At 62.4% G+C, this 230686-nt stretch carries 187 protein-coding genes, 1 tRNA gene and 3 pseudogenes (2 of these 191 only partly in view); 83 read left to right on the top strand and 108 right to left on the bottom strand.

Annotated features, from left to right (window positions below):
• Positions 1 to 253, top strand: partial view of an MBL fold metallo-hydrolase gene (locus tag PDMSB3_RS21775; RefSeq protein WP_007178927.1) — the 3' portion only. It extends 824 nt beyond the left edge of the window; 253 of the gene's 1077 nt are visible here — the last part of the coding sequence; the start codon falls outside the window, past its left edge; the stop codon is at positions 251 to 253.
• A 70-nt stretch (positions 254 to 323) separates the two neighbouring features.
• Here the strand turns inward: PDMSB3_RS21775 and PDMSB3_RS21770 are convergent, their stop codons facing one another.
• From PDMSB3_RS21770 to PDMSB3_RS21715, 12 genes are all read right to left on the bottom strand, one after another.
• Positions 324 to 1268 (bottom strand): electron transfer flavoprotein subunit alpha/FixB family protein, encoded by a 945-nt coding sequence (locus PDMSB3_RS21770; RefSeq protein ID WP_007178926.1) that lies wholly within the window; start codon positions 1266 to 1268, stop codon positions 324 to 326.
• 10 nt (positions 1269 to 1278) lie between these two features.
• Positions 1279 to 2028: an electron transfer flavoprotein subunit beta/FixA family protein gene (locus PDMSB3_RS21765; protein ID WP_007178925.1), complete on the bottom strand. Its 750-nt coding sequence runs from the start codon at positions 2026 to 2028 to the stop codon at positions 1279 to 1281.
• 42 nt (positions 2029 to 2070) lie between these two features.
• Positions 2071 to 3231 (bottom strand): CaiB/BaiF CoA transferase family protein, encoded by a 1161-nt coding sequence (locus tag PDMSB3_RS21760; RefSeq protein ID WP_165187660.1) that lies wholly within the window; start codon positions 3229 to 3231, stop codon positions 2071 to 2073.
• A gap of 145 nt (positions 3232 to 3376) precedes the next feature.
• Entirely contained in the window at positions 3377 to 4933 is a 1557-nt protein-coding gene (locus PDMSB3_RS21755; RefSeq protein ID WP_165187658.1) for an acyl-CoA synthetase, read from the bottom strand.
• A gap of 118 nt (positions 4934 to 5051) precedes the next feature.
• Positions 5052 to 5846: a crotonase/enoyl-CoA hydratase family protein gene (locus PDMSB3_RS21750; RefSeq protein ID WP_007178922.1), complete on the bottom strand. Its 795-nt coding sequence runs from the start codon at positions 5844 to 5846 to the stop codon at positions 5052 to 5054.
• A 93-nt stretch (positions 5847 to 5939) separates the two neighbouring features.
• Complete coding sequence (locus PDMSB3_RS21745) at positions 5940 to 6941, bottom strand: acyl-CoA dehydrogenase (protein WP_007178921.1); 1002 nt, start codon at positions 6939 to 6941, stop codon at positions 5940 to 5942.
• A gap of 26 nt (positions 6942 to 6967) precedes the next feature.
• Positions 6968 to 8125 (bottom strand): acyl-CoA dehydrogenase family protein, encoded by a 1158-nt coding sequence (locus tag PDMSB3_RS21740; protein WP_007178920.1) that lies wholly within the window; start codon positions 8123 to 8125, stop codon positions 6968 to 6970.
• 41 nt (positions 8126 to 8166) lie between these two features.
• On the bottom strand, positions 8167 to 9735 hold the full coding sequence (locus PDMSB3_RS21735) for an acyl-CoA synthetase (protein ID WP_007178919.1): 1569 nt from the start codon (positions 9733 to 9735) through the stop codon (positions 8167 to 8169).
• Positions 9736 to 9771: 36 nt separating this feature from the next.
• Positions 9772 to 10707: an SDR family oxidoreductase gene (locus tag PDMSB3_RS21730; protein ID WP_007178918.1), complete on the bottom strand. Its 936-nt coding sequence runs from the start codon at positions 10705 to 10707 to the stop codon at positions 9772 to 9774.
• A 73-nt stretch (positions 10708 to 10780) separates the two neighbouring features.
• Positions 10781 to 11968 carry a lipid-transfer protein gene (locus PDMSB3_RS21725; RefSeq protein WP_165187656.1) on the bottom strand — a complete coding sequence of 396 codons (1188 nt, stop codon included), beginning with the start codon at positions 11966 to 11968 and terminating at the stop codon, positions 10781 to 10783.
• Between the two features lie 26 nt (positions 11969 to 11994).
• Positions 11995 to 13134: an acyl-CoA dehydrogenase family protein gene (locus PDMSB3_RS21720; protein WP_007178916.1), complete on the bottom strand. Its 1140-nt coding sequence runs from the start codon at positions 13132 to 13134 to the stop codon at positions 11995 to 11997.
• Between the two features lie 153 nt (positions 13135 to 13287).
• Entirely contained in the window at positions 13288 to 16032 is a 2745-nt protein-coding gene (locus PDMSB3_RS21715) for a LuxR C-terminal-related transcriptional regulator (protein WP_165187654.1), read from the bottom strand.
• A 331-nt stretch (positions 16033 to 16363) separates the two neighbouring features.
• Here PDMSB3_RS21715 and PDMSB3_RS21710 point away from each other — a divergent pair, with 331 nt between their 5' ends.
• Positions 16364 to 17383, top strand: coding sequence for an SGNH/GDSL hydrolase family protein (locus PDMSB3_RS21710; RefSeq protein ID WP_007178914.1), 1020 nt, complete (start codon positions 16364 to 16366; stop codon positions 17381 to 17383).
• Between the two features lie 156 nt (positions 17384 to 17539).
• Positions 17540 to 18253: a hypothetical protein gene (locus PDMSB3_RS21705; RefSeq protein ID WP_007178913.1), complete on the top strand. Its 714-nt coding sequence runs from the start codon at positions 17540 to 17542 to the stop codon at positions 18251 to 18253.
• Positions 18254 to 18268: 15 nt separating this feature from the next.
• Here PDMSB3_RS21705 and PDMSB3_RS21700 read toward each other — a convergent pair whose 3' ends face one another.
• Positions 18269 to 18844: a cytochrome b gene (locus PDMSB3_RS21700; protein ID WP_007178912.1), complete on the bottom strand. Its 576-nt coding sequence runs from the start codon at positions 18842 to 18844 to the stop codon at positions 18269 to 18271.
• Positions 18845 to 19087: 243 nt separating this feature from the next.
• Here PDMSB3_RS21700 and PDMSB3_RS21695 point away from each other — a divergent pair, with 243 nt between their 5' ends.
• Positions 19088 to 20404 carry a PQQ-dependent sugar dehydrogenase gene (locus PDMSB3_RS21695; RefSeq protein WP_165187652.1) on the top strand — a complete coding sequence of 439 codons (1317 nt, stop codon included), beginning with the start codon at positions 19088 to 19090 and terminating at the stop codon, positions 20402 to 20404.
• Positions 20405 to 20511: 107 nt separating this feature from the next.
• Here PDMSB3_RS21695 and PDMSB3_RS21690 read toward each other — a convergent pair whose 3' ends face one another.
• The 6 genes from PDMSB3_RS21690 to PDMSB3_RS21665 form a co-directional block, all read right to left on the bottom strand.
• Positions 20512 to 21648, bottom strand: coding sequence for a porin (locus PDMSB3_RS21690; RefSeq protein ID WP_007178910.1), 1137 nt, complete (start codon positions 21646 to 21648; stop codon positions 20512 to 20514).
• 185 nt (positions 21649 to 21833) lie between these two features.
• Positions 21834 to 23186 (bottom strand): MFS transporter, encoded by a 1353-nt coding sequence (locus PDMSB3_RS21685; protein ID WP_007178909.1) that lies wholly within the window; start codon positions 23184 to 23186, stop codon positions 21834 to 21836.
• A 36-nt stretch (positions 23187 to 23222) separates the two neighbouring features.
• On the bottom strand, positions 23223 to 24227 hold the full coding sequence (locus PDMSB3_RS21680) for a 2Fe-2S iron-sulfur cluster-binding protein (protein WP_007178908.1): 1005 nt from the start codon (positions 24225 to 24227) through the stop codon (positions 23223 to 23225).
• A 29-nt stretch (positions 24228 to 24256) separates the two neighbouring features.
• On the bottom strand, positions 24257 to 25303 hold the full coding sequence (locus PDMSB3_RS21675; RefSeq protein ID WP_165187650.1) for a PdxA family dehydrogenase: 1047 nt from the start codon (positions 25301 to 25303) through the stop codon (positions 24257 to 24259).
• A complete protein-coding gene (locus PDMSB3_RS21670; protein WP_165187647.1) occupies positions 25300 to 25770 on the bottom strand; it encodes an aromatic-ring-hydroxylating dioxygenase subunit beta in 471 nt (156 codons plus the stop codon). Before PDMSB3_RS21670 ends, PDMSB3_RS21675 begins: the two co-directional genes overlap by 4 nt.
• Before the next feature lie 2 nt (positions 25771 to 25772).
• Positions 25773 to 27029, bottom strand: coding sequence for an aromatic ring-hydroxylating dioxygenase subunit alpha (locus PDMSB3_RS21665; protein WP_165189586.1), 1257 nt, complete (start codon positions 27027 to 27029; stop codon positions 25773 to 25775).
• Positions 27030 to 27187: 158 nt separating this feature from the next.
• On the opposite strand from PDMSB3_RS21665, the gene PDMSB3_RS21660 reads away from it, so the two are divergent.
• From PDMSB3_RS21660 to PDMSB3_RS21650, 3 genes are all read left to right on the top strand, one after another.
• The gene (locus PDMSB3_RS21660; protein ID WP_007178904.1) at positions 27188 to 28018 is read left to right on the top strand and encodes an IclR family transcriptional regulator domain-containing protein; all 831 of its coding nucleotides are present in this window, start codon (positions 27188 to 27190) and stop codon (positions 28016 to 28018) included.
• Between the two features lie 264 nt (positions 28019 to 28282).
• Positions 28283 to 28552, top strand: a complete 270-nt coding sequence (locus PDMSB3_RS21655) for a hypothetical protein (RefSeq protein ID WP_007178903.1) — start codon at positions 28283 to 28285, stop codon at positions 28550 to 28552.
• A 105-nt stretch (positions 28553 to 28657) separates the two neighbouring features.
• Positions 28658 to 29221 carry a hypothetical protein gene (locus PDMSB3_RS21650; protein WP_232064288.1) on the top strand — a complete coding sequence of 188 codons (564 nt, stop codon included), beginning with the start codon at positions 28658 to 28660 and terminating at the stop codon, positions 29219 to 29221.
• Between the two features lie 65 nt (positions 29222 to 29286).
• Here the strand turns inward: PDMSB3_RS21650 and PDMSB3_RS21645 are convergent, their stop codons facing one another.
• Positions 29287 to 29940: a response regulator gene (locus PDMSB3_RS21645; protein ID WP_007178901.1), complete on the bottom strand. Its 654-nt coding sequence runs from the start codon at positions 29938 to 29940 to the stop codon at positions 29287 to 29289.
• Between the two features lie 506 nt (positions 29941 to 30446).
• Between PDMSB3_RS21645 and PDMSB3_RS21640 the strand changes: the two genes are divergently transcribed.
• The gene (locus PDMSB3_RS21640; protein ID WP_007178900.1) at positions 30447 to 30797 is read left to right on the top strand and encodes a DUF4148 domain-containing protein; all 351 of its coding nucleotides are present in this window, start codon (positions 30447 to 30449) and stop codon (positions 30795 to 30797) included.
• Positions 30798 to 31055: 258 nt separating this feature from the next.
• Here the strand turns inward: PDMSB3_RS21640 and PDMSB3_RS21635 are convergent, their stop codons facing one another.
• On the bottom strand, positions 31056 to 31445 hold the full coding sequence (locus tag PDMSB3_RS21635) for a hypothetical protein (RefSeq protein ID WP_007178899.1): 390 nt from the start codon (positions 31443 to 31445) through the stop codon (positions 31056 to 31058).
• A 433-nt stretch (positions 31446 to 31878) separates the two neighbouring features.
• Between PDMSB3_RS21635 and oxlT the strand changes: the two genes are divergently transcribed.
• From oxlT to PDMSB3_RS21615, 4 genes are all read left to right on the top strand, one after another.
• Positions 31879 to 33210 (top strand): oxalate/formate MFS antiporter, encoded by a 1332-nt coding sequence (oxlT, locus tag PDMSB3_RS21630; RefSeq protein WP_007178898.1) that lies wholly within the window; start codon positions 31879 to 31881, stop codon positions 33208 to 33210.
• Positions 33211 to 33274: 64 nt separating this feature from the next.
• Entirely contained in the window at positions 33275 to 35017 is a 1743-nt protein-coding gene (gene oxc / locus PDMSB3_RS21625; RefSeq protein ID WP_007178897.1) for an oxalyl-CoA decarboxylase, read from the top strand.
• Between the two features lie 25 nt (positions 35018 to 35042).
• Complete coding sequence (frc, locus tag PDMSB3_RS21620; RefSeq protein WP_007178896.1) at positions 35043 to 36293, top strand: formyl-CoA transferase; 1251 nt, start codon at positions 35043 to 35045, stop codon at positions 36291 to 36293.
• Between the two features lie 105 nt (positions 36294 to 36398).
• Positions 36399 to 36830, top strand: a complete 432-nt coding sequence (locus tag PDMSB3_RS21615) for a PAS domain-containing protein (protein WP_007178895.1) — start codon at positions 36399 to 36401, stop codon at positions 36828 to 36830.
• A 100-nt stretch (positions 36831 to 36930) separates the two neighbouring features.
• Here PDMSB3_RS21615 and pstS (PDMSB3_RS21610) read toward each other — a convergent pair whose 3' ends face one another.
• Positions 36931 to 37965, bottom strand: coding sequence for a phosphate ABC transporter substrate-binding protein PstS (gene pstS, locus PDMSB3_RS21610; RefSeq protein WP_007178894.1), 1035 nt, complete (start codon positions 37963 to 37965; stop codon positions 36931 to 36933).
• Positions 37966 to 38369: 404 nt separating this feature from the next.
• Between pstS (PDMSB3_RS21610) and PDMSB3_RS21605 the strand changes: the two genes are divergently transcribed.
• On the top strand, positions 38370 to 39290 hold the full coding sequence (locus tag PDMSB3_RS21605; RefSeq protein ID WP_165187645.1) for a CHAD domain-containing protein: 921 nt from the start codon (positions 38370 to 38372) through the stop codon (positions 39288 to 39290).
• A 64-nt stretch (positions 39291 to 39354) separates the two neighbouring features.
• Here PDMSB3_RS21605 and PDMSB3_RS21600 read toward each other — a convergent pair whose 3' ends face one another.
• Together PDMSB3_RS21600 and PDMSB3_RS21595 are read right to left on the bottom strand one after the other, a co-directional pair.
• The gene (locus tag PDMSB3_RS21600) at positions 39355 to 40392 is read right to left on the bottom strand and encodes a transporter (RefSeq protein ID WP_007178892.1); all 1038 of its coding nucleotides are present in this window, start codon (positions 40390 to 40392) and stop codon (positions 39355 to 39357) included.
• 3 nt (positions 40393 to 40395) lie between these two features.
• On the bottom strand, positions 40396 to 40614 hold the full coding sequence (locus tag PDMSB3_RS21595) for a hypothetical protein (RefSeq protein WP_165187643.1): 219 nt from the start codon (positions 40612 to 40614) through the stop codon (positions 40396 to 40398).
• Between the two features lie 87 nt (positions 40615 to 40701).
• Here PDMSB3_RS21595 and pstS (PDMSB3_RS21590) point away from each other — a divergent pair, with 87 nt between their 5' ends.
• A complete protein-coding gene (pstS, locus tag PDMSB3_RS21590) occupies positions 40702 to 41727 on the top strand; it encodes a phosphate ABC transporter substrate-binding protein PstS (RefSeq protein ID WP_007178891.1) in 1026 nt (341 codons plus the stop codon).
• 75 nt (positions 41728 to 41802) lie between these two features.
• On the opposite strand, the gene PDMSB3_RS21585 is transcribed toward pstS (PDMSB3_RS21590), so the two are convergent.
• Entirely contained in the window at positions 41803 to 44400 is a 2598-nt protein-coding gene (locus PDMSB3_RS21585; protein ID WP_165187641.1) for a DNA-binding protein, read from the bottom strand.
• A 353-nt stretch (positions 44401 to 44753) separates the two neighbouring features.
• Here PDMSB3_RS21585 and PDMSB3_RS21580 point away from each other — a divergent pair, with 353 nt between their 5' ends.
• Positions 44754 to 45428 (top strand): arylsulfatase, encoded by a 675-nt coding sequence (locus PDMSB3_RS21580; RefSeq protein WP_165187639.1) that lies wholly within the window; start codon positions 44754 to 44756, stop codon positions 45426 to 45428.
• A 199-nt stretch (positions 45429 to 45627) separates the two neighbouring features.
• Positions 45628 to 46266 (top strand): helix-turn-helix domain-containing protein, encoded by a 639-nt coding sequence (locus PDMSB3_RS21575; protein ID WP_007178887.1) that lies wholly within the window; start codon positions 45628 to 45630, stop codon positions 46264 to 46266.
• A gap of 31 nt (positions 46267 to 46297) precedes the next feature.
• Here PDMSB3_RS21575 and PDMSB3_RS21570 read toward each other — a convergent pair whose 3' ends face one another.
• Together PDMSB3_RS21570 and PDMSB3_RS21565 are read right to left on the bottom strand one after the other, a co-directional pair.
• Positions 46298 to 49297, bottom strand: a complete 3000-nt coding sequence (locus PDMSB3_RS21570; RefSeq protein ID WP_165187637.1) for an FAD-binding and (Fe-S)-binding domain-containing protein — start codon at positions 49295 to 49297, stop codon at positions 46298 to 46300.
• A gap of 40 nt (positions 49298 to 49337) precedes the next feature.
• Positions 49338 to 50375, bottom strand: coding sequence for a DUF1338 domain-containing protein (locus tag PDMSB3_RS21565; RefSeq protein ID WP_165187635.1), 1038 nt, complete (start codon positions 50373 to 50375; stop codon positions 49338 to 49340).
• Between the two features lie 166 nt (positions 50376 to 50541).
• Between PDMSB3_RS21565 and PDMSB3_RS21560 the strand changes: the two genes are divergently transcribed.
• Positions 50542 to 51474, top strand: a complete 933-nt coding sequence (locus tag PDMSB3_RS21560) for a LysR substrate-binding domain-containing protein (RefSeq protein ID WP_007178884.1) — start codon at positions 50542 to 50544, stop codon at positions 51472 to 51474.
• A gap of 54 nt (positions 51475 to 51528) precedes the next feature.
• On the opposite strand, the gene PDMSB3_RS21555 is transcribed toward PDMSB3_RS21560, so the two are convergent.
• Together PDMSB3_RS21555 and pcaQ are read right to left on the bottom strand one after the other, a co-directional pair.
• Positions 51529 to 52662 (bottom strand): 4-hydroxyphenylpyruvate dioxygenase family protein, encoded by a 1134-nt coding sequence (locus tag PDMSB3_RS21555; RefSeq protein ID WP_165187633.1) that lies wholly within the window; start codon positions 52660 to 52662, stop codon positions 51529 to 51531.
• 283 nt (positions 52663 to 52945) lie between these two features.
• Positions 52946 to 53950 carry a pca operon transcription factor PcaQ gene (pcaQ, locus tag PDMSB3_RS21550; protein WP_007178882.1) on the bottom strand — a complete coding sequence of 335 codons (1005 nt, stop codon included), beginning with the start codon at positions 53948 to 53950 and terminating at the stop codon, positions 52946 to 52948.
• Between the two features lie 108 nt (positions 53951 to 54058).
• Here pcaQ and pcaH point away from each other — a divergent pair, with 108 nt between their 5' ends.
• Complete coding sequence (gene pcaH, locus PDMSB3_RS21545; protein ID WP_007178881.1) at positions 54059 to 54763, top strand: protocatechuate 3,4-dioxygenase subunit beta; 705 nt, start codon at positions 54059 to 54061, stop codon at positions 54761 to 54763.
• Positions 54764 to 54766: 3 nt separating this feature from the next.
• Complete coding sequence (gene pcaG, locus PDMSB3_RS21540) at positions 54767 to 55354, top strand: protocatechuate 3,4-dioxygenase subunit alpha (RefSeq protein WP_007178880.1); 588 nt, start codon at positions 54767 to 54769, stop codon at positions 55352 to 55354.
• 179 nt (positions 55355 to 55533) lie between these two features.
• On the opposite strand, the gene PDMSB3_RS21535 is transcribed toward pcaG, so the two are convergent.
• The gene (locus PDMSB3_RS21535) at positions 55534 to 55797 is read right to left on the bottom strand and encodes an H-NS family nucleoid-associated regulatory protein (protein WP_007178879.1); all 264 of its coding nucleotides are present in this window, start codon (positions 55795 to 55797) and stop codon (positions 55534 to 55536) included.
• A 480-nt stretch (positions 55798 to 56277) separates the two neighbouring features.
• On the opposite strand from PDMSB3_RS21535, the gene PDMSB3_RS21530 reads away from it, so the two are divergent.
• The 3 genes from PDMSB3_RS21530 (at position 56278) to PDMSB3_RS21520 (ending at position 57924) form a co-directional block, all read left to right on the top strand.
• The gene (locus PDMSB3_RS21530; RefSeq protein WP_007178878.1) at positions 56278 to 56913 is read left to right on the top strand and encodes a LysE family translocator; all 636 of its coding nucleotides are present in this window, start codon (positions 56278 to 56280) and stop codon (positions 56911 to 56913) included.
• 293 nt (positions 56914 to 57206) lie between these two features.
• The gene (locus tag PDMSB3_RS21525; RefSeq protein ID WP_007178877.1) at positions 57207 to 57410 is read left to right on the top strand and encodes a cold-shock protein; all 204 of its coding nucleotides are present in this window, start codon (positions 57207 to 57209) and stop codon (positions 57408 to 57410) included.
• A gap of 289 nt (positions 57411 to 57699) precedes the next feature.
• A complete protein-coding gene (locus PDMSB3_RS21520; protein WP_007178876.1) occupies positions 57700 to 57924 on the top strand; it encodes a hypothetical protein in 225 nt (74 codons plus the stop codon).
• Between the two features lie 123 nt (positions 57925 to 58047).
• Here PDMSB3_RS21520 and PDMSB3_RS21515 read toward each other — a convergent pair whose 3' ends face one another.
• Complete coding sequence (locus tag PDMSB3_RS21515) at positions 58048 to 59679, bottom strand: acyl-CoA synthetase (protein WP_007178875.1); 1632 nt, start codon at positions 59677 to 59679, stop codon at positions 58048 to 58050.
• A gap of 165 nt (positions 59680 to 59844) precedes the next feature.
• Here PDMSB3_RS21515 and PDMSB3_RS21510 point away from each other — a divergent pair, with 165 nt between their 5' ends.
• Complete coding sequence (locus PDMSB3_RS21510) at positions 59845 to 60591, top strand: Crp/Fnr family transcriptional regulator (protein WP_007178874.1); 747 nt, start codon at positions 59845 to 59847, stop codon at positions 60589 to 60591.
• 186 nt (positions 60592 to 60777) lie between these two features.
• Positions 60778 to 62337, top strand: coding sequence for a methyl-accepting chemotaxis protein (locus PDMSB3_RS21505; protein WP_007178873.1), 1560 nt, complete (start codon positions 60778 to 60780; stop codon positions 62335 to 62337).
• A 114-nt stretch (positions 62338 to 62451) separates the two neighbouring features.
• On the opposite strand, the gene PDMSB3_RS21500 is transcribed toward PDMSB3_RS21505, so the two are convergent.
• Positions 62452 to 62796, bottom strand: coding sequence for a transposase (locus PDMSB3_RS21500; RefSeq protein ID WP_007178872.1), 345 nt, complete (start codon positions 62794 to 62796; stop codon positions 62452 to 62454).
• Positions 62797 to 63090: 294 nt separating this feature from the next.
• A complete protein-coding gene (locus PDMSB3_RS21495) occupies positions 63091 to 64224 on the bottom strand; it encodes a porin (RefSeq protein ID WP_007178871.1) in 1134 nt (377 codons plus the stop codon).
• A 1705-nt stretch (positions 64225 to 65929) separates the two neighbouring features.
• Between PDMSB3_RS21495 and PDMSB3_RS21490 the strand changes: the two genes are divergently transcribed.
• Complete coding sequence (locus tag PDMSB3_RS21490) at positions 65930 to 66127, top strand: hypothetical protein (RefSeq protein WP_007178869.1); 198 nt, start codon at positions 65930 to 65932, stop codon at positions 66125 to 66127.
• A gap of 190 nt (positions 66128 to 66317) precedes the next feature.
• On the opposite strand, the gene PDMSB3_RS21485 is transcribed toward PDMSB3_RS21490, so the two are convergent.
• Positions 66318 to 66503 (bottom strand): hypothetical protein, encoded by a 186-nt coding sequence (locus tag PDMSB3_RS21485; RefSeq protein WP_007178868.1) that lies wholly within the window; start codon positions 66501 to 66503, stop codon positions 66318 to 66320.
• 210 nt (positions 66504 to 66713) lie between these two features.
• Positions 66714 to 66911, bottom strand: a complete 198-nt coding sequence (locus PDMSB3_RS21480; protein ID WP_157187740.1) for a hypothetical protein — start codon at positions 66909 to 66911, stop codon at positions 66714 to 66716.
• Between the two features lie 359 nt (positions 66912 to 67270).
• Here PDMSB3_RS21480 and PDMSB3_RS21475 point away from each other — a divergent pair, with 359 nt between their 5' ends.
• The gene (locus tag PDMSB3_RS21475; protein ID WP_007178867.1) at positions 67271 to 68254 is read left to right on the top strand and encodes a GlxA family transcriptional regulator; all 984 of its coding nucleotides are present in this window, start codon (positions 67271 to 67273) and stop codon (positions 68252 to 68254) included.
• 619 nt (positions 68255 to 68873) lie between these two features.
• Positions 68874 to 69182, top strand: a complete 309-nt coding sequence (locus tag PDMSB3_RS21470) for a hypothetical protein (protein ID WP_007178866.1) — start codon at positions 68874 to 68876, stop codon at positions 69180 to 69182.
• 113 nt (positions 69183 to 69295) lie between these two features.
• Here the strand turns inward: PDMSB3_RS21470 and PDMSB3_RS21465 are convergent, their stop codons facing one another.
• The 3 genes and pseudogenes from PDMSB3_RS21465 to PDMSB3_RS21455 all read right to left on the bottom strand — a co-directional run bounded on the left by PDMSB3_RS21465 (position 69296) and on the right by PDMSB3_RS21455 (position 73831).
• Positions 69296 to 70009: a carboxypeptidase regulatory-like domain-containing protein gene (locus PDMSB3_RS21465; RefSeq protein ID WP_165187631.1), complete on the bottom strand. Its 714-nt coding sequence runs from the start codon at positions 70007 to 70009 to the stop codon at positions 69296 to 69298.
• Positions 70010 to 70028: 19 nt separating this feature from the next.
• A pseudogene (locus PDMSB3_RS21460) lies at positions 70029 to 72408 on the bottom strand (YjbH domain-containing protein).
• A gap of 403 nt (positions 72409 to 72811) precedes the next feature.
• On the bottom strand, positions 72812 to 73831 hold the full coding sequence (locus tag PDMSB3_RS21455; RefSeq protein ID WP_035516910.1) for a helix-turn-helix transcriptional regulator: 1020 nt from the start codon (positions 73829 to 73831) through the stop codon (positions 72812 to 72814).
• A gap of 160 nt (positions 73832 to 73991) precedes the next feature.
• Here PDMSB3_RS21455 and PDMSB3_RS21450 point away from each other — a divergent pair, with 160 nt between their 5' ends.
• A complete protein-coding gene (locus PDMSB3_RS21450; protein WP_157187739.1) occupies positions 73992 to 74273 on the top strand; it encodes a hypothetical protein in 282 nt (93 codons plus the stop codon).
• On the opposite strand, the gene PDMSB3_RS21445 is transcribed toward PDMSB3_RS21450, so the two are convergent.
• Positions 74252 to 75016: an SIR2 family NAD-dependent protein deacylase gene (locus tag PDMSB3_RS21445; RefSeq protein ID WP_197740263.1), complete on the bottom strand. Its 765-nt coding sequence runs from the start codon at positions 75014 to 75016 to the stop codon at positions 74252 to 74254. The genes PDMSB3_RS21450 and PDMSB3_RS21445 overlap by 22 nt on opposite strands.
• Positions 75017 to 75333: 317 nt before the next feature.
• Between PDMSB3_RS21445 and PDMSB3_RS21440 the strand changes: the two genes are divergently transcribed.
• From PDMSB3_RS21440 to PDMSB3_RS21425, 4 genes are all read left to right on the top strand, one after another.
• Positions 75334 to 76335 (top strand): GlxA family transcriptional regulator, encoded by a 1002-nt coding sequence (locus tag PDMSB3_RS21440; protein WP_007178861.1) that lies wholly within the window; start codon positions 75334 to 75336, stop codon positions 76333 to 76335.
• A 649-nt stretch (positions 76336 to 76984) separates the two neighbouring features.
• On the top strand, positions 76985 to 80170 hold the full coding sequence (locus tag PDMSB3_RS21435) for an efflux RND transporter permease subunit (RefSeq protein WP_007178860.1): 3186 nt from the start codon (positions 76985 to 76987) through the stop codon (positions 80168 to 80170).
• Positions 80160 to 81347: an efflux RND transporter periplasmic adaptor subunit gene (locus tag PDMSB3_RS21430; RefSeq protein WP_165187629.1), complete on the top strand. Its 1188-nt coding sequence runs from the start codon at positions 80160 to 80162 to the stop codon at positions 81345 to 81347. The genes PDMSB3_RS21435 and PDMSB3_RS21430 overlap by 11 nt, the downstream gene beginning before the upstream one ends.
• Positions 81340 to 82809 carry an efflux transporter outer membrane subunit gene (locus PDMSB3_RS21425; protein ID WP_007178858.1) on the top strand — a complete coding sequence of 490 codons (1470 nt, stop codon included), beginning with the start codon at positions 81340 to 81342 and terminating at the stop codon, positions 82807 to 82809. Before PDMSB3_RS21430 ends, PDMSB3_RS21425 begins: the two co-directional genes overlap by 8 nt.
• 17 nt (positions 82810 to 82826) lie before the next feature.
• Here PDMSB3_RS21425 and PDMSB3_RS21420 read toward each other — a convergent pair whose 3' ends face one another.
• From PDMSB3_RS21420 to PDMSB3_RS21385, 8 genes are all read right to left on the bottom strand, one after another.
• Positions 82827 to 83357, bottom strand: a complete 531-nt coding sequence (locus PDMSB3_RS21420) for a c-type cytochrome (RefSeq protein ID WP_007178857.1) — start codon at positions 83355 to 83357, stop codon at positions 82827 to 82829.
• A gap of 182 nt (positions 83358 to 83539) precedes the next feature.
• Entirely contained in the window at positions 83540 to 84403 is an 864-nt protein-coding gene (locus tag PDMSB3_RS21415; protein WP_007178856.1) for an NmrA family NAD(P)-binding protein, read from the bottom strand.
• Between the two features lie 237 nt (positions 84404 to 84640).
• Positions 84641 to 85864 carry an MFS transporter gene (locus PDMSB3_RS21410; RefSeq protein ID WP_007178855.1) on the bottom strand — a complete coding sequence of 408 codons (1224 nt, stop codon included), beginning with the start codon at positions 85862 to 85864 and terminating at the stop codon, positions 84641 to 84643.
• Positions 85865 to 85942: 78 nt separating this feature from the next.
• Positions 85943 to 87244 (bottom strand): MFS transporter, encoded by a 1302-nt coding sequence (locus tag PDMSB3_RS21405; protein ID WP_165187626.1) that lies wholly within the window; start codon positions 87242 to 87244, stop codon positions 85943 to 85945.
• Positions 87245 to 87323: 79 nt separating this feature from the next.
• Positions 87324 to 88073, bottom strand: a complete 750-nt coding sequence (locus PDMSB3_RS21400; RefSeq protein ID WP_007178853.1) for an SDR family NAD(P)-dependent oxidoreductase — start codon at positions 88071 to 88073, stop codon at positions 87324 to 87326.
• A gap of 16 nt (positions 88074 to 88089) precedes the next feature.
• Positions 88090 to 88854: an acetoacetate decarboxylase family protein gene (locus PDMSB3_RS21395; protein WP_165187625.1), complete on the bottom strand. Its 765-nt coding sequence runs from the start codon at positions 88852 to 88854 to the stop codon at positions 88090 to 88092.
• Between the two features lie 31 nt (positions 88855 to 88885).
• Positions 88886 to 90106 carry an alpha-hydroxy acid oxidase gene (locus tag PDMSB3_RS21390; RefSeq protein ID WP_007178851.1) on the bottom strand — a complete coding sequence of 407 codons (1221 nt, stop codon included), beginning with the start codon at positions 90104 to 90106 and terminating at the stop codon, positions 88886 to 88888.
• A gap of 1 nt (position 90107) precedes the next feature.
• Complete coding sequence (locus PDMSB3_RS21385; protein WP_007178850.1) at positions 90108 to 90968, bottom strand: fumarylacetoacetate hydrolase family protein; 861 nt, start codon at positions 90966 to 90968, stop codon at positions 90108 to 90110.
• Between the two features lie 257 nt (positions 90969 to 91225).
• Between PDMSB3_RS21385 and PDMSB3_RS21380 the strand changes: the two genes are divergently transcribed.
• On the top strand, positions 91226 to 92197 hold the full coding sequence (locus PDMSB3_RS21380; protein ID WP_007178849.1) for a GntR family transcriptional regulator: 972 nt from the start codon (positions 91226 to 91228) through the stop codon (positions 92195 to 92197).
• A gap of 218 nt (positions 92198 to 92415) precedes the next feature.
• Here PDMSB3_RS21380 and PDMSB3_RS21375 read toward each other — a convergent pair.
• The 6 genes from PDMSB3_RS21375 to PDMSB3_RS21350 all read right to left on the bottom strand — a co-directional run bounded on the left by PDMSB3_RS21375 (position 92416) and on the right by PDMSB3_RS21350 (position 99306).
• Positions 92416 to 92503 (bottom strand) — tRNA-Ile (locus tag PDMSB3_RS21375).
• 152 nt (positions 92504 to 92655) lie between these two features.
• A complete protein-coding gene (gene rpoD, locus PDMSB3_RS21370; protein WP_165187623.1) occupies positions 92656 to 95058 on the bottom strand; it encodes an RNA polymerase sigma factor RpoD in 2403 nt (800 codons plus the stop codon).
• 92 nt (positions 95059 to 95150) lie between these two features.
• Positions 95151 to 97019 (bottom strand): DNA primase, encoded by a 1869-nt coding sequence (gene dnaG / locus PDMSB3_RS21365; RefSeq protein ID WP_007178847.1) that lies wholly within the window; start codon positions 97017 to 97019, stop codon positions 95151 to 95153.
• Between the two features lie 80 nt (positions 97020 to 97099).
• Positions 97100 to 97546: a GatB/YqeY domain-containing protein gene (locus tag PDMSB3_RS21360; RefSeq protein ID WP_007178846.1), complete on the bottom strand. Its 447-nt coding sequence runs from the start codon at positions 97544 to 97546 to the stop codon at positions 97100 to 97102.
• Positions 97547 to 97807: 261 nt separating this feature from the next.
• Complete coding sequence (gene rpsU, locus PDMSB3_RS21355) at positions 97808 to 98020, bottom strand: 30S ribosomal protein S21 (RefSeq protein ID WP_007178845.1); 213 nt, start codon at positions 98018 to 98020, stop codon at positions 97808 to 97810.
• Positions 98021 to 98088: 68 nt separating this feature from the next.
• Positions 98089 to 99306 (bottom strand): BaiN/RdsA family NAD(P)/FAD-dependent oxidoreductase, encoded by a 1218-nt coding sequence (locus tag PDMSB3_RS21350; RefSeq protein ID WP_007178844.1) that lies wholly within the window; start codon positions 99304 to 99306, stop codon positions 98089 to 98091.
• Between the two features lie 123 nt (positions 99307 to 99429).
• On the opposite strand from PDMSB3_RS21350, the gene tsaD reads away from it, so the two are divergent.
• Positions 99430 to 100458 (top strand): tRNA (adenosine(37)-N6)-threonylcarbamoyltransferase complex transferase subunit TsaD, encoded by a 1029-nt coding sequence (tsaD, locus tag PDMSB3_RS21345; protein WP_007178843.1) that lies wholly within the window; start codon positions 99430 to 99432, stop codon positions 100456 to 100458.
• Positions 100459 to 100540: 82 nt separating this feature from the next.
• On the opposite strand, the gene folE2 is transcribed toward tsaD, so the two are convergent.
• From folE2 to PDMSB3_RS21325, 4 genes are all read right to left on the bottom strand, one after another.
• The gene (gene folE2, locus PDMSB3_RS21340; protein ID WP_007178842.1) at positions 100541 to 101347 is read right to left on the bottom strand and encodes a GTP cyclohydrolase FolE2; all 807 of its coding nucleotides are present in this window, start codon (positions 101345 to 101347) and stop codon (positions 100541 to 100543) included.
• A 263-nt stretch (positions 101348 to 101610) separates the two neighbouring features.
• Positions 101611 to 103518 carry a 1-deoxy-D-xylulose-5-phosphate synthase gene (gene dxs / locus PDMSB3_RS21335; protein WP_035516905.1) on the bottom strand — a complete coding sequence of 636 codons (1908 nt, stop codon included), beginning with the start codon at positions 103516 to 103518 and terminating at the stop codon, positions 101611 to 101613.
• Positions 103519 to 103603: 85 nt separating this feature from the next.
• A complete protein-coding gene (locus PDMSB3_RS21330; RefSeq protein WP_007178840.1) occupies positions 103604 to 104485 on the bottom strand; it encodes a polyprenyl synthetase family protein in 882 nt (293 codons plus the stop codon).
• The gene (locus PDMSB3_RS21325) at positions 104482 to 104790 is read right to left on the bottom strand and encodes an exodeoxyribonuclease VII small subunit (RefSeq protein WP_007178839.1); all 309 of its coding nucleotides are present in this window, start codon (positions 104788 to 104790) and stop codon (positions 104482 to 104484) included. Before PDMSB3_RS21325 ends, PDMSB3_RS21330 begins: the two co-directional genes overlap by 4 nt.
• Positions 104791 to 105075: 285 nt before the next feature.
• On the opposite strand from PDMSB3_RS21325, the gene PDMSB3_RS21320 reads away from it, so the two are divergent.
• Positions 105076 to 106182, top strand: a complete 1107-nt coding sequence (locus tag PDMSB3_RS21320) for an aromatic ring-hydroxylating oxygenase subunit alpha (protein ID WP_007178838.1) — start codon at positions 105076 to 105078, stop codon at positions 106180 to 106182.
• Between the two features lie 257 nt (positions 106183 to 106439).
• Positions 106440 to 107309 carry a sulfurtransferase gene (locus PDMSB3_RS21315; RefSeq protein WP_007178837.1) on the top strand — a complete coding sequence of 290 codons (870 nt, stop codon included), beginning with the start codon at positions 106440 to 106442 and terminating at the stop codon, positions 107307 to 107309.
• Between the two features lie 115 nt (positions 107310 to 107424).
• Here PDMSB3_RS21315 and PDMSB3_RS21310 read toward each other — a convergent pair whose 3' ends face one another.
• From PDMSB3_RS21310 to polA, 3 genes are all read right to left on the bottom strand, one after another.
• Positions 107425 to 108297, bottom strand: a complete 873-nt coding sequence (locus PDMSB3_RS21310) for a dienelactone hydrolase family protein (protein ID WP_007178836.1) — start codon at positions 108295 to 108297, stop codon at positions 107425 to 107427.
• Positions 108298 to 108400: 103 nt separating this feature from the next.
• Positions 108401 to 109750: an NAD(P)/FAD-dependent oxidoreductase gene (locus PDMSB3_RS21305; protein ID WP_165187621.1), complete on the bottom strand. Its 1350-nt coding sequence runs from the start codon at positions 109748 to 109750 to the stop codon at positions 108401 to 108403.
• 168 nt (positions 109751 to 109918) lie between these two features.
• Complete coding sequence (polA, locus tag PDMSB3_RS21300) at positions 109919 to 112660, bottom strand: DNA polymerase I (protein ID WP_007178834.1); 2742 nt, start codon at positions 112658 to 112660, stop codon at positions 109919 to 109921.
• A 1-nt stretch (position 112661) separates the two neighbouring features.
• Between polA and PDMSB3_RS21295 the strand changes: the two genes are divergently transcribed.
• Positions 112662 to 113405, top strand: a complete 744-nt coding sequence (locus PDMSB3_RS21295) for an LOG family protein (protein ID WP_011490537.1) — start codon at positions 112662 to 112664, stop codon at positions 113403 to 113405.
• Positions 113406 to 113461: 56 nt separating this feature from the next.
• On the opposite strand, the gene PDMSB3_RS21290 is transcribed toward PDMSB3_RS21295, so the two are convergent.
• On the bottom strand, positions 113462 to 113923 hold the full coding sequence (locus PDMSB3_RS21290; protein ID WP_035516903.1) for a LysR family transcriptional regulator: 462 nt from the start codon (positions 113921 to 113923) through the stop codon (positions 113462 to 113464).
• A gap of 97 nt (positions 113924 to 114020) precedes the next feature.
• On the opposite strand from PDMSB3_RS21290, the gene PDMSB3_RS21285 reads away from it, so the two are divergent.
• Together PDMSB3_RS21285 and PDMSB3_RS21280 are read left to right on the top strand one after the other, a co-directional pair.
• On the top strand, positions 114021 to 114590 hold the full coding sequence (locus tag PDMSB3_RS21285; RefSeq protein WP_165187620.1) for a chromate transporter: 570 nt from the start codon (positions 114021 to 114023) through the stop codon (positions 114588 to 114590).
• Entirely contained in the window at positions 114587 to 115117 is a 531-nt protein-coding gene (locus PDMSB3_RS21280; protein WP_007178831.1) for a chromate transporter, read from the top strand. The genes PDMSB3_RS21285 and PDMSB3_RS21280 overlap by 4 nt, the downstream gene beginning before the upstream one ends.
• A 61-nt stretch (positions 115118 to 115178) precedes the next feature.
• Here the strand turns inward: PDMSB3_RS21280 and PDMSB3_RS21275 are convergent, their stop codons facing one another.
• The gene (locus PDMSB3_RS21275; protein ID WP_007178830.1) at positions 115179 to 116705 is read right to left on the bottom strand and encodes an AMP nucleosidase; all 1527 of its coding nucleotides are present in this window, start codon (positions 116703 to 116705) and stop codon (positions 115179 to 115181) included.
• A 199-nt stretch (positions 116706 to 116904) separates the two neighbouring features.
• On the opposite strand from PDMSB3_RS21275, the gene PDMSB3_RS21270 reads away from it, so the two are divergent.
• The 6 genes from PDMSB3_RS21270 to PDMSB3_RS21245 all read left to right on the top strand — a co-directional run bounded on the left by PDMSB3_RS21270 (position 116905) and on the right by PDMSB3_RS21245 (position 122255).
• Positions 116905 to 117300, top strand: a complete 396-nt coding sequence (locus tag PDMSB3_RS21270) for a hypothetical protein (protein WP_007178829.1) — start codon at positions 116905 to 116907, stop codon at positions 117298 to 117300.
• A 225-nt stretch (positions 117301 to 117525) separates the two neighbouring features.
• Entirely contained in the window at positions 117526 to 118521 is a 996-nt protein-coding gene (locus tag PDMSB3_RS21265) for a homoserine kinase (protein ID WP_007178828.1), read from the top strand.
• Positions 118512 to 119318: a BPSS1780 family membrane protein gene (locus tag PDMSB3_RS21260; RefSeq protein WP_007178827.1), complete on the top strand. Its 807-nt coding sequence runs from the start codon at positions 118512 to 118514 to the stop codon at positions 119316 to 119318. Before PDMSB3_RS21265 ends, PDMSB3_RS21260 begins: the two co-directional genes overlap by 10 nt.
• A 172-nt stretch (positions 119319 to 119490) precedes the next feature.
• Positions 119491 to 119943, top strand: a complete 453-nt coding sequence (locus PDMSB3_RS21255; protein WP_007178826.1) for a MarR family winged helix-turn-helix transcriptional regulator — start codon at positions 119491 to 119493, stop codon at positions 119941 to 119943.
• A gap of 174 nt (positions 119944 to 120117) precedes the next feature.
• Entirely contained in the window at positions 120118 to 120537 is a 420-nt protein-coding gene (locus PDMSB3_RS21250) for an organic hydroperoxide resistance protein (protein ID WP_165187618.1), read from the top strand.
• A gap of 218 nt (positions 120538 to 120755) precedes the next feature.
• Positions 120756 to 122255, top strand: a complete 1500-nt coding sequence (locus tag PDMSB3_RS21245) for a cryptochrome/photolyase family protein (protein ID WP_007178824.1) — start codon at positions 120756 to 120758, stop codon at positions 122253 to 122255.
• Between the two features lie 292 nt (positions 122256 to 122547).
• Here PDMSB3_RS21245 and PDMSB3_RS21240 read toward each other — a convergent pair whose 3' ends face one another.
• Together PDMSB3_RS21240 and PDMSB3_RS21235 are read right to left on the bottom strand one after the other, a co-directional pair.
• Complete coding sequence (locus PDMSB3_RS21240; protein WP_007178823.1) at positions 122548 to 122727, bottom strand: DUF3563 family protein; 180 nt, start codon at positions 122725 to 122727, stop codon at positions 122548 to 122550.
• 109 nt (positions 122728 to 122836) lie between these two features.
• The gene (locus tag PDMSB3_RS21235) at positions 122837 to 124033 is read right to left on the bottom strand and encodes an extracellular catalytic domain type 1 short-chain-length polyhydroxyalkanoate depolymerase (protein WP_165187617.1); all 1197 of its coding nucleotides are present in this window, start codon (positions 124031 to 124033) and stop codon (positions 122837 to 122839) included.
• A gap of 370 nt (positions 124034 to 124403) precedes the next feature.
• Here PDMSB3_RS21235 and PDMSB3_RS21230 point away from each other — a divergent pair, with 370 nt between their 5' ends.
• The 4 genes from PDMSB3_RS21230 (at position 124404) to PDMSB3_RS21215 (ending at position 127413) form a co-directional block, all read left to right on the top strand.
• Positions 124404 to 125105, top strand: a complete 702-nt coding sequence (locus PDMSB3_RS21230; protein WP_007178821.1) for a phosphatase PAP2 family protein — start codon at positions 124404 to 124406, stop codon at positions 125103 to 125105.
• Between the two features lie 134 nt (positions 125106 to 125239).
• Positions 125240 to 126013, top strand: a complete 774-nt coding sequence (gene modA / locus PDMSB3_RS21225) for a molybdate ABC transporter substrate-binding protein (RefSeq protein WP_007178820.1) — start codon at positions 125240 to 125242, stop codon at positions 126011 to 126013.
• A 22-nt stretch (positions 126014 to 126035) separates the two neighbouring features.
• Positions 126036 to 126710 (top strand): molybdate ABC transporter permease subunit, encoded by a 675-nt coding sequence (modB, locus tag PDMSB3_RS21220; protein ID WP_007178819.1) that lies wholly within the window; start codon positions 126036 to 126038, stop codon positions 126708 to 126710.
• Between the two features lies 1 nt (position 126711).
• Entirely contained in the window at positions 126712 to 127413 is a 702-nt protein-coding gene (locus PDMSB3_RS21215; protein ID WP_007178818.1) for a sulfate/molybdate ABC transporter ATP-binding protein, read from the top strand.
• Between the two features lie 101 nt (positions 127414 to 127514).
• Here PDMSB3_RS21215 and PDMSB3_RS21210 read toward each other — a convergent pair whose 3' ends face one another.
• Positions 127515 to 128351, bottom strand: a complete 837-nt coding sequence (locus PDMSB3_RS21210; RefSeq protein ID WP_165187615.1) for a TOBE domain-containing protein — start codon at positions 128349 to 128351, stop codon at positions 127515 to 127517.
• A gap of 202 nt (positions 128352 to 128553) precedes the next feature.
• On the opposite strand from PDMSB3_RS21210, the gene PDMSB3_RS21205 reads away from it, so the two are divergent.
• The gene (locus PDMSB3_RS21205; protein WP_165187614.1) at positions 128554 to 129348 is read left to right on the top strand and encodes an SDR family NAD(P)-dependent oxidoreductase; all 795 of its coding nucleotides are present in this window, start codon (positions 128554 to 128556) and stop codon (positions 129346 to 129348) included.
• Positions 129349 to 129441: 93 nt separating this feature from the next.
• Here the strand turns inward: PDMSB3_RS21205 and PDMSB3_RS21200 are convergent, their stop codons facing one another.
• Entirely contained in the window at positions 129442 to 129825 is a 384-nt protein-coding gene (locus PDMSB3_RS21200) for a tautomerase family protein (protein WP_165187612.1), read from the bottom strand.
• 101 nt (positions 129826 to 129926) lie between these two features.
• Between PDMSB3_RS21200 and PDMSB3_RS21195 the strand changes: the two genes are divergently transcribed.
• Complete coding sequence (locus PDMSB3_RS21195) at positions 129927 to 130778, top strand: LysR family transcriptional regulator (RefSeq protein ID WP_165187611.1); 852 nt, start codon at positions 129927 to 129929, stop codon at positions 130776 to 130778.
• A gap of 123 nt (positions 130779 to 130901) precedes the next feature.
• Here PDMSB3_RS21195 and PDMSB3_RS21190 read toward each other — a convergent pair whose 3' ends face one another.
• On the bottom strand, positions 130902 to 131483 hold the full coding sequence (locus PDMSB3_RS21190) for a hypothetical protein (RefSeq protein WP_327197032.1): 582 nt from the start codon (positions 131481 to 131483) through the stop codon (positions 130902 to 130904).
• A gap of 174 nt (positions 131484 to 131657) precedes the next feature.
• Here PDMSB3_RS21190 and PDMSB3_RS21185 point away from each other — a divergent pair, with 174 nt between their 5' ends.
• Both PDMSB3_RS21185 and PDMSB3_RS21180 read left to right on the top strand, forming a co-directional pair.
• Positions 131658 to 132095 (top strand): MbcA/ParS/Xre antitoxin family protein, encoded by a 438-nt coding sequence (locus PDMSB3_RS21185; RefSeq protein WP_007178812.1) that lies wholly within the window; start codon positions 131658 to 131660, stop codon positions 132093 to 132095.
• Positions 132092 to 132793 carry an RES family NAD+ phosphorylase gene (locus PDMSB3_RS21180; protein ID WP_007178811.1) on the top strand — a complete coding sequence of 234 codons (702 nt, stop codon included), beginning with the start codon at positions 132092 to 132094 and terminating at the stop codon, positions 132791 to 132793. Before PDMSB3_RS21185 ends, PDMSB3_RS21180 begins: the two co-directional genes overlap by 4 nt.
• Before the next feature lie 50 nt (positions 132794 to 132843).
• Here PDMSB3_RS21180 and PDMSB3_RS21175 read toward each other — a convergent pair whose 3' ends face one another.
• Positions 132844 to 133581, bottom strand: a complete 738-nt coding sequence (locus PDMSB3_RS21175; RefSeq protein ID WP_007178810.1) for a metallophosphoesterase — start codon at positions 133579 to 133581, stop codon at positions 132844 to 132846.
• A gap of 238 nt (positions 133582 to 133819) precedes the next feature.
• On the opposite strand from PDMSB3_RS21175, the gene PDMSB3_RS21170 reads away from it, so the two are divergent.
• From PDMSB3_RS21170 to treY, 8 genes are all read left to right on the top strand, one after another.
• Positions 133820 to 134482 carry a DUF1345 domain-containing protein gene (locus PDMSB3_RS21170; protein ID WP_007178809.1) on the top strand — a complete coding sequence of 221 codons (663 nt, stop codon included), beginning with the start codon at positions 133820 to 133822 and terminating at the stop codon, positions 134480 to 134482.
• A 467-nt stretch (positions 134483 to 134949) separates the two neighbouring features.
• A complete protein-coding gene (locus tag PDMSB3_RS21165) occupies positions 134950 to 138390 on the top strand; it encodes an alpha-1,4-glucan--maltose-1-phosphate maltosyltransferase (protein ID WP_165187607.1) in 3441 nt (1146 codons plus the stop codon).
• A complete protein-coding gene (gene treS / locus PDMSB3_RS21160; RefSeq protein WP_007178807.1) occupies positions 138387 to 141851 on the top strand; it encodes a maltose alpha-D-glucosyltransferase in 3465 nt (1154 codons plus the stop codon). Before PDMSB3_RS21165 ends, treS begins: the two co-directional genes overlap by 4 nt.
• Positions 141844 to 144054, top strand: a complete 2211-nt coding sequence (gene glgB / locus PDMSB3_RS21155; RefSeq protein WP_007178806.1) for a 1,4-alpha-glucan branching protein GlgB — start codon at positions 141844 to 141846, stop codon at positions 144052 to 144054. Before treS ends, glgB begins: the two co-directional genes overlap by 8 nt.
• A 106-nt stretch (positions 144055 to 144160) precedes the next feature.
• Positions 144161 to 146380, top strand: a complete 2220-nt coding sequence (gene glgX / locus PDMSB3_RS21150; RefSeq protein WP_007178805.1) for a glycogen debranching protein GlgX — start codon at positions 144161 to 144163, stop codon at positions 146378 to 146380.
• A 120-nt stretch (positions 146381 to 146500) separates the two neighbouring features.
• Complete coding sequence (gene treZ, locus PDMSB3_RS21145) at positions 146501 to 148423, top strand: malto-oligosyltrehalose trehalohydrolase (RefSeq protein WP_007178804.1); 1923 nt, start codon at positions 146501 to 146503, stop codon at positions 148421 to 148423.
• Positions 148420 to 150630: a 4-alpha-glucanotransferase gene (malQ, locus tag PDMSB3_RS21140; RefSeq protein ID WP_007178803.1), complete on the top strand. Its 2211-nt coding sequence runs from the start codon at positions 148420 to 148422 to the stop codon at positions 150628 to 150630. Before treZ ends, malQ begins: the two co-directional genes overlap by 4 nt.
• Positions 150627 to 153485, top strand: a complete 2859-nt coding sequence (gene treY / locus PDMSB3_RS21135) for a malto-oligosyltrehalose synthase (RefSeq protein WP_165187605.1) — start codon at positions 150627 to 150629, stop codon at positions 153483 to 153485. Before malQ ends, treY begins: the two co-directional genes overlap by 4 nt.
• Positions 153486 to 153567: 82 nt before the next feature.
• On the opposite strand, the gene PDMSB3_RS21130 is transcribed toward treY, so the two are convergent.
• The 3 genes from PDMSB3_RS21130 to PDMSB3_RS21120 all read right to left on the bottom strand — a co-directional run bounded on the left by PDMSB3_RS21130 (position 153568) and on the right by PDMSB3_RS21120 (position 156634).
• Positions 153568 to 154290, bottom strand: a complete 723-nt coding sequence (locus tag PDMSB3_RS21130) for a sulfite exporter TauE/SafE family protein (RefSeq protein ID WP_007178801.1) — start codon at positions 154288 to 154290, stop codon at positions 153568 to 153570.
• A 101-nt stretch (positions 154291 to 154391) separates the two neighbouring features.
• Positions 154392 to 155735 (bottom strand): hemolysin family protein, encoded by a 1344-nt coding sequence (locus tag PDMSB3_RS21125; RefSeq protein WP_007178800.1) that lies wholly within the window; start codon positions 155733 to 155735, stop codon positions 154392 to 154394.
• A gap of 92 nt (positions 155736 to 155827) precedes the next feature.
• Positions 155828 to 156634, bottom strand: a complete 807-nt coding sequence (locus PDMSB3_RS21120) for a sensor histidine kinase (protein WP_007178799.1) — start codon at positions 156632 to 156634, stop codon at positions 155828 to 155830.
• A gap of 188 nt (positions 156635 to 156822) precedes the next feature.
• On the opposite strand from PDMSB3_RS21120, the gene PDMSB3_RS21115 reads away from it, so the two are divergent.
• Together PDMSB3_RS21115 and PDMSB3_RS21110 are read left to right on the top strand one after the other, a co-directional pair.
• Positions 156823 to 157161 (top strand): FKBP-type peptidyl-prolyl cis-trans isomerase, encoded by a 339-nt coding sequence (locus PDMSB3_RS21115; RefSeq protein WP_007178798.1) that lies wholly within the window; start codon positions 156823 to 156825, stop codon positions 157159 to 157161.
• A gap of 33 nt (positions 157162 to 157194) precedes the next feature.
• The gene (locus tag PDMSB3_RS21110) at positions 157195 to 157974 is read left to right on the top strand and encodes an AraC family transcriptional regulator (RefSeq protein ID WP_007178797.1); all 780 of its coding nucleotides are present in this window, start codon (positions 157195 to 157197) and stop codon (positions 157972 to 157974) included.
• 150 nt (positions 157975 to 158124) lie between these two features.
• Here the strand turns inward: PDMSB3_RS21110 and PDMSB3_RS21105 are convergent, their stop codons facing one another.
• The 24 genes and pseudogenes from PDMSB3_RS21105 to PDMSB3_RS20990 form a co-directional block, all read right to left on the bottom strand.
• Positions 158125 to 159315: an O-succinylhomoserine sulfhydrylase gene (locus PDMSB3_RS21105; RefSeq protein ID WP_165187603.1), complete on the bottom strand. Its 1191-nt coding sequence runs from the start codon at positions 159313 to 159315 to the stop codon at positions 158125 to 158127.
• A 310-nt stretch (positions 159316 to 159625) separates the two neighbouring features.
• Entirely contained in the window at positions 159626 to 161176 is a 1551-nt protein-coding gene (gene purF / locus PDMSB3_RS21100) for an amidophosphoribosyltransferase (RefSeq protein WP_007178795.1), read from the bottom strand.
• A gap of 162 nt (positions 161177 to 161338) precedes the next feature.
• On the bottom strand, positions 161339 to 161833 hold the full coding sequence (locus tag PDMSB3_RS21095) for a CvpA family protein (protein ID WP_007178794.1): 495 nt from the start codon (positions 161831 to 161833) through the stop codon (positions 161339 to 161341).
• 7 nt (positions 161834 to 161840) lie between these two features.
• A complete protein-coding gene (locus tag PDMSB3_RS21090; protein ID WP_165187600.1) occupies positions 161841 to 162776 on the bottom strand; it encodes an SPOR domain-containing protein in 936 nt (311 codons plus the stop codon).
• A gap of 29 nt (positions 162777 to 162805) precedes the next feature.
• On the bottom strand, positions 162806 to 164116 hold the full coding sequence (gene folC, locus PDMSB3_RS21085) for a bifunctional tetrahydrofolate synthase/dihydrofolate synthase (protein WP_007178792.1): 1311 nt from the start codon (positions 164114 to 164116) through the stop codon (positions 162806 to 162808).
• A gap of 277 nt (positions 164117 to 164393) precedes the next feature.
• Positions 164394 to 165266: an acetyl-CoA carboxylase, carboxyltransferase subunit beta gene (accD, locus tag PDMSB3_RS21080; RefSeq protein WP_007178791.1), complete on the bottom strand. Its 873-nt coding sequence runs from the start codon at positions 165264 to 165266 to the stop codon at positions 164394 to 164396.
• A gap of 82 nt (positions 165267 to 165348) precedes the next feature.
• Entirely contained in the window at positions 165349 to 166161 is an 813-nt protein-coding gene (gene trpA / locus PDMSB3_RS21075) for a tryptophan synthase subunit alpha (RefSeq protein ID WP_165187598.1), read from the bottom strand.
• Between the two features lie 48 nt (positions 166162 to 166209).
• A complete protein-coding gene (locus PDMSB3_RS21070; protein WP_007178789.1) occupies positions 166210 to 167115 on the bottom strand; it encodes a DNA-methyltransferase in 906 nt (301 codons plus the stop codon).
• Between the two features lie 11 nt (positions 167116 to 167126).
• A complete protein-coding gene (trpB, locus tag PDMSB3_RS21065) occupies positions 167127 to 168320 on the bottom strand; it encodes a tryptophan synthase subunit beta (RefSeq protein WP_165187596.1) in 1194 nt (397 codons plus the stop codon).
• A gap of 60 nt (positions 168321 to 168380) precedes the next feature.
• Entirely contained in the window at positions 168381 to 169094 is a 714-nt protein-coding gene (locus PDMSB3_RS21060; RefSeq protein WP_007178787.1) for a phosphoribosylanthranilate isomerase, read from the bottom strand.
• Complete coding sequence (gene truA, locus PDMSB3_RS21055; protein ID WP_007178786.1) at positions 169091 to 169903, bottom strand: tRNA pseudouridine(38-40) synthase TruA; 813 nt, start codon at positions 169901 to 169903, stop codon at positions 169091 to 169093. Before truA ends, PDMSB3_RS21060 begins: the two co-directional genes overlap by 4 nt.
• Entirely contained in the window at positions 169900 to 172449 is a 2550-nt protein-coding gene (locus PDMSB3_RS21050; protein WP_165187594.1) for a FimV/HubP family polar landmark protein, read from the bottom strand. Before PDMSB3_RS21050 ends, truA begins: the two co-directional genes overlap by 4 nt.
• 139 nt (positions 172450 to 172588) lie before the next feature.
• Positions 172589 to 173710, bottom strand: a complete 1122-nt coding sequence (gene asd / locus PDMSB3_RS21045) for an aspartate-semialdehyde dehydrogenase (RefSeq protein WP_007178784.1) — start codon at positions 173708 to 173710, stop codon at positions 172589 to 172591.
• A gap of 359 nt (positions 173711 to 174069) precedes the next feature.
• On the bottom strand, positions 174070 to 175137 hold the full coding sequence (leuB, locus tag PDMSB3_RS21040; RefSeq protein WP_007178783.1) for a 3-isopropylmalate dehydrogenase: 1068 nt from the start codon (positions 175135 to 175137) through the stop codon (positions 174070 to 174072).
• Positions 175138 to 175287: 150 nt separating this feature from the next.
• Positions 175288 to 175941 carry a 3-isopropylmalate dehydratase small subunit gene (gene leuD / locus PDMSB3_RS21035; RefSeq protein WP_007178782.1) on the bottom strand — a complete coding sequence of 218 codons (654 nt, stop codon included), beginning with the start codon at positions 175939 to 175941 and terminating at the stop codon, positions 175288 to 175290.
• Positions 175942 to 176027: 86 nt separating this feature from the next.
• Positions 176028 to 176186, bottom strand: coding sequence for an entericidin A/B family lipoprotein (locus tag PDMSB3_RS21030; protein WP_007178781.1), 159 nt, complete (start codon positions 176184 to 176186; stop codon positions 176028 to 176030).
• A gap of 6 nt (positions 176187 to 176192) precedes the next feature.
• Positions 176193 to 177602 (bottom strand): 3-isopropylmalate dehydratase large subunit, encoded by a 1410-nt coding sequence (leuC, locus tag PDMSB3_RS21025; protein ID WP_007178780.1) that lies wholly within the window; start codon positions 177600 to 177602, stop codon positions 176193 to 176195.
• Positions 177603 to 177932: 330 nt separating this feature from the next.
• Positions 177933 to 179234 carry a citrate synthase gene (gene gltA / locus PDMSB3_RS21020; protein ID WP_007178779.1) on the bottom strand — a complete coding sequence of 434 codons (1302 nt, stop codon included), beginning with the start codon at positions 179232 to 179234 and terminating at the stop codon, positions 177933 to 177935.
• 82 nt (positions 179235 to 179316) lie between these two features.
• A pseudogene (locus tag PDMSB3_RS21015) lies at positions 179317 to 179590 on the bottom strand (FAD assembly factor SdhE).
• 84 nt (positions 179591 to 179674) lie between these two features.
• On the bottom strand, positions 179675 to 180379 hold the full coding sequence (locus PDMSB3_RS21010) for a succinate dehydrogenase iron-sulfur subunit (RefSeq protein ID WP_007178777.1): 705 nt from the start codon (positions 180377 to 180379) through the stop codon (positions 179675 to 179677).
• A gap of 24 nt (positions 180380 to 180403) precedes the next feature.
• Positions 180404 to 182179 (bottom strand): succinate dehydrogenase flavoprotein subunit, encoded by a 1776-nt coding sequence (sdhA, locus tag PDMSB3_RS21005; RefSeq protein WP_007178776.1) that lies wholly within the window; start codon positions 182177 to 182179, stop codon positions 180404 to 180406.
• A gap of 4 nt (positions 182180 to 182183) precedes the next feature.
• A complete protein-coding gene (sdhD, locus tag PDMSB3_RS21000) occupies positions 182184 to 182552 on the bottom strand; it encodes a succinate dehydrogenase, hydrophobic membrane anchor protein (RefSeq protein ID WP_007178775.1) in 369 nt (122 codons plus the stop codon).
• Between the two features lie 3 nt (positions 182553 to 182555).
• Positions 182556 to 182972: a succinate dehydrogenase, cytochrome b556 subunit gene (gene sdhC, locus PDMSB3_RS20995; protein WP_007178774.1), complete on the bottom strand. Its 417-nt coding sequence runs from the start codon at positions 182970 to 182972 to the stop codon at positions 182556 to 182558.
• Positions 182973 to 183129: 157 nt separating this feature from the next.
• Complete coding sequence (locus PDMSB3_RS20990) at positions 183130 to 183933, bottom strand: GntR family transcriptional regulator (protein ID WP_007178773.1); 804 nt, start codon at positions 183931 to 183933, stop codon at positions 183130 to 183132.
• Positions 183934 to 184444: 511 nt separating this feature from the next.
• Here PDMSB3_RS20990 and PDMSB3_RS20985 point away from each other — a divergent pair.
• The 6 genes from PDMSB3_RS20985 (at position 184445) to acnA (ending at position 192897) form a co-directional block, all read left to right on the top strand.
• A complete protein-coding gene (locus tag PDMSB3_RS20985; RefSeq protein WP_007178772.1) occupies positions 184445 to 185428 on the top strand; it encodes a malate dehydrogenase in 984 nt (327 codons plus the stop codon).
• A gap of 254 nt (positions 185429 to 185682) precedes the next feature.
• On the top strand, positions 185683 to 186699 hold the full coding sequence (locus PDMSB3_RS20980) for an HpcH/HpaI aldolase/citrate lyase family protein (protein ID WP_007178771.1): 1017 nt from the start codon (positions 185683 to 185685) through the stop codon (positions 186697 to 186699).
• A 160-nt stretch (positions 186700 to 186859) separates the two neighbouring features.
• The gene (prpC, locus tag PDMSB3_RS20975; RefSeq protein WP_007178770.1) at positions 186860 to 188047 is read left to right on the top strand and encodes a bifunctional 2-methylcitrate synthase/citrate synthase; all 1188 of its coding nucleotides are present in this window, start codon (positions 186860 to 186862) and stop codon (positions 188045 to 188047) included.
• A gap of 103 nt (positions 188048 to 188150) precedes the next feature.
• Complete coding sequence (locus PDMSB3_RS20970; protein ID WP_007178769.1) at positions 188151 to 188657, top strand: hypothetical protein; 507 nt, start codon at positions 188151 to 188153, stop codon at positions 188655 to 188657.
• Positions 188658 to 188682: 25 nt separating this feature from the next.
• Positions 188683 to 190134: a bifunctional 2-methylcitrate dehydratase/aconitate hydratase gene (locus tag PDMSB3_RS20965; protein WP_007178768.1), complete on the top strand. Its 1452-nt coding sequence runs from the start codon at positions 188683 to 188685 to the stop codon at positions 190132 to 190134.
• Between the two features lie 45 nt (positions 190135 to 190179).
• Entirely contained in the window at positions 190180 to 192897 is a 2718-nt protein-coding gene (gene acnA / locus PDMSB3_RS20960; protein WP_007178767.1) for an aconitate hydratase AcnA, read from the top strand.
• 106 nt (positions 192898 to 193003) lie between these two features.
• Here the strand turns inward: acnA and PDMSB3_RS20955 are convergent, their stop codons facing one another.
• From PDMSB3_RS20955 to PDMSB3_RS20935, 5 genes are all read right to left on the bottom strand, one after another.
• Positions 193004 to 194011, bottom strand: a complete 1008-nt coding sequence (locus PDMSB3_RS20955) for a hypothetical protein (RefSeq protein WP_165187591.1) — start codon at positions 194009 to 194011, stop codon at positions 193004 to 193006.
• Complete coding sequence (locus PDMSB3_RS20950; protein ID WP_165187589.1) at positions 194008 to 195024, bottom strand: sensor histidine kinase; 1017 nt, start codon at positions 195022 to 195024, stop codon at positions 194008 to 194010. Before PDMSB3_RS20950 ends, PDMSB3_RS20955 begins: the two co-directional genes overlap by 4 nt.
• Before the next feature lie 12 nt (positions 195025 to 195036).
• A complete protein-coding gene (locus PDMSB3_RS20945; RefSeq protein ID WP_007178764.1) occupies positions 195037 to 195648 on the bottom strand; it encodes a response regulator transcription factor in 612 nt (203 codons plus the stop codon).
• A gap of 355 nt (positions 195649 to 196003) precedes the next feature.
• The gene (locus tag PDMSB3_RS20940; RefSeq protein WP_007178763.1) at positions 196004 to 197122 is read right to left on the bottom strand and encodes an OmpA family protein; all 1119 of its coding nucleotides are present in this window, start codon (positions 197120 to 197122) and stop codon (positions 196004 to 196006) included.
• A 96-nt stretch (positions 197123 to 197218) separates the two neighbouring features.
• Entirely contained in the window at positions 197219 to 206404 is a 9186-nt protein-coding gene (locus PDMSB3_RS20935) for a YadA-like family protein (protein ID WP_165187587.1), read from the bottom strand.
• 515 nt (positions 206405 to 206919) lie between these two features.
• Between PDMSB3_RS20935 and PDMSB3_RS20930 the strand changes: the two genes are divergently transcribed.
• The 13 genes from PDMSB3_RS20930 to PDMSB3_RS20870 all read left to right on the top strand — a co-directional run bounded on the left by PDMSB3_RS20930 (position 206920) and on the right by PDMSB3_RS20870 (position 219163).
• The gene (locus tag PDMSB3_RS20930) at positions 206920 to 207201 is read left to right on the top strand and encodes a Flp family type IVb pilin (RefSeq protein ID WP_007178761.1); all 282 of its coding nucleotides are present in this window, start codon (positions 206920 to 206922) and stop codon (positions 207199 to 207201) included.
• Positions 207202 to 207226: 25 nt separating this feature from the next.
• Positions 207227 to 208759, top strand: coding sequence for a pilus assembly protein TadG-related protein (locus PDMSB3_RS20925; protein WP_035517478.1), 1533 nt, complete (start codon positions 207227 to 207229; stop codon positions 208757 to 208759).
• The gene (locus PDMSB3_RS20920) at positions 208756 to 209640 is read left to right on the top strand and encodes a hypothetical protein (RefSeq protein ID WP_007178759.1); all 885 of its coding nucleotides are present in this window, start codon (positions 208756 to 208758) and stop codon (positions 209638 to 209640) included. Before PDMSB3_RS20925 ends, PDMSB3_RS20920 begins: the two co-directional genes overlap by 4 nt.
• A complete protein-coding gene (locus tag PDMSB3_RS20915; protein ID WP_165187585.1) occupies positions 209637 to 210353 on the top strand; it encodes a hypothetical protein in 717 nt (238 codons plus the stop codon). The genes PDMSB3_RS20920 and PDMSB3_RS20915 overlap by 4 nt, the downstream gene beginning before the upstream one ends.
• Positions 210334 to 210561 (top strand): hypothetical protein, encoded by a 228-nt coding sequence (locus tag PDMSB3_RS20910; RefSeq protein ID WP_232064285.1) that lies wholly within the window; start codon positions 210334 to 210336, stop codon positions 210559 to 210561. The genes PDMSB3_RS20915 and PDMSB3_RS20910 overlap by 20 nt, the downstream gene beginning before the upstream one ends.
• Before the next feature lie 20 nt (positions 210562 to 210581).
• A complete protein-coding gene (cpaB, locus tag PDMSB3_RS20905; protein ID WP_007178756.1) occupies positions 210582 to 211679 on the top strand; it encodes a Flp pilus assembly protein CpaB in 1098 nt (365 codons plus the stop codon).
• A 24-nt stretch (positions 211680 to 211703) separates the two neighbouring features.
• Complete coding sequence (locus tag PDMSB3_RS20900; RefSeq protein WP_007178755.1) at positions 211704 to 213476, top strand: type II and III secretion system protein family protein; 1773 nt, start codon at positions 211704 to 211706, stop codon at positions 213474 to 213476.
• 20 nt (positions 213477 to 213496) lie between these two features.
• A complete protein-coding gene (locus PDMSB3_RS20895) occupies positions 213497 to 215413 on the top strand; it encodes an ATPase, T2SS/T4P/T4SS family (protein ID WP_007178754.1) in 1917 nt (638 codons plus the stop codon).
• Positions 215414 to 215425: 12 nt separating this feature from the next.
• Entirely contained in the window at positions 215426 to 216274 is an 849-nt protein-coding gene (locus PDMSB3_RS20890; protein WP_007178753.1) for a type II secretion system F family protein, read from the top strand.
• Positions 216275 to 216277: 3 nt separating this feature from the next.
• Positions 216278 to 217159, top strand: a complete 882-nt coding sequence (locus tag PDMSB3_RS20885) for a type II secretion system F family protein (RefSeq protein WP_007178752.1) — start codon at positions 216278 to 216280, stop codon at positions 217157 to 217159.
• A complete protein-coding gene (locus PDMSB3_RS20880) occupies positions 217156 to 217506 on the top strand; it encodes a DUF192 domain-containing protein (protein ID WP_007178751.1) in 351 nt (116 codons plus the stop codon). Before PDMSB3_RS20885 ends, PDMSB3_RS20880 begins: the two co-directional genes overlap by 4 nt.
• Positions 217503 to 218339, top strand: coding sequence for a TadE/TadG family type IV pilus assembly protein (locus PDMSB3_RS20875; protein ID WP_007178750.1), 837 nt, complete (start codon positions 217503 to 217505; stop codon positions 218337 to 218339). Before PDMSB3_RS20880 ends, PDMSB3_RS20875 begins: the two co-directional genes overlap by 4 nt.
• Positions 218340 to 218524: 185 nt before the next feature.
• Positions 218525 to 219163: a lytic transglycosylase domain-containing protein gene (locus PDMSB3_RS20870; protein ID WP_232064284.1), complete on the top strand. Its 639-nt coding sequence runs from the start codon at positions 218525 to 218527 to the stop codon at positions 219161 to 219163.
• Between the two features lie 35 nt (positions 219164 to 219198).
• Here the strand turns inward: PDMSB3_RS20870 and PDMSB3_RS20865 are convergent, their stop codons facing one another.
• The 7 genes from PDMSB3_RS20865 to PDMSB3_RS20835 all read right to left on the bottom strand — a co-directional run bounded on the left by PDMSB3_RS20865 (position 219199) and on the right by PDMSB3_RS20835 (position 226205).
• The gene (locus tag PDMSB3_RS20865; RefSeq protein ID WP_165187582.1) at positions 219199 to 219585 is read right to left on the bottom strand and encodes an Hpt domain-containing protein; all 387 of its coding nucleotides are present in this window, start codon (positions 219583 to 219585) and stop codon (positions 219199 to 219201) included.
• A complete protein-coding gene (locus PDMSB3_RS20860; RefSeq protein WP_007178747.1) occupies positions 219582 to 220223 on the bottom strand; it encodes a response regulator transcription factor in 642 nt (213 codons plus the stop codon). The genes PDMSB3_RS20865 and PDMSB3_RS20860 overlap by 4 nt, the downstream gene beginning before the upstream one ends.
• Positions 220224 to 220415: 192 nt before the next feature.
• Positions 220416 to 221495: an OmpA family protein gene (locus tag PDMSB3_RS20855; protein WP_165187580.1), complete on the bottom strand. Its 1080-nt coding sequence runs from the start codon at positions 221493 to 221495 to the stop codon at positions 220416 to 220418.
• Between the two features lie 152 nt (positions 221496 to 221647).
• Entirely contained in the window at positions 221648 to 222487 is an 840-nt protein-coding gene (locus PDMSB3_RS20850) for an ABC transporter permease (protein ID WP_007178745.1), read from the bottom strand.
• Positions 222488 to 222501: 14 nt separating this feature from the next.
• Positions 222502 to 223770, bottom strand: coding sequence for an ABC transporter permease (locus tag PDMSB3_RS20845; protein ID WP_197740296.1), 1269 nt, complete (start codon positions 223768 to 223770; stop codon positions 222502 to 222504).
• A gap of 177 nt (positions 223771 to 223947) precedes the next feature.
• Positions 223948 to 224997, bottom strand: a complete 1050-nt coding sequence (locus PDMSB3_RS20840; RefSeq protein ID WP_007178743.1) for an ABC transporter substrate-binding protein — start codon at positions 224995 to 224997, stop codon at positions 223948 to 223950.
• A 110-nt stretch (positions 224998 to 225107) separates the two neighbouring features.
• Positions 225108 to 226205: an ABC transporter ATP-binding protein gene (locus tag PDMSB3_RS20835; RefSeq protein WP_165187579.1), complete on the bottom strand. Its 1098-nt coding sequence runs from the start codon at positions 226203 to 226205 to the stop codon at positions 225108 to 225110.
• A 129-nt stretch (positions 226206 to 226334) separates the two neighbouring features.
• Between PDMSB3_RS20835 and pdxR the strand changes: the two genes are divergently transcribed.
• Complete coding sequence (pdxR, locus tag PDMSB3_RS20830) at positions 226335 to 227885, top strand: MocR-like pyridoxine biosynthesis transcription factor PdxR (RefSeq protein WP_007178741.1); 1551 nt, start codon at positions 226335 to 226337, stop codon at positions 227883 to 227885.
• Between the two features lie 56 nt (positions 227886 to 227941).
• On the opposite strand, the pseudogene PDMSB3_RS20825 reads toward pdxR, so the two are convergent.
• A pseudogene (locus PDMSB3_RS20825) lies at positions 227942 to 230686 on the bottom strand (DUF748 domain-containing protein); it runs 994 nt beyond the window's last position.

The raw sequence follows: 230686 nt of genomic DNA, 5'->3' as shown, positions 1-230686 counted from the left end.
CGCGCGGCTGGATCATCTGCGACGCAGCCAGGATCGCAGCCTCGACCGGTTGCGGCAAGCGCTCGGCGAACCTCGGCGCGCCGTCGACGTGTTCGGGGCGCTATTTGCGCGCAAGGTCGGCGAAGAGGATATGTCGCAAATGAGCCTCGCGACGGGTGAAAGCCTGGCATGCCTGAACTATCTGATCGGACGTGGCGAAGTTCAACGCGAACTTCGCGATGATGGGACGAACTGGTATTCGCTGGTGTCGTAACAATGCAAAGGGGCATCGCTGCGCGCCGCGGCGATGCCCCGTTTTCTCCAATGTGCTCTGTCAGTACAGCTCAGATCGCGTCGACCAGTTGCGGCACCGCATCGAACAGATCGGCTTCCAGCCCGTAGTCGGCAATGCTGAAAATCGGTGCCTCCGGATCCTTGTTGATCGCGACAATAACCTTCGAATCCTTCATTCCCGCCAGATGCTGGATAGCGCCCGAGATACCGCACGCCACATACAGTTGCGGCGCGACGATCTTGCCCGTCTGACCGACTTGCCAGTCGTTCGGCGCGAACCCCGCATCGACCGCCGCGCGGCTCGCGCCGAGCGCGGCACCGAGCTTGTCGGCAAGCGGCGTGAGGACTTCGGTGAATTTCTCGTTGCTGCCGAGCGCACGGCCACCGCTCACGACGATCTGCGCATCACCGAGTTCAGGCCGGTCGCTTTTCGCGACCACGCGTTCGACGAAGGTGGACAGACCACTGTCCGCTACCGCTACACGTGTTTCAATCTGAGCCGCACCGCCTACGGCCGCTACGGCATCGAACCCCGTCGCGCGCACGGTCAGCACCTTCACCGGATCGCGGCTTTGCACCGTCACCAGCGCATTGCCGGCGTAGACAGGACGCTGGAACGTGTCCGGGCTCATGACCCGAACGATATCCGAGACTTGCGCCACGTCGAGCAGCGCCGCGACACGCGGAGCGACGTTCTTGCCTGCGCTGGTGGCCGGAAACAGGATGTGGCTGTAACCGGCGGCCAACGCGACAACCTGAGCCGCGATGTTTTCGGCGAGACCGTTAGCGAGTTGCGGCGCGTCCGCATGCAGGACGCGCGCGACGCCCCCGATCGCGCCGGCGGCTTTCGCCGCGCCGACCGCGTCATGTCCAGCCACGAGCACATGAACCTCGGCGCCGCATTGAAGCGCGGCCGCAACCGTGTTCAGCGTGGCCGTTCTGATCGAAACCTGGTCGTGTTCGGCCACGACCAGCACTTGATTGGATGCAGTCATATCGATTCCCTCAGATGACTTTCGCTTCGTTCTTCAGCTTCGCGACCAGCGCCGCGACGTCGGGCACCTTCACGCCTGCGCTGCGCCCGGCCGGTTCCGTCGTGCTGAGCGCGGTCAGACGCGGCGCGACATCCACGCCCAGTTGTTCCGGTGTGACGACATCCAGCGGCTTTTTCTTCGCCTTCATGATGTTGGGCAGCGTCGCATAGCGCGGCTCGTTCAGGCGCAGATCGCTCGTGACCACCGCCGGCAGCTTGAGCCGCAAGGTCTCGAGTCCGCCATCGATTTCACGTGTGACGGTCACGCAGTCGTTCGACAGTTCCACCCGGCTCGCAAACGTGGCCTGTGCAAAACCCGCTAGCGCCGCCAGCATCTGGCCGGTCTGGTTGCAGTCGTTGTCGATGGCTTGCTTGCCGAGAATCACCAGTTGCGGCTGCTCCTTGTCGACCAGCACCTTCAGCAGCTTGGCCACTGCGAGCGGCTGCAGCTGCGCGTCTGTTTCGACCAGAATGCCGCGATCCGCGCCGATCGCCATTGCCGTGCGCAAGGTTTCCTGCGAGGCGTTCGTGCCGCACGACACTGCGATCACTTCGCTGACCACGCCCTTTTCCCTCAAGCGGACCGCTTCCTCGACGGCGATTTCATCGAACGGATTGATGCTCATCTTGACGTTCGACAACTCGACGCCCGAGCCGTCGGATTTGACCCGAACCTTGACGTTGAAGTCCACCACGCGTTTCACCGCGACCAATACTTTCATCTGTTGTCTCCTATGTCGCCCAACTTTCCTTTCTGACGACGCTTACGCTTCAGGCCGATAACCCAAGCCGTGTTCGCGCATGCGTTCGACAGCGGCCTCGTCGAATCCCCAATCGCGCAAGGCGGCAAGCCCATGTTCGCCGCGCTGCGGCGCGGGCTTCGCGATCGCCGAGGGTGTCGCGGAAAAACGCGGCGCGGGTGCCGGCTGAACCACGCCCGCCACTTCGACGAAGCTGCCGCGCGCACGGTGCTGCGGATGCGCGGGCGCTTCCGAGAAACTCAGCACCGGCGCGACGCACGCGTCGCTGCCTTCGAACACCGCACACCATTCGTCGCGCGTGCACGTGAGGAACGCCGCGGCAAATCGTTCACGCAATACCGGCCAGCCGCTGCGATCGTGCTGTGCCGGCAGGCCCGCCTCCGCGAGGCCGAGCTTCGACAGCAGTTCCGCGTAGAAGCGCGATTCGACCGCGCCGACCGCCATGTAGCCGCCGTCTTTCGTGCGGTAACTGTCGTACCAGGGGGTGCCGCCATCCAGCAGATTGCTGGCGCGCTCTTCCCGCCAGTTGCCCGAGGCGAGCAGCCCCCAGATCACCGAACCCAATTGCGCCGCACCTTCGATCATCGCAGCGTCGACCACCTGCCCCTCGCCGCCGCGCTGCACATTGAACAATGCCGCCACCACGCCCAACGCCAGCAGCATGCCGCCGCCGCCGTAGTCGCCCACGAGGTTCAACGGCGGCACGGGCGGCTCACCGGCGCGGCCGATGCCCGACAGCACACCGGACAACGCAATGTAGTTGAGATCGTGGCCGGCCCGCTCAGCGAGTGGACCCGTTTGGCCCCAACCCGTCATGCGCCCGTACACGAGCCGAGGATTGCGAGCCAGAGCGGCTTGCGGTCCAAGCCCGAGACGCTCCATCGTGCCGGGGCGAAAACCTTCGATCACGACATCGGCGCGCGAGATCAGATCCAATGCGGCCTCGACCGCCTGCGGCTGCTTCAGATCGAGCGTGACCGAGCGACGGCCGCGCCCCGTGACATCGGCACGCTTGCCGTTGGTCTTCGGCCCCAGGTCCTGGGGAGGAAGCGGCCGGTCGATGCGCAAAACGTCCGCCCCCATATCGGCCAGCAACATGGCGCCGAAAGGGCCCGGGCCGATAGCCTCGAATTCCAGCACGCGAATACCGCTCAAAACACCCATTGTCCCTCCACTCTCCGTTTTTGCATGACGGCGTATCCTGCACACCGCTAATGGCCGGCAACGATCTTTGGATCGGCACGGCCTGAGTACAAGTAAGCCAGAGTGCGCGGGAAACCGGACCACCCCGGCCGGGTAGCGCGGCGTCCTAGTTGACGGCTCGCGCCCTGCCGGCCCAATACGGCGCGCGGATTGCGCGCTTCAGCACCTTACCCGCGCCCGACAACGGCAGTTGCTCACGGAACTCGACCGACTTCGGGCACTTGTAGCCGGCAATGACCTGGCGGCAATGCTCGCGAATCTCTTCTTCCGCGAGTGTCGCGCCGGGCTTGCATACCACCACGGCGTGCACGGCTTCGCCCCACGTGTCGTGCGGAATGCCGATGACGGCGCACGCGGCAACCGCGGGATGCCGCGCGATCACACTCTCCACTTCGGCGGAGTAAACGTTCTCGCCGCCGCTGACGATCATGTCCTTGATGCGGTCCACGATGTAGAGATAACCCTGAGCGTCCATGTAAGCGCCGTCGCCGGTATGCAGCCAGCCTTCGCGAACGGCCTGCGCGGTTTCCTCGGGCTTCCTCCAGTAGCCGGCCATGACGTTCGGCCCGCGTACGACAATCTCGCCGACCGTGCCGCGCGGCACCTCCTCGCCGTCGCTGCCGACCACCTTCACCATCAGGCCCGGCAAGCCGCGACCGATCGAGCGGTACAGGCCGCTCTTGCGGCCCGCTTCGTCGTGATTGGAAGGCGAGTTCGCCGAAATGCTCGGACACGCCTCGGTCATTCCGTATGAATGCGCGAGCTGGATGCCGGGCAGCGCTTCGATCAGCCGGTCCAGCAGCGTTTCCGGGATCGGCGACGCGCCGTAGGTGAGGCGCTTCAGGCTGCTCAGGTCGGTGCGGGCAAAGTCGGGATGATTGAGCACCGCCTGGATCATGGTAGGCACGAGCAGCGTATCGCTCACGCGCTCTTCGCCGATCGCCCTGAGCACGTCGCCCGCATCGAAAGCCGGAATGACGACGTGCGCCTCGCCGGCAATGAACTGCACGAGCGCGCGCCCGAGTCCCGCCACATGGAAGAACGGCGCCGCATGCAGCACCGCGCTGCCGGGCAATGGCGCGGACTCGGCAATCCGCATGAGGCACGACGACCAGATGTTCAGATGCGTCTGCATCACGCCTTTCGGAAAGCCGGTCGTGCCGCCGGTGTACATGATGCACGCGAGATCCGCACCACCACGGCCGGCGTCCGGCATCGGCGCCGCAGTTGCGATCAAAGCGTCGAACGAGAGCATGCCGGGCGGCGCCGCGCCGTCGCCGGCGTGAATCAGGATCGGTGGGGTGCGGGCAAGCGCACACACCTCGCGTGCAATATCGGCGAAGCGGTCGTCGACGATCAGGATGCGCGTGTCGCAATCGTTCAGCGAATAAGCGATCTCCGCCGCGCTCCAGCGGATGTTGACCGGGTTCAGCACGCCACCGCCCCACCACACGCCCATTACGTATTCGAGGTAGCGGTCCGAATTGAGCGCGAGCATGCCGACCCGGTCATCCGCCGTCATGCCGATCCCACGCAGCGCGGCGGCCAGACGCGCGACCCGGTCCGCGAATTCGCGAAAAGTTCGCCGGCGCTCCTTGAACGAAATCGCCACCCGGTCCGGGTTCTGCTGCAGCGAGCGATGCAGGCCCTGTGTCAGATACATGCTGGTCTCCCCGGCTGTGTATGAGCGTTAAAAGCAGCCGCGCCGCGGACCTCGCGGGATCCTTGCGCACGCGGGCATGGCATGGGTTCAGGCCGTGGACCTGGACGATCCGGCCGCTCTATCCATTGAACGACGGCGACCGTTTCTCGATGAACGCGGACACAGCTTCGCGATGATCCGCCGTTTGATGCGAGAGCGCCTGATAAGCTGCCGACATTTCCAGCAGCGTATCCAGCCGGCAATGCATGCCTTCGCGCAACAACCGCTTGGCCAGCCGCACTGCGTGAGGCGGATTGGCGGCGATCGACCGCGCGAGACCTTGCGCGATCATGAGCAGATCGTCGTGCCGCACGACGCGGGAAACCAGATTCCATTCGAGCGCCTGTTGCGCATCGATCATCTGGCCCGTGAAGGTCATCTCCGCGGCGCGCGACAGACCAACGATGCGCGGCAGCAGCCACGCGCCGCCATCGCCGGGAATGATGCCCAGCTTGACGAAACTCTCGGCGAATCTGGCGAGTTCGGACGCGATGCGGATATCGCACATGCAGGCGAGATCGAGTCCCGCGCCGATCGCCGCGCCGTTCACGGCAGCGATGACCGGCACCTCCAGATTGAACAGCGCCAGCGGCAGTTGCTGAATGCCGCGCCGGTAGTCCTGGCGAATCTCCATGCCAGGCATGCTGCCCGACGCATGCCGCTCCATATCGTGGATATTGCCGCCCGACGAGAACGCCGTGCCGGCGCCCGTCAGGATCACGGCCCGCACGGAACGATCGGCTTCGATCCGTGCGATCGCCGCCAGAAACTCCTCCACCGCCGTGTTGCCGGTGAGCGGATTGCGCCGTTCCGGTTCGTTCATCGTCAGCGTGACGATGTGTTCGTCCTGTTCGTAGTTCAGAAATTGGCTCATAGGATGTCTAATCGTTTCCGCTGCTGTATAGGTTGCTTCGCCACCGAAGGGGGAGCGGCGCGCGAACAGATGGATTGGGTGCCGTTCGCCTGCTCACGCGGCCGTTGCGTACGGCGCGGTTCGCGTGAAATCCGCGATCGTGCCGTGCTCGTGCGTGAGCGCTGCGTTCCCCACCATACGATTCCAGAATGCCTCCGAACCGTCCGCCATGCGCCATTCATGCAGCCTGCGCGTATAGAGCTGGAGATCGTATTCGGCGGTGACGCCGATCGCGCCGTGCAACGCATGCGCCGTCGACGCCACCAGCGGCACCGCCATGCTCGTGCGCGCTTTGGCGATCGCGGTGGCAAGCCGTTCAGGTACGGCGCCCGTGCCGGAGAACGCCAGTTCGGACGCCATTCCGACTGATGCCACATGCTGCGCCATCACGCTCAACTGATGCTGCACCGCCTGGAACTTGCCAATCGACTTGCCGAATTGCCAGCGATCGTTGCAGTACTGCAAGGTCATGGCGAATACGCGATCCATCGCTCCGGCGATAGCGGCCGCGTGGATTGCCGCGCTGAACAGCAGCACCTCGTCTCCGTTCGATCCAAGCGGCGCCGGGACCGCGTCGCCCCCCCAGCCAAGCGTGCCGCTAAAACTGCCGTGCACACCGCACGGCTTGCGTTCGGCTCGCGCTGCGTCGAGCAGCAAGAGGTCACCGTCGACATTGGCCAGCACGTGATCGCAGGTCATCCCGAACGGCACTTGCGGCGCTTCCAGCGAGCCGTTCTCGCGGCGGCGGCACGCGCCGGCGAGCGTCGTCATGCCGGCAGGCGCCGCAACGCCGGTCTCGCGCAGGAGCGCGCGCGCCGCGATGCTCTGCGCAAGCGGCACGGGCACCGCGTAGCGTCCAAACGCCGTGAAAACCGGCACGATCGCCGGCAGTGACAATCCGGCGCCGCCGGCGCTTTCCGGCGTCAGCAACTCCAGAAATCCGGCCTCCTCCACTGCGTTCCAGATCGACGCGGGCGCGCCGCCGGTCTCGATCGCGCGGATCGCTTCGGGTGTGGCGCGGTCGCGCAGAATTGCTTCAATGGCTTCGGTGAACATACGGGTCTCTTCCTCGTCCGGATGGGTTAGCGCAAACCAAGACCGCGCGCGATCATGCCGCGCAGTACTTCGCGCGTGCCGCCGCGCAGCGAGAAGGTCGGCGAGATCTGGCTGAGGTAGGCCACCGTGCGATAGAGCTCGGGGTCGATGGTCTGTGCCGGGTCCGCGCTGATCGCGGCTTCCAGCTGCGCGGGAATGGCCTGTTCGAACTCGGTGCCGATGTCCTTGACGAGCGCCGCCTCGACCACCGGGCTTTCGCCGTGCGCGAGCCGCGCGGTGACCGCGATCGACAGACAGCGCAGCGTGGCCAGTTGCGTCGCGAAGCTGCCGAGCAAGGCGAGGTCGGCGTCGCTGGCGCCGTGGCGGCGCAGTTGCGCATGCCAGCAATCGAGCAGCACGACGCTCGAATAGAGCCGCTCGGGGCCGCTGCGCTCGAAGGCCAGTTCGGCCGTCACCTGCTGCCAGCCGGCGCCCTCGTCGCCGATCAACGCGTCGTTGGCGAGGAATACGTTGTCGAAGGTCACTTCGGAGAAGTGGGCGTCGCCGGTGAGATCCACGATCGGCCGCACCTCGACGCCGGGCAGCGACAGATCGACGATGAACTGCGACAGTCCCTTCTGCCGGTCTTCCGGCACGCCCGACGATCGCACGAGCGCGATCATGTATTGGCAATGCTGCGCGTTGGTCGTCCAGATCTTGCGCCCGGTCAGACGCCAGCCGCCGTCGCAGCGCACCGCACGCGTGCGCACGCTGGCGAGGTCGGAACCCGAGTCGGGCTCGCTCATGCCGATGCAGAAAAACGCGCTCGCGGCACAGATGCGCGGCAGATAGAAGTCTTTCTGTGCCTCGGTGCCGTAGCGCAGAATCAGCGGGCCGCTCTGACGGTCGGCGATCCAGTGCGCGGCGACCGGCGCTCCCGCGGCCAGCAGTTCCTCGACCAGCACGAAGCGACGGAACGCGTCCATGCCCGCGCCGCCGTAACTGGCCGGCAGGGTCAGTCCGATCCAGCCGCGCGCCGCGAGGCGCCGGCTGAAGTCCGCGTCGAAGCCCATCCAGGAACGGGCACGCACGTCGGCCGGCGCCGGCGGTAAGTGTTCGTCAAGAAAGTGCTTCACTTCCGCCCGGAAGGCTTCGGCCGCGGCGGGCAGCGCCGTCAGGTGGAAAGCATCCAACAGGTTGTTCACGTCTCACTCCAGTTTTTTTGTAGTCGGCTCGGCGTTGCGGGCTATGAATCCGCACGCTCCGCTCGCGCGCCATAGCGCTCGCGCAGTGCCTGCTTGTACAGCTTGCCGGTAGGCAGCCGCGGCATCGCGTCGATGAAGTCGATGGAGCGCGGCACCATGTAGCGCGCCACCCGCGTGCGCAGGTAAGCCAATAGTCGTTCCGCGAGCGCATCCGACGGCGCCACACCGGGCGCCGGCTCGACAATCGCTTTGACCTGCTCGCCCATCTCGGCATCGGGCACACCGATCACCGCCGCATCCTGCACATCGGGATGCACCGCCAGCGCGTCCTCGATCGCTTGCGGATAGATGTTGACTCCTCCCGAAATGATCATGAACGCCTTGCGGTCGGTCAGATACAGGTAGCCGTCGCCATCCACATGCCCTATGTCGCCGACGGCCGTCCAGACCGGATGGCGCGGATGCTGTGCGGCACGGGTCTTGTCAGGATCGTTGTGGTAGTGGAACGGCAACTGGTCGCGCTCGAAATAGACGGTTCCGGTTTCGCCCACCGGCAATTCGTTGCCGTCGTCGTCGCAGATATGAATGACGCCCAGCAGCGCGCGGCCAACGGAGCCCGGGTGCGCAAGCCACTCCTCGGTGTTGAGCGTGGTCACGCCGTTGCCTTCGGTCGACGAGTAATACTCCTCGATGATCGTCCCCCACCAGTCGATCATCTGCCGCTTGACCTCCTGCGGACACGGCGCCGCCGCATGGATCGCCACGCGATGGCTCGACAGGTCGAACGCGTTGCGCACAGCGGGGCCGAGCTTGAGCAGGCGGATCAGCATGGTCGGCACCCACTGGCTGTGCGTGACGCGATAGCGCTCGATCGCCTGCAACGCCTCGAGCGGATCGAACTTCTCCATGAAGACCACGGTGCCGCCGCCGAACTGCGTTTCGATTCCGTAGCCGAGCGGCGCGGTGTGATAGAGCGGCGCCGGCGACAGATACACCGTTTGCGCGTCGAAGCCATAGCGCTCGAACTGCGGACGGCGCGCGGAACCGGAACCTTCGGTCACCCGGCCTTGCGGCTGCGCGCGAACGATGCCCTTTGGACGGCCGGTCGTACCCGAGCTATAGATCATCATGGCGCCCAGCCATTCGTCGGCAAGACGCGTTGCGGGATACCGGCCGGTGAGCGCTTCGTAGCTGTCCCAGCCGGAAATGGTGCCGTCGACCATCAGCCGCAGGCGGCACGTCGGCATCATGCCGGTCAGTCCGGCCGCGAGTTCGCGCATTGCAAATGAACTGACCACCACTTGCGCATGGCTGTCCTCGATAATGCCGGCTGCTTCCGCCGCGGTCAGATACCGGTTGACCGGCGTGATCATCAGACCCGAACGCAGCGCCGCCCAACACACCTCGAAGCAGCGCATGTTGTTTTCGAGCACCATCGCGATATGGTCGCCGCGCCGCAATCCCGCCGCGTACAGACATTGTGCGAAGCGATTGGAACGCTCGTCGAGTTCGCGATAGGTTAGTATCTCGCCGCTCGTGCTGTTGATCGCGGCGGCTTTGTCCGGCGTCAATCCGGCATGATCGCCGAGATACTTCGGGGTTCCGCTCATGCACACTCTCCTGCGACGCAAGACGGTTTCGGGTGCTTACGCCACCAGCGCCGGAATCTCGCCGGAGGTCAGCGCATTCGGCGCGGCCTGTTCCACCAGTTGCGGTATCAGCGCGCCGAGTTCCGCCACGTCCCAACGCCCGTCCTTTTCGATGCGCGGGCCCGCATGCCAGCCTTCAGCCACGGTAATACGACCGCCGCGCACGCCGAATACACGCCCGGTGATACCGCTCGACGCACTGCTGCCAAGCCATGCCACCAGGGGCGCGACGTTGCCCGCGTCCAGCGGATCGAAGCCGGGTGCGGCGCCAGCGGTGAATTCGTCGCGCCGCTTCGCGAAGATGTCTTCGGTCAGACGGCTCATCGCGGTCGGATAGATCGCATTCACCGTCACACCATAGCGCTCCAGCTCACGAGCGGCAATCACCGACATGGCCGCGATGCCCGCCTTCGCCGCGCCGTAGTTGGCCTGGCCCGGGTTGCAGTAGAGACCCGACGACGAACTGGTGTTGATAAGCCGTGCCACCCGCTCGCGCCCCGCCTTGGCCTCATCGCGCCAGTATGCGGCGGCGTGGTGCGACGGTGCAAAGGTGCCGCGCATGTGCACGCGAATCACCGAGTCCCAGTCTTCCTCGCTCATGTTGGCGAGCGTGCGGTCGCGCAGAATGCCGGCGTTGTTGACCAGCACGTCGAGTCCGCCGAACACGGAAATGGCCGTGTCGATCATGTTCTTTGCGCCATTCCAGTCGGCCACGTCGTCGAAATTGGCGACAGCCTCGCCGCCGAGCCCTTCGATTTCCGCGACCACGTCGAGCGCAGGACCGCTCGCCGCGCCTGACCCATCACCCTTGCCGCCGAGGTCGTTGACGACGATTTTCGCGCCCTGGCGGGCGAACTCCAGCGCATATTCGCGCCCCAGACCCCGTCCAGCGCCGGTGATGACAACAACGCGATTTTTGCAAAGCTGCTGCATGGGAAATCCTCAATACCGTTTGCTATCCAGGGTTGCGCAAGACACGGCGTCCCGCCGGTCAGCGCAAACGAATTCAGTACTTGCCGTATAACGTCACCACGCACGCGCCACCGAGGCCGAGATTGTGTTGAAGCGCCAGCTTTGCGCCTTGCACCTGACGCTGGTCGGCGGTGCCGCGCAGCTGGTGGGTCAGTTCATAGCACTGTGCAAGGCCGGTCGCACCCAGCGGATGCCCCTTGGAAAGCAGACCGCCCGACGGATTGACCACCACCTTGCCACCGTACGTGTTGTCGCCGTCGCTGACGAACTTCTCGGCGCCGCCTTCCGGACAGAAGCCGAGCGATTCGTAACAGATGACTTCGTTGTGCGCGAAACAGTCGTGCAGCTCGCATACGTCGACGTCTTCCGGTCCGATACCGGCTTTTTCGTAGACCTTGTTCGCGGCCGAACGCGTCATGTGCGTGCCGACGTAGTTGAGCATCGAGGGTGGATCGAACGAAGCCGGCGGATCGGTGGTGAGCGACTGCGCAACGATCTGCACATCCGTGCGCAAGCCGTGTTTCTTCGCGAACTTCTCGGAAACGAGGATCGCCGCCGCGCCGCCGCAAGTGGGCGGACACGCCATCAGACGCGTCATCACGCCGGGCATCAGCACCGTGTCGTTCATCACGTCTTCGGTCGTGACCTGTTTGCGGAACAGCGCCAGCGGGTTGTTCGCCGCGTGTCGGCTCGCCTTGGCCCGCACCGCGGCGAAAGTTTCCATGCGCGTGCCGTAACGCTGCATGTGTTCGCGCCCCGCGCCGCCGAACGTGCGTAGCGCCTGCGGCAGATGCGCGAGGTCGGCGGTCAGGCCGTGCATGATCGGCACGAAACGCGCACGCGTTACCGGCCGGTCGTCCCAGTGCGATTTCAATGCGCCGGACTGCATCTGCTCGAAGCCGAGCGCGAGCACGCAGTCGGCGTCGCCGGTCGCAATCGCCTGGCGGGCGAGATAGAGCGCGGTCGAACCCGTCGAACAATTGTTATTGACGTTGACGATCGGAATGCCCGTCATGCCCACTTCGTACAGCGCGGTCTGGCCGCACGTGGAGTCGCCGTACACATAGCCGGCGAAGGCCTGCTGCACGAGGTCGTACGCGATGCCCGCATCGGCCAGTGCGCGGCGGGTCGCTTCAGCGCCCATTTCGGTGTAGCTCTGGCTCGCGCCGGGCTTGGCGAACTGGATCATGCCGACGCCCGCCACCAGTACTTTTTCGCTCATGATGCTGCCTCAAAAGGTAAGGAGACTTAAAGCTTGCGCGAGATGAGATCCCGCAAGACTTCGCTGGTCCCGCCGAAAATGCGCGTAACGCGCATGTCGGCAAAAGCACGGGCAATCGGATATTCCAGCATGTAGCCGTAACCGCCATGCAGCTGAACCATTTCGTCGATGCACTTCCACATTGCTTCGGTCGCGAACAGCTTGGCAATGGCCGCTTCCTGCAGCGTGAGCTTGCGCTCCATATGCTCGCGAATGTAGTAGTCCACCAGCGTGCGGACCGCAACGGCTTGCGCCTTCACATCGGCGAGCTTGAATTTGGTGTTCTGGAAGTCCCACACGGTTTGATTGAACGCGCGGCGGTCCTTAACGTATTGCAGCGTCAGTTCGAGTTGCCGCTCCAGCTTCGCCGCGCAATACACCGCGATGATCAGGCGCTCTTGCGGCAGTTCTTCCATCAGGTGAATGAAGCCGCCGTTCTCGTTGCCGATCAGGTTGCCGGCCGGCACACGCACGTTGTCGAAGAACAGTTCGGCGGTATCCGCGGCGGCCTGCCCCACTTTTTCGAGCTTGCGGCCACGGCGAAAACCCGCACGGTCGGTTTCGACCATGATGAGACTTACGCCCTTCGCGCCCGCCGACGGATCGGTCTTGCAGACCACCACCACCATGTCGCAGTTCAGGCCGTTGGAGATGAAAGTCTTGCTGCCGTTGATGACGTAGTCGTCGCCGTCACGCACCGCGGTGGTACGGATCGACTTCAGATCGGAGCCCGTACCGGGTTCGGTCATCGCGATCGCGAGGATCTTTTCGCCGCGGCAAATGGGCGGTAGCCAGTTGCGTTTCTGCTCTTCGGTGCCGAGACGAACGATGTACGGCGCGGTGATATCGGAGTGCACGGAATAGCTGAAACCCGACACACCCGCACGGTGCAACTCTTCCGCGACGATCGCCGAATGACCGAAATCGCCGCCGCCACCGCCGTATTCTTCCGGCACGGTCACGCACAGCAGACCTTCCCGCCCGGCCTTTAGCCAGGTCTCGCGATCGACGCAGCCGGCCTCGTCCCACTGCGCCTGCCGCGGCAGGCACTCCCGTTCGAAGAAACGCCGCGCGGTTTCACGCAGCATCTCGTGATCCTCGCGATAGACATTACGTTTGACTTCCACCGCACGCTCCTCATCGATTGAATGCGTTGGCAGCGCGGACCGGGTTGTCGGCCGGCTGCTTCCATGAACGCATTGTGCGTGGCGAGGGTGGCGAGCAAGCCTACCCCCGTAGAGTGGGGGTGGCTGAATGGATGACTGCGAGGGAGAAAAGCGTTATCGCGCACTCGCGTCGCGCATCTTCGCGACGGCGCCGTCGCGGCCCGACACTTCCAGCTTTCTGTAGATGTTCTTCAGATGCCACTTCACCGTATCGAGCGAAACGTCCATGACACGCGCAATCTTCTTGTTGGGCAGCGCAAGTGCAAGCAGACCCAGAACCTCGTTTTCACGCTCGCTAAGCGACTGGATCGGAACGTGCACCGCAGCCGCCGGCGGCGCGGCAGGCGCGGATGCCTGCCCAGCGTCGATCAGCCGCTGTGCATAGAAAGCGAGCACGGGATCGAAGTCCTGTTCGAGCGGCAGGGCGTCGAGAATCTGCCGACATGATCCGAGTTCGTCCAGCAGGCTGCGCATCAACCCGAGCCGGTGGCCCAGGCGCAAAGCCTCCACCAGATGCTCGCGCGCCGCTCTATCGTTGTGGCGCCCCTTCTCGGCAATCGACATCTGCAAACGCAGCCCGGCTACGCGGCACCATCTCCCTCCCGCTTCGGACAGCGCGCTGAGAGGCTTGAGCCGGCTCATCGCGCCGTCGAAGTCATTCAGATGCAGGCACATGCGAATGCGCGCGAGATCGGCGCAAACGCTGATTTCCCAAGCCGTGCTGCGCACCGCGCCGGTATAGCGCGCCGCCAGCGCCTCGCAGCGCAGCAATGCCGCCTCGGCTTCATCGAGACTTCCTTCTTCGAGCAACCAGCGTGAGCGCAGACACAGTGCGTTCGCGAGAAGACGATCCACACCATGACGCTTCGCGTAGTCTTCAAGTCGTTCGAGATAGTCGTGGGCCTCGAGCCGTCGGCCCGCGAACCGGTGCGCGCGGGCGAGCACCGTCAGCGCCCGCAACACAGTGTCCGGAATCGACACCCGCTCGAGGACGTCGATGCGTTCGTCCAGCAGTCCGAGCGAAGCATCGACGTCGTTCAGTTCGTAAAGCGCTTCGCCAAGCAGCGCAGCGGCCATGCACGCAATGCCCACATAAGCGGGGCCCTGTTTCTCCGCTTCCGCCAGCACGTCGCAAAACACCCGCTCGGCGAGCAGCACTTGCCCCTCGGCGGCGTGCGTCATGCCGCTCATGCAACGGCCAAGCAGGATGCCGCGCGGCGCGCCGCCATGCGGCGCCCCCTCTTCCAGCACCTTGCGCGCCTGTTGATAGTCGCCACGATGGATGAACATCCACGAGAGAATGTTGCCGCGACCCGCGCGGGTGAAATCGTCAGCGTCCGCGGGGACGCGCTGCAGTTCCGGCAATAGCGCCACGACCGAATCCGTGTCGTCGCGCTGTAGCGCGAGGCCGCCGCGAAGCAGCGCAAGCGCGTACCGCTGACGCGGGTCGGGCCGCTCGCTACGCGACGCTATCTGCTGAATGCTCTGCATGAGCGCGTCGGTTTCGCCGGCATACATTTGCAGATAGGCGGTGATCACGCGCAGATCGAAACGCTCTGCGATCTGCGCCGGCGGCAGGCGGCGCACCAGGCCCGCAAGCTGACGGAGTTCGCCGCGCGCGAGCAGATCGTGCGCGCACCCTTCCACGAGATCTGCGGCGGCCTGCGCGTTGTCTGCGAGTACGGCGTGATGCACGGCCTCGTCGACGTAACCTTGCACACTAAGCCACTGCCAGGCCGCCGCATGCAGTTCACGCAATTCGGCAGCCGGCAGCCCCACGACCCGGCGCTGCAAAACCTCGCGCAGCAGAGGATGCAGGCGATACCAGGTTTCGCCGTCCTGAGCCACGCCAGTCTGCGTGATGAACAGATTGTCGCCCTCCAGGCGGCTGAGCCGGGCGGCGACGTCTCCGACGGCGCCCGCATGCTGCATCAAGCTTGCACAGAGGCGCGCACAGAATCGTTCGCATAGCGCCGCGCGAGTGAGCAGAAGAAGATCTTCGGGAGCGAGTCGCACCAGCACTTCGCGTTCGAAGTAGTGCGCGAAGGTTTCGGCATCGCGCACGGTTGCAGGCGTAAAAGCTGCGCCTTTGCGGGTCTTCAGGTCGATCGCGAACAACTGCAGGCCCGCTGCCCAGCCGTCGGTCAGTTCATGCACGACCTGCGCGTCCCGTTTTGCGACGTCGCCGAGTTGCTCGCGCAAAAATCGCTCTGATTCTTCGGCCGAAAAGCGCAGGTCGTGTCGGTCGAGCTCTGTCGCCAGACCTTGGGAGCGCAGGCGCGCCAGCGAGACGGGCAACGCCCGCCGCGAAGCCAGCACGACATGAAGCTGAGGGGGCGCATAGTCGAGCAGCCAGCGCATTGCCTCGAGAATCCGTGCGTTCCGAAGGTAATGGACGTCGTCGAGCATCAGAACCAGTTCACGTTTGCGGCGAGCAATACCGCGAACGAGCGTGATCACCCAATGCTCAACCGCGGTTTCCTCGCTCTCGCGGCCGACCAGTAATTCCGCTTCGCGCGCGATCGCCGGATCCACGCTGGCGAGGCTCGCGAGCAGACCGTGAAAGAACGCGGTGAGGTCGTCGTCTTCGGGTGCCAGCGAAAGCCAGGCCACGTCGAAATCCAGCGTCAACATGGCCTGCCTGAGAGCCAGCATCGTGCTGGTCTTGGCGCTGCCGGCCGGTCCCTGAATCACCACGCAACGCTGCCGCCGCGCTTCGAGCAGTCGTGCCATCAAGGCTTCGCGAGGCATGAGTTGGCGTGCCGCGCGAGGCGGAATCAATCTCGCGCCGGTTACGGGCTCGATCGTCAGTCTGGGGAAGACGCGTGCGTCTAATGAGTGTTCAATGGATTCGGACATACGGGGGAAACTGATAGACAGATAAACGTGAGAAAGGTCTCGCGACACCTGTCGACACCTCGGAACGCGTTCGTCGGAGTATAGAAGTGCGACACCGTCGGTCGGGCAATTTAGCGGTTACCTACCCGATTCGGGTGGGTAGCCCGGCACCGTCGGTCCCGTTTTCGATCGGACATAGACCAAGTGCACTGCAGTTAGTGAGGGAAATTACCAACAACCCCGCCCGCGGCAACGCATGCTTCTTGCTTGAGAAGAGTGCTTGTCGGGAAGGCGGCGCGCGCTAATTCCGCAACGCGGTCGCATCTCCCCGCCAGGTTAAGGGAGAGTCGCCATGCAAGGAATTAATGACACGGTACGCACTGCAATTTTTGCCGTGGCGATCTCACTGCTTTCGGCATGCGGCGGGAACGGAGGCGACTCGGGTAATGCCGGCGCAACCGCACCGGCAGGCGGCGTCAATCTGCAAATCGTGTCGTTCGGCGACAGCCTTTCGGACGTCGGCACCTATGCACCGATCGCCAGCGCCGTGGGTGGCGGGCGTTTCACGACCAATCCCGGACAGGTGTGGACTCAGGATATCGCGCAATACTACGGCGACACGCTGAACGTTGCGTACACCATCGACCTCACGCATAAACTCAGCGCGCAGGGCGGCCTAGGCTATGCGGAAGGCGGCGCCACGGTGGCGACGCCGGCCAACCAGTCCGCTTTTCTGACCGACGTGATCGGCAATGTCGAAATGCCCGTCAATCAGCAGGTTTCGAGCTATCTGGCTGCGCATACAAGCTTCAACTCCAATCAACTGGTGCTCGTCTGGGCCGGCGCAAACGATGTGCTGCGCGCCGGAGCGCTGCCGGCCGCGGCGCAGACCGTGGAGACGGCGGCTACCACGCTTGCTCAGGTTGTCGGGCAGATCGTCCAGAACGGCGCCGCTCATGTGGTGGTGGTCAATGTGCCGGACATCGGACTATCACCGAATGGCATCGCCTCGTCCGATGGCGGAGCGAATCTGACCCAGTTATCGCAGCTGTTCAACAGCAGCCTGAACGCTGCGCTGCAAACCGATGGCTTGCAGGGCAAGGTTATCCAGATCGATTCCTATACGTGGTTGAACCAGATCACGGCGAACTTTCAGGCCAATGGCTTCGCCGTGTCGAACACCGGTGTCGCCTGTGACCCCAGGAAGACGCCCGATGAGACGGCGTTGTTGTGCTCGCCAGCAACTTACGTGAGCGCCAACGCGGACCAGACGTACATGTTCGCCGACGACCTTCACCCGACGACGCACCTGCACGCGCTGTTCGCCCAGTACGTCGAGAACCAGATCGCCAGCAGCGGTCTCGGCCACTGAAGCGGGATCATCCGGAAGCGGTTGATGCGATGCGCGGTGCAGGACGACCGCAGAGAAAGACGCGTGCCAGGAGGAACCGTTCCAGGCCGACGTACGCCGAAGTCATTTCTTCGAATCGTTACAATGGCCCCCATCACTTCCCCTCGACAGCACCGAATGCCGGACACCCTGACTTCCTATTTCTGGAGTGGCGACGCCATTCGCAGCCGGCGCGTGAGCGACATCGTGCTATCAGGCTCACTCGATGTGCCTGTCCCTCCTGTGCGTCTGCTCGCGGATTGGGAAAGGGAAATCTCGTCGCGCATGGTGCTGGAAGCCGGTGACGTCGAACCAATGCCCTTGGCGCGAGCACGGGTGCGCTGGCCGGACTATTCGCGCTGCGTACAGGCCGTGTCCGACTGGACGTGCGCGCTCGGGCTGCCCGGCGTGCTTGCCTCCAGTGATGTAGCCCTCATGGCCTGCCGTGGCGCGAGATACCACCATGACGCCGCACAATACGGCAGTGCGGCCTTTTGCAATCTGTTCATGAGCGAGGACAAGGGACTGGATCTGCATTTTCCCTCGCTGGGTCAGCGCATTCCGCTGAACCGGGGAACGGTTGTGATATTCGACACCGCGCAGCCTCACGGCGTAATTCAGCGCCGCAGCAGCGGTTTTGATGCGGCCGGCTTCGCACCCGTTCAGGATTGCGTCCAGATATTCCTGACTTGGGAGCTTCCCATAGAAGACGCCCATGTTGCGCATGCACTCAAGGTCGTGTTCGACACCGCCCCTTCGGTCTCGTCGCAACTCGACGCGGAACAGGTCCAGATGAACGGCGAACAGGCTGGTGTGTGCCCCGCTTCCGGCCGCTGGCAGCGGATCGACTGATCGTCGGGGCAGCCTTCACCGGTTTCGCGGCGAATTACCCGATGGACCTGCGTGGGGCAGCATCCGTTGCAGCACGTGGTCTTTCAGAACAAAGCGATGGAACACCGCCGCTGCCACATGCAGCGCGATCAGCGCGAAGAGCACCCACGCGAGGACGCCGTGCACGTCACCCATCTCGTGGCCGAAATCCGAGCCCGTCTCGCTCAACGCCGGATACGGCACGAGGCCCAGCAAGCGGACCGTCCAGCCGCGTGAGGACGCATTGACCCAGCCGAGCAGCGGCACCACCACCAGCGCAGCGTAAAGCAGAAAATGCGTGATGCGCGAAACGACGCTCAATAGCGGCGGCAGTTCGTCCGGCGCGGGCCAGTGAGTCAATCGCCAGATCACCCTGATCACCATGACGGCAATCAGCGCCGAGCCAACGCCGAGATGCCAGGCGATCAGGCCGACGGGCTGCGTGCCCTTGTGAATATCGGGCATCGTCCAGCCGATCACGAACTGCATTGCGATCAACAGGACAGTTAGCCAGTGGAGCGTGCGCGCGACTGCGTCATAGGCCGGACGCGTATTTTGCTGGACTTTAGCCACTCCCTCTCCCCTTTAGCACTCTTCGGATTGGTAAAACGTGCTGCCAATAACTCCCGGATCGACTCCCGGGAAAAACCGCGTGGCTTAACCAAACGATACTAACCACCTTATCTTAAGGAAACCTGATGCTCTGCGCGCAACCGGCCGGCTGTGCAACGTCCCTATCCGGTCAATTGACAGGCAGGCTTTTTGCTGAAGTCCTGACTCCGCATCATTGATCAACGCCTATCACCGAGAACAAATATGCGCCTGCTCAATTGTCTGGTAGTTTCAATGGGTTTGCCGCTCGCCGCGTGCGCAATCGGCCCATCAAGTATAGGCGATGGCGGTTTCGGTGCTTCGCCCGCCATGCCCGCGCCACAATCGACGTTGATTCCAATGGTCAACATCGCGCCCGTTCAGCCGCAACCGGCCGGTTTCATGCCTACTGTTCCCAGCGGCTTTTCCGTCACCCGGTTCGCCGGCGACATGTCGCACCCACGCTGGCTTTACACGTTGCCTAATGGTGACGTGCTGGTGGCGGAAAGCGACGCTCCCGAACAACACGACGAAGGAAGTGGCCTGTCCGGCTGGGCCAGACGGCAAGTGATGAAGCGCGCGGGCGCCGGCGTAGCCAGTCCCGATCGCATCGTGCTGTTACGCGATGCGAACAACACCGGCGTCGCCCAGATGCAAACCGTGTTTCTCGGCGGCCTGCATTCGCCGTTCGGCATGGCGCTCATTGGCAATGAACTGTACGTTGCCGATACGGACGCTCTGCTGCGTTTCGATTACGTCAAAAACGCCACGCAGATCGCCGGTCCCGGGATCAAGGTTGCCGATCTTCCGGCCGGTCCGATCAACCATCATTGGACAAAAAATATCCTCGCGGACCGCTCCGGCAAGCATCTCTACATCACCGTGGGATCGAATAGCAACGCGGGAGAAAATGGTGTCGACGCCGAAGAGGGCCGCGCGCGGATACTCGAATTCGACATCGGCACCGGCCGCTTGCGGCCTTATGCGACAGGATTGCGCAATGCCAATGGCCTCTCGTGGCAACCCGACAGCGGCGCATTATGGACTGCCGTCAACGAGCGGGACGATCTGGGCAACAACCTTGTGCCGGACTACATGACCCCAGTGAAAGAGGGAGCGTTCTATGGTTTTCCGTACAGCTATTACGGCCAGCACGTCGACTCGCGAGTCAAACCTCAACGCCCCGATCTGGTCGCCGCGGCCATCGCGCCGGACTATGCGCTTGGAAATCATACGGCTTCATTGGGGCTTGTCTTTTACGACCGGACGCTATTCCCGGCGCACTATCGGGGCGGCGCCTTTATCGGCCAGCACGGATCATGGAACCGCAAGCCGCGCTCCGGTTACAAGGTTGTGTTCGTGCCTTTTGTCGATGGAAAGCCCGCCGGCGCCCCGGAGGATTTTCTGAGCGGCTTTCTGACCACGGATGGCCACGCCGTGGGACGGCCCGTTGGCGTCGCACTGGACGCACACGGCGCGTTGCTCGTGGCGGACGACGTAGGCAACACGGTGTGGCGGGTCACGCCGCATAGCAGCATGTAACGGGCCGCGCAAAGGCGGATATCGCAGCCAGAGGTTCTTCGTCACGACGCGCGCGGCATGCCCATGAAGCAGCCTGCCGCACGCGCCGCCATGACACGGCAAAGACGTCAGAACCGATGCCGCAACGACAGCTTCACAGCCACTTGCGTAGGAGTCGACGATTGCCCTAGCGTGGTAATCGCCGCAACCGCCGGCCGCCCTGTGGAATCGACACCCGATGCGTGCTGCCATACACCGACGAGATTCAGATCGGTGCGCTTGGAGAGCGAATAGTTCGGACCGAAATCGATCTGCTCGTACTTTGCATCGCGTGCTGTCGTGTAGTCGAACGATGCACCGATCAGCAGTGCCGGCGTAATCGAATATCGGCCATTGATCTCATAGCTGTTAAATGCCGCCGTGCCCGTGTTCGGCGTGGACGCGGTTCTTCGAATGTCCTGAAAGCGTGCGTTCGTATAAACGATTCCGACCATGCCCTTGCCGATTCTGTATGAAGCGGCCGCGCCGAATATTTGCCACACGTTGGCCGAAACGTAGCCGCTGGTCACGGGGCTTCGGCCCGGCGTCACATACCCGGCCTGACCGGGAGAAAGCGCGCTATCGAGCACCGAGACGGATGGATTGTTGATGTTGTCGTACGCCAGCGCGGCGCTCAGCGGACCATTCTCGTACTTCAGTCCAAGCGTGTAGATCCGGCTCGACGCAAAGTTGCCTGCCACGCCGCCGGGTGCGAACATGCCGCTCGCTTGCAGACCATAGAAAGTCGGCGACAGATATTTCACCGCGTTATTCACGCGAAAGGTCGAGTTCAGATCGTCGAAATCGCCCGGATGAGTGCCGAGCCACGCCCACATCGAAGTCGCGGCAATCCCGCCTATGAGCTCCGTCATCGGATCATACTGGCGGCCCAGCGTCACCGCGCCCCACGTGTCGCTGCTCAGTCCGACAAAGGCTTGCCGCCCGAACTCGCGGCCGTTTTGCAGCAGCTTGCCGTTCGACGGATCGAAGCCGTTTTCAAGCGTAAAAATCGCCTTCAGGCCACCGCCGAGATCCTCGCTGCCACGCAGCCCCCAGCGGCTGCCGTTCGTTTGTCCCGTGACCATCTGTACGTTCGAATGCCCGGACTGGTTGTTGACATACACGAGTCCGGCATCAACGAAGCCGTATAGCGTGACGGAACTCTGCGCATGGGCCGCGCTCGCGAGAAGCGGCAGAGTCAACAGGGCAAGGGTGGTCTTTTTCATAAAGTCTCCGGCATGACGAGGCCATGCGTTCTCGTACTAGCGCGAGAACGCAGCAGGCCTCGCAGGTTTTTTAAGTAGTGGGTACTACGGTGGTACTACGGTGGCTTGGCGGGAAGGCGACCGCCTCCCGCGCCAGATGCCCGCGATTCGTGTGAAGCTCCGGGCCGACCCGGCGTGCACGCGCGTTAGTGGGGAGTGCTCACCTCGACGGCTACCGGCCGTGAGCCGTAGATGCGCCCCATCACGAATACGGCGAGCCCGGCAATCAGCACGGGCCACGCGGAGAAACGGAAAATCTCCGCTGGGGTCCAATGCGCCGAATACAGCATGCCCGCGCTCAACGGTCCCGCAATGCCGCCCAGGCGGCCAATGCCGAGCGCCCAGCCCACACCCGTCGAACGCAGGTTGAGCGGGTAGTACACGGCCGCCAGCGCGATAACGCTTTTCTGTCCGCCGCTAATGCAGAACCCGGCGCAGAAAACCGTCACCATCAACCACGCGACGCTGCCCGAGAACGCGCCGCCCACCAGCCACATGAAGACGCAGCCCGCGAGATACATCACGGTCAGCGTGACGTACGGCCCGACGCGGTCCATCGCAAGGCCGAGCGGCACGGCGGAGAGCACACCTGCGATAGTCGGCAGCGCTGTCACCCAGACGACCGTCGCCGACGAATACTGCAGGCCTGTCAACATGGTCGGCAGCCAGCTCTGCATGAAATAGAACTCGGCCAGGTTCAGGAAAAAGATCAGCCAGAGCAACAGCGTGCCCGCCGAAGTGCGTCCCCTGACAAGCGCCGTGACGCTCGCACGCGCCTCGCCCTGGTCTTCGAGACGGAACCTGCTGCCAACCGGCACGTCGAGACGCGGGAAAAACCCCAGCAAGACGGCGCGCATGCGCTCGTCGCCGTTTGGGCGCCGCTGCAGAACCACCAGCGATTCGGGCAACAACCAGGCAAGCGGCGCGGTCAGCGCGATCGGCGCAAGCGCTCCCACCAGCATCAGCGACTTCCAGCCGAACGCCGGCATCAGTGCACCGGCTGTGAGGCCCGCCACCACGAAGCCGAGCGAGAACCCGCAATACACGAGCAGCACGAAGGTGGCGCGCAGCCGCTTCGGCGCGAATTCGCAGGTTAGTGCTACCGCGCTCGGCGCGGCGGCGCCGAGCCCGATACCGGTCAGAAAGCGCAAACCGATCAGCTCGGTGACGTTGGTCGCGAAAAGCGTCAGCAGCGTGAACAGTGCGAACAGCACACTGCTTGCCAGCATCATGCGTTTATGACCGAAGCGCGCGGACAACGGCGCGATCGCAAGGTAGCCGACCATCAGCCCGACGAGCGCGGCGGAAAAGATCGAGCCGAGAACCTCGCGCGGCAGATGCCAGTCCTTTGAAAGCGCCGGCACGATGTAGCTGATGGCCTGCGTGTCGAAGCCGTCGAGAAACATCAGTAGCGCGCATAACAGCACCACGAGGCACTGGCCTGCGCCGACCTTCTGGCGTTCGATGACCTCGACTACGTCGATGAGGGGGGATGCCACGGTGTTTGTCTCCTGTGATTGTTTTATGAAGGCGTGCTACGTCATTGCTGGCGCAGTGTCGGTGTGCACAAAGGCGTCGCTGAAGAAATCGTCGTCGGGCAGGCCGGCTTTCAGGAATGACTCGTGTGCCGCCGTCGTCATGGCCGGGTTGCCGCACGCGTAGACCTGATAGCCGCCGAGCGAGCCGAGATCTTCGAGCACCGTCTCGTGAACGAACCCGCGCCGGCCGTGCCAGTCCGCGTTCGGCTCGGAGAGCACCGGCACGAACTTCAGCTTGCCGCCGTCGTGCCACTTCTGCGCCAGTTCGGCGAGATACAGGTCTTCAACGCGACGCGCGCCCCAGTACAAAGTCAGCGGACGGTCGAGCCTGCGTTTGATTGCGTCTTCAACGATCGACTTGACGGGCGCGAAGCCCGTACCGGTAGCAAGCAGAATGACGGGTTTCGTCGAATCGTCCTGCAGCGAGAATTCTCCGAACGGCAACTCCACTCGCAGCTTGTGGCCTTTGTCCAGGCGCCGCAGCATGCCTTCGGAGAACCTGCCGCCCGGCACATGGCGCACATGAAGCTGGATGCTGTCGCTTTCGTGAGGCGGATTCGCCATCGAATAGTTACGACGACTGCCGTCTTCCAGCTCGATCTGCAAATACTGGCCAGCGCGAAACTTCGCGCGCACGCCGGTGGGTAGACGCAGTTGCACGATGCTCACGTCGGCCGCCGGCTGCGTGACGCGGTAGACGGACATGTCGAGCGTCTTGCGCACCACCGGCTCGCGCTTGTCGATCTTGCGCGGCGCGATCGTCATGTCCGAAGACGGCCGCAAGCAGCACAGCAGCACATGCGCCGCCGGCCCCTGCACATCGCCCTGCACCGAAGAGCGCCCCGCGCCGGCCACTACGCCGCCTTCACAGGTCGAACACACGCCCTTGCGGCACGAATACGGCACGCTGTAGCCCGAGCGCTCGGCGGCGTCGAGCACCGTTTCGCCCGCCTCGCAATGGAAAGCGATATCGCTGTCCGCGACGGAAATCTGGTAGTCCAAAATATGACCTCGAAAAGCGTTGGAACGTGTCACTCAGCCAGGGGGGCGAGCACGGTTCCGGTTGTGACCAGACGGATCGCGCCGAGCAGCGGTGCAGGGTCCGCGAGCAAGGTGCCGGCAATGTCGAAACCGCTGCCGTGCCCGACGCTCGAGAACAGCACGCCCGCGCCGATCGACAGCGCGGCGCTATGGCGGCCGGCGCGCAGCTTGACGGGAATGTGGCCCTGGTCGTGATACATCGCGACAAACACGTCGATGTCGGGATTGGTGAGCAATAGATCGGCGCCTTGCGGGCCGATGATTGTCATACCGTCATCACGCAACTTGCGCGCGACCGGCTCGGTAATGTCGATGTCCTCGCGGCCGAAAAGACCGCCCTCGCCCGCGTGCGGATTGATGCCCATCAGTCCGACCACGGGATGCGCGACGCCCATCAATTGCAGCGCCTGTACCGCCGCCCGCGCGGCGCGTTCGACGTGGCGCTGATCGAGCCGCGCGAGTGCCGAGGCAATACCTTCGTGCAACGTCGCATGAACGATGCGCAGGCCGCCGCCGATCAACAGCAGATAGACGTCTTCGGCCGGCATGCCCATTTCGCGCGCCACGAAGCCGGGATAACCGGCGAAGCGCACGCCCGATGTATTGATCGCGGTCTCCGAATGCGGACAGGCGATCACGGCGTCCACCTGGCCCGCGCGCGCGGCACGAAGCGCGGCGCTGACGTAGGCGAGCGTCGCCGCGCCCGCGGCGGCCGCGACCTCGCCTGGCACGAACGCTTCGGCAGGCAGCGACGCGACGTCGACCATGTCGATTGCGTTGAGCTCGGCAGCAGGCAGATCGTCCGGTTGCACGAGGCGAAGCATGAGTTCGGGACAACACTGGCGTGCGTACCGCCGGATCACAAACGCGTCGCCAAACAGGACGATGCGCGGCTGCGAATGCGCAGCGTGCCCGCCATGCTCGCCGCCTTCGCGCACCATCTGGGCGGCGGCCTTGACCGCGATTTCAGGACCGATACCGTTGGGGTCGCCGATCGCCAGCGCGACTGTCATCGCGCCGTCATGGATGCGGCTCATAGCGGCAACGCCAGCAGCGTGTCGATGCGCGAGCTGTCGCACACCACAATCCGTTCACGCAACCTCACGCCGCTCTCCTCCACGGCGTACACGTCGCAATAGCGGCCGGTGGCGAACAGGCTCGTCGAGCCGTCGCGCATGATCCGCGCCACCATGAACGAAGTCTCGCTGCGCGCCTCACGTTCGTTCGCGCTGATAACGCTGGGTTGTCCAAGCAGATGCCGATAACTGTGGCGCTCGTAAATGTTGGCGCCGCGCAGCGAAGCAATCCGGTCGATCAGCATGCCGCGCGAAGCCGCGTAGATCATGCTGCCCGTGAGGCCGCGCTTGTAATTGTCGGCGGTCGTCACCCTGTAGACGCAGGCATCGGTGAAGAAGTCCGGCCATTGCGCGAGATCGCCGTCGTCGATGCAGCGCACGTAGTCGGCCTGCGCGCGAGCAATCAGTTGATAGATGTCTTGCGCCATTCTCAGTATCCCATTGCGTTGCGGTAGGCTTTCCAGAAGCCGCGAATCGACGCTTCCGTCACCCGGCTCGCGCTGCTTTCGGCGCTATCGCCGCCCATTTCGATCACCGAGCGGCCGTCGCCCGCGCCTTCGATGCCGCGTTGCACGAAGCCGCCGACGCATCCGTCTTCCATCGACACGTAACCTGCCGGCCCGACCAGATTCGACTGGCGCAGGCGCATTTCGCGCAATTCGGGCGTGTCGTCTTCGAAGCCGAGGTAGGTCCAGTTCAATTCGGTTTGCTGCGTGCCGCGCGGCAGAATCTGGCGGACCGCGATCGCGTTCTGGATCTGCTGGAGCACGAAGCCGGGAAATACCGAGAGAATCTGCAGCGTGACGCCGTCGCCGAACTCGTCCACGCCGGCGAGCACCGAAGTGTCTTCGAGGCGATGCTCGCTTTCCGAACGGATTTTCTGATCCGCGTAGTCGCTGGTGGCTTTCCGTTGCTCCGCGGCTTCGGCGGCATGGTCGACAGCCGAGTAGCTGACGTGGTGACCGCCGCTCGGATCGACGATGATGCCGCCGCGCTGCGACAGGCGGTTGAGCTGAAACGTCGTGAAGAACAGATGCAGAATGCTCGCGTGGTAGGAGTCCTTGACGTTCTCGAAGTAGAGTTTCCAGTTGTTCGGCAGCATTTGTGTGAATCGCCCGAGCACGACCGGCTTGCGGTTCTCCAGCACGCGCGCGATGCGCTCGACGATCTCTTCGCCGAGGTACTCGTCGAGCGGCGGGACGTCGTCGGAAAAGCTGCCGAACACGAGGCCATGCAGCGTTGCGACACGCAGCTTGCGCAAGCCGTGATCGCCGGTGCAGAAATCCGGCTTCATGCCGCCTTTGCCGTCAATGCCGTCCTTGAATGCCACCCCTACCAGATCGCCTTGCAGGCTGTAGGTCCATGCGTGATAGACGCAACTGAAATCTCTGGCATTGCCCTGGTCTTCAAGGCAAACCATTGCGCCGCGATGCGCGCAGCGATTCTCGAACGCATAGATTTCGCCGTCGGTGTCGCGCGTGACGACCACCGGGGCGTCGCCTACGAATGTGCTGCGAAAGTCGCCCTGATTCGGCACTTCCGCTTCGAGGCACAGGTAGCTCCAGTTCGGACCGCGGAAGATCGCGTCCTGTTCGTCGGCGTACACGCCTTCATCCTGGAACAGCGCGTAAGGCACGCGCGTCAGTCCTTCGGACGGCCAGGTGATGCTGGCGCGCCGCGCCGGCATGATGGGAATGATGTTCAAGTTGCTCGCTCCATGTATTGCGGGGACCGTTCCAACGCCGCCTGGATCCGCTGGGGACGGCTCTTCGCGTGCCGTGCCAGGTTGACAGACGGGTTCGAATGTGTTCGAATAACGTACATTGTTCGATATTTGAATCCAATATGACATCGGTCAAAGAACCTGTCAACGGGCAGGAAGGCGAATTGACGCCTGAAGAAAGTGCTGATCCGAGCGGTAAGGCACGTGCGAAAGAAGGGATGGCGGGCCTCGCCAAGGGATTGGCGATCATCGAGGCATTCGGTGCGTCGACTGCGCGCATGACCGTTTCGGACGCCGCGCATCTTGCGGACCTCAGCCGGCCGGCCGCGCGCCGCTGCCTGCTCACGCTTGTCGATCTCGGCTATCTCGCGCACGACGGCAAGTTCTTCACGCCACTGCCGCGCATGCTCAGACTGGGCAGCGCATACCTCAGCACGTCGTCGCTGACGCAGATCGCGCAACCGCTTCTCACGAGTGCGCGCGACGAATTGCACGAATCGGTATCGCTGGCGGTGCTGGACGAGGGCTACTCGGTATTCATTGCGCGCGCGGAGGCGGTGAGAATCGTGTCCACAGGCGTGAAGCTCGGCGGCAGACTGCCGGCCTATTGCTCGGCGACCGGCCGCGTTCTGCTGTCGGGTCTGTCAGAAGAGGAGATTCGCCACCATCTCGACGCGACGCCCATGAAGCATCTGACAACACGCACGCTCGCAACCACAAACACCGTGTTGCGGGCCATCGCACTCGCTGCACAAAACGGTTATGCGATCAGCAATGAGGAACTAGAAATTGGCATGTCCGCAATGGCGGTGCCGGTGAGAAATCGCAGCGGTGCGATCGAGGCCGCGGTCAGCGTGAGTGTGTTTTCCGGACGGGTCAGCGTGGAAACCCTGGAGGAGAAGTTCCTGCCTGTTTTGAAGGCTGTTGCCGCACGTCTGCAACGGGCACTTTAGCGAACGCGTTTCAGGACCGGTTAGGGTCAACGCAATCGTTCAGATGCGACCGACTCACGGTCGGTCGCTCTACCCATCTCAAACCAGTTGATCCTGGTCAACTGCCTCCAGTGCTCAAAGCGCCAAATAGACAGTCATGACGTCATTCGACTGTCTGCATGCCGTTGTTCGCAGATCGGGGCCGCCGTCAGCCGGCAATGACGGTCGATCCGCGTCGCAACGCATGGATTTCTTTGACACCTTGACCTTCTGGAGGTAACAAGCATGAAAAGGATTTTCCCAGCCCTTCTGATTGCGCTGGCAACTGTCGGCACGACGCAGGCTTGGGCCCAGAATACCGCGCCGTCCGGCGCAGACAGCGCTCAACCCGACGACAACATTGTGCAGATGCGAAGCGAGATCCGCGCCGCGAACGAGGCTTACCGCGCGAGGGTACGCGCAGCAAACAAGGCTCGCGACCGCGAGGTTGCCAAAGCGCAGGCCGATCGGGTCAAGGCCATCCAGGCGGCACAATCGGGTGGAAGCGGCAGTTGAGGCGCTCGCAGCTGGCTCTGGCGTAGGTCGCAGTCAGCTGTTTATTTCGCGCCCTTCTCGTCCAGGCTAAACGGAGTTCATGTGGAAGAACGGATAAAACATCTCTTGAGCCAGATCAGCGTGCTTGAGTCGGAACTGCAAACGGAACTTCATCAACGGGAAGTCAAACTGTTCTATCGAATCACCGGCAAACATGTCGAATTCGACGAAGCGGTTGGCAAGGTTCATCGGGAATTGAAAGTGGGTATCGTTCGCTGGATTCTCTCCAGCCGGCCGCAAAATTTCCTCGCGGCGCCGTTCGTCTACGGGCTGGTTTTCCCTTTGGCATTTCTGGATCTTTGCATCTCCATCTACCAGGCAATCTGTTTCCCGATCTACGGCATCGTAAAAGTCAAACGTGCGGACTATATCGTGATGGACCGCTGGCAATTGCGCTATCTGAACTTCATGGAGCGATTCCATTGCGCGTACTGTGAATATGCAAATGGCCTCATCGCTTACGCCTCAGAAATCGCCGCGCGCACGGAGCAGTACTGGTGCCCCATCAAACACGCCCGCAAGGTGTTGGGCACGCATGCAAGGTATGAACGATTTTTGACTTATGGCGAAGCGGAGCAGTATCAGGAACATCTCGCGCAGTTTCGCGACGCACTGCGCAAGCAGGAATAGCGATGCAGTGGATTGGGGCCTTGAATTGCACCGTTAGCATAACTTCGCGCCGCTCCGTGAATGGTTTAGAGTGCTTCGCGGCTGTCATCCTCAAAGAGGCTATGGTGCACCGCGTATCGCACAAGCGCCGCGTCATTGGCGAGGCTCGACTTTTCCAGAATTCTCGTCCTGTGGGTACTGACAGTCTTGGCGCTCAACCCTAGCTTTTCGGCGATACCGGCCACCGATTCGCCAGCCGCAATCAGTAGAAACACCTCGAATTCACGGGCCGACAAGCGCTGGTGAGGCAATGCGGAACCCATATCGGCCAAGCCGTGGGCGAACTCATCGGCCATTGCAACACTCACATACACGCCTCCCGCACCAACCTTTCTCGCCGCGTCGAGGAATTCCGTGGCCGAGCAGTTTTTAGTGATATACCCGGATGCTCCGGCTTTGAATGCACGCGCCGCAAAGGATTCCTCCGCCCGCATCGTTACGACGAGAACACGCAGCGCGGGATTTTCGTTCTTGATCAGCGAAATGAGATCAAGACCGTGGATGCCAGGCATCAGAAGACCCAGCGTCAGAAGAGCCGCATCCGTGGTTCTCGCGAGCTCAAGCGTGCTTGCACCATCCACGGCCTCCCCGACGACACTGAAGTCCCCAGAGCATCGAAGAATCGCGTGCAAACCCTCACGCACGACGCCGTGCGCATCGGATATAGCGACCTTGATCACGGACCACTCTCATGGAAAGGAAGCGAGATTGCCCTTTCCATCATGGGCCATTGATTGAGCATGTCGAACGCTATTTTGTAACTGCGCGGACGTTCCGGTTTGTTTCTTGCAGCGAGCTAATTCCACCCGTGCATGCTTCGAAGTGGGTAGTTACGGTTTGCAGGGCGGCATCCTCGCCGCAAATGCGTCTAAAACACGTCCCGGACGAGTTTTGTCGCGGGCTGGTTTCCCGTTGCGCGGACCGTCTGAAACTTTCGGGATCGTTGAAGGAGAAAGATCTGCCGAAGGCATTGAAGCCGACCGGCAGACATTGCTTTGGCGCTTTCTGTCAATCTTGTAATCAACCGGTGGGCGTCACGTCACCTTGAATGTCGCAATATAGATTCCAGACGCTCACGCAAGAAAGCCGAGAGCGCCTTTCTCCGGTGACTGTTCGACATTCAGCCGCATGTATTTACGCTAAATCTTCGCCATCAAACTTCACATTTATTTAGGAGTATCAAATCATGAAAAAAACTCTTGTCTATCTCGCCCTCGCCGCAAGCGCCTTGTCCGCTCCGGTATTCGCGTTCGCGCAATCAAATGCTCCGGTGACACGCGCGGAAGTCCGCGGCGATCTGGTCAAGCTCGAACAGGCCGGCTACAACCCGGCCCAAGGCGACGACGCCAACTATCCGACCGATATCCTGGCTGCGGAGGCAAAGGTAGCGGCACAAACCAGTCAACAACAGGCTACGCAGGGCTATGGCGGTGTGGCGCATGACGGCAGTTCGTCGTCAGGTGGACCGGCGCACGCAGCGATGCATTCGACCTGCGTGGGTCCGGTCAGCTTCTGCACGCCGTACTTCGGCAACTGAACGGTGCGCTTTCAGGTCTCGTGTCGTCACTGGATGCACGGGATCTGACTTAATCCTGAAGTCCTGCTTCACTCCGGGACGAAACCACGCTGACGTATCGCCAACGACCACCACAAGATCAACAATCCTGATCGCGAGCGCTGGATTTGCATACGGCTAATACGCCGCGCTCCTTACAGTGAAGGTGTTGGGACGGCATGTCCACATGATCGACGGCACGCGTCCCTATACGGAACGCGTGCATGCGACACATCGCATCTACACGCCTGCCAGCGCCGGCAGTTGTATGTCGTACGAAACGCGCTCGCGTTGACTACTCGTCCCCGACTGACGTACCGCATGTGTCGAAGGTGGCGCACTTTCGATACGTCGTGGCAAAGCCGCTGGATAGCGCGCGCTTTTCTTGTCGAGAATGGCCCGGCTCAGAAACTCAGCGCTATAGGCGTTCAGCAAATGCCGATGGTGCGATTCGATATACGCGGCGATCTGTGCCTGTTCGCCGTGGATCATTGCCAGCGACGCCAGCGTGTGCGTATCCCAGCGGAAGCGCAGGCCTAGTTCGTCGAACGCGGCGTTATAAGCGCACAGTTGCGCGTCGATCTCAGCATCATGCGCGCTGTCGCCAGCGTTGGGTTGAGCGTGATTCATGGTTATCTCCTTCAGGCAGGTGGCACGACCAAGAATAGAAGCGCGCATAGATAAACAACAGTTAAAGTTTTTTCAAAAAACAATAGCTCATTGTTTATATATTGGTTTACCCCAACCTCCGGAACAGCAACGAAATCTGCGCCGCGACAGAGCAGGTTACGCCTCTGAGCGCCCTCTGGACAAGGCTCGGGCCTCATCCATTAGGAATGCCTAATGCGAACCATAAAATGTTTTAACTTTCCCTTATTGCTGTTCTCGCGCAGCATCCCCTCAGACGTGCTGCACCTCTGGCTAAGGGTTTTCCGTTAGTGCAGCGCCTTCTGGCCGACCATTGGCGCTTCGTTGCCAGCACAACAAACCGGCGACGAAGCGATTCGATCATGTAAGTCCAGCGTGCCGCTCGAGCGCGACGGAAGAGACAGGAGACGCAGACATGGGACATTCCGATGTATCGGAAACAGGCCGTACCGCGTTCACACATCACCGCTGGATCCAACTCGCGATCGGTATCGTCTGCATGGGGCTCGTCGCAAATCTGCAATATGCGTGGACGCTGTTCGTCGTCCCGATGGACAACGCCCACCATTGGGGACAAGCGGCGATCCAGAGCGCGTTCACGATCTTCATCGTTACCGAAACCTGGCTCGTGCCCGTGGAAGGCTGGCTCGTCGACAAGTTCGGGCCGCGCCCCGTCGTGATTGGCGGTTCACTGTGCGCGGCACTCGGCTGGATCATCGACGCGCATGCCAGCAGTCTGGCCACGCTGTACGTTGCGGCGGTCATCGCCGGTATCGGCGCGGGCTGCGTGTATGGCACGTGCGTGGGCACGGCGCTCAAATGGTTTCCGGACAAGCGCGGTCTCGCGGCGGGCTTGACTGCGGCAGGTTTCGGCGCCGGCGCGGCCGTCACCGTGGTTCCCATCGCCGACATGATCCAGCGTTCCGGCTATCAGCATACATTCATGTTCTTCGGCATTTTCCAGGGCGTCTGCATCCTGTTGCTCGCCACCATGCTGATACGGCCGAAACCGCCCGCCACCGCAGTCGTCGCTAAACGCGTGGTTGCAAGCAAGATCGACTACACACCTGGCGAGATGATCCGTTCGCCGCTCTTCTGGGTGCTGTATCTGATGTTCGTATTCGTCGCGGCCGGCGGCATCATTGCAACCGCGCAGCTCGGGCCGATTGCGAAGGAATACGGCTTTGCCAAACTGCCGGTGAATCTCATGGGCATCACGTTGCCGCTGCTCACCATGACGCTGTCGATCGACAACCTCTGCAACGGCTTCACCCGTCCCTTGTGCGGTTTTCTATCGGACCGCATAGGCCGCGAGAACACGATGTTCATGATCTTTCTCGGCGAAGGCGTCGCATTGCTGGGATTGATGCAGTTCGGCCACAACCCGTACGCATTCATGTTCTTCGCGGCTGCTGTCTTCCTGTGCTGGGGCGAGATCTTCTCGATCTTTCCCGCCACCTGCGCTGATACGTTCGGCAGCAAATACGCCGCAGCTAATGCCGGCACGCTTTATACCGCGAAGGGCACCGCTTCGATGCTGGTGCCGCTCGCATCGGTACTGTCGGCGAATGGCGGGTGGAGCACGGTGTTTATCGCGGCTGCCGTGGTGTCGATCGCGGCGGCCGTGTCCGCGAAGTTCATCCTCGCCCCCATGAGAAAGCGCTGGATCGAAAACTCGGGCGCGCCAGCCGGCGTGGTGATCGCTGAAGCGCGACTGCAGCCGTCCTCCGGCGGCTCGCCCGAATGACTGACAACGCGAGCGCCCCACTCGCGACATACCCCATCACGCCCCGTCAATAAGGAGAGATGTCATGGCAGAAGCCGACCAGCCCACAACAGACGACACGTTGAAACAACAGGCGACCGAAACGACCGACGGATTCCACCTCGTCATCGACGCGCTGAAACTGAACGACATCGACACCATTTTCGGACTGGTCGGCATTCCGATCACCGACCTGGCGCGGCTTGCACAAGCGCAAGGGATGCGTTTCATCGGCTTTCGTCATGAACAGCACGCGGGCAACGCGGCGGCCATTTCCGGTTACATGACGCAGAAGCCGGGGATCTGCCTGACGGTGTCGGCACCAGGCTTTCTGAACGGCCTGACCGCCCTCGCCAACGCGACCACCAACTGCTTCCCGATGATCCTGATCAGCGGTTCCAGCGAGCGCGAGATCGTCGATTTGCAACAGGGCGACTACGAAGAGATGGACCAGTTGAATGCGGCCAAGCCTTACGCCAAGGCCGCGTATCGCGTGCTGCATGCCGAAGACATCGGTATCGGCGTGGCGCGCGCGATTCGTGCCGCCGTGTCGGGGCGTCCTGGCGGCGTGTATCTGGACTTGCCCGCGAAACTCCTCGCACAAACGCTGGATGCCGTGAAAGCGCAGCAGTCGCTGGTACGGGTGATCGACGCGGCACCTCGCCAGTTGCCGGCGCCGGAATCGGTGAAGCGGGCAATCGATGTGCTGAAGAGCGCCAAACGGCCGCTGATTCTGCTCGGCAAGGGCGCCGCGTACGCGCAGGCCGACGCGGAGATTCGCGCGTTCGTCGAACAGAGCGGCATTCCGTATCTGCCGATGTCGATGGCCAAAGGCCTGCTGCCCGATACGCACGCGCAATCAGCCTCGGCGGCGCGTTCGTTCGTGCTGCAGGAAGCCGACGTTGTCGTGCTGATCGGCGCACGCCTGAACTGGCTGCTCTCGCACGGCAAGGGCAAAACGTGGGGCGCGGAGCCGAAGAAGTTCGTCCAGGTCGACATTTCGCCAACCGAAATCGACAGCAACGTGGCGATTGCCGCGCCGGTGATCGGCGATATCGGCTCGTGCGTGGCGGCGCTTCGTGCCGGTATCGAGGCAGGCTTCACGAAGCCGGACGCCGAGTGGACCGGTGCGATCGCCGAACGTAAGAACAGGAATCTCGCGAAGATGGCCGCAACGCTCGACAAGAACCCGTCGCCGATGAACTTCCACAGCGCGCTGCGCGCGATCCGCGACGTGCTGAAAACGCGCCCGGATATCAATGTCGTCAATGAAGGCGCGAACACGCTCGACTACGCGCGCAGCATCATCGACATGTATGAACCGCGCAAACGCTTCGATTCGGGCACGTGGGGAATCATGGGCATCGGCATGGGCTTCGCGATCGGCGCGGCGGTGACGAGCGGCAAACCGGTCGTCGCGATCGAAGGGGACAGCGCATTCGGCTTCAGCGGCATGGAACTCGAAACCATCTGCCGTTACGACTTGCCGATTTGCACGATCGTCTTCAACAACAACGGCGTGTATCGCGGCACCGACGTGAACCCGACCGGCGGCAAGGACGTCGCGCCGACCGTGTTCGTGAAAGGCGCACGCTACGACAGGATGATCGAGGCATTCGGCGGAATCGGCTATCACGCGAGCACGCCGGAAGAACTGACGCAGGCGCTGCTCGAAGCGATCGCGTCGGGCAAGCCGAGCCTGATCAACGCGGTGATCGACGAAGCGGCGGGCACCGAAAGCGGCCGACTGACCAATCTGAATCCGCAAAGCGCGGCGATGAAAAAGTAATCAGTGCAACCACGGAGTTACCAACATGACCAAACCTCTCGAAGGCATCCGGATCATCGACTTCACCCATGTTCAAGCCGGCCCTGCATGCACCCAGTTGCTCGCCTGGTTCGGCGCGGACGTCATCAAGGTTGAACGGCCGGGTTCGGGCGACGTGACGCGCAATCAGTTGCGCGATATTCCCGACGCCGACGCGTTGTACTTCACGATGCTCAACAGCAATAAGAAGTCGCTGACGTTGGACACAAAAAAACCCGAAGGCAAGGAAGTACTCGAAAAACTGATTCGCGAGTCCGACGTGCTAGTGGAGAACTTCGGCCCGGGCGCGTTGGACCGCATGGGCTTTTCGTGGGAACGGCTGAATGAACTCAATCCGAAGATGATCGTCGCCTCGGTGAAAGGCTTCAGCGACGGTCACCACTATGACGACCTGAAGGTCTACGAAAACGTGGCGCAATGCGCAGGCGGCGCGGCCTCCACCACCGGCTTCTGGGACGGTCCGCCCACCATCAGCGCCGCCGCGCTCGGCGACAGCAATACCGGTATGCATCTGGCCATCGGCATTCTGACCGCGCTGCTGGGCCGCGACAAAACCGGCAAGGGCCAGAAGGTCGCGGTGTCCATGCAGGACAGCGTGCTGAATCTGTGCCGCGTGAAGCTTCGTGACCAGCAGCGGCTGGAACGCGTTGGCTATCTCGAGGAATATCCGCAATATCCGCACGGCGAATTCAGTGACGTAGTACCGCGCGGCGGCAATGCGGGCGGCGGCGGCCAGCCGGGTTGGGTGCTCAAATGCAAAGGCTGGGAAACGGATCCGAACGCCTACATCTACTTCACGATTCAGGGTCATGCGTGGGAGCCGATCTGCAAGGCGCTCGGCAAGCCCGAGTGGATCGACGACCCGGCCTACAAGACTGCGGAAGCACGTCAACCGCATATCTTCGATATCTTCCAGACCATCGAAACCTGGCTCGCCGACAAAACCAAGTTCGAAGCGGTCGACATCTTGCGCAAGTTCGACATTCCGTGCGCGCCAGTGCTGACCATGAAGGAACTGGCCAACGATCCGTCGTTGCGCGCGAGCGGCACGATCGTCGAAGTACCGCACAAGAAACGCGGCACGTATCTGACCGTCGGCAGCCCGATCAAGTTTTCGGATCTGAAGCCGGAAGTCACCGCGTCGCCGCTGCTCGGCGAACACACCGACGAGGTGCTGGCGAGCCTTGGCTACAGCCAGCAGCAAATCTTCAACCTGCGCGAAGTCAAGGCGGTTTAATGGTGCGAGGCAAGCCCGGCCATCGGCTCGGGCCTGGCGGATACGGCGCCGCTGGCGGAGTCGTATCCTGTTCATGCATCCGTGTTTTCACATCCGGGGAGCGCCATGCAAAATGCGATCGACTTCCAGCAACTTGCCAACGCAATCGGCGACGCGGTCATCATTTCGGATTCCCAGGGCAGCATCACATTCTGGAACCCCGCGGCCGAGCGCATGTTCGGCTTTACGCAAGACGAGGCGCTCGGCAATTCGCTGGACCTGATCATTCCGGAACGGCTGCGCGGCCGCCATTGGGACGGCTATCACAAGACCATGACAACAGGCGCAACTCGCTACGGCAACGACGTGTTGCGTGTTCCCGCCATGCACAAGGACGGGCGATCCATGTCGATTGCCTTCACGGTGGCGTTGCTGCATTCGCCGCAAAATGAACTCACCGGTATCGTCGCCGTGATCCGCGACGAAACCAGCCGCTTTCAGGAAGATCGCCTGCTGCGCAAGCGGCTTGCGGAACTGGAGGCGTCCGCTGGCGCTTGAGCGGGCGCACCCCGCCCGTATTCAGCTACCCGCAGAAGGCTGGGGGGAGTCAGCGCATACTCGTCACCGCGCAATGCTTTGAGCGGTGAAAGACCTGAACTCATTCGCCGGCGATTGCCTTACCCGACGGATTCTTCACCCGCGCATGCAACTGCGTGCGAATTTCGCTCACCACCGGCGGCGGCAGCGGTACATAGTCCAGATCCTCCGCGGCCTGGCCGCCATTGGTCAGCGCCCACTCCAGAAATTTCAGTGTCGCCTCGCTGCGCTCCGGTTTATTCGGCGTGCTGTGAAGCAATACATATGTCGCGCCGACCACAGGCCACGCGTTCGCGCCCGGCTCATTGGCCAGGATTGGGAAGAGAGATCTGGACCAGTCCGCGCTCGCGGCGGCCGCCTTGAATGTCTCCGGTCCAGGCTGAACCACGGCACCCGAGGCATTTTCCATGGCCGTATACGACATATGATTCTGCTTCGTGAAATCCCACGCAACATAGCCGATTGCGCCGGGCAGATGTTGTACGAAGGTAGCCACCCCTTCATTACCTCTTCCGCCTATGCCGCGCGGCCAGCGCACTGAAGTCCCTTCGCCGATCCGGCTCTTCCACTCAGGATTGACCTGCGCCAGATAGTGCGTCCAGATCAGCGTGGTACCTGAACCGTCAAGGCGGCGGACAACGGCGATAGGCGTATCGGGCAGCTTGATCCTGGGATTGATGGCGGCAATGGCCGGGGCATCCCAGTTGATGATTTTTCCAAGATAGATATCCGCGAGCACACGCCCGGAGAGAATCAACTCCCCCGGCTTGATACCGGGCAAATTGACGACCGGCACGACGCCGCCAATCACCATTGGAAACTGGAGCAGGCCGTTCCTGGCAAGTTCGTCGTCGCTCAGCGGGGCATCCGATCCGGCGAAATCAACCTGGCTCTCCATGATTTCCTTCACCCCTTCAGTCGACCCGACACCGCGATAGCTCACCGTGCCGCCGCCCGCCTGCTGGTATGCGCCGGCCCATTTCGTATAAATCGGCGCGGCAAAGGTGCTGCCGGCGCCGGTAATGTCGGCGCTGTGCGCCGTGACCGCCAATAGAGCGCCGACCACACCGGTCAACAGTGTTTGTGTATAGCTCACGAAAGACCTCACTTTAACTTTTGTTGTTGAAGCTCATGAAGTGAAGCTCGCCGAGTAACGACGCGTGGCGTGAAGAAACTATTTGCTGGCGGACTTTATTGAATTTTCTCTTTCCACCGGTTTGCCGTCGCGCTGCAACATGCCAATTGGAAACGCGGGCAAGCACAGCGCTGAAAAACCAACTCTCCCCATTACAGGACGCTGTGCGTCAGGAGGCAAATTGAATCGCTCTATCATGGCCGCATTGCTTCCCGCCCAGTGCCGGCATGGTCGTGAAAATTGATACGTTGTAGGATTGATATCGCAATTTGCGAGGCGCGCCTGCCACGCGCCACCTTACGTTCACCTCACTTCCGTCCGCTTTGGGACTCACGCGACTCGAGCCGATGAACTCCACACCACCCATGCGTGACGTCGCTTCTGCACAAGAACGGACTTCGGAGAATGCCGACAGACGCACCGGCACGGTTTCGGCAGACATGTCGCCAGCCGCGGCCTTCTCGACGCTGGTCGCGCAGGTGGCGCTACGCGTCGGCAACTTGTGCAGGAGCGCCGATCCGGAAAGTCCTCACAAACTTCGTGTCGTGCTGCGTCGTCTGCGCTCGCTGTGGTGGGCTTACGATCCGCTTATCGACGGGTCGCAGGCAAGACGGCAGCGACGCGAATTCAAGGCCCTGGCTGACTCCGCCGGTCAGACACGTGACTGGGATATCCTGAAGCACTTACTGGCAGATGACATGCAGATGCCGCAACCTTTTGCGGCGCTCGTTGAACGTGTCGATCTGCTGCGCGGCGATGCGCTTCTGCACAGTCGCGCAACGATAGCCGCCGCGAACGTCGAAGCCATATTGGCGCAGGGAATCGCGGGCTTAATATTGCAACTCGACGCTCGCGCGTTTGACGAACCGCTTGCGGAATTCGCTGCGGACCGTATCGCAACGGCGAAAAAGGCGCTGCGAAAACGGATGAAGCGTCTGCTTATGGATCAGCACCACGGATACGCCGGGTTTCACGAAGTCCGGATCGCAGCGAAGAAAGTGCGTTATCTGCTGGAGTTTTTCGCGCCTCTGATCGATGGCGGGAGTGGGATCGGCATCGTCGAACTCACGCAAATGCAGGATGAACTAGGACAACTCAACGACATCGTTTCGAGCGAATCGCTACTTCTGGCGCACAGGGATCGGCTCGGCGAGTGCGGCGTAGTAGACGATGCGATCGCGTATCTGAGGTACCTCAGAGGCCATCACATGCAAAGCGCCGACGCCTCGTTGCGCGCTGTCGGCGACATGCTGGCCAGCGAGCATTCCGGCTCCGACATGAGCTAACGGCGCCTGCGTGCAGGCGCCGCGAATGCCGAAACCGGACGCACTGCCACGCAGTTGGCTTGCCCTACCGTTCCTTGCGCCGGCGAAATGCCCACCATCCGGCCAGTCCTGTGAATCCGGCCACGAGCAACACCATCACCCAGAAACCGTGCCGGTTTTCAGCGAGCGGAATACCGCCCACATTCATGCCAAAAAAGCCTGCGACGATATTGATCGGCATAGCCAGAACCGTGACCAGTGTCAGCGTGAAGAGCGTGCGATTGTTCTGCTCTTCCAGCCGGGAAATGATTTCCTCCTGCAACAGCCTGACCCGTTCGATTAGCCCGGCGACATCCGAGAGAACCACCGAAAACTCTTCCGTCGACTCGCGTAGATCCTGCACGTCCTCTGAGTGAAGCCAGCGCGGCGGCCTCGCCAGCAGCCGGAAGATCGCGCCGGGTTCAGGTGCGAGCATGCGTTGCAAGCGCGTCAGCATACGACGCATGGCGCCCAGATCGATCCGGTTCTGCGTCGGCCGCTGCGACAGGAATCGATCCTCTATCCGGTCGACGTCGGCGCTGGTGCGCCGGACGATCTGCACGAGCAGGTCGGCCTGATCGCGCATCAGGTGAACCAGCAATTCCGCGGGAGACCTGAATACCTCCCCTTCCCGAACGGATGCGCGCAATCGGTCTACCGAACGCAGTGGCTTGAGTCGCGCGGTCACGATGATCCGCTGATTCGCGTAAATCCACAGGGTCGCGATTTCTGAGGGAATAAACTCGAGATTGAACATGACGTCGTTCACGACCGCGCGCAACGCGCCATCAGCATGTTCGATACGCGTGGAGTGCGAGCCCTCGCGCAAAGCGTCGAAGAAAGTCTCCGGCAAATCGAGTTGCGTCCTCATCCAACGTTCGCTCGCACTGTGCGCCAGATTGAAGTGAAGCCAGAGGAACTCGCTGCCTTCTCTCGCTGGGCCATTCGCGTCGTGCGCCTGCAGCCATTCGACGACTTCATCCGCATCGACAGACCGCCCGGCGCGCGTCGACGAAAAGAGAAAGCCACAGACGATCCCGGACGAGTCCGCACCGTAGGTTTGCAGTAGCAGGTCAGATTTCATAGGTCATTCAGCGTTTGCTTCCCGTGCGGGAATTGGCATATCAGGCAATTTGCGGCCGACATTGGAACTGCGGCGATCGCCACGCCACGCCTGCGCCAGGCGTCGCCCGAATTGAACCGCAATCAAAGGCCTGAGCATATCGCGACCGATCGGAAGATGGTTAATCAGGCAGGGCTCGCCACGTCGATCCGGCTGATCCTCAACGTTCAGCAGTCGAATCATTTAATTCGAGCGGTCACGAGAACGTCATATTTCACCCTTAAGTTGCAGGCCATCTAAGGCGATCCTATCGCCACAAGGAGTCTCGACATGAATCTCAAGCAACTTACGCTGATTCTATGTGCGTTGTGTGCCAGCGCCGCGCACGCCGCGGACATCACCGGCGCGGGCAGCACCTTTGCTGCGCCGATTTATACGAAATGGGCCGATGCCTATCAGAAAACGGGCGGCGGCAAAGTCAATTATCAGGGTATTGGTTCGTCGGGCGGGATCAAGCAGATCATCGCCAAAACGGTGGATTTCGCCGGCTCGGACGCCCCACTGAAAGACGACGAATTAGCCAAAGATGGCCTGTTCCAGTTTCCCACGGTGGTCGGCGGCGTGGTGCCGGCCATCAACGTGCCGGGACTGAAGGCTGGCGAACTGGTGCTGTCGGGTGAAGTGCTCGGCGACATCTATCTGGGCAAGATCAAGAAGTGGAACGATCCCGAGATCGCCGCGCTGAACCCGAAAGTCAAGCTCCCGGATACCGACATTGCCGTGGTTCGTCGTGCCGATGGTTCGGGTACGAGCTTCATCTGGACGAACTACCTGTCCAAGGTGAATCCGGAGTGGAAATCCAAAGTGGGCGAAGGCGCGACGGTGAACTGGCCGACCGGCACCGGCGGCAAGGGTAACGACGGCGTTGCCGCGTTCGTTCAGCGTCTGCCGGGCGCGATAGGCTACGTCGAGTGGGCATATGCGAAGCAGAACCACATGACCTACGCGTCGATGAAAAATGCTTCGGGCACCATAGTCGAGCCGGCAACCGACACATTCAAGGCCGCGGCGGCGGGCGCCGACTGGTCGAAGTCGTTCTATCAGATCCTAACGAACGAGCCGGGCAAGAACGCGTGGCCCGTGGTCGGCGCGACGTTCGTGCTGTTGCATACGACGCAGGACAAAGCAGCACAAGGCGCCGAAACGCTGAAGTTCTTCGATTGGGCGTTCAGGAACGGCAGCAAGGCAGCCGACGACCTCGACTATATTTCGCTGCCGGAATCGGTAACGGCTGAAATCCGCTCGCAATGGAAGCAGAAGGTGAAGGACGCGTCCGGCAAGCCGGTCGCGCCGTAAGCGGCAGATACATCAGATGAGGCGCGCGTCGCATGCGCGCCTTTCTTCACCACGTGTCCGATCTTCCGGCACAGGTCAGGTCGCGACCTTCGACATCACCGCCGTAGCCGGGTCGTAGCGATAGCCCTTCTGCGCGAGTTGGTGGCTCATCGTCGCGCCGATCAGTTTTTGCTGCGTCTCTCTGGCGATCAACTCGTGATCCGGCTTGAGCCGCTCCAGTTCGGATGAAAGCCGCCTGACGAGCGCCACCTCGCCGGTGCTGCGTGCGTCGATGAACAGGATCCTCTCGCTTGCCAGACCGAGCCGCTGTTTGAGATCCTTGGCGTGCGTGACCCACTGTTCGGCAGTAGCGCGAAGCTCACTAAGGGCCTTTGCGTTGGCTTTGGCTTGTGCCGCTATCTGCCGTTGCAACACGGCGACTTCCTCCGCGCGCTCAGCCTCGTCGGCTCGAACGCTGGCCTGCTGAGCGCGCTGATTCTGTTGCGCGATCGCTGCGGATTGCGCTGCGAGGCGCTGCTCCAACTGCGCAACCTGCTGTTCCGCGGCCTCCGCGCGTTCCCTCGCCGCGGACGCATCCTGCAATACCCGAGCCAGATCAGCGCTCGCGGCCGCCTTCGCCTCATTCATGGTCCCGATCTGCTGCCGCGTCTCTTCCAGTTCCTGAGAGACGCGCTGCAGGTCGTTGAGATGAACCGAGATTTCGTCAGCCCGCGCGGCGGCGGCCTCGCGCTCCGCTGCCAGCGCAGCGCGCGCTTGCTCCAGTTCAGCCTCCAGCGCCGCGAGTTTCGCGAGGCTCCCGCTTGCCTGGACCTCGGCGGTTTTCGCGTGCGACAAGGCTGCACCTAGCTCCGCCGACAACCTTATCGCTTCTTCCGATTTCGCTTGATGAGCGTCGCTCAGGGTGACGATCTGCTGCTGCGCGTGATCGCGTTCCTGAGCGGCTTGCGCCAATTCATCGCTCTTGCCTGATATAGCAGCGACCAACTCCGCTCGTGCCTTGCGCTCTTCGTCCAGCAATGCGACCGTGGCTTGCTGCTCCGCAGCTTGCGACGTTACCTGCTGCACGAGTTCTTCTACGCGTGCCTCTGCCTGCTGTGCGCGTAACCCCGCCGCACTCAGTTCCCCGGACAGTCGCGTCACTTCTTCGGACTTCGTCTGATGGGCGTCGCCCAGCGTAGCGATCTGCTGCAGCGTCTGATCGCGCTCCTGAGTAACACGCGTCAGTTCCTCTATCTTGCTCGAAACTACCGCCGCCAATTCTTCACGAGCCTTGTGTTCCTCTTCAAGCGACACCTTCGCCGCTTCGAGGCCGGCATCTTGCGACGACACACGTTGCACGAGTTCTTCTATACGCGCCTCGGCTGCTTGCGCGCGTGACGTTGCCGCGTTCGCTTCCTGCGACCATCGCGTCAGTTCCTTCGCGTTCGCCTGACAGGCGGCGTCCAATGCTGTGACGTGCTGCAGCGCCTGCTCGCGTTCCTGAATGACTCGCGTCAGTTCGTCGTTCCTGTTCGATAGAACCGCTGCCAACTCTTCACGTGCCCTGCGTTCCTCTTCAAGCGACGCCTTCGCCGCTTCGAGGCTCGCATCTTGCGACGACACACGCTGCGCGAGTTCGTCTACGCGCGCCTCAGCCGTTTGTGCACGCGACGAAGCCACGCTTGCCTCTTGCGACCACTGCGTGACTTCTTGCGCTCTGGCCTGACAGGCGTCGCGCAAACTGGCGATCTCCTGCTGCGCCTGCTCATGTTCCTGAGTGACGCGCGTCAGTTCGTCGGTCTTACTCGATACGACCGTCGCCAACTCTTCACGGGCCTTGCGCTCTGCTTCGAGCGATGCGTTCGTCGCTTCCAGATTGACGTGGTCCACCGCCGCGCGCTGCACGAGCTCCTCGATGCGCGCCTCCGCCGCCTCGGCACGCGACGAAGCCGCGCGTGCTTCTTGCGACCATTGCGTAACTTCCTCTGTTCTGGCGTGACAGACATCACTCAACGTCACGATCTCGTGCCGCGCCTGATCGCGTTCCTGAGTGAGTTGAGCGACTTCGTCATTTTTGCCCGCGAGAGCCGTGGCCAGCTCTTCGCGCGCCAGGCGTTCCTCGTCGAGCGAAGCCTTCATGGCTTCCAGATCCGCGTCTTGTGCCGACGCGCGCTGCGCGAGTTCCTCGACGTGAGTCTCGGCCGCCTCCGCCCGGCCCGTGACGGTGGCGAGTTGCGCTTCGAGGCGCAGAGAGGCACTTTCCGAGGCGCTGAGCGCGTCCGTCAGCGCGATGACCCGCTGGCGCCCCGTTTCGACTTCATCGATCATTTTCTGATACTCGGCAAGCGCTTCGTCCCGTTCCGCGACGGCCGCTTCGAGATCCAGGTTCACTGCGGCCAGACGCTGACTGAATGCCCGCTCCGCATCGTGTTGGGATGCCGACCAGATCCGGTCCGCAGCGCTCATGACGGTTTCGGCCAGACCCTCCGGCAAGCCGGGCTGGACCTGCATTGCCGGCGTTTCGCCCTGCCGCGCTTCACGCCAGCGTTGCAGGGCCGCGACTATCGCCACCAGCGAACCGCCGCGAACCTCTTTCCAGATTGTCACTGGCGAAACTCTTCTGCCTTCTTCGACCATGCGATCGGCGATTGCAGCGATCTGTTCATCGGTGATTGTGTCTGCGTCCGTGGACATAAGCGTCTCAAGAATCAATGTAACGGGGCAAAAGGTTAAATTTTCAATACGGTACTACGTCTGCGGACGTCCGGCGACGTTCGGGATACAAGGTAAATGACAGCTGGCATGGCGCGGATGGATCTTATAGCTCAACGGCCGTTTCGAATGCACGGAACAGCGGACCATAAAGCGGCTATATCGGCGCGCATTGCTCGCCCAGAGCGGTAGCGGCGATACCGGTAGAAGAGCTTGCCTTGTTGACCGGCAACGAGGTTGCAACAATGCAGGCGAGCTGATTGGGCAGCCCGTCGGCGTGAAAACCCCCAACCGGCATCCACACGATTCACGCAACTTCACTGGGGCATACGGCAATGCGTATTTCGTTTCTGCACACGATGGAAGGAAACCGGCAAGTCTTTGAGCAGGCAGCAAAAACGCTTGGAATGCGGGCTGAAGATCTGCACCATGAAGTGAGAGCGGACCTGCGCGAAGCGGTCACCCAGACGGGGACGTTTTCAAGCGATTTGAAAGCCGAGACAAACCAGCGTCTTCTCACGCTGGCGGCCCATTCCGACGCTGTCATTCTGACTTGCGCGACGCTCGGGCCGGCCGTGGCGGATCTCAAGCGCTCACCGGCGCCCATTGTCAGAGCGGACATTGCGTTGGCCGCAGCGGCAGCAAAAGTGGGCGGAAAAATCGTGGTGTTGTGTGCCGCTGAATCCGCAGTGGAATCCACGAGGAAGCTCTTCGTGGAGCATGCAAGCGGAAATAACGCGTCAGTGGAGGTCGTTCACCTTCCTCAGGTTTGGGCATTGTTCAAAGCGGGTGCCCTCGACTCGTGCCTGGCTGCAATCGCGTTGGCTGCGGACGACGCGTATGAAGCGGGTGCGACCATTGTCGCGTTCGCTCACCCGTGGATGGCGCCCGGCGCGGACCTCGTCCGCAAGGGAAGACGGCCGCTCGATAGTCCGAGCGAGGCACTCCGCGCTGCAGCGCAACTGTTCGGCGAATCTCCCGCCTTGTCAGCGAAGGCAAGTTTCCGATGAGAAAAGCGCGCGCGCGCTCCACATGCGCCAATCTTGCCCAACCGCTTCGTCGCCGAGCCCATGTGCGGGGCATCCAGGCATTGCCGGCAAACGCGCCGGCAGAGGCTCAACCGTCCACGAAACTGGCGCTTCGCCGCCAAATGTTATTATCGGAAACAACACCGTCCCCCAAAAGCGTGCATTCGAAGCATCAAGCCCTATGGACACCCACCTCGCCAAACCCGCCGACCCGTCCACCACCGACCTCGGCCGCCGCGTCCGCGCCGCCCGCCAGGCGCAGGATCTGACGCTGGAAACCGCCAGCCGCCTCTGCGGCGTTTCCCGCTCGACGCTCTCCAAGGTCGAAAACGGCCTGATGTCCCCCACTTTCGACGTGCTGCAGAAAATCGTCCTCGGACTGAAGATCGAAATCGGCGAACTGTTCGGCTCCACGCCGAAAGTCAGCGCCAGCGGCCGTCGCGCGCTCACCCGCAAAAACGAAGGCCAGCGCCACGCCTATCGCGGCTATCAGATGGAACTGCTCGCCACGGACCTCGCGCATAAAGCGATGCTGCCGTTTCGCATCCGCATCTCCGCGCACACGCTCGACGCATTCGACGACTGGGGCCGCCACGAAGGCGAAGAATTTCTGTACGTGATCAGCGGCAGCGTGTGCCTCTATTCGGAGTTGTACGCGCCGACGCATCTGAACGCCGGCGACAGCCTCTACTTCGACAGTCGCACCGGCCACGCGGCGGTCTCCACGAGCGAAGAAGACGCCGAAGTACTGTGGATGGCCACCAGCGCCGACATTCCGCACGCGCCGGCCGCCACCGAATCCGAATCGACGAAGAAGTAGCCCACGCACATACAACGCGCACGAACGCGGCTTACCGAGCCGCCAACGCCCGCTGCGCGAGTTGCGCAATATGCATTGCATGACGCCCCGTACCCTGCTGGATCTGTTCACGGCAACTGAAGCCATTGGTCAGCACGATCGTTTCGGCGGGCGCCTCACGCACTGCGGGAAATAGCTTGTCCTCGCCGATCTTTTCGGAAAGCCCGTGGTGCTCCGCGTTAAAGCCGAACGATCCCGCCATGCCGCAGCATCCCGTGTCGAGCAGTTTCCATTTCACGCCGAGCCTGTTTAGCAGCGCGGTGTCGCCTTGCATGCCGAACAGCGCCTTTTGATGGCAATGCCCGTGCACGATCACGTCGGCGGCAAGCGTCGGCCAATCGAACGGCTGACGCGCGACGAAATCGGAAAACAGGAAAGTCTGCGCCGACAGTTTCTTCGCTAGTGCATGACCGGGCAGTTGCTTCAGCAGTTCGTCCTTGAACACCGACAAACAGCCTGGCTCGAGACCGACCAGCGGCACGCCGGCGGCGATATCGTCCGCGAGATCATCGAGAATATGCGTGAGCAGTTCGCGCGCGCGTTCGAGCAGACCGAAGTCATACAGCGGACGCCCGCAGCACAACCGGTTCTTCGGCAACACGACGTGCCAGCCTAGCTGCTTTAAAACATCGGCCGCGGCCTGAGCTATCTCGGGCGTGAAGTGGTCGTTGAACGTATCGACCCATAGAATGACTTTCTTCACCTCACCGCGAGCGTCTGACGCCGTTTGCGGCGAACGCCGTGCGATCTGCCGGTAGGTGGCGTGAGCGAACCGCGGCAGTTCGCGCGCTTGCGCCACGCCCGCCACCCATTTGCCGAACGAGGCCAAACCCGGCGCCGACGTCATGAAGTTCGTCAGACGCGGAAAGCGCGCCGCCCAGGGCGCCCATCCGCCGATACGTCCCATGAACAGCGCCTGGCGCGGCCGGCGCTTCGTCTCGTAGTAATGCGAAAGAAACTCCGCCTTGTATGAAGCCATGTCCGTATGTGTGGGGCAATCGGATTTACAGCCCTTGCAGGCGAGGCACGTGTCGAGCGCTTCTTTCACTTCGCGGCTTTGCCAGCCATTCTCGATCACGCCGCCTTGCAGCATTTCCCAGAACAGATGCGCGCGGCCACGGGTCGAATATTTCTCCTCACGCGTCGCGCGATAACTCGGGCACATGGTGCCGCCTTCGAGCGAACGGCATTTGCCCATGCCGATGCATCGCTCGATCTCGCGCTGAAAACCGTTGCCTTCCTGGCTGGCAAACGTGAGCTTCGTTTGCAGCGTGACCGGCTTGTAGGCGGGCCCCATGCGCAGGTTTTCGTCGGCGCGATACGCATGCACGACCTTGCCCGGATTCAGGCGATTGGCCGGATCCCAGATCGCCTTGAACTGCTCCATTGCCTGCATCAGTTCAGGGCCGTACATGATCGGCAGAAATTCGGCCTTGGCCTGGCCGTCGCCGTGTTCGCCCGAGAGCGAGCCGCCGAATTCGACCACGAGTTCGGCCGCCTCGCGCAGAAACTTGCGCCATGTCGAGACACCTTCCGCGCTGCGCAGATCGAAAGTAATGCGCGCGTGCACGCAGCCATCGCCGAAATGACCGTAGAGACTCGTCTCGTAGCCGTAGCGATCCACCAGCGCCTGGAACGCACGCAAATAATCGCCGAGGCGCAGCGGATCGACCGCCGCATCTTCCCAGCCGACCACCGGGTCCGGCATGCCGGAATCGACCGACAACGCCACCGCCGAGGCGCCCGTCTCGCGGATCGACCACACCTTCGCCTGTAACGCGCGATCTTCGACGAGCATCGCGGAGACATTCGGCCCTGCTTCGCCCGCGCGGAAGTAAGCGGCGGCGGCTTGCGCCTGCAGCATCACCGCCTCCTGCGTGTCCGCGCCGAATTCGAGCACGACCCACGCGTCGCCTTCGGGCAGCAACGCGATCTCGTCCTTCTTCAAACCACGCACCTGCAAGCCGCGAATGATCGCGCGGTCGAGTCCTTCGATAGCGATCGGATCGCAGCGCATGAAATGCGGCACGGCATCCGCTGCCGTATAGATATCCGTGAAGCCGACCACCACGATCACGCGTTTCGCAGGACTCTTCACGAGGCGCACTTTCGCCTGCAATGTAACCGCGCACGTGCCCTCGGTGCCGACCAACGCGCGTGCCACGTTGAAACCGTTCTCCGGCAGCAGTTGATCGAGATTGAAGCCCGACACGCGGCGCTTGATCTGCGGGAATTTCGCGCGAATCTGTTCGGCGTAGGTGTCGCGCAGCCGCTTCAGTGCGGCGTAGATTTCACTCTGGCGGCCACCTGCCGCGATGATGCGTTCGAGTTCATGTTCCGATGTCGGGCCGACCCAGAAGCGCGCGCCGTCGAAGGTCGCGATTTCCAGCGCCTCGACGTTTTCGACCGTCTTGCCGGCCATCACCGAATGCGCACCGCACGAGTTGTTGCCGATCATGCCGCCGAGCGTGCAGCGGCTGTGCGTAGCCGGATCGGGCGCGAAGGTGAGGCCGTGCTGTTCGGCGGCATCGCGCAAGGTGTCGCAGACCACGCCCGGCTCGACGATCGCGACGCGCGCGGCCGGATCGATCGACACGACACGGTTCACGTACTTGCTCGCGTCGGCCACCACCGCCACGTTGACACATTGACCGTTCTGCGACGTGCCGCCGCCGCGCGCGAGAAACGGCACGTCGTTGCGACGACAGGCGGCGAGCGTGGCCACCAGATCGTCGATATCCGCGGGCACGACAATAGCGAGCGGCACTTGCCGATAGTTCGACGCATCCGCCGCATACAACGCTTTCGAGCCCTGATCGAAGCGCACTTCGCCACGCACGTGGCTGCGCAAATCGGCTTCGAGCGCCTGCATTACAGCGGCGCTGCCCGCATAAGGCGTGGCAACGCGCGGCGTATCTTTCAGCGCGCGACGGCCGGCATCGTCCAATTCATGGAGGCCCGCGCCCTGTTCTTCATCAAATGACGTTCCCACTGCGCTCCCCGTCTCCCGTGCCTGGGCTGCCGCCTTGCGCTCACGCAGCCTGGTTCGCGGTCATCTTGAAGATGCCCTGTGCGTTGCCCGCGTCGAAACGCAGGTCCGTTTCCCAACGACGCGCGTCCTGATCGAAAGTCCGCTTACGCGTGATGAACTCGTAGAACGAACCCGGCACTTCACGCGTCACGATGTTTGCGTCGGCTGCCCGAAACTCGCGCAGCACGGTGTCGGCGCGATACGCCGTCTGGAACACGCGGCCTGAGCGCGAACGCTCCACTTCCGGTTTCATCGGACGACCCTTGGCCTTCTCGTCGTCGGACAGTTGAAAGACGTCCGCGACGCGATCGGTGGCGTGGTTGAACGCGTTGCCTTCGGTCGCGATCCACGCCATTTCCGCCGATTCCTTCAACAATACTTCGTAATCGGCTTCGCGTGGCGTCTCATGCTGGCGCGCAAACGCGCCGACAATGACCGGCAGCAGTTCATGCGCTGCGTCGAGCGGCAACACACCGTCGCGCTCGAGCTCCCACAACTGGCCGAGGGCACGCGGCGTCAGCGGATCGCGCGACTCGCCGATCACATTGGTCACCGCCCGCTGAAACTCCGCCGAGAACCGCTCGGGATGCAATTCGCTGACGAAAAACTGCGCGATTTCATCCGGGGCGTCGTCGTGTGCCCACGCGCGGCCGGTCATGCCGAGGCGGTCGAGCGGATAACGGCCGTTGATGCTGAAGCCGAGCGGACGCAGAATGCGCGCAAACGCGGCTTCGCCCGTCGGCAGCGCGCCGCTGTGCGGCCAGCGCACCGTGCGCAACGCGCCGTGGTCGAAGTACACGCTGCCGCCCGCCGCGACCGTCTCCTCCGTGTACCGGCGGCCGTTCGCCGAGCGCGCCAGCAGATCCTCGAAAAGCGCCATGTTCATCGCCTGCGCGAGCTCGGCGCGCGTGACGATACCGCCTTCCCATTCGTTGAGGATCTGCGGATGATTCAGCGTCGCGAAGAGCCGGGCGGTTTTGTCGGCGCCGAGGAACTTCAACAGCAGTTGTTCGACATTCGCATTCTTGATGTTTCGCATATCGGTTCTCTACTTGGCTCTACGCGCGCTGGCTGATGTGCTCGAAGCGACCTGCCGGTGCGCGCGCAAGGCACAGGATGGCATGGTCAAAGGCGTGATTATTCAAATCGGCGGGCTCGCCGTAAAGCGAGATAAAATCGCCACTTGATGCGTTTCTGGAATCAACGTGCGAAAGTTCAAGATCCCCAACATGGGCGCGCTGCTCGCTTTCGAAGCCGCCGCGCGGCACGAAAGCTTCACGCATGCGGCGCGCGAACTCTTCCTGACCGAGAGCGCGGTGTCGCGGCAGATCAATACGCTGGAGAGCAACCTTGGCGTGCGGCTGTTCGTGCGCGTCAAGCAGCGCGTGATGCTGACCAAAGCGGGCAAAGTCTATAGCGCACAGGTGCGGCGCTCGCTGGAACAGCTCGATCGCGACACGCTGTCCATCATCGCGCATGGCAGCGGCGGCGGTTATCTGGAACTGGCGGTTCTGCCGACTTTCGCGTCGCAATGGCTGATTCCGCGGCTCGCGGCATTCAATGCGCAATATCCGGACGTGCGCGTGAACATGGGCGTGCGAACCGGCACGTTCCCGTTCGCCGAGACCCATTTCGAGGCCGCGATTCATTACGGCAAGCCCACGTGGCCGGGCACGTCGGCAGATTTTCTGTTTAGCGAAGAAGTCGTGCCGATATGCGCGGCGAGTCTGCTGAAGCGACCCGTTAAGAGCGCCGCCGATCTTCTGGACTATCCGCTTGTTCATTCCACTACGCGGCCGGACGGCTGGGCAGCCTGGTTCGCCAATATGGGCGTCGACGATAACCGGACCATGCAGGGCGTGCGCTACGAACTCCACACCATGCTGATCAGCGCGGCCGCCGCCGGCCTCGGCATCGCGCTGGTGCCGCGTTTTTTTGTCGACGCGCAGCTCGAACAGCTCGGGCTCGTGGTCCCGCTCGATGCGCCCGCAGTCGCCGACTCGGCGTATTACCTCGTCTATCCGACCGAGTTGAGTCACGGCAAGCCGCTCGCGAGTTTCCGCGAGTGGCTGTTGCACGAAGCAGCAGCCTATAGCGCGGTGAATCCCGAATTAGCCGGTCCACGCGATACGGATTGACCCGGCCTCGGATCAGGCGTCAAACCAGGCATTGAGCCAGGCACCGGCTAGGCCTCAGGCGCCGGCTTGTTCGCGCGCCTGCGCCAGTGCGCTCAGATTGCCTTCGCCAAAACCGTGGTGTCCCTGGCGCTGCACGATCTCGAAGAATATTTCGCCGGCGCGGCGGCGCACGAAGGTCTGGAAAAAAAGCAGCGGCACCCCGTCCGCGCCGATTTCGCCGTCCACCAGCAGGTGCGTGCGCTTGAGCCGCTCGACGTCGAGCCCGTGGCCCGGCAGACGCGCGTCGAGTAGCTCGTAATAGCGCGCCGGAGGCTCGACGAATTCCACGCCGTTCGCGAGCAACAGCTCGACGCACGTGAAAATGTCGTCGGTTGCAAGCGCGATATGCTGCACGCCTTCGCCCGGATGGTCCGGCAGAAACTCGTGCATCAGGTTGGTCCGGCGCGTCCCTTCCTCATACAGGGGCACACGGATCGCGCCGCATGGCGACACCATCACGCGCGATTCCGCCGATACATGCCAGTTGGCGTGCAACTCGTGAATCTCGCGGAAATTGAGCAGGTCGTGATAGAAGTCGAGCCATTCCTGCATCCGGCCCTCGCCGACCGTTTGCGTCAGATGATCGACCGCGACGAGGCCGGTGCCTGCGTGGCTCAAGTCGGCTTGTGCCGTGTCGATCTGGATGGGCCGGAAGTCGATATCGAAGATCGAGATGTCGCCGAGGCCGCCACGCTGGCCGCCGCGGCCGCGCCAACGGTCGACGAAATAGATATGCGAGTCGCCAATGCCCTGAATGGCCGGAATCAGCAGCTCGCCGGCGCCGATCTTCTCGCCTTCGAACGCCCATGCGCCAAGTTCGATCGCACGGTCGAACGCGCGTTGCGCGTCGGCCACGCGAATGCCGATCGCGCAAATGCCCGCGCCGTATTCCTCGGCATAGCGCGCGGCAAACGAATCCGGCTCGGCGTTGATGAGGAACTGCATCCCACCCTGGCGATATAGCGTGACGTCCTTGCTGATATGACGCGCAATCGCCTTGAAGCCAAGTTTGGTGAAGGTTTCACCGAGCGCGCGCGGGTCGCGCGCGGCGAATTCGACGAATTCGAGGCCGGCCGTGCCGAGCGGATTGTGCTCAGGGGCCGACACGGCGCGCAGCGCGGCGTCTGGAGTGGGCAAGTCGCTGGGCATGGCAATCTCCTTGACAGTCTTTCGACGCCGTTTCCGGCGTTTCTGATGTTCGATTATGACGTTTCACGCGAGCCGCCGGCGACCCACGGTGTACCGCGGCAACGCGGCCCGTGGCGGCTTTTTGCACCGTGTTTGTACACCGCCCGGCAAACCATTCGCAACCTTCATTTTGTACTAGATGGTTCACAAAGTGGAGTAGTAGTCCGACCGGGCCGACGGACGGCCTCGCAACACTCGGGACGCACTCACCGCCCCGCAAAATCATGACCGGACGCGGGACGCCTTATTTGCGACTCCGTTTCCGCACTCCTTGTCCCGTTGCCGCACCCGCCGCCTTATCCGCACTCACCGCACTGGCCGCCATGCGCTGCTGCGCGACCTCGCGCACCGCGTCGATAAACGCCCGCCCAGCCGGCGACGGCTGCGTGTCCGAGCGCCGGATCAGTCCGACCGGCTCGCCGGTGCCGGCAAAAGGCAACGGCAAACGTACCAGCATGCCGTGCGCCAGTTCATATTCGACCGCGCTCAGCGGCACGAACCATACCGCACTGTTCTCCAGCGTCAACGCACGGCCCGTGGAAACCGACAATACTTCGACGAACGCGGACAACGGCGGCACGCCCCACGCACTCAGCAGGCTTTCCGCCGATTGCCGGATCAACGTGCCGAACGGCGGCAGCACCACGGGAAAATCTTCGAGCGAGGTGGCCGGCAAACCCGCTCCCAGCGCCAGCGGATGCCCGGCGCGCACCACCGCGATCAACGGCTCGCTGAACAGTTGCTCGAAACTGAGCCCGACCATCCGCTCAGGATCGGCCAAACGCCCGATCGCGAATTCGATCGTGCCCGCTTTCAGACGCTCGAGCAATTCCGGGTTGGCGCCAGTCGCGAGGCGCACGATCACGCGCGGCCACAGCGCGGCGAACCGCTTCAGCACCGGCGGTATCAACACCGCGGCGACCGTCGGCAGAATGCCGATTTCCAGCGTGGCCGCGGCCGCGCCTTCCGCGTGCGCGAGCAGATCGACGCCCTGCCGCAGCGCGCTGACGCAGGCGCTCGCGTGCGGCATGAAGAGTTGCCCCTCGCGGGTCGGCACCGCGCCGTGACGGCCGCGCTCGAACAGCTTTACCCCGAGAATCGCTTCGAGCTCCGCGACCGTCTTGGAAACGGCGGGCTGGGTGATCGACAGGCTGCCGGCGGCCCGCTGGACGCTGCCGAACTGCGCGACGGCCAGAAAGCACTGAAGATGACGGAATTTGACGCGGCTGTCCGCGAGGCTGCGTTGCATAACGGCAGGTTATACGAAAAGGGTGAAAACGTCATTTTGCATAACCTTCCAGTTTGGATAAAGTCCCTCCATCGCGCCGTATCCCACAATTCCTCGAAGGAGACACTGATGGACGAGTCCTTTCTCACCGCGCGTGATTTCACGTCGCATCCTTCTTACATCTATCCCGGCTACGGTTCGTCGGTCAAACGCGGCCCGACGCGTCCACTGATTCCGCTGAAGGAAAAGCTGCGCGATCAGCATGTGCCCGTCTACGGCACCGAAGACCTCGGCGCGCTCGATCACGATCTGACGCGCAACGCCGTGCGCAACGGCGAGCCGCTCGGCGAGCGAATCATCGTGACGGGCCGCGTGCTCGACGAGGGCAACCGCCCGGTGCGCAATACGCTGGTCGAAATCTGGCAAGCCAACGCCGCCGGCCGCTATGTGCACAAGGCCGATCAGCACGACGCGCCGCTCGACCCGAATTTTCTCGGCGCGGGCCGCTGCATCACGGACAACGAAGGCCGCTACCGTTTCCTGACGATCAAGCCGGGCGCATACCCGTGGGGCAACCATCCGAATGCCTGGCGTCCGAACCATATCCATTTCTCGCTGTTCGGCGACCATTTCGGCTCGCGCCTCGTCACGCAGATGTACTTTCCCGGCGACCCGCTACTGGCGTTCGACCCGATCTTCCAGGGCACGCCCGAGCATGCCCGCGACCGTCTGATCGCGAACTTTTCGCTCGACACCACGCAGGAAGCCTATGCGCTCGGCTACGACTTCGACATCGTGCTGCGCGGCCGCAACGAAACTCCGATGGAGCGCTAAGCCATGACCATCCTCAAGCAAACGCCTTCGCAAACGGTCGGGCCTTACTTCGCGTACGGCCTGTGTCCGCAGCAATACGATTTCGACTTCAAGAGCCTGTTCACGCCCGTTGTGGCTGATCGCGAAGCGGCCGGCGAGCACATCACGATTGTCGGCCAGGTGTTCGACGGCGACGGCAAGGTGATCGGCGACGCCATGCTCGAAGTGTCGCAAGTGGACGCGAGCGGGCGCTTCCCGGAGTCGCGTGAAGAAATCCTGAAGACGGGCTTTCGCGGCTTCGCGCGCGTGGGCACCGGTACCGATCCGCACAAGCGCTTTGTGGTGGAAACGGTGAAACCCGGCCGCGTCGGTCCGGATGCAGCGCCGCATCTGAATGTGGTCGTGACCATGCGCGGCATGCTGCTGCATACCTTCACGCGCGTCTATTTCGAGGACGAAACCGCGGCGAATGAAAAAGACCCAGTGCTGGCCGCGGTTCCCGCGGATCGCCGCGACACACTGATTGCGCGCCGCGAGCCGAATGTGGCGAACGTTTACCGCTTTGATATTCACATGCAGGGCGATAAGGAAACCGTCTTTTTCGACCTGTAACGCGGTTTTCCCTACACTTTCATATTGCTTTCACATACACTGAGCATGATCCTTCTAGCGACTGGATCGCGAAACTCCGAGTAGTTGAGCCCGCCTTGCGCGGGCTTTTTTTTGATTTCTGGATACTGAAGCCGTTGGCACGACCCGGTCAGCCGGCATGCGAACTCCGTGCACTGCCATTAGCAACGGAAATGATCCATGCTCTGTCCGGCGTAAATCGCGCGTGCGAGCCAATCCGGCTTATCGCCGTGACCGTCCCAGGTATTGCCGTAGGCGTCGCGATACATGACGGCCCGCGTTGCGGACGCATCCGCTTCGATCGCCTCGGCGAGCGCTTCCATCGTAATGCCGTATTCGTCCATGCGTCGGCGGATCCACACGATCAGGCGCTCACGCGCATTCCCGTCGAGGTCGAACAGCCGTTGTTCTTCTCGCTCTTTCATAACGTACCGGTGGCGCGGCTAATAATGCTCGCGTTAGAAAAAACAAAGGCTTCGCTAAACAACGCGAAGCCTATGCGTGATTCAAATGGATCGAGTGCGAATCGAACTCGCGATGCCTGTTCCGGTGCATTAAAACCCGCACCTGAAAATCATGCCCGATAAATCCTGCATTAGGGGAATTCGTCGGCAACCGGATCGAATTGCGCTCTTGTCTCGCCTCGTGGTTCGAGGCTGCTTCAGCGTATGGAAAGTCATTCTAGCATCCAATTTCTTTGGCCCGAGCAACGAACTGGAGACCCGGCGATGCGTTGCTTTTCAATTCCGGCTGGTTTATCGACGCTACAGGACAAGCGGTAATACTCACTGATACTCACTGACCCGAAATGAGTTGGAGTCGGCGGCAATCGTGAAAAACAACACGCCCCTCTCTCATGCTATGTTCCACTGATTAACACGCCTGCGCATAGGAGACACTCGACCATGTCCGCTTCAACCGCCATCATCACCATTCTCGCCGCGCTCCTGCTAGGCGCGATGAGTCCTGGACCGAGCTTCGTAATCGTCGCCCGCAATGCGATAGGGTTGTCACGCGGCGACGGTCTCGCCACCGCGATCGGCATGGGCGTCGGCGGCGTCTTTTTCAGCGGCATCGCACTGCTCGGCCTCTATACTTTGCTGGCCAGTGTCGAATGGCTCTATGTCGGCCTGAAAGTGGCCGGCGGTCTTTATCTGATTTATCTCGCCTCGAAAATCTGGCGCGGCGCCGTCAAACCGCTCGCCTTCGATACGACGCAAGCCGTGCCGGCCAATGCCCGCAAATCGTTCTGGATCGGCTTGAGCACACAACTGAGCAATCCGAAGACTGCCGTCTATTACGGCAGTATCTTCGCGGCCCTGCTGCCGCAACATCCGCCGCTGTGGTGCTACTTTGCATTGCCGCCCGCGATCTTCGCCATCGAAGCCGGCTGGTACACCATCGTCGCGTTGTGCTTTTCGAGCAAGCGGCCGCGCGAAATCTATCTGCAATGGAAAGCCTGGGTCGATCGCATCGCTGCGAGCGCTGTCGCCGCGCTGGGATTACGCCTGATCCTGGCGGCACACAAAGTGGGCATCTGACACACGCTACCGCTCGAACGGCTGGCCGTGTCGCGCGACACGGCCAGCCGGGAACGGGTGTCTCTTCGACAGGCGCGCGGCGCAAGCGATTCTCAGCGCCCACCAAAACAGTTACAAGTTAAGTGTTGACGCCGCCGCCCCCGGCGGTTACTGTTGCGTCCGAAGTTCAAGAAGTTCGATTGCTGTTCATCAATGTCTCGCTCCTCAGCGGTATTCGTTGTCCTCTCCCTCCTTGACGCTTCACGCGCTCTTTCACAGAGCAAATTCTTCTATTTTTACTTCAAGGATTCTTTATGGATACCGGTACCGTTAAGTGGTTCAACGACAGCAAAGGCTTTGGCTTCATCACCCCGGACAAGGGCGGCGACGACCTGTTCGCGCACTTCTCCGAAATCAGTGGCGACGGCTTCAAGACGCTGGCTGAGAATCAGAAAGTGAGCTTCGAAACGAAGCAAGGCCCGAAGGGTCTGCAAGCGGCTAACATCAAGCCGATGTAAGTTTGAAGGGCTCGGTGTCCGGCAACGGACATCGGGCTGCAGCGACATCTTCGCGGAGCTTTGTCTCCCACAGTTGGCGCGATCGCCTGGAGCTGCATGTCATTCAAGCAGCTTGCCTGAGCGCCATACGCCTCGTTGCACCTCATTGTCCCCTCCGGCTTCAACGCCCGATTTTTCGCTTTCCGACTGCGTCAGGATTCGGCCCGCAATAGCTTGAATCAGATCGTTCGTGCGACTCGTACAAGGGTCCGCAAGGAAGGCGCGCACTCGAACATTATTAAAAAATAAAATGCAAAACACACATATTCATCATTACAACGGCTATGCCGTCAAACCTTCGGCGCACCGTTTGCCCGATGGCACTTTTTCATCGAATCTGCTGCTCGAACGCGCCGACAGCGCGCGTGCCGAAGGACGCTACCAGTTCTATTCGCTCGATTACTTCACGAACGAAGAACAGGCCTTGCAGCACTCGGCAAGCTGGGCACGTCATTGGGTCGATACGCGCGGCTAAGCTCGCGATCGGCACGAGATCCCGCGCGATGAAGCGCACATGAACCGTGCGTTCGTCTTGCGGTATGAACTACCGGCACCGGCGTGCCAGTCGGCACGCCACACCATCACACGCGCAACTGCATTATTGGTTTTCTTCCGTCTTGATGCGCGCGCGTAGTTCGAACTTCTGAATTTTTCCCGTCGATGTTTTCGGCAATTCGCCGAAGCGCACCGCTTTCGGCAACTTGTATCCCGCAAGAAACAGCCGGCAGTGCGCAATGATCTCTTCCGCGCTCACCTGGGCGCCTTCCTTGAGTTCGACGAAGGCGCACGGCACCTCCCCCCACTTCGGATCGGCCATCGCCACCACGGCGGCAACAGCCACCGCGGGGTGACGATACAGCGTGTCTTCGAGTTCGATACTCGAGATGTTCTCGCCGCCGGAGATGATGATGTCCTTGCTGCGATCGCGAATGCGGATATAGCCGTCGGGCATCCGTACGCCGAGATCGCCGGTATGGAACCAGCCGCCTTCGAAGGCCGCTTCCGTCGCGCGCTCGTTCTTCAGATAGCCCTTCATGCAGATGTTGCCGCGGAACATGATCTCGCCGATCGTCTCGCCGTCGTTGGGCACGAGTGCCAACGTCTGCGGATCGAGCACGGTCACAGCCGCCTGCAAGTGGTAGCGCACGCCCTGGCGCGCATTCAGTTCGGCGCGCGCGCTGTCGTCCAGTGTCTCCCACGCCTCCTGTTTCGCACAGACCGCGGCCGGCCCGTAGGTCTCGGTGAGTCCGTACACGTGCGTGAGATCGAAACCAATTTCCTTCATCTTCGCGATCACCGCCGGCGCGGGCGCCGCGCCCGCCACCATCGTCGACACGCGATGGTTGATGCCGTCGCGCCATTCGGCCGGCGCATTCGCGAGCGCGCTCTGCACGATCGGCGCGCCGCAGTAATGCGTGATGCCTTCATTGCGAATCAGATCGAACACCGTCTTCGCGTCGAATTTGCGCAGACAGACGTTGACGCCGGCACGCGCGGCCACCGTCCACGGAAAACACCAACCGTTGCAGTGGAAGAGCGGCAAGGTCCAGAGGTAAACCGCGTGCTTGGGCATATCCCATTCGAGGATATTGCTCACCGCATTCAGATACGCGCCGCGATGGTGGTACACCACGCCCTTCGGATCGCCGGTCGTGCCCGAGGTGTAGTTCAGCGCAATGGCGTCCCATTCGTCGGCCGGCATGGTCCACGCGAATTCGGGGTCGCCGGATTGCAGGAACGCTTCATAGTCTGTTGCGCGGATAAATTGATCGGCGTGGGCGGGCATCGCGTCCGCTACGCTGATCACGCGCAAATCCGGGAATTCCAGCGAGGCGCGATGCGCAAACTCGCCATATTCGGTATCGACGATCAGCGCCTTGGCCTCCCCGTGGCGCAGCATGAACAGCAGCGACGAAATGTCGAGCCGCGTATTCAGCGTATTGAGCACGGCGCCGGCCATCGGTACGCCGAAGTGCGCTTCTATCATCGGAGGAATGTTGGGGAGCAAGGCCGCGACCGTGTCGCCACGTTCAATACCGGCCCGCTGCAATGCGCTGGCGAGACGCCTGGAGCGTTCGTAGGTTTCGCGCCAGTTGCGGCGAATCTCCCCGTGGACGACCGCCAGCCGTTCACCGTAGACTTCTGCCGCGCGCACGATGAAATCGATCGGCGTGACGGGAATATAGTTAGCCTCACGGCGCTCAAGGCCTGCTTCGAACATGTGCTTCATCGCGTTGTCTCCTGAGGCGCTCGCCGCGCCGTCAACTATTCTGATTGATAGACTAGGCTAACAACTGTCATGGTGAACTGTCTGTCATTCAAATGACAGAGTGGCGCGCCCTGGCGCTTCCGAACCCAGATTCGCTCAAATCGCCCATCTATCCCGCAAGCCGCCATGAACGACGCTCCGCTCACCGCTCCCGCCGACGCCCGTCCGAACAGGCAGGAGCGGGTCGCGCGCGCCGACCTGCCGGGCCTGTTCGCCACCTGCGCGTGGTTTCGGGCGCTCGCCGCAGAGCATCAGGCGCTGGTGGTCGCCAGCGCGTACGCGGAGCATATGGAAGGCGGCGCATGGATCGCCCGGCGCCAGGAGCCGTCGGATTACTGGATCGGCGTGCATTCCGGCCTCCTCAAACTGGCCATCTACAACGCTTCGGGACGCAGTTGCACGCTGTCCGGCGTTCCGCCGGGCGGCTGGTTCGGCGAGGGCAGCGTGATCAAGCGCGAACTGCGCAAATACGACGTCGCGGCGATTCAACCTTCGCTCGTCATGTTCGTGCCGTCGGACACATTCCATGCACTGCTGGAGTCGAGCCTGCCGTTCACCGGCTTCGTGATCCGGCAACTGAACAACCGCATGGGCGAATTCATCGCGTCGATCCAGAATAGCCGGCTACTCGATGTCGACGCACGCGTCGCACAGTCGCTCGCGCAACTGTTCAACCCGGATCTCTACCCCGATACCGGCCGCGCGCTTGCCATTTCGCAGGAAGAAGTCGGCCTGCTGGCGGGCGTTTCGCGCCAGCGGATCAATCAGGCGCTGCAAAACCTCGAACGCCTGCAGATATTGCGTCTCTCGTACAACCAGATTCATGTGCTCGACCTGGAACGCCTGAGCGCGTTCGGCCGGGAACAGATCTAACGCCACGTCCGGCCGGCCCTTCGGCCCGGCCATATTCCGAACGCCGCCGCGCGGCCGCCTCCACCCGTCAGCCTGTTTTTTGTGCAACAGGATCAAGAAAGTGCCGCCCGCGCCGTTATGCGAACTATGCAGCGCAGATTGCAGCCCTCTCCACTCTCCTGGCTCCACATATTGTCGAATCCGATAATGAACCGTCTGACACTGAAACAGAAACTGTGGGTGCCGCTGCTGCTGTGCTGGGCGGCGCTCCTGATCGTCACCGTTGTCAACGCGTACGAGGCACGTAACGCTCAAATGGACGCACGGCGCGCGGATCTGGCCGACGTCACCGATATGGCGGCGTCGATCGTCGCGGACTACGCGAAACAGGCCGACGCCGGCAAGCTCTCCGTCGACGAAGCGAAACAGCAGGCCATTGCCCGCGTCAACGCACAACGCTATGGCGCGTCCGGCTACGTGACGATCGTGCGCAGCGATTCGGTCATGATCGATCACCCGATGAGCCCGAAGCTGAACGGCAAGGACATGAGCGCCTTCCGCGACGCCAAAGGCAACGCGCTGTATCACGACATCGCCCAGGCCGGCGGCTCGGCGGCCGGCGCCGGCTACCTGCGCTACTGGTGGCCGAAGCCCGGCGAAACCACGCCCAGCGAGAAGATCGGCTATGTGAAGCGCTTCGGGCCGTGGGGCTGGGACTTCATTGCCGGCGCCTACATGGACGACATCCAGGCACAGTTCTACGCGACGCTCACGCGCTCGGCGGGCATGCTGGTGGTACTGGGCGTGATCGTGTCGTTCGTCGCTTCGCGCGTGGTGCGCAACGTGTCGCGCTCGATTGGCGGCGAGCCTTCCACGGCCGCCGCGATCGCCATGCAGATCGCGCGCGGCGATCTCGCCACACACATCGACTTGCGCCGCGACGACACGTCGAGCCTGCTGTTCTCGCTGCGTGAGATGCGCGATCAACTCGCGTCCACCGTCGCGCGGATCAAGACCTCGGCGGAGACGATCACTATCGCTTCAAAGGAAATCGCCGCGGGCAATCTGGACCTGTCGAGCCGTACCGAGGAACAGGCGGCTTCATTGCAGCAAACCGCCGCCAGCATGGACGAGCTCACCAAGACCGTTACGCAGAACGCCGACAATGCGGCGACCGCATCCGAACTGGCACGCGACGCTTCGGACGTTGCCGCGCGCGGCGGCCAGGTGGTCAACGACGTGGTCGAGAAAATGGCCGGGATCACCGACAGTTCGCGCAAGATCGGCGAGATCATCAGCGTGATCGAGGGTATCGCGTTCCAGACCAATATCCTGGCGCTGAATGCCGCGGTGGAAGCAGCGCGTGCCGGTGAAGAAGGCCGCGGCTTCGCGGTGGTCGCGGGCGAGGTGCGCAATCTCGCTCAGCGCAGCGCGACAGCGGCAAGGGAAATCAAGGTGCTGATCGATCAGTCCGTCACGCAAGTCGGCGAAGGTTCCACACTTGCGGGCAAAGCAGGCAGCACGATCGGCGAGGTGGTCGACGCGGTGCGCCGCGTGACGGCCATCATGAACGAGATCTCGGCGGCTTCGAAGGAACAGAGTTCAGGTATCGGCGAAGTCAATCTCGCGATCCGCCAGATGGACGATGTGACGCAACGCAATGCCGCACTCGTGGAGCAGGCTGCGGCCGCGGCCGGTTCGCTCGATGAGCAAACCGACCGGCTGCGACATGCCGTCTCCGTGTTCAAGGTCGGCCAGCCTGCGTGATCGAGTCGTGGTTTTCCGCGCCTGAAGACCGCTTGCAATCGAAAAAGGCTGTCACCGGGATGCCGGTGACAGCCTTTTTGTTTGCCATCGAGAAGCCGCGGCCCACGCAGCGCACTAAGCGGCGCTCCTGCGTGTGACAGGCCGGTCCATGATCGCATCGGACCCGAACAGCGTGAGCACGATGTCGGCCAGCACGCCCGATTTCTTCCAGCGCAGATAGTAGCGATGCGCTGTCTGATATGGAGGGTAGTGCTCTGGCATTGCGCTCCAGGGCGCGCGTGCGTGCAGCACCCACATGACGCTATTCACCACCCAGCGTATATCGATGCTGGGACGGCCGCGCCGGGGTCCATGCTCCTTCATCTCAGGCAGCAGGGGCACGATGCGATGCCATTGCTCGTCGGTGAGATCGCTATTGGGCGGCGAATGAGGCCGCGACTTTGAAGCGGAAGTATTCATGCGGTAAGAAGGCACAGCCGCAGCACACGTGCTGGCGCCGTCACGAAATAGGGTCTATCCATCAATGAATTTGAGACTAACCCAGGCACGCTTTCGCGAAGGTTAATTCTTGTCAGATGGCGAGGCGCAATCGTCAGAGAATGCGGGACGATTTCTAAAACAGGACGAGGAGGCTTCGGCTTCGCGACGCGTACGGCATCGGACGGTTACGCCGGTGCCGGCCATCAAATCGCGCGCGCATAAAAAAAGGTGCCGCGAACGGCACCTTTTTGCACAACGAGCTTCTGTGGAAGCTTAGAAGCGGTGACGCAGACCGACCGTAGCAGCCGTCTGGTTCTTCGACGACGACGGCAGTTGCGTGATGTCGCCGCTGTAGATCGAAGCGACACCGCCGTCGCCCATTGCGTGCTGGTACACGGCTTGAGCGTAGACGTCCGTACGACGCGACAGCGAGTAGTCAGCCTGCAGGCCGATCTGGTGGTAACGCACCGACTCCGAACCACCGTTCGCGCCAACGCCGTAGCCCTTGCCGTCCGTGAACGTGTAAGCAACGCCCAGGCCCAGAGCCGGGGTCACGTTGTACTTGCCGTTGACTTCGTAGTTGTTAGCGCGCAGCGATTGCTGACCGCCCGTGAAGTTGTCCGAACGCGATTGCGTCCATGCCAGACCGACGGTTGCCGGGCCGAATGCGTACGAACCAGCAACGCCGAATTCACGCTGACGGAAGTTGCCGACGTTGCCTGCCAGTGCGTTGACGTACGAGCTGTCCGAAGCACCGTTGTTGCCGGCGCCCGGGTTGTTCTGCTGTGCGTAAGCAGCGCCCAAACGCAGACCTTGCCACTGGTATGCAGCACCGACGCTGTATTCGCGGTTGTTTGCGAATGCGCCAGCCTGGTTCGAGAAGCCGTACGTGCCGCCGAACGTGAAGCCAGCGTAGTTAGCGCTCGAGTACTTGATCGAGTTGTTGACTGCGTAGCCGCCGTTCGTGTTCAGGTTGTCGTTGTTGAACGGGTGCGCGAAGTACGTGCCGCCCCAGCTGCCCGTTGCGGTCAGCGGTGCCAGGTAGTCTTGAGCTGCGTCGTATTGACGGCCCAGCGTAACCGTACCGAATTGCGCGCTCGACAGGCCGACGAACGCCTGACGGTTGAACATGCCGTTGTTGTTAGCGAACTTGCCGTTGTTGATGTTGAAGCCGCTTTCCAACGTGAACACTGCCTTCAGACCGCCGCCCAGATCTTCCGAGCCGCGCAGACCGAACATGCTTTGGTTGATGCCGCCGCTACCGGCTGCCCACTTGGAGTTGTGGTTGACGTTGCTGGTGTAGGTCAGGCCGGCGTCCAGCAGACCATACAGGGTCACGCTGCTTTGTGCGTGAGCGACGGAAGCGAACGATGCGGCAACCGCAACGACGATTAGACTCTTTTTCATGCGTGGGACTCCTGTTCGATAAATTTACACGGGGAGCGGGACTTGCCTCGGCAGCGCGTGCTATGCACCCGCTGCCGCCCTGTTCGCCGACCCGTTCCGGATCAGCCGGGCACCCTTGAAACGAAGCGTGAGTGTAGGGGGACACCCTGACAGGGAGGTCCGCAATCCACGCAACAGGATTTTTCAGAATCCGCAACAATCTAATTGCCGCACAGACTAAGTCTTTGTTTTTACGTCATTTATTAACAAATATAGCGACTGTCGCACCCACTCTGGTCATAAGTATTTTGCAACTTTTCAATATTGCCAGTTGTGTGTATGCAACAGCGTTTTAATAATCCTGACGTAATCGGGTCGGACCGAATGGAAATCAGCGATTCCAATTGCTCGAAAATTAGGCAATACCCTGCGCGCATGCAGGATATGTAAATTTATTTTGGAAATGCGGGAACTTAGTTTAGTTAATACAGTCGCGTTTTTCGCGATGCGATTACCGGTTTTCGTTGAACTCGGATATTGATGACTTCTTTTGCCAAGAGAACGTGAATTCAATGATTCGGTTCTGTGGGGGTGCGCGACGTGCAGCCGGCGGGCCATGCAGCGCCCCCCTAGCACTTGAGGTTCGGGACAGCACTCAGTTTCTGCGAGCGCGCCCGCATTAAGAGCGGCGCGAGTGATTCATCTGGAATTGAATTCCCGCTGTCCGCGCCGGAAGAGAAAAGCCTTCAGCACGGGCATTGTCCGGAGGTGAAATGCGGCGCCGACCGCCGCGTGACAAAACCCGTGCTGAAAACGAACGGTAAATGTCGAACAACCGTCCGTATTGATTTAACGGCACGGCCGTGCCTTTTTTTACACGGAGTTTCCCTAATTACCGTCGAGCACGGCCTTGTGAGTTGTGACTCGTGCCGCGACTGGCGGAGCGCCCCTTTATCCCGGAGAGATCCGCCCGGCCGCGAACTGACCGATTTCGGGCGCACGCTGCGCGCCTCGGCATTCGTGCGCGCGTCTCGATTCGCCTGGGTTATGTCCGAATGTAGAAATTGCCCTGATGCGCGACCAAACTTTCAACGTCCATTCGTGCGTCGATGGAACATCAATGACGATCTGACCGGGACCGAGACACCTCGCCGCCAGCACCGGTCAGGAACGGCTCGAGCCCGAATAGCCATGCAAAGCAGAAGGCGACTCGTGCCAACGCGCTGATTTGCCGTTGTGGCACGCTCTCGCCGACGCCTTCCAGCGGCGTGGCCAGCACGGAGGAAGTCTGGGCAATATCAGTCGCTCTATGGTCGGGTCGCATGACAGTTCTCGTTATGGCTATAGTCCGGAAGCCGAGCTTATGCAAACGACGTGCCACTCCACGGAGCAAGCGCCATCAGGAAAACGTCACGGTTTTGCGAATCGAACAACTCTCTGAACTCCTTGTCCGGAAGCGCGCTTTCTTGTGTCTTGTTCGGTCAAGAGCGTGACCCCATCCGCCGCTTGCGTCCGCCGCCTGTTTCGAACGACTAAACTCAATTCCGGTCTTTCGAGGGGCGCTTTCTGAAGCAAACCCCACCCCTCGAATTTTTTTGCCTGCCGCTCCCTCGGGCGGCAGGTTCTTTTTCCATGGACGTTTTAGGTACCCGGCGCTGTGAATCGCCGTGAGCGAAAGACGATCAGTTCCGGCGGGGGAATTCGCGTGACGCTTTCGAGGACAGGTATGCAGCTACCGAACGTAGATAACTTCATCAAGGACTTCCAGCACGGCGTCACATACAACATCTGCGCCTATCGCAAACTCTCAGGCCAGGAGATGACGCGCGCAATGCAGGTTTTCATTCAGCAACAGGGTGAGCATCAACCGAAGCAAGGGTCCGTAGTCAAGATCTTTTCCCTGGTCGGTCTTGGTGAGCAGTAGTCGTCGCGAAGCACGAAACGCCAATTGACAGGCGTGGAATACGCTCGCAATCGCGCCGCGCGGCCAATCGCTTCGCGCGAGACACTTCGCTCTACAGAGCACGCGAGCGGCAATAGGGTGAAAAACGCCCTCGCCGCGCGACGGCTGCGACGCATGTTGCGAGCCGGGCAAACCTTATTGATGCCGCGGTCTAATCGAACATGGACAGCAGATCGGCGATGTTCGCATCAGGCAATCGCTTGGCAAGCATGTCCCAGAAGATCACGTCGTGCATCGCGCTGGCATCTTCGGCCGTCTTCCACTGACGGGCACCGACAATAGCATCGGCCGTTTCGCGAGCTGCGGAAACAATTGTCTGAATGTCTTGTGTGTGCATGAACCCGTTAACGGTCGCGTGCAGAGCTTTTTTAGTCTCATGCGCAATCGTTTGCTAAAAAATTTTATCCATCTCGCACACGCCTACAACAATGCCAGTGCGGTGAACGAGCTGATCATTGCGCTTCGCATCATGCAGAGCCCACCCCGTGCTCAAGGAAAGCGAAAACGCCTTCCTCGACGACCAGGCCAGTCGCAAGCGGACACCCACTCAGCGGCCGAGGGCAATTTTACCTCTTCCGGTGTGGTGAACCATTTTACGGCGGTTATCAGAAAACTTCTGTCCGAGATGGCCAGGCGGCGAGGCACCGCATTGCGAATAATTCGAGGCAATCGTTTTTCCCGGCGCGAACGGCATTTTTTTTGACAACGCATGTTGCGGCAGAGCAAATTCGTCGTGTTGTTCCAATTCAACCCCTACACGTATTCTTTTGATATATTTCGTGCGCCCGGTTCAATTTACCGATGTTGACAGCCAATTATCCGCATTGCATCTAAATGAATAAAGATGGTTCGCTATACATTCCGTCCCACTCACGGAGACGGACAGGTGAATTTCCAGATCTTACCCATTTGCCAGGGTCGAATCAGAAGCCCAGCATGGCGGCAAGCTAGCTCGCCGCCCAGTGTCGTCAGCAGCCAATGTGTTGGCTAATTCGGCCATCAATTACTGACAAGAGAATCAAATGTATAGCATTCTCCATTAAGAAAAAGACAGAGTCTTTGGGGAGAAGACTCTGCAGACCATACATTTCCGGGGAAAAATAAATGGACTTGGTACATACTCTGCCGCTTAACACGCGGCAAAGTGCCGTGCCGATGCACACGAATGCTCTGACTCGCGTCGACATCGCGCTGTTCAATGGATTTGCACTGCCTACGGTTGCAGCAATTATCGAAATTTTCCAGAAGGCGAACTCGCTTGTCGCAGCGCAGCGATCGGGCCGCACACGGTACGACGTGTCGCTGCTTTCCGCCGCGGGTGGGCGCATTGCGAGTTCGTCATCGGTATTTGTCTGGACCGACGACGTCCAGTCGCATCGAGGTACGAACGACACGCACCTGTTGTTCATTGCCGGCGGCGCGGGCGTACAACAGGCATGCCGCGACGAGCGGTTGAGCGACTGGTTGCGCCGCAGGCATCCATTCAGCGAAATCGTGCATCCGATCGCGGAAGGTCTGCAACTGCTGCAAGCAGCCGGGCTGCCAAGCCGTTACTGCCCACTTCTGTATGCAGGCAGCGAAGCGCTCGGTCTGCAATCGGCCCGACCACTGACTGAAGCGCCGGGAGCTGTCTCGACAGCATTGCGCATCGTTGAAGAGGATCTCGGCTCAGAACTGGCACAGCAGGTTGCCGAGTCGATCGCTCCGCAACCCAAGACACCGTTCAGTTCGTCGGTTACGTCCGGCGCGGCGCCGCAGATTAGCGAAAAGATCCTGGCATCGGCACGCTGGCTGGAAGCGAACGTCGATCGGCCCATCTCCATCGACGATGCGGCGCAGGTCGCCGCGATGAGCGAGCGCAATTTCCTGCGCCGCTTCAAGAGCGAGATCGGCATGACGCCCTCCGACTATCTGCTTCAGGCCCGTTTGAACATGAGTTGCCGGATGCTTGTCGAATCACGTCTGCCAATCGACAAGATCGCACGCCGCTGCGGTATCGGCAGCGGCGGACAGTTGTCGAAGCTTTTCAGGAAATATCTCGCGACGACGCCGACGGACTATCGGATGCGCAACGAAATGGCGCAGTAGAAAGCAGCGGGTACAGGCGGCGGGTCGACGTTTGACGTGAGAGCACGCCATTGCCGATCCGTGCTTGTCCGCCGGCGTTGTACTACTCGTGACGAACCCGGGCTTTTGCACGTCGAATTACCTGCCTCGAGCCGGCCTTATTCGCATTGGCCAAAATTGGGGCATCTTCCGCCAGCGCGTTGCGGGCGCCAGTTCGCTCTCCTATTCTTAACTCGGGTCATCCGCAAGATGATCTGACGGGCTCGCGCAAGCGAGACCATCATCACCTCGGAATTAAGCCTGCCTCTTTCAGGGCGCAGGCTCTTTTTTTGGGGCGCTGCCGTCACGCGCGGCGGAAAAGAAGCTATCGCCGATCCTGACGGGATAAGGCGCCCACGGATAGTGCCTGCCCCACTCTGCCGAGCCTGTCGCTTGACGATATCGGCCAATATTGTGGTTCATTCAGCCGCGCTTTCATTGCACGAGTACGGCTTCGGTAGTATCAAAACCAGTCGACCCGATCCCCAGTCATCCAGAGCAATTGTGTTGAGCAGCTGGCTATACGATCGCAACGTCCGAATGAGTGGCTTTCTATTTCGGGTGGTCGAGATAAATCAACGTATCAGGTGAACAGGAAGATATGGGCGAGTTTATTCCAGAGTATCTGCTCCGAGAACAGGCGGCTGTGGGCGCGCTTGTGTTATTCGGAGTTCTGCGCATTGTCGCCGCTGCTGTCGCCTTCGGGAAAGGCTGGCGTGTGTCGGTCATGCAAGACTATTGCATAGCAATAGCCTTACTCTACTGCCTACCGCAGCTATTCGATCTGTTCACGCACTCGTACGGAATGCAGGCTGCCGCCGCGGCCGCGGAGCTCGAAGGTAAGGTAGCGGGCTCCGCGATTGCACTGTTCTTCTCACCTATTCTGAGTCACAGGCTCGGCTACGAATAGAAGCTCTTCGCGTCTTGAACCTTGAAAGATCTTTCGGTGAGCGGCCGGTACAGTTCCTTGTGGACCTGTACCGGTCCGGCAGCCCGATTCTCTGCTTGCGCACTCGCAAGCGCTCAAGTGCCACCGGTGCCGCCCGTTCCACCGGTTGGTCCTCCGCCGTTGCCCCCGCCGGAGATCGGCGCGGCCGCACCCGCAGCTACCACAGCGGTTGTCAACGACGACGCCGGCTGACCGCTCGCAGTAATCGCGCCCGCTGTCTGCAAATAGTCCAGATCGAGATCCGGCGGCTGCCCAGGCGTGAACGAAACCGTCAAGAACGAAGATGACGAAAGCGTGAACCCGTACTGCGTCTTGATCAACTGCGCAACAGCAGCCTGCGCGTTCGCGATCACCGTGCTGTTGGACAGCGCGCTCTGAAACGTTGCGTTACTCGAGATTCCTGACAGCAACCCGCTCACCGTAGTTCCAAGCTGGCCAGCCAGATAGCTCAAGAGCAATTCGGTCAACGGAGTCACGTTGTAAGTGCCCGCGCCGGGAGCAAACGAATGGAGCACGACGGCCCCGCTCGACGCCGTGATCGCACACGGTCCGTCAAAGTGGAAGGTCGCCGAATATACGCCGCTTGCGTTGGCCGTCACACTGCTCGCACCATTCTTGCAAGTCAATACAATGCTGGCGTTTACCACTGGCTGGCCCACGGCAGCCGTGCCGCTCACCGTCGCGCCAGGCGAGTCGCCGCCGCCGCCACATGCAACCAGTGCGCTGGTTGCCAGAACCATCGATCCGAACTGCAACGTGCGCAACGCGGCACCGTTTAGAAGCTTCATCGCCTACCTCCAGAGAAAGTCATTCACAATTGACCGGCACCAACGCCCGTCCATCGTCCACACCCTGCAAATCGCGTCCACAGATGCCACGCGAAAACGCGCTGCCCGTCGATACAGCAGGCACACTCACTTGCGGCTTCGGCCTCGTTCCGTCGCCTCCAGGGCGCCCGTAACGCAGATACGCATCACGCATCCGGTAAAGCTGGGTCGAGAAGTACTCGCCGCTAAAGCGGCCCTGATTCAACAGGTATTGCTCCGTGCTATACGGGAAGGTCATATTCGCGGCCGCATTGGCCGACAGGAAATTCGTCGATCCCACGCGTGTGCGGAAGTCGAGCCCGAACTGTTCAGCGCCATACACCTGGCTGATTCCCGGCTTCATGCCCTGCCGCAACGTCAGCGGGAAGCTGATCGCGGCGCCCACAAACGTGCCCTGCCCGCTATGCTCGCCATGCACGCTCACTGATACGTCGTCGAACCAGCGCGTAATCGTTGCAACGGGACCTTTGTCGCCGCCGACAAAGCGCGCGACGCCCGCTTCGATCCACAGCTTCCAGGACGGCTGCACCCAGCGGTAAGTCAACTCGGCATTTTTTTCGCTCGGCAGTTCGTCATGGCCCGGTTCGTGGTGCAAATAAGCGAGCCGCAGGCGGATCAGATCGGGACGTCCGGGCACGAACACCGTGGTTTCGTTTTGCACACCCACATACGAGTAGTCGAACTTGCCGATCGATGCCACGTTGAACACTTGCGGCATGATCCAGAAGCTTTGTGCAAGCGCCACCGCATTCAGACCGCCGCGCAAGCGGTAGTCGCTGAACACGCGGCCCTGGTCCATGTTCTTCGTGTTGTAGATCGGCGCGATATAGCTCGCATACAACTCCGCGCCGCGCCAAAGCGGCACGAACCCCTCAATGTTGGCGCCCAGCGAGATGTCGAAATTGCCGTACTCGGTGCCGTACAGGTAACTGAGGACCGGCTCGATCTGAATTCGCGTCAGACCATGTGTGTGTTCGTTACCGTGCCATGCAATCGAATCCGCGTCATAGGTCGGACGCGTACGCATGGTCAAAGAGGCACTGGCAGCCGTCGGCGCGCCGCCTTCGACGAACCGCGAAAACGCGTCACGATCCACAATGACCTCGCCTAACGGCTCGTTGGCCTTCTTGATGACAACGTGAATCCTGTCGGTGCCGTGCGGCGCATTGATGCTCGCCACGCCAAGCACAATACCGAGAGCGTCCGCTTCGTTCTGGTTGTACCGATGGTTTTCGTACTCGACAACCAGATCACGGCCACTCATCCCGACACGAACACGCTCGAGGCCGGCGGCAAACAGTTGCGCCGCGATTTCGTCGAGCGCCAAGGCATCCAGCGCTTCTGGAACCGCGGGAAACTGCACATCCGACGATCTGGTCCTCGTCACATCACTCAACATCACAGACGCATACGACTGCAGCGGCGGCACATAGGTAATAGGCGCTGCGGCTGATGCGTTGCCATTACCGGCAGCAGCGCGCGTGTCCACCGGCCGCAGGCTGGTGAGACGGATAGAGCCGTCATCGTCGGCATTCGCGGTCTGGATGGCCGGCACCAGCGGGCCGTCGCACAAGCCATCTGCACAACGCGTACTGCTAAAACGTCTTCCAAGTGGAATCTGAATGGCCACCGAGAACGACGTACGCGGCGAGACTCCATCCGTTGAGCGGATCGAACGCATGAACGTGCCGATCACGTTCGCATCGGCTAACCAGCTAATCCGCGGAGACTGATAGCGCACGCCTGCATAGGGGGTCTTCGAATCGTCTTCTGCGAGCAGCGACAATCCCGTATTCCACAGCGAGACTTGTGCGCCGCCGAACAAACCGTCGAGGCGGTCGCCCTGTCCATAACCCGCAGTGAGCGTCACCGGTCCGAATGCTTGCGACACCACACCGTATTTCGAACGGAAAAAAATGCGTCTGACCACCGATGTCCGCGACGCCGAATGCGATACTCGGCTGATACTTGAAAAACTTCGGTACTTCGAGCTTGACGTCAGCCATCAGGTGACGAAGTACGACATGCTCCTCATGCGCCAGCGGTGCTCCGACATTCGCCGGATAGTTTGCCAGTCCGCCCGACAATTCGACGTACGGAAACAGGCCAACGGCTCCCCAGTAAATCTGTGATCCGGTCGCCGTCTTCCCGTAACGAGGGTCGATGAAATCGTTGTACTGCACTTCACCCACGCCTTGCGGCAAGGCAAATCCATATGGAATAACCAGACCACCGGCCTGACCTAGCGCGTTCAGCGCTGGATCCGCCGCGTGCGCCGAAGTCGAAAACGCCAGCACGGCAGCCAACGCCAACGTCTTGCGGCCTCCTATCGGTTCGTGCCCAAACAAATTTCCGCCCATGTCTATAGTTGTTGGTATCAAAGCGCCCGGCGGTGAATGGATCCCTTCTCGGTCGTCACCGAAACTCATCGTCGCAATGCGGCACGCAAATCAATCAGGCATAAATATGCACTCCAAATTAAATTGAAGATGCGATGTTTATATTTGCTGCATTAGTACGGCATACCGTGCTGTCTGCTAGAGACGATCGCCATGACCGGCGATGTCGGGAAGTATCTTCTGGTTGCGGTGCATCATACATAGTCCGCCGCAGCGAAAATGATTGCTGACGGAAAAAGCTAACATGTTGGCGGATTACTACATTCGGCCGTTCCATGTGAAGACGGCCACGCAGCCCCGCGATGGTTCTTGATATCTGCGCCGCGACTTTTTTTCGTTCTGGTCGCGGCGATTTTGACAGGGCTTAGCGCCGGTAAAGCGCCGCAAGCGCGTGCGCCTCCTCGGCCAGCTCTGCGCGCAGCTTCTCCGGTTCCATTACTTCCACATGCGGGCCGAACGAGCGCAACCACCAACGCAAACGTTGACTGAGCAAAACAGTCCCCTGTACCTCCAGACCAGTGCTCGTGTGCCACGTTTCCTGGTCTGCCGCGAAAGGGGTCTCGAGAAGATGATCGCCGGCTCCGTTGACAAAACGTACTTTGAGCGTCGCTTCACCTTCCACCATGAAGTCGAACTGGCGCTGCTGCTTTACGTAGTCGTCGAGCTTGAAAGAGCGCGGATACGAAAACGATTCCATCATCATATTCGCGCTCGCCAGGCGGTCCAGTCGGTACATGGTCGGATTCGAGCGTCCTTCGGTGCCGCCTATCAGATACACGAGGCCGCCTACTTCGACCAGACCGAGCGGCAAGATTACCTTGCACTTGTCATTCGCCACATTGGAGCGCGGACGATAGAGAATTTCCAGCTTGCGCTCATGAAACAGCGCTTGGGAAATCGCGGCGAATATCTCCGGATCGATCTGGGGATACTGCAAGGCGAAACCGCTGTGCTCCACTGCGACCTTGTCCGCCCACCGGCGATAACGACGCTCGTCTTCGGTCACCGCTGTTTCCAGACGCTTGTCCGCCACCTTGAACAGATCGGAGAGCGCCTCGGCAACCAGCGTGGGGATTTGTCGCGATGTGAAGCTACGCAGCACATGCAGCGCGAGCGCCTCTTCTCGCGTCATGATGGCACCGGATTTCCCGGCCATACCGCCCGCGCCGGCGCCTTTACGCCAGAACCATGCCGCCCCGCGCTTCTCCATCTCGACAAGACCCTCGAGATGCAGTTTCTCCAACCGCCGCTGTACCGTTTTAATGACCGGCACGTCGGACTCGATGACCTCCAGCTTCTTATGAACACCAGGGGTGCTGAGAAACTCGGCATTGCCGCCGGCGTTAGGCAATACGCTAATTATCTTGCTATCGAGAGTGTCCATGCAGCAGAACTTGGATGGTTGCAGGCTTTGCGTCACAGAGGTTAACGGCGGCGCGCAATGGATCTTAAGCAAATACTCAAAAGATTGGCGGGATTTCTTCAGTTGAAGAACCGGTCCGTAGGCCTGATATCTCTCGACGCTGCCTGTCACCCAAGCCGTCATGTTCCATGACGCAACAGAATGCCTCGACGGAAACTGCTTTCCCTGCGTAACACTGACAAGCGCGGCTCAACTGGTTGATTCCGGCGAACATCCCGAGCGCCGCGCCTGGATTTCCCGTCTTGATTGCAGTATCGGCCTCTTCCAGGATATCCGCGATTTGCTCGGCACGGGTCGGCTGCTGATTACCGCGACCAAAAAGATGACGGTGAACGCGGATAGCCGCAAACGCCGGACCGAATGTATAGAAGCCCCAAAAAACTATCGACGCCGTGCCGAGTAATCGTTCAGTCGGGTTAGTGGATCGCAGTAGGCGCTCGTGATACGCATCCAGTGTCGCGCCGGTGCTTCGACGACAACAGGCCGTTCGACCGATGCCAGCCAGCCGGCGAGGCGCTCGGCCTGTGCATTGGCGCGCGAAGGCAGCCATGCCGAATCCCAGAACATCAGGATATTCGGCCTCGAAATCGCGCCGCAGCGTTTGCAACGCGGCAGTGGACCCATGAGTCGGCACGCGCGTTCGTCAATCTGCGGCAGGAAGTCTGCAGCAGGCTCGATCACCGAGGAACACGGCTCCGTGCACTGCAGATAGTGGATCGAGCCGTGGCATTCCTCGATACGGCTTTCCAGGAACCCCGCCTGTTGGAATTGTCCATCCACATTGCTCGTGAAAACAAAGGTGCCGTGACGCAGGCGCTCGCCCCAGCGCCTGAGAATGGCAAAACCCGGATGAGGTTCGACCTCGCGATAAAGCTTCAGGCGGTGTCCATAAAATCCCCAGGCGAGTTCCGGCTCGTCCATGAAGGCGCGCGGATTGGCAATGGACTGGAAGTCGCACCCTGCTTCGGCTAGCGCCGGATAGGCGCGCCACAAGCCTTCATTGCCCCGAAAATCAGGCAAGCCCGAGTCGACGCCCATCCCCGCTCCCGCGGTAATCAGCAACCCGTCTGCTTCGCGCAGCCATGCGATCGCTTGCTGTAGCCGTTCTTCCTGCATTCGAATCACCTCGATATCCCGCATCGCCATATATCCGCCATTTCCTTTCCCGGCGATCGCCGTCTACTCGTTCAGACACGCACGTACCCGGCAATCAGGCTACCGCGTCGATGAGACAAATGGTGTCCCGGTTTCAATCTGACTGGCCAGAATTGAACGAGACAGCCGTTGTCTGATCGCACCGCTATCTTGTCGCCGTGACAGCGTCGAAACGATGAAAATGAAACGAACTTTAAACCACGGCGAAATCCCTTCGCCAGTATCGCCTCTGCGTACCTGCCCGTTTCTAACTTTTCGCCGGTTACGACACAGTTGAAAGAGAAGTTATTTTCGTGGAGAACCTTCAGATGGCGTGCCATATCGACGTACACAACACCGTCGTTCAACGACGCGTTCCGCGTGACGGACACGCCGTAAAACACATTGGCGTAGCCGTCTTCAACGGTTTTTCCCTCCTCGACACTGTGTCTATCGTTGAAGCATTTCAGGCGGCGAACAGATTTGCACAAGATAGCCAACGCGACGCGCCGCACTACGACGTCCGGCTGCTTTCGGCAGCAGGCGGAAGGATCGCCAGTTCATCGGACGTCTTCGTGTGGACAGACAGTGTTGAAGCGCGCGGCTACGCGGGCCACTTTCACGCTTTGTTCATTGCCGGTGGTACGGGCGTGCACGACGCCAGGCGTGATGAACGGTTGCTGGCGTGGCTGCGCTGCGCCCACTTGCGCAGCGAAAACGTTCTTCCTATCGCTGAAGGTCAGTTCCTGCTCGAAGCTGCGGGGTTCGCATCTTCAGCGGGTAGGGGAAGTGCTCGTGGCCGCGTGCCGCACCATCATTCCCGCCGCGATCCGGAACCGGCTACGCAACGTGAAGTATCAAGTCCGCTTGAGAGTGCCTTGAGTGTCATCGAGGCGGATCTCGGCACGGAAATCACGTGCAAAGCCGCAGCGTGCCTGGCGCCACGAGCATCGACACAGTTCACATCGGTGTTGAATAGAAACATATCGGGAAGCGTAAGCGACAAGATCGGCGCCTCGGCGCGGTGGCTGGAAGCGAACGGCGATCAGCCGATTTCCATCGACAGAGCAGCAGGGATCGCCGCGATGAGCGAGCGCAACTTTCTTCGCCGCTTCAAAGCGGAAATAGGCGTGACGCCATCCGGCTATCTGCTTTATGTCCGGCTCGATATGAGTTGCCGGCTTCTTGTCGAAACCGCGCTACCGGTGGACAAGATCGCGCGGCGGTGCGGATTTGGCGGTGGCGCGCAGCTCGCCAAGCTCTTTCGCAAACACATGGGCGCAACACCCACCGAGTACCGCGGCAGCAAGCGTCAGCCGCACGATTGCTAATCGTAAGCCGACATCTTTCCTGTCACTCAAACGGCACCTCCGTTCGCCTCGGTCCGTACCGGGGCGATAAAAGTCGACGCGGCCTTCAGACCTCTCGTTATTCCAGCCTCTCACTCCACCTGTTTTTCACACGACAGTTTTGTGCAAAACGTTTCTTTTATGGAAGCGGCGTTCGAAAGCGCGTGGAATAGGAGTCCTCCTCATCGGCCCCACGCGCGTCCCCGTTGCGTTTTATCTCGCCGCGCCTCGCCGGCGACTCTTCCTGTTGGGCACCTGCAAGTACCCGAAATGCCTTTTGACGTTCTGCAGCAATTTCTACCTTTGTGTACATTCGCGCTTGGACTTCGCTGCGGAACATTTGCACGCGGTCAAACGGACATTTCGTCGTTGCGCAGGTCTTTCTTCTCTTGGTGCGAGACAGCTGAAAGATTCACGCAAGCTTATGTCGATCGATATTAAGCGGTGTTGTGATTATCAAGAATGCAGATGATTCGAAACCCTGGCCAGCATCCCGTCACGCTTCCATTGCCCGTTACCCCAGTTGCACTCTGCGTGCACATCGAGCACGAGCGCGCGGCCTGCAATCGCCGTAAGCCGCGCTGACGTCCTCACAGCCGCAATCACGTTTTCACCCTGCCTTGGAATTGTCATGCTCGGCCTAGTCCGTATTGCCCTTAGGCGACCTTACACTTTTGTCGTGCTGGCGATCTTCATCCTCATCATAGGACCATTGTCCGCGATGAAGACGCCAACCGACATCTTTCCCGACATCCGGATTCCGGTGATCAGCGTCGTGTGGCAGTACACGGGGCTGCCGCCGGACCAGATGGTCGGCCGGATCACCTCGCCGTTCGAGCGCACGTTGACGACCACCGTGAACGACGTCGAGCACACCGAGGCGGAATCGGTCGCAGGCTTCGGGATCATCAAGATCTTCTTCCAGCCGGGCGTGAATATCAGCACGGCCAATGCGCAGGTGACGTCGGTCGCGCAGACGCAATTGCGCCAGTTGCCGCCCGGGACGACGCCGCCGCTGATCCTGAACTACAACGCGTCCACCGTGCCGATCATCCAGTTGGCGTTGTCGGGCAAAGGACTCTCGGAGCAGCGTCTGGGCGACCTTGGTCTGAACGCGGTGCGCCCGGTTCTCACGACGGTTGCGGGCGCATCGATTCCCTACCCGTTCGGCGGCAAGACGCGCCAGGTACAGATCGACGTCGACCCTGCAGCGCTCCAGGCGCGCGGCTTGTCTGCGCAGGACGTGGCTAACGCACTCGCCGGCCAGAACCTGATCACGCCGGTCGGCACCGAAAAGATCGGGGACTACGAGTACACGCTGCAACTGAACAACGCGCCGTCGCAAATCAAGGCCTTGGGCGATCTGCCGGTCAAGGCAGCCAACGGCACCACTGTCTACATTCGCGACATTGCCAACGTGCGCGACGGCAGCCCGCCGCAAACCAATATCGTTCATGTGGACGGCCACCGTTCGGTGCTGATGTCCGTGCTCAAGAACGGTTCCGTGTCCACGCTCGGCATCATCGCCGGCGTCAAACAGCAGATCGCCGCCGGCAAGGCGTCATGGCCCGACGCCCTGCGGATCGATCCGATCGGCGACCAGTCGCTGTTCGTGCGGGCGGCCATCACCGGCGTGGCGCGCGAAGGAGTGATCGCGGCTGTGCTGACGAGCCTGATGATCCTGCTGTTCCTCGGCAGCTGGCGCTCGACCCTCATCATCGCCACCTCGATCCCGCTTGCCATTCTCGGCTCCATCGCCACGCTGTCGGCGCTCGGCGAAACGCTGAACATCATGACGCTCGGCGGACTTGCGCTGGCAGTGGGGATTCTGGTCGACGACGCGACGGTCACAATCGAAAACATCAACTGGCACCTCGAGCATGGCAAGGAGGTCGAGACGGCGATTCTCGACGGCGCCGCCCAGATCGTCACGCCGGCGTTCGTCTCGCTGCTGTGTATCTGCATCGTGTTCGTGCCGATGTTCTTCCTGCAAGGCGTCGCGCGATTCCTGTTCGTACCGATGGCCGAGGCCGTCATCTTCGCGATGATCTCGTCATTCTTTCTGTCGCGTACGCTCGTGCCCACCATGGCCAAGTATCTGCTCAAGCCGCATGCGCACGGCGAGCACGACGAGAAACGCCCGGGTCCGCTCGGACGTTTTCAGCGCGGCTTCGAAGCACGCTTCGAAAAAATACGCACCCGCTATCACGGCCTGCTGGAACTCGCGCTGACGCACCGGCGCCGGTTCGTTGCCGGCTTTCTCTGCTTCGTGCTCCTCTCGTTCGCGCTCGTGCCGTTTCTCGGCCGCAATTTCTTTCCCGCGGTGGATGCCGGCCAGATCCTGTTGCACGTGCGCGCGCCCGTCGGGGTTCGCGTCGAAAAAACCGCGCAGATCTTCGCGGACGTCGAAGACGCGATACGCCGGATCATTCCGCCGGCAGATCTGGGCACCGTCGTCGACAATATGGGCCTGCCTGTCAGCGGCATCAACACCGCGTACAACAACACCGGCACGGTCGGCTCGCAGGACGGCGATATCCAGATCGCGCTGAACGAAGGCCACCGTCCGACCGACGAATATGTGCGCCTCATGCGCGAGCGCTTGCCGCACGAATTTCCGGGCGTCACGTTCTCGTTCCCGCCGGCCGACATCATCAGTCAGATCCTGAACTTCGGTTCGCCCGCGCCGATCGACCTGCAGATTCGCGGCAACAATCTGGATGCCAATTACGCCTATGCAGACCGGCTGCTGCGCGAGGTTCGGGATGTACCGGGCGTGGTCGATGCGCGGATCGCGCAGTCTCACGCCAATCCGACCTTCAACGTCGACGTGGATCGTACCCGCGCGCAATTGCTCGGCATCACCGAGCGCGACGTGACCAACAGCATGGTGGTGAACCTTGCGGGTTCGAGCCAGGTGGCGCCCACCTTCTGGTTGAACAACGCAAACGGCGTGTCGTATCCGATCGTCATGCAAACGCCGCAATACAGCCTCGATTCGCTCTCCGCGCTGCAAAACCTGCCGATCACCGCCAGCACCGGCGGTGCCGCGCAGATCCTCGGCGGCCTCGCAACGGTCGAGCGCACCAGCAGCAACGAGGTGGTCAGCCAGTACAACATCCAGCCGATGGTCGAGATCTTCGCGACCACCCAGGACCGCGACCTGGGCGCCGTATCCGCCGATATCCAGCGCATCGTGCACGAGAACGCCGGCACGTTGCCCAAGGGCTCGACGGTCGCGCTGCTCGGCCAGGTGCAGACCATGAACAGCGCCTTTGCCGGCATGTTGTTCGGTCTGCTCGGCGCGGTCGTGCTGATCTATCTGCTGATCGTCGTCAACTTCCAGTCGTGGGCCGACCCGTTCGTGATCGTGACCGCACTGCCGGCCGCGCTGGCAGGCATCGTGTGGATGCTGTTCGCGACCCATACGACGCTCTCGGTGCCCGCACTGACGGGGGCGATCATGTGCATGGGCGTCGCGACGGCCAACTCGATTCTCGTGGTCAGCTTTTGCCGCGAACGTCTCGCCGTACATGGCGACCCGTTCAAGGCCGCGCTCGAAGCGGGCTTCACGCGTTTTCGCCCAGTACTGATGACCGCGTTGTCGATGATCATCGGTATGGCGCCGATGGCACTGGCCCTCGGCGAAGGCGGCGAGCAGAACGCGCCGCTCGGCCGCGCCGTGATCGGCGGCCTGCTGTTCGCCACCACGGCTTCGCTGTTTCTCGTCCCCGTCATCTTCTGTATCGTCCACGCGCGCCCCGGGCGCGCGGCTACCCCGGCATCCGTCTCGGGAGGTCCCGCTCATGTCGTCTGATTCCACGTTGCCCAGTCACCCGCCGTCGCGCCGCACGCTTGTCGTCGCGGGCATTGTTGGCCTGCTGGTCGTCCTCGGCGTTGTCATTGCCGGCGTCACGCTGCGAGCGGAAGACGCCCGCAAGCTGAAGAGTTGGACCGATGCCCAGGCCGTGCCAACGGTCACTCTGATTCTGCCCGTGCGCGATGTCAACGGCCCGTCGCTGCAATTGCCCGGCCGCCTTGAAGCATTCACGCGGGCGCCGATTTTCGCGCAGGTCAGCGGCTATCTGAAATCATGGAGCGTCGACATCGGCGCGCCGGTCAAAGCGGGCCAGGTACTCGCCGAGATCGAAACGCCCGAACTCGACCAGCAGTTACTGCAAGCGCGCGCCGATCTGCAAAGCGCGCAGGCCAACGCCGTGGTGGCGGGCACGACGGCGAAACGCTGGGAAGCGCTACGTGGCACGGATTCCGTCGCGCAGCAGGATGTCGACCAACGCACCGCCGATTACACCGCGAAAGAGGCCATCGTCGCCGCCGCGAAAGCCAACGTCGATCGTCTCGTCGCGACCAAGGCGTTCGCGCGGATCGTCGCGCCGTTCGACGGCGTGGTGACGGCCCGCGATACGGACGTCGGCGCGTTGGTGAGCGCGGGCAGCGGCGGCGCCGGTCAGGAGCTGTTCGCCGTCTCCAAAGTCGACCAGCTGCGTGTCTATGTACAGGTGCCGCAAAACTATGCGCCCGCGATCCACGACGGCACGACCGCCACCCTGACGGTGCCCGAATATCCCGACCAGCAGTTCACCGCACGCGTCGTGGCCGCGGCGGACTCCGTCAATTCGAGTTCTGGTACGACACTGGTTCAGCTGCTGGTCGACAATTCCAATGGCAAGCTGCTGCCGGGCGGTTTCGCGAGCCTGAAATTCACGCTGCCCGCCGCCGCGCATTCCGTACGCGTGCCGGCGAGCGCGCTTGTGTTCGACAGCCGGGGAACCGTGGTCGCCACCTTGGCCGCCAACGGTCATGTGCTCTTCAAGCCTGTGAAGATCAGCCGCGATCTGGGCGACTCCGTGGAAATCTCTTCAGGACTGGCCGCCACCGACCGCCTGATCGACACGCCGCCCGACGGACTCGCCGACGGCGACAGCGTACAGACCGCGGCCGCCACGGACAGGAAGGCGGCCGCCCATGGTTAAGGTTCGACTTCCAGCGCTTCTCGCGAGTGTGGCGGCATTGTCAGCGTGCTCGCTCGCGCCGCAATACCAGGTTCCGCCCACACCCGTAGCCGCGCAATACAAGACCGTTGGACCGTGGACCACCGCGCAACCGGCGGACCGGATAGACCGTAACGGCTGGTGGAAGATGTATGGCGACGCCCAGCTCGACACACTCGAAACCAGCCTGCTGGCAAACAATACCGATCTGCGCGCGGCTTACGCGCACTATGCGCAAGCCCAGGCGTTCGTGGCGCAGGTCGAGTCGGGTCTGTACCCGTCCGTCAGCGCTAGCGCCGTGCCGCAGCGCGACCGCCAGTCCGACAACCGCCCCTTGCGCGCGGGAGGCCCGAACGACTACAACTCCGTCACGCTCGGCGGCCAGGTCAACTACGATCTCGATCTGTGGGGCCGCGTGCGCGACTCCGTTGTTGCGGGCAAGGACGAAGCGCAGGCGACCAAGGCCGATCTGGCTTCCGTGCAATTGAGCCTGCAGGTCACACTGGCAGACAGTTATATCCGCTTACGCGGCCTCGACCAGCAAACCGATCTGTTGAACGAAACAGTGGCGGCCTATGCGAAGGCACTGCAACTCACGCAAACCCTGCACAACGGCGGGATCGTGTCGGGCCTCGACGTCTCGCGCGCGCAGACCCAGTTGTCGTCGGCAAAGTCGCAGTTGTCGCAGAACCTGGCGCAACGCGCGCTCATTGAACATGCGATCGCCGTACTGGTCGGCGCCTCCGCGTCCGAATTCAGCCTGCCGCAGCAGACCGCCGCCATTGCGTTGCCGGCCATTCCGACCGGCCTGCCTTCCACACTGCTGCAGCGCCGGCCCGACGTCGCGGCAGCGGAACGGCGAGTCGCGGAAGCCAACGCGAAGATCGGCGTGGCGCGGGCGGCTTACTTCCCGGACATCACGTTGAGCCTGCAAGGGGGCGTGCAAAGCGCGGCCTATGCCGGGCTCGTGAGCGCGCCCAACCTGTTCTGGGCCATTGGTCCGCAACTCGTGCAATACGTGTTCGACGGAGGCTACCGTCGCGCTCAGCTCGACGCCGCCAAAGCGGCCACCGAGGAAGCTGGAGAACTTTACCGCGGCGTGGTGTTGTCCGCTTTCCAGCAGGTTGAAGACAATCTGGCCTTGCTGTCCTACCTCGGCACGGCACTGGGAGAACAACGCGACGCCGCGAGCGCCGCGCAGTACTCGGTGGACCTTGCACTACGTCAATACCGCCAGGGCACCGTGGGTTACCTCGATGTCGTGCAGGCGCAAACCGTACAGCTCGACGCGCAGCGCAGCCTGCTCGACATCCAGACCCGCCAGCTCAGCGCGAACGTGCAGTTGCTGCATGCGCTCGGCGGCGGATGGTCGAGCGATGAACTGGCCAAGGTGGCTGCCACGCCGGCACTCGTCGCGAGTTCGACGCAGTACGGCGCCAACTAGCGTTTTCCGCCACGCCCCTACTTCGTACCGTGCGCAAGCGTCTCGTATCGCTGCGGGGTGATGCCCCGCGCGTCGTAGAGAAATGCAGCCGTTTGCCAAATGGTTTGATCGGTTTGCGTCTTTCCGAAGCTCGGCATGGCGGTCATGTTCACGCCATGTTTGATGACCCAGAACATCAGCTTGGGGTTGTTGCGGCGGCTGGCGGCCAGCAGCGCGGGTGCGGCCGGTTGAATCCCCTGCCCAACGAAGCTAAGCGGCTTTCCTGGCACACCGTGGCAAGCGGCGCATGTCGAATCGTAGAAGCGCGCGCCGGCTTCGATATTCCTGAGCGACATCAGATCGCCAGGCGGCACGTCTTTGCCTGCGTGACGATGCAGCGACGCCTCGTAAGTGGAGTGCAACATCCACGCGATGACGGGGTTGTCTTTCGAGCTCGCGGATACGTCGTAGACGCCGGAAAAACCGAATAGAACCGCGCCGATTGCCAGCAGGACGAGAGTGGCAACGATCGTCGCAGCCACGCTGGCGACGGGATGACGAATTTGCATGGAAACGCTCCAGAGTCGCTGTACGCGCGTAGATTGGTCGGCCCATCTCATCGCCGGTTGATACGTCACCAGCACGTCGCAAGCGCGATGAAGATGAGCGACCGATCGTAGCGCGCACGCCGTTACCGGACCCCGTCGTCTGGATTACCGTCTTGTCATCTTGCCGGCTTGGCCAAGCGTGCTCAGCCAACCCGTTCGATGAGCGACTGCAACACCGTTTCCAGCGTCACACTGCCCTTTATCGTCTGGTCCGGCCTCTCGAACTCGATCCAGCCCTCGTTGAAGCCGTGCAGCATCTGCATGCGCGGGGTAGGATTTTTCATGCCCTGCGACGTGAAGAGCGCTTCCCACGTATCACGCGGCACGGTTTCCACGCGCACGTCCTTGCCAAGCAAACGCGCGAACGTATTCGCCACGTCGTTTGGGGTGACGCGCCGCGGGCCTTCAAGTTCGACGATCCGCTTGCCGGTCCACGTCTGCTGCAACATGCTGGCCGCGACCCGGCCGACATCGGCGGTTGCCACCATCGGAACCGGTTTATCGAGCGGTTGCAGGAAGCTGGGGATGACGCCCGCCGTGCGCGCGGGTTCCACGTCCCACGCCGCGTTTTCGATGAACCAGCCTGCGCGCAGGAAGGCGACCGGCATCGGCAGCGAACCCAGTTGCTGCTCCATGTATCCCAGTTGCTGCAACAGGTTCGGCTGGGCAGCCTGGGCGCCGATCGTCGACAGGCACACCACTTTCGGCGGGCTCGCCTGTTTCAATGCCTCACGCAACGTGCCGACCAGGTGGCGCGATTCCGCAAAGTCCGGCGACGGATCGAAGTTCGGCGGCAGCAGAATGAACACGCCATCGACGCCGGAAAACGCGGTGCTCAGCGCCTGCGTGTCGGACATCTCCGCGACAGCGATTTCACAACCCTGCTCCTTCCACTGAGCCCCCTTTGTGGCGCTGCGAACCACGGCGCGTACGTCCTTGCCAGCCGCCAGCAGCGCACGGGCAACCACACCCCCGACCTGACCTGTGATACCGGTTATTGCAAACATTTCGCTCTCCAGTTGAACGCGGCATGAACCGCTTGAGGAGAATTGTGAAGACTTGATCGCTCTGCACAAATAGCATGAATGTCATTTCATATATGCTTACGGGGCATCACAACCTGCGACCGTCGGCCAGTCGGCCGTCCATCGGACCGATCCGATCGCTTTTGCGTGTGTGTTCAAAGCTCCGAGGCCTCGATTCTGGCTATCGCGAGCGTGATCGGGCAGCGAGAACTCTCGTGTTCACTTCCCGGTCGCTTCGGCGTTGCGCCCCGGGCTCGTTTGCTCGCGCATCAGCAGAAGCAGGAGCAGCGCGACAAGCACGAGAACAATCGTCAGACCGACGAAGAGCAGCGTCGCGCGCTGAATGTCGGCGTGCTGCACGGCGATGCCGAGGCCAATCACAGGTAGCGAGATCGCCACATAAAGCACGACGAAAAAGCTCGATGTCACTTCCGCGCGCCGATGCATAGGCGCAGCGGCAGCGATCTCGCCCAACCCGGCGCGAAAGCTGATGCCCTGCCCGACTCCTGCCAGCGCGGTGCCGAGTAAAAGCGCGCCGAGTGAGCGCTCGGGCACGCACAGGCCGACACACACCAGTCCCACAATGAGTCCGATGCAGCCGGCCGTTTGCCGCCAGCGGGCGACCATGAGCGTCTGGACGATCTGACCGAGCGCCGAGCATGCGAACAGCAAGAACACGATCGAGCCGGTCACGATACCGCTATGAAAGCCGAGTACCACCCGGATCAATTGAGGTGCGACCGCCGCGAAGAAACCGACCACGACGAAACCCGCGAACCCTGCCAGGGCAGCGGGAATGAAGGCACGCCGCACCTCGGCGGGAAGCGAGATTTTCTGGATGCCGAGCTTGACGCGCGCCGGGATCGCGGCGGTCTCCGGCACGCCGGCCACAGCAAGCACGGCGATACCGACGAGCGCCAGATGCACCGCATAGGGCAATTGCATCGGCCAGGGAAAGCGTTCGACGAGAAAGCCGCTTAACAACGGGCCGCAGCCTAGCCCCAGCATATTGGAGGAAGTAGCCGCGAGCATGGCCTTACCGCGCCATGCAGGCGGCGCAAGTTCGATCACGGCGACAGTTGCGGTGCCCGTGAATATGCCGGCCGACACGCCCGACAACAGGCGGCCCAGAATCAGCAGCGCCAATCCGTCGCTCAGCAGGAAGGTCAGCGCTGACGCGGCGGACGCACACAGCCCCGCGAGCAGCATGCGGCGGCGGCCTAGCTGATCGGACCAGTTGCCGATCAGCAGCAATGCACTCAACACCCCGATTGCATAGGAGGCGTAGATCACCGTAATGACGGTCGGTGTAAAGCCGAATTGCAGTTGGTAGTACCGATAGATTGCAGTCGGTAGTGTCGTGCCCGTCATGTTGATGGCGAACGCCAACGCTACAGCGAGAAATGCGATCGGCGAGTGCGGTGCCACAGAAGCTGTTTTCATCAAACGTCCCAACGGTTGCTCGAAGACTGCGCGCAATTATGGGCAATTTCTCACAGGTCTGCTGACGCCGCCGGCGCTTCACCGCAATCCGCTATGCAGCGTCTCCTTATACGCATACGCAGCCACCAACGTGCACAGGCCCGCGCCGATCACGAACCACGCCGGCGAATACAGATCGCCGGTACGCGACACGAGGTATGTCGCAATGAATGGCGCCGTTCCGCCGAGCAGCGTGACCGGAATGTTCAGGCTCACCGACAGCCCGGTGTATCGCAGCTTCGTGGGCATGATCTCGGCCATCGCGCATAGCGCCGTGGCCGAATGCGGCGCGAACGCGAGGCTCATCAGGCACAGCCCCGCGACCGTCTTGCCGAAGTCATGCGGATCGAGCAGATGAAACGCCGGGTACGTCACGAGCATGATGGCGAGCGAACTCACGAGCATCAACGGACGACGGCCGACAATATCGCTCAGGTGCGCAAAGACCGGCAGCAAAGCGCAATAGAAGATCAGGCTGTACAGGTTGGCGCGCTGCGCGTCCGCGAGCTTGAAGCCGAGCACCGCGGACAGATAAGTCGGCGAATAGATATAGTAGATGTAGATGCACGCCGAGGGCGCGGAGATGAGCCCCATTCCGATCAGAATCGCCTTCCACTCTCTGCGCAATCCGGTCACGAGCGGCGTGCGCTCGATCTCCGCAGTCTGTTGCACCGACGAGAAGTGCGGTGTTTCTTCCAGCTTCAGCCGCAGGTAGAGCCCGACGAAACCGAGCGGCAGTCCCGCGAAAAAGGGCAGACGCCAGCCCCAGGCGCGCAGGTCTTCGGCCGACAGCGCCCCGGTGATGATCGACGCCACAGCGCCGCCCACCAGCAACGCAAGGCCGATCGTGAAGGTCTGCCAGCCGGTATAGAAACCGCGCCGGCCGGGCGGCGCATATTCGGCGATGAACGAAGTCGCGCCGCCATACTCGCCGCCGACGGAAATGCCCTGCACCAGCCGCGCGGCGGTGAGAATAATCGGCGACGCGATCCCGATCGCGCTATAGGTGGGCAACAGGCCGATCACCGTAGTCGAGCACGCGATCAGCATCACCGCGACGGCAAGCGGCGTCTTGCGGCCGTAGCGGTCGCCGAGGTGCCCGAAGATCAGCCCGCCGAGGGGCCGCGATGCATAGCTGATGGCGAACACCGCGAACGTGAGCAGCAGGCTCGCTGCTTCGTTGTCGGCCGGGAAGAACAGACGCGCGATCACGGACGCAAAGTAGCCGTAGATCACGAAGTCGTAGTACTCGATAAAGTTGCCGACACAAGCGGCAACGAGCGCCTTCTTGTGCTGCGCGACACGCTGCGTTTCGTTCACAGCGAGAGCGATCGATTCCATCACGCAAGTCTCCATATTTGTTTGTTATTGGTTGTCGGGGTGGCCGGCGTCCTCTTCGGACGGCCTGGCCGGCTCGGGTTCAGGCCACGGTGCTGCCCGCGTCGACCACGAGCGCGGCGCCGTTCATATGCGACGCGTCGGGCGACAGCAGGAACGCGACCGTGTTCGCGACGTCTTCCGGGCGGCCGTAAGCCGCGTGAGCGGCGCGCGCGACGCCGCCGTGCTGCGCGGCCATGTCGTTGATCGCGTCGATCATCGGCGTCTGGATCGGGCCGGGCAGTACCGCGTTCACGCGCACACCACTGCCCATGCATTCGAGCGCCGCGCTGCGCACGAGCCCGAGCACCGCATGCTTGCTCGCGACATACGCGGACAGGTTCGCGCGCCCGCGAATCGCCGAGGTCGACGCGGTCGCGACGAAGCTGCCGCTGCGCTCGCGCAACGCCGGAATCGCATGCTTCAGGCACAAGAACATGCCGCGCACGTTCACCTTCATCACGAGATCGAACGCGTCGTCCGGATAGTCAGCGAGCGGCTTGACCTGTCCGGCGATCCCGGCGTTGCCGACGAAGGCGTCGAGCCGCCCATGACGGCGCAGCGCGAACGCGACCAGCTCACGCACGTAGTCCGCATCCGTCACGTCGCCCGCGAACGTGTCCGCCGGCGCGTCGAGCGCGCGGCAGCGCGCCTCGGCTTCGGCGGTCGTACCTGCACTGCGGTCCGCGAGCACGATCGCCCAGCCGCCGGCCGCGAGCCGCGCACATACCGCCGCGCCAATGCCTCCGCCCGCGCCGGTTACGATCGCCACTTTCCTGTCGGCCGTGCTCATGTTCCCGCCACTCCGTTCAGGGATAAAGGCGCTTCAGCAGCCGGCGATCCTCGACTTCGAAGCCGCCGCCGTACACGTCCGACGTCATGAAGTGCGCGCTCAGCACTTCGGGCTCGAGGTCCGCGATCGGATCGAACGCGCTGTGATGCAGCTTCCAGTCGATGCGGCCGCGCGCCGGCTCGGTGTAGCGCAACGGCGTGCGGCGATAGACGACATCCGAATACGCGATGCCGAGCTTCGACGGATCGGGTAGACGTCGCACATGAATCTCGCCAGCGGGCTGCTCGGCCTCGTCGGTCAGCAGCACGAGCGGCGCATCCGGGTCGGGCGTGAAGCTGAAGTCCGCGAGCGGCACCTTGCGGCGGCGCACCCAGCCGCTTATCTTGCCGTCCGCCGTTTCATCGAACGCGTAATCCGTGTCCTTCTTCGTGTAGCCGAACAGTTCGCGGCCCGCGGCAATGCCCATCGGGTCGCTGCAGTACATGAAGATGTGCGTCTGCGTGACGAGGTCTTCGTAACGCACCGGCACGGTCACCATCAGATCGAACATCTGGCCCGCATGCACCGCGAGGGTGTGGCCCGGCGACAGCATGAAGCGGAATGCAACGCGATCGTTCACCAGTTCGAACGGCGTGTCCTTCAGAAGCTCGCGCACCTTGGCCTGATCGACGCGCGTGACGACTTCGAGCGTGCGCAACGGGCACTCCCACTCGACGGGATAAGCGGGCGAGTAAGGCGGGTTCACACCGCTGCCTTCGTGCATCTTGTAGTTACCGAACATCAAATGTCTCCTTGAAGAAATGAGAAGGTACTCACGAAGCGAGCACCGGAAGATTGCTTTCGCCGACACGCCGGCCCACCGGTTCCGGCCACGCGGGCGCGGCGCCGGGCGCCGGCGAGACGATCGCGTCGCGGCCGACGTCGGCGACGTCGGTGATGCCGCACAGCGCCATCGTCGATTCGAGTTCCTTCTGGATGAGTTCGAGCGTGCGCGTGACGCCCGCCTCACCGAGCGCGCCGAGGCCGTATAGAAACGCACGGCCGATCATCACGCCGTGCGCGCCCCATGCGAGCGCGCGCAGCACGTCCTGGCCGCTGCGGATGCCGCCGTCCATCAGTACTTCGGTCTGCCGGCCGACTGCCGCTGCGATCGCCGGCAACGCGCTGATCGACGAGGGCGCGCCGTCCAGTTGCCGGCCGCCGTGATTCGACACGACGATCGCATCGGCGCCGGCCGCGACCGCGAGGCGCGCGTCGTCGGCATCGAGAATGCCCTTCACGATCAGCCGTCCGCCCCAATGGCGCTTGATCCAGCGGACGTCGTCCCACGTCACGCTGCGGTCGAACTGCCGGCTCACCCATTCCGCGAACGCGAACGTATCCGACACGCCCTTCGCATGACCGACGATGTTGCCGAACGTGCGCCGCCGCGTGCCGAGCATGCGCGCGCACCATGCGGGCCGCGACAGCATGGTGGACAGATTTCGCACGTTCAGTTTCGGCGGCACCGACAGGCCGTTGCGCACGTCCTTGTGGCGCTGCCCCTGGATCGGCAGATCGAGCGTCAGCACGAGCGCGGAACAGCCCGCGTCGCGCGCGCGCTCGATCAGCCGGACGATGAAATCGCGGTCCTTCATCATGTATAGCTGGAACCAGAACGGCTGCGCGACCTGCTCGGCCACGTCCTCGATCGAGCAGATGCTGACCGTCGACAGCGTGAACGGTACGCCGAACCTTGCGGCCGCCCGCGCGGCGAGGATCTCGCCGTCCGCGTGCACCATGCCGGCGAGGCCGGTCGGCGCAAGCGCGAGCGGCAGGCTGCATGCATGGCCGAGCAGCGTCGACGCGGTGCGGATCGCCTCGACGTTGCAGCCGACGCGCTGGCGGAACCTCAGGCTGCCGAGGTCCGTTTCGTTCGCCCGATAGGTGGATTCGGTCCACGAGCCGCTGTCCACGTAGTCGTAGAAAATCTTCGGCACGCGCCGGCGCGCGAGCCGCTGCAGATCGTCGACACAGGTAATCGTATCGGCCATGTCAGGCCTGCGCTGTCGCGTGGAACGCGACCACCGGCGACGACTGCTCGCCAAGGCCCGCGATCCCGGCACGCACGGTCTGGCCGGCCTGCAGGTAGACCGGCGGCTTGAAGCCCATGCCGACGCCGGCCGGCGTGCCCGTTGCGATCACGTCGCCCGGTTGCAGGCTCATGAAGCCGCTGATGTACGACACCAGTTCCGCGACGCCGAAGATCATGTCGCGTGTGTTGCCAGCCTGGCGGCGCACGCCGTCCACGTCGAGCCACAGCGGCAGTGCCTGCGGGTCCGGCACCTCGTCCGCGGTGACGAGCCACGGGCCGAGCGGACCGAACGTGTCCGCCGCCTTGCCCTTGTCCCACTGCCCGCCGCGCTCCAGCTGGAACGCGCGCTCGGATACGTCGTTGACCACGCAATAGCCCGCAACGTGCGCAAGCGCGTTGTCTCTCGTCACGTAGCTGGCGGTCTTGCCGATCACGATGCCCAACTCGACTTCCCAGTCGACCTTCGCCGCGTCGCGCGGCATGCGGATCGGATCGGCCGGGCCGTTGATCGCGCTCGTCGCCTTGAGGAACAGGATCGGCTCCTTCGGCAGCGCCATGCCCGCTTCAGCGGCATGGTCTGTGTAGTTCAGGCCGACGCATACGAACTTGCCGACCGCGCCGACGCATGGGCCGAGCCGTTCGCCCGGCGCGACCGCCGGCAGCGTTTGCGGATCGAGCGCCGCGACGCGCGCGAGCGCTCCGTCCGCGAGCGCCGCGCCGTGCCAGTCGTCGATCACGCCGACCAGACTGCGTACCCGCCCTTCGTTATCCAGCACGCCCGGCTTCTCCGCGCCGGGCTGTCCCCACCGTACCAGTTTCATCTCGATTCCTGTCTCTTTCTGTCTATAACGTACTTGGTGTGCAATGTACGTTTTTAAGATAATCGACCGGGCGATGCAGTGTCAAGAGAAGTTTTCGCGACGTGGTCTCCGTGGCCGGAAGGGACGCGCACGGAATCGCGAGCAAATCGGCTACCATTTCGCAACCTCCGCCCGGTCGCGATTACGTGTGGCAAATTCAGAGCGTTTGCAGGAACCGTGGTGTCTGCCGACAAGCAGCGCCGTCGCCTATTCAGACCATGTCAGAAACCATTGAAAAGCATTCCGTTCAGGAGCGCGCGTATGCGCTGCTCAAAACGATGATCGCGGATGGCCGGCTTGCACCCGGTCAGAAGCTGCTGGAAGCGCAGGTCGCGAAAGCCTTCGGAATCAGCCGCTCGCCGGCGCGTTATGCGTTGCAGGCGCTGTGCAACGAGCGGCTCGTCAACGAAGCCAGCGGGCGCGGCTACGAGGTGGCCGGCAAGATGAAGCCCGGTGTCGCGCGCGAGCGCGCGGTGCTCGACGAAGTGAAGATCGCCGCCGTGCAGCAGTGGGAGCGCATCTACGTCGAACTGGAGCGAGAGCTATGCGCGCGCGTGATGTTCGTGTCGGTGCGGATCGTCGAGGAACGGCTTGCCGAGCACTTCGGCGTGAGCCGCACAGTCGCACGTGACGTGCTCGCGCGGATGCACAGTGTCGGGCTCGTCGCGAAAGACGCGATGGGCCGCTGGATCGCAACCCGCATCACACCGGACAAGACGCATCATCTCTACGAGTTGCGCTGGCTGCTGGAGCCGGAGGCGTTGCAGCAGGCGGCGTCTCACGTGAGTTCCGACTACCTCGAACAGTTGCGCGAAACGGTGGTCGATGCGCTAGACGGATTCCCGCGCGAAGGGTTCGATACCGACGTGGTTGAACACGACCTGCATATCCGGTTGCTGTCGCACTGCCCGAACGGGGAGATTCTGCAGGCGCTTGCGCGCACGCGGATGCTGTTCGTGCCGACGCGCTATCTGTTCGATCCGGTGCTGCGCATTCCGCTCACATCGATCGAAGATGCGCTGAACGAGCACCGGACCATCTACGACCTCCTGCTCGCGAAAAAGCCCGCGAAAGCCGCTGCCGCGCTGCACGCCCATCTGAAGCAGGCGGACGCCCGCTGGCTGCAGAGGTTTGAAGGCGCAGCCAGTGCGACGCTCGAAGAGCTGCCGCCTTATTTGACACGGTTATGAATTAGGGGATAAAGCGGGGACAGACAGGGCCGATTCGAACGGAGACACCCGGCAGGCGCAGAAACCGCTCGGCCGTGAATCTCTCACCATGCAGAGCAATACGCCAGAGACCTTCACGGCGCGAAAGTTGGGCCAGGTTAGGGCGACTGAACGTGAATTGCGAGGCAGACTGGCCTTTGGCGGAGCAAAGGCCGGTGGGCAAAACTTGCGGATAATTTTGGTGGGCCGGGTCGGAGTCGAACCGACGGTGTCCTTTCGGAGGCGGATTATGAGTCCGCTGCCTGCAACCAGCACGGCGTCCGGCCCAAGAAAAAAGACCCGGTCGTGAAGGCCGGGCCTATTCGCTGATTGGCCGACATACTACACGAAAAAGGAGCCTTCGCAACCGCTTCGATACGCCGAAACAACCGCGAGGCTCCTTCAAACCGCTACATCAGTGCAACGTACGCCGGCCTCGATCAATTCCCTTCGAGGAACGATTTCAGCTTGTCCGAACGGCTCGGGTGACGCAGCTTGCGCAGCGCCTTTGCCTCGATCTGACGGATCCGTTCGCGCGTCACGTCGAACTGCTTGCCGACCTCTTCGAGCGTGTGATCGGTGCTCATCTCGATACCGAAACGCATGCGCAGCACCTTCGCTTCGCGCGGCGTCAGCGAGTCGAGCACGTCTTTCACGACATCGCGCATGCTGGCGTGCAAAGCGGCGTCGGCCGGCGCAACCGTGTTGTTGTCTTCGATGAAGTCGCCCAAGTGGGAATCGTCGTCGTCACCGATCGGCGTTTCCATGGAGATCGGTTCCTTCGCGATCTTCATGATCTTGCGGATCTTGTCTTCCGGCATTTCCATCTTCTCGGCCAGCGTTGCCGGATCCGGCTCGAGACCGGTTTCCTGCAAGATCTGACGCGAGATGCGGTTCATCTTGTTGATCGTTTCGATCATGTGAACCGGAATCCGGATCGTGCGCGCCTGGTCGGCGATCGAACGCGTAATGGCCTGACGGATCCACCACGTTGCGTACGTGGAGAACTTGTAGCCGCGACGATATTCGAACTTGTCCACCGCCTTCATCAGGCCGATGTTGCCTTCCTGAATCAGGTCGAGGAACTGCAGACCACGGTTTGTGTACTTCTTCGCGATCGAGATCACGAGACGCAAGTTCGCCTCGGTCATTTCGCGCTTCGCCTGACGCGCCTTCAGTTCGCCCGCCGCCATCTGACGGTTGGTTTCCTTCAGGTCTTTCAGCGGCAGCACGACGCGCGCCTGCAGATCCAGCAGACGTTGCTGCTGTTCGCGGATAGCCGGAATGTTACGCGTGAGGATCGCGCTATACGCGTGACCTTCACCGACGATCTTGTCGGCCCACTCGAGATCCGTTTCGCTGCCCGGGAAACGCGCGATAAATTCCGCTCGCGGCATGCCGCACTTGTCGACTACCGTGTGCAGAATCTGACGCTCGACCTGACGCACTTCGTCCACCTGCGCGCGCAGCGTGTCGCACAAACGCTCGACAGTACGCGCAGTAAAGCGGATCGTCATGAGCTCGTTCTGAATCGTTTCCTGCGCCTTCAGATACGACTTGGACTTGTAGCCTTCCTTCTCGAACGCGCGACGCATCTTGTCGAACCATTCGCTGATCATCGCGAATTTTTCGAGCGACGCACGCTTGAGCGCTTCCATCTGCGCGGCGTTAGCCGTGGCCTGCGCCGTGCCGTCGTCTTCTTCCTCGTCTTCTTCGGCGTCCTCTTCGACTTCTTCGTCTTCGCTCTCGATCGCTTCCGCCTCTTGCGCGGAGAAGCCGTCCGCGTCTTCCGCATTGGCGTCGATCAGGCCGTCGACCAGTTCGTCGATGCGAATTTCCTCATTCGCGACGCGCTCGGCCATGGCCAGAATGTCGGCGATCGTGGTCGGGCATGCGGAGATGGCCATCACCATGTGCTTCAGGCCGTCTTCGATCCGCTTCGCGATTTCGATTTCGCCTTCGCGCGTGAGCAGTTCGACCGTGCCCATTTCCCGCATGTACATGCGGACCGGGTCGGTGGTACGGCCGAATTCCGAGTCGACGGTGGACAGCGCGACTTCCGCTTCCTCTTCCACTTCGTCGTCCGAAGAAGCCGCCGGCGCGTTGTCGTTCAGCAGCAGCGTCTCAGCGTCCGGGGCCTGCTCGTACACCGCCACGCCCATGTCGTTGAACGTGCTGATGATGCCTTCGATCGCCTCGGTCTCGGTGAAGTTGTCCGGCAGGTGGTCGTTGATTTCAGCGTACGTGAGGAAGCCGCGCTCCTTGCCGAGCTTGATCAGCGCGCGCAGTTTGGAGCGGCGCTCCTCGAGTTCCTCGACCGTGCCCGGCTGCGACGACGCGAAAGCGTCTTTCAGCAGCGCTTTTTCCTTTGCACGACGGTCGCGAGCCTTGGCCTTTTCCACCTTGGCTGGAACAGCCGCAGGGTTTTCCTCGCTTTGGGTTGCGTCGTCATCGACGGGTACTTCGTTCAGCTTTTTCGTCATGGAGTTCGCCGTACCGGCTGTAGTCTCGACTCGCGGCTGGTGGACAACAGCCGGTTGAACCGTGGATACTGGAACCTCGCGCACTACCGCATCGTCCTGCGCGGCAGCCGCTTCCCTTGCGCTTCTGACACCCGACCCCTTCGCGGCCGGTAATGCTACAGCTTTCGCCGCCCTGACCGGCTCCGCTCGCGCAGCGGAAGCGGTCGAGGACTTCTTCCCGGCAACGGGTGCAATGCTGGCGGCAGACGTCTTTCTGGCGGAAGAAACTAACCTGGCCTCGGTGACCTTTCTGGTCGACTCACTGGAGTTCGTGCCTGTAGCTTTCTTCCCGCCCGTAGTTGCGTCCTTAGTCTTTGCCATCGCATCGCCTTTTCGCCTTTGCTAGGAAAACCCTTTAAGAAACAAACTGCTGGAAACCTTTTATTATACCACTCAGGCTTCCTCCGCTCCGCTTACAGCCCGAGCCGGCGCTTCATGTCAGCCCGCTTCCGGTTCAGTTCCGACAGCTCCGCAAACTCCTCCGGTGTGTGCCGGGATTGCCGCGAAAGCTGCTCGAGACGATCGCAGTAAGCGTCGTACCGCATCTTCAGGATCGCCGCCTTCAGTTCCTCTCCAACGATCCGTTCCTGCTCGCGCCGTTCCTCGATGACGGTCGCGTCCTCCGGGTCTTTCAGCAGCAAATCCCGGACGTTTTCATCATAGTCTAGAATTTTGCGAAAGATTTCCTCGAAAGTTGGGGCGTTCGCGCCGTTTCGCAATAGGTCGGACAACAACTGAAACTCCGCCGAATCGCCCAGCGCACGCGCGTGCGTCGTCACTTCTTCGAACAGTTCGCCGTGCCGCGTAACCGTGAGGAGCGCCTGCTCGGCCTCCTCGTCCAGCACCGCCACCGTGCGCGGATGCATCACCAGATTGCGCAGCGTTTTTTCCTCGATTCCGGTCACGCTGCGCCGGTCTTTGCGGGCCGGCGCGGCGCGGGCCGCCGCGGCGATGCGCGAATCGACCTCGCACAGCGCGGCGACCTCGTCGAACGGCACGTCGAGCCGGTCGGCGAACATATGCATGATCTGCGCACGCAGCGCGTTGGCCGGCAGCGCCTGCAGCAAAGGCTTGGCGTCGAACAGCGCACGGGCCTTTCCTTCCGGCTGATCCAGCTCCTTGCCGGTCAGCACCTCGTTCAGCATGAACTGCGACAGCGGCATGGCCCGCTCGACCTGCTCGGCGAACGCCTCGGTGCCGTATTCACGCACGTAGCTGTCCGGGTCGTGCTCGGCCGGCAAAAAAAGGAACCGGATGGTCCGGTTGTCCGCCGCATGCGGCAAACAGGCATCGAGCGCGCGGCGAGCGGCGCGCCGGCCCGCCGAATCGCCGTCGAAACTGAAGATGACCGTGTCGGTCTGGCGCATCAGCTTCTGCACGTGAATCGGCGTACAGGCCGTACCGAGCGTGGCAACTGCGTTCTGGAACCCCAATTGGGCCAGCGCGACCACGTCCATGTAGCCTTCCACGACGAGTACATAGTGCTGTTCGCGAATCGCCAGACGCGCCTCGAACAGCCCATACAGCTCGCTGCCCTTGTTAAATAAAGGCGTTTCGGGCGAATTCAAATATTTCGGCTCGCCACCGTCCAGCACGCGGCCGCCGAAGCCGATCACCTGCCCCTTCACATTGCGTATCGGGAACATGACCCGCTCGCGAAAGCGGTCGTACCGGCGGTTCTGACCCTGTGCGTCGGACTTTTCGCTGACAATCACCAAACCCGATTCGACCAGCGAATCGTCGCGGTAGTTCGGAAATGCTGCTTCGAGGTTCTGCCAGCCGTCCGGGGCGTAGCCGAGCCCGAAACGGGCCGCGATCTCGCCCGTCAAGCCGCGTTTCTTCAAATACTGGATCGCGACCGGCGCGCTGCGCAGTTGTTTGCGGTAGAAATCGCAGGCGGTCTGCATGACGTCGGAAAGCGCCGTGGTGACCGCCTTGGAGGCAGCCGGCGCATAGCCGCCGGAACCGCCGCCGCCATATCCCGGCGAAGGCTCGTTCGGCACGGTCAACCCAACGGACTGTGCCAGCTCGTTGACCGCCTCCGGAAACGAGGAGCCGACGTGCTCCATCAGGAAACCGATGGCCGTACCATGCGCACCGCAGCCGAAGCAGTGATAGAACTGCTTAGTCGGACTAACCGTAAACGAAGGGCTTTTCTCGTTGTGGAACGGGCACAGCCCCATGAAGTTCGCGCCGCCCTTCTTCAACTGCACATACCGGCCGACCACGTCGACGATATCGACGCGGTTGAGCAGATCCTGAAGGAATGACGGAGGAATCACTGTATGACGCTACCTGAAAGGCTCAAGGCTGCACACGCCACCCGTCGAGCGACGGCGCGCGCAGACCGGACAAACGGAAGTTACTTCGCGAGCGCGGCTTTGACCTGCGCCGAGACAGCGGTCATGTCGGCGCGGCCGGCCAGCTTCGGCTTGAGCACGCCCATCACCTTGCCCATGTCCTGCGGGCCGGCCGCGCCGGTTTGCGCAACCGCCGCCTGAACTTCGGCAACGATCTCCGCCTCGGACATCTGCTCCGGCATATAGGCAGACAGGATCGCCAGTTCGGCCTTTTCCTTGTCGGCCAGATCCGTGCGGCCAGCCGCTTCGAACTGGCTGATCGAGTCTTTGCGCTGCTTGATCATCTTGTCGATCACAGCGGTGATCGCGGTGTCGTCGAGCGTGATGCGCTCGTCGACTTCGCGCTGCTTGATCGCGGCGAGCAACAGGCGGATCGTGCCGAGACGCTCGGTTTCACGTGCCCGCATGGCGGCCTTCATATCGTCGTTGATCCGGTCCTTGAGACTCATCACTCACCTGAATGCGTTGGAGAATTTGAAAAACCGGCCAGGCCAGGCACCTCGACGCGCGCATCAACACGCGCATCAACACGCGCATCAACACGAATACCCGCTTGGGACTGCTTCCTCAAGCGGGTTGGCACAATGTGCGTGGTGGGTGCGACCCTGCCGGCTGGCCCGAAGGGCCGTGTTTTCCGTGATGGCACCTGCCGTGCCCTCACCGGTTGGATGCCGCTGCTCCGTTCGACGGGAACCGCGACAACACCAGAATCAGTAGAACTTCTTTGGCAGCATCTGGCCACGCAGACGCTTGAAATGACGCTTCACCGCAGCCGCCTTCTTGCGCTTGCGCTCGGCCGTAGGCTTTTCGTAAAACTCGCGAGCGCGAAGTTCCGTCAACAAACCGGTTTTCTCCATGGTGCGCTTGAAACGGCGCATGGCGACTTCAAACGGCTCGTTGTCTTTTACGCGGATGGTCGTCATTTTTCAATAACGGAACTTTGTAAAGGTTCAGGAGTATAGCAGAGCTTTCTCACAAAGCCAGAGCGCCGTCAAGCCCCCTGGACATACTCCGCGGCCGCCTGGCCGGCCGCCACGCCGGATGCCCACGCCCACTGGAAATTGTAGCCGCCCAGCCAGCCCGTGACGTCCACCGCCTCGCCAATGAAGTACAAGCCCGGGGCGCGCGCGCTCATCATCGTCGATGACGACAGCTCGCGCGTGTCGACGCCGCCGCGCGTCACTTCGGCCTTGCGATAGCCTTCCGTGCCGTTGGGGGTGAGCGTCCAGCGCGACAGAGCCTCACCGACGCGGTGCAGGGTTTTGTCCGGCAAGTCAGCCACGCGGGCTTCGGCCGGAACCTGATGAGCTTCCAGCCAGACATGAGCGAGCCGCTGCGGCACCCATTCCGACAACAGGTTGGCGATCTGGCGCTTCGTGCCGGTTTTGGCTTCCAGCAACGCGGTCGTGGCGTCCTGCTCGGGCAACAGGTTGATGTGAATCGGCTCGCCGGGCTGCCAGTAGCTCGAAATCTGCAACACCCCCGGACCGGAAAGGCCGCGGTGGGTGAGCAGCAGATCTTCGTTGAATTCAGCACCGGTCTTCTTGTTGCCGGTCGCGAGTTGCACTTCCAGCGAGACGCCTGACAGCGCCGAGAACGGCTCCCAGTCCGCTGCGGCGAAGGTCAGCGGAACCAGCGCCGGGCGCGTATCGATCAGCTTGTGACCGAATTGCCTGGCAAGTCGGTAGGCGAAATCGGTGGCACCGATCTTGGGAATGGAAAGGCCCCCGGTCGCGATCACGAGCGCGCGTGCAGCGATCGGCCCCGACCGGGTATCCAGCGTGAACCGCCCTTCCGCGTCTTGGCGCACCTGTTCGACGGACAGCGGCGTGCGCCATGCCACGCGGCCCGCGTCGCACTCGCTCTTCAGCACATTGATGACCGCGTCGCTCGACTGGTCGCAGAATAGCTGGCCTTTGTGCTTCTCATGCCACGTCACGTGATGGCGCTTGAGCAACGACATGAAGTCGCGCGGCGTGTAGCGCGCGAGTGCCGAGCGGCAAAAATGCGGGTTGGCCGACAGGTAGTTGGCCGGCCCGGCATACAGATTCGTGAAGTTGCAGCGGCCGCCACCGGAGATGCGGATCTTCTCCGCGAGACGCTGCGAATGGTCGATCAGCACCACGCGGCGGCCGAGCTGCCCGGCCACGGCCGCGCACATCATGCCGGCCGCGCCTGCGCCGATCACTGCGATATCGAAGGATTCCATGCGGTCGCATTGTACCTGTGCGTCTGCGACCCTCTGCCCGCACTGCTATACTTTACGGCTTGCCTTTTCACTTTTCGGGCGCCGGAGCGTCATTGCTCGTGCGTCCGCCCAAGCCCATCCATCATGCTCGTTCTCGGCATCGAAAGCTCCTGCGACGAAACCGGTCTCGCGCTCTACGACACGGAGCACGGCCTGCTCGCGCACGCGTTGCATTCGCAGATTGCGATGCACCGGGAATACGGCGGCGTGGTGCCGGAGCTGGCGTCGCGCGATCACATCCGGCGCGCGTTGCCGCTGCTGGAAGAGGTGATGGAACGCGCCGGCACGGCTAGCGGCGACATCGACGCAATCGCCTATACGCAGGGCCCGGGCCTTGCGGGCGCGCTGCTGGTCGGCGCGAGCGTCGCCAATGCGCTGGCTATGGCGTGGGACAAGCCGACCATCGGCATCCATCACCTCGAAGGGCATTTGCTCTCGCCGCTGCTGGTGGACGAGCCGCCGCCGTTTCCGTTTGTCGCGCTGCTGGTGTCCGGCGGCCATACGCAGTTGATGCGCGTGACGGACGTGGGCGTCTACGAAACGCTCGGCGAAACCCTGGACGACGCCGCCGGCGAAGCCTTCGACAAAACCGCCAAGCTGCTCGGCCTCGGTTATCCGGGCGGCCCGGAAGTCTCGCGCATGGCGGAATTCGGCACGCCCGGCGCAGTGGTGCTGCCGCGCCCGATGCTGCATTCCGGCGATCTCGATTTCAGCTTCAGCGGCTTGAAGACCGCTGTGCTCACCAACGCCAAAAAGCTCGGCGGCGCGAATATCTGTGAGCAGGCGAAAGCCGATCTGGCACGAGGTTTCGTCGACGCGGCGGTTGAAGTCCTGGCGGCAAAGTCGCTGGCCGCGCTCAAGAAAAGCGGGCTCAACCGGCTGGTCGTCGCCGGTGGCGTCGGCGCGAACCGGCAGTTGCGCGAGGCGCTTTCCGCCGCAGCGAAGAAGCGCAATTTCTACGTGCACTACCCTGACCTGTCTCTGTGCACGGATAACGGTGCGATGATCGCGCTGGCCGGCGCTTTGCGGCTGCAACGCTGGCCGGATCAGTCGGGCAAAGACTACGCGTTCACGGTGAAGCCGCGCTGGGATCTGACCTCACTCGCGCGCTGAAACCTGCATCGGTACATCGGTAAGGCGCAAAAAAAGCCGCTTCGAGAAGCGGCTTTTTCAATACAGTCAGCAAACACGCATATCAGCCCGCACGCTTGTCCCGCTCGATCACCGCATACGCGCTGTGATTGTGAATCGACTCGAAGTTCTCGGCTTCGAGCACATAGGCGACGATCCGCTCGTCCGCATTCAGACGCTGCGCAACGTCGCGCACCAGGTCTTCGACAAACTTCGGATTTTCATAGGCGCGCTCGGTGACGAACTTCTCGTCCGGGCGCTTGAGCAAGCCCCACAGTTCGCATGAGGCTTCTTCTTCGGCGATACGGATCAGTTCTTCCACGGCCACGTCGCCAGCCAGTTCGGCGTTGATCGTGACGTGCGAGCGCTGGTTATGCGCGCCGTACTGCGAAATCTTCTTCGAACACGGGCACAGACTGGTAACCGGCACCTGCACCCGCAGGAACAGACGCGTCGCGCCATTGCGGGTCTCGCCCGTCAAGGTGACTTCGTAGTCGAGCAGGCTTTGCACACCCGACACCGGCGCGGTCTTGTTCACAAAGTACGGGAACGATACTTCGATGCGGCCGGCCTCTGCTTCGAGCTTTTCGAGCATTGCGGCGAGCATGGTACGGAACGTAGCGGGCTCAAGCGGCGCCTTGTTCTCTTCGAGCAACGCGACGAAACGCGACATGTGCGTGCCTTTCTGGTCAGCCGGCAAATGCACGTCCAGATTCCACGTGCCGACCGTCGGCTGCACCTCGCCGCCTTGCGTGCGCACCGTCAGCGGATGGCGCACCGCCTTCACGCCGACCCGTTGAATCGGGATCTGGCGGGTGTCGGGCGTGCTTTGCACGTCGGGCATCACAAAGGCGGGATTCATTTGATTCATTATCTTGTCCTTTCAGGAAACGCCGGGCCGCCCCAGGTTTTCCGCCCCGGAGGAAGTCTCCGTGGGAGATTACGCCCTCGGGAACTGTCGCAAAGCAACAGGTTTGGGGGCTCTCAGCGGCCGCGCGAATCAAGGCGCGCAACGGCAAACGCCGGCCCTTGCCGGCGTTGGATGATGGGCCCGAAGGCCCATCGATTCAAGTTGGAGATTGCTATGGCCACTATGGCCGCCCTGCACGGCGGCCGGGTAGCGAGCAGCGGCGCTTATGCGACGCGCTTCACCGACGACTGGCCGCCGACCGCCCCGCTCAACAGAAAACGCTCGCGGATCGACTTGGTGATGCCCACGGCGTCGAGACCGCACGCGGCGAGCAGCTTGGCCGGATCTCCATGATCGATGAACCGGTCGGGGAGGCCCAATTGTAGTACCGGACGAGTAACCCCACTGGCAAGCAGGGCTTCCACACATGCCGAACCCGCGCCGCCCATCACGCAGCCTTCTTCGACCGTGACGATGGCGTCGTGCGTTTCGGCCAGCTGACGGATCAGATCGGCGTCCAGCGGTTTCACGAAACGCATGTTCGCAACGGTTGCGTCCAGTTGCTCGGCCGCCGCCAGCGACGGCGCCACCATCGTGCCGAATGCCAGAATCGCAATGCGCTTGCCAGCCGGCTGCGACGTTTCGCGACGAATCTCACCCTTGCCGAGCGGCAGCGCCGTCATCTGCTTGATGGTCGCCACGCCCGTGCCGGAGCCGCGCGGGTAGCGCACCGCCGTCGGGTTCGGTTGCTGCAATGCGGTGTACAGCATCTGGCGGCATTCGTTTTCATCCGACGCAGCCATCACCGTCATGTTCGGGATGCAGCGCAGGAACGCGAGGTCGTAAGCACCCGCGTGCGTCGCGCCGTCCGCGCCGACGAGCCCCGCGCGGTCGATCGCGAACACCACCGGCAGGTTTTGCAGTGCAACGTCGTGAATCAGCTGGTCGTACGCGCGTTGCAGGAAGGTCGAGTAGATTGCGACCACCGGCTTCATGCCTTCCGCCGCCAGGCCGCCTGCGAACGTCACCGCGTGTTGCTCGGCGATACCGACGTCGAAATAACGGTCCGGGAAGCGCTTCTCGAACTCCACCATGCCCGAGCCTTCGCGCATGGCCGGCGTGATGCCGATTACCCGCGCATCCAGCTCGGCGGCGTCGCACAGCCATTCGCCGAACACCTGCGTATAAGTCTTCTTCGACGGCGTGGTGGCCGGCTTGATGCCTTCGGCCGGATTGAACTTGCCCGGGCCGTGGTACAGCACCGGATCGGCTTCGGCCAGCTTGTAGCCTTGGCCCTTCTTCGTCACGACGTGCAGGAATTGCGGACCGCGCAGTTCCTTGATGTTTTGCAGCGTCGGAATCAGCGAATCGAGGTCATGGCCGTCGATCGGGCCGATGTAGTTGAAGCCGAACTCTTCGAACAGCGTGGCCGGCACGATCATGCCCTTCGCGTGCTCTTCGAGCTTGCGGGCGAGATCGAGCATGGGCGGCGCGACGCGCAGCACGCGCTCGACGCCGGCCCGCGCGGCCGCGTAAAAGCGGCCCGACATCAGGCGCGCCAGATGGCGATTCAGCGCGCCGACCGGCGGCGAAATCGACATGTCGTTGTCGTTCAGGATGACCAGCAGCGGCACGTCGTCTTCGACGCCGGCGTTGTTCAACGCCTCGAAGGCCATACCGGCCGTCATTGCGCCGTCGCCGATCACGGCGATGCCCATGCGGTTGTCGCCCTGCAGCTTGCTCGCGATCGCCATGCCGAGCGCGGCCGAGATCGACGTGCTGGAGTGCGCCGTGCCGAAGGTGTCGTATTCCGACTCGTCACGCTTCGGGAAGCCCGAGATGCCGCCCAACTGACGCAGCGTATGCATCTGGTCGCGGCGGCCCGTCAGGATCTTGTGCGGATAAGTTTGATGGCCGACGTCCCAGACGATCCGGTCATGCGGCGTGTCGAACACATAGTGCAGCGCAATGGTCAACTCGACTGTGCCGAGGTTGGACGAAAGATGGCCGCCCGTCTGCGATACGCTGTCGAGCACAAAGGCACGCAACTCGTCGGCAAGCGGTTGCAATTGGCGGCGATCGAGGCGGCGCAGTGCCGCCGGGTCGTCAATGGTTTTCAGCAAGTCGTACATCGTCGTTCCATTGTAGGAAAACTTACGCGCCCGCACTTCATACATGCGCCCCGCAACGCAGGCGCGCGGCGGCGGGCTTTCGCGTTCAGCTGACCCGGTTCACCACCAGGTCGGCCAATTCGGCAAGACGCTGCGCGCGTGCGCCGAACGGCGCCAGCGCGGCGTGAGCGTCGCTGCGCAGCTGCGCTGCGAGCGCACGCGACGCGTCGAGTCCAATAATCGACACGTAGGTCGGCTTGCCGTCCTTCGCGTCTTTACCTGCGGTTTTGCCGAGCGTCGCGGAATCGGTCGTGACGTCGAGAATGTCGTCGACGACCTGAAATGCGAGGCCGACAGCCGCCGAATACGCGTCGAGCGAGCGCATGGCGTCCGCGTCCGGCGTTTCGCCAGCCAGCGCGCCCATGCGCACCGCGGCGCGCAGCAAGGCCCCGGTTTTCATGCGGTGCATGGTTTCGAGCTGCGTGCGCGTCAGCGTGTGGCCGACGCTCGCCAGGTCGATGGCCTGCCCGCCGCACATACCGATCGAGCCGCTCGCCAGCGCCAGTTCGCGCACGAGCGCGGCCTGTTGCGCCGGGGCCAGCACCTCCGAGGTCAGCGCGACAAACGCCTGCGATTGCAGCGCATCGCCGACCAGCAATGCCGTGGCTTCGTCATACTTGACGTGTACCGTGGGCTTGCCGCGACGCAGCGCGTCGTCGTCCATGCATGGCATGTCGTCGTGGACGAGCGAGTACACGTGGATCATTTCCAGCGCCGCGGCCGCCGCGTCGAGGCATTCGGCGCGCGCGCCGGTCAGCTCGCCGGCCGCGTGGCACAGCAGCGGGCGAACCCGCTTGCCGCCGCCCAGCACCGCGTAGCGCATGGCTTCATGCAGCGTGGCGGGCTCGGTTGCCTCGCCCGGCAGGTAATGTTCTAGTGCCGTTTCGACGCGCTCCAGCACCGAGCGCATCCATTGTTCGAATGTCATAGGTCGTCCCCGCTTTCAGTAGCGGCTGTGCCTGCGGTATTCATGGGCAACGGCTTGAGCGTCTCGCCGTCGAGCACGCGCACCTGCTGCTCGACCTTCTCGAGCTGCTGCTGGCAAAACGCCACGAGAGCGGCGCCGCGCCGATAGGCGGTAAGCGACTCCTCGAGGCTGAGATTGCCGCTTTCCATGCGTGCAACCAGCCCTTCCAGCTCCGCCTGAGCGGCCTCGTAATTCTCGGGCAGCGGTGTGGTGTCGACGCCTTCGGCTGGCGTGGCTGCAGTATCTTTCGACGCGGTCTTCGCCATGAATAGTCGCAAAATTAAAACAAGTCGGACATTCTACGGCAAAAGCGTCATTTCCGATCCGCTCGCCGGCCTACGCCCGCCTTCTCACTCCGCGCCGCCCTAGCAGTCTCGCAGAAAAAAAGTGATCAGTCTGCGGCGAAAAAGTCGAACTTTCCTGACATTTTTGACCCAAATCAGGCACTTAAACGCCCCAGGAAAGGGGAAACGGGTATAATCGCTGGCTCCCTAAATCGAATCTTCGATGGTTGGGTTGTTCACTGCTTTCACGTCTTCACGGGAGTGGGAATGTCCAATCTGAGCAATGCATTGCAGTTGCGGTCTGTCCACAGCCAGCTGCCAGTCACGGCTTACTTTGACGAAGCGCTTCTAACGCGCGAGATCGACACCCTTTTCAAGAAAGGTCCTCGCTACATCGGCCACGATCTCATGGTGCCCGAGGCGGGGAATTATTTTGCTTTGCCGAGCGAGAGCGAAGGGCGTGTGCTCGTCCGTAACCAGCAGTCGCAAGTCGAGCTGCTGTCGAACGTGTGCCGCCACCGGCAAGCCATCATGCTCAACGGCCGCGGCCAGACGGAGAATATCGTCTGCCCCTTGCATCGCTGGACATACGACCTGAACGGCCAGCTCCTCGGTGCGCCTCATTTTGCGGATAACCCCTGCCTGAATCTCGGCGCCACGCCGCTGCAGAACTGGCAAGGCCTGCTGTTCGAAGCGCAGGGACGCGACGTCGCGCGCGATCTGGCGCGCCTCGGCACCAAGGAACATTTCGATTTTTCGGGCTTCATGTTCGATCACGTCGAAGTGCACGAGTGCAACTACAACTGGAAGACCTTTATCGAGGTCTATCTGGAGGACTATCACGTCGCGCCGTTCCATCCGGGCCTCGGCAGCTTCGTCAATTGCGACGACCTGACGTGGGAGTTCGGCGACTGGTACAGCGTCCAGACGGTTGGCGTGCACAAGGATCTGGAGCAGCCGGGCAGCCCGACTTACCGCAAGTGGCACGACGAAGTGCTGCGCTTTCGCGGCGGCAATCCGCCTGACTTCGGCGCGATCTGGATGGTGTACTACCCGGGCATCATGATCGAGTGGTATCCGCACGTGCTGGTGGTGTCGTGGCTGATCCCGCGCGGCCCGCAGAAAACCACCAACGTGGTGGAGTTCTATTACCCAGAGGAAATCGCGCTGTTCGAGCGGGAGTTCGTCGAAGCCGAGCGCGCCGCCTACATGGAAACGGCCCGCGAAGACGACGAGATCGCCGAGCGCATGGACGCCGGCCGCCGCGCGCTGATGAATCGCGGCGAATCGCAGGTCGGCCCGTATCAAAGCCCGATGGAAGACGGCATGCAGCACTTCCACGAGTTTTTGCGGCGTGAGCTCGGCACGATCTGATTGGCGCCTCGCCAGATAACTCAGGCAGCACCCACGCATGGAAAGACGGACTTCGGTCCGTCTTTTTTTGTTTAGACTAACGGGATAGCTCGGCCATCCGGTGTCGGCGGGAAAGCCGCCTGACGGAGCCGCCATCGCCCGTATCGGGTTTTACATGAGACCAGAGTAAGGCAAATAAAGCGCCAACTCTGGTCGACCGCTTTGCATGGGACCAGAGTAAGGCGCTAAAGCGCCAACTCTGGTCGACAGGAGACGTCATGCCCCACACTCATTACACCACTCTGATCTCCGCGACCAATCTCGCGGAGCGGCTCGCCGCCGCGCCGGGCAGCGTGTTCGTCATCGATTGCCGTTTCGATCTGGCCGACCCGGAGGCGGGCGAAAAAGCCTATCTGGCCGGACATCTGCCGGGCGCGCATTATCTGCATCTCGATCGCGATCTGTCGGGGCCGAAGAACGGCCAGAGCGGCCGCCATCCGTTGCCGGATCGTGCGCGGCTGGTGGAGACGCTGGAGTCGCGCGGCCTGAAGCAAGGGCAGCAAGTCGTCGCCTATGACGCGCAAGGCGGCATGTACGCCGCCCGCGCATGGTGGCTGCTGCGCTGGCTCGGTCACGACGCGGTCGCGCTGCTCGACGGCGGGCTGCAGGCATGGGAGGCCGGCGGTTATCCGCTGACGCAGGACGCGCCCGCCCAGAACACCGGCGACTTCAAAGCCGGTGCGCCGCTGTCCGTCACGGTCGATGCGCAAACGGTCGAGCGCAATCTGGGTTCGAAGGAACGCGTGGTGGTGGACGCGCGCGCCGCCGACCGTTATCGCGGCGAGAACGAGACGCTTGATCGCGTCGGCGGCCACATTCCCGGAGCGCTCAACCGCTTCTTCAAAGACAACCTCACCGCCGACAACCGCTTCAAGCCGGCTCACACGTTGCGCGAGGAATTCCACGCGCTGCTCGCCGACACGCCGCCGGAACACGTGATACTGCAATGCGGCTCGGGCGTGACGGCCTGCGTGAATGCGCTGGCGATGGAAGTCGCCGGCCTGCACGGCGCGGCGTTGTACGCAGGATCGTGGAGCGAATGGAGTTCGGATCCGAAGCGCCCTGTCGCTACGGGCCCGAATCCTTGAGTACACCAGCGAGCGTCACAGCACCTGGTTAGCAAAAAAGGCCGTTACCGCCCGAAAGCGGCAACGGCCTTTTTTATCGCAAGCGGGGGAGCGCGAACCGCCTCAAGCCGCAGCCTCAGGCCACCCCATGCTGCTTGAACCACACCAGCGCACGGCGCCAGCCGTCTTCCGCATCGGCCTTTTTATAGCTCGGCCGGTAATCCGCGAAAAACGCGTGCCCGGCATCGTCATACACGACGAACTGCGAGCCGCGTCCTGCTTGCGGACCCTGCGCGATGGCCTGCTTCATCTGTTCGAGCGTGTCCTGCGGAATGCTCTGATCCTGCAACCCATAGAGCCCCAGAACCGGCGCGTGAAGCTGCGCGACCTCGTCGAGCGGATTGGCCGGCGTCATCGCGTTCTTCGCGCCCGTGACTCGCCCATACCACGCGACACCCGCCTTCAGTCGCGGATTATGTTCGGCATACAGCCACGCAATGCGCCCGCCCCAGCAAAACCCGTTCACGCCGAGGCGGTTCAAATCGCCGCCATGCTCGCCGGCCCACGCGACGGTCGCGTCGAGATCGCCCATGACCTGATCGTCCGGCACCTTGCTGACCAGTTGCTCGTTGAGCTGCTGCATGCTCGTATAAACGGTCGGATCGCCCTGCCGCTCATACAGATTCGGCGCGATCGCGAGATAACCTTGTTTGGCGAAACGCCGGCACACGTCGGCGATATGCTCGTGCACGCCGAAAATCTCATGCACGACGATAATCACGGGCAAGTGCGTTTTACCCTTCGGCTGTGCGCGATACGCCGGCACCAGCGTGTCGCCGGAGCGCACGGCCACTTCGCCGGCTTCGAGACCGTCGCTATCGGTATGGATGGTTTGCGCCGACACCGGCAGCACGGCTGCGGCGAATCCGGTGCCGAGCGCGGCCTTGATAAAAGTACGCCGGTCGAAGGGGACGTGCGGGACCAGGCTGTCGATCTCGGGTTTCAGCATGCGGCGCTCCTCGGTTGAACGTTGGAGGCAACAGGATACGCCCGACACGCATCCTGTTGCAGAGGCAACGTTCCCGGGCGCCGGCCGGGCGCATCAGCGCACGTCAGTGCAGCTTGACCCGCGGCAGCGTGGTGCGGCGCAACCAGTGCGCGAAAGTATCGAGCACCATGCGCGCATAGCCGTGCAGCGCGGCGATATGCAGCCGGTACAGCGACATGTACATGAAGCGCGCGAACAGCCCTTCGATCAGCATGTTGCCGCCGATCACCCCGCCCATCAGATTGCCGACGGCACTGAAATGCCCGAGCGACACGAGCGAACCGAAGTCGCGATAGGTAAATTCCGGCAGCGGCCTGCCGTCGAGCCGCGCCGTCAGCGCTTTCATCAGGAAGCTCGCCTGCTGGTGAGCCGCCTGCGCGCGCGGCGGCACGTTGCGCTCATTGCCCGGCCACGGACAGGCGGCGCAATCGCCGAGCGCGAAAATGTTGTCGTCGATTTCGGTTTGCAGCGTGCGGCGCACGACAAGCTGGCCCAGACGATTGACCGGCAGGCCGTCGAGCTCGCTCAGGATCGCCGGCGCCTTAATGCCCGCCGCCCACACCGTCAGATCGGCGCGCACGGTTTTACCGCTCGCGGTGCGGATCACACCGGGCGCGACTTCGGCCACGGTTTCGCTGGTCATCAGCTTCACGCCGAGCTTGGTGAGCAGTTCGGCCGTAGCGGTCGAAACCCGTTCCTGCAAAGCCGGCAGAATGCGCGGCCCCGCTTCGATCAGCACAATGCCGACGTCATGCCGCGGGTCGAGCTTATGCAGGCCGTAGGCGGACAGCACCTGCGCGGTGTTGCGCAATTCCGCCGACAACTCCACCCCCGTCGCGCCGCCGCCGACAATCGCCACCTGAATGCGCGGCTCGTCCGTGGACGGCGTGCCCGGCGCCGACTCGACGGGCTCGTGCACCTGATGCTCGGCGCGCATGCAGGCCGCGATCAAGCGCTTGCGGAAACGCTCGGCCTGGCTGACCGTGTCGAGTGCGAGGGAGAATTCAGACGCACCTTTAACGCCGAAGAATGCGGTCGTGCTGCCGATCGCGATGATCAGCGTGTCGTATTCGAGTTCGCGTTCGGGCAGCAGTTCGGCGCCGTCGTCGTCGAGCACGGTGCCGAGCGTGAGCCGCCGGTTCGCACGGTCGAGGCCCGTCAGTTCGCCCTGCTGGAATTCGAAGCCATGCCAGCGCGCTTGCGCTGCATATTCGAGTTCCTGCGTGAAGGGGTCCATGCTACCCGCCGCCACCTCATGCAACAGCGGCTTCCAGATATGCGTGGGATTGCGGTCGACGAGCGTGACCTGCGCGCGCACTGCGCCCTTGTTCTTATGGGGTGCGTAGCGATCGCCCAGGCGTGTCGCCAACTCCAGTCCCCCCGCGCCCCCGCCAACGACGATAAAACGATGCATTGAACTCTCCGTGTTTGCCGATGGGTTATGCGTCGCGGCGGCGCGCACGGAATATCACCCGGGCACGCCGTCTTTGACCGATTGTCCGCGAGCAACACGGGTTGTCACAAGCCATCAATACGCATGTGTGACATGCGCACGACGATATCGCACCCCGTCATACGCGCGTCAATGCGCTTCTTCCCAGTTCAGACCGGCGCCGACTTCGGCGACCAGCGGCACTTTCAGGTCGGCGACGCCGCACATCAACTCGGGCAAGCGCTTGCGCACGTCGGACAATTCCGCGTCCGGTACTTCGAGAATCAATTCGTCATGCACCTGCATGATCATGCGCGTGCCGATCTTCGACTCTTCGATCCACTTCTGCACCGCGATCATCGAGAGCTTGATCAGGTCGGCCGCCGTGCCTTGCATCGGCGCGTTGATCGCGGCGCGCTCGGCGGCCTGGCGGCGTGGACCATTGCCGCCGTTGATCTCGGGCAGCCACAGGCGGCGGCCGAATACCGTTTCGACGTAACCCTTGGCCTTCGCGCTCACGCGCGTTTCGTCCATATAACGCGCCACGCCAGGGTAACGTGCGAAATAGCGGTCGATATAGAGCTTGGCGGCGTCGCGCGTGATACCGAGGTTCGAAGCGAGCCCGAACGAACTCATGCCGTAGATCAGACCAAAGTTGATGACCTTGGCCACGCGCCGTTGGTCGTTCGACACTTCGAGCGGCGTCACGCTGAAGATTTCCGCCGCGGTGGCGCGGTGAATGTCTTCACCTTGCGAGAACGAGCGCAGCAAGGATTCGTCGCCGGAAATGTGCGCCATGATGCGCAATTCGATCTGCGAATAATCCGCGGAGACCAGCTTGTGTCCGGGCGGTGCAATAAACGCTTCGCGAATACGGCGGCCTTCGCCGGTGCGCACGGGAATGTTCTGCAGGTTCGGATCGTTCGAGGCGAGGCGCCCCGTGACCGCCACCGCCTGCGCATAGTTCGTGTGCACGCGGCCCGTGGTGGCGTTGACCATGCGCGGCAGCTTGTCCGTGTAGGTCGATTTCAGCTTTGACAAGCCACGGTGTTCGAGCAGAATCTTCGGCAGCGGAAAATCTTCGGCGAGCTTTTGCAGCACTTCTTCGTCGGTGGAGGGTGCGCCGCTCGGGGTCTTCTTGACCACCGGCAATTCCAGCTTCTCGAAGAAGATCTGCCCGATCTGCTTGGGCGAGCCCAGATTGAATTCGCCGCCGGCCAGCACATACGCCTCGCTTTCCAACTGGATCAGACGCGTGGCGATTTCGCTGCTTTGCTGACGCAGTTTCTCCGAATCGATCAGCACACCGGTGCGTTCCATTTTCCGCAGCACGCGCGAGGTGGGCAGCTCGATGTCGTGATAAACGTACTGGAGCGTCTTCTCCGCCGCCACTTGCGGGTACAGCACCTGATGCAGCCGCAAGGTGATGTCGGCGTCTTCCGCTGCGTATTCCGCGGCCTTGTCCAGCGCGACTTCGTCGAAACCGATCTGCCCCGCGCCCTTGCCCGCCACCTCTTCGTACTTGATCGTCTTCACGCCGAGATGGCGCAGCGCGAGGCTGTCCATGTCGTGCGTGCGATGCGATTCGACCACGTACGACTGCAGCAGCGTGTCGTGTTCGATACCGCGCATTTCGATGCCGTAGTTCGCCAGCACCTGCTCGTCGTACTTGAGATGCTGACCGACCTTCTTGTGCTCGACGCTTTCCAGCCACGGCTTGAGCCTCGCGAGAACTTCGTCGCGCGGCAATTGCACGGGCGCGTCCGGGCCGCGATGCGCGAGCGGCACATAAGCCGCACGGCCGGCCTCGACCGACAACGACAGCCCCACGATCTGCGCGATCATGGGATCGAGCGACGTGGTTTCGGTATCGAAAGAAGTGAGTTCGGCCGCGTTGATCGTCTCCAACCACGCGTCGAATTGTTCCCACGTCTGCACGGTGTCGTAATGCCGCTCGTGATCCACGGACAAAGCCGGCGGCACGTCGGTTTCAGGACCCTCCACCGCGTCCGCGATTTCCACTTCGCGCAGCCATGTCTTGAAGCCGTGGCGCGTGAACACCTCGCGCAGTTCCGCGCGCGATTCCGGCTGGCTTTGCAGGCTTTCCTCGATCGACACGATATGGTCGGTCAAGTCGCAATTGCGCTCAACGGTAACGAGTTTCTTCGCCATTGGCAGAAAATCGAGCGCACGGCGCAGATTGTCTCCTACCGCACCTTTGATTTCGTCCGCATGTGCGACGATGCCATCCAGCGAGTCGAATTGCGTCAGCCATTTGACCGCGGTTTTCGGCCCGCATTTCTCGACGCCCGGCACGTTGTCGACGGTATCGCCAACCAGCGACAGGTAGTCGATGATGCGCTCCGGCGGCACGCCGAACTTGGCGAGCACGCCGGCGCGGTCGAGTTTTTCGTTGGTCATCGTATTGATGAGGGTGACATGATCCGACACGAGCTGCGCCAGATCCTTGTCCCCAGTCGACACGATCACGTTCATGCCGCGTTTTTCCGCCTCGGTGCTGAGCGTGCCGATCACGTCGTCGGCCTCGACGCCTTCGATCATCAGCAGCGGCCAGCCGAGCGCGCGCACGGCCACATGAATCGGCTCGATCTGACGCGAGAGATCGTCCGGCATGGACGGACGGTTCGCCTTATAGTCGGCATACCAGTCGTCGCGGAACGTTTTGCCCTTGGCGTCGAACACGCACGCGCTATACTCTGCTGTGACTTCCTTGCGCATGCGCCGCAGCATGTTGATCATCCCGTAGAGCGCACCTGTCGGACCACCGTCGGGGCCGCGCAGATCAGGCATCGCATGGTAGGCCCGGTACAGATAACTCGAACCGTCGACCAATAGCAGGGTCTTACCTTCAAGGCTTCGTTCTTCAGGCATTATGACTAAGAGAAAAGTGATTCCGAGTCTGCGATCACTCGCAGATCAAGAGCGCGCAACGGCCAAAAAGGCACGCGCATCGTGGCAGATGTTCACGATTATGGCAGAGTTTATCGAGGCGACCGAGTACCTCTCGGAGATTCGCCCGGCTGTCAGCATATATGGTTCGGCGCGCCTGAAACCGAACTCGCCCTATTACAAACTTGCCACGCAAATCGCGCGCAAGTTGTCGGACGCGGGCTTTGCGGTGATCTCGGGCGGCGGCCCGGGCATCATGGAGGCGGCCAACAAGGGCGCCCATGCGGGCAAGGCGCCTTCGGTCGGCCTGAACATCGAATTACCGCACGAGCAATCGGGCAATCAGTGGCAAGACATCTCGTTGCGCTTCCGCCATTTCTTCACGCGCAAGGTCACGTTCGTGAAGAACTCCGACGCGGTGATCGTGATGCCCGGCGGCTTCGGCACGCTGGACGAACTCGCCGAAGTGCTCACGCTGATCCAGACCAAGAAGTCGCGTCATGTGCCGATCATTCTGGTGGGCGCCGAATTCTGGGAAGGCCTGCTTGCATGGTTCAGGAACTCGCTCACGCCAATGGGCCTGATCAATCCGGCCGACATGGACCTCATGCAGGTCATCGACGATCCCGATCAGGTGCTCGAAGCGGTGCTGAAGTTCTATGAAGACCGCGAAGAAGCCGAGCCGCAACCCACCAAATCGGACGAAGACCGGATGTTCTATCTGTGAGGCTGCTCGCGCCGCGGCGCGAAGCGAGTGCAACGCCACGCGATAACATGCGGATATCAACGGGTAGCCTCGACGCTACCCGTTTCGTTTTCCTGGGTTTGATCGCCTTGCGCCTGCTGCCATTCACAGAACTGCTCGACTAGCGGCGCATGCGCGACCTCGCGCCTCGCGACCCACCAGTAGCCGCGCGCATCGATACGCGGACCCGCCAGCGGCACGACGAGCCGGCCCGAGAGCAATTCATCCGCGAGCAGCGGCAACGGGCCGAGCGCGACGCCAAGACCATCTACCGCGGCCTGCAAGGCGGACAGGTAGCGCCGCCCACCGTCGGTCAGGCGCACGCGCTTGCCGCGACGCTGGAACACCTGCACGCCGAGCCAAGTTTCGAAAGCTGCGACTTGGCGGCTGATTGCACCGTGCGTCACATGCAACTCGTTCGCCGCGGCGGTGAAGCTTTGATGCCGCGCGGCGGCTTCGAAGGCGCGCAGCGCCGGAAAAGGAGGAGGGTTACGGGCCAGGCTTGTGATTCCAGATCACATGGGCGCGCGTAAAAATCGTTTTGCTCGACGCCGGTTCGGCGCTAACCTCCTGAGCTTGAACCGCAAGCTAACCGATATGGATCACGACCTCACCACGCCCGAACCCGCGCTGGCGCGTCCGCCCACCGTATGGGAAATCTTCGGCGGCTTTCTCGGCCTCGGGCTGATTTCCTTCGGCGGCGCACTGCCGCTGGCGCGGCGCGCACTGGTCGAACAACGCCGCTGGCTGAGCGCCGAAAAATTCACCGACCTGCTGGGCCTCTGCCAGTTCTTGCCGGGCGGCAGCGTGATCAATCTCTCGGTGGCCGTCGGCATGCGCTTTCGCGGTGTGCCGGGCGCGCTCGCCGGGTTGCTCGGCCTGATCGCGGGACCGTCCCTGATTGTGATCGGGCTTGGCGTGCTATACGAACACACGCAGAACGACCCGCACGTTCGCCATCTGTTTGCCGGGCTCGCCGCCGCGGCGGCCGGCCTGCTGATCTCGATGGCCGTGAAAATCCTGCTGCCGCTGCGGCACAAACCGGTGGCCGCGCTCATTGCCGCGCTCGGCTTCATCGCGATTGCGATCATGCGGCTGCCGCTTCTGCCCACCATGCTGGTACTGACGCCGTTCAGCATCTATATCGCGTCGAGGAAGGCACGATGAACGACACGCTCATTTCCCTCGCGGTCATCTTCAGCCAGCTTTCGCTGCTCGCGTTCGGTGGCGGCAATACGATTCTTCCGGAGATGCAGCGTCAGGTGGTGGATGTGCATCACTGGATGCCGGCCAGCGAATTCAGCGCGCTGTTCGCGCTCGCGCAAGCCGCGCCGGGGCCGAACCTGATGGTCGTCACGCTGGTCGGCTGGCATGTGGCCGGCTGGGCGGGCATGCTGGTGACGTCGGTGGCGAAGTTCGGGCCGTCGTCGCTCGTAACGGTACTTGCAATGCATGCCTGGGAGCGGTGCAAGGACCGCCCGTGGCGACGCTACGCGCAGTTGGGACTGGTGCCGGTGACGGCCGGCGTCGTCGCGGCGAGCGCCGCACTCATTGCCGAAGCGTCGAACCCAACGGCGATTGCGTGGGCGATCACCGCGTTCACGGCTGTCATGGCGATAAAGACGCGCATTCATCCGCTATGGCTTCTGGCGGCCGGCAGTCTGATCGGGCTGACCGGTATCGGACAGCTTTAGTCGAGCCTGGTGAGCGAGGGCGAACCTGCGCTCGCCTTGCGTGCTTAAAAACCGCTTACTCCTACTGGAACGCGACCTCAGCGAAGCTCCGCAGCTTGCGGCTATGCAAGCGATGCAGCCCGTTCATTCGCAATAGCTCCATCGCTTTCACACCGATCTGCAGATGCTGATCGACCTGCGCGCGATAGAACTGGTCCGCCATACCCGGCAACTTCAATTCGCCATGCAGCGGCTTGTCCGACACGCACAGCAAGGTGCCGTAAGGCACGCGGAAACGGAAGCCGTTCGCGGCGATCGTCGCACTTTCCATGTCGAGCGCAATCGCGCGGCTTTGCGACAGCCGCTGCACCGGCTCGCGATGATCGCGCAATTCCCAGTTGCGATTGTCCACGCTCGCCACCGTGCCCGTGCGCATCACACGCTTCAATTCGACGCCGTCCAGTTGCGTGACCTGCGCGACGGCGCGTTCCAGCGCGACCTGTACTTCGGCGAGCGCCGGAATCGGCACCCACAGCGGCAAGTCGTCGTCGAGCACGTGATCCTCGCGCACATAGCCGTGCGCCAGCACGTAGTCGCCGAGGCGTTGCGTATTGCGCAGGCCCGCGCAGTGGCCGAGCATGATCCACGCATGCGGACGCAGCACGGCGATGTGATCCGTAATGGTCTTCGCATTCGACGGCCCGACGCCGATGTTGACCATCGTGATGCCGCTGCCGTCGGCACGTTTCAGGTGATACGCGGGCATTTGCGGCAAGCGCGGCGGAGCCGTGCCTTCCTGCGCCTGCTCGCCGAGATTCTCGTTGTACGTGACCACATCTCCAGGCTCGACGAACGACGTGTATTCGCTGCGATAGGCGCGCAGTTCTTCGTCGTCGGTATGGGCCATCATCGTGCGGCCGAGTTTGACGAACTCGTCGATATAGAACTGGTAGTTCGTGTACAGCACGTAGTTCTGGCAATGCGTGGGCGAGGTCGCCGTATAGTGCTTCAGCCGATGCAGCGAAAAATCGACCCGCGCCGCCGTGAACAGCGCGAGCGGATGCGGCTCGCCCGGCAGCGGCTCATACGTGCCGTTGACGATGCGATCGTCGAGCAGCGCGAGGTCCGGCGTGTCGAACACGTCGCGCATCAGGAACAGGCGCTCGCGATCCAGATCGCCTTCGAGGTGGATGCCTTCGGCGAAAGCGAAATGAATCGGAATCGGCTGATCCGATACGCCGACTTCGATCTGCACGTGATGGTTCTTCGCCAGCAGGCGCAATTGCTCGCGATAGTAGTTGCCGAACAGATCCGGCCGCGTGACGGTCGTCTCGAACACGCCCGGACCCGCGACGAAACCATACGACCGGCGCGAATCGATATGCGTGTTGACCTCGGTACACACCCGCACGAACGGATAGCAGGCGCGCACGCGGCTCTGGAACAGTTCGTTGCGGCGATAGCGCGCGAAGGCGTCGCGCAGGAACGAAGTGTTCGCTTCGTAGATTGCCGAGAGGCGGGTGACGGCCTCGGTGGCGTCTTCGAAGGATTCGGTTGGGAAGCTGTTGGCGGGAGTCTGCACCGCGCGTTGATTGGTATCGTTGTTCATCTTCATTCGCCTCGATTGATGAGGCGACATTACCACGGAACTTGCGATCGCCAAATGACCTGGCGGCGCGCCGACACACCCCGGCACACGGCTCGCAAGATTGCGGGCACGCCGCGCGAAAGCGGCGCAAAATAAGGCGATCGCGCCCGATGGCCAGGCTGGATTTGCTAGAATCGGGGCACCCTATCGGAGAATCACCATGAAGCCGCTCCTTCCCGTCGCCGTTGCACTGGCTCTCGCCTTTGGCAACGCCGCGATGGCTGCCCAGCCTGTCGATGACACTCCGCCCCCCGGCGCGCCCCAGTCCGCCAATGAACGGGCCGGTCTGCCCGACCTGGAGAAGATCAATCGTCCGGCCGCGGAGGTCAGCTCGAAGGTCGAAATCAACGTTCCGCGCACGCCGAGCTTTTACGAACGCAGTGCCAACGGCACCGAAATCACCGAATACCGCGACAAAGGCAAGCCCGTCGAAATCAACGTGCATTCGAACCTCGGCACGCGCTACCAGATGAGCGCGCCGCTCGACACGTCGCCCACCGTACGCGACAACGGCCGCGCGAGCACGCGTTTGCCGTCGGTGCACCTGACCTATTGATGCGTACCGGGGCGGCGCCCCGGAGTAAGCCGCCGCCCGGATTCACGCGCCTGCAAGGCGTCGTCCCGGGCGTCAGCCTGGCTGGCGAGTTTCACCCTGGCGGTACGGCTTTGAAATGCCGCAGCGCTTCACGGCTCCTGAGAACACATTTTCAATACCGCATTTGCCGCACATCGCACTGGCCGCACCGCGCCAGCCCGACCAACCTGATCTGACGTTTCCCGCATGGCTGTCTTCACCGCTGTCACTGAACCCCAACTTGCAGAATGGATGCGCCATTACGATCTCGGCGACGTCGTCGAATTTCGTGGCATCTCCTCCGGTATTGAGAACAGCAACTTCTTTCTGACGACAACGCGCGGCGAATACGTCCTCACGATCTTCGAAAAGCTGACGGCCGAACAACTGCCGTTCTATCTCGATCTCATGCGGCATCTGGCCGCGCACCGCGTGCCGGTGCCGGACCCCATGCCACGCGAAGACGGCGCCCTGTTCGGCCTGTTGCAAGGCAAGCCCGCCGCCATCGTGACCAAGCTCGAAGGCGCACCGGAGCTGGCGCCGGGCGTCGAGCACTGCATCGAGGTCGGACAGATGCTCGCGCGCATGCATCTGGCAGGACGCGACTACCCGGCCTATCAACCGAATCTGCGCAGCCTGCCGTGGTGGAAGGAAACCGTGCCGACCATCCTGCCGTTTCTGGAAGGCGGGCAACGCGAGCTGCTGTCGTCCGAACTGGCGTACCAGGAAGCTTTTTTCGCCTCGGCCGATTACGCCGCACTGCCTGAAGGCCCATGCCACGCCGACCTGTTCCGCGACAATGCCATGTTCGCCCACGCCGCGCCCGGCACGGGCCACGAGGTGCGCCTGGGCGGTTTTTTCGACTTCTATTTCGCGGGCTGCGACAAGTGGCTGTTCGACGTGGCGGTGACGGTCAACGACTGGTGCGTCGACCTCGCCACCGGCAAACTCGACGAAGCGCGCACCGAAGCGATGCTGCGCGCCTACCAGACCGTGCGCCCGTTCACCGCTGGAGAAAACCGCCATTGGGGCGACATGCTGCGCGCGGGCGCGTACCGTTTCTGGGTCTCGCGCCTGTATGATTTCCATTTGCCGCGCGCGGCCGAGTTGCTCAAACCGCACGATCCCGGCCATTTCGAGCGCATCCTGCGCGAACGCCTGTCCGGCGTTGCACTTCCAGGCATTCATACCTCATGCAATTGATCGAAGTCCCCGCGAAAGCCGGCTATGTGTGGTTCCGGCAGGGTATCTGGCTGTTCCGTAAGAACCCGCTCGCGTTCCTGACGCTGTTCTTCACCTATCTGCTGGTGATGACGCTCGTCTCGCAGATTCCGGTGATCGGTGGCGTGCTGCCGCTGGCGTTCATACCGGGCGTTGCAGTCGGTTTCATGGCGGCGTGCCGCAACACGATCGCCGGCAAGCCGGTCTTTCCGACCATTCTGGTGGACGGTTTTCACTCGTATGGGCCGGTGGTCGCCAAACGGCTGCTGGTGCTCGGTGTGCTCTATGTCGTCGCTATGGCGCTGGTGCTGGCCGGTTCGGCGCTGGCCGACGGCGGCATGCTGCTGAAGGTAATGCTCGGTGGCGCCACGATGGACCAGGACGCGATCGCCAACAGCAATATTCCGCTGGCGGTACTCACGGCTTTGGCGCTCTACATTCCGGTCGCAATGATTTTCTGGTTCTCGCCGATTCTCACCGCATGGCATGACGTGCCGCCCGTCAAGGCAATGTTCTTCAGCATCGTCAGTTGCTGGCGCAACCGCGGCGCGTTCGTCGTGTTCGGCGCGCTATGGTTCGCGGTGGCGATAACGGTGTCGCTCGGCCTGTCCGCGCTGATGCAGGCGCTGGGTGCCGGCGACTTCGCGTTCGCGGTCCTGATGCCCGCCACGATGATCGTCACGACCATGCTGTACTGCTCGTTCTATGCAACCTATCGCGGCTGCTTCGGCGTGCAGACACCCGAGACTCCGGACCTGCCGACCACGCCAGCGGCTTGATTCCCGTTCCGGGGCGGCCGCTATTCTAGCGGCCGCCCCGGCGCCGATCCCCATCGCGACGCTTGCCCTCGCCGCTCCAGGAATACCTCACCGCACTCGTCAGCGTGCGCCAATTTGCGGCACAATAGTTTGCGCGCAATCGATTTGCACGCTACTTTTTGCGAGATGCATCATGACCCAGCGCCCGGCTTTGCCCTTCACGCTCGACGAGCAACTCTGCTTCGCCCTCTACTCGACCTCGCTCGCCATGACGAAGGCGTACAAGCCGCTGCTCGACAGACTCGGCCTGACGTATCCGCAATATCTCGCGATGCTGGTGCTGTGGGAGAGCGACGACGTCACGGTCAAAGATATGGCGGCACGCCTGAACCTCGATTCGGCGACGGTCACGCCACTGCTCAAGCGGCTCGAAGCTCAGGGTCTGGTGGAGCGGGTACGCGGCGTTGAGGACGAGCGTCTCGTGTACATCCGGCTCACCAAGGCCGGTTCGGCACTCAAGCGCCAGGCGCGCGAAGTGCCTGCCGAAATCTTCTGCGCGACCCAGCAGACACCCGAATTTCTGCTGCGTTTGCGTGACGACCTGACGCGCCTGCGCGGCACGCTCACCGATTACATGGACCGCTAGCCCAGCGGCTCCAAAACGCGTGCTATCGCTACGATGCGAAAAATCATTTGCACACAAATGATTTGTACACTATCTTTGTCACATGCCCGCTCAATTGGCGCTCTGCCGGAACGGCAGGCCAGCAACGAGCGGCAAACACGCAGATCCTGACAACCCAGACAAAGGAGCAGCATCATGAACATCCTCTACAAAGCAAGCGCAACAAGCACCGGTGGCCGCGACGGCCGTGCGGTGTCGTCGGACAATGCATTGGACGTGAAACTGGCGGCACCGCGCGAACTCGGCGGCACCGGCGCGGCGGGTACGAATCCAGAACAACTGTTCGCGGCTGGCTACTCGGCGTGTTTCCTGAGCGCAATGAAGTTTGTCGCCGGCCAGCACAAACAGGCTTTGCCGGTAGACACGCAAGTCACCGCGGAAGTCGGCATTGGTCCGAATGACAAGGGCGGCTTCGCGCTTGATATCGACCTGCGCGTCTCGCTGCCGGGTCTCGACGCAAACGCGGCAAAGGAACTGGTCGACGCGGCGCATCAGGTTTGCCCGTACTCGAACGCCACGCGCAACAACGTCGCGGTCCGTCTGCAAATCGCCTAAGCTACGGCCTCGATGCCGCGCTAAAGAATCGCTAAAGCGGCGCGGAAAACCGCGTCGCCTGCCAAAGACAGCGCCCGCACCCTGCACAATAGGGGCGGGCGCTGTGCTAATTTGCGGACGCGGCATGCAATGTGCAACAGGGGTCGTGCCGTTGCTCGCTGCGCTTGCGGTTGGCCAAAGCGCAGTCATCCGCCCTGTTTCAACGATCCACCTCCCTGATGACACGCGTCCGACGACTGAACGACACCTTCGATACCGGGCTGGTCTGGCTTCGCCGCGACCTGCGCAACACGGACAACGCCGCGCTCTACTACGCGCTCAAGCATTGCGAGCGCGTGTGGTGCGTATTCGTGTTCGACACGACGATCCTGCAACCGCTGGTCGACGCCTGGCACGCCCGTCATCCGGACACACAGCCGCAGGACCGGCGCATCGAGTTCATTCTCGCGGCGCTTGGCGAACTGGACGAGGCACTGCGCACCGATGGCGGCGGTCTGATCGTGCTGTACGGCAATCCGGCCGACCTGGTGCCAACGCTGGCCGATGAACTCGGCGCGGACGCGGTTTTCGCGAATCACGACTACGAGCCGGTCGCAATCGAGCGCGACGAGACGGTACGGGAGCAGCTTGCCGAAGCCGGACGCCAGTGGCTGACGTTCAAGGATCAGGTGATTTTCGAGCGTGACGAGGTGCTGACCGGCCAGAGCAAACCGTTCACGGTGTTCACACCGTACAGGAACGCATGGCTCAGGCAACTGAGTACCTTCGATCTGAAGCCGTATCCCGTGGAAACGTACGCGAAGCATCTGGCCGCCTTGCCGTCGAGGCTCGATCGCCAGTTGCCGACGCTCGAACAACTCGGCTTCGCGCCGAGCAACCTGGGCGAGTTGAGCCTGCCCACAGGCATGAGCGGCGCGCAGCGTCTGCTCGACGACTTCATGACCCGCATCGACAGCTACGCGGACCGGCGCGACTTTCCCGCCGCCAAGGGCCCGAGCTATCTGTCGATACATCTGCGCTTCGGTACAGTCTCGATTCGCACACTCGCGCGCCTCGCCCACGAATTGTCGCTGCAACCTGACGGGCAAGGCTCGGCGACGTGGCTGTCCGAGCTGATCTGGCGGGACTTCTACTTCATGATCCTCGCGCATCATCCGCGGCTGGCGCGCGGCGCGTCGTTCAAGGAGGAATACGACCGGTTGCGCTGGGAGCAAGGCCCGGAAGCGGACGAGGCGTTCGCCGCATGGTGCGATGGACGCACGGGCTACCCGCTGGTCGACGCCGCCATGCTGCAACTGAACCGCACGGGCTACATGCACAACCGCCTGCGGATGGTGACGGCGAGTTTTCTGGTCAAGGATCTGGGCGTGGACTGGCGGCTCGGCGAGCGGTACTTCGCTGAACAGTTAAACGACTTCGATTTCTCGGCGAATAACGGCGGCTGGCAATGGGCCGCTTCGACGGGATGCGATGCGCAGCCCTACTTCCGGATTTTCAATCCGGTCACGCAGTCCGAAAAATTCGACGCCGAAGGACGCTTTATCAAGCGCTATTTGCCTCAACTCGCGAAACTGCCATCGAAGTGGATTCATGCGCCCTGGCTGGCGGGCGCGGAACGGCTCGCCGAATGCGGTGTGGTGTTGGGCAAAGACTATCCGGCACCGATCGTGGACCACGCCGAAGCAAGGGCGCGCACGCTGGCTCGCTTTGGCAAGTGAGCGCCCGCTTACGTCGCTTCGCCTTGCTTTGTTCGCGTCGGCACGTCTGAAGAAGACTCAAGGATGAGCCGATTGCCGGCGCTGCTCGCGCCTGCTTAAACAAACGGTTGGGCAGGCGGACTTGTTGATACGTTTTTTTCAGCTTGGGGTGGTGTTCGCCGCAGTGTTGAACCACGCGTTGCGGCAATTGAATGCGGCTGTCTGAGCGCTAGCGACGATCTGCGACAACTTGGGTGCTTCACCCCGAAACACCGGCGTCTCGATACGCGCCGATGCTTTTAACTTGCGCAGTTTAGTGCTGCTGGCTCATCCACGACGGTTGGCGAACATTTGCCTCGCGGTCGAGCTTGCGCATGCGGAATTCCAGATCGTACAGATCGGTTGCTTCAGCGAGGAATGCGTCGGCGCGTTCTTTCGCGAGTTGATCGGGCGACTTGGTCAGAAACAGAAACAGGCGGCTAAGCAGATACATGGTCGACCTCGACAATGAATTTAGGTGTTAACTCCTAAGGGATAACCCGTATTATAGGGAAAACCCTAGTTACGCACCAGCATTCATTTTCCGAAGTGTTGTTCCCATGTCACCGCGCGCCTGCGGTGGCGGCTGTGGTAGCGCCTTCCGCGATATGACCGGCGCCCGTGCGACGCTGATGCCTGAAAAACTCCCACACCATGGCGCTGGCATCCGGACCTTTGGCGGAATGAAACGGCACCGCGTCGTCGCCGCCGCTCCAGGCATGAGCGAGCCCTTGCACACGACAGAGTCGCACGATGCGCCGCCCGCCGCGCACGTAATCGCGCATGACCACGCCGCCCTTGCGCTCTTCGCGCACTTCGCCGGATTTGCGCGCGCCGGTTTCATCGACGATGCGATTCAGGCGCAGAAACTGCACCGCCAACTGGTCCGCATTGACCGGTGCGACCACATGGTCGGCGTCGCCGTGGATGATGATGGCAGGCATGCCCGGATAATTGGCAACGTTGGCGGCTTCGTCGACCAGTTCGGCCGGCTCACGGCGCGCACCGCGCCGCATCACGTCCATCGCCGTAATGCCGGAATGAGCCTCGCCGAAAGCGGGGCCGGAATGCAGCGCGACCGCCGCGAAGCGCTCGGGGTACTTGACGGCCAGCAGCGCCGTCAGTCCCGCGCCAGCAGAGATTCCAGCGACGTACACTCGCTCGCCGTCGAAACCGTACTGCGCGACCAGCGCGTCCACCAGCGAAACCACTGCGCGCGCTTCGGCCCCGCCGGCGCTTTCGCCGGCGTCGTACCAATGCCAGCAGCGATGCGAATGCACATGCTTCGACTGTTCCGGATAAACCACGGCAAAGCCGAAACGGTCGGCCAGCACGTTCATCCGCGTACCTTCGGCGAATTCATCGATCGACTGCGTGCAGCCGTGCAGCATCACCACCAGCGGCATGGCCTCGAGCGCGTGGCCCGCCGGCACATACAAGCCGTACTGAAGATGATTGACGAGCCGACCGGGTGCGGCAGGCGCGGAGTGGAACGAGCGCGTCCACGAGCCGCTCGCCCACGCCGACGCACGCGGACGCACACGCGATTCGCGAGCGGCGGCGCGCGGCGCTTCGCGCTTGGCGGGCGCACGCACCGCCGCTGCCGGCTTGAGCGGACGAACCTTGGTGGACGGCTTGGCGGCGGCGGCCCGGGCCGGTCGCGTCGTGGTGCGCTTGGTGGTTGTGCGAGCGTGCTCGGTTTGAATCGCGAGCAGCCGCTTGAAACCGCGCAGCCAGATTTTCGATAGACTTTTTGCCATCGGCGGATAACCTCGCAAAAAGGGACAGGGTCCGTTCGGTAGAACAGAATTTCGTTGTGCAATGCACAATAACACCAATCCTCATGCGATGCTGGAACCCGGACGCATCATCCCTCTACCGAAATTGCCGCGCGGCGAACCTTGCTGCAAAGCTGACGTCAAACCTGTGCAACGCCCGGCTGCCGCTTGTTCGGCAGCCCACGCCCAACAGCAAAAAGCCTCGCGCGCGGCGCGACCGCGCTGCAGCACCCGTCTATACTGGCGGTTGAATCTCCGACGTGCGGGCTTGTTCAAAGTCGGCGAGTTGCGACTCTCGCGCGTTATCTCATTACCAACCCGATTCTACGCGGCCTGGGTCGCGCTTTTTGCCATGCCCGATTTACCTGCCCACCTCTGGTATTCGATCACCAACCTCGGCGGCGCCGGCCTCACGCTGCCGCTCGCGTTCGCCATCGCGTTGTGGCTGGCGGTCGGCTATACCTGGCGCATGGCCGCGGGCTGGCTGCTGCTGCTTGGCGCGGCCATTGGCATCGTGACCGTAACGAAGCTGGCGTTTCTCGGCTGGGGTGTCGGCGTACGCGAACTGGACTTTACCGGCGTAAGCGGCCACGCCATGTTGTCCACTGCCGTCTATCCGGTCGTGCTGTTCCTCATGCTGTTGCCGGCGCGTCCGGCCATTCGCCTGATCGGCGTGGTGCTCGGCCTTGCCGCGGGAATCGCGGTGGGGTTGTCGCGGGTGGTGCTGAGCGCGCATTCGCCGTCGGAAGCCATTACCGGCTGTCTGACCGGCGCGCTGGCGGCGCTGGTGTTCGTCCGTCTCGCGTGGCATGCCGAGCCAGGCCGGCTGTCGGCGCTGCCAGTCGCTGCCAGCATGATGGTGCTCGCGCTGGTCATGCACGGCGTGCACGTGCCGACGCAGCGCTGGGTCACGCATATCGCCCTGAAAGTGTCCGGTCACGACCGGCCGTTCATTCGCGCGAAGTGGAAAGCCGTGCGCGATGTCCGTCCGGCCACGGCGCCGTTGTCGCAAACACTCAATACGCTGGCGCCGCCGCATTCGTCCCGCGCCTGAATCCTCTTCCGCTGTAGAACGAACCGCCTGAGGTGCGCGGCTGAATAACGATCGTGGGCCACCGTTATAACCTTTCATATATTACGATAGCATTTTAACCCACTGATCCGGTTTCCCCGGACCTCCTGACCTTTATGACACTCGCCCGCCGCCTTTTAAAGCAAGCGCTGTTCGTCGCCAGCGTCGTCTCCGTCGCCGTCAGCGTCAATGCGCGCGCCGACGAACTGGTGGTCTCCGCCGCCGCCAGCCTGACCAACGCGTTCAAGGCGGTCAGCGAAGTGTTCGAGCAGCAGCATCCGGGCACCAAGGTGCTGCTGAACTTCGGTGCCTCCGACGTGCTGATGCAGCAGATCGTCAAAGGCGCGCCCGCCGACGTGTTCGCATCCGCGGACCAGAAGGCAATGGACAAGGCCGTCGCCGAAAAAGTGATCGTACCGGCCTCACGCAAGGACTTCGCCGCCAATTCGCTGGTGCTGATCGTGCCGACGGACAGCCGTTTTGCGCCGACAAGCCTGAACGATCTGACATCGGCGAGCGTTAAGCGTGTCGCGTACGGCGATCCGGCTTCCGTGCCGATCGGCCGTTACGCACAGGGCGCGCTGCAGGCTGCGGGCGTATGGGACGCCGTGAGCGCGAAAGCCGTGCTGGCGTCGAACGTACGTCAAAGCCTCGACTATGTATCGCGTGGCGAAGTCGACGCCGGCTTCGTGTTCAGCACCGACGCCGCCGTCATGCCGGACAAGGTCAAGGTCGCAATGAACGTGCCGACGCAAACGCCGGTCACCTATCCGATCGCGCAAGTGGAAGGCAGCCACCACGCCGCGGACGCACAGGCGTTCATCAACTTCGTGCTGTCGCCGGCCGGACAGTCCGTGCTCGCCAGATACGGCTTCAAGCCCGCACATTAACTTCACGACACGGCGCACGCTCATGCAACAGGCCTGGATCCCGCTCCTGCTGTCGCTAAAAGTGGCGGGCTGGGCGACCGCGCTCAATCTGGTGTTCGGCGTCGCGGCGGGCCTGGGTCTGTCGCGCTGGCGCTCCGGCGCGCGCGACGTGGTCGATTCGCTGCTGATGCTCCCGCTCGTCATGCCGCCCACCGTGCTCGGCTATTACCTGCTGGTCCTGCTCGGACGGCGCGGCGTGATCGGCAGTTGGCTCGACCGCTTCGACATTCAGTTGGTGTTCACCTGGCAGGGCGCGGTGATCGCGTCGACCGTGGTGGCCTTTCCGCTCGTGCTGAAGTCCGCGCGCGCCGCTTTCGAAGCCGTCGATCCGCAACTCGAACAGGCGGCGCGCACGCTCGGCGTCAGCGAAACGGCCGTATTCTTTCGCGTCACGCTGCCGCTCGCCGCGCGCGGCATTCTCGCCGGCGGCCTGCTGGCGTTCGCCCGGGCGCTCGGTGAATTCGGCGCGACGCTGATGATCGCGGGCAATCTGCCGGGACGCACGCAGACGCTTTCCGTGGCGGTCTATTCAGCCGTGCAGGCGGGCGACGACAGCACCGCGAATTTCCTCGTGCTCGTGACTTCGGTGACGTGCGTCGTGATCCTGTTGCTCGCGGGGCGCCTCGTGCCGCAGCACACGCTCCTGAAGTCCGGTTGATATGCTGCTTGCCGTCGACATCCGCAAGACCTTCCAGAGCGCCGAGCGCCGCTTCACGCTCGACGTCGCGTTCCAGGCCACCTCGCAGCGCGTCGTGCTGTTCGGACCATCCGGCGCGGGCAAGAGTCTGACGTTGCAGGCTATTGCGGGCCTGCTACGCCCCGACGAAGGCACGATCACGCTGCATGGCAACGCGCTGTTCGACAGCGCGCGCGGCATCGATCTGAAGCCGCAAGCGCGCAAGGTCGCCTATCTGTTTCAGGACTTCGCGCTATTTCCGCATCTGAACGTGCGGCAGAACATCGGCTTCGGCTTGCAGCACGGCTGGCTCAATCCGCGTGCGCGGATCTCGCATCCGCAGATCGATTACTGGCTGGATGCGCTGGAATTGAAGAGCGTGGCCGGCAATCATCCGGCGCAGCTTTCCGGTGGGCAAAAGCAGCGGGTGGCGCTGGCGCGAGCGCTCGTCGCGCAACCTCGGTTGCTGCTACTGGACGAGCCGTTTTCGGCGCTCGACAGCGCCCTGCGTGAGCGCATGCGCCGCGAGCTGTCCGAGCTGCAAACGCGGCTCGATATCCCAATGGTCCTGATCACACACGATCCCGACGATGTCGCCGCCTTCGGCGATCAGGTCGTGCAGGTCAACAATGGCCAAGTGCGCGAGAATCAGCCGTTCGCCGGCTACGCGCGCAGCGAGCCCTGAGTTTCAACCGCGGATCTTTCGGACGCTACCCGTTCCCTTGACGCCGAACTGGGCGCTTGCCGCGCTCAATCCTTCAAAGAAGGCGCGAACATCTCGCCCGCTCAGTCCTTCACACCGAGTATCACACTCGACGCCTTGAACGCGGCCACGGCGCGGCCGCCTTCCACGAATCCGAGCGTGTCGACGCTTTCATTGGTGACGACCGCGGTGATCACCGCGCCGCCCGCCAGCACCAGCGACACCTCGGCATTGACCGCGCCGCGCTTCACGCTTTGTACCGTGCCGCGCAACTGATTGCGCGCCGAGAGTTTGAGCGGCAGGCCGCTTTCGTTGTCGACGAACAGCACGACCCACGACGCCTTGATCAACGCGAACGCCGCCGCACCCTCGACGAGGCCGAGCGTTTCGGTGCTTTCATGCGTGATGACGGAGACGATCGCATGGCCGCCGGGCAGCACGAGTGTGACTTCGTCGTTGACGGTGCCGCGCGTGATTGCCGACACCGTGCCATAAAGCTGATTGCGCGCGCTCGTCTTCACGCCGATGCGGCCGATCAGATCCCAGTCGGTCGCGAACCCTTCGATCGCCGCGCCCGCGCGTTCGAGAAAGCGCCGGTGCTCGCGTTCCACCGCGCGAAACGTCTCGATCAGCTTCACGGCGCGTGGCGTGAGGGTGGTGCCGCCACCGCCTTTGCCGCCCGTCAGGCGCACCACGAGAGGCTCGCCGGCGAGGTTGTTCATCGTGTCGATCGCATCCCACGCGCCTTTGTAGCTCATGCCGACCGCTTTGGCCGCGCTGGTGATCGAGCCGGTCTTGCCGATCGCCGCGAGCAGCGCGATCCGCGACGCGCCGCCGAGCGTCTGCGCGCCCGCCTGAAACCACACGGAGCCGCCGAGTTCGAGGGTTTCGCGGGAAGGATCGGTGCGGTGCAATGTCATAGCGGGAAGCGGCCAGCGACCGCGAAAATGACGACAAATCATTATAACGACGCAGACCCGCGCTCCTGCCGCGCACCCAGCCGACCTCGCATGCGGATAGGTGGGATACTTTCCGTTCGACGCTTCGAACACCAGTCCCTTTGCATTTTTCGGCTCGGCCGGCCTTGGCCGGTTCGCCGCAACTTCAACGAGGAGCAAGACAGTGAACATCGATCTATCGGGCAAGACGGCGATCGTCAGTGCATCCACGGCGGGCATCGGCTTTGCGATCGCCACCGGCATTGCCGCATCGGGTGCGCGGACCATCATCAACGGACGCAAGCAGGACGCGGTGGACCGCGCGATCAAGGCGATCCGCAAGAGCGCGCCGCAAGCGGATCTGCAAGGTTTCGCGGGCGACCTCGGCACGCCGCAGGGCTGCGACGCGTTGATCAAAGCCGTGCCGCAGGCGGACATTCTCGTGAACAACCTGGGCGTCTTCGGCCCCGGTGACATCTTCTCCACCGCAGACGACGACTGGGAGCGCTACTTCCAGGTGAACGTGATGTCGGGCGTGCGGCTCACGCGCCACTACCTCAAAGGAATGATGGAGCGCAAATGGGGCCGCGTGGTGTTCATCTCGTCCGAGTCTGCGCTGAATATTCCGCCGGACATGCTCGCTTACGGCTTTTCGAAGACCGCGCAGTTGAGCATTGCGCGCGGCATCGCCAAGCACGCCGCCGGCAGCGGCGTGACCGTGAATGCCGTGCTGCCCGGACCGACCCTGTCCGACGGCTTGCGGGCGATGGTGGAAGAGACGGCCAGACAGCAGGGCAAAACGGTCGAACAGGTCGCCACGGAGTTCGTGCGCGAGCATCGCAGCAGTTCGATCATCCAGCGAGCGGCCACCACCGAGGAAGTGGCCAACATGGTCGTCTACGTCTGCTCGCCGCAGGCTTCGGCAACCACCGGCGCGGCGCTGCGCGTGGACGGCGGCGTGATCGATACCATCGCGTAACCGTGCCGCGTTTCTGACGTTTCTGACGAACGACGGGCGGCATGGCCGCCCGATAGCGCACCCGGCATTCGCGCTATCGGGCAGACATGGCACTCACAGCGCGTACTGCGCAATCCCGTTGCCGAACGACCAGTTTTCCTTCAATACCTCGACGAGATTAATGAAAACATCCTCTCGTCGCAGCCCCGGCGACTCCGCCAGTTCGTCCGCCATCCGCTTGTAAAGCGTCTTTTTCTGATCAAGCGTGCGCGTGTTGTTCAGGGTGATCTGAATGATCACGAGGTCGTCGCTTCGCTCGACGTTCAAGTACTGGTTGTCATACACAAAATTGCCGGCTTCATGCTCGGTGATCAGCATGAAGATGTCGTCTTTCGGCACGTTGAATGTTCCCACCAGCGAACGCTGGATGCTCTCCGTCAGCGCCTTCCGGTATTCGACGGGCTTGCCTGCGCGCAATGCAATTCGGGTGATCGGCATGATGAAAACTCCTTGGTTGCGTTGATTGGGTCAACACAGGTTAGGCTCGCCCAATCATAATAAACAGACATCGTTGATGATTTCATCTATATTGGTTTGAAATGAAAGTTCTCGATCTCGATGCCGTCCGCGCGTTCGTTCTGGTCGCCGACCTGCACAGCTTCACGCGTGCCGCAGACGCGCTCGACACCACGCAATCGGCCGTCAGCCTGAAGCTCAAACGGCTGGAGGCTCATCTCGGCAAGCAATTACTGGAGCGTACGCCGCGGGCCGTGCGCCTTTCCGCGGACGGCAACGCGTTCCTGAGCGCCGCACGCGAGCTGCTCAACGCGCATGAACGCGCGCTGGGTTCGCTGTCGGTGGAGCGCCGGCGGCTCGCGCTGGGGCTCAGCGAGCACGTCGCGGGGCCGGACTTGCCGCTTTTGCTCGGCAGGCTCAATGCGCACGATCCGGGACTGGTGATCGAATTGCATCTGGGCACCTCCGCCGCGCTGCTCGCACAATTCGACGAACGGCGCCTCGACGCGGTGATCATCCGCTATGGCGCCGACGAACCGCCGCGCGCCGACGCGCAGGCGCTATTTACCGAACCGCTCGGCTGGCTCGCCACGCCGGCGTGGTTGCCGCGAGTCGGCGAGCCGTTGGCGCTGGCGCTGTTGAGCCCGCCGTGCAATGTGCGCGATGTGGCGCTGCGAACGCTCGCGCAGGCCGGCATTGGGTGGCAGGAGGTGTTCGTTGGCGGCGGGGTGGCGGCTGTCGGCGCAGCCGTCGCGGCGGGGCTCGCGGTGTCGCCGCTGGCGCGCCGGGTCGCACCGCGCGGTCTGGTCGATGTCGGCCCGCGGCTGGGCTTGCCGCTGCTACCGGAATCGCGCGTCACGCTGCATTCGCGGGTCAGGGACGAGCGGTCGGCGGAAACGTTGCGGCTGGTCACTAATGGGTTGGCGAGCGCTTGAGGTATCTGTTCATGAACAGCTGTTGCCTAGCTGCGTGAGACCATACTGTGGCGCGTGAAGCATTCATCAGCAGCACAACGCGGCTCATCATGACGTAGCGCAGAGACGAGCCTGAGTTCGAAATCAGTGGATGATCGGCGGCAGCGAGCCGCTGCTGGCCGTAGCGGGATTGCTCGATGCATTCGCCGGATTGGCATCAACTTTCGCGGATGCCACCGGGTTTGCCGACGGAGCCGGCACATTCACGCGAGATGCAGCCGGTTTTGCGGCATCGGATTTCGCCGTGACTTTGACCGCCTGCGGATGAGCTGTCCTGCGTTGAACCAGATGATTGGCGTGCACGACTTTGCCCTGCCCCGGTTTTGCCTGAACGACCTGTGCGTGCGGCTTTTTACTCTGCGTCATGCCGGCCGCTTTCCTTTGGGTCTTGTTCGTGCCTGCTGCCTGGGTCTTGCTCTTCGTGACGCCGCTGGCCGCCACCTTCCTGATGCTTCCGTGCGCCGAGGGCTTGTTGCCATGTGCCGACGCAACGCTCGGTGCAGCGTGCCCAGCGCCTGCCATAGGTTTGGGAGCGGCCTTTGAAGCTCCTTTCGAGCCAGCAGTAGACTTGGCTCCGGTGGCTGTCCCGGTCTTTTTCCCGGCCTGCTTCGTGATGTGTCCGGTTTCCTCGGGCGGATTCCACACCTCGGCGTAGCCCGCGGCCACGGCCGGACCCGACATACACCACACGGCAAGCGCCGCCCCTGCTGCTGCTCGAACCCTCATCTCCCGCTTCTCCTGAATTTCGACTTTCATACCGAGCCGGGGATTATATTCTCTTGCAAAAATCCATATTTAGACTATTATCAATTTCAAGTACAGATAAGGACTTGCCCGCTCATGGCTCACGCTGCTCGTGCCACCCACCCCGAAGAGCCGATTCGTCGGCCGTCTTCCGCGCCCACGCTAACGGAAATGTCCGCGGCGGGTCTGCGCGCGTTCTTCAATATCGCTCGTGACTGGGACTTGAGCGCGGAAGAGCAGATCGTGCTGCTAGGGTCGCCGGGCCGCTCCACCTACTTCAAATGGAAGGCGGCGCCTGAAACGGCCCGCCTCGGGCGCGACACGCTGGAACGCCTGTCGCTACTGCTCGGTATCTACAAGGCGCTGCAAATCCTGCTGCCGCAAGCCAGCGCCGCCGACACCTGGATCAAACGCCCCAACAGCGCGCCGCCGTTCGGTGGCCGCCGCGCGCTGGACCGCATGCTGGCGGGCAATATCAGCGACCTCGTGGCCGTGCGCCAGTATCTCGACGCAATGCGAGGCGGCTGGGCGTGACACAACCGCATTGGCAGGACCGCTGGCGTACCACGCCGCTCGACTGGGCACCGGCATATCGCGTGATTCCAACGCGCTTCCCGGCCGTCAATCTGTTCGACCGGGTCGCCTCGCCGGAGGATTTCGACGCGCTCTACGCGCTCGAAGCCATGACCAACGACCGTCTGCGCACCGAGATCGGCGAACTCGATCTGGTGCCGCGCGAAGAGCGCCGCTTCGGGCCGGGCTATGGGCCGATCATGGCCGCGCTGACACACCTGAATCCGCTCGGCAGCCGCTTCTCCGACGGCACGTACGGCGTGTTCTATTGCGCCCGCTCGCGCGCCACCGCAATCGCCGAAACGCGCTATCACACGGGGAAATTTCTCGAGGCGACGGCCGAGCCGCCCATGCGCCAACAGATGCGCCTTTACACCGTCGTGGCGCGAGGCAACGTGGTGGACATTCGCGGAGACGAGTCGGTGGGCCTCGCGGTGCTGTCGCCGGATGATTATCTGGCCGGGCAATCCCTCGGCCGAGCCATCCGCGAGGCAGGTGCGCCGGGCATCGTGTATCCATCGGTGCGGGACGACGAAGGCGAATGCCTCGCCGCGTTCAAAACCACGCTCCTGCGCGACTGCCATCACGCCGCGTATCTGGAATACAACTGGAACGGCAAGCAGGTGGACATGGTGTTCGAGCTCAGCCAGGTGGGCTAGGCTGACAACCCGGCGCCGAGGCCCACCGTCGACGCGGCGTCAACACAGCGTCAAGGTAGCGCCAACGCTGCCGCCCCTTCCGCGCGGGCCTCTTCGACCGAGATCGACCAGCGGCGCAACGCCAGCGGCTCCACGATCGTGAGCTTGCCGCCCGGCCCGAACGCGCCGGTATCGATGAACACCTGCGAGCCGACCTGCTTGATGTCGCGCATCGGCGTGTGGCCGCAATAGGTCAGCGAGAGACCGCGCTGCCGCTGCGGATCGCCATTGCCTAGCGCCAGTTCGCGTCCCCACAGCAATTGCTGGCGGGTTTCGGCGGAGAAATTCCCCGCGTCGAGTTCGGCGTCCGTGCCGAAGAATTCCGCGTGCAGCACGTTGAAGCGCTCCTTGCCGCTGCCGACCACGCGCGCGAGCGGCAAACCGCGCAAAAGCTCCGCGTAGTGCTGCAAGCGTTCGTCGGATAATTGCGCCGCCCATAGGCCGCCGATTCCATACCACCACTGGCGCCGCACGCGCCCATCGGCGACGGCGCACAGCATGTCTTCGTGATTGCCGAGCACGGCGAAAAACCACGGCTTGTCGAGCAGGGCCAAAGCGAGTTCGGAATGCTCGCCGCGATCCACCAGATCGCCGACCGAAAAGAGCCGGTCACGCGCCGGGTCGAACGTGATCACGCGCAGCAGATAGCGCAATGCATCGACGCAGCCATGCAGATCGCCGACCACGAAGTCGCGACCGCTCCGGTTGGCCGGGTGATGTTCAACGGAGTTGACGAGTACGGAAACCATAAGCCTATGATAATGCGGCATCTGTGACGTGTATGCGCGCTGCCCATCGTATCCTGGCGCCGTGGCGAGCGAGAACGACGCAAATTGACGCAAAACTGTCGAATTCGCGGCAGACCTTACCGGAAACACGCCATCTGCGCGGTCACTATCGCTGAGTGCGTAGTTTGGCGACACGGCGTGGATGCCGGTCGAAGCACGAGTAGAATCCGCGACACCGAAAGCCTTCCCTACTCCATTCATGTTCACCAAATATATTCCGCAGGTTCTTCGCAATCGGCCACGCATGCTGGTCGGCCTTGCGCTCGGTATCATCGCGGCGCTGGCCATGCCGGAACACCCGCGGCCGATGGTTCGCGTGCTGGCCGGCTGGGACGCGGCCATCTGGAGTTATCTGGCGATGATCTGGGTGTACATGGCCGTTGCCGATGAAGGCAGCGTGCGCGAATCCGCTCGTCGCGACGACGAGAACGCGGGCGTGGTGCTCATGGTGATCTGCGTGGCCACCATTGCGAGTATTGCCGCCATCGTGCTGGAACTGGCGTCGGCGAAGGGAACAGCCGGTGCTTCCACGGTCTGGCACTACGCGCTGACGGGACTCACCATGTTCGGCGCGTGGTTCCTCATCCCGACCATCTTCACGCAGCACTACGCGCGCCTTTACTACGATCCCGATGCAACGGAGACGCCGCTGCTGTTTCCCGACAAAGCGCTCCAGCCGGATTACTGGGACTTCCTGTATTTCTCGTTCACCATTGCCGTGGCCTCGCAGACGTCGGACGTCGTGCTGCGCTCGCGTTCGATTCGCCGCGCCACACTCGCGCAATCCGTCCTGTCGTTCTACTTCAACGTCGCCGTACTGGGCTTGTGCGTGAACATTGCAGCGGGCCTGCTCGGCTCGTAAAGCTGCCGGCACGAGCGCGCTGCTTGCCGACGCCGCTGCCGTATAAAACTCCGCCTTTTGCGGTCCTCGCGCCGCCCGTAACGCACCGCATGTAAATCCCGGGCGGCGCCGCCCGTTTTACATACAGCGACCGTTCACGGCCGCGCGCCAGCCGCTCGCGCCTGCCGTCGCATCTTCCTGCCAAGCGTACTGCACGACGCTCTCCCACCCCGTCCATCGCTGTTTCCGCGCCTCACTGGCACAGCGTTTGCTGCCTCTTCCGAATCGATCTGGCCGGCCCGTGCAATCGACGCCTGGCGTCAAAGCACCTCTTACTGGCCAGCGGCGTGACGATCTTTGCACTACATTGACCAGTACGCGCCTTCGCTTCATGCATCGCGCGGTATCCGGCTCTGGAAGCCCAATGAGCGCTGTGATCGCATGCCAATTGCATCCACACCGCAGCAGGACGAATCTGGAAACGACCGATGGAATCTCCGAACGGGTACGCGCCGCGGATCTACTTTTTTCATTCACTTCTGGTTGGGCCGCTCGATGCGTGGCCTGCGCAGTTCGCACATGCAGCCGCGCTGGGCTTCGATCATGCGTTGATCGGCAGCCTCTTCGAGCCTGGACAGGCCGGCCACGGACAGGTGGTGGGCAACCACGCGCGTCTGCATCCGGTATTCGAGGCCCAACAGCCCGCCACCGAGGCGATTCGCACGCTCGCGAACGCCGCCGCCCAGAACGGCCTGACCTTGCTGGCCGATCTGGTGATCGACCGGATGGCCGCCGATGGCGCGCTATACGCCGAACATGCCGACTGGTTCCACCCGTTCGAGTCTGAAGAGGCGCGGCTCGACCCGCGCCATGTGCATCGCGAGGACAACGTCGCGTATGCGAACTTCAACGACCCCGGCAGCAGCGCTGCATTGGTCGGCTGGTGGACGCAGCAGTTGCTGGCGCTCGCCGACGCCGGCGTGGGCGGCTTCCGGTTCGATTCACCGCATCGCGTGCCGGGCGCCGTCTGGCGCCAATTGGGCGATGCGGTTCGCGCGAAGCATCCCGAGGTGCGTTTTCTCGCCGCCACGCCCGGCCTGGCCCGCGAGGATCTGCGCGGCCTCGAAGGCGCGGGTTTCGACAGTGTGTTTTCGTCGGTGCGCTGGTGGGACTTCCGCTCGAGCTGGATGGTGGAGGAACACGCCGCGCTCGCGCGCATCGGCGCGCCCGTCGCGTTTCCCGAAGCGCCCTACGGCACGCGCCTCGCCGCTGAGTTGAGCGATGCGCACGACGCGGCCATCGTCGAGCGGGCTTACCGGCGCGCGCTGTTCGCGTCGGTGGCGATCGGCACCGGCTGGATGATGCCGATGGGCTTTGAATACGGCATCACCGAGCCGATGTCGCAAACGCGCGGCGATGCTTCGCAGTTCGCCGTCGCTGCCCAGGCCAAACAATTCGATCTATCGGAACGCATCACGCACGCGAACCACGTGGCGCGCAATACCAAAACGCTGCACGCCAACGGCGAATTGCGTCCGCTGAGCGGGCCCGGCGCACCGGCGGCGATATTGCTGCGCGCCGACCAGCCCGACCTGCGCGACGCCGATGAGTCGATCCTGATCGCGATCAATCCCGAACTCGGGGCGCCGCTGCGCGTCGATCCCGCGCGCTTCCTCGCAGGCGTGCCGGGTAACTTCACGCGCTTTGTGCCGCTCGACGCGCCCGCCAGCGCTTCGCCCGCCACGCTCACGCCGTTCACGCTCGCGCCGGGCGCGGTCCGCCTGTTCCGCGCGGTCACGGAGAAGCCGATCCGTCTCGCCCCGCCCATCGACAAAGCGAACAGCAAGCGCAGCGGCCGCAAGACCGTGCTCGAAGCGATCAACGCGCCGCGCGTGGCGATCGAGAGCGTGACGCCCTCGGTCGACAACGGCCGCTTCGCCGCCAAGCGCACCGTGGGCGAACGCGCTGAAATCACCGCCGCGATTTTCGCCGAAGGTCACGACAAGATTGCCGCCGCAGTAATCTGGCGCGCCGCCGACGAAACCGCCTGGCACGAAGTGCCGATGACGCCGGCCCAACCCGCCGGCCTCGATATCTGGAAAGCGCGCATTCCGCTCGAACGCCTGGGCCGTCACGAATTCACGGTGATCGCATGGCGCGACGACTTCGCTTCGCTGGTCGAACATATTCAGAAGAAGCTGAAGGCGGGACAAACCGTCGAACTCGAACTCGACGAAGCCGCGCATCTGTTCGCGCTGGTGCTCGCCGAAGTGGAAACCTCGGAAGGCGCGGTCACCGCGCCGCTCGAACATATCGTCAAGGAATTCACCAAGGCGGACGCTGAAACGAAGCTCGCGCTGCTGCTCGCGCCGACCACGGCCAAGGCGATGACCGCCGCGCGCCACCGGCCGTTCCTCAGCCGCGACCCGGTCATCTACAAGATCGATGCGGACCGCACCGCGGCGCGCTTCGCGAGCTGGTACGAGATCTTCCCGCGTTCCATGAGCGACGACGAATCGCGCCATGGTACCTTCGCCGATGTTATGAAGAAACTGCCGCGCATTCGCGACATGGGTTTCGACGTGCTGTATTTCCCGCCGATTCACCCGATCGGTGTGGCGAATCGCAAAGGCCGCAACAACACGCTGAACGCGCAGCCGGGCGACGTCGGCAGCCCGTATGCGATCGGCGGAGTGGAAGGCGGCCACACGGCCGTGCATCCGCAGTTGGGCACGTTAGACGACTTCAAGGCGATGCTCGCCGCCGCGCATGAGCACGGCCTCGAAATCGCGCTCGACTTCGCGGTGCAATGCTCGCCGGATCACCCGTGGCTCAAGGAGCACCCGACGTGGTTCGCATGGCGCCCCGACGGCACACTGCGTTACGCGGAAAATCCGCCGAAGAAGTATCAGGACATCGTCAACCCGGACTTCTATGCGCACGACGCCAAGCCGGATTTATGGCTCGCGTTGCGCGACGTGTTCCTGTTCTGGATCGAAGCGGGCGTACATATTTTCCGCATCGACAACCCGCACACCAAACCGCTGCCGTTCTGGGAGTGGGTGATCGGCGACGTGCGCGCGCGCTATCCCGACACGATCTTCCTCGCCGAAGCCTTCACGCGGCCGCGCATGATGAACCGGCTCGGCAAGATCGGCTTCTCGCAGTCGTACACGTACTTCACGTGGCGGGAATCCAAGCGCGATTTCATCGAGTACATGACCGAGCTCACGCAAACCGGTGCGCGTGATTCGTACCGGCCGAATTTCTTCGTCAATACACCGGATATCAACCCGCGGCATTTGCAATCGCAGGGACGCACGGGCTTTCTGATTCGCGCGGCACTCGCTTCCACGCTGGCCGGTTTGTGGGGTGTGTATTGCGGTTTCGAGCTATGCGAAGCCGCCGCGCTGCCGAACAGCGAGGAATATCTCGACTCCGAGAAGTACCAGTTGCGCGCGTGGGACTGGAACCGGCCCGGCAACATTGTCGGCGAAATCAGTGCGCTGAACCGGATCCGCCGTGCGAACCCGGCGCTGCAAACGCATCTCGGCCTGACGTTCCTGCCCGCGCACAACGACAACATCCTGTGCTTCGAGAAGGCGACCGAATCGCGCGACAACGTGATCGTCGTCGCGATCAATCTCGACCCGTTCAACGAACAGGGCGCGGATATCGAATTGTCGTGGGAGACTTTCCAGAAATGGAATCTGCACGATCATGGCCCGCTGGAAGTCACCGATCAGATGACCGGCGCGCGCTTCGAATGGCACGGCCGCTGGCAGCATGTCCAGCTAGGGTCGGGCCAGCCGTTCTCGATCTGGCGCATCGCGCCGTTCGGCGGCTTGCCCGCCGAACGGCCGGATGAAGCCGACAGCGACTATCACGCAGACGCTGGCAACCCAACCCCCACGGAAGGTGCGACATGAAGCGTGACGATCCAGCCCAAACCACGTCGCAAGCCCACACGAGTGCCGCCACCGGCGGCGTCGCGAAAGCGCGTACGCATCGGCGCGGCAAACCCGCGGCCTTGAGCGACGATCCGCTCTGGTACAAAGACGCGATCATTTATCAGGTGCACATCAAGTCGTTCTTCGACGCGAACAACGACGGCGTCGGCGACTTTCCCGGCCTGATCGCGAAGCTCGACTACATCGCCGAACTCGGTGTGAACGCGATCTGGCTGCTGCCGTTCTATCCGTCGCCACGACGCGACGACGGTTACGACATCGCCGATTACCGCAACGTGCATCCGGACTACGGCAACCTGTCCGATGTGAGGCGCTTCATTCAGGAAGCGCACGCACGCGGCATTCGTGTGATTACCGAACTGGTGATCAACCACACGTCGGACCAGCACCCGTGGTTTCAGCGCGCGCGCCGTGCGAAACCGGGTTCGAACCACCGTAACTACTACGTGTGGTCCAACACCGATCAGAAGTACCTGGAAACGCGGATCATCTTTATCGATTCGGAGCCGTCCAACTGGACGCACGATCCGGTGGCGGGCGCGTATTACTGGCACCGCTTCTACTCGCATCAGCCCGATCTGAATTTCGACAATCCGGCCGTTTTGAAGGAGGTGCTGCAGGTCATGCGCTTCTGGCTCGATATGGGCATCGACGGGTTACGGCTGGACGCGGTGCCGTATCTGGTGGAACGTGAAGGCACGAACAACGAGAACCTGCCGGAAACGCACGCGGTGCTCAAGAAGATCCGCGCCACCATCGACGCCGAATATCCGAACCGGATGCTGCTCGCCGAAGCCAACCAGTGGCCGGAAGACGTGAAGGAATATTTCGGCGACGAAGACGAATGCCACATGGCCTTCCACTTCCCGCTGATGCCGCGCATCTACATGTCGATTGCGAGCGAAGACCGCTTCCCGATCACCGACATCATGCGGCAAACGCCGGACCTCGCCGAAACGAACCAGTGGGCGATTTTCCTGCGCAATCACGACGAGCTGACGCTGGAAATGGTCACGGATTCCGAGCGTGACTATCTATGGAACACCTACGCAAGTGATCGCCGCGCGCGCCTGAATCTCGGCATTCGCCGCCGTCTCGCGCCGCTGATGGAGCGCGACCGCCGCCGTATCGAGCTGATCAATTCGCTGCTGCTTTCCATGCCCGGCACGCCCGTGATCTATTACGGCGACGAGCTCGGCATGGGCGACAACATTCACCTCGGCGACCGCGACGGCGTGCGCACGCCGATGCAATGGTCATCGGATCGCAACGGCGGTTTCTCGCGCGCCGACCCTGAGCAACTGGTGCTGCCGCCGGTCATGGGCTCGCTCTATGGTTTCGACGCGGTGAATGTGGAAGCGCAAAGCCGCGATCCGCATTCGCTGCTGAACTGGACCCGGCGCATGCTCGCCACGCGGCGCGCAAAACAGACTTTCGGGCGTGGCACGATCCGCTTTCTGAAGCCGGAAAACCGCAAAATTCTCGCGTACCTGCGCGAGATGCCGGGTGAGCCGCCGATTCTCTGCGTGGCGAACCTCTCGCGTGCGCCGCAAGCGGTGGAGCTCGATCTGTCCGAATTCGACGGTTCCGTGCCGATCGAAATGACTGCGGACTCCGTGTTCCCGCCGATCGGCCAGCTGACGTATCTGCTGACGTTCCCGCCGTACGGCTTCCTGTGGTTCATGTTGTGCCCCGGCGGCCAACGTCCTACCTGGGCGCAAGCGCCTTCGGAACCGCTGCCGGAATTCGTCACGATCGTGATTCGCGAAGGCCAGGTCGGTCCGACGCCGGAGAACGTGCGCCTGCTCGAATCGGAAGTGCTGCCTTCATGGCTGAGCCGGCGCCGCTGGTTTGCGTCGAAGGATCAGAAGCTCAATGCGGTGCGGCTCGCGGCATTGACCACGATTCCGAACGGCGGCTTTGCGTTCACCGAAATCGAAGCGGACGTGGGCAAGCATACGGAACGCTACGTGGTGCCGATCGCGATTACGTGGGGCGGCGAAACCACTTTCCCGCTGTTCAAGCAACTGGCGTTGGCGCGCGTGCGGCGCGGCCGCAATGTCGGTCATCTGACGGACGCGTTCGCCCTGCCGATCTTCGCTCATGGTGTAATGCGCAAGCTGCGCGAACGCGCCGTGGTGCCGACCGTGCAGAAGAGCGAAATCAAGTTCCTGCCAACCGAACGTTTCGCCGAACTCGAAGGACTCGGCGAACGGCCGGAGATCCGGTGGCTCGCGGCAGAGCAGAGCAACAGTTCGCTGATCATCGCGGACGCCGCGGTGCTGAAACTGGTGCGCCGTCTCGTGAGCGGCATTCATCCGGAAGCCGAAATCAGCCGCTACCTGACGCAATTGGGCTATGCGAACACCGCGCCGCTGTATGGCGAAGTGGTGCGTGTGGACCCGGAAGGCGTGCCGCACACCCTCTGCATTCTGCAAGGCTATATCGACAATCAGGGTGACGCGTGGAACTGGTCGCTCGACTATCTGCGCCGCTCGGTCGACGAACTCGCCATCGCCGTCGATACCGAAACGCAGTCGGTGCCGGACCGGTCCAACGAGGCGATTCTGGTGGAAGGCTACAGCACGTTGGCCGGCATCATAGGCAGACGCCTGGGCGAACTGCACGTGGCGCTCGCCTCGCCGACGGACGACCCGGCATTCGCGCCGGAACCCGCCAGCGCGGAGCAGGTGAAGGCGTGGGTCGACGGCACGCAGGCAATGCTCGCGAGCGCGCTGGATCTGCTCGCGCCGCGTATCGAGCAGATGAGCGATCCGGAAACCAGGGCACTGGCGCAGAGCCTGATAGACCGTCGTGCGGCGCTGGTTGCCGCTGTCGACTCGCTGGTTTCCGCCAACGCGGGCGCGCTGCGCATTCGCATTCACGGCGACTTCCACCTCGGCCAGGTGCTGGTCGCGCAGGGCGACGCGTATCTGATCGACTTTGAAGGCGAGCCGGCACGGACGCTCGAACAACGTCGTCAGAAATCGAGCCCGTTGCGCGATGTGGCCGGCCTGCTTCGCTCGCTCTCGTATGCAAGCGCAGCGGCGCAATCCACCACGGAAGCCGCGCCGCAACAGACCGCCGATCGCAAGCGCGCGCTGTTCGACCGTTTCCGCGCCCATGCCGCCGACAAGTTCCTCAACGAATATCGCGCGGCCGCCGCGGAAGCGGCAACGCCGCTCGTGGCGCCCGAAGCCGAACAGGCGTTGCTCGATCTGTTCCTGATCGAAAAAGCGGCCTACGAAATCCGTTACGAAGCGGCCAACCGCCCGACGTGGCTCAGCCTGCCGGTACGCGGCCTCGCCGCGCTCACCAGCCGCCTGCTCGGCGACACCGGTGCGCCGGGCCACGACACCTCAAACCAGGCGCCAGGCGCCGCCACACCGCCTAATCCGGCCGAGGGCGACTATGAGTGAGCATGATCCGGCCGCAGGCCTCCAACCGCTCGATATCGACGCGCTTGTCGAAGCGCGCCACCCCGATCCTTTTTCGCAGCTCGGGCTGCATCACGCTGAAGCAGGTCCGGTGGTGCGCGCGCTGTTGCCGAACGCCGCGCACGTCAGCGTGATTTCGCGCGCCGACGGTTCCGCGCTCGGCGAGCTCGAACAGTTGCGCCCGGGGCTCTTTGCCGGCCGCATCACGTCCGCGGCGCCGTACCGTTTGCGCATCGACTGGCATGGCGTCGTGCAGGAAATCGAGGATACCTATTCGTTCGGCCCCGTTCTCGGCGACGAGCCGCTCGGCCGGCTCGCAGGCGGCGATCCTTACGCGGTGCTCGAATGTCTCGGCGCCCGCCCGATGGAAGTGGACGGCGTGCCGGGTGTGCGCTTCGCCGTGTGGGCGCCGAACGCGCGGCGCGTCTCGGTGGTGGGCGACTTCAATGCATGGGACGGCCGCCGTCATCCGATGCGGCTGCGGCATCAGGCGGGTGTGTGGGAACTGTTCGTGCCACGGGTCGGGCCGGGTACGCGCTACAAATACGAGTTGCTATCGCGCGACGGCCATCCGCTGCCCTTGAAGGCCGATCCGTGCGCGATGCAAACCGAGAAGCCGCCGGGTACGGCCTCCATCGTTGCGCATGTCGACGAAGTCGAGCAGTTTCCGTGGAGCGATCACGAGTGGATCCAGTCGCGTGCCGACAAACAGACCGCGCGCTCGCCCATTTCGATCTACGAAGTGCACGCCGAATCCTGGCTGCGCGTTGCGGAAGAAGGTCAGCGCGGGCTCGATTGGGAAGAGCTCGCGGAACGGATGATTCCGTACGTGAAAAGCATGGGCTTCACGCATGTGGAGTTCATGCCGATTGCGGAGCATCCGTTCGGCGGATCGTGGGGCTATCAGCCGCTCGGGCAGTTCGCGCCGTCCGCGCGCTTCGGCAAACCCGAACAGTTCGCGAGGTTCGTCGACAAGGCGCACGAAGCCGGACTCGGCGTGATCCTCGACTGGGTGCCCGCGCACTTTCCAAACGACGCGCATGGTCTGATCGACTTCGACGGCACGCCGCTCTACGAGCACGCCGACCCGCGCGAAGGCTATCACCAGGACTGGAACACGATGATCTACAACCTCGGCCGCAACGAGGTGAGCGCGTTCCTGATCGCCTCCGGGCTGGCCTGGTTGAAGCGCTATCACGTCGACGGTTTGCGCGTGGATGCTGTCGCGTCAATGCTGTATCGCGACTATTCGCGCGCCGCCGACCAGTGGGTGCCGAACATTTACGGCGGCCGCGAGAATCTCGAATCTATCGCGTTCCTCAAGCGCCTGAATCATGAAGTGGGCTATGTGCCGGGCGTGCCGGGCGCGATCACGATCGCCGAGGAATCGACCGCGTGGCCTGGCGTGACGGCGCGCGTCGAAGACGGCGGCCTCGGTTTCCAGTTCAAGTGGAACATGGGCTGGATGCACGACACGCTGCACTACATGGAAGAAGATCCGGTCTACCGCCAATACCATCACCACAACATGACGTTCGGCATGGTGTACGCGTATTCGGAGCGCTTCGTGCTGCCGCTCTCGCACGACGAGGTCGTGCACGGCAAAGGCTCGCTGCTCGGCAAGATGCCCGGCGACAGGTGGCAGAAGTTCGCCAATCTGCGCGCGTACTTCGGTTTCATGTGGACGCATCCGGGCAAGAAGCTGCTGTTCATGGGCGGCGAATTCGGCCAGATGGCGGAATTCAATCACGACACGTCGCCGCATTGGCATCTGCTCGACGATTCGAATCACCACGGCGTGCAAATGCTGGTGCGCGACCTGAACCGTCTGTATAGCGACGAGCCCGCGCTGTATCTGCTCGATTGCGAGCCGGGCGGCTTCGAATGGCTGATCGGCGACGACAGCGGCAACAGCGTCTTCGCCTATCGCCGCACCGACGGCGCCGGCCGCGAACTCGTCGTAGTCTGCAACATGACGCCGGTGCCGCGGCTCGGCTACCGGATCGGCATGCCGCGCGGCGGACGTTGGGTAGAAGTACTCAACACGGACGCCGGCGTCTACGGCGGCTCGAATATGGGCAACGGCGGGCTGATCCATACCGACTCCCAATCGAGCCACGGCTGGCCGCATTCCGCGGCGCTGACGCTGCCGCCGCTCGCGACGATCGTATTGCGCGCGGACTGACGCAGGTGCAGTAAGGCGAGCGCGCGGCGTGCGTCATTTTCGCGCCGCGCGCTCGTTGCATGAAGACCCACGATAGCGTTCAACAATCAGAACAGGAAGGGGAATCATGTCGCATGCAATGCCCGACCGGCTTCTTGCCGGCTCGCCCTATCCGCTCGGCGCCAGTTGGGATGGCCTCGGCGTCAACTTTGCGGTGTTCTCGGCGAACGCGCAAAAAATCGAGCTTTGCCTGTTCGATCCCACCGGGCGCAAGGAGTTGCGCCGTTACACGCTGCCCGAATGCACCGACGAAGTCTGGCACGGCTACCTGCCCAACGCGCATCCCGGCACTGCCTACGGGTTTCGCGCGCACGGGCCGTATCAGCCGCAGCATGGGCATCGCTTCAATCCGCACAAGCTGCTGCTCGATCCCTACGCGCGCAAGCTGGTCGGACAGTTTCGCTGGTCGGATGCGCTATTCGGTTACCGCGTGCATTCGAATCGCGCGGACCTTTCCGTCGACCGGCGCGATTCGGCGCCCGCCATGCCGAAATGCGTGGTGATCGACGAAGCGTTCGACTGGTCGCACGACAAGCGGCCGAATGTGCCGTGGGGCGAAACCATCGTCTACGAAACGCATGTGCGCGGCGCCTCGATGTTGCGCGCCGATTTGCGCCAGCACGAACGCGGCACGTTCGCGGCGCTGGCTTCGCCGGAATTCATCGACCATCTGCTGAAACTCGGCGTGACCGCGGTCGAATTGCTGCCCGTGCACGCGTTTCTCAACGATCGCTTTCTGGTGGAGCGTGGCCTGCGCAACTACTGGGGCTACAACTCGGCGGCATTTTTCGCGCCGGAACCGTCCTACCTCAGCACGCACCGGCTCGACGAAATGCGCATTGCCGTGCGCCAGTTGCACGCGGCCGGCATCGAGGTCATTCTCGACGTGGTCTACAACCACACCTGCGAAGGCAACGAGATGGGCCCGACGGTGTCGTGGCGCGGCCTTGACAACGCCAGCTATTACCGCCTGATTCCCGGCGACGAACGTCACCATATCAACGACACCGGTTGCGGCAACACCGTGAATCTGCCGCATCCACGCGTGCTGCAAATGGTGATGGATTCGCTACGCTACTGGTCGACGGCATTCAATATCGACGGCTTCCGTTTCGATCTCGGCGTCACGCTCGGTCGCGAGCAACACGGCTTCGATCCCGGCTCCGGTTTCTTCGACGCGTTGCGCCAGGATCCGATCCTGTCGCAACGCAAGCTGATTTCCGAGCCGTGGGATATCGGGCCGGGTGGTTATCAGCTCGGCAATCATCCGCCGGGCTTCGGCGAATGGAACGACCGTTTCCGCGACACCGTGCGCCGTTTCTGGCGCGGCGACGCCGGCTTGCGGCCCGATCTCGCCGCGCGTCTGACCGGCTCGGCCGATCTGTTCAACCGCCGCTTCAGAAAGCCGTGGGCATCGGTCAATTTTGTCACGTCGCATGACGGTTTCACGTTGGCCGACGTCACCGCCTACGAGCAGAAGCACAACGAAGCCAATCGCGAAGACAACAACGACGGCCACAACGAAAACTGCAGCCGCAACTGGGGCGCCGAAGGCGAGAGCGACGACCCGGCGATTCTCGCCACCCGTAAACGCGTGGCCCGCTCGCTGATCGCCACGCTGCTGATGGCGCTCGGCACGCCGATGGTGCTGGCCGGCGACGAATCGCTGCGCACGCAGCACGGCAACAACAATGCGTACTGCCAGGACAACGAACTGTCGTGGCTCGACTGGGAGCGCGCGGAATCGCCGGACGGTCGGCAGATGACCGAATTCGTCGCGCGTGTGATCGCGTTGCGCAAGCAACATCCGCTGCTGCGCGAAACGCGTTTTCTGTTCGGCGATCGTGAAGTGTTGCCCGGCCTGTTCGATGTGGGCTGGTTCGACGAACGGGGCGACCCGCTCACCATCGAAGCCTGGCAGGATCCCGAAGGCCGTGCGTTCACATTGCGCCGCGCCGGCCCAGGCTTGAACGGCGAAACAGAAGTATTGTTGATGATGCTCAACGCCAACGAGAAAACACTGCGGTTTACGCCTCCCGCACCGCATCTGGAATGGCATGTGCTGTTAGACACTGCTGAACCGGAGAACGCACCGCATCGGCTGGCGGTCGCGGAGATCGAAGTGGCCGCGCACAGCCTCGTGATGCTGGCCGCGCGGCCGGTAGGCGAAGCAGACTGGCAGGCAGGCTGGAAGCCCGGCCCACAGCATGGGCCGCGGCTCCTGACGGCGCTTCCGCCCGATCCGGGTGCGCATGCGCCCACGAGCGACGCGTCGCCGACCACCTAGACGGCGGCGGCGCCGAGAAGCGGGAACAGTCAGGGCGGCCGCCCGGTTACGCGCGAGGTATCACAGGTGCGATCGGCGCGTTAAAGGCGGCTCGAAAGTAAAACTGAATGGTGACGAATCATGTCCGAAAGTCCAATTGATCCCCATGCGCATCATCACGCGCACTGTTTGCCGTTCGGCGCGCAACTGATCGGCGCGACGGCCGCGAAACCGCGCACGCGGTTTCGCTTCTGGGCGCCGTCCTGCAAGCACGTTCAGGTGGAAATCGAGAACGGACCCGCGCAAGGCACGCACGACATGACGCCGGCCGGCAATGGCTGGTTCGAAGCCAGCGTCGACAGCGGCGCGGGCACGCTATATCGCTTCCGGCTGGATGGCGAGCGTGCGGTGCCCGACCCGGCGTCGCGCTTCCAGCCACAGGACGTGCACGGGCCGAGCGAAGTCATCGATCCGCGCGCGTACCGTTGGGAACAGACGAACTGGCATGGCCGGCCGTGGGAAGAAACGGTGTTGTACGAATTGCACGTCGGCACCTTGGGCGGTTATGCGGGCGTGCAGAAGCGCCTGTCCGAGCTCGCCGCGCTCGGCGTCACCGCGATCGAACTGATGCCGCTGAACGACTTTTCCGGCACGCACAATTGGGGCTACGACGGCGTATTGCCGTATGCGCCTGACTCAGCGTACGGCCGCCCCGAAGACCTGAAAGCGCTGATCGACGCCGCGCATGGTCTCGGTCTCATGGTATTTCTCGACGTGGTCTATAACCACTTCGGACCGGACGGCAATTATCTGCACGAGTACGCCCGCTCGTTTTTCCGCGAAGGCACGCATACGCCGTGGGGGCCAGCCATCGATTTCGAGCGCAGTGAAGTGAGCGATTTCTTTACCGACAACGCGGTTTACTGGATCAACGAATATCGTATCGACGGACTGCGTTTCGACGCGGTGCACGCCATCGACAATCATGCCTGGCTGCGCGAATTGTCCGATCATATCCGCGCCAAAGTGCAGCACGGCCGGCATGTGCATCTGGTGCTGGAAAACGAACACAACAGCGCGAACCTGCTGGAAACCCATTTCGACGCGCAGTGGAACGACGACGCGCACAACACCTTGCACGTGCTGCTGACCGGCGAAACGGAAGGTTATTACCACGCATATGAGGACCAGCCGATCCGCCGGCTCGCGCGTGTGCTATCGGAAGGCTTCGCCTATCAGGGCGACCCGTCGCCGATTCATGACGGCAAGCCGCGCGGCGAAGCGAGCACACATTTACCGCCGACTTCTTTCGTGATGTTCCTGCAGAACCACGACCAGATCGGCAACCGCGCATTCGGCGAGCGCCTGCGCAAACTGACCTCGGACGAAGCGCTGCGCGCCGCCACCGGTTTGCTTCTGCTGTCGCCGCAAATCCCGCTGCTCTTCATGGGCGAGGAATACGGCTCCACGCAGCCGTTCCTGTTTTTCACCGACTACACGGGCGATCTCGCCGACGCGGTCCGCGAAGGCCGGCGCCGTGAATTCGCGCGTTTTTCATCGTTCAGCGACGAGAAACGGCGCGCACAGATTCCCGATCCGAACGACGTGAAAACCTTCGCGACATCGTCGCCGCCCGCGCCGGATGAAACGTCGCAGCACACCGACGACGAAGCAAAAGACCGACTCGACTGGATGCACTTCTACAAATCCGCGCTGACCGTACGCGCGAAGCTGATCACACCGCGCCTGAAACACAGCAAGGCATGCGGCGTAACCGTGCTGAGCGCCGCGAACGGGGGCGATGCCAATGCGCTGATCGCCCGCTGGAAACTTGCCGACGGCGAGACGTTGTCGATCGCGCTGAATCTCTCGAAAGAAAACGTCGCGCTGGCCGACCTGCCGGCCGGCAAAGTGATTTTCGAAACGCCGCCGCGCGTGCGCGAACAGGTCGACGTCAAGGTGTTGCCCGCGCACGCGTTCGTCGCGTGGCTGACCGGCGACGTCAGCGACTATGCCATCCACCACGATGCGCGCATTGCCAGCCAACAGGAGCGCCACGCGTGATTACCCGACGCCATACCGACACCATCGTCAATCTTGCCGCGCGCGCCGGTTTCGAGGTGGAGTGGCAGGACGCGCACCATACGACGCAACATGTGCCCGAGAACACGCTAGCCGTGCTGCTCGAGCGGATGGGTTTGCCGTGCGGTAACGCGACGCAAATCCGCCAGAGTTCGGCCGTGCTGGAGGCCGAACTATCGGGCCGCAAACTGCCGCCGCTGATGACCGCGGAGGTCGGCCGCGGCATCGCCCTGCCCGCTGCGGCGATCAGATCGGGCAGCCATTACCGGATCGAGCTCGAAAGCGGCTCGATCATCGACGGCCGGTTCACGGCGCCCAAAGGCGAGGAAGCCCTGCTTGCACCGATCGACGAGCCCGGCTATCACACGCTCGTGATCAACGAGCAACGCGTGACGCTCGCCGTCGCGCCGCCGCGCTGCTACACCGCCGCCGACGCGTGGCGCACGCTGCAAGATGACGACGCCGGCCGCGACAAAGCCGCGCCGCCACTGTGGGGCATCGCCGCACAGTTGTACGGCTTGCGCCGCATCGGCGACGGCGGCATCGGCGACTATTCGGCGCTTGCGCAGATCGCCGTCGAAAGCGCGAAGCGTGGCGCGCACGCGCTCGCCGTCAGCCCGACTCACGCGATGTTCAGCGCGGAACCGAACCGCTTCAGTCCATATTCGCCGTCGTCGCGTTTGTGGCTGAACGTCACGCATATCGATCCCGCCGCCGTGTTCGGCACGGACGTGGCCCAGGCCGCGCTCGAAGCCGCGCAGGCCGGCGACGCCTGGTCGAAACTCGAAGACCTGCCGTTGATCGACTGGCCGAGCGCGGTCGTCCTGAAGCTGAAGGTTTTGCGCGCGCTGTACGAGCGGTTCTGTGTGGACGAACGCGCGCAGAACACGCCGCGCGCGCTGGAATTTCACGGCTTCTGCGAACGGGCCGGACGCGCGCTCGAAGATCACGCGCGCTTCGAAGCGCTGCAGGCGGCGCAACTCTCGCAAGAAGGCGGCAATGGACATTGGCGTAACTGGTCCGAAGCGCTGAGCGATCCGCGCAGCCCGGAAGTCGAAGCTTTTGCCGAGGCCAATCGTCACGAGGTCGATTTCCATCTGTTTCTGCAATGGCTCGCCGCCAAGGGGTTGTCGCACGCGCAGCACGCGGCGCGCGAAGCCGGCATGGCGGTCGGCCTGATCGCCGACCTCGCGGTCGGCTGCGATAGCGCCGGCAGTCATGCATGGTCGTATCGCGACGACATGCTGCAAGGCGTGTCGGTCGGCGCGCCACCGGATCTGTTCAACCAGGCCGGCCAGGCATGGGGGCTTACCACGTTCTCGCCGCGCGCCATGCGCATGCAGGGCTTCTCCGCCTTCATCGACATGCTGCGCGCGGCCTTCGCGCATGCCGGCGGCATCCGCATCGATCACATTCTCGGCTTGCGGCGGCTGTGGCTCGTGCCGGAAGGCGAAAGCGCACGTAACGGCGCGTATCTCCGCTATCCGCTCGAAGACCTGCTGCGTCTGATCGCGCTCGAATCGTGGCGGCACCGCGCAATCGTGATCGGCGAAGATCTCGGCACCGTGCCGCCCGGTTTTCGCGAGCGGCTCGAAGAGCACGGCATTGCCGGCATTCGCGTGCTGTGGTTCGAAAGCGCGCACGACGGCAAGGGGTTCAAGCCGCCCCAAGCCTGGGACCGCAATGCGGTCGGCACCACGACCACGCACGATCTGCCGACGGTCGCCGGCTGGTGGCGCGGCAGCGACATCACGTGGCGCAACCGGATCGGCCAGACAATGGCGCGCGCCGACGGCCGCGATCCAGAGGAAGCCGCCCAGGAAGAGCGCGCGAAAGATCGCGCATTGCTGTGGCACGCGTTCCAGCAGGCCGGCGTGGCCGCGCACGACGTCCCTGCGCCGCCGCCCGACAGCGCGCCGGTGGACGAAGCGCTCGCTTTCGTGGCCGCCACGCCCGGCCCGCTAGTGACGTTTCCGCTAGAGGATCTGCTCGCGCAGGTCGAGCAGCCTAATTTGCCCGGCTCGATCGACGAGCATCCGAACTGGCGCCGCCGCGTCACGCTGCCGGTCGACGAACTGTTCCAGAACGACACCTTCTGCGACCGCCTGCTCGCGGTCGATCGCGAGCGCCGCGCCGCGGCCGCCTCGGTTCCTTCTTCCAACGCTTCTTCGGAGCCTGATACGCCATGACCGTCCCGCGCTCCACGCTTCGACTCCAGTTCCATCGAGGCTTCACCTTCGACGACGCCGCCAAGCATGTCGACTACTTCGCCGAGCTCGGCATCAGTCACGTATACGCGTCGCCCGTCACGACCGCCGAGCCGGGCTCCATGCACGGCTACGACACCGTCGACTACACCCAGGTCAGCGCCGAATGCGGCGGCGAGGCGGCTCTAAAGCGCCTCGTCGACAAACTGCGCGCGCGCGACATGGGGCTGATCATCGACACGGTGCCGAACCATATGGGCGTCGGCGGCGCCAGCAATGCCTGGTGGCTCGACATCCTCGAATGGGGCCGTCACAGCGCTTATGCCCGCCATTTCGACGTGGACTGGCATTCGCCCGATCCGGCGTTGCGCGGCAAGGTGCTGCTGCCCACGCTCGGTGCGCCGTACGGCGAGGAACTGGCCGCCGGCCGCATTGCGCTGCATTTCGCGGCCGACATAGGGCGTTTTTATATCGGCTATGGACCACACGTGTTTCCGGTGTGCCCAATCGACTACGCGTCGATCCTGCAAAGCGCCGACCGTCCCGATCTCACCGCGCTCGCCGAGCGCTTCCACGGACTGACCACCCAGCCCACCGATCATCCGCGCGCCGCCGAAGGCCGCGACATGCTGCGCGAATTCGTCGTGCAGAACGGCGGCTCGGCGATCGAGTTCGTACTCGAAACGTATTCTCCGGACGACCCGGTAACGCGCGACCGCCTGCATCGGCTGATCGAGCGGCAACACTTCCGTCTTGCGTGGTGGCGCACCGCGTCCGACGAGGTCAACTGGCGGCGTTTCTTCGACATCTCCACACTTGCCGGGGTGCGTGTGGAACGGCCCGAGGTGTTCGAGGCGGTACATGCGCTGCCTTTCCGGCTGTATCAGGAAGGCGTGGTGGACGGCTTGCGAATCGACCACGTGGACGGCCTCGCCGAGCCGCGTGAATACTGTCAGCGTTTGCGGCAGCGTCTCACGGAACTGCGTGATACCGCGCCGTATGTGGTAGTCGAAAAAATTCTCGGTCGTGGCGAACCGCTGCGCGACGATTGGCCGGTAGACGGCACGACCGGCTACGACTTCATGAGCGACGTCGGCGCGCTGCTGCACGATCCGGCCGGTGCCGCGCCGCTCGCGCAGACGTGGACCGAACTGACCGGCCGCAGCGGTCTTTTCGCAGACGAAGCGCTCGCCGCGCGCCGCCAGATCCTCGCCGAAAACCTCGCGGCGGAACTCGACCGCGCAGCGCGGGCATTGCATCGCATTGCCCGCGATTCGCTAACCACGCGCGACTTCACCTTCACCACGCTGCGTCGTGTGCTGATCGAACTGGTCGTGCATTTTCCGGTGTATCGAATCTATCCGCAGAACGGTCTGCGCAGCACGGCGGATAACGTCTACTTCGAGCAGGCTCTGGAGGGCGCGCGACGGTCGCTTTCGCGCGCGGACCATGTCACGCTCGAACGCGTGAATGCGTGGCTCGGCGGCAGCGCCGAAGAAGCGCCCACCGGACGAAGCGGCCTGCCGACGCAACCCGGTCAGAATGGCGTGCCGCCGAGCCATGCCGGTTCCGCGCGACGCACCGCGCAGACGCTGTTTGCGCAGTTGACCGCGCCGGTCGCGGCGAAAGCAGTGGAGGACACAGCGTGCTATCGCTATGGCCGGCTGTTGTCGCGCAACGAAGTCGGCTCGGACCCGGGCGAGTTCGCGTTGTCGGTCGAACGGTTTCACGCGGCGAATCTCGAACGGTCGCAGCGCTTCCCTCACGCCATGCTCGCGACGGCCACCCACGATCACAAACGTGGCGAAGACGTGCGCGCGCGGCTCGCTGTGCTGAGCGAGATTGCCCACGAGTGGAGCGCGACGCTACGCGCATGGTCCACGCTGAATGCGCCGCATCGTCGTGCGCTGGACGGCAAGCCGGTCAGCAGTGTTGGCCAGGACACGAGCTACGACTGGGCGCCCGGCCCCGCCGCCGAAGCCATGCTGTATCAAACGCTGGTGGGTTGCTGGCCACCGGATCTGCAACCGGACGACGAAGCCGGCGTAAAGGAACTGGCCGAACGCGTCGCGCAATGGCAGTTGAAGGCGTTGCGCGAAGCCAAGCTGCAAACCAACTGGCTCGCGCCCGACGAAGCGTACGAGGCCGGTTGCCGTGACTTCCTGTTCGACATTCTCGCACCGCAGCGGCGCGATGGATTCCTGAAGGAATTGTCCGCCTTCGTCGCGCGAATTGGGCGCGCGGGTGCGCTCAATAGTTTGCAGCAGACGGTATTGCGACTGGCATCGCCTGGGATTCCCGATCTTTATCAGGGCACCGAGTTGTGGGACTTCAGCCTGGTCGATCCGGACAATCGCCGGCCCGTCGATTTCGCCAAACGCGAGGCGTGGCTCGCCCAAACGCCGCCATCGGAATTCCTACCGGGCTGGCATGATGGACGCGTGAAGCTCGCGGTAGTGCAACGCGTGCTCGCGTTGCGGGCGCATTTGCCGGAGTTGTTGAGTCAGAGCGAATATCTGCCGCTCGCCGCGCGCGGCAAGCACGCGTCGAGTGTGATCGCGTTTGCGCGCCGCCACGGCAATGCATGGGCCGTGGTGGTGGCGAGCCGGCTCGCTGCCGGTTTGCTCGGCGAGCAAGGCGATCTGCCAATGGTCGATCCCGCGAAATGGGAGGACACGGCGGTGGAGATGCCATCCGATCTGTCCGCGAGAGCGCTGTTCGACTGGCTGAGTCCCGCCGCGCCGAAGGTCGACGAGAAGGGGCTGTTGTATCTGCGCGATGCGCTGGCCGCCATGCCGATTGCGGTGTTGGTAGAGGACGGCGTGCCGCGCAGTTGATCTGCGAGATTGGCGGGTCCGGAAGCGGGCGCGATTTTCGGTGAGTGTTTGAGGCCTCAGTCGTCCAGGCCGATCGTTCAAGCTAGCGGCCCGCGGCCCACAGTAACGAAAGCCCCGACGACAGCATCAAACCGTCGACGACCAGTTTGAAGGTGGCGGGACTCATCCGGACCACGATTATCCGCGCGGCAAACGACCCAACCATCAGCGCGGAGCCGGTGATCAAGCCGTCGATCACCACGTGCAAAGGCAAAGCGCCGAAATGGTTGAAAACCGCGACTTTGGAGGCGTAGACGGTCAGTGAGCCCGCCGCTTCGGTGGCGAGAAAAGCGCCTTTCACGAGGCCATAGGACATGAACACGGGCACCGTGATCGGCCCGGTGGAGACGACGATTCCGGTGAGAAAACCCACCACGCCGCCAATCATCGAAAGCTGCCAGAGCGAGAACCTGATGGCCCGCCGCGCGAGCCACCGCCGCGTGGGCACCATCGCGACAAAGAAGAGTCCCAATGCAATTTCGACGGCATGAGGCGGCAATGCGAGCAGCGTTCGCACGCCCAGCGCCGCGCCCGGCACTGCGGTCGCGCAGTAGGCGCCGCACGCCCGCCAGTCGATCTCGCGCCACCACGCGAGAACCTTGCCGAAGTTGCCCATGATTGCGGCGATCGCCATGATCGGCACCGCCTCTTGCGGACCGAACAGCATCACGAGGACGGGCATCAGCATCATCGACGAGCCGGTGCCGACCACGCCGCTCAACATGCCGGCCAGTAATCCCACGCACAGCACCAGCAGATATCCCATGTCGCCCCCAATGGTGTGGAGGCCAATTCTACCTGCGCGATGCTGCTGCGCGCTCTGCCGGATTCAGCGCAAAGTGGAATCCGGCACGGCTCTATCGCGCTCTAACCACCTTCGTCGTCGAAAGCTTTCGGATAAACCCGCACGAGCACGATGCGCGGCCCTTTCATTTTCTTGACCACCACGTCGAAGCGATCGAACTCGACTCGCTGGCCTTCGGTCGGCAAATCGTTGAGCGCCTGAATGACGAGGCCGCCAACCGATTCGGCCTTGCCTTCGTCGATATCGATCCCCAACGCGCGTTCCAGCGAGACCACCGGCAAACTGCCCTTGCCCATCAAGGTGCCGTCGTCCATGCGGGTCCAGTCGGCGTCGCCCTGACGGAATTCGTCGTGGATCTGGCCGACCAGTGCGCCGAGCAGATTGTCGAGCGTCAGGAAACCGATCGGCTTCTCCCGCTTGTGGCCGACCAGCGCGAAGTGCGGCGCGCCCTTGCGGAAGCGGCGAAACAGTTCCAGCGCCGGCAGATCCGGCATGACGTACTGCACCGGGCGCGCGTATTTGGAAAGATCCTCGAGCGTGCTGCCCGCGTGGCGGGCCAGCAGCAAGTCCTTCAAATGGATCATGCCGGCCACGCGTTCGCCGGATGCGTCTTCGAACAGCGGATAGCGGCTGAAGCGGTGCTGCGCCACCACCTGCATGTTTTCCCGCAACGGCAGATCACGCCGCAGGCCGACCATTTCGTAGGCCGGACGCATGAGGTCCGACACGGTCATGCGCGAAAAGTCCAGCGAGTGCGCGATCGTGTTCCACTCATCCTGGCTGTAGGCTCCCTCCGGCGAACCCAGCTCCGTGGCGACGTTGGCGCGGCGGCCGCGCAGGATCAGCTTGAGTTCGTCGGTCGAGTAGTGCGAGTCGTGGCCGTGGTCCGCGTCGAGCCGGGCTAGCTTGAGCACAGCGTTGGCGCTCGTATTGAGCACCCAGATCGCCGGATACATTGCCCAGTAGAAGCCATACAGCGGCGTGGCGGCCCATAGCGAGACTTTCTCCGCCTCGCGAATCGCCAGCGACTTGGGCGCGAGTTCGCCCACCACGATGTGCAGAAACGATATGCACGAGAACGCGAAGAAGAGCGAGATACCGTGGATCAGTTTCTCCGATTCGACGCCGAGCAGGCTGAAGACCGGCGTGAGCAGTTCCGCGAACGCGGGCTCGCCGATCCAGCCAAGCCCGAGCGACGCCAGCGTAATGCCCAACTGGCACGCGGAGAGATAGGCGTCGAGGCGTCCGTGCACCTTGCCGAGCAGACGTCCGCGCATGCCATGCGCGGCGGCAAGGCTTTGCACGCGCGTCTGCCGCAGTTTGACCAGACCGAATTCAGCGGCCACAAAGAAGCCGTTGAGGGCGACGAGAAACAACGCACCAATAAGGGCGACGACCTGAATCAAAGCGGCAAGCTCCGGCAACAAAAGTTGTCAGTATAGAGGGTGAAAGCTCTGTGAAAACTAATCGCGCGGAGTACGCGGCTGAGTCGAACCGTTCATTTCGGCGCCGTTGCGCTCAGCGGCACGCGCAGAGCGAGCGCGGCTGTGTCGCTGCCTGTTGCGTCGCCTTGCTCGAAACTGCCGCCGTGCGCTTCGGCAACGCGCTTGCACAGCGCCAGCACCCACGCGATCCGCTTCGCTTCGCGCGGCTCGCGCGCCTGCTTGCGGGCAAACGCTTCGAGCACATGCGGCAAGGCGGGATCCTCCAACGCGGTGCTGTTGGCCTCGTACTTGACGCTAGCGTGCCATGCATTCGTATCCGCTTTCGTGACCAGGGTGATCGTCGCGCCTTCCGCGCTCGTTTCGACCGCGAACATGAGCATCAGCCATAGCGCGGCGGCAAGGCGCTCCCGGTCGCCGTTGAGTTGCTCGGTGGCCAGTTGCGAGTCGACCGTGACTTCCACGCCGCGCGCGCGACCCAGACCCGAGCGGATTTCTTCTACCGTTTCTTCGATTAACGGATGCAGGGAAAACTGCGCGTAGGCAAGCGCCAATGATTTGGTCTCGGCGCGCGTGGCGTCGACGATCGTTTCGAGCAGCTTGACCTGCTGATCCACGCCATTGCGAATGCCAGTAACGGCGCGCTGCGCGTTGGGGTCGTTCGCGTCGAGCTTGCGCTCCAGCACGTACGCCCAGCTATGAATGGCGTTCAACGGACCACGCAGGTCGTGCGACACCAGCGACAGCACATAATCACGCATGAACAGCGCGGTTTCCGCGCGCAGAAGCGCGGTGCGTTCGGATACGGCGAAGCCGGAAGGCACCGGCTTTTCGCCAGCAGTTCCGGTTGAAGACGTTGTCACGATCGAGCCCTCTCAGGCGGTGCATGATGATTGAAAGAAGCCCCATTATAGGCATGCCATCCAGCGCGACCAGCCTTGCCGGGCGACCCGCATTCACGCAATCCGCGTGCCACGCGGCAATCCTCGGCGACGCGGCGTCAACACGCCTACAATGTCGGTTTTTACGTTTTTGATCTGAGGAGCGACACATGTCTGTGACTACCGAATCCGGTTTGAAATACGAAGACATCGTTGAAGGCACGGGCGCCGAGGCAGTGGCCGGCAAGACCGTCAGCGTCCACTACACCGGCTGGCTGACCGACGGCCAGAAGTTCGACTCCAGCAAGGACCGCAATGATCCGTTCGCTTTCGTGCTGGGCGGCGGCATGGTCATCAAGGGCTGGGACGAAGGCGTGCAAGGCATGAAGGTTGGTGGCACCCGCAAACTGACCATCCCGCCGCAACTCGGCTACGGCGTGCGCGGCGCGGGCGGCGTGATTCCGCCGAATGCGACGCTCGTGTTCGAAGTCGAATTGCTCGGCGTCTGAGTTTTCGCTGTTCCCTGTTACCGCGTATCGCCGATGAGTCACGCCGCCGTCACCGCGCCTAGCGTTTCCCTGCGCCGCTACGGCGCGATCGAGGCCTCGGACGTGCACGACTTTCACCAGGTCGTGCTCGGGCTCGACGGCGCGATGGTCATGACGGTACACGGCGTCGCGCATCAGATCGACGCCGGCTCCGCGTGGCTCATTCCGGCGGGCGCACGGCACGATTACGCGGGCGTCGGCGAGAACCGGCAGCTGGTGCTGGACTTGCCGGCTTCGTCGCTGGCCGTGCCGGAACGGCTTTTCGACCGTGCGCGGGCGGTCGCGGTCGACGGCTCGCTGACGCAACTCGTGCATCGCATCGCGGCGCACGCTGCCGGCGGCGCTCAAGGCAATGATCTGGACGCACGGCGTTTTCATTGGGACGCAGCCGCGCGGCTCGGCGCGGCGTTGGTGGCCGACGCGGGCACGACGGCCGGCGCGCAGGCAGCAGGCGCCGGTCTCGACTTTGCGCGCATCGACCGCTGGCTGCGCGCGCATTTGTCGGAGCCCGTGCGGATCGCCGACCTCGCCGCCCATTGCGGGTTCGGCATGCGGCGCTTTCATCAGCTTTTTATCGAGGCTTTCGGCGAGACACCGCATCGCTATCTGCAGCGTCTGCGGCTCGATACGTCGCTCGCGTTGCTGGCTGACCCGCGGCTTTCGTTGACCGATATCGCGCTGGACATCGGCTTTGGCGATCAGAGCGCCTATACGCACGCGTTCACGCGGCGTTTCAGGCTGGCGCCCGGTCAGTGGCGCGCGCTGCGCCACTGAGTTTTCACTGCGCTGTGTTTTTGCTTCGCTGAGTCTTTACTACGCTGTGTTTTTGCTGCGCCGCAGTCTTACTGCTCTGGGTGTTATTGCGCGAGCCGCCTGACAGCGCGGCCCGCTTGCCCTGCATCGAGCTTTCGCTCTGACCTTCACTCAACCCGCCAGTCCGCGCTCCAGATCGCCGCGGATATCGCCGGCGTTCTCCAGACCCACAGCAAGACGGATCAAGCCTTCGCTGATGCCCGCCGCCGCGCGCGCTTCCGGCGTCACGCGACCATGCGTGGTCGTGGCCGGGTGCGTGATAGTGGTGCGCGTATCGCCGAGATTGCCGGTGATCGAGCAGATCTTCGTGTTGTCGATCACGCGCCATGCATTCGCGCGCATCTGCTCGGGCGTGTCGCCCTTCAACTCGAACGACAGGATCGCGCCGCCCGCTTTCTGCTGGCGCATGGCCAGCGCATGCTGCGGATGCGATTCCAGCCCCGGATAGAACACGCGATTCACGGCCGGATGCGTTTCCAGCCAGCGCGCGATTTCAAGCGCATTCGCCGACTGCTTTTCAACGCGCAGCGATAGCGTTTCCATGCCCTTGAGCAGCACCCACGCGTTGAAGGCGGACAGCGTCGGCCCGGCGCTGCGCACGAACGGGAACACCTTCTCCATGATGAACTGCTTCGAACCGACCAGCGCGCCGCCCAGCACGCGGCCCTGACCGTCGAGGAACTTGGTGGCCGAATGCATCACGACGTCCGCGCCGAGCTTCAGCGGCTGTTGCAAGGCCGGGCTGCAGAAGCAGTTGTCGACCACGAACAGCGCGTTCGATGCCTTGGCGATCTTGCCGATCGCTTCGATATCGGCGACTTCGGTCAGTGGATTCGACGGCGTTTCGAGGAAGAACATCCTCGTCTCCGGGCGCACGGCATTCTTCCACGCGTCCAGATCGGTCGGATCGACGAACGTCGTCGTGATGCCGAACTTGCTGAAGATCTGCGAGAACATGCCGAGCGTCGAGCCGAACAGTGCCTGCGAGCTCACCAGATGGTCGCCCGCCTGCAACGCCGACATCACCACCGACATGATCGCGGCCATGCCCGAGGCCGTCGCCATGCAGGCTTCGCCGCCTTCGAGCGCGGCCAGGCGATCCTGGAACATCGAAACGGTCGGGTTCGTGAAGCGCGAATAGGTGTAGTTGTCTTCGGAGTTCTTGAATTTCTCGGCGGCGTCCGCGGCACTCGCGAACACGAAACTCGAGGTCAGGAAAATCGCTTCCGAATGTTCGTTGAAGTCGCTGCGCACCGTGCCCGAGCGGACTGCCAGCGTATCGAAGTTCAGGGAGTCGTCCATGTTGGTTCTGGTTTCCAATGTTCCATGTGGCTGCGTTCGGCGTGTGCGGCTCAGATGCAATGAATCGAGCGTACAGGCCGAACGGCAGCAACAAAAAAGCCCGCTTTTGCGTCGGCATAAGCGGGCTTCATGTGCGGGGGAAAGCTGGAGCGGAGGCGGATGAGTGTGGCTTTTCCACCCTTCGCTTTAGCTGTTTCGGGTTGCCCCGCGTCCGCAAGCTGAGATCAAATCGACGCAAGCCGTCATGCTAACACGCTCCCGGCGTGGCGTGCAGCGTGCCGCACCGGAAGCGGAACCGTTCAGCCCGCGCTCAACCTACCGACAGTTGCAGATGCAGTTGCGAACGGGCCGGGCCGCCGCCGTCGAGCGCTTCGCTTGCGGCGTCGCGGTCCGATTGCGAGGACGGTGCGAGACGCGCGGTTTCGATGCGGTCCAGGTACTCGGTGGTGACGTCGCCGGTCACGTAGTTACCGTCGAAACACGACGCTTCGAATTCCTTCAGCGCCGGGTTGATATCGCGCACGGCCTGCTTGAGCGCGTCGACATCCTGATAAACGAGATGGTCCGCGCCGATCATGCGCGCAACTTCGTCGTCCGAGCGGCCGTGGGCGACGAGTTCGCCGCGCGTGGGCATGTCGATACCGTAGACGTTCGGGAACTTCACCGGCGGCGCCGCCGAAGCGAAGATCACCTTGTTCGCGCCGGCATCGCGCGCCATCTGCACGATTTCATGCGACGTGGTGCCGCGCACGATCGAGTCGTCGACGATCAGCACGTTCTTGCCCTTGAACTCGATGCCCATCGCGTTCAGCTTCTGGCGCACCGACTTCTTACGCACGGCCTGACCGGGCATGATGAAGGTGCGGCCGACGTAACGGTTCTTGAAGAAACCTTCGCGGTATTCCACGCCCAGCTTTTTCGCGACCTGCATGGCGGCCGGACGGGACGAATCGGGAATCGGCATCACGACGTCGATCGCGACGTCGGGCAACTCGCGCCTGATCTTCTCGGCGAGGTAGTCGCCCATGCGCAGACGCACGTTGTACACCGGCACGCCGTCGAGCACCGAATCCGGACGCGCGAGATACACGAGTTCGAAAATGCAGGGGTTCAGGCTTGGGTTCGTCGCGCATTGCTGCGAGTGCAGATTGCCTTCGAGGTCGATGAAAATCGCTTCGCCCGGCGCCACGTCGCGCACGAATTCGAAGCCGATACCTTCGATCGCCACCGACTCCGACGCGAGGATCCACTCGACGCCTTCGGCCGTTTCCTGCTTGCCGAGGCACAGCGGGCGGATGCCGAACGGGTCGCGGAAGCCCAGCAGGCCGTAACCGGCGATCAGCGACACGATCGCGTACGAACCGCGCACCCGGCGATGCACGCCCGACACGGCGTTGAACAGCGCGGCCGGATCGAGTTGCAGGCCCGAGCTGGAGAGCTGCAATTCGTGCGCGAGCACGTTGAGCATCACTTCGGTGTCGGAGTTGGTATTGATGTGGCGGCGATCGATGCGGAACATCTCATCTTTCAGTTGCTGCCAGTTGGTCAGATTGCCGTTGTGCGCAAGGATAATGCCGAACGGCGCGTTCACGTAGAACGGCTGGGCTTCTTCCTCGCTCGACGCGGAACCAGCGGTCGGATAGCGGACCTGGCCGATACCGGTCGTGCCGGGCAGGCTGCGCATGTTGCGCGTGCGGAACACGTCGCGCACCATGCCGTTCGCCTTGTGCATGTGGAAATTGCTGCCGTTCGCCGTCGCGATGCCGGCGGCGTCCTGACCGCGGTGCTGCAGAAGCAGCAGGCTGTCATAGATCAGCTGATTGACCGGAGAGTGGGAAACTACGCCTACGATGCCGCACATGGCATGTCCTTCAAAGGTACGAAATTCGTCATGGCGGCCGCTGCCTGCGATGGCGTCCCGAGGAACGCCCTTCGGGGCGTTCGCAAAGCTACGCGACCGAACGTAAAGGCAGCCGGTTTGCGCCGGAGTCCTGCTGCGGTTCCCTAACCACTCGCCTGATCGTCACACTCGGACGTAAGCAGCCAGCGTCTCGGGAAGCAGCGGTTTCATTACGTGCACGCCCTCGACCGCATAGGGCCGAAGCAAGGCGTTGCGCCAGAATTCCTGTTGGGGCAGTTCGGTCAAGCCAGCCAGGGCGACCAGAATCAGCACCAGAATGACCCCGCGCACGAGGCCGAACATCAAACCGAGCGAGCGGTCCACGCCGCTCAAGCCGGTTGCCTGCACGATGCGGCTCAGAAGGGCATTCAACACGCTCGCCACCAGCACCACACCGATCACCACCAGCGCGAAGGCCAGCAGCCACTGGGTCAACGCGCCGCCCGGCCAGTTGGACGGGATCAACGGCACGACGTAACCCACAAAGCGGCAAGCAATGAAAAACGCCGCAATCCAGCCGATCAGCCCGAATATCTCCGACAAAAACCCGCGCCATGTGCCGCGCAGCGCCGACAAACCGATCACCGCCATTACAGCGTAGTCGAAGGCAGTGAACATCGCCGGCTTACTGTGTAGCGCCGCTGGTCGCGCCCGACATCAAGCCGGCCTCGCGCACCTTTGCAATGGCGGCGCTTGCCGCCGCACGGTCGGCGAACGGCCCGGCTCGCAGCAACGTGAGCGTGGAGCCGTCAGCCTGCTTCCGATGTTCGGTATATGCGGGCACGCCCGCCGCTTTCAACTTGGCTGCCCAACTACGCGCGTTGGTGTCGTTTGCAAACGCGCCGAGTTGCACGGCGAAACGGCTGCCCGGCGGCGAAGCCGGCGTGCCGGAATTCGCGTCCGCGCCGGCGGCCGTGTTGGTGTCGTCGGAGTGCGGGGCCTGAGCGGTCGGCGCCGGAGTGGCGGGAGCGGTCGCGGCGTTATGCGTGACCGGCGGTTTGGCCGGCTTGGCGGCCGCAGCGGGCGCCGCTGGCGTGGTGTTGGCAGCGACGGACGGCGCCTGCGGTTTCACCACCGGCCTGGCCGCGGACGCTGCCGTTGCGTTCGTTTCCGCGCCCGGCTGCTTCGTGGCGCCGGACTGGCCCTGTTTCGCTGCCGTAGCCGGTGCAAGGCCGGACGCGGCAAGTGCCGCGTCCGGCGTGGGATTGTCGGGTGCTACACCGGCCTGCGTGTCTTCCTCGGCTTTGGCGAGTTTCGGCGCGGGGCGGCTTGGAATGTCGATGGAAATGTCGTCTGTAACGGGCTTGGGATGCGAGTCCAGCACCATTGGCAAGATGACGACCGCGGCCACGACCATCGCGATAGCGCCAACGAGGCGGCGACGCGCTCGCTGCTTTTCCGGCAACGTAGGGTCGAGCAGCATCGCATCGGCGTCGACGGTGCGCTCCGTGCGGCGGGTCCGCCGCTCCACGCGCTCGCCACGGGCGGCGCGGGTGGAACTGGTGTTTGCGCCGCGCCGGGTGGGCGCGTCGTCTTTCTTGCCGAACGAGAAAATTCCCATGAATCGCTTGGTTCGAGGCTGGCGCCCGTTCAGTGTTGCTGCGATTTACGGTAGGCCATGACGCCCGCTACCGTATAGAAACTGCCGAAAACCACGATTCTATCATTCTCTGACGCTCGTTTTAGCGCGTCTTGGAAAGCCTCGGCCGGCGTTGCGTAGCGCGTCACGCTGCTGTCGGCGCTCTCGCCCACGCCCTGCTCGCGCAAGGCCGCTTCGAGCTCTTCCGCTGAAGCCGCCCGCGGCGTTGGCAGATCGGTCACGCACCAGTGGTCGATTTCGCCCTTCAGATGCGACAACAGGCCGGCAATGTCCTTATCGCGCATCGCGCCGAACACCGCGTAGGTGTACGGGAAAAAACCCATGTTGCCGAGGTTTTGCGTCAGCACAGCCGCGGCGTGCGGATTGTGGCCGACATCCAGCACGATGGCCGGCTTGCCCGGCAGCACCTGGAAACGCCCCGGCAGTTCAACGTTGGCGAGGCCGAGGCGGATGTCCTGCGCCGACACCGGCAAGCGGTCGCGCAACGCTTCGAGACCGGCGAGCGCCGCCGACGTGTTGATCAGTTGATTCGCGCCGCGCAGCGCCGGATAGGCCAGCGCCGAACGCCGCATGGTCGGGCCGATGTAGCTCCATTGCTGGCGCTCGCTGCCGGCCTGCCCTTCATAGCGGAAATCGCGGCCGAACAGCCACAATTGCGCGCCGATTTTTTCCGCGTAATCGATCAGCGATTGCGGCGGCACCGGGTCCGCACAGATCGCCGGCTTGCCTGGACGGAAAATGCCGGCTTTTTCGAACGCGATTTTCTCGCGCGTGTCGCCCAGATAGTCCGTGTGATCGATATCGATGCTGGTGATGATCGCGCAATCCGTATCGAGGATATTCACCGCATCGAGGCGGCCGCCAAGACCGACTTCGAAAATCACCGCGTCGAGTCCGCGCGAAGCGAACAGGCTCATGATCGCCAGCGTCGTGAATTCGAAGTAGGTCAGCGTGACCGGCTCGGCGAGGCTCAGGCGCGCGGCTTCGACGGCTTCGAAATGCGGCAGCAGATCCGCGTCGCTCGCCATTTCGCCATTCACCCGCGCTCGCTCGTTGAACGACAGCAGGTGCGGCGACGTATGGCAGCCCACCGTGTAACCCGCGCGCAGCAGAATGGATTCGAGGATCGCACACGTCGAACCCTTGCCGTTGGTGCCGCCGACGGTGATGACCGGACATGCGAACGACAGTTGCAGCGCGTCACGCACCTGGGTGATGCGGGTGAGACCCATGTCGATGCCGACCGGATGCGCGGATTCAAGGTGCGTGAGCCACGCGTCGAGGGTGGGGAATGTGGTCATCGGATGAATCGCGAGTGAATCGGTTTGGCAGTGTTGCGAATGTGCGCCGGTCGGCTGCGGCTGCGGCCAGAGCCGGGTCTGCCGGGCGGGTTTATGCGCGGAAACCGGAGGCTGCCCGCGCTGGCCGTCGTTTGCAGCCGGCGCTGCGTTGCGAGACCGTGATTATCCCGGAAATGACAGCGCGCCGCTTGATCACTCACGCGGCGCGCTGTTTTTACTGCTTTTCCGGCGGTGCTCACGCTTGAGAAGCGCAGCGACGATTCACCGTGACGCCGGCTTACGCCACCGCGTCAGCCGGCTGATGGCTCAGGAGCGCCATCAACTGGGCGATCTCTTCACGCAGCTTGCGACGGTCGACGATCATGTCGATCGCGCCCTTCGTCAACAGGAACTCGGCGCGCTGGAAGCCTTCCGGCAGTTTCTCGCGCACGGTTTGCTCGATCACGCGCGGGCCGGCAAAGCCGATCAGCGCCTTCGGTTCCGCGATCACCACGTCGCCGAGGAACGCGAAACTGGCCGATACGCCGCCCATGGTCGGGTCGGTCAGCACGGAGATGAACGGCAGCTTGGCTTCAGCGAGCTTCGTCAGCATGGCCGTGGTCTTCGCCATTTGCATCAGCGAGAGCAAGCTTTCCTGCATCCGCGCGCCGCCCGAAGCGGTAAAACAGATGAACGGCACTTTCTGTTCGAGCGCGTTCTGCGCGCCGCGCACGAAACGCTCGCCGACCACGGAGCCCATCGAGCCGCCCATGAACGAGAACTCGAAGCAGGCCACCACCACCGGCAGCGTATGGATCGCACCGCCCATGACGACCATCGCGTCGGTTTCGTCGGTGTCGTCCATCGCTTCTTTCAGACGGTCCGGGTACTTGCGGCTGTCTTTGAACTTGAGCGCGTCGACCGGGACGATTTCCTGGCCGATTTCGTAGCGGCCTTCCGGATCGAGCAGGCCATCGAGCCGCTCACGCGCGCCGATGCGCATGTGGTGGTCGCACTTCGGGCAAACATGCAGATTGGCCTCGACGTCGTTGCGGTACAGCACGGCTTCGCACGACGGGCACTTGATCCACAGGCCTTCCGGAATCCCCTTGCGGTTCTTCGGGTCGGTTTGTTTGATTTTCGGCGGCAGCAGTTTATCGAGCCAGCTCATATTGAATCCTTCTGGGGTCTACGATCGCGCAAACGGCGGGCCCAAGCCCGCCGCTCACACTACAGAAGACAAAAATTAACTGTTATCGGACAGTAGCGACGCTATCCAGCGCCTCGCGCACTTCTGCGACGAAACGCGTAAGCGTCGCGGCAGCGCTTTCGGGCGCCGCCTGTTCCAGCAATTGCACGATACGGCTGCCAATTACAACAGCATCGGACACTTCGGCCACCGCACGCGCCGTCTGCGCGTCACGGATACCGAAACCGACGCCCACCGGCAGGGGGACGCGCGACTTGATGGCCGGGATTTTACTCGCGATGCTGGAAACGTCCAGATTTGCCGCTCCGGTCACGCCTTTTAACGACACGTAATAGACGTAGCCGCGGGCGATTTTGCCGACTTCCGCGATGCGTTCGTCGGTCGACGTGGGCGCAAGCAGGAAAATCGGGTCGATGCCCGCAGATCGCATCTGTTCGGCGAAATTAGCGCACTCTTCCGGCGGATAGTCGACAACCAGCACGCCGTCCACGCCGGCCTCCTTTGCGGCCTTGGCGAAGGCCTCGGTGCCCATGCGCTCGATCGGATTTGCGTAGCCCATCAGTACTACGGGCGTCGTGTCGTTGGTTTCGCGGAAGCGCTTGACGTCGGCGATCACATGGCGCAGCGACATGCCTTGCGCCAACGCGCGCTCCGACGACTGCTGGATGACCGGGCCGTCGGCCATAGGGTCGGAAAACGGTACACCGAGCTCGATCACATCGGCGCCGCCGGCGGCGAGTGCATGCATGAATTCGACGGTACGGGCTGGGTCCGGGTCACCGGCCGTCATGAACGGAATCAGGCCTTTCTTGCCTTGGGCGGACAGCGCAGCAAACGTGTTCTTGATACGGGACATGGAATATTCTCGGATTGAGTTACCGCGCAACGTGCTCATGCACGCCGGTCATTGCACTTCGGTCTGCCGTTGAGTTTTGGCTTTGACCCGGCGCGCTACCGGCGGCGCGGCAGCAGCGCTGACGCGTTCACGCGCGATCGCGCAGTAACTTTCATTAATCTCATAGCCGACGAATTCGCGCTGCTGACGGGCGCAAGCGACTGCGGTGGTGCCACTGCCCATGAAAGGGTCGAGCACGCGCCCGCCCTTCGGACAACTTGCCAGCACCATCCGCTCGACGATTTCCAGAGGCTTCTGGGTGGGGTGCGCGACGCGCTCGGCGTGTTGCCGATGCAGCCGCGATACCGACCAGACATCTTTTGGATTATAGCCAACCTCGAGCCACTTACTGCCTTCGAACAATTTACGCGAACGCGCCTTCTTCGTGGCGGCATCGTACGGGATGCGGACGGGATCGAGATCGAAAAAGTAATCTTTCGATACCGCGAAAAAGCCGATGTTGTCGTGCACCGAAGTAAAACGGCGCACCGTACCGCCCATGCTCGGCACACGCCGGTCCCAGATGATTTCGTTGATCATCGTGAGTTTTGTCTTCAGGAAGCTGAAGATTTCCGGCGCGTACTGCCATGTGCAGAAAATGTACAGCGAACCCGACGGCTTGAGCTTCGGGATAGCCAGTTCGAGCCAGCCACGCGTCCAGGCGAGAAAATCGTCGCCCGTGCGCATGTCGGAGTCGTTGCCGTAATCCTTGCCCAGCCCGTAGGGCGGATCGCACAAGATGAGGTCAATCGACCCGTCGGGAATGTTCGCTACATCGGACAGAAAATCGCGGTTCAACAGCTGGATGCCGGTGGGCACCTGCGGTAACAGCGTTGCAGGCGTGCCGGCCGCCGGTGCGTTGGCGACCGGCGTGCTTTCAATTGCCGGCTGCGGCTCGTCGAACTCGTCGCGCATCGTCGCGGCGCTCAGAACTGAATGCCCGATCGCTCGGCGACCGTATGCATGTCCTTGTCGCCGCGGCCCGACAGATTGACCAGAAGGTATTTGTCCTTCGGCAGCGTCGGTGCGAGCTTCGCGGCATAGGCCAGCGCGTGGCTGGATTCCAGTGCCGGAATAATGCCCTCGATACGGCAGCAGTCGTGAAACGCCTTGAGCGCTTCTTCGTCGGTGATGCCGACATATTCCGCGCGTTTGCTCTCTTTTAGCCACGCATGCTCAGGACCGACGCCCGGATAATCGAGGCCCGCCGACACCGAATGGGTTTCGATAATCTGGCCGTTTTCGTCCTGAAGCAGGTAGGTGCGGTTCCCATGCAGCACGCCGGGGCTTCCGCCGATCAGCGAAGCGGCATGACGGCCGGTTTCGATGCCGTCGCCGGCCGCTTCGACGCCGATCAATTTCACCGAAGCGTCGTCAATATAGGGGTAAAAGATCCCCATTGCGTTCGAACCGCCCCCAACGCACGCGATCACTGCATCCGGCTGACGACCGACCAGCTCCGGCATCTGCACCTTGCATTCGTCGCCGATTACACGCTGGAAGTCGCGCACCATCATTGGGTAGGGATGCGGTCCCGCCACTGTGCCGATGATGTAGAACGTATCTTCCACGTTAGTAACCCAATCGCGCATGGCTTCATTCAACGCGTCTTTCAGCGTACGCGAGCCCGACTCGACCGGCACGACAGTCGCGCCCAGCAACTTCATGCGGTACACGTTGGCGGCCTGGCGGCGCACGTCTTCGGCGCCCATGTAGACCACGCACTCCATGCCGAAACGCGCGGCGATGGTGGCCGTGGCCACGCCGTGCTGGCCGGCGCCGGTTTCCGCGATCACGCGCGGTTTGCCCATGCGCCTCGCGAGCAGCGCCTGGCCGATGACGTTGTTGATCTTGTGTGCGCCGGTGTGATTCAGATCCTCGCGTTTGAGGAAAATTTGCGCGCCGCCGAGCATTTCGCTCCAGCGCTGTGCGTGATAAATCGGCGACGGACGGCCGACGAAATACTTCAATTCGCGCTCATATTCAGCGACGAATTCCGGGTCTTTCTGATATTTTTCGTACGCTGCACGCAACTCGTCGAGCGCATGAACCAGCGTTTCGGCGACGAACGTGCCGCCAAACTGGCCGAAATGGCCTCTTTCGTCAGGCAAGTTATACATTGCGATCACTCTTCTCAGTGTGGCGCGCGGCTCTCGTGCGAGAGCACCGCGGCGCCGGAATCATTCGGCGTCCGCTGCGCGCACCGCGCGTACGAACGCCGCCATCCGGGCGTGATCTTTCACGCCCTTGGCGCCCGGGGATTCGATGCCGCTCGAGACATCGACCGCGTACGGGCGCACGCGATGGATCGCATCACTGACGTTTTGCGCGCTCAACCCACCACTCAAAACGGCCCGACGCGCGAGCCCTGCTGGAATAAGTGACCAATCGAAGACCTTCCCGCCGCCGCCGTACCCTTCGACATGCGTGTCGAACAGAAGGCCGCTGGCTGCTGAATAGCTGAGAGCCGATTTTACCAAATCGGCCGGCTGAGTATCCGCCGCAACGCGCAACGCGCGCAACCAAGGCAAACCCGCAACGCCGGCGAGCGATTCGCACTGCTCCGCGGTCTCGTCGCCGTGAAATTGCAACAGCGTGAGCCCGACGTTGCTCACTACTTCGCGGATCCAGTCCGGCGTGGCATTGACGAACAGCCCGACCACCGAGACGAACGGCGGCACGTCGTGCACCAGTTCGACCGCCTGTGCGATGCTGACCGAACGCGGGCTCGGCGGGTAGAACACGAGGCCGATCGCATCCGCGCCGAGGTTGATCGCGTGGGCCACGTCTTCGGGCTTCGACAGCCCGCACAGCTTGATGCGCGTGCGATGCGGCACGGCCTGCTGCTCCACGTCAGTGTTGGATTCTCTCGCGAGGTTTTCGGTTGATTTCATGTTTGCGCCTGCTCGGTCCATACGGTACTCCACGGCACGCTGCCTGTCTGCGGCGCGGGCACGGCGAATTGCTCAGGATAGCCCACCTGCGCCAGATATAGGCCGTCGGGCATGAAGGTTGGCGCGGCGAAGTCGCGATCACGGCTCGCGAGCACTTCGGCCATCCATTCGACCGGCCGACGACCACGGCCGATGTAGACCAGACAGCCCATCAGGTTGCGCACCATGTGGTGCAGGAACGCATTCGCCCGAAAACGGAAATGAACGAAGTCGCCGTGCTGCCGCACGTCGATCTGGTGCAGATGTTTGATCGGCGTTTTCGACTGGCATTGCGACGAACGAAAAGCCGAAAAGTCATGCTCGCCGATCAGATGAGCGGCCGCCGCCTGCATCGCGTCGACGTCGAGCGCCGTATGCACCCAGCCGGCGCGCGTCGCCAGCATCGGCGAGCGCACCGGATGGACGTACAGCACGTAGTAATACGTGCGTTCGAACGCCGAGAAACGGGCATGGAATTCGTCGGGCATCGGCTTGGCCCATTGCACCGAGATCGTCTTCGGCAAAAATGAATTGGTGCCGCGAACCCAGGAAACATCTGCGCGATCGATTTCGGTATCGAAATGCACGACCTGGCCGAGACCGTGCACCCCTGTATCCGTGCGGCCCGCGACGATGGTTTGCACTGGCGTTTGCGCGAATTCGCGCAGCGCCCGTTCGAGCTCGTCCTGCACGGTGTTGCCGTGCGGTTGCGACTGCCAGCCGCAGAATGCTGAGCCGTCGTACTGGACGCCTAAAGCAATACGCTTCACGACAACGGGGCGAGCGTCGAGAGCAGCGCGCGGGCCTCGGTGCGCGTACCCGGATCGTTCGTCTCGATCACTTCGTTGATGAGCGCGCGCGCGCCGGACAGATCGCCGAGTTCGATGTACTCGGCAGCCAGATCGAGCTTGTTGCGGGCAATGCGGATGAGATCGGCCTGCGTGAACGTCGGCAACGGCTCGGCTGGGCCGGGCGGCAGCTCGAGGTCGAAATCGAGCTTCAACGCGCCGAAGCCGGGCGCACCGAGGCCCGCGCCCAAACCCGTACCCAAGCCGGCACCCAGCCCGGCGACGGCCGCGTGGCCTGCTGTGCCGGCGTCGATCTCGTCGGCGATGTGCGGCGTGTCGTCCGGGTGGTGTTCGGCCGCGGATTGTTTCGCCGTGGCTTCCTGTGACGATACCGGCTGCGTCGACAGCGAAGCGGGCACATGCACGTGGTCGGCGGACGACTCGACGCGCGGTGGCAGCGGCATGTCGAGGCTGCCGAAGGCATCGACGGCGTCGCGCGGAAACTCGGTCGGCACGGCGGGCGCGGGTTGGGATTGCGCCAGCGGTGCCGCTTCGGGCAGCGGTTCCTGCGGTGCGGCCGGCTCATCGTCCCATTGCAGACGATGAACGGGTTCCTCATGCGGAAAGGCTCCGTCGAGAGGCTCGGGCGGCGCCAGCGGCAAGGCCTCGGCGCCGAGTTCCGCGGCGGCGGCGAGGCTCGCGGCCAGGGTCGCGTCGTCGAAGTGATCGAGGGGCGGCGCGGGAAGAGGTTCGGGCGTGAAATCGCTCTGAGCGGACGGCGCAATGTTCGGATCGACTTGCGCGGGTTCGACAGATGCAGATGTGACGTCGCGCTCTTGCCAGACGCGCGGGGGCGCGGCGGGATCTTGCGCGGGGGAGGTTGCGTGAGCGGTGGCTTCGTGGCCGGATGCCGCTTGTTGGGTTGCGGCGCGTTCTGCCGCCGGCTCTGCCGACATATGTCCGGCCGCTTCCTGCTCTGCTTCCGCGCGTTCTGCTGCGGCCTGCTCTGCCGTTGCGCGTTCCGCTGCAGTCTGTTCTTCGGCTGCTCGCTCTGCCGCGGCCTGTTCTTCGGCTACGCGTTCTGCCGCGGCCTGCTCAGCCGCCGCGCGTTCGGCTGCGGCCTGTTCTCCGGCTGCACGCTCTGCCGCGGCCCGCTCTTCGGCCGCACGCTCCGCCGCCGCTTGTTCCTCTGCCTCTCGCGCCGCCGCCCGGCGAATTTCCGCGTCGCGCTCCGCCGCCACGCGTTCCGCCATCTCTCGCGCCGCCGCGTCGCCTTCCGCAGCTTCGCGTTCGGCAGCCGCCAGCGCTGCCCCATTTCGCACGTCGGCTTCGGCGGCCGCGTCCGGCGCTTCGTGCACCGAAATCTCCTCGCGCGTCGAAACGATGCCCTGCTGGCTCGTTGCCCGCGCGGACCCTGCCGCATTGCCTTCCGTCGACACAGCTTCAGCCGCCGCGACACGCTCGCGCTTACGACGCCCCATACGCAAAGCCGCAAGCAGCACAACCAGCGCCGCGCCAACCGCAGCCGCCACACTCAGTTCCGTCTGCGACAGGCCGACATCTTTCGACGTCGAGGCTACCGGCGCAGCGACATGACCCGACACAGCTGCTGCCGAGGACGCGCCGGGCGCCGGCTGCGCGACGTTGGTCTGGGCGGCGCCCGTCGCAGCCGGTGTACCGCCGATGCCATGCTTCTGCAGCTCCATCAACACGCGGTTTTTCAGCGCAAGCAATTGCTGCAGGCTCGACACCTGCGCACGCGGCTGCGATGCCGGCTGTGCAGCGCTCGTCCCCGCAATTGCGGCACCCGGCGCCGAAGCGCCTTCAACAGGCTCGCTAGCCGAGGGTTGAATCGATCCGGCCCATTCATGGGCACCGCTGGCCGGCAATGCCGCCGGCTGCGATCCCGCGACCGGCGTAGAAGAAACCACGGTGGCCGACGCTGGCGAGCTGGCCTCGGCAGCTACACTGGCCGTCGCCGAGACGGCAGGCGCGGCAGGCGTCGCGGCCCGAGCCGCCGCACTCGCTGCACTGGCCGCCGCGGCATTGACCTGCGCCACGCCACTTGCCGGGCCACTCGCCACCGCCGTGCCCGGCGCGGAAGCCGCCGTCGCGGAAACGGCGGACGCAACACCCGCCGACGACGCAGCCAAAGCACCCGACGCATCCAGCACCGGCACCGTCAACACCGCACCCACGCGCATCCGGCTCGGGTCATGACTCATGAAGGCGTTCGGGTTCGCCTCGAACAATGCGCGCGAGGCGCGTGCGAGCGTCGCCCGGTCGTGCGACTGCGTGACGGCAATCGCCACGTCGTTCAGCGACTGCCCGGCGCGCACCGTGAATTGACCACCGTTCGCGTACGAAACGGGGGCAGCGTCCGGCGCGCTTGCGGCGTCGCCTGGCGCGGCGACCGCGTTACCCAGGCCGGCGCCGGCCAGCGCGAAGGCCAAAGCGGCGGCGGCCATCAACCGGCCTGCACCTTGATGAACGAACATAGCCCGAAGGGATGAGAGTCGAAGGTTCATCGGGACTCCTGGCGCGTCAGCGCGCAGCCCTTTTTTGCGGTTGGAGAGAGACAAGATAATCGGAGCACACAATGAAAAAAGCGCCGCGCAAGCGCGACGCTTCTTGAGTTTTCTACGCGTCGTGAGCGCGTAGTTTACTTTACTTGTCGAGCACAATGCGAAGCATGCGACGCAGCGGCTCCGCAGCGCCCCACAGCAACTGATCGCCAACCGTGAAAGCCGACAGATATTCGCCGCCCATCGCCAGTTTGCGCACACGGCCGACCGGCACCGTCAACGTACCCGTCACGACCGCCGGGGACAGGTCGCGCATCGACGCTTCCCGCTCGTTCGGCACGACCTTGACCCAGTCGTTGCCCGAGGCGAGGATGCTGTTCACCTCGTCCAGCGGAACGTCCTTGTTCAGCTTGATGGTCAACGCCTGCGAGTGGCAGCGCATTGCGCCGATCCGCACGCACAGGCCGTCCACCGGAATCGAACCCTGCGTGCCCATAGCCGGCTTGCCGAGAATCTTGTTGGTTTCAGCGCCGCCCTTCCACTCTTCTTTCGACATGCCGTTGCCGAGATCCTTGTCGATCCACGGAATCAGCGAGCCGGCGAGCGGCACGCCGAAGTTGCCGGTCGGCATGCGGTCGCTGTTCATCGCGGAGAGCACGCGGCGGTCGATGTCGAGAATCGCCGACGACGGATCAGCCAGATCTTCTTTGGCGGCACCGTACAGCGTGCCCATTTGCTGCAGCAGTTCGCGCATGTTTTGCGCGCCCGCGCCCGAAGCGGCCTGATACGTCATGGCCGTCATCCAGTCGACGAGGTTTTCGCGGAACAGGCCGCCGAGCGCCATCAGCATCAGGCTGACCGTGCAATTGCCGCCAATGAAATTCTTCTGGCCCTTGACCAGCGCGTTCTTGATCACGTCGAGGTTGACCGGATCGAGAATGATGACCGCGTCGTCCTTCATGCGCAGCGACGAGGCCGCGTCGATCCAGTAGCCGTTCCAGCCCGCCGCGCGCAGCTTCGGGAACACTTCGTTCGTGTAGTCGCCGCCCTGGCACGAGATGATCGCTTCGCACTTCTTCAGGTCTTCGATGCTTGTCGCATCTTTGAGCTTGGTCTCGTTTTTGGCGAACGACGGCGCGTTGCCGCCCGCGTTGCTGGTGCTGAAAAACACCGGTTCGATAAGATCGAAATCGCCTTCCTGCTGCATGCGTTGCATCAGGACGCTGCCGACCATGCCGCGCCAACCTACGAGACCTACGTTCATGACTTCATACCCTTCGAATGGAAACTTCCCCGCATCTTTGCCCGCAGTGACCGCGCGGGGAAGATGAGCGGGCACGACGGACGATCAGCGTTTCGTGATCGTTTTCGGGGTAATCGTTTTAATGGAAGCTTTGGCAGTAATGGCGAGCTCAACCACACGGGCCGTTTTGCCGTGCAGTGTCGAAATCGAGGAGATTTGAGCTGTGTGCGCCATCGCTACAATATACACGAAAACCGGAATCTGGCGACGTCAATGTCCGCCGCTATCGCCCGTATTACGCGCGAATCGGCCTCATTGGAGGCCAATTCGCGTTTTAAAGGCCGTGTGACGACCCGACTGCTGCTTGCCTTGCCTGCTTTTTACAGCGCTGCGACGACCGCGTCGCCCATAGCAACCGTGCCGACCTGCTTGCAACCCGGCGTGAGAATGTCGCCGGTGCGATAGCCCTGCTCGAGCACCTTTTTTACGGCATTTTCAATGCGGTCCGCCTGCTCCGCCTTGTTCAGCGAATAGCGCAACATCATGGCCGCCGACAGAATGGTGGCGAGCGGATTCGCCACGCCCTTGCCGGCGATGTCCGGCGCCGAACCGTGCGACGGCTCGTACAAACCCTTGTTGTTCTTGTCGAGCGAGGCCGACGGCAGCATGCCGATCGAACCCGTGAGCATGGCCGCTTCGTCGGAGAGAATGTCGCCGAACATGTTGCCGGTCACGATCACGTCGAACGACTTCGGCGCCTTCACCAGTTGCATGGCTGCGTTGTCGACATACATGTGCGACAGTTCGACGTCCGCGTATTCCTTCGAGACGTCGATCATCACGTCTTTCCAGAACTGCGACGTTTCGAGCACGTTGGCCTTATCCACCGACGTCAGCTTCTTGCTACGTTTTTGCGCCGCCTGAAACGCGACGTGCGCAATGCGACGCACTTCGGGCTCCGAATAACGCATCGTGTCGAAGCCTTCCTTCGAACCGGCGAACAAACCGTCCGGTGCTTCGCGCACGCCGCGCGGCGAACCGAAATAGATGTCGCCATTCAGCTCGCGCACGATCAGGATGTCGAGGCCCGACACGATCTCTTCTTTCAACGACGAAGCGCCGGTGAGTTGCGGATAGCAGATCGCCGGACGGAAGTTCGCGAACAGTTGCAGGTGTTTGCGCAGACCCAGAATGGCCTGCTCCGGGCGCAGCGCGCGTTCGAGCGAGTCGTACTTCCAGTCGCCCACCGCGCCGAACAGAATCGCGTCGGCCTCTTTCGCCAGTGCCAGCGTCGAATCAGGCAGCGGGTGGCCCTTCGCTTCGTAGCCCGCGCCGCCAACCGGCGCTTCTTCGAGCTCGAACTTTTCGCCGAGCACGTTCAGAACCTTGACGGCTTCCTTGACGATTTCGGGACCAATGCCGTCGCCCGGCAACACTGCGATCTTCATGCGAATTCCTTGAGGTTTTCTTCGAGAGTGAGAGTGCCCCCCAGACCTGTCGCTTCGCGTCAGGCTCCCGAGGGGGGCAAGAAAACTTGGGGCGGCCCAGCGTTTTCCTGCGAACTTGAATCAGTGAGCGGGCTCCACGCCCTTACGCGTTCAGCCGACGATGCGGTGAGCCAGCCACGGCTGTTTCGCGATCCGCTCTGCTTCGAACTGCCGGATCTTGTCCGCGTGGCGCAGCGTGAGGCCGATGTCGTCGAAGCCGTTCAGCAGGCAGTACTTGCGGAACGCCGCGACTTCGAACGGATACTCGGTGCCGCCGTCCGACGTGCGCACGACTTGCGCTTCGAGATCCACCGTCAGCTTGAAGCCGTTGAACGCATACGTTTCGTTGAACAGGTGATCGACTTGCTGTTCGGTCAGCACGATCGGCAGCAGGCCGTTCTTGAAGCAATTGTTATAGAAAATGTCGGCGAAACTCGGCGCGATCAGCGCGCGAAAGCCGTATTGCTCCAACGCCCACGGCGCGTGCTCACGCGAACTGCCGCAGCCGAAGTTCTTGCGCGCCAGCAGCACCGAAGCCCCTTGATAACGCGGCTGGTTCAGCACGAAGTCCGGATTCAGCGGACGCTTCGAATTGTCCTGACCCGGCTCGCCGTGGTCGAGGTAGCGCCATTCGTCGAACGCGTTCGGACCGAAACCCGTGCGCTTGATCGACTTCAGGAATTGCTTCGGAATGATCGCGTCCGTGTCGACGTTCTCACGATCGAGCGGCGCCACGACGCCGGTGTGTACGATGAATTTATCCATGACGCTTGCGCCTGTTTCAAGACCGGGCGATGCGCGCGGCGGCCGGAAAGCCGCTCGGCGCATGGCCGGCAAAAATCAAAAACCGCTTATTTATCAGCGTGATTGCTGATCGAATTGCCGAGGTGCGACATATCCTCGCCGAATCCGTGCACCGTGTTGCAACCGGCCAGACCGAGCAATAGCCCAGCCAGCGAACCGAGCGCGAAGCGGCGCAATAGAGTGGTGCGATTGATGTTCTTCATCATGCGTGTTTATCCAAGCTTGCGAATATCGACGAAATGCCCTTCGATAGCCGCAGCCGCCGCCATCGCGGGGCTCACGAGGTGGGTACGGCCACCGGCGCCCTGACGACCTTCGAAATTACGATTCGACGTGGATGCGCAACGCTCGCCCGGCTCCAGCCGGTCGGCATTCATGGCAAGACACATCGAGCAACCTGGTTCACGCCATTCGAACCCGGCGTCGGTAAAGACCTTGTCGAGGCCCTCACGTTCCGCCTGCGCCTTCACGAGCCCCGAACCCGGCACGACCATCGCCAGACGAATGTTCGGCGCCACGCGGCGGCCCAGTTTCTTCACGACGTAAGCCGCGGCGCGAATGTCTTCAATACGCGCGTTGGTACACGACCCAATGAAGATTTTATCCGGCTTGATCGATTCGATCGGCGCATTCGGTTCGAGCGCCATGTATTTCAGCGCACGCTCCATGGCGTCGCGCTTGACCGGGTCTTTCTCGCGATCCGGATCCGGCACGCGGCCGTCTACGGCCGTGACCATTTCCGGCGACGTGCCCCATGTGACTTGCGGCACGATCTCGGCGGCGTTCAGTTCGACCACGCGATCAAAGTGCGCGCCGTCGTCCGACTTGAACTGCTTCCAGTACTCGACCGCGTGGTTCCACTCCACACCTTCCGGTGAGAACGGGCGACCCTTCAGATATTCAATGGTGGTGTCGTCGACCGCAACCATGCCGGCGCGCGCGCCCGCCTCAATCGCCATGTTGCAGACCGTCATGCGGCCTTCCATGGAAAGCGCGCGGATGGTCGAGCCGCCGAATTCGATCGCGTAGCCCGTGCCGCCCGCCGTACCGATCTTGCCGATGATGGCAAGCACGATGTCTTTGGCGGTGCAGCCGCGCGGCAGCGCGCCTTCCACCTTCACCAGCATGTTCTTGCTCTTCTTCTGCAGGAGCGTTTGCGTGGCCAGCACGTGCTCGACTTCCGACGTGCCGATTCCGTGGGCCAGCGCGCCGAACGCGCCGTGCGTGGACGTGTGCGAGTCGCCGCAGACGATCGTCATGCCCGGCAGCGTAGCGCCCTGCTCCGGCCCGATGATATGCACGATGCCCTGACGCAGATCGTTCATCTTGAACTGCGTGATTCCGTAGGCGTCGCAGTTCGAATCGAGCGTGTCGACTTGCAGCTTGGAGATCGGATCGGCGATGCCGTGGCTGCGGTCCGTGGTCGGCACGTTGTGGTCCGACACCGCCAGGTTCGCGCTAATGCGCCACACCGGACGCTCAGCCAGCTTCAGGCCTTCAAACGCCTGAGGGCTGGTGACTTCGTGCAGCAGGTGACGGTCGATGTAGAGAATCGTCGTACCGTCTTCTTCCGTGTGGACCACGTGTGTGTTCCACAATTTGTCGTAGAGAGTCTGTGCCATGGTATGCGGGGGTAGTAATGACTGCGGGCTGACCGTGTCGGTCGATTATGCCACGCAGCGTCCCGTCTGGGCCGCTCAATCAGGAAGAAAACCGATAAAAAACAGGGAGTTGGGTGGTAGTGCCGATACCTGTATCGACGTTACCCGGTAAGCCTGCGGGCGGTTGCGGCTTGCTGCACCGCCGCGCAATTGCACGCTCAAACGCGCGAGATCGAACCTGAAAACAAAATGCCCCGGCCGGGAAGAACCCATCGGGGCATTTCTTATCAACCAGATTCCGCGCCAGCCCGCAGCAAAACAGCCGCTACGAGCAACGCAGATTCAAACCGATCAACGTTGCGCGATCGGCTTGGCTTCACGTTGCGTGTCGCCAATGAACAACTGACGCGGACGGCCAATCTTCTGTTCCGGATCGGCGATCATTTCGTTCCACTGTGCAATCCAGCCGACCGTACGTGCCATCGCGAAGATACACGTGAACATCGAGGTCGGGATGCCCAGCGCGCGCTGCACGATGCCCGAGTAGAAGTCGACGTTCGGGTACAGCTTGCGCGACACGAAGTATTCGTCTTCCAGTGCGATCTTTTCCAGCGCCATTGCCAGCTTGAACAGCGGGTCGTCGTGCAGGCCAAGTTCTTCCAGCACTTCGTGGCAGGTTTCGCGCATCAGCTTCGCACGCGGGTCGTAGTTCTTATAGACGCGGTGACCGAAGCCCATCAGCTTCACGCCCGAGTTCTTGTCCTTCACCTGCTTGATGAACTCAGGAATGTTGTCGACCGAGCCGATTTCTTCCAGCATGTTCAGCGCGGCTTCGTTCGCGCCACCGTGCGCCGGGCCCCACAGACACGCGATACCGGCCGCGATACACGCGAACGGATTGGCACCCGACGAACCGGCAAGACGCACGGTCGAGGTCGAGGCATTCTGTTCATGGTCGGCGTGCAGGATCAGGATGCGGTCGAGCGCGCGCACCAGCACGTCGTTGACCTTGTACTCTTCGCACGGGTTCGAGAACATCATGTGCATGAAGTTCGCGCTGTACGACAGGTCGTTCTTCGGGTACGCGAACGGCTGGCCGATGCTGTACTTGTACGCCATTGCCACCAGCGTCGGCAGCTTCGCGATCATGCGAATGGCCGACACTTCACGGTGACGCGGATCGTTGATGTCGAGCGAGTCGTGATAGAAGGCCGACAACGCACCGACTGCGGCAACCAGAATCGCCATCGGGTGCGCGTCGCGACGGAACCCGCGGAAGAAGAAGTGCATTTGTTCATGCACCATCGTATGGTTCGTGACCGTCTTCACGAATTCGGCGTTCTGCTGTGCGTTCGGCAGTTCGCCCTTCAGCAGCAGATAGCACGTTTCGAGGAAGTCTGCGTTTTCCGCGAGGTTGTCGATCGGGTAGCCGCGGTACAGCAACTCGCCCTTATCGCCGTCGATGTAGGTGATCGCCGAATTGCACGCCGCCGTCGACATGAAGCCCGGGTCGTACGTGAACTTGCCGGTCTGGCCGTACAGTTTGCGGATGTCGATCACGTCCGGGCCGAGAGTGCCCTTGTAGATCGGCATTTCAACGCTCGGCGAATTGTCGCTGAACGATAGCGTGGCTTTAACATCTGACGGGGTCATAGCAGATCCTCAATCGAAGTATGGAAACAGGGTTTCGATAATTGCACGCCTGGAACAACGGACAAGCGGGCGCACACGCCGCTCAGGCATTCCGCAGCAACTCCAGCACCCGGACTACATCCGGGTCGGCAAGGTCGCCTTCCGGTTCCTTGCGCGCGAGCAGCAAGTCCATCAGGTCGTTATCGCTCAGCTCGAGCAGGCGCGTGAGGGCGCCCACGTCGGCATCGCTGAGGTCATGCTCATATCGGCCGAAAAAAACGTTCAAAAATCAGATCGTTTTCCAGCAGGCCCCGCCGAGCGCGCCAGCGAAGACGCGCGCGACGGAGAGGGTCGGACTGATGCGATGTGTCGTTCATTTCAGCACGCGCCGTGCCGCCCCCCAAGCGTACTGACCGCCCCATTGAGGCAGCAAACGATAGGGAGCGTGCGGGTTATTCATCCTAGACAGCGCGGCGAACCATCAATTCCTTGATCTTGCCAATCGCCTTGGTCGGGTTCAGGCCCTTCGGGCAAACGTCGACGCAATTCATAATGGTATGGCAACGGAACAGACGGTACGGATCTTCCAGGTTGTCGAGGCGTTCGCCCGTTGCTTCGTCGCGGCTATCCGCGATGAAACGGTAGGCTTGCAACAGGCCGGCCGGGCCAACGAACTTGTCTGGATTCCACCAGAAGCTCGGGCACGAAGTCGAGCAGCTAGCGCACAGAATACATTCATACAGGCCGTCGAGCTCGTCGCGTTCTTCCGGCGACTGCAGACGCTCCTTTTCCGGCGGCGGCGTGTCGTTGATCAGATACGGCTTGATCGAATGATACTGGTTGAAGAACTGCGTGAAGTCGCAGATCAGGTCGCGCACCACAGGCAGGCCCGGCAGCGGACGCAGCACGATCTTCTGCGGCAGATCATTCATGTTCTGCAGGCAGGCCAGACCATTCTTGCCGTTGATGTTCATGGCGTCCGAACCGCACACGCCTTCACGGCACGAACGGCGGAACGAAAGAGTCTCGTCAACTGCCTTCAACTTCAGCAGCGCGTCGAGCAGCATGCGTTCGTGCGAGTCGATTTCGATCTCGTACGTTTGCATGCGCGGCGCTGCGTCCTTGTCCGGGTCGTAGCGGTAAATTTCAAATGTACGCTTTGCCATTTCTGAATTCCTTTGACTTGTGCCTTAGAAGGTCCGCGCTTTCGGCGGAACCGATTCGACCGTCAGCGGTTGCATGTGAACCGGCTTGTAGTCGAGGCGATCGCCTTCGCTGAACCACAGCGTATGGCGCAGCCAGTTTTCGTCGTCGCGATGCTCGAAGTCGTCCTGCGCGTGCGCGCCACGGCTTTCCTTGCGCGCTTCGGCGGAAACCATCGTAGCGCGTGCCACTTCGATCAGGTTCGCCACTTCCAGCGCTTCGATACGTGCCGTGTTGAACACCTTCGACTTGTCTTTCAGATGGATGTTGTCGACCCGGTCAGCCACTTCGCGGATGCGCTCGACGCCTTCAGCCAGCAACGCCGAAGTACGGAACACACCGGCATGCTTCTGCATCGTGCCGCGAATGTCGTTCGCGACCGATTGCGCATACTCGCCCGAGGACGAGCTATCGAGCTTCGCCAGACGCGACAGCGCGAAATCGGCGGCGTCGGCCGGCAGCGGCTTGTGCTCCTTGATTTCCTTCACGTGCTTGACAATGTGGTTGCCGGCCGCGCGGCCGAACACCACCAGGTCGAGCAGCGAGTTCGTGCCGAGACGGTTTGCACCGTGCACCGACACGCACGAGCATTCGCCCACGGCGTAGAAGCCGTTGACCGGGTCTTCGGCGCCCTTCGACGTGCCCACGACCTGGCCGTGAATGTTCGTAGGAATTCCGCCCATCTGATAGTGGATGGTCGGCACGACCGGGATCGGCTCTTTAATACAATCGACGTTCGCGAACTTCAGCGCGATTTCGCGGATCGACGGCAGACGCTTCATGATCGTCTCGGCGCCGATGTGCGACAAGTCGAGCAGCACGTGATCCTTGTTCGGACCCACGCCGCGGCCTTCCTTGATTTCCTGGTCCATCGAACGCGACACGAAGTCGCGCGGCGCCAGATCCTTCAAAGTCGGCGCGTAGCGTTCCATGAAACGCTCGCCGTTCGAGTTACGCAGGATGCCGCCTTCGCCGCGCACGCCTTCGGTAATCAGCACGCCCGCGCCGGCCACGCCGGTCGGGTGGAATTGCCAGAATTCCATGTCTTGCAGTGCGATGCCCGAACGCGCGGCCATGCCCAGGCCGTCGCCGGTGTTGATGAACGCATTCGTGGACGCCGCGAAAATACGGCCCGCGCCGCCCGTGGCGAACAGCGTGGTCTTGCCTTCGAGAATGTAGACGTCGCCGGTTTCCATTTCCATTGCGGTCACGCCGAGCACGTCGCCTTCGGCGTCGCGGATCAGGTCCAGCGCCATCCATTCGACGAAGAACTGCGTCTTGGCCGCAACGTTCTGCTGGTACAGCGTGTGCAGCAGCGCGTGACCGGTACGGTCAGCGGCCGCGCAAGCGCGTTGCACCGGCTTTTCGCCGTAATTCGCGGTATGGCCGCCGAACGGGCGCTGGTAAATCGTGCCGTCTGCATTACGGTCGAACGGCATGCCGAAGTGTTCGAGTTCGTAGACCGCGTTAGGGGCTTCGCGGCACATGTACTCGATCGCGTCCTGGTCGCCGAGCCAGTCGGAACCCTTGATCGTGTCGTAGAAGTGATAGTGCCAGTTGTCTTCGCTCATGTTGCCGAGCGAAGCGCCGATGCCGCCTTGGGCAGCAACCGTGTGCGAACGCGTCGGGAACACCTTGGACAGCACGCAGACCGACAGACCGGCGCGCGCGAGTTGCAGCGAAGCGCGCATCCCCGAGCCGCCTGCGCCGACGATAACCACGTCAAACTTGCGACGCGGCAGAGAATTCTTGATTGCAGCCATTCTTTTACACTCTCCAGAGAATCTGCGCAGCGTAGCCCGCACACGCGAGCAGCCAGACGATCGTCAGCGCTTGAAGCAACAGGCGGATGCCAACGGGCTTCACATAGTCCATCCAGATGTCGCGGATACCAACCCACGCGTGATAGAACAGCGAAAGCAGCGTGACGAATGTGGCCAGCTTCATCCATTGCGTCGCGAAGATCGACGCCCAGCCGTCGTACGAGAAATCGCGTGCGCCGAAAAACCAGGCGAGCAGGATGACCGTGTAGACCGCCATGATGGTGGCGGTAATGCGCTGCGCCAGCCAGTCGCGCAGACCGTAATGGGCGCCGACAACGAGACGCTTCGAACCGATTCGGTTATTAGCTGACATTTTTTAGAATGCTCCGAACAGTTTTGCTGCGAACGCGATGGTGAGCAGCGACGACACGACGAGAACGACGACAGAAGTCGATTTGCCCTTCTCCTTCGTCACTGCGTTGTGGTTCGTGTCCATCAGCAGGTGACGGATGCCGGCGCAGAAGTGAAACAGGAAGGCCCACGCGAGAACGAGCGTGATGAGCTTGACGATGATGTTGGAGAGAAAACCTTTGAAGACTTCGAAGCTGAGTTCAGAAGTCAGACTCTGATCGAAGAGGTACAGCAGGAACGGAAGAAAAACAAAAAGCAGACCACCGCTCAAGCGGTGCAAGATGGATACTCGCCCCGCTAGAGGGAGACGGTATGCCGTCAATATCTGCCCGATACCGATGTTCCGGAATTCCGGCCTCGGTTTTTTTACGGCTTCAGCCATGCTAGACCCCTACTATGTAGTCACACTAATCCGCAATTTTAGCGCCTTTTTATATCGCGCTGCAGCGAAAACCACCACAGGTCCGTTACACCACGCGCGATAAAGGCGCTTTCAAACAGGCGCGCGTGTGGGACGCGTCGCCCTCGTTCAGCCCGATTCAGCTTAGATCGTTCTGATAGTAATACCCGGTTGTGACATACCAACCACGGCGCACCTCGACCGGCCGGTCTCCATACGTATAGGACACGCGCTCGACCGAGAGCAGCGGAAAACCCGCCGGCACATGCAGCAGATCGGCCACGGCGGGCTCGGCCGCCACCGCGCGGATCTTCTCCGTTGCGCGGATCATGCGTGTGCCGAATTCCGTCTCGAACATTGCATAGAGGGGGCCCTTATACTCCGACAGCCGCTCTAGCGTCAGGCCGCGAAACACGGCGCCGGGCAGCCAGATTTCGTCGAGTACGGTGACTTCGCCGTCGAACTGCAGCAGCCGCTTGATCAATACGACTGGATCCGCCGGCTTCAGATCGAGTTGCCGCGCAATGTCCGCCGAAGCGCGCAAGCGCCGGCATTCGAGCAGGCGGCTGACATGCGGGTGTTCCGCGCCGTCATCGGCCAGCAATCTGAGAAAGCGAAACTGGGCGCGATCTTCATTGTGCGTTGCAACAAACGTGCCCTTGCCCTGACGCCGCACCAGCAGGTTGTCCGCGGCAAGTTCGTCGATCGCTTTGCGCACCGTTCCCTGACTGACCTTGTATCTGGCCGCCAATTCGACTTCACTAGGAATGATCTCGCCGGGTTTCCACTCGCCGCTTTCGAGGCTCTGCGTTATCAGCCCTTTGATCTGCTGATACAAAGGGCTGAAAGTGGGCGACGTGGCCGGGGCGGCAGCAGCGGGTACACCCTCGCCTGCGGCGCCTTGGCCGTTCGGATTCGTGGTGTTCGCCGGGTTCGAATTCATGCGCGCATTTCATCATAAAGGGCTAGTCCGCGTCTAGGGTTTTCCCAGCAACAGATATGTCTTATATAAGACATAAGATAAAGTTGACTTTGTCTGTGACGACTCCTACACTCTTTGTCGAACAAGGGTTTGCGGGTTTTTTCGGAGCCTGTTTCATGCAGCGCCGCGACGCACCAGCAGCCACTCTGCACCATGCTGATCTCACGCAGTTCAGGTTTCGATTTCGCCGCCATTCATTGGCCAGACGCTTGCCGAAACGCGCTGTTTGCGGGAGCCCGCACCGTGCAGCGGCTACCCGGCGTCTCGCGTATGCGTCCTCCCGCTCCCATACTACAGTTGTACAAGTTTCCTTCCGGCATGGCGGTCTTGCCGCGACGCGCCGCTCGGCCTCGGCAGATTACGAGGCAGTCCGCGAACAGTGATTTCCGCCGTGTTTCATAACGCTTCGCTGAACGCGCATATAGAATGGCGTTTTCCCTAGCGTCTAACGCATCGTCCTGGAGATTTCTCAATGGCTAAGCCCGCAAAGCGCGTTGCCGTCACCGGCGCCGCAGGTCAAATTGCTTACTCCCTGCTGTTCCGCATCGCCAATGGCGACCTGCTCGGCAAGGATCAGCCGGTTATCCTGCAACTGCTTGACCTGCCGCAAGCGCAAGGCGCCGTCAAAGGCGTCGTGATGGAACTGGATGATTGCGCATTCCCGCTGCTGTCGGGCGTCGTGATCACCGACGATCCCAAGGTTGCATTCAAAGACGCCGACGTCGCCCTGCTGGTCGGCGCCCGTCCGCGTTCGAAAGGCATGGAGCGTAAGGATCTGCTGTCGGCCAACGCCGAAATCTTCACGGTTCAGGGCAAGGCGCTGAACGAAGTCGCCAGCCGCGACGTGAAGGTGCTGGTGGTCGGCAACCCGGCCAACACGAACGCGTACATCGCTATGAAGTCGGCACCGGATCTGCCGAAGAAGAACTTCACCGCCATGCTGCGGCTGGACCACAACCGCGCGCTGTCGCAACTGGCGGCCAAGTCGGGCAAGCCGGTCGCATCGATCGAAAAGCTGGCTGTGTGGGGCAACCACTCGCCGACCATGTACCCGGACTTCCGCGTTGCAACGGCAGAAGGTCAGGATCTGACCAAGCTGATCAACGACGAAGAATGGAACCGCAACACGTTCATCCCGACCGTCGGCAAGCGCGGCGCAGCGATTATCGAAGCACGCGGCCTGTCGTCGGCAGCGTCGGCGGCTAACGCTGCAATCGACCACGTGCGCGACTGGGTGCTCGGCACGAACGGCAAGTGGGTCACCATGGGTATCCCGTCGGACGGTTCGTACGGCATTCCGGAAGACATCATCTACGGTGTGCCGGTCACGTGCGAAAACGGTGAGTACAAGCGCGTCGAAGGTCTGGAAATCGACGCGTTCTCGCGCGAAAAGATGGACGGCACGCTACAGGAACTGCTGGAAGAGCGCGACGGCGTTCAACACCTGCTCGGCTAAGCGCCTGATGAAGACGAACCGGAACTCGTGAGAAAGCGGCAGGCCACCCCTGGTTCCCCCCACGGGCGGTCTGGCGCGAAGCGGCAGATCTGGGGGGGCGCCCCCAACGTCCGCACAGCGAGTTCCGGTTTTTTTCGTGCGAATGCAGTTGTTCGCATCTGATTCGAGCGCTTTTTGCGCGGTTGCCGCGACGGTCCGGCAGAGCGCGCCCGAATCCGATTTCTCCAAACACTACCCACGCCCTGACGCCGAAGATGCGCGCCCTCACGCCCGCCGAAGTGCTGTTTGACGGCGAAGTGCCGCCCGCTGTGCTGCCTGCCTGCGATCACTACGCCGGCAGTGAAAAGCTGATGCTGAAATCGCTCGCTTTGCAGCAACAACTGGGCCCCGTGTTCGATATCACGCTCGATTGCGAAGACGGCGCGCAGGTCGGTCGCGAGGCGCAGCACGCGGAGTTGGTCGCCTCGCTGCTGGGCAGCGAGCATGACCGCTTTGGCCGCGTCGGCGTGCGGATTCACGACTTCGATCACGCGCACTGGCGCGATGACGTCCGTCTCATTCTGCGTGCCGCGAAGCGAGCGCCCGCTTACATCACTCTGCCGAAGATCCGGAACGGGCACGATGCCGCCGAAATGGTCGCGTTCATCGAGGCGACGCGCCGCGAGCTCGGCATCGCGCAACCGGTGCCGGTGCAATTGCTGGTCGAAACACACGGCGCGCTGACGCGCGTGTTCGATCTGGCCGCGCTGCCCGGTGTGGAAGCGCTGAGCTTCGGCTTGATGGATTTCGTCTCCGCGCACGACGGCGCGATTCCCGATACGGCCATGCGCTCGCCCGGCCAGTTCGATCATCCGTTGGTGCGGCGTGCAAAGCTGGAAATTTCCGCCGCCTGCCATGCGTACGGCAAAGTGCCGTCGCACAATGTCAGCACGGAAGTGCGCGACATGAGCGTGGTGGCGAACGACGCCGCGCGCGCCCGCAACGAATTCGGCTACACGCGCATGTGGAGCATCCACCCGGCGCAAATCGAGGCGATCGTGGCCGCGTTCGCACCGCGCGATGAAGAGATCGCCACCGCCACCGAAATCCTGCTGGCCGCGCAGTCCGCCCAATGGGGTCCGACGCGCCATCACGACACGCTGCATGACCGCGCGAGCTATCGCTATTACTGGTCGGTGCTGCGCCGCGCGCAAGCCACTGGCCGCGCCGTCCCGCAAGACGCGGCGCCGCTCTTCACGAAAGTGGGTACTAACGTGCAAACCGCATCATGAACATGGGCGTGCATCCGGCAATCGGCACGGCGGCGCTGAACGGCGGATCTGTACATCGTCCTGCAATCGAAGCACTGAATCATCTAACGCTGCGGGCCAGCCACATCGAACGTGTAGGTCAACCAGAAGCAATGAACAGGCACAAAGGAGATTGCGGGAGATGAGCGAGACAACGCAGACCGCCGGTGCAGCCGGCGGCAACGAACCCAAAAGCGGCTTCAAACCGAAAAAATCCGTCGCCCTGTCGGGCGTGACGGCGGGCAACACGGCCCTTTGTACGGTCGGCAAGACCGGCAACGACCTGCATTACCGCGGCTACGACATTCTCGATATCGCCAGCGCCTGCGAATTCGAAGAGATCGCGTACCTGCTGGTTCACGAAAAGCTGCCGACGCAAGCCGAACTCACCGCGTACAAAACCAAGCTCAAGGCGCTGCGCGGCCTGCCCGCCAACGTCAAGGCCGCCCTCGAATGGATTCCGGCCGCCGCGCATCCGATGGACGTGATGCGCACCGGCGTGTCGGTGCTCGGCACCGTGCTGCCGGAAAAAGACGATCACAACCTGCCGGGCGCGCGCGACATCGCCGACAAGCTGATGGCCTCGCTCGGTTCGATGCTGCTGTACTGGTATCACTACTCGCACAACGGCAAGCGCATCGAGGTGGAAACCGACGACGATTCGATCGGCGGCCACTTCCTGCATCTGCTGCACGGCGTGGAGCCGTCGAGCGCATGGGTCGACGCGATGCACGTGTCGCTGAACCTGTACGCCGAGCATGAATTCAACGCGTCGACCTTCACGGGCCGCGTGATCGCGGGCACGGGATCGGACATCTATTCGGCGATCACCGGTGCGATCGGCGCGCTGCGCGGACCGAAGCACGGCGGCGCGAATGAAGTCGCGTTCGAGATCCAGTCGCGCTACCAGAACGCTGACGAAGCCGAAGCGGACATCCGCCGCCGCGTCGAGAACAAGGAAGTAGTGATCGGCTTCGGCCACCCGGTGTACACGATTTCGGACCCGCGCAACAAGGTCATCAAGGAAGTCGCGAAGACGCTCTCGAAGGAAGCGGGCAACACCAAGCTGTTCAGCATTGCCGAGCGGCTGGAGTCGGTGATGTGGGACGCGAAGAAGATGTTCCCGAATCTGGACTGGTTCAGCGCGGTCTCGTATCACATGATGGGCGTGCCCACCGCCATGTTCACGCCGCTCTTCGTGATCGCGCGTACGGCGGGCTGGAGCGCGCATATCATCGAGCAGCGTATCGACAACAAGATCATCCGTCCGAGCGCGAATTACACCGGGCCCGAGAATTTGAAGTACCTGCCGCTAAATAGGAGAAAATAGCGGTCGCTGTGCGCTTTCAAAGCGCGTGCAGTTCAACCACGCGGTCGCCAGGACCGGTCGCCCGCGGAATGTTTAACTGAAACTAGATAGAAAGGTTTTCTCCATGAAAAAGCTGATGATCGCCGCCGTGATTGGCGCCCTGTCCACGACGATGCTGTCGGTCGCGACTGACGCCGCCGCGCAACCGGCGACCACCACGAAACCGGCTACCAAGGCTGTGCCGAAAAAGCCGCAGCCGAAGCGCCTGATCAAGCGCAAACCGAACCCGGCCAAGGAAGCGAAGGTCGATCCGGTGCCGGAAGGCGCGGAAAAGTGGTCGTGCAACGAAGGTCTGGCGTTCGAACTGAAGGGCGACATGAAGCGTGACCAGATCGTCACGGTTCACTGGGCTAACAAAAATTACAATCTGCCGCGCGAAGCGACCACCACGGGTGCAGACCGCTTCCACGACGCCGCAACCGGTATGGATCTCGTCGTGATCCCGACGAAGGCCATGTTGTTCTCGGACAAGGACAGTTCGCGTCTGGCCGACGAGTGCAAGACGGCAGCCATGATCGAAGGCGCGCCGGCTCCGACGCAATCGAACGCGATCAACAAGACCAGCAACTAATTATCCTCATCAGGAAAACACCCCGATGTCCGCTCCGATTACCAACGTGCGACCCGACCCGGACCAAGTCCTGGTCGATATCGTCGATTACGTGCTGGAGTATCCGATCGACAGCACGCTCGCGCTGGAAACCGCGCGTCACTGCCTGATCGATACGCTCGGCTGCGGACTCGAGGCGCTCACCTACCCGGCCTGCACCAAGCTGATGGGACCGATTGTGCCGGGCACGATCGTCCCCAACGGCGCGAAGGTGCCCGGTACGTCGTTCCAGCTGGATCCGGTTCAGGCCGCCTTCAACATCGGCGCCATGATCCGCTGGCTCGACTTCAACGACACATGGCTGGCCGCCGAATGGGGCCACCCGTCGGACAATCTCGGCGGAATTCTCGCGACGGCCGACTGGCTCTCGCGCGGCGCCATCGCAGCCGGCAAACAGCCGCTGGCGATGAAAGACGTGTTGATCGCCATGATCAAGGCGCACGAAATTCAAGGCTGTATCGCGCTCGAAAACTCCTTCAACAAGGTCGGGCTCGATCATGTGCTGCTGGTGAAACTGGCGTCGACCGCGGTGGTCGGCCAGTTGATCGGTCTCACTCGCGACGAGCTGATCAATGCGGTCTCGCAGGCGTTTGTCGATGGGCATGCGCTGCGCACGTACCGCCACGCGCCGAATACCGGCTCGCGCAAGTCATGGGCTGCGGGCGACGCGACATCGCGCGCAGTGCGCCTCGCGTTGATTGCGAAGACCGGCGAGATGGGCTACCCCTCGGTGCTGACCGCGAAAACATGGGGCTTTTACGACGTGCTCTTCAAGGGCAACGCGTTCAGGTTCCAGCGCCCGTATGGTTCATACGTGATGGAGAACGTGCTGTTCAAGATTTCGTTCCCGGCGGAATTCCACGCGCAAACGGCGGCGGAAGCCGCAATGAACCTGCATGCGCAACTCAACGCAGCCGGCAAGCGTGTAGAGGACATTCGCAAGATCACGATCCGCACGCACGAGGCTGCGATTCGCATCATCGATAAAAAAGGCCCGCTGAACAATCCAGCCGACCGCGATCATTGCATTCAGTACATGATCGCCGTGCCGCTGATCCACGGCCGCCTGACGGCCGCCGATTATGAAGATTCGACCGCACAGGACGCGCGCATCGACGTGCTGCGCGCAAAGATGGAATGTGTCGAAGACCCGCAGTTCACGAAGGATTACCACGATCCCGAGAAGCGTTCGATCGCCAATGCACTGACGATCGAATTCAACGACGGTTCGACATTCGACGAAGTCGTAGTCGAATACCCGATCGGTCATAAACGTCGTCGCGAAGACGGGATTCCGTTGCTGGTCGAGAAGTTCAAGACCAACCTCGCGCGCCGCTTTCCGGTCAAGCAACAGCTGGCGATTCTCGACGTGTCGCTGGACCAGGCAAGGCTCGAAGCCATGCCGGTCAATGAATACGTCGATCTGTACGTCATCTAGTCAAGTCAAGTACCGTAGTTCCGCGATCAAACCAAGGAAAACACCATGGCCCACAACCTCCACAAAACGCTCAAGGAATTCGACAGCGGTTCCGGCAAAGGCAAGTTCTACTCCCTGCCGCAACTCGGCAAGGCACTGGACATCAAGATCGACCGCCTGCCGGTTTCGATCCGAATCGTGCTGGAATCGGTGCTGCGTAACTACGACGGCAAGAAAATCGCCGAAGAACACATCGAGCAACTCGCCAACTGGAAGCCAACTGCTTCGCGCGTCGATGAAATCCCGTTCGTCGTGTCGCGCGTCGTGCTGCAAGACTTTACCGGCGTGCCGCTGCTCGCCGACATCGCTGCCATGCGCGGTGTCGCGAAACACATGGGCAAGGATCCGAAGTCGATCGAACCGCTGGTCCCGGTCGATCTGGTGGTCGATCACTCGGTGCAGATCGACCACTTCCGCGAAAAGAATGCGCTCGACCTGAACATGAAACTGGAATTCCAGCGCAACAACGAGCGCTACCAGTTCATGAAGTGGGGCATGCAGGCATTCGACACGTTCAAGGTCGTGCCGCCGGGCGTCGGTATCGTTCACCAGGTGAACCTGGAATACCTCGCACGCGGCGTGCACAAGAAGGCTGAAGGCGCGGACACGGTGTACTACCCGGATTCGCTGGTCGGCACCGACAGCCACACCACCATGATCAACGGCATCGGCGTGGTGGGCTGGGGCGTGGGCGGTATCGAGGCGGAAGCCGGCATGCTCGGCCAGCCGGTGTACTTCCTGACGCCGGACGTGGTCGGCGTGAACCTGAAGGGCAAGCTGCGCGAAGGCGTGACGGCAACCGACCTGGTGCTGACCATCACCGAACTGCTGCGTAAGGAAAAGGTTGTCGGCAAGTTCGTCGAGTTCTTCGGCGAAGGCACGCGCTCGCTGTCGCTGCCGGACCGCGCTACGATCGGCAACATGGCGCCGGAATACGGCGCGACCATGGGCTTCTTCCCGGTCGACGAAAAGACGATCGACTACTTCAAGGGCACGGGCCGCACGGACGCAGAAATCGCGGCGTTCCAGAACTACTTCAAGGCACAGAACCTGTTCGGCATTCCGAAGGAAGGCGATATCGACTACACCAAGGTCGTCACGCTGGATCTCGGCTCGGTGGCACCGTCGCTGGCAGGCCCGAAGCGCCCGCAGGACCGTATCGAAATCGGCAATGTGAAGGCAACGTTCAGCGACCTGTTCTCGAAGCCGGTTGCGGAAAACGGCTTTGCCAAGAAGGCGGAAGATCTCGAAGCGCAATACACGACGAGCAACGGCGTCGACGTGAAGAACGGCGACGTGCTGATCGCCGCGATCACCTCGTGCACGAACACGTCGAACCCGAGCGTGCTGCTGGCCGCAGGCCTGCTGGCGAAGAAGGCCGTGGAAGCCGGCCTGACGGTCGCTCCGCACATCAAGACGTCGCTCGCGCCGGGATCGCGCATCGTCACAGAATACCTGACGAAGACCGACTTGATGAAGTACCTCGACAAGCTCGGTTTCACGCTGGCCGCTTACGGTTGCACGACCTGTATCGGTAACGCGGGCGATCTGACGCCAGAACTGAACGAAGCGATCACGAAGAACGATATCGTCGCGGCAGCGGTTCTGTCGGGCAACCGTAACTTCGAAGCGCGTATTCACCCGAACATTCGCGCCAACTTCCTGGCCTCGCCGCCGCTGGTCGTCGCTTACGCGATCGCCGGCAACATCACGCGCGACCTGATGACCGAACCGGTCGGTAAGGGCAAGGGCGGTAAGGACATCTACCTGGGCGACATCTGGCCGACCAGCGAAGAAGTCAACGACCTGCTCAAGTTCGCGCTGGATCCGGAAGCGTTCCGCAAGAACTACTCGTCGCTGACCAAGAAGGGCGACCTGTGGAGCAAGATCGAAGGCGAAGAAGGTCAAGTCTACGACTGGCCGAAGTCGACCTACATCGCTGAGCCGCCGTTCTTCGGCAAGGACTTCTCGATGACGCCGGCCGACAGCATCGCTGCCGTGACGAACGCACGCGCACTGGGCATCTTCGGTGACTCGGTCACGACCGACCACATCAGCCCGGCTGGCTCGATCAAGGAAGACTCGCCGGCAGGCAAGTGGCTGAAGGAAAACGGCGTGCAGAAGGCCGACTTCAACAGCTACGGCTCGCGCCGCGGCAACCACGACGTGATGATGCGCGGCACGTTCGCGAACGTTCGGATCAAGAACCTGATGATCCCGACGAAGGCAGACGGCTCGCGCGTGGAAGGCGGCCTGACGATTCATCAGCCGAGCGGCGAACAACTGTCGATCTATGACGCAGCCATGAAGTACATCGACGCCGGCACGCCGACCATCGTGTTTGCGGGCGAAGAGTACGGCACGGGCTCGTCGCGCGACTGGGCAGCGAAGGGTACGCAGTTGCTGGGCGTGAAGGCCGTGGTCGCACGCAGCTTCGAGCGGATCCACCGCTCGAACCTGGTCGGCATGGGCGTTCTGCCGCTACAGTTCAAGGGCTCGGATAGCGTGCAATCGCTCGGTATCACCGGCGAAGAAACGTACGACATCGAAGGCCTCGGCGCAGACTTCAAGCCGCAACAGGAAGTGACGCTAGTGATTCGCGGCAAGGACGGCAAGGAAAAGCGCGTTCAGGTGCTGCTGCGTATCGACACGCCGATCGAAGTCGACTACTACAAGCACGGCGGGATTCTGCCGTTCGTGCTGCGTTCGCTGCTGGCTGCCTGAAGCTGGCGATAACGCAAACAGCACGGCTGTTTTGCAGGGGCTGCGTCCTGTGGAGGGCGCAGCCGACTTTGAAGCCCGACCACTGGTCGGGCTTTTTTTTGGGCTGCTACTGCATGCTGCGGCTCGTGTTGAAGGCGTCAGGGTTGTCAGTGACCCTGCGCTGGGTCATGCGGGCGTTCCAGTCGGTGTCACCCGGCGTGGGCACGCCGGCGTGCGTCGTGATTGCAGCGCGCCGCTGCTGCGCGGCCCAGTCGAATAGTGTTGCGCGCTCGGCTGTTTCGTTCACGGACGAGGAGCGTGCGGTCCATTCGCCCGACTTCGACGGGGAAGGCCGTGTGGCTGCGTTGGTGATGCGGCTCAATGCGAGACGCCCGTCGACGTGGAGTTTGCTCAAACGCGCGATGGAAACCTGGCGATTGGCCTTTGCGGGCCGGCTCGGCGCTGCCTGATCCGCGGACACTCGCGTGGCCCACTGTTTCACGAGGTGTTCGACACGTTGTGACTCTGACGTAGGGACGTTGCCAAACGCCGCCCCCGGCGTCGCATTGGCCGGCGCAGACGCTTTGGAAGCCGCCGGCTTCGGTGTCGAATTAGCCGCCGAAGATCCGCTTTGCGTAACCGTGCCGGTAAATTCAACCGGCGGACGAACCGCCACCCGCCCTATCACAGCCGTGGCCGCCTTGTCGGCGCCGTGCGTCGCACAGGTGGTCAGCAACCAGGCCAGCGCAATGCCGCAGCCCGCGAAGATCGCCGCTCCCAGGACATGATCCGAACGGGTCGAGCGCGGACGTACCCCTCCTATCTCCAGATAATGCCTGGCTTCGGCCAACTGCTCGTCAAAGCGACGCGAATGGTCGCGTTGTTGCGGCAACTTATAGAACAAAAGAAACTTCACGCCCGGTGGGAACGTCCCACGGCGTATCGCCGACGCCTGGGGTTGTACGGCATTCTGAATTGCCCGTTGCGCGTCGGTGCGTGATTTGGGCCGCGGTTCGCGTGGTGCCGCGGCCTGCGCGGGCCCGCGCCGGGAGCCGAAGGGCGGCGGCAACGCATCGAACGGCCGCGCGCTCGGAAGCGCCAGGTCGCCTTCGATCAAGGCCAGTGGTCGGTTCATCGCGAAGGGCTCCGGTATGCGCGAGCTGCTGCTTCAAGTTGCACGACGAGGATTTTCGCTCTCGCCAATAGTGTGTCGACTGAAGTTGCGCCGCGTTTGTGTGGAGATTTACTCGCTCGCCGCAACGCCTCCATCAAGCCGCTCGCACCGACAAGACCCACGGCTCCGCTCAACCTGTGCAGCACACCATGCAGATGATCGTGTTGACCTTCACGGAGCAACCCACTGAGTCGCCCGAGATCCTCATTCATTGCGTCGCGCCAATTGCTGAGAAACGCTTGAAGATCGACCCCCTCTTCAGACAATGCGTCCAGATAATGACTGTCAAAAGGCTCAAAGGAGGCACTCGCGGAAACTTCGCCTGACTGCGTTGCACTGGAAAAAAAGGGCATCTGTACGCTGCCGCGAGCCGTTTTCGCGGAGGGCGCCCATCGTTCGACGCCGAACGGCGCGTTGAAAATTGCTCGAGGGCCTTTCTCGGTTCCGCTCGTGACGGAGAGCTCGCCGCGCATACGCTGCGCCAGTATTCGGCAGAGCGGCAAACAGGCGTCAGCGTCGGCGAGCCATTTCGCCACGTACGGATCCTCTATGGCTGGGTCGAAAAGTGGCGGCAACGCGTCGGGCGCGCACTTTACCACCGCATCGACTACGCTGATAAAAATTCGCTGGGAACCCGAATTCAAAGGCTGCGCCCGCACGATAAGCGAAATCTCTCCCTGCGCGGAGAGTTGGATCGTTCGGTTGAGCAAATGGAAAACCAGCTGGCCTAACCGGGCACCGTCGGCGAGAATCGTTTCAGCCACCGATTGATCGATGCGCGCGCGCAAGCGCAACTCGCGACAACGCGCAAACGGAGTGAGCAGTGCGGCAACACCGTGGATGACTTCACGCAAGTTCGTCACGCTCTCGTCAAGGACGAAAGCGCGAGCCTCCAGCGGCGAGGCGTCCAGCAGATCGCCAAGCGTTTGGCCCCATGTACGCGAAGAAGAACGAGACAGGCCGGCAGTGTTCATAGCCCGCAGAACCTAGTCGATCAAACGGTGCGTAGCCGCGAACTCAATCAGCCCTGCCAACGACGAAAGACCGAGTTTTTCCTGAATACGGCTCTTATACGTGCTGACGGTTTTGTCGCTCAGGGACAGGCGGCCCGCAATATCCCGATTGCTCACACCGCGCGCCAGATGTTGCAACACCTCCACCTCTCGCGCGGACAAGGCGCTCAACCCGCTCGCCGCGGCCACAGCGTCGGCGCTGTCAGCCGGGAAGCAGTCGTAGCCAAACAGAACTGTTTTCAGCGCAGTGACCAGCTCACTGATTTCCCGCCCTTTGCCGACGTAACCATTTGCTCCCGCGCTGCGCGTATAACCGGCCATAATATGTTCCGGCTTGGCAGAAAGAACAAGAATACTTATCTCAGTATTTTTCTCTCGAATTCGGCGGATCAACGATAGTCCGTCGAGTCGCGGCAAGTCGAGGTCGATAATAACCAGATCCGGACTTTCCGCGAGCACCATTACCAGACCCTCTTCGCCGTCGCCACACGTCCCGACCAGCTCAAGCTCCGGGTCAGCATGCAACACGCTGGCTATGGTCCTTCTAATTATCGGGTGATCGTCAATAATCACGATTCTTTTCATTAGCCGCTCCATTTTCTGACACTAAATAACGGGCGCGAAATCGAATCGACACAGCCCAACAAAAATTAAGTCAAATACTATCAATATTGCTGAAACATTTCTTCGAGATAACACAACGATCCTTCCGCAATGTCCGGAGGATTTTTCTTTCGCGGATCACTGGAATTCACTGTGCACGGGCCGCCACCGCAAGCCACGTCGACGTTTGCCAAGCCAAATTTCGCTCGCGGCAACGGAGATGCGATAACGCGGGGTCAAAGAGAGCGCGAACACCGTTCGCGCCCGAGATTAACCCTTGCGAACACTACCGCCCACAAGAACGACCGGGCCATGACAGCCGGGCCATTCTTTATCCTCAATGCTCCTGCCAACCTTGCAGATCGGGTTGATCTTGCTTCCGCTGGGATTGCGGCAGCGACGAGGTCCGGGCACTTGCACGCAAAAAGTCCAGTTCGACGCGACGGTTCGGTCCCAAACAGGCGATCAGCGCCTCGTGGTTGCGGTCGTTACACTGCACCACCGGATCCTCCTTGCCGCGACCGCGTGCCGAGATGGGTGCACTAACACCGCCGCTCTGCAAGTAACGCTTTACAGTCTCAGCACGCTTGGCCGACAGTTGACGGTTATAGCTGTCGCTACCGAGGCGGTCCGTGTAACCATCAATGCGGATGCTCGTCACGTCATCAACCTGCTTGAGGTTGCGGACCAATTCATCGAGCTTGGCTTTACCGGCTGGCAGCATGCCGGCGAGGTCGCCCCGATCGAACCTGAAGGTCGCGTCGGCCTGCAGCGTCATTTTCTGCGGAATCGGCGCAGCTGGCGCGGCGACCGGTGGCGGCGTGCAGGCTTCGAGGGCGGCCGCGACGCCAGGCATTCCCTTTTCGACGCCATCGACCAAACGCTTGCTCTCATCGAAGTCACGCGTCCACGCCTCATGACCGGCGTGAATCAACTCGACTTCAGAACATGCTGTCAGACGTTGCGCTTCCTGGCATTGCGGGAAAAGCGGCGACGTCTTCACCGCCAGAACCTGCTTCCACAAATCTGGCCGGAGTACTGAAGCGGTCCGCAATTCCGGATTGTCCGCGGAAAGACCCTGGCCACTTTCCAGCGCGGTGGTCAGGCTATTGGCCTGGGTCAATGCTTCTTCGACAAAACCCCAGCCGTCGTGACTGGAGCGTTCATCCGCGGCGGCGTTGAGCCAACATTGCGCCTTGTCGCCGAAATAGTTGTTCTTGCGCTCACCCAGTGCATTCAGACGGGTCTGCACGGCGCTCAACATCGCACCGTTCTTGACGCCGCCGTACGTTGCGATCCACTGTGGCGTCACGGCCCCAGCGGCCTGACTCTGCGTCGCGCTGAACCCGTTTTGCAAAACCGTGGGATCCTGAATCTGCAGCCGGTCGCGCGTCGGGGACGACGAACATCCTGCGAGCATCGCGGCAAGCGCGATGGCAATTAACGAATACTTCATGTCTGTTTCTCATGGAAAGAGGGTCGCACGGAAACTTCCCGTGCGACCCAGGCGGCTAACGTTTCGAGCTTCTAATCAAAGCCTTGCGGCCGTTGCTTAGTTGCCGAGGACGATACCGATACCAGCGCGAACGATGGTGCTATTGCCGCCCGAGGTGGACACGCCCAAGTTGTAGTTGATCGTGCCCTTCTCATTCCAGCGGGACACGCCCAGACCAACAGACTGGTAGCCGCGATAGTTGGCAACACCCGCGTTCAACGTGGTACGACCCGGCAGATACGGCGTAACGATATTCAGCGCCGATGCCGAAGCGATACCCTTGGCTGCGTTACGGTCAACGTTGTTGATCGAGTTGTTCATATTGCCCATGGCACTGTTCAACTGATTCAGGTTGACCGCGTCGGTGCCCTGCGTACCGGCTGCGACGTTGGTAATCTGACGCTCCGCACCGGCGGAACCCACCGACACCGAGTTGTCGCGATCCGTCGTCGAGTTCGCACCCAGCGCAACCGCGTTGGCATTCGGAGCCGAAGCGCCGGTGCCCATCGCGACCGAGTTGTTACCCGTCGTCGCCGTGTTCTTGCCGATTGCAACCGATTCGCTACCCGTTGCCGAAGCACCGTTACCGATCGCGATCGAGTCCGAACCGGAGGCGACTGCTGCCGTACCGCCCGAAGCCGGGGTGTTGATGTTGACGTAGGTCGAGCTGCCCGAGCCGCCGCCCGCAATGTTCTTCACCTGACTTTCGAGGCTCGAGAACTGCGAGTAGTTGACCGCGTCTGTCGCGGCCGAACCGGCCGCCACGTTCGTCAACGTCACCGGCGTCGCGGCACCCACGCCACCCAGTGTCACCTTGCCCTTCGATGAGTCGTCGTACGAAACACCGTTCGCGTTGCCGCTTCCGCCGCCGTTCTGCGCGACATACGATTGCATCTGGCCGAAGTTGACCGCGTCGGTCAGATCCGTGCCGATTGCCACGTTCTTCAACTGGGTCGGCGAGCCGCCCGCGTTGAACGTTACCGTTCCCCGGGTCGTGTTGTCGTAGGCGACGAACGAGTTGGTCACGTTGCCCGACGTATCGACGTTCAAACCAGCGGCCTTCAATTGCGCAAGGTTCACTGCCTGATCGTCGCTCGTCGCGGCAGCAACGTTTGCGATCGTCACCGGCGTGGTGGAACCCACACCGCCCAAGGTCAGCTTGTCGTGCGCCGTCGTGTCGTAAATCACGCCGTCCGGATTGCCGCCCGTGGCGATCGCCGCATTGAGAGCGCCAATCGCGGAGTCGACGCCGCTGTACGAATTGCCAGCAACGGTGTACGTAGGCTTCGAAATCTGACCGTTGGAACTCATCGTCGAGCCACCACCCAAGGCGGCTGCCGTGCTGGTCATCGCGCCATACAACTGCGAACCGTTGATCGCGTCCTTGCTGCCCGACGTGATCTGACCCACGGCAATGTTGGTCAACGCAACGGGGATGGAAGACCCGACACCACCCAATGTGACCTTACCCCTGGTCGAATCGTCGTACGCCACGAAGCTGTTCGTCACCACGCCGCTGCTGTTGACGTTCGCGCCCATTGCCTGCAACTGCTGCAGGTTCACCGCATCGGTGCCGTTGGTACCGTTCGCCACGTTGATGATCTGGCGCTCCGAACCGGCCGCACCCACCGACACCGCATTCGCACGGCCAGCCACCGAGTTCGCACCCAGCGCTACCGAGTTGGCCGCAGTCGCGTTAGCCGCACCGCCGATCGCCACCGAGTCCGCGCCGGTTGCCGACGAATCGGCTAGCGTCGAACTGGCGTGGAAGTACTTGATGCCGCCGCCGTTGACAATGTTGTTGACCGTGTTGGTCACGTTGCCCGTGATGTTTGCGACGTTGGCAGCCAGGTTCGCGACGTTTGCATTGGTCTGGTACAACTGGCCACCGTTGACCGCGTCCGTGCTGTTGGCCGTCAAGCCGCCCGCCTTCACGTTCGTGATCGTCGTGCCGCTCGCGCCCTTCAGCGTGATCGACCCCTTGGTCGTGTCGTCGTACGCCACGAAGCTGTTCGTCACCACGCCGCTGCTGTTGATGGTGCCGCCCATTGCCTGCAGCTGCGCCACGTTCACCGCGTCGTTGTTCGCCACGCCGTTGGCCACGTTCGACACCTTCACCACCGGCGCGCCTGTGCCACCCAGCGTCACCGACGTGTGCGCCGACGTGTCATAGACGACAGCGTTAGGCGAGCCGCCGCCGGCAATCGAGTTGATCGCAGCATTCATCTGACCCAGGTTCACTGCGTCGGTATTCGCCGTACCGGCCGCGACGTTGATGATCTGGCTCTGCTGCTTGCTGCTACCCACCGAGACAGCGTTCGCACGGTCAGCAACCGCGTTGTAGCCGATTGCGACGGCATTCGCTGCGCTCACCGACGAGTTCAAACCCAGCGCCATGCTGTTCGTGGCAGACGGATTGAGGAACGCACCGTAGCCGATTGCGATGGAGCCTGCGCTGGTGGCGCTCGCTTCCGTGCCGATCGCCAGCGAGTTGAGTGCCTGGGCTCGCGAGTTGTAGCCGATCGCCAGCGAGTTGGCCGAATTCGCACCGACCGACGCGCTATAACCGATTGCCGTCGAATTCACCGACGCCACGCCGGCGCCCGTACCCACCGCCGTGGAAGCATCGCTGCCGGCGATGGAACCAGCGCCTACAGCCAGCGCGCCGACACCAGTCGCCGCCGCGCCCGGACCGATCGCCATCGCGTTCAGGTCGTTCGAAGCGGACGTGGTCAGACCTGGGGTGATAGTCTGGCTAACGGCAATGTAGTTCGTCACCGGCACCGCACCCAACAGCAGCGACTTCACACCGCTCTGCTGCGTGGTCTGCAGAAGCTTGGATTGAAGCGCGTCAAGCTGGGCCACCGTGGCCGCGTCGGTATCGTTGATACCATTTGCTACGTGCGTGATACGCATTTCCGCACCGCGGGCACCGACCGACACCGTGTTCGGCGCGTCCGTAGAAGCGTTCACGCCAATCGCCGTCGAATTGTCGTATTTCGAAGTCGCGCCTGCACCGATCGCGACCGAATTGACGCCAGTCGCCATTGCATTGCCGCCGATTGCAATGGACTCGCTACCGCTTGCCTGCGCTGCACCGCTCTGCGAAATGATCTTCACGTACTTCAGGTTAGTCGAGAAGTTCGTGTTGATATCGCCGAGCTGGTTATCTACGGCAGCCAGTGCATCGCCAACGTTGTTGTACGTCGAGCCGGTGATCTCATAGGCCGGCGCCGAGATCGTGCCGTCCTTGGCGAGCGCCGCGCCGCCGCCCAGTGCGCCAGCCACGCTGGCGGCCGTCTGGTACAGCTGCGAGCCATTGATGGCATCGCTGCTCGTCGAAGTAACCGCGCCGGCAGCGAGGTTCGTCAGCGTTACGGCGTTCGTCGAACCCGAACCGCCAAACGTCACCTTGCCCTTGCTCGTGTCGTCATACGCCACGAAGCTGTTCGTCACCACGCCGCTGCTGTCGATGTTCGCGCCCATTGCCTGCAACTGCTGCAGGTTCACCGCATCGGTGCCGTTGGTACCGTTCGCCACGTTGATGATCTGGCGCTCCGAACCGGCCGCACCCACCGATACCGCGTTCGCACGGCCAGCCACCGAGTTCGCACCCAGCGCCACCGAGTTGGTCGCAGACGCATTCGCTGCACCGCCGATCGCCACCGAGTTCGTACCGGTTGCCGACGAATCGGCCAGCGTCGATTTCGCGTTGAAATACTTGATGCCGCCACCGCTGGCGATGTTGTTCACCACGTTGGTCAAGTTCGTCAAGTTGCCGGCCACATTCGCCACGTTCGCGTTCGTCTGGTACAGCTGAGCGCCGTTCACCGCGTCCAGGCTGGCCGACGACAACGTTCCTGCCTTCACGTTCGTGATCGTCGTGCCACCCGTGCCCTTCAGCGAGATCTTGCCGAGCGTCGTGTCGTCGTACGCCACGAATGCGTTCGTCACGTTGCCGCTGGTGTCGACGGTCACGCCCATCTGCTTGAGCTGGCCTACGTTCACTGCATCCGCAGTCGCCACGCCGGCGGCCACGTTCGTCAGCGTCACAGCCTTCGTGGAACCCGAGCCGCCAAGGGTGACCTTGCCCTTGCTCGTGTCGTCATACGCCACGAAGCTGTTCGTCACCACGCCGCTGCTGTTGATGTTCGCGCCCATTGCCTGCAACTGCTGCAGGTTCACCGCATCGGTGCCGTTGGTACCGTTCGCCACGTTGACGATCTGGCGCTCCGAGCCGGCCGCACCCACCGATACCGCGTTCGCACGGCCAGCCACCGAGTTCGCACCCAGCGCCACCGAGTTGGTCGCCGTTGCGCTCGCCGCGCCGCCGATCGCCACCGAGTTCGTACCGGTTGCCGACGAGTCGGCCAGCGTCGAACTGGCGTGGAAGTACTTGATACCGCCACCGTTCGTGATGTTGTTCACCACGTTGGTCACGTTTGCCACGTTGCCCGCGACGTTTGCCACATTGCCGGCCACGTTCGCCACGTTCGCGTTCGTCTGGTACAGCTGAGCGCCGTTCACCGCGTCCAGGCTGGCCGACGACAACGCCCCTGCCTTCACGTTCGTGATCGTCGTGCCACCCGTGCCCTTCAGCGAGATCTTGCCGAGCGTCGTGTCGTCGTACGCCACGAATGCGTTCGTCACGTTGCCGCTGCTGTCGATCGTGCCGCCCATAGCCGTAAGCTGGGCCATGTTCACCGCATCGCTGTTCGCCACGCCGTTCGCCACGTTCGTCAGCGTCACAGCCTTCGTGGAACCCGAGCCGCCAAGGGTGACCTTGCCCTTGCTCGTGTCGTCATACGCCACGAAGCTGTTCGTCACCACGCCGCTGCTGTCGATGTTCGCGCCCATTGCCTGCAACTGCTGCAGGTTCACCGCATCGGTGCCGTTGGTACCGTTCGCCACGTTGATGATCTGGCGCTCCGAACCGGCCGCACCCACCGACACCGCATTCGCACGGCCAGCCACCGAGTTCGCACCCAGCGCCACCGAGTTGGTCGCCGTTGCGCTCGCCGCGCCGCCGATCGCCACCGAGTTCGTACCGGTTGCCGACGAATCGGCCAGCGTCGATTTCGCGTTGAAATACTTGATGCCGCCACCGCTGGCGATGTTGTTCACCACATTGGTCAAGTTCGTCAAGTTGCCGGCCACGTTCGCCACGTTCGCGTTCGTCTGGTACAGCTGGCTGCCGTTCACCGCGTCCAGGCTGGCCGACGACAACGCTCCTGCCTTCACGTTCGTGATCGTCGTGCCACCCGTGCCCTTCAGCGAAATCTTGCCGAGCGTCGTGTCGTCGTACGCCACGAATGCGTTCGTCACGTTGCCGCTGCTGTCGATCGTGCCGCCCATAGCCGTAAGCTGGGCCATGTTCACCGCATCGCTGTTCGCCACGCCGTTCGCCACGTTCGTCAGCGTCACAGCCTTCGTGGAACCCGAGCCGCCAAGGGTGACCTTGCCCTTGCTCGTGTCGTCATACGCCACGAAGCTGTTCGTCACCACGCCGCTGCTGTTGATGTTCGCACCCATTGCCTGCAACTGCTGCAGGTTCACCGCATCGGTGCCGTTGGTACCGTTCGCCACGTTGATGATCTGGCGCTCCGAGCCGGCCGCACCCACCGATACCGCGTTCGCACGGCCAGCCACCGAGTTCGCACCCAGCGCCACCGAGTTGGTCGCCGTTGCGCTCGCCGCGCCGCCGATCGCCACCGAGTTCGTACCGGTTGCCGACGAGTCGGCCAGCGTCGAACTGGCGTGGAAGTACTTGATACCGCCACCGTTCGTGATGTTGTTCACCACGTTGGTCACGTTTGCCACGTTGCCCGCGACGTTTGCCACATTGCCGGCCACGTTCGCCACGTTCGCGTTCGTCTGGTACAGCTGAGCGCCGTTCACCGCGTCCAGGCTGGCCGACGACAACGCCCCTGCCTTCACGTTCGTGATCGTCGTGCCACCCGTGCCCTTCAGCGAAATCTTGCCGAGCGTCGTGTCGTCGTACGCCACGAAGCTGTTCGTCACCACGCCGCTGGTGCCGATCGTCGCGCCCATGGCCTGGAGCTGCGCCACGTTGACAGCATCACTGTTCGCCACGCCGTTAGCCACGTTCGACAGCGTTACCGCGCTCGTCGCACTCGTGCCACCCAGCGTCACCTTGGTTCGAGCCGACGTGTCGTATTGCACGCCATTGGCCGTACCACCCGAAACTGCCGCGGTGATCGCCGAACCGACGTCGGTGTAGGTCTGACCGCCAATCGCGAAACTCGGCTTCTTGATCGTGCCGTCCGGGTTCACAGCCGCGCCGCCGCCGATGATCGAAGTCACGCTCGACAACTGGTTCACGTTCACTGCGTCGGTGCCGTTCGTACCGGCCGCCACGTAGGTAATCTGGCTCTGCTTGCTCGAGCTACCCACCGACACGGCGTTGGCACGATCGGCAATCGAGTTGTAGCCGATCGCGACGCCATTCACGGCGCTGACCGATGCATTCAAGCCCAGTGCCATGCCATTTGTAGCAGACGGGTTGACGAAGGAGTTGTAACCAACCGCAACCGAGCCGGCACTCGTGCCGCTAGCAAAGGAGCCTAGCGCCATCGAGTTGGTTGCCTGAGCGCGCGAGTTGTAACCGATCGCCAGCGAGTTCGCCGAATTGGCACCGATTGTTGCGCTATAGCCGATTGCAGTCGAGTTGACCGACGCCACGCCCGCGCCCGTGCCAACCGCCGTGGAAGCGTCGCTACCGGCGATAGAGCCCGACCCTACAGCCAGCGCGCCAACGCCCGTCGCGGCCGCTACCGGACCAATCGCCATGGCGTTCAGGTCGGACGAAGCGGATGTGTTACCGCCTCCAGTCACATTCGAGCTGACTGCGATGTAGTTCGTCACCGGCACCGCAGCGCCGAGCAGCAACGACTTCACGCCGCCGCTTTGCTGCGTGGTCTGCAGAAGTTTGGATTGGAGCGCATCGAGCTGGGCCACCGTGGCTGCGTCGGTGTCGTTGATACCGTTTGCTACGTGCGTGATGCGCATTTCCGCGCCGCGAGCGCCAACGGACACCGTGTTGTCTGCATCCGTGATGGCGTTCACGCCGATCGCCGTCGAATTGCTGTACTTCGCGGTCGCGCCTGCGCCGATCGCCAGCGAGTTGGTGCCAGTCGCCATTGCATTGCCGCCGATAGCAACGGATTCGCTACCGCTTGCCGACGCAGAAGCCGCCGATGAAACCACCTTGACGTATTTCGCCGCGCCGACCAGATCGCCGGCAGCCGTGTTGAGCGCGTTCAGCGCGTCGCCCACATTGCCGTATGTCGAGCCGCTGATCGTGAAGCCCGGCGACGAGACCGTGCCGTCCTTGTTGACCGTCGAGCCGGCGCCCAGTGCAGCAGCCACGCTGTTGGACACGTTATACAACTGACCGCCGTTCACTGCGTCGGAGCTGCCCGACACGATCTGGCCGGCCGCCACATTCGTCAACACAACCGGGGCCGAAGCCGCGGCGCCACCCAGCGTAAGGATCTTGTGCGAAGACGAATCATAAACAACCGCGTCGGGCGAACCGCCCATCGACGCATTGGCGATTGCCGTGTTCATCTGCGCCACGTTCACCGCGTCGGTGTTTTGCGTGCCCGCCGCCACGTTGATGATCTGCCGTTCAGAACCGGATGCGCCCACGGACACTGTGTTCGCACGGTCGGCCAACGAGTTGGCACCCAGCGCCACCGAATTGTCTGCCGTCGCGATCGCTGAGCCACCGATCGCCACCGCATCCGTACCGACCGCCGACGAGTCGGGAAGCGACGAATTCGTATGGAAGTACTTGGCGCCACGGTTATACAGATTCACCACAATGTCACCGACATTGCTTGCCAACGCGCTAACGTTCTGGTTCGTCGCATACAACTGCGCGCCGTTCACCGCGTCTGTGCTCGAGGTCGACGAGATATCGCCTGGCGCCACGTTGGTGAGCTTGACCGTCGCCGTGTGGTCCGTGCCGCCGAACGTGACTTTGTCGCGAGCCGACGTGTCGTAGGTCACTACGAGCGGTGAACCCGCAATACCGTTGTTGACGATGTTGTTGACGACGTTCGTCACATTGGCAAGATTGCCTGAAATGTTCGCAACGTTATTGACGACGTTCGTCACGTTCTGGTTCGTCTGGTACAACTGCGAACCATTCACTGCGTCCGTGCTCCAGACGGACGAGATATCGCCAGCCGTCAGGTTCGTGATTCTGGTGCCGCTTGCTCCCTTGAGCGTGATCAGGGTCGACGCAGAAGTGTCGTACGTCACGGCATTGGGCGTGGGACTGCCGCCACCGCCGCTGACGCTCGCGATCGCGGCATTCAACTGGTTGACGTTGACCGCGTCCGTTCCGGCTGCACCTGCGGTCACGTTGACGAGCTGTCTCGTGTACTGCGAATTGCCATCCGCGGACAGGTATCCCACCGACACAGCGTCATTGCGGCTGGCGACCGAGCCAGCGCCCAGCGCAACTGAATTGGTGCCGATGGCAGAAGTGTTCGCACCATACGCACTGGAATTTTTGCCGATCGCGAGCGACGACGGCCCGGAAGCAACCGAGCTGGTTCCGACTGCCCGCGCGTCCGTAGACGCGTCGTTCGACGGCGAGTTCGCCTTGAAGTAACGCGTGTACTGATAGACCTGAGCGCCGTTCACCGCGTCCGTGCTCGCCGACGATACGTCGCCGGGCGCCAGCGCGCTAATCTTGTTGCCGCTCATGTTGACATCGTTGATCATGTAGATGCCGGTCGCGGCCGCGAGCTCGAGGTGGCCGTCCTGATAGCCGGTTACACGGGCGGTGATTTCACCACTGTTGAAACCCCATGCACCATTGGTGGCGGCCGCGTTGTTCAACGAGAACGCCATCCCTTCACCGCTAGTATCCGCGCCATTTGCGGCGCAGTTCATCAATCCGACGGCGCTCGACAACGGCCCCCACGAAGACCCGATGCCCCCCACGCCGGCAGGACACAGTTCGAGGCCACCGTTTCCTGTGACCGCCTGGGCGGCCGCCGTACCCGGCAGCATCGCCACGCCGATTGCCATGGCAATCGGCATAAACGCGGTTTTCAACGGGGCTGCCTGACGGCTCGCCACGTCACTACCCGACGAGATCGTGCAAGACGACGCGGAGCCCGAACCGCTATGTACCTTGGCAGTCTCGGGTGCAGCCACCCACGTTCCTGAAGCGTCGTTCCAGACGCTGATATAAGACTTATTCATAGATTTCCCAATATGACTAACGGGCCAGCCCCGCTCTTTCATGCGGTGCAAATCTAACCGTCAGCCCTATCCCTAAAAATCAGAGCACACGAAATGCGCGTAGGAATTTTCCGAATTAACACAAGATAAGTCATAGCCCGTCTAATTACCGCAGCCAGCTTGAATCTGCACTCTCTGCGCTGCGTGAAAGCCGAGCCATTTCGCGGTATTTCTGTGGTGCCGCCGCGACAAAACAGGCGGCTATAAAGAGTTGCGTTTTCGGGTGAGCGCACCTGATATGCGTGCTCAAATCCGCCTCCTGAGGCGCGGCATCGTATGCGGAATTGCACTATCGATCCTCAGAAACTTCGCAACCCTAATAAGTCCACAGATTCTTATACTGCGCCCGACACCATTGCCCGTGGGTTTTGAACGGTGGGTTCCATTTTTCATTTCTGTTCAAGACACGAGAGGTCGCAAAGTCGTGTCCAGGCATTACCAAATCGTCCACTTAACTTTTTTTCAAAATAGAGACTATGAAAATTTCTCAAATCTGTCGCAAAAATAAGCAACTCGGTCAAGGCATGACGGAATACATCATCATCGTGGCCCTGATCGCCGTGTCGGCAATCGGCGTGTATTCGCTGTTCGGTCAAACGCTGCGTAACCAGACCTCCGGTCTCGCGATCGAAATGTCCGGCAAGGACGCCAAGAGCAACATCTCAACAGCGCAGGACAACGCGAACATGGCGACCAGCAACGCGAACCACACGAAGAACATGGGTACGTATAACGACAGCAACAACACGGGCAACTAATCTCTTCAGATTAGCGATATCCATGATGAAACGCTCTGCCCGCAAGGGCAGGGCCAGGGTCGCCGGCGCTAGCGGGCAGGCGCTGGTCCCTGCACTGATTTTTCTTCTGGCCGGCTGTATCGGTCTCTATGTGGCATTCAACTCGTTCCAGATGACGAGCGCCAGGATCAAACTTCAGAACACTGCAGACGCGGCCGCTTATAGCGCCGCCGTGCTGCAGGCGCGCGACTACAACTTCTCCGCGTACACCAACCGGGCAATGATCGCCAACCAGGTCACCGCTGCACAAGTGGTCGCACTGAAGTCGTGGATCGACGAACTCGACGCCACCTACTCGCTATCGGAACTCGACAACGCGGTCGATTTGCTGGCGGATCATCCGGCTCAATGGAGCACGCCCAAACAGCTCGGCAAAACCGACATCGCACCGGTACGCGCGGCACTGGACGCACTGCTGCCCACCGTGGGCCGTAATATCGGCGCGCTCAACCGGGCATTGAGCGTTGCGCAGGCGAACTACCACGCGGCGGTCGTAACTACCGTACCCGACACTGCGGATGCGGTGGCGCAACTCAATCAGCCCGACACGCACGTTACAAGCGGATATTTCAACAGTTCACGCAATGCGTCCCAGCTCGCGGCGTGGACCTCCTATACGGCCACGGTCATTCCCGCAGGTACGCTCGGCCCCGACGAATTCGCCGACGTGGTGACGGCCCCGACCACCCTCGACGGCTTCGTCAAGAACCGCGACTCCAATCGCAGCGTCGCGCCCAATTTCCAGCAATTGACCGACACGGCAATCGGCATATGCGGCAGTGCGAATAGCTCGTTTACCGTCAACGTGACGCATGCCGGCGGCACCCAACTACGCAGCGACAAATCCGGCTGGCAATCCATCGACGCGAGTACCGCGCAGCTTAACGTGAGTTGTATCGGCACCATGGGCGACGTCGCCGGCTCAGGCGGCAGCGCGAACGGCGACATCACCAGTTTCATGACCAACCCGCCCTTTGCCGCGTGGCAAGACTGGCAAGGCTATGGCGGTTATTTCAATTTCGGTTATCAGGGCAGTCTGACGCCGGGATGGCAAGTGCCGGAAGCGATGGCGGAGCAATTTCGCAATGGCCCCGGCCCCTCGCTCGACCCAACCAACGGCGGCCTGCTGCCGTATCAGGAAGTGAACGGCGCAACCCTTGCCAGCGAGGCGCCGCGCATCACCGTCGAAGTCACGCGCAATAGCAACACGCTGGTGAAAACCATCGGCCTGCAAGGCGGCGGCCGGATGGAAGTTGCCGACAATGCGGCCGGCGGCGCAATGCGCGCATTGTCCAGCGCCAATGCCTATTTTGCGCGGCCCGATGAAACCTCCGTTGGCGGCTCGCTCATGGGCGGCTTGCTGAACAGCAGTCAATGGGCGCGCGCGGATCATGCCACCGAATATCCGAGCCTCTTCAGTCCTTACTGGCAAGCGAGGCTTGCACCGGTCAGCGCCAGTGAGCGCGCTGCCGCACAGGCGAGCCAGATGTCCGCCGCAACGCAGGTCCAGACACCATGAAGCGAATCGATATGAGAACCACGGCGCAGTCCGGTCAGGCTATGGTTGAGTTCCTCATTTCCATGACCATGGTCATGAGCGTACTGTTGCTCGCCATCGTGATGCTCGGCAAGTTCAACGACATCCGCAACCGGACCCTGATGGCTTCGCGTTACCTCGCATGGGAACGCACCGTGTGGTCGGATGGCGACGCCACGAAAAATCTCGCGAGCGATCCGGGCACCACGGAAGGCTGGTCAAGCACGTACGGCGGCGCCGCGCTGACGGCAAGCAAGCTGGATACCGAACTCAAGGGCGAACTCATGCAGCGCCTGATGGCGAATGACGGTTCGCCCATTTCGAGCACCGATCTCAAACAGAATGAACTGCCCGCTTCCCGGCCGGCCATGTGGAACGACTATGGCGGTAATCCCTTGCTCGCCTCGTCGTCCGATATCGCGGTCAGCACCGGCGTGGCCGCCGATCCCGCGAGCAGCCTGAACGGCACGGCCCTCTCCCAGTGGGCCGTACCCACTGCAACCGGCGGCCGGTATCTCGCCCACCTGAGCTTGCCGACGAGCACGATGCGATCCGGCACGCTCAGCATTTCCGTCGGCGGGAACAGCGACGTGCTCAAGCGGCTCTGGCCGAAAGACGATCCTCTGCCGGCGTTCGGCGGCCTTACGTTCTCCGACACCAATGTGTTGATGACCAACAGTTGGGTGCCGGACGGCTCCGCCAGCAACAAGGCTCTGTTCAGTCAGGCAGTGCCGGCCGCGAATGCCGTACTCGTTCCATCAAGCGGCTACCAAAGTTTGCAGAAGTACGCGCCGGAGATCACGTCGCTCCAGTTTGGCCGCATTCAGCAAGACGTCGTACCTGCAAACCGTCTGAAACAATGAAATATGCCTATCACCTGGCGCGCGGCGCGTGTTTCGGCAGCGCGCTGCTTTTTGCCGGCAACGCCTCGGCAGCCAATGCATGCAACAAAACACCCGTGCAGCCGCAAAGCATCCAGGCTATCGGGCGCGACATGATCGTGAACGGCGTGCCCACGTCGGTGGTGGGCATGCAGTTCCCCGGAACGACGGAAGACGTATCCAGGGCGTTTCGTGATTTCTGGATTCGCGAAGACGTCCCGGCGAAAGGCCGGACCAGTTCCTCCGGACTGCTGCTCAGCGCGCTGGACGATCACTGCCTGTACATACTCAGTATCCCGCCCCAGCCCGAGGGCGATCACACGCGTGGGCTCATGAGCGTGGTCCGCATCGGCAGCGATCAGGCCGACCACCGGATTCCCGATTCCGCCATTCCACTGCCTGAGGAAAGCGCGATCCTCTCGGACGTCGAAAGCCACGATCCCGGCCAGACGGGCCGTACCTGGCTCCTCGACATGCCGGGGAAGCCGCAATGGAATGCACAGCGATATCGCAACAGTCTCGCCGCGCAAGGTTGGGTGAACGTCGGCCGCCAACCGGATTATCAGTCCACCGGCAACCGCGCCGCGCAAGGAACCGCATTCGCCATGCAACACGGCGCGGACAGTGTGGATGCCAGTTTTTCGGATCGCGGCGGCAGGACGGCCGCAGTCGTCAATGCAATCAGGAATCGTTGAAATGTCAAAAGCAGAACCTCTTTCTTCCTTTGCGGCGCGACGCAGCCGGCAGCGCGGCCAGGCCTACGCAGAGTATCTCGTGGTCACGACTGTTCTCGCCGGTGCGTTAGTCGTGGCGGATAGCGACGCCATAGCGCCGTTCGCCGCGCTCCTCTCGAGCTTCAAGTCGTTCTTCAGCGCCTACAGCTTCACCCTTTCGCTTCCCTGACCCGCAACGGTCAATCTGTCATGCTTAAGAAAATAAAATTCCGCTCGCTACTCGCGAATTCATGGGTACTGCTGTTCCTCGCCGTACTGGTTGCAGGTGGCCTGACATTCCTCCTCTACAAGTATCTCAACGATCGCGAGAAGAAGCTCAAGGCAGACCTGGACGCGCATCGCGTGCGCGCGGGCGTGACGGTCGTCGTGCCCGCACAGGACGCTCCTGTCGGCACACCCCTGTCCAGCGGCAACTTCGTCGCCCGCGAGATTGCAGGCGATCTGGTCTACGACGACATGATCCGCGCGGACGGCTTCGAACAATATCGCTCGTCACATCTCGTGAAACCGGTGCGCCGCGGCCTGCCTCTGCGCGCCGGCGACATCGACGCGCTACGTGGCCGCGACTTTTCGGACATCCTGCGGCCCGGCACGCGAGCGCTCACCGTGGAAATCGACACGGTCAACTCCACGGCCCTGCTGCTCCGTCCGGGTAATCGCGTCGACGTGTATTGGGTCGGCAAGGTGTTCCATGAGAACCGCACCTCCGACGAAAAGAAAGTAGCGCAACTGGTCATGCCGAACGTGCTGGTTCTCGCTACCGGCGAGGACATGCGCCCGCGCGATGCGGGCGAGGCCGCCCAGCAGGATCAGGCCAATGCCAACAGCAGCGCCATGAGCCGGCAGACAGGCATGGGCTACACCACCGTCACGCTGGAAGTTCCGGTGGACGACGTCGCGCGCATCGCCCTGGCACAGAAGATCGGCGGTCTGCGGCTGATCTTGCGCAACTCTGAAGACAAAGGGGCAGACGGCCCGTCCCTGGCTCAGGAAAGCGACGTGTTCATCGACCCGGCTCGCGGTCATGTCACCAGCGGCACCGGCCCTGCGCCCCAAACTGTCGAAGTGATTTCGGGCGGCGGCGCAAATAACACCAACGTCCTCATCTCTCAAGGCCCGTCGAGCGCGCCGGCCCAGGAACCGCAGGCGCCCGCTCCCGCCCCCACAGACGCGGCTCAATCGGCGTCTGCTTTGCCGCAGCGTCAACCGAGCCTGTATGAGCAGGCCAACGCCATCGCCCAACAACTGCAGAAGGCCGCTGCGCCCAGCACGTCGAAGCAGAACTAAAGTACTGAGCCCAGGTTTCACACCATGAAAGTCAAAAACAATGCGGCGCCATTGCGTCGCCGGATCCTGCCGTCTGTCCTCGTCGGCATGTTGTTGTGCGAGGCCGTGCCGGCAGCGCTCGCTCAAGCCGCAGCCACGGACAGCCTGTCAGCGGGCACCCGTGTGCTCGAAATGTTCCGTGGCGAAGTCCGCATCCTGCACATTCCCGGCACGATCAAGCGCATCGCCATCGGCAACGGCAAGCTGCTCACGGCGAATGTGGTCGACGGCAGCCTGATGCTGCTCGGCGAACAGGACGGCATCACGTCGCTCGTGGTGTGGAACGACAAGGGCATCGCGCTGCAAACCACGGTGCGCATCGCCAAAGCGGAAGTCAATGCTTCGCTGGAACAGTTGCGGGCCGTCCTCAAGTCTGTCGCGGGGCTGCGCATCGACGCAATTGGTTCGAGTATCGTGCTGTCCGGTGTCATCCACCGCGACATGGCGGGCATCGTGAAGGCGGCTACGCAAGACATGAAGAATGTGGTGGACACCACCACGGTCGACGAAGGTGACGCGCTGCGCAAGACCGTCCACTTCAAGGTGCAGATCATGGAAGTCACACGCACCGGCCAGCGCAATCTCGGCATTGCCTGGGACAGCGCCTTCAAGGGTCCGCAGATCGGCGGCGCTGCAAGCGTCGCCACGGGCGCGGCCAAAGCCGTCACGGCGGGCACGAGTTACTTTCTCGCCGGCATTGCTTCGAACATCACCTCGCAAATCAACTTCGCGGTGGAGAACGGCGACGCGTATGTGCTCGCCGCGCCCGAACTCAATACGAAGAGCGGGGGCACCGCAAGCTTTCTGGCGGGTGGCCAGGTGCCGATTCCGCAATCGGGTGCGCTCGGCACGACCAGCATCGAATACAAGGACTACGGCATCAAGCTGAGCATCGTTCCGGTTGTCGACGCGAACAACATCATCTCCGCGCATCTGACCACGGAAATCAGTCAGATCGATCCATCGGTGACGTACGCAGGCATGCCAGGCTTCCTGACCCGCAACACCAGTTCGGACATCTCCATGCGAGCCGGCGAGACGCTGGCCATTTCCGGGCTGGTCAGCGCGGATGCGGCCAACGGTTCCAACGGCATGCCGTTTCTCAGCCAGGTGCCGATCATCGGACAGTTGTTCCGCTCGGACAGCTTCCGTGCGAAGAAAAGCGATCTCGTGATTTTCGTGACACCGGTCATTTCGGATCCTGAACTTTCGCCCAATACGGATTTGCTCGCACGCGCCGACAAGCTCGATGAGAACTTCCGCAAAGAGTATGGCAACACCGACCCTCTTGTTGCAGACGAGGACAAGGCGAAGCACGTCACCACGCCGCGTCAGCCGATCCTGACGACGCCTGCGCTTCTTCCCGCTCCTATCCGCAGCACGCCACAAGTGCAGGCGGTGCCGCAGGTGAGCGCATCGGTTGCGGCTAGCGCTGAAAGCCCGGCACAGGTTCCACTTCCGCTGTCACCTCAAACGCCAGCGCGTGTTCCGTCTCAGATCCCGGCCCACGCAACGGCACAAATCTCCGCTCAAGCCCCTGCCCCGACACAGGCCGCCGACACGCCGGCTCAAGTGCCGTCACCACGGCCGCCGCAGCCGCCTGCCAGCACGCCGCCGGCAGGCGTCGCCGAGGCGCTGCGCATGCTGACCGACACCCAGCATGCGCAAGCCGCGCCGGCGCGCGACGCAATGCAACCCGCTTCGAACGGCAAGGTGCCGCAGCAGCAAATCGGCGTGCTCGGCACGTCGAACAACTGAACGGACTTCGGAGAAGCACCATGCTCAATCTTCAGGTACACGCGCGCAATGCGCCCGTTCGCGCGCTTCAGGTCGAACAGGGCTGTACGATCGGCAAAGACGCGAGCTGCGACGTGATCGTCAAGGGGCTGCTGATCGGCAAGCTACAGGCGCGCATTGTCAGGGAACACAACGCCTATTACATCGAAGACCAGGGCGGCATCGCGGCCACGCTCGTCAACGGTTCGCCGATCACCCGTTATGGCCCGTTGACCGAGGCGGACCAGATTGAAATCGGCGTGACGACGATCAGGATCGTTCGTGCCGCGGCCGCGATCCAGCCGGCGCATCAAGCCGTTCAGCATGGGCAACAGTTCGCTCAGCCGTCGCTTGTAGCCGCTCACGGCGGCCACGAAGCACTGCCAGACCGGCCACCGCTGCAAGCTCAGGCGTCGGCGCAAATCGAGCCCTCGTTTGCCGTTGCGGCTCAGGTGCCGTCATCGTCCGAGCCATCCTATCCGCACGCCGTCGCGCCCGATGCAGCGTCCGCCGACCAATACACGCCTGTACGGCGAGAGAGCATGGCCACGCCGGATCAGCGCGCGGCCGAAGCCCCGCTGCGCATACAAGCCGCTCAGGTGAAGAAAACCGCCGCCGCGGCGCTGCCTGTTGCGCCAATCAACAGCCCGCTCGGTATCGAACTGCGCAAACAGGCGCACATGAAAGTGATCTCGGCACTCGATCTGCGTCGTCTGAATGTTGCGCGCATGGAGGAAGACGAACTCCGTAAGACTGTCGGCGCCGCGCTCGACGACATTCTGAATCATGACGTCAGCTTCCAGACCGCCGACATTCCGCTTAGCGCCCTGAAAAAAAGCGTGTTCGATGAAATCATCGGACTCGGACCGCTCGAAGAGTTGATCGCGGATCCGACGGTGTCGGAAATCATGGTCAATTGCCACAACGAGATTTTCATCGAGCAAAACGGACAGCTCACCCGTTCGCCCGTGATCTTCACCGACGACCGTGCGGTGCTCGGTGCCATTGAACGAATCGTTGCGCCTATCGGCCGCCGTATCGACGAAAGCTCGCCTATGGTCGACGCCCGTCTGTCCGACGGCTCGCGGGTGAACGCCGTGATTCCCCCACTCGCGTTGAAAGGCCCCAGCATCACGATCCGGAAGTTCTCCAGGCAGAAACTGGGCGGGGAAGACCTGATCAGGTTCGGCTCGATGTCGGCCGACATGCTGGAGTTCCTGCACACGGCAGTCAAGGAAGGGGCCAACATCGTCATTTCAGGAGGTACAGGCTCGGGCAAGACCACCTTGCTGAACGTGCTGTCGAGCTACATTCCCGACGACGAGCGCATCGTCACCGTAGAAGACGCCGCGGAACTTCAACTGTCGCAGCCGAACCTCGTCTCGCTCGAAGCGCGCCCCGCGAACATGGAGGGCAAAGGCGCCATCCACATACGCGACCTGGTAAAGAACTGCCTGCGGATGCGGCCGGACCGGATCGTGATCGGCGAATGCCGCGGCGGCGAAGCGCTAGACATGCTGCAGGCCATGAACACGGGCCACGACGGTTCGCTCACCACCGCGCACGCCAACACGCCGCGCGACTGTATCGCGCGCCTCGAAGTGATGACGCTCATGGCGGGCCTCGATCTTCCGGTGCAGGCCATTCGCGAACAGATCTGCTCCGCTGTCGACATCATCGTGCAGCAGTCGCGTTTTTCCTGCGGCTCGCGCCGCGTCACGCACGTCACCGAAGTGAGCGGCATGGAATCGGGCGTGATCACGCTGCAAGACGTTTTCGTCTTCAAGGAAGAAGGCTTCAGCGAGCACGGCAAGATTCAGGGCAAGTTCGTCCCCACGGCATATGTGCCCGATTTCTATCAGGAGTTGATTCGCCGGCGCATCCCGGTGAATACCGACATCTTCACGCGCGTCGAATGAGAGAGGCCGGTCATGAGTCTTCCCATCATTCTTGCGCTGGCGTTCCTCGGCAGCCTGTTCCTGATCTTTCTGCTCTCGCGCATGGGCACGTCCACGCTCAGGGCCGGCTCGCGCCAGATGGCGGGCGAAATCGAGTCATCGCTCGCCGACGCCTTCGTGTTCGTCAACCGCCAGAAGGCCGCGGCGTGGAGCATGGTCGTCATGGTCGGCTTGCCGGTCATTGTCTTTCTGCTCAGCCACAGCATTCTGTTCGCGCTGGCAGCGGTGCCGATCGCCATGATGCTGCCAAAGAAGTACCTCAAGCGCATGCGCAAGAAACGCATCGAAGCGCTAGAGAAACAGCTGCCGGACGCGTTGCTGATGATGTCCGGCGCGCTGCGCGCCGGCGCGAGCTTTCCCTCCGCGCTCGAAGCCGTCGTCCACGAGACGACGCCGCCCATTTCACAGGAATTCGACCTGTTGATGCGGGAAATCCGTCTCGGCATCGATCTCGACATCGCCATGCGCAACGTCGAAAAACGCATTCCGATCCCCGACTTGCTGATGATGACCGCGGCCGTCACGATCGCGCGTGAAGTGGGCGGCAATCTGGCCGAAGCGCTGGAGTCCGTTGCGCGCACCTTGCGCGAAAAGCTGCAGATGGAAGGCAAGATCAGGGCGTTGACATCGCAAGGCCGCATGCAGGGCATCGTAATGACCTGTCTGCCGCTCTTTCTGATGCTGGTGCTCCGGTTCATGGAACCCAAGGCGATGGCGCCGCTCTTCAACGAGCCGGTCGGCTGGGCCACGTTGGCGGTCATCGGCGTAATGGAGTTCCTAGGCTACGTCTGGATTACCAAGATCACCAACATCGACGTGTGAACTATGCTGCTATTCATTGCTTTTGTGGTCAGCTTCGGCGTGATCGCATTTATCGCCGTCGGCTACAGGTCGCTCAACGGCCTGGCCGGTGCAGTGCCCGAGGAGGATCGCCTTTTCCTCGACCCTTTGCCGAAGTCGCTCCGGCCGCTGTGGCCGCTCGTCAATTTCGTGGTTCACCATTTCGGCAACTCGTTTAGCGCGAAGCTGGTGGAAAAAACCGATCTGCAATTGCGACTCACCTCGCTCACGTTCCTGATGAACGCGCGTCAGTTCATCGCGTTGTCCATCATCGCTTCGGTTCTGGCATCGCTCGTCGTGTTGGTGCTCATGCTGGCACTCGGCATGTTTTCGGTGCTGGTGCTGATTCTTGTCGCAGCACTCGGCTATATTTATCCGCGCATCTGGACACGCGATGTGCGCCGCCGTCGCGTCGGCCAGATTCTCAGACATCTGCCGATCTATCTCGACTTTCTGACGCTCGCTGTCGAAGCCGGCTTGAATATCAACGGTGCGATTCAGAAGTCCGTTGAAAAAGGCCCGGAGGGTCCGTTGCGCCGGGAGCTCGAACACGTGCTGCGCGATCTCAAGTCCGGCCTGAACCGCACGGAAGCACTGCGCCGCCTCGACGACCGTTTGCGCATCAAGGAAGTCACGAATCTGGTGGGCACCGTCGTGCAGGCAGAACGAATGGGTTCAGGACTGGCGAAGTCGTTGCGCTTCCAGTCCGAACAGCGCCGCTCGGAACGTTTCCAGAGGGCCGAGAAGCAGGCGATGGAAGCACCGGTGAAACTCGTGTTCCCGCTTCTGATGTTCATCTTCCCAATTACCTTTATCGTGCTGGGATTTCCAATCGTGATGAAGTTCGTTCAGGAGGGTTTGCTGTGAAGTCAGCACGCCTTCACGTTCGCGGACACGACATCGGCGTGGAAGTGTCGATCACCGGGACCGCGCGGGAGCGCATGCGTGGCCTGCTCGGCCGCGCCGCGCTGGCGTACGGCGAAGCACTGCTGCTCGATCGCTGCGGGTCGGTCCACACATTCGGCATGCGCTTTGCCATCGACGTGCTGTTTCTCGACCGGCACCAACGCGTCGTCGCGATCCATCACGACGTGCCCAAAGGGCGCATGTTGTTCAGCCTGCGCGCAACCCACACCCTGGAGATGCCGGCCCATTCGGCGCGCCGGTATGAACTGGCTATCGGCGACTCCCTTGTTTTCGAGGCGACCTCGTGAACCCTCCACATTTGAAATCGCGGCGGATTGCGAGCCGCCGCACGAGACTGACCGGCAACGCACGCAAAAGCATGCAGTCCGGACAGTCGATGACAGAGTTCATCATCGTCGCGCCTGTGCTGCTGTTCGTCTGTTTTGGCATCCTGCAGTTCGTGTTGCTCTATCAGGCGAAATCGACGCTTGATGCGGCCGTTCTGGAGGCCGCGCGCGAAGGCGCAGTCAACCACGGCTCGATGCAGTCTATGCGCAGCGGCCTCGCACGCGGACTTGCGCCCATTTACGCGCATCAGGCAAACGCCGAGGGCGTCGCTGCGGCACTCGCGAGCGGGCAGACAGACGCCGCCAATTTCAGCAGCATCACTGTCCTCAACCCCACCCCGGCGGCCATTCAGGACTATTCGCGACCCCGCTACTATGCGGACCAGGCGGCGACCTATTCGGAGATACCCAACGATTCGCTGATGTATCGCGATCCCTCCGTGCCACCGGGCGCAACGTCGCACATGAACATCCAGGACGCCAATCTGCTGAAAATTCACGTGCACTATTGCTACAACATGTATGTGCCTCTAGTGAATAAAGTGATCTATTACGCCGCCAACGTGATCGGCACTATCGGTGCAGGGGGCATTCTGACTCGCGAGCCGGCCAACGTGAATCAGGATCCGTACGGCGATCCTCAAAACGGTGACTACCTCTGCAGGGTCAAACTCGCGGACGGCATCGCGACCGGCCGGTGGCCGATCTCACTGGATTCGGAGGCGATGGTGCGTATGCAGTCGCCGCTCAGGGCATCCGCCTTGAACGACTCGCCGAACCCCACAGGCAACTGATGCTGCATCGCGTCAAAGACAAGGTGTCTGTGCCGCGAAGCGCTGCGGCAAAGCGGTGTCGCCGAACGCTGCTGCGCGGCGTCCTGAGCGCCGCAATTGCCTGCGTGCCGCTCGGTGCTCGTGCCGTCGACGTCGCCAGCGCGCGCGAACGCCATTCGTCGGGCGTGGTTATGATGATTGGAGGAATGACAAGCGATGGCGATACCGGCATGCTGCCGGCGCGTGCGGTGTCGGTGGCGCCCCTTGCGGCGGCCGGCGACGCCGGCCGGCAGTCTGTCGTAATCCAGCCAGGCAGTCCGGCATTGAACGGCGCGATACGGCAAACGTCTGCTTTGGTCGCATTGCGTGTCAGGGCGCTTTCGCCGATCATCGACGAGGCTGCCCGCGTCGTCAACGTGGACAGCGCGCTGCTGATGGCGGTGATCGACGTGGAGTCTGGGGGCGATCCGCAAGCCGTGTCGCCTAAAGGGGCGACAGGCCTCATGCAGTTGATGCCCGGCACGGGCGCGCGGCACGGCGCGTCGAATCTGTTCGATCCGCGCCAGAACATCGCGGCGGGCGCCCGCTATCTGAAAGAGCTCATGCGCCAGTTCGGCGAACTTCCACTTGCCCTGGCGGCCTATAACGCCGGTGAAGGTGCCGTGCAAAAATACGGTGGTCGGATACCCCCGTATGCGGAAACCATGAGCTATGTGCCCAAAGTCATCGCACGATACCGGTGGTATCAGGATGCCTCGTTTTCCGCGGATACGGTATCGGTGCAAACAGTCCCGCACGACGTGCGAGGACGTTTTCTGCTAATCGGGCCCGGCGGCACGAACTGAATATAACCCGGCGATGACACGCTCCCGAGCCCGAGCTAGCCGGGATTGGTCAGCGCTTCCCCGATCGATATATTCAGTTCCCCGAGCGCGTCGGCCACGCGCGGCAGAAGCGCGGCTGCGAGTGCGACATCGCGTGCGCGCGCGGCCGCTTCCAGTCGCGTCAACAGCGCAAGCATCTCGTGACATTCGAGCATGCGCGCCGATCCCGCGATCCGATGGGCCGCGCTGCCCACGCTATCCCATGAAGCAGCCTTGAAACTGTCGCGCAACGCGGCGAGCGCGGTTCGATCGGTCTGCGCAATCATCTCGAGTAGATGCCGGGCGGTGACGTGGTCGCCACCGGCCAGTTCCAGCGCTTTCTGCCGGAGCAGATGAGGGTCGCCGAAAGGCCTGGCCTGGTTCATCGCACCAACGGCCTTCATTGCACTGAGGCGATCCGGCAACGCCTCGCCAGGTCGATTAGCTCAACAAGCGATTTGACGGCAAGCTTTTGCATGATGCGGGTTTTGTGGCTGCTGACTGTTTTATTGCTGATGAACAGGGCATCTCCAATTGCCTTGTTGGACATGCCTTTTGACAACATCTGCAGAATCACGAGTTCTTTATCCGACAGCAGTCCAATCCTTTGCTCTTCTCCTCCCGCGCCGGCAGCGGCTACGATGCCGGCGCCATTGGCCGTCACAGGGAATACGGTATAGCCGGCCAGTACCGCCTCCACGCCGCGCATGATCTCTCTCATCTCCTGTGACTTGCCGACGAAGCCGTGGACACCCGAGCGCATCGCGCGCGGCGCGAACGTGGCCGGGTCGTGGCCCGACAACACCATCACTCGAATAGGAGGGTGAACGAGCCTGAGACGGGGAATCACATCGAGTCCACTAATGCGCGGAATGTCGAGATCCAGTATGGCGAGTTCCGGGGTGTGCAGCCGGGCCATCTCCACAGCCGTCTGGCCATTATCGGCTTCGATCACTTCTTCCACGCCAAGCAATTGCATGAGCTGCATTTTGATGACCATTCGGAACGCCGGATGGTCATCGATAACCAGAATAGTTGACATATTTTTTTCCTTCTGAACGCACGCGTTGCAGCGCCGATGGATGTCAGCGCCAAGCTTGAGGACGCACGAATGTGTGCGGCACAATGGCCCGTGGCGAATGGTGGTACGACACGGACTCGTCGAAACGATCGACCTTCTGCGCGCTGTTGTTCGCGCGCCGGAACGCAGGATCGTGTTAGATGCAAGAACACACTAGGAACGCGCCGCGACAGGTTCGATCTCGACGCGGCGATTCGGCGCGAGGCATTGCATCAAGGCATCGCGCTTCGTTCGCCGGCAGTCGACCAGAGGATTCGCGCTGCCTCTGCCTTGCGCAGTCATCGGCAAGCTCACGCCATGCGCTCGCAGATATCGCTCGACCGTCCGCGCACGTTGCATGGACAAATCGAGGTTGTATGACTTGTCGCCGAGGCGGTCGGCATAGCCGGTGATCTTCAACTCATGCAGCGCAGGAGCGTTCTTCAGACCTGTTGCCACATCGTCAAGCTGGCGCTTGCCGGCCGGCAGCACGGCGGCTTCGTCGCCGCCGTTGAAACGAAAAAGAGAATCGGCCTTCAGCGTGATCTTTTGCTGCGGCCTGGCAGCAGGAACCGGCACCGGTGCGGACGTGGATGCGGGCGCTTGCACCGCCGGCGTGCATTGCAGCGCTCTTTGCGCCGACTGCCGCAAGTTGTCCTGCACCTCGGGCAAGCGCTTTTCGGCGTTGGTGAAGCTGCGGCGCCATGCATCATGTCCGGCTTGTGCGAGTTCGACTTCGGCGCAGGCGAGCGGCTGCTGCGCCTGCGGGCATTGAACAACCGCGGGATCCGCCTTGATGGTATTGACGATTTTCCACAGATCGGGGCGCACCGTGGACACAGTGCGCAACGCGGGATTGGCGGCGGATAACGGCGTGCCGTTCTCGAGGCCCATCGTGATGGTGGCCGCCTGGCCGATCGCTTCCTGGACGAAGCCCCACTGGTCGTTAGCTTGACGCGCCTGTTGGGCGGCATTGATCCAGCATTGTGCTTTGGCGTGAAAATAGCCGTTCTTATCGCCCGGCAAACGGTCGAGCCGCGTCTGCAGGCTGGCCAGCGCCGTATTGCCGCTTGCGATGGGTGCGTAGGTGCTGACCCATTGCGCGTTGACCGCGCCTGCGGCTTCGTCCTGGGTGGCGCCGAAACCGGTTTTCAGCAATGTGGCATCTTCGATGCCGAGTCGTTCACGCGCGGCGTGGTCCGCGCAGGCTGTCAAGGCCAGCGCGCACACAAGCACCGTTAGCTGGTGTTTCATTGATTCTCTGCGACGAGCGCATCTTCTTATCGACGGCTACGAGTATGAAGAGACGCAGATACGCAGGGAATGGGAACAATCTTAGAATAACGCCGACAATTTGCTATTTATGATGCATCTCGAATAAAGGCGGCCTTCCGATTGCACTGCACTCAAGCCTTGACCGCCCGTGCAGCATTTCGCCCACGCAGCCACTCGAGCGCCAGCAACAGGCTGGTCGAAAAGATAATCAGAATTGTCGCCAGCGCGGCGATGGTCGGGCTGATGTTTTCCCGAATGCCGGTGAACATCTGCCGGGGCAGCGTAGTCTGATCCGCGCCCGCGAGGAACAGGGTCACGACGACTTCATCGAATGAAGTCGCGAACGCGAACAGCGCGCCCGAGATCACGCCCGGCGCGATCACCGGCAACGTGATGCGGAAAAACGTCTTCACCGGATTCGCACCCAGCGACAAACTCGCGCGCACCAGGTTGTAGTTGAAACCCTGCAACGTCGCCGCAACCGTGGTCACGACAAACGGCACACCGAGCGACGCATGCGCGAGAATCAGGCCGATATACGTATTGGCCAGCCCGAGCGGCGCGAAGAACAGATACATGCCCACGCCGACCACCACCACCGGCACGATCATCGGCGAGATCAGGATCGCCATGAGCAGCCCCTTGCCGCGGAAGTTCGCCTTGGTCAGGCCGATCGCCGCCAGCGTGCCGAGCACGGTTGCGACCACCGTCGCCGAGGGCGCGACGATAAAGCTGTTCTTGGCGGCCATGCGCCATTCGTCGGATGCAATCAGGTTCTGATACCAGCGCAGCGACCAGCCCGGAATCGGATACACCAGGAACGTGCTCGACGAAAACGACAACGGTACGATCGCCAGCACCGGCAAGATGAGATACAGCAACGTCAGCACGGCGAGACCGCGCAGCGCGAAATACCAGACGCGCTCGACCCACGACGTATGCGGCGCGAACAATGGCTTGGCAAGTTTCATCGCAATGACTCCGTTCAGCCGAGGCTCAGTGACGAACGCGTGAAGCGCCCGTAAATGACGTACAGCACGAGCGTCGCGGCGAGCAGCAAGCCGCCGAGCGCGCACGCCATGCCCCAGTTGATCGTCACGTTGGTGTAGTACGCCACGTAGTAGCTGACCATCTGATCGTTCGGTCCGCCCAGCAACGCCGGCGTGATGTAGTAGCCGATCGCCAGAATGAACACCAGCAACGCGCCCGCGCCGATGCCCGGATAGGTTTGCGGCACATACACGCGCCAGAACGCAGCGAACGGATGGCTGCCGAGCGAAACCGCGGCGCGCTGATAGGTCGGCGGGATCGACTTCATCACGCTATAGAGCGGCAGGATCATGAACGGCAGCAGAATATGCGTCATCGAGATGTAGACACCGGTACGGTTGAACAGCAGCGACAGCGGATCATGCAGCAGCCCGCTGCCGACCAACGCCTTGTTCACCAGCCCTTCGCTTTGCAGAATCACGATCCACGCCGCCACGCGCACGAGAATCGAGGTCCAGAATGGAATCAGCACGAGAATCATCACCAGATTCGCGCGACGTTCCGGCAGCGTCGAAATCCAGTATGCGAGCGGGTAGCCGAGCAGCAGCGCGAAGAGGGTCACCGCCGCGCCGATCACAAAGGTGCGGCTGAATACGGCGAGATAGATCTGTTGCTCGGGATCGGTCGGAATGACGTGGCCGAACGCGTCCTGCTTGTGATCCAGCGAAGCGAGCAGATAGAACGGCGAATACGCGCTCGAATTTTTTGCAATGGCTTGCCAGTAGGCGATGTCGTTCCAGCGTTCGTCCAGCTCGACGAATTTGGCGCGGAGCTGGGCGGGCGTCAGTTGCAAGGGTTTGCTGTTGTCGTCGGCGAACGGCATGGCGCGCGCGGACTTGGCGATCAGCGAGCGATAACCCGGAATCTCGACGTTCAGGCGGCGCGCAAGTGCGCCCATGCCATCGCTGTCGGCGACCGCGGCGAGGTCGGTAGCGAGGGCGACATACGCGGCGTCCGGAGGCGGGGTCTTGCGGTCCCACGCGCTCAATGCCGTCAGCGTATGCGGCAGCGCGTTGACGACTTCGGGATTCTGCGCGGCGCGCGTGAGCAGCGCGCCGATCGGCACGACGAAAATCAGTAGCAGAAAGATGGCGAGCGGTGCGATCAGCAGCAGGGCCACGGCCCGCTTTCTGGACTCCGCGGCTCTCAACTCGCGCTTGAGCCGGCCGCTTGATTCAGGCGTCGAATCGGCAGCGATGGTCATCGTAGTCACACCCGTTCTCCTTTGTCGACCAGAGCGCTTTAGCGCTTGCTCTGGTCCCATGCAAAGCTGCCGTTCCGGGACAAGCGGTTCACCCTTCGCCCCGGCCCGCGCGTTCCATCACATCAACACAGCGCGGCTTCGCCGAAGCTCAAGCCGCGCCTTCTCACACCAGGCTCGTTACTTCGAAGCCCACGACGAAAAACGCTGCTCCAGTTCGTCGCCGTGATCGGTCCAGAACGCGAGGTTCTGCAGCACCGCGTTCTTGCCGTTAGCCGGCGAGTTCGGCAGATTGGCGAGCGTCTTCGGATCGAGCGCCTTGATGGCCGCCACGTTCACCGGGCCGTACGCGATGTTGTGCGCGTAATCCTGCTGCGGCTTCGACGAAATCGAATAGGCGATGTACTTCTCGGCCAGCGCCTTGTTCGGCGTGCCCTTCGGAATCGCCCAGTAGTCGAGGTCGTAGATGCTGCCGTTCCACACCACCTTCAGGTTCTTGCCTTCCTTCTGCGCGGCGTCGATCCGGCCGTTGTACGCGGTGGACATCACCACGTCGCCCGCAACGAGGAATTGCGGCGGCTGCGCGCCCGCTTCCCACCACTGAATGTTCGGCTTCAGTTCGTCGAGCTTCTTGAACGCGCGGTCCTGGCCTGCCTTGGTGGCGAGCACCTTGTAGACGTCCTTCGGCGGCACGCCGTCGGCCATCAATGCGAATTCGAGGTTGTAGCGCGCGCCCTTGCGCATTGCGCGCTTGCCCGGGAATTTCTTGACGTCCCAGAAATCGGCCCAGCCGGCCGGCGCCGTTTTCAGCTTGTCGGCGTTGTACGCGAGTGCCGTCGACCACACGAAGAAGCCCACGCCGCAGGTTTGCGGTGCGTCAGGAATCAGATCCGACTTCTTGCCGATCTTCGACCAATCGAGTTTCTCGTACAGCCCTTCATCACAGCCACGGCCGATGTCGCCCGATTCGACTTCCACCACGTCCCAGTTCACGTGCTTGGCTTCGACCATCGCTTTCACTTTGGCCTGCTCACCGTTGTATTCGACGGCGGTGACTTTATTGCCGGTCTCCTTTTCGAACGGCTGGTTGAATGCGACCTTTTGCGCATCGCCGTTTGCACCGCCGAAATTGACGACCGTCAATTCGGCGGCATTGACTTGCGCGGCGCCCAGCGCGAGCGCCACAGCACCGACAGCGATGGCGCAGCGCGATTTCCCGATCTTGCTCATGGTGTGTTGCTCTCCTTTGGTGGTGTGCTTCCAGCTCAATACAGTGCGACTTTGTTATGTACTGCCTGATCCGACCTGCCTGCGTCGAACACATTGCGTGTCCGGCGCATTCACGCCCCTGCGAATACCCGCAGATGCTCGGGTGCGAACTCCAGCGCGACCGGTGCGCCAGGCGCGAAGGTTTCGAGCGCGTCGGTGCCGAGCGGCACCTTGACGAAGCACTCGTCCTGTTCCGGCAAACCACAGCGCATGCGCACGTGGTCGCCGAAATAGATCAGCCCGCGCGCTTCACCGGCGAGCGCATTGGCGCCGGGCCGCGACAGGCCGTTGGCGAGCTTCATGCGCTCGGGGCGAATGCACGCGACCGCCGGCGTGCCCGCCCGCGCACCGCCGATGTTGCGCCCAGTGAGACGCGTGCCGTCGCTCAGACGAAATTCGCAATACTCACCGTCGACATTCGCGATCGTGCCGCGCAGCCTGTTGCTGTCCCCGATAAAGTTCGCCACGAACTCATTGCACGGCGATTCGTATAGACGATCCACGGTATCGAGTTGCTGCACGATGCCTTTGTCGAACACGGCCACGCGATCGGACATGGTCAGCGCCTCGCCCTGATCGTGCGTGACGTACACGAACGTCACGCCGAGTTTCTCGTGCAATGATGTAAGTTCGTACTGCATGTGTTCGCGCAACTGTTTGTCCAGCGCGCCGAGCGGCTCGTCCATCAGCACGAGCTTCGGCTCGAACACCAGCGCACGGGCGAGCGCGATACGCTGCTGCTGCCCGCCGGAAAGCTGCGCCGGATAGCGCTTCGCGAAGCTCTCCATACGCACCATCTTCAGCGCGTTGTTGGTGCGATGCGCGCGCTCCTGCGCCGAAATCTTGCGCACGGTCAACGGATAAGCAACGTTCTGCTCAACCGTCAGATGCGGAAACAGCGCATAGTTCTGAAACACCATGCCGATGTTGCGCTTATGCGGGGGCACGGTGTTGAGCAACGTGCCGTCCAGCCAGATCTCTCCGCCGGTGGGAAACTCAAAACCCGCCAGCATCATCAGACAGGTGGTTTTCCCTGATCCGGACGGCCCGAGTAGCGTCAGAAATTCGCCCTGGTATATATCCAGATCAAGTTGTTTGACGACCAGCGTTTCTCCGTCGTACGTCTTGCGCACACCTCGAAAGCTGACGATCACGTCATCGGTTTTCATCGTCCAGGTCTCCTCTGCGGTCCGGCTAACTCCCGTGCAAAGCAGCGGGATTGCATCCATTGCGTGGACCACTATAGACCGTTACGGTTCTACAATATGGAACCATTTCATTATTCCGGATAGAACCACTTGGACACCGTGATCTTGTCGGATTGGCTTGCCGCGCGGCTCGATCGCTCGGCCGCTGAACCGGTCTACAGACAGACGTTGCGGCTCATGCAGCAGGCCATCCTGACCGGCCAGCTGCCGCCGGGCACCAAGCTGCCCAGTTCGCGCACGCTCGCCGAAGACCTCGGCATTGCGCGCAACACGGTGCTGCACGTCTACGACCAGTTGACCGCTGAAGGCTACGTCATTTCGACCACCGGCAGCGGCACTTATGTCGCCGACACGCGGCCGGACACGGCCGCCGTGAATGCGCGCAAGAAGCCAGTGGTGGTGGGCGGCGTCGAAACAGATGCCGACGCGGCCATTGAAACCACCAGGCGGCCGAAACGCGATCTGGGCGACCTCTCGACTCGCGGACGCCGTCTGATCGATACCGCCGGCGTTTCCGCCAAGCAATGGGGCGCATTCATGCCGGGCGTGCCCGACGTCGCGGAATTCCCGGCGCGCACGTGGAGCCGCCTGCAGGCGCGTTTGTGGAAGGAAGCCAATCCCGACCTGCTCACCTACGCACCCGGCGGCGGCTATCGGCCATTGCGGCGGGCGTTGTCGGATTATTTGCGCGTGGCGCGCTCGGTGAATTGCACGCCGGATCAGATCATCATCACCACGGGTATTCACCAATCCATCGATCTCGCCGTGCGTTTGTTGACCGATGTCGGCGACCGTGCGTGGGTCGAAGAACCCTGCTATTGGGGCGCGCGCAGTGTGCTGCAATCGTCCGGGATCACCCTGGTGCCGGTGCCGGTGGACGACGAAGGCCTGAATCCGCGCGAACAGGATCTGCAACAGCCGCCACGGCTCGCGCTCGTCACGCCGTCGCATCAATATCCGCTCGGCATGGTGATGAGCCTCGCGCGCCGCCGCACGCTGCTCGAATACGCGCGCCAGCACAACGTGTGGATCATTGAGGACGACTACGATAGCGAGTTCCGTTACGGCAGCCGTCCGCTCGCCTCGCTGCAAGGACTCGACGACGCCGGCCAGGTGATCTACGTCGGCAGCCTGGGGAAGATGCTGTTTCCGGGTTTGCGGATCGGCTACATGATCGCGCCGGAACATCTGGTCGACACGTTCCGCACGGGCGTTGCCGAGTTATACCGTGAGGGTCAGTTGATGCAGCAAGCGGTGATGACCGACTTCATCATGGACGGCCATCTCACCTCGCACGTGCGGCGCATGCGCGCGCTGTACGGCGAACGCCGGCAGATTCTGATCGACGCCATCACCGCGCGTTTCGGCACCGAGTTGCCGGTGATGGGCGACGAAGCCGGCCTGCATCTCGTGCTCGGCCTGCCGGATCACGCGAACGATCGCGCGGTGACGGCCGCCGCTTACGATGCCGGCGTGATCGTGCGCCCGCTCGCGAGCTACTACAGCAGCGATACGCCCGCGCGGCGCGGACTGCTGCTCGGCTATGCGTGCGTGCCGAACGACAAGATCGGTCCCGCGTTCGACACACTCGCGCGCGTGATCGAGCAAACCGCACTGAAGGCGCCGACACGCGCCGCTTGAGCGCCACCGCCGCGAATAGCGGCGACCGGCGACTACGCGCTCGACTTCCGGGTCGCTCACTTCAACCCGAAGTCCACACGCGTCGTTGCACCCTTGTCCTTGATGCCGTCGGCATTCAGTTTCGGTGCGACGATAAACACGCGGCTGCTGTCGATCTTGCCGTCCAGATACTGCTGCACGCTCTGCGCGCGCTGTTGTGCGAGCTGGCGCAGACTGGCGTCGTCGATCGGTGCGTTGGCGGCGAGCGCACTCTTCATCTCGTCGTCCGGCAAGCTCTTCGTCAAGCCGACAAAATTGCGCGGCTTCTTGAAGTCCGCCGACTTGTAGGCCTTGCTCAGATACTTGTCGTACTCCTTTGGATCAACCGTGACGGTCGACAGATCGACGCTCTCGCCATTGCCCACCACGTCCTTGATCTTCTGCTGCTTGACGAGGCGCTCGACATAGCCGGTGCGCAAGGCGGGCTCGTCGACGGCTGGATCGACACGGCCAATCAGGTCCATGCGGATCGACGGTTTGTCGGCCAACGCCTTCACGATCGTGTCGAGCTTCCGGGTGTCGGCGTCCGTGAGTTTCGCCGAGCCTGGCTCGAACTCCACATAACCCAGTTCCTCGCCACTGCCGCCGAATGCGTTGGCGATCAGCGAGAACGGCGCGGTCACCGCCTTCTGCAGCAGATTGAGCACTGCATGCCAGATCAGGCCGCCAATACTGAACTCGGGATTCGACAGCGAGCCCGACACCGGCAGGTTCACATCGATTTCACCACGCGAATTCTTCAGCAGCGAGATCGCGAGGCGCACGGGCAGCTTGGTCGCCGTATCGTTTTCGACGTGATCGCCGAACGTGAGCTGATCGATGAAAATGTGATTGTTCGCGTTCAGTTGATCGTTTTCGAGCGTGTAGTGCAGATCGACGTTCAGCTTGCCCTTGGTGATCGGATAGCCGGCATATTTCGCCGAATACGGCGTGAGATTGGTCAGTTCGATATCGTGCGCGACCGCCGTGAGATCGAGCGCCGGCTTCGCAATCAGCGGATTGATCGTGCCGCGAATCGACAGCGGACCGTTGGCGGCCAGTTTAGCGGCAATGTCGACCGGCGCGGCGGTGGTGGATTGCGTGCCGAACGCACCGACGGTGCCCTGAATGCCGACCAGGTTCGCCGTGTAGTTCGGCTTGATGAAATTGTCCGTGTACGTCACGCGACCCTGTTGCAGCACCAGTTGACCGAAGTGCAGCTTGACCGGGCTTTGCGGCGCCGTGGCAGCCGTAACCGTGGCGGCGGAGGCCGACGCCGGCACGGGTGCGGATGCGGCGGCGACCGTGGATGCCGACTGCGGCGTCAGCGACACGGGGTCCGCACCGCTCTTGTCGCGCGTCAGCGATTGCGCGGCACCGGTTTCGTGCGCGACCACATCGTTCAGGTTGAGCTTGCCCTGCGCGTCGAGCAACACGCGCCCATAGAACTTCGTGAACGTGACGCGGCCCGCATCGACCACCGTGCCATGCTCGTCGTAATCGGCCTTCAGGTTGGACAACGCGAGCGAACCCCAACCCGCGAACGGATCCGAGGTCGCCTTGTCGAGCATGCGGACATCGACGAGCGCCATGTCGCCGCGATACGTTGCTTTCAGCGACTTGGCCTGGCTCAGCGCGAGGTCGCCGTTCGCATTGAGCAGCGCGCTCGCGATCACCGCATTCAGCTTGCCGCCGAAGTACGGTTCGAAAGCCGCCGCGTCGAGCCGGTTGGCATTCACCTTGACGGCCACCTTGAGCGGCGTCGCCGTCACGTCGCCCTTGACGCCGAGCGTGCCCTTCCTGTTCAGCGTGGCCTGCAGGTCGACGGGCAGCGGACGGCTCAGGTCGTCGCTGATGTTCTGCACCTTCAGTTGCAGCGGCGTGATGTTCAGCTTCACCGGCTGCGGCGTGGTGTTGTCCGTGAAGTTGGCGGTGGCATCTTTCAGGACCAGTTCGCCGATCTTGTAGTGCCACGCGGGCCCTTCAGCCTGCGCCTTCTTCACCGCGTGGATCGCCGTACGCTGCGGTGCGACCTCGTGCTGCCCGCCGAGCGCCGCGAGGTTGATGCTGCCGTCTTTCAAGCGTTGGGCGTCGATCGCGAGGCCGGTCGTGTCGATGCTGGCGATCTCGGCGCTGCGCGCCGCCACGTCCACCTGCTTGAGCTTCACGCTGCCTTGCGCGAGCGAGATCAGCGGATCCTTGCTGCTGCGCGTCGCGACCTTCAGCGATTGCAGGTCCAGTTGCGAATCAGTGACCATCACCGCTACCGGCGACTTCGACCAGTTCGCACCGACATTGGCGGTGGCGGAAAGCGCGCCGTCCGTGACTTGCGCCACGGTCGCGGTGTCGATATAGGGTTGCAGCAACGGCAACTTCACCGACTTCAGATCGAGCTTCGCGCTCGCCGTCTTCGCAGCCAGGCCGAACGCGCCGGCCACACCGAGTGACCCTCCGCTGTCCTTGAGATCGGTGTTCAGCGTGTAGTGCGCGGGTGCCGCGGCAAGCGTCGAAAAATCGGTCAGCGTCACGGCCAGTTTTTGCAGGCCGGCATCGACAGGCCGCGAGGCGGCGTTGTCGCGAACATTGACGGTGCCGTCATTGAGCACGAAGCGTTTGATCGCGAGGGTCCAGCGGCGGCGCCGCCTTTGCCGCGGCATTGGCGGCTGATGCGGCAACCGGCGCGCTCGCAGCCGGTTGCGCCGCGGCCGGCCCGGGCGCGAACATCTTCTCGACGCTCAGCACGCCGTCTTTATCGCGCGCGAGATTGGCGGTCGGCGCGTCGA

It is taken from the genome of Paraburkholderia dioscoreae (assembly GCF_902459535.1).
GTDB classification, from domain to species: domain Bacteria; phylum Pseudomonadota; class Gammaproteobacteria; order Burkholderiales; family Burkholderiaceae; genus Paraburkholderia; species Paraburkholderia dioscoreae.
Note: the sequence above shows the minus strand (reverse complement) of the source record. Positions and strands in the feature narration are given on the sequence as shown.

What these genes read in the sequence shown, in the direction of transcription:
- PDMSB3_RS21660 (WP_007178904.1), top strand. Translation starts at nt 27,188, where the DNA reads ATGACATCGGTCAAAGAACCTGTCAACGGGCAGGAAGGCGAATTGACG.
- PDMSB3_RS21060 (WP_007178787.1), bottom strand. Translation starts at nt 169,094, where the DNA reads ATGAAATCAACCGAAAACCTCGCGAGAGAATCCAACACTGACGTGGAG.
- PDMSB3_RS21255 (WP_007178826.1), top strand. Translation starts at nt 119,491, where the DNA reads ATGACCCAGCGCCCGGCTTTGCCCTTCACGCTCGACGAGCAACTCTGC.
- PDMSB3_RS21515 (WP_007178875.1), bottom strand. Translation starts at nt 59,679, where the DNA reads ATGAAGCACATGTTCGAAGCAGGCCTTGAGCGCCGTGAGGCTAACTAT.
- PDMSB3_RS21535 (WP_007178879.1), bottom strand. Translation starts at nt 55,797, where the DNA reads ATGAAAGAGCGAGAAGAACAACGGCTGTTCGACCTCGACGGGAATGCG.
- PDMSB3_RS21715 (WP_165187654.1), bottom strand. Translation starts at nt 16,032, where the DNA reads ATGTCCGAATCCATTGAACACTCATTAGACGCACGCGTCTTCCCCAGA.
- PDMSB3_RS21330 (WP_007178840.1), bottom strand. Translation starts at nt 104,485, where the DNA reads ATGACATTCGAACAATGGATGCGCTCGGTGCTGGAGCGCGTCGAAACG.
- PDMSB3_RS20845 (WP_197740296.1), bottom strand. Translation starts at nt 223,770, where the DNA reads ATGACCATCGCTGCCGATTCGACGCCTGAATCAAGCGGCCGGCTCAAG.
- PDMSB3_RS21095 (WP_007178794.1), bottom strand. Translation starts at nt 161,833, where the DNA reads ATGTTCACTGCCTTCGACTACGCTGTAATGGCGGTGATCGGTTTGTCG.
- folC (WP_007178792.1), bottom strand. Translation starts at nt 164,116, where the DNA reads ATGACCACATTCCCCACCCTCGACGCGTGGCTCACGCACCTTGAATCC.
- PDMSB3_RS21615 (WP_007178895.1), top strand. Translation starts at nt 36,399, where the DNA reads ATGCAAAATGCGATCGACTTCCAGCAACTTGCCAACGCAATCGGCGAC.
- PDMSB3_RS21495 (WP_007178871.1), bottom strand. Translation starts at nt 64,224, where the DNA reads ATGAAAAAGAGTCTAATCGTCGTTGCGGTTGCCGCATCGTTCGCTTCC.
- PDMSB3_RS21185 (WP_007178812.1), top strand. Translation starts at nt 131,658, where the DNA reads ATGGCTCACGCTGCTCGTGCCACCCACCCCGAAGAGCCGATTCGTCGG.
- PDMSB3_RS21605 (WP_165187645.1), top strand. Translation starts at nt 38,370, where the DNA reads ATGCGTGACGTCGCTTCTGCACAAGAACGGACTTCGGAGAATGCCGAC.
- purF (WP_007178795.1), bottom strand. Translation starts at nt 161,176, where the DNA reads ATGTGCGGCATCGTAGGCGTAGTTTCCCACTCTCCGGTCAATCAGCTG.
- PDMSB3_RS21165 (WP_165187607.1), top strand. Translation starts at nt 134,950, where the DNA reads ATGGAATCTCCGAACGGGTACGCGCCGCGGATCTACTTTTTTCATTCA.
- gltA (WP_007178779.1), bottom strand. Translation starts at nt 179,234, where the DNA reads ATGACCCCGTCAGATGTTAAAGCCACGCTATCGTTCAGCGACAATTCG.
- prpC (WP_007178770.1), top strand. Translation starts at nt 186,860, where the DNA reads ATGAGCGAGACAACGCAGACCGCCGGTGCAGCCGGCGGCAACGAACCC.
- cpaB (WP_007178756.1), top strand. Translation starts at nt 210,582, where the DNA reads ATGCTTAAGAAAATAAAATTCCGCTCGCTACTCGCGAATTCATGGGTA.
- PDMSB3_RS21635 (WP_007178899.1), bottom strand. Translation starts at nt 31,445, where the DNA reads ATGAATCACGCTCAACCCAACGCTGGCGACAGCGCGCATGATGCTGAG.
- PDMSB3_RS21070 (WP_007178789.1), bottom strand. Translation starts at nt 167,115, where the DNA reads ATGCGCGACGAGTTCGACGAGCCGCAGCCGGCAATTGAAAGCACGCCG.
- PDMSB3_RS20955 (WP_165187591.1), bottom strand. Translation starts at nt 194,011, where the DNA reads ATGAACCGACCACTGGCCTTGATCGAAGGCGACCTGGCGCTTCCGAGC.
- trpB (WP_165187596.1), bottom strand. Translation starts at nt 168,320, where the DNA reads ATGTATAACTTGCCTGACGAAAGAGGCCATTTCGGCCAGTTTGGCGGC.
- PDMSB3_RS21350 (WP_007178844.1), bottom strand. Translation starts at nt 99,306, where the DNA reads ATGGAATCCTTCGATATCGCAGTGATCGGCGCAGGCGCGGCCGGCATG.
- sdhA (WP_007178776.1), bottom strand. Translation starts at nt 182,179, where the DNA reads ATGGCTGCAATCAAGAATTCTCTGCCGCGTCGCAAGTTTGACGTGGTT.
- PDMSB3_RS21130 (WP_007178801.1), bottom strand. Translation starts at nt 154,290, where the DNA reads ATGGGATATCTGCTGGTGCTGTGCGTGGGATTACTGGCCGGCATGTTG.
- frc (WP_007178896.1), top strand. Translation starts at nt 35,043, where the DNA reads ATGACCAAACCTCTCGAAGGCATCCGGATCATCGACTTCACCCATGTT.
- PDMSB3_RS21285 (WP_165187620.1), top strand. Translation starts at nt 114,021, where the DNA reads ATGGATCACGACCTCACCACGCCCGAACCCGCGCTGGCGCGTCCGCCC.
- treS (WP_007178807.1), top strand. Translation starts at nt 138,387, where the DNA reads ATGAAGCGTGACGATCCAGCCCAAACCACGTCGCAAGCCCACACGAGT.
- PDMSB3_RS21115 (WP_007178798.1), top strand. Translation starts at nt 156,823, where the DNA reads ATGTCTGTGACTACCGAATCCGGTTTGAAATACGAAGACATCGTTGAA.
- oxc (WP_007178897.1), top strand. Translation starts at nt 33,275, where the DNA reads ATGGCAGAAGCCGACCAGCCCACAACAGACGACACGTTGAAACAACAG.
- tsaD (WP_007178843.1), top strand. Translation starts at nt 99,430, where the DNA reads ATGCTCGTTCTCGGCATCGAAAGCTCCTGCGACGAAACCGGTCTCGCG.
- PDMSB3_RS21445 (WP_197740263.1), bottom strand. Translation starts at nt 75,016, where the DNA reads ATGGCGATGCGGGATATCGAGGTGATTCGAATGCAGGAAGAACGGCTA.
- PDMSB3_RS21730 (WP_007178918.1), bottom strand. Translation starts at nt 10,707, where the DNA reads ATGCAGCAGCTTTGCAAAAATCGCGTTGTTGTCATCACCGGCGCTGGA.
- PDMSB3_RS20945 (WP_007178764.1), bottom strand. Translation starts at nt 195,648, where the DNA reads ATGAAAAGAATCGTGATTATTGACGATCACCCGATAATTAGAAGGACC.
- PDMSB3_RS21250 (WP_165187618.1), top strand. Translation starts at nt 120,118, where the DNA reads ATGAACATCCTCTACAAAGCAAGCGCAACAAGCACCGGTGGCCGCGAC.
- PDMSB3_RS21750 (WP_007178922.1), bottom strand. Translation starts at nt 5,846, where the DNA reads ATGAGCCAATTTCTGAACTACGAACAGGACGAACACATCGTCACGCTG.
- PDMSB3_RS21175 (WP_007178810.1), bottom strand. Translation starts at nt 133,581, where the DNA reads ATGGTTTCCGTACTCGTCAACTCCGTTGAACATCACCCGGCCAACCGG.
- PDMSB3_RS20950 (WP_165187589.1), bottom strand. Translation starts at nt 195,024, where the DNA reads ATGAACACTGCCGGCCTGTCTCGTTCTTCTTCGCGTACATGGGGCCAA.
- PDMSB3_RS21705 (WP_007178913.1), top strand. Translation starts at nt 17,540, where the DNA reads ATGCCGGACACCCTGACTTCCTATTTCTGGAGTGGCGACGCCATTCGC.
- PDMSB3_RS21475 (WP_007178867.1), top strand. Translation starts at nt 67,271, where the DNA reads ATGGACTTGGTACATACTCTGCCGCTTAACACGCGGCAAAGTGCCGTG.
- pcaG (WP_007178880.1), top strand. Translation starts at nt 54,767, where the DNA reads ATGACCATCCTCAAGCAAACGCCTTCGCAAACGGTCGGGCCTTACTTC.
- trpA (WP_165187598.1), bottom strand. Translation starts at nt 166,161, where the DNA reads ATGTCCCGTATCAAGAACACGTTTGCTGCGCTGTCCGCCCAAGGCAAG.
- PDMSB3_RS21450 (WP_157187739.1), top strand. Translation starts at nt 73,992, where the DNA reads ATGTTCCATGACGCAACAGAATGCCTCGACGGAAACTGCTTTCCCTGC.
- PDMSB3_RS21295 (WP_011490537.1), top strand. Translation starts at nt 112,662, where the DNA reads ATGACTAAGAGAAAAGTGATTCCGAGTCTGCGATCACTCGCAGATCAA.
- PDMSB3_RS21410 (WP_007178855.1), bottom strand. Translation starts at nt 85,864, where the DNA reads ATGAAAACAGCTTCTGTGGCACCGCACTCGCCGATCGCATTTCTCGCT.
- PDMSB3_RS21420 (WP_007178857.1), bottom strand. Translation starts at nt 83,357, where the DNA reads ATGCAAATTCGTCATCCCGTCGCCAGCGTGGCTGCGACGATCGTTGCC.
- PDMSB3_RS20940 (WP_007178763.1), bottom strand. Translation starts at nt 197,122, where the DNA reads ATGAAGTATTCGTTAATTGCCATCGCGCTTGCCGCGATGCTCGCAGGA.
- glgX (WP_007178805.1), top strand. Translation starts at nt 144,161, where the DNA reads ATGTCGCATGCAATGCCCGACCGGCTTCTTGCCGGCTCGCCCTATCCG.
- acnA (WP_007178767.1), top strand. Translation starts at nt 190,180, where the DNA reads ATGGCCCACAACCTCCACAAAACGCTCAAGGAATTCGACAGCGGTTCC.
- PDMSB3_RS21310 (WP_007178836.1), bottom strand. Translation starts at nt 108,297, where the DNA reads ATGCTGAAACCCGAGATCGACAGCCTGGTCCCGCACGTCCCCTTCGAC.
- pcaH (WP_007178881.1), top strand. Translation starts at nt 54,059, where the DNA reads ATGGACGAGTCCTTTCTCACCGCGCGTGATTTCACGTCGCATCCTTCT.
- PDMSB3_RS20935 (WP_165187587.1), bottom strand. Translation starts at nt 206,404, where the DNA reads ATGAATAAGTCTTATATCAGCGTCTGGAACGACGCTTCAGGAACGTGG.
- polA (WP_007178834.1), bottom strand. Translation starts at nt 112,660, where the DNA reads ATGCCTGAAGAACGAAGCCTTGAAGGTAAGACCCTGCTATTGGTCGAC.
- leuD (WP_007178782.1), bottom strand. Translation starts at nt 175,941, where the DNA reads ATGGATAAATTCATCGTACACACCGGCGTCGTGGCGCCGCTCGATCGT.
- PDMSB3_RS21245 (WP_007178824.1), top strand. Translation starts at nt 120,756, where the DNA reads ATGACACGCGTCCGACGACTGAACGACACCTTCGATACCGGGCTGGTC.
- PDMSB3_RS21555 (WP_165187633.1), bottom strand. Translation starts at nt 52,662, where the DNA reads ATGCCCAGCGACTTGCCCACTCCAGACGCCGCGCTGCGCGCCGTGTCG.
- dxs (WP_035516905.1), bottom strand. Translation starts at nt 103,518, where the DNA reads ATGTACGACTTGCTGAAAACCATTGACGACCCGGCGGCACTGCGCCGC.
- PDMSB3_RS21050 (WP_165187594.1), bottom strand. Translation starts at nt 172,449, where the DNA reads ATGAACCTTCGACTCTCATCCCTTCGGGCTATGTTCGTTCATCAAGGT.
- oxlT (WP_007178898.1), top strand. Translation starts at nt 31,879, where the DNA reads ATGGGACATTCCGATGTATCGGAAACAGGCCGTACCGCGTTCACACAT.
- PDMSB3_RS20900 (WP_007178755.1), top strand. Translation starts at nt 211,704, where the DNA reads ATGAAAGTCAAAAACAATGCGGCGCCATTGCGTCGCCGGATCCTGCCG.
- PDMSB3_RS20835 (WP_165187579.1), bottom strand. Translation starts at nt 226,205, where the DNA reads ATGAAAACCGATGACGTGATCGTCAGCTTTCGAGGTGTGCGCAAGACG.
- PDMSB3_RS21415 (WP_007178856.1), bottom strand. Translation starts at nt 84,403, where the DNA reads ATGTTTGCAATAACCGGTATCACAGGTCAGGTCGGGGGTGTGGTTGCC.
- PDMSB3_RS21565 (WP_165187635.1), bottom strand. Translation starts at nt 50,375, where the DNA reads ATGCGAAACATCAAGAATGCGAATGTCGAACAACTGCTGTTGAAGTTC.
- PDMSB3_RS20895 (WP_007178754.1), top strand. Translation starts at nt 213,497, where the DNA reads ATGCTCAATCTTCAGGTACACGCGCGCAATGCGCCCGTTCGCGCGCTT.
- PDMSB3_RS21735 (WP_007178919.1), bottom strand. Translation starts at nt 9,735, where the DNA reads ATGAGCGGAACCCCGAAGTATCTCGGCGATCATGCCGGATTGACGCCG.
- PDMSB3_RS21240 (WP_007178823.1), bottom strand. Translation starts at nt 122,727, where the DNA reads ATGTATCTGCTTAGCCGCCTGTTTCTGTTTCTGACCAAGTCGCCCGAT.
- modA (WP_007178820.1), top strand. Translation starts at nt 125,240, where the DNA reads ATGACACTCGCCCGCCGCCTTTTAAAGCAAGCGCTGTTCGTCGCCAGC.
- PDMSB3_RS21670 (WP_165187647.1), bottom strand. Translation starts at nt 25,770, where the DNA reads ATGGCGCAAGACATCTATCAACTGATTGCTCGCGCGCAGGCCGACTAC.
- PDMSB3_RS20860 (WP_007178747.1), bottom strand. Translation starts at nt 220,223, where the DNA reads ATGTCAACTATTCTGGTTATCGATGACCATCCGGCGTTCCGAATGGTC.
- glgB (WP_007178806.1), top strand. Translation starts at nt 141,844, where the DNA reads ATGAGTGAGCATGATCCGGCCGCAGGCCTCCAACCGCTCGATATCGAC.
- PDMSB3_RS21400 (WP_007178853.1), bottom strand. Translation starts at nt 88,073, where the DNA reads ATGAGCACGGCCGACAGGAAAGTGGCGATCGTAACCGGCGCGGGCGGA.
- PDMSB3_RS21325 (WP_007178839.1), bottom strand. Translation starts at nt 104,790, where the DNA reads ATGGCGAAGACCGCGTCGAAAGATACTGCAGCCACGCCAGCCGAAGGC.
- PDMSB3_RS21510 (WP_007178874.1), top strand. Translation starts at nt 59,845, where the DNA reads ATGAACGACGCTCCGCTCACCGCTCCCGCCGACGCCCGTCCGAACAGG.
- PDMSB3_RS21390 (WP_007178851.1), bottom strand. Translation starts at nt 90,106, where the DNA reads ATGGCCGATACGATTACCTGTGTCGACGATCTGCAGCGGCTCGCGCGC.
- PDMSB3_RS20990 (WP_007178773.1), bottom strand. Translation starts at nt 183,933, where the DNA reads ATGAATTCGAACCCGGCGAACACCACGAATCCGAACGGCCAAGGCGCC.
- PDMSB3_RS21230 (WP_007178821.1), top strand. Translation starts at nt 124,404, where the DNA reads ATGCCCGATTTACCTGCCCACCTCTGGTATTCGATCACCAACCTCGGC.
- modB (WP_007178819.1), top strand. Translation starts at nt 126,036, where the DNA reads ATGCAACAGGCCTGGATCCCGCTCCTGCTGTCGCTAAAAGTGGCGGGC.
- PDMSB3_RS21580 (WP_165187639.1), top strand. Translation starts at nt 44,754, where the DNA reads ATGCGTATTTCGTTTCTGCACACGATGGAAGGAAACCGGCAAGTCTTT.
- leuB (WP_007178783.1), bottom strand. Translation starts at nt 175,137, where the DNA reads ATGAAGATCGCAGTGTTGCCGGGCGACGGCATTGGTCCCGAAATCGTC.
- PDMSB3_RS21505 (WP_007178873.1), top strand. Translation starts at nt 60,778, where the DNA reads ATGAACCGTCTGACACTGAAACAGAAACTGTGGGTGCCGCTGCTGCTG.
- PDMSB3_RS20915 (WP_165187585.1), top strand. Translation starts at nt 209,637, where the DNA reads ATGAAATATGCCTATCACCTGGCGCGCGGCGCGTGTTTCGGCAGCGCG.
- PDMSB3_RS21745 (WP_007178921.1), bottom strand. Translation starts at nt 6,941, where the DNA reads ATGTTCACCGAAGCCATTGAAGCAATTCTGCGCGACCGCGCCACACCC.
- PDMSB3_RS20970 (WP_007178769.1), top strand. Translation starts at nt 188,151, where the DNA reads ATGAAAAAGCTGATGATCGCCGCCGTGATTGGCGCCCTGTCCACGACG.
- PDMSB3_RS20850 (WP_007178745.1), bottom strand. Translation starts at nt 222,487, where the DNA reads ATGAAACTTGCCAAGCCATTGTTCGCGCCGCATACGTCGTGGGTCGAG.
- PDMSB3_RS21710 (WP_007178914.1), top strand. Translation starts at nt 16,364, where the DNA reads ATGCAAGGAATTAATGACACGGTACGCACTGCAATTTTTGCCGTGGCG.
- PDMSB3_RS21105 (WP_165187603.1), bottom strand. Translation starts at nt 159,315, where the DNA reads ATGGACGACTCCCTGAACTTCGATACGCTGGCAGTCCGCTCGGGCACG.
- PDMSB3_RS21675 (WP_165187650.1), bottom strand. Translation starts at nt 25,303, where the DNA reads ATGAGCCGCATCCATGACGGCGCGATGACAGTCGCGCTGGCGATCGGC.
- PDMSB3_RS21575 (WP_007178887.1), top strand. Translation starts at nt 45,628, where the DNA reads ATGGACACCCACCTCGCCAAACCCGCCGACCCGTCCACCACCGACCTC.
- pcaQ (WP_007178882.1), bottom strand. Translation starts at nt 53,950, where the DNA reads ATGCAACGCAGCCTCGCGGACAGCCGCGTCAAATTCCGTCATCTTCAG.
- PDMSB3_RS21315 (WP_007178837.1), top strand. Translation starts at nt 106,440, where the DNA reads ATGCCCCACACTCATTACACCACTCTGATCTCCGCGACCAATCTCGCG.
- PDMSB3_RS21385 (WP_007178850.1), bottom strand. Translation starts at nt 90,968, where the DNA reads ATGAAACTGGTACGGTGGGGACAGCCCGGCGCGGAGAAGCCGGGCGTG.
- PDMSB3_RS21585 (WP_165187641.1), bottom strand. Translation starts at nt 44,400, where the DNA reads ATGTCCACGGACGCAGACACAATCACCGATGAACAGATCGCTGCAATC.
- PDMSB3_RS20920 (WP_007178759.1), top strand. Translation starts at nt 208,756, where the DNA reads ATGAAGCGAATCGATATGAGAACCACGGCGCAGTCCGGTCAGGCTATG.
- PDMSB3_RS20925 (WP_035517478.1), top strand. Translation starts at nt 207,227, where the DNA reads ATGAAACGCTCTGCCCGCAAGGGCAGGGCCAGGGTCGCCGGCGCTAGC.
- PDMSB3_RS21440 (WP_007178861.1), top strand. Translation starts at nt 75,334, where the DNA reads ATGGCGTGCCATATCGACGTACACAACACCGTCGTTCAACGACGCGTT.
- PDMSB3_RS21210 (WP_165187615.1), bottom strand. Translation starts at nt 128,351, where the DNA reads ATGACATTGCACCGCACCGATCCTTCCCGCGAAACCCTCGAACTCGGC.
- PDMSB3_RS21640 (WP_007178900.1), top strand. Translation starts at nt 30,447, where the DNA reads ATGAAAAAAACTCTTGTCTATCTCGCCCTCGCCGCAAGCGCCTTGTCC.
- accD (WP_007178791.1), bottom strand. Translation starts at nt 165,266, where the DNA reads ATGAGCTGGCTCGATAAACTGCTGCCGCCGAAAATCAAACAAACCGAC.
- PDMSB3_RS21765 (WP_007178925.1), bottom strand. Translation starts at nt 2,028, where the DNA reads ATGAAAGTATTGGTCGCGGTGAAACGCGTGGTGGACTTCAACGTCAAG.
- PDMSB3_RS21760 (WP_165187660.1), bottom strand. Translation starts at nt 3,231, where the DNA reads ATGGGTGTTTTGAGCGGTATTCGCGTGCTGGAATTCGAGGCTATCGGC.
- PDMSB3_RS21380 (WP_007178849.1), top strand. Translation starts at nt 91,226, where the DNA reads ATGTCAGAAACCATTGAAAAGCATTCCGTTCAGGAGCGCGCGTATGCG.
- PDMSB3_RS21600 (WP_007178892.1), bottom strand. Translation starts at nt 40,392, where the DNA reads ATGAAATCTGACCTGCTACTGCAAACCTACGGTGCGGACTCGTCCGGG.
- PDMSB3_RS20980 (WP_007178771.1), top strand. Translation starts at nt 185,683, where the DNA reads ATGCGCGCCCTCACGCCCGCCGAAGTGCTGTTTGACGGCGAAGTGCCG.
- PDMSB3_RS20890 (WP_007178753.1), top strand. Translation starts at nt 215,426, where the DNA reads ATGAGTCTTCCCATCATTCTTGCGCTGGCGTTCCTCGGCAGCCTGTTC.
- PDMSB3_RS21455 (WP_035516910.1), bottom strand. Translation starts at nt 73,831, where the DNA reads ATGGACACTCTCGATAGCAAGATAATTAGCGTATTGCCTAACGCCGGC.
- PDMSB3_RS20910 (WP_232064285.1), top strand. Translation starts at nt 210,334, where the DNA reads ATGCAATCAGGAATCGTTGAAATGTCAAAAGCAGAACCTCTTTCTTCC.
- PDMSB3_RS21260 (WP_007178827.1), top strand. Translation starts at nt 118,512, where the DNA reads ATGCAATTGATCGAAGTCCCCGCGAAAGCCGGCTATGTGTGGTTCCGG.
- sdhD (WP_007178775.1), bottom strand. Translation starts at nt 182,552, where the DNA reads ATGTCAGCTAATAACCGAATCGGTTCGAAGCGTCTCGTTGTCGGCGCC.
- PDMSB3_RS21530 (WP_007178878.1), top strand. Translation starts at nt 56,278, where the DNA reads ATGTCCGCTTCAACCGCCATCATCACCATTCTCGCCGCGCTCCTGCTA.
- PDMSB3_RS20865 (WP_165187582.1), bottom strand. Translation starts at nt 219,585, where the DNA reads ATGAAGGCCGTTGGTGCGATGAACCAGGCCAGGCCTTTCGGCGACCCT.
- PDMSB3_RS21090 (WP_165187600.1), bottom strand. Translation starts at nt 162,776, where the DNA reads ATGGGAATTTTCTCGTTCGGCAAGAAAGACGACGCGCCCACCCGGCGC.
- PDMSB3_RS21665 (WP_165189586.1), bottom strand. Translation starts at nt 27,029, where the DNA reads ATGCCGGCGCGGCGCGCCAGCATCACCTGGCCGTCCGAAGGACTGACG.
- PDMSB3_RS20930 (WP_007178761.1), top strand. Translation starts at nt 206,920, where the DNA reads ATGAAAATTTCTCAAATCTGTCGCAAAAATAAGCAACTCGGTCAAGGC.
- PDMSB3_RS21235 (WP_165187617.1), bottom strand. Translation starts at nt 124,033, where the DNA reads ATGGCAAAAAGTCTATCGAAAATCTGGCTGCGCGGTTTCAAGCGGCTG.
- PDMSB3_RS21030 (WP_007178781.1), bottom strand. Translation starts at nt 176,186, where the DNA reads ATGATGAAGAACATCAATCGCACCACTCTATTGCGCCGCTTCGCGCTC.
- PDMSB3_RS21490 (WP_007178869.1), top strand. Translation starts at nt 65,930, where the DNA reads ATGCAGCTACCGAACGTAGATAACTTCATCAAGGACTTCCAGCACGGC.
- treY (WP_165187605.1), top strand. Translation starts at nt 150,627, where the DNA reads ATGACCGTCCCGCGCTCCACGCTTCGACTCCAGTTCCATCGAGGCTTC.
- rpsU (WP_007178845.1), bottom strand. Translation starts at nt 98,020, where the DNA reads ATGACGACCATCCGCGTAAAAGACAACGAGCCGTTTGAAGTCGCCATG.
- PDMSB3_RS21525 (WP_007178877.1), top strand. Translation starts at nt 57,207, where the DNA reads ATGGATACCGGTACCGTTAAGTGGTTCAACGACAGCAAAGGCTTTGGC.
- PDMSB3_RS21270 (WP_007178829.1), top strand. Translation starts at nt 116,905, where the DNA reads ATGAAGCCGCTCCTTCCCGTCGCCGTTGCACTGGCTCTCGCCTTTGGC.
- PDMSB3_RS21470 (WP_007178866.1), top strand. Translation starts at nt 68,874, where the DNA reads ATGGGCGAGTTTATTCCAGAGTATCTGCTCCGAGAACAGGCGGCTGTG.
- PDMSB3_RS21275 (WP_007178830.1), bottom strand. Translation starts at nt 116,705, where the DNA reads ATGAACAACGATACCAATCAACGCGCGGTGCAGACTCCCGCCAACAGC.
- PDMSB3_RS20870 (WP_232064284.1), top strand. Translation starts at nt 218,525, where the DNA reads ATGACAAGCGATGGCGATACCGGCATGCTGCCGGCGCGTGCGGTGTCG.
- leuC (WP_007178780.1), bottom strand. Translation starts at nt 177,602, where the DNA reads ATGGCACAGACTCTCTACGACAAATTGTGGAACACACACGTGGTCCAC.
- PDMSB3_RS21690 (WP_007178910.1), bottom strand. Translation starts at nt 21,648, where the DNA reads ATGAAAAAGACCACCCTTGCCCTGTTGACTCTGCCGCTTCTCGCGAGC.
- PDMSB3_RS21280 (WP_007178831.1), top strand. Translation starts at nt 114,587, where the DNA reads ATGAACGACACGCTCATTTCCCTCGCGGTCATCTTCAGCCAGCTTTCG.
- rpoD (WP_165187623.1), bottom strand. Translation starts at nt 95,058, where the DNA reads ATGGCAAAGACTAAGGACGCAACTACGGGCGGGAAGAAAGCTACAGGC.
- PDMSB3_RS21170 (WP_007178809.1), top strand. Translation starts at nt 133,820, where the DNA reads ATGTTCACCAAATATATTCCGCAGGTTCTTCGCAATCGGCCACGCATG.
- PDMSB3_RS20855 (WP_165187580.1), bottom strand. Translation starts at nt 221,495, where the DNA reads ATGAAACACCAGCTAACGGTGCTTGTGTGCGCGCTGGCCTTGACAGCC.
- pstS (WP_007178891.1), top strand. Translation starts at nt 40,702, where the DNA reads ATGAATCTCAAGCAACTTACGCTGATTCTATGTGCGTTGTGTGCCAGC.
- PDMSB3_RS21465 (WP_165187631.1), bottom strand. Translation starts at nt 70,009, where the DNA reads ATGAAGCTTCTAAACGGTGCCGCGTTGCGCACGTTGCAGTTCGGATCG.
- PDMSB3_RS21200 (WP_165187612.1), bottom strand. Translation starts at nt 129,825, where the DNA reads ATGCCGATCACCCGAATTGCATTGCGCGCAGGCAAGCCCGTCGAATAC.
- PDMSB3_RS21485 (WP_007178868.1), bottom strand. Translation starts at nt 66,503, where the DNA reads ATGCACACACAAGACATTCAGACAATTGTTTCCGCAGCTCGCGAAACG.
- PDMSB3_RS21655 (WP_007178903.1), top strand. Translation starts at nt 28,283, where the DNA reads ATGAAAAGGATTTTCCCAGCCCTTCTGATTGCGCTGGCAACTGTCGGC.
- sdhC (WP_007178774.1), bottom strand. Translation starts at nt 182,972, where the DNA reads ATGGCTGAAGCCGTAAAAAAACCGAGGCCGGAATTCCGGAACATCGGT.
- PDMSB3_RS21405 (WP_165187626.1), bottom strand. Translation starts at nt 87,244, where the DNA reads ATGGAATCGATCGCTCTCGCTGTGAACGAAACGCAGCGTGTCGCGCAG.
- PDMSB3_RS21425 (WP_007178858.1), top strand. Translation starts at nt 81,340, where the DNA reads ATGGTTAAGGTTCGACTTCCAGCGCTTCTCGCGAGTGTGGCGGCATTG.
- PDMSB3_RS21500 (WP_007178872.1), bottom strand. Translation starts at nt 62,796, where the DNA reads ATGAATACTTCCGCTTCAAAGTCGCGGCCTCATTCGCCGCCCAATAGC.
- folE2 (WP_007178842.1), bottom strand. Translation starts at nt 101,347, where the DNA reads ATGAATCAAATGAATCCCGCCTTTGTGATGCCCGACGTGCAAAGCACG.
- PDMSB3_RS21395 (WP_165187625.1), bottom strand. Translation starts at nt 88,854, where the DNA reads ATGTTCGGTAACTACAAGATGCACGAAGGCAGCGGTGTGAACCCGCCT.
- asd (WP_007178784.1), bottom strand. Translation starts at nt 173,710, where the DNA reads ATGAACGTAGGTCTCGTAGGTTGGCGCGGCATGGTCGGCAGCGTCCTG.
- PDMSB3_RS21695 (WP_165187652.1), top strand. Translation starts at nt 19,088, where the DNA reads ATGCGCCTGCTCAATTGTCTGGTAGTTTCAATGGGTTTGCCGCTCGCC.
- PDMSB3_RS21430 (WP_165187629.1), top strand. Translation starts at nt 80,160, where the DNA reads ATGTCGTCTGATTCCACGTTGCCCAGTCACCCGCCGTCGCGCCGCACG.
- PDMSB3_RS21520 (WP_007178876.1), top strand. Translation starts at nt 57,700, where the DNA reads ATGCAAAACACACATATTCATCATTACAACGGCTATGCCGTCAAACCT.
- treZ (WP_007178804.1), top strand. Translation starts at nt 146,501, where the DNA reads ATGTCCGAAAGTCCAATTGATCCCCATGCGCATCATCACGCGCACTGT.
- PDMSB3_RS20885 (WP_007178752.1), top strand. Translation starts at nt 216,278, where the DNA reads ATGCTGCTATTCATTGCTTTTGTGGTCAGCTTCGGCGTGATCGCATTT.
- PDMSB3_RS20965 (WP_007178768.1), top strand. Translation starts at nt 188,683, where the DNA reads ATGTCCGCTCCGATTACCAACGTGCGACCCGACCCGGACCAAGTCCTG.
- PDMSB3_RS21265 (WP_007178828.1), top strand. Translation starts at nt 117,526, where the DNA reads ATGGCTGTCTTCACCGCTGTCACTGAACCCCAACTTGCAGAATGGATG.
- PDMSB3_RS21320 (WP_007178838.1), top strand. Translation starts at nt 105,076, where the DNA reads ATGTCCAATCTGAGCAATGCATTGCAGTTGCGGTCTGTCCACAGCCAG.
- PDMSB3_RS21755 (WP_165187658.1), bottom strand. Translation starts at nt 4,933, where the DNA reads ATGTATCTGACACAGGGCCTGCATCGCTCGCTGCAGCAGAACCCGGAC.
- PDMSB3_RS21215 (WP_007178818.1), top strand. Translation starts at nt 126,712, where the DNA reads ATGCTGCTTGCCGTCGACATCCGCAAGACCTTCCAGAGCGCCGAGCGC.
- PDMSB3_RS21110 (WP_007178797.1), top strand. Translation starts at nt 157,195, where the DNA reads ATGAGTCACGCCGCCGTCACCGCGCCTAGCGTTTCCCTGCGCCGCTAC.
- PDMSB3_RS21010 (WP_007178777.1), bottom strand. Translation starts at nt 180,379, where the DNA reads ATGGCAAAGCGTACATTTGAAATTTACCGCTACGACCCGGACAAGGAC.
- PDMSB3_RS21595 (WP_165187643.1), bottom strand. Translation starts at nt 40,614, where the DNA reads ATGATTCGACTGCTGAACGTTGAGGATCAGCCGGATCGACGTGGCGAG.
- PDMSB3_RS20985 (WP_007178772.1), top strand. Translation starts at nt 184,445, where the DNA reads ATGGCTAAGCCCGCAAAGCGCGTTGCCGTCACCGGCGCCGCAGGTCAA.
- PDMSB3_RS21195 (WP_165187611.1), top strand. Translation starts at nt 129,927, where the DNA reads ATGAAAGTTCTCGATCTCGATGCCGTCCGCGCGTTCGTTCTGGTCGCC.
- PDMSB3_RS20840 (WP_007178743.1), bottom strand. Translation starts at nt 224,997, where the DNA reads ATGAGCAAGATCGGGAAATCGCGCTGCGCCATCGCTGTCGGTGCTGTG.
- PDMSB3_RS21770 (WP_007178926.1), bottom strand. Translation starts at nt 1,268, where the DNA reads ATGACTGCATCCAATCAAGTGCTGGTCGTGGCCGAACACGACCAGGTT.
- PDMSB3_RS21360 (WP_007178846.1), bottom strand. Translation starts at nt 97,546, where the DNA reads ATGAGTCTCAAGGACCGGATCAACGACGATATGAAGGCCGCCATGCGG.
- PDMSB3_RS21435 (WP_007178860.1), top strand. Translation starts at nt 76,985, where the DNA reads ATGCTCGGCCTAGTCCGTATTGCCCTTAGGCGACCTTACACTTTTGTC.
- PDMSB3_RS21725 (WP_165187656.1), bottom strand. Translation starts at nt 11,968, where the DNA reads ATGAGCGAAAAAGTACTGGTGGCGGGCGTCGGCATGATCCAGTTCGCC.
- PDMSB3_RS21305 (WP_165187621.1), bottom strand. Translation starts at nt 109,750, where the DNA reads ATGCATCGTTTTATCGTCGTTGGCGGGGGCGCGGGGGGACTGGAGTTG.